Below are 230,686 nucleotides of genomic sequence, written 5' to 3'. Positions count from 1 at the left end.
CGACGCCGACGGAACGTTCCTCGGCGCCGAAGACGACACCGACCGCCTCGTCCACTACCGGGCGATCCGTGACCGCGCGGTCGCGGCAGCAGTTCCCTACAAGCACTTCATGGAGAGCGAAGGACTCCTTGCTCGATAACGACTCGACCACCTCGAAGCGTCGACGGCTCTCGTCGGCGCTTCGGGCCATGCGCGCCGACGCAGGCATCTCCACCGTTGCGCTCGCGGAGCGCCTTGGCTGGTCGCAAAGCAAGGTCAGCAAGATCGAGAACGGACGCACCCGGCCATCCACCGAGGACGTGACCGCCTGGTGCCACGCCTTCAAAGTGAAACCGGCAGCGGCACGTCAACTCGTCGACCTCGCAGCGCAGGCATACGTCGAGGCGCGCGGCTGGCGCACCAGTCGACAAGCCAGATACCGCAAGCTGAACGAGCGCGCCTCGCGCGTTGCCATGTACATGTCGCAGGTCGTCCCCGGCCTGTTCCAGACCGCCGAATACACCCGACGCGTGTTCGCCCTCTACGGCATCCCCGAACGCGACCAGGCAGCCGCCGTGGCCGCGCGAGTGGACCGCCAGTCCGTCCTCTACGACGACTCCAAACAGTTCGACGCCATCATCACCGAGGCCGCGCTGCGCTGGCAGCCAGGGCCGCGCCGTGTCTTACTCGCGCAGCTCGACCGCATCCTGTCGGTCATGACCCTCGACAACGTCCGCGTCGGCGTCGTCCCCCACGGAACCGAAGCACTGACGCTGCCCACCAACGCCTTCACCCTCCGCGAATTCCCCGACGCCGAACCCCTCGTCACCATCGAAACCCACACCGGCGAGATCGCCATCACCGACCCGGACGGCATCGTCACCTACACCGAGGTCTGGGCCCGCCACGAACGCGAAGCCGTCCACGGAAACCAAGCAGTAGCGTTCATCCGAACCCTCATGACCGAGCTCACCAACGGCGGCCCAGTCGACCACGCACGCGAACATCGCGCCAGCTGAAGCCCTGCGGTTGCGTCGGGTCAGCCTTAGACAGCTTGCCCGACAGCGCTGGACGCGAGTCCGAGCGCAACGACGAAGAGGCCGACCGCTTCGAGGCGAAGACCGTCGAGTGCGACTTGCCGGGTTGCTTGTCTGAGAAGGTCTACTTGTTCTGCCGTCTCGGCGCGAGACTCTGCGAGGACCTGCGCACGGTTGTTGATCTCTTGCGTCAGGCGATGTTCGACGTCCTGCGCCAGCCTGTGGACGCGGTTGAGACGGTCTTCAAGGGTCGCAAGCGCAGCTTCAGTCTCGATGTCGGCAGGTAATCCTGGAAACTTCATCACCGCCCGAAGTGAGAGTGCAGACTCGAGGGAGGGCAACGTAGCCGACATGTGTCCCGTGATGGTCCTGCGTCGTTGGAAGATCCGACGCCAGAGGGCTGCTACGTGGCGTCCGGCCGACTCGATTGGCCTTGCAAGCAGCGCGAAAATCGGGCGTACGAACTTGTCGTCATCCGTCCGCCAGCCCCGGAACGTCTGGCTTACGCCGACTCCCGTGAGTACGAGACCGCCGACTTGAAATATGTAGCTCGCGATCTGGAATCCATCCGACGCGGCCATTGCCGAAGTCCCTTCGTAAGTCCATTCGTAAGTCCGCCACCTTGGGGTGTTGACTGGATCGACGAGCGGCAGTATGAGCGTTGGCGGTTCTCCACCAAGCAGCAAGGTGGCGGTCACCCGGGAGCTTGACCGGTAGCTTCCGCCTCGCGTGACATCTGCGCGAGTGAGTCCAGCCATGCCGTTACGAGTCGGCTGACAAAGTCCCGACCTTCGCCTTCGGTCATGCTGTGTTTCGGTGGGGATCCGCCCATTCGGGCGTGTCGGGCTCGGCTGCCACTGACGTCGGGCCGGTTCGCAGACGCCGTGAAGGCGCTGTGCATGGTTGGCGTTGTTCCCGCGAGGTGTTGAAGCTGAGCCTTCCCAATGCTGTCGCGGATGATCTCGTGGACCTTGTACAGCTCAACCCAGCCGAGCATCTGTGGCTGACCCAGAATGGCCAAGACCTCTCTAGCGTGCGGGTTGGTGGCCGCAAGGGAAGCACGTGCCGGCCCTGGTGGCGGAGGGTCTGGCCGTGGGACTCCGGCACTGTCCGTGACGACGCCTGCTGCATGCATCCGTGCGCGGGCCTCGATAGTTGCGGCACCGACGACGGTGTGAGACTGGTCGCCGTCGTCGTATCGGCCGCTCAGGCTGACCGGGCGGAATCCGGCATGGTTTGCCCTGCCGAGTCCATTGATGGTGGGTAGCAGTTGCTGTGCGATCTCGTAGAACTGGACGTCGGCCGACCGGTTGTCGATCTGGGTCGATGTCAGATAGAAGGCAGTGCCTTCCTTGACCACTCTTGTGTCGCCGGACGGCAGCAAGTCGGCGAGGTCTTGAAGATCGAACTCGTGGCCATCGAGCCATACCTTCACTGTCACGGCGATTGAGCCTACGTTCTGGACGGACAACCCGTCCGCCGGTTTGCCATTCTGCGGATCGTCGCCGTTCGTGCGCACCACCTGTCGCTCGTGTATGCGGATGCCTGTTGAGACGGTGTGCTCTTCTTCAGAACGGGTCTGCTCCGTCCGATGGCCTTGCGCGGAACTGCGCCACGGGGGCGCCAGGGGACGCGTCCCCTGGCGGGGCCGGTGCAGCGCCCGGGCGGGGTTCCAACGGGGCGCCCTCGGCCTGTGTCCAGGGGCCGGACGAGGCATGGGACTTCTTGACGCGTACTGTCTCGAGAACTATGTTTCGAGACATGTCTCTCGAGGATGCGCGTCGGTTGGAGGACCCCAAGGTGATGCGGGCGTTGGCGCATCCGGTGCGGTTGCAGGTGTTGGAGGTGGTGCGGGCGGAGGGGCCGATCACGGCGACCGAGGTAGCGGAGCGGATCGGTGACATTCCGGCGAACTGTTCGTTTCATCTGCGGACGCTGGCGAAGTACGGGTTTGTCGAGGAGGCGGGGCGGGGGAAGGGGCGGATCCGGTACTGGCGTGAGGTCGCTGGTTTGGCGTATGTCGACCCGAAGGAGCTGAGCGGGGACCAGCGGCGTGCTGCCGATGCGATGCTCGCGGCGTTCCGGGTGTCAATGTTCCGGCGGATCGAGCAGTGGGCGCGGGAGATGTCGAGCTACCCGCGGCGCTGGCAGTCGGGCATCCAAATGGAGTACGCCCTACCCGCCCTCAGTCCGGAGGAGTTGGAGGAGCTGCAACGAGAGTTCGCGGCGGTGCTGGAACGGTATGCGACGCGATCCGACCATCCCCGTGGGGCTCGTCCGGTGACGGTCGCGGTCTTCGGGTTCCCGACGCGTGCCCCGGACGGCACTGCACCCAGCGACGAACCGGCCGCGGAGCGGTAGGCCGTCATGCGGTCGCGGTCGGAGCGGGCACGGCTCTCCACGTTGGTGGCGGCGGTGCGCATGGCGGCGGCGGCTGGCCGTGGGCTGTTCGTGGCTGTGCTTGCTTTGTTCGCTGTTGCGGCTGTCGGGATCGTGGGCGCGTTGGTGCTCGGGCAGGAGGTTCTCGCCCACCTGATCGCCTCCGACACCGACAGCGGCGCTGGTGGCGGTGGGACGGTCTGGCCGCTCTGGTCGCTGCTTGTCGCGGTGGTCGTCGTGGTCGCCGCGGGCGCGTTCGCGGCGGCGGCGGGTGTGGGGCTGCATCGGATGCTGGCTGAGCGGATCATGTGGTATGCGGGGCGGGTCGTGTTGGAGGCTGCGACGAGGGCCAGCCTGCGCGAGTTCGATACCCCGGAGTTCCATGATCGGATCCAGCGGATTCGGCGTCGAGGGGTCGATAGTCCGCTGATGATTGCGATGGCTGTGCCGCAGCTGATCGCCGCCGTGATCACCAGCGGCGGCCTCGTGATCGGTCTGGCGGTGATCGATCCATGGCTGGCGCCGCTGACGGTGCTGTCCGGCATTCCGCTGTGGCTGTCCGGACGGGCCAACAGCGAGGAGATGTACACGTTCACCCTGGGGAGCACGCCGAACGACCGCACCCGCCAACACTTGGCCGACATCCTGGACAGCCGACGCACCGCGGCTGAGGTGCGAGCGTTCGGGCTCGGCGATCACCTGCTTCGGCGATGGTCGAAGCTGTGGGCCGAGCGGCTGGCCGAGATTCGGGTGATGGTTCGCCGGTTTGTCCGACGCTCCGCGGTCGGCAGCCTCGTCAGCGCCGTGGTGCTGTGCACTGTGTTCGCCGTCTTGTTGTTGCTCATCCAGCTCGGCCGGCTGGACGTGGAAGCGGCCGCGGCGGCATGCGTCGCTGTGGTGCTGCTCGCCAACCGTGCGCAGCAGGCGGCGTCCCACCTGGCGGCGACCATGGAACATGCCCACTACCTCGAGGAGTTCATGCAGCTTGGGGGCCACCAGCCCGACGCTGCTCCCGCGTCCGTCGCGCCTGTCGCCGAGTCGACGGGCGCAGGGCGTGCCGGGGTGCGGTCGGTCGAGCCGTTCAGCGCGCTGGAAGTTGATGACGTCTGCTTCGCCTATCCCGGCATCCAACGCAACGTCCTGGAGTCGGTGAGCTTCACGATCACGGCAGGCGAGGTGGTCGCGATCGTCGGACAGAACGGGTCCGGAAAGACCACCCTGGCCAAGCTCTTGTGCGGCCTGTATCCGCCGTGCTCGGGACAGGTTCGATGGGACAACCAGCCCATGTATGAGCTGATGGGTGGGCGTGGGCTCGATCAGATCGGGGTCGCTTTCCAGGACTTCGGCCGCTACTGGTTCACCGCGGCTGACAACATCGGCATCGGCGACGTCGACCGGATCGGAGACCGACTCGCCATCGCCCGCGCGGCGAAGGAAGCCGGCATCCACGACGTCGTCCGCAGCTTGCCGACGAGCTACGACACTCCTCTCGGCGCCGAGCTGACCGGCGGGGTCGACCTGTCCGGTGGACAGTGGCAGCGCATCGCGCTCGCTCGGCTGCTGTTTCGTCGCGCCAGTTTCCTCGTCCTCGACGAACCGACCGCATCCCTCGACGCCGAGGCCGAGGCACAACTGTTCGACACGATCGCCAACCTTCGCCACGGCCGCACCGTCGTGCTCATCTCCCACCGCTTCTCCACCATCCGCGCCGCCGACCGGATCCTGGTCATGCACGACGGTCGACTGATCGAGCAGGGAAGCCACGACCAGCTGCTCGACAAGGCTGGGCGGTACGCGGCCATGTACCGACTCCAAGCCCAGGCCTATGCCCCGACCTGAACACCACCTACGTCGACGCAGGCGATGACGCTTCAACATTCTGGAGGCACAGACCGATGCCTACCCATCCGATGACCGCCGACCCGGGCTACATGGACGCGGCACGAGCCGAGCCCTTCTTCATCAACCTCAAGCAACACATCCTCGACCAGCTCGACCTCGCTCCCGGAATGCATGTGCTTGACCTCGGCTGCGGAACCGGCGAAGACGTCGCCGCGATGGCCGAACAAGTGCAACCGACCGGCGTCGCCATGGGACTCGACCGATCGACAGACATGATCGGACTAGCGACACGACGCTTCGCTAGCCGATACCCGAACGTCGTCCTGCACATGGGCGATGCCCATCGACTTCCCTACGCAGACGGCAGCATTTCTGCCTGTCGAACCGAGCGCACTCTTCAGCATGTGACCGACCCCGCACAGGTCGTCGCGGAAGTGCGCCGTGTCCTACGGCCGGGCGGGCTGTTCGTTGCCGCGGAACCCGACTGGGGAACCTCGCTTGTCACACCCGACTGGAATTACCTCGCCCGGCGAGTCCTGGACCATTGGACAACGTTCAACCAGAACCCCACGGTCGGGCGAACCCTCCCGGCACTCCTTCGACAGTCCGGTTTCGACGTGAGAGATGTCGAAGGTCGCACGGTGGTCTACCGCACCTTCAACGACGCCAACCGCAGATTCCCGCTGCAGCGAGCCGTAACCAACGCCGCAGCGCACGGCTCCATCACCCATCGAGAGGCCGACGCCTGGCTCGGCAAGCTACGTCACGCCGATCAGATCGGAACTTTCATGTTCGCCGTCACGATCTTCATCGTGACAGCGCGGCACGCCAGATAGTCGCCCCCAATCGCTCGCTCGCCAGCCGCGGAGGGGCACAGTGGGGTCCAGGGGACGCGTCCCCTGGCGGGGTTCCGGGGACGGAGTCCCCGGCCTGGGTCCCAAGGGGCGGAGCGCCCTTGGCGCGGGCCAGGGGCAGAGCCCCGGCTGGGGGTGCGTGAGGGGGACGGCGTCCCCCTCACCGGCGAGATCGTTCCATCTTGGCAATCTCTGTTTCCTGGTCTACCTGCATGAACATCCTCTGTTTGTTGTTGTTGAGCTTGACCACACACTTCCGGTCTTTTGCTCGTGGGGAGTGTGTGGTCAAGCTCGGCGGCAACACACGCCTTGAGGATGTTCATGCAGGTAGACCAGGAAACCCGCGCCCGGTTCGGGCTAATATCGCCCTTACGCGGCGTCAGGGCGATTGTAGGGCGATAATCGGGCGCTGTGACGGGGATGTGAGGGGTTTGTGAGGCCGCCGAAGTGACCGATCCGACGGGGACGACAGGGCGCACGGGTACGGACGGCACCGCCCATCCACGAACCGATCATGCCCCGAGCGCGGACGGTGCCGCCCTGTGGGCGTTCGAACACGAGGCTCCCATCCGTGACAGCGAACTGCCGTTCGACGTACTGACCCACTCGGCAACGGCGGTGCCGTCGACCGGCGTGCCGCAGGATTCGCCGTTCGATCGAGGGGGCGGCTGGCAGCGTGGGGCCGTAGGTTCCGAACCCGCCGGGGGCGGCGGCGAGGGCAGGGAGGGCTCGGGCGAGGACGAGTACGGGCGGGCTCGTGCGCCCCGTTCGGACGCTGGGCAGGTGCGGTTGTCCGTTCGGGATGTTGCGGCGCTGTTGTTGATCGGGGAGATGTACGGGTTGCAGTCGGACCATCTCGAGCAGGTGCTGCGGACGTCGTCGTCGGCGGTGCGGCAGGTGACGATGCGGTGGCGCAAGGCCGGGCTGGTCGAGACCGGGCGTCTCGGCGTCGGGCCGGGGTGGTGCTGGTTGACGAAACGTGGGATCGACTGGTGCGGCCTCGGCTATACCGCTCGCCGTCCGACGCTGTCGCGGCTGGGGCACATTCGGGCCGGTGTCGCGGTCAGGCTCGCGTTGGAGGCCTGGCCGGTATACCGACGGGCTGGGGGCGCGTGGCGGTCGGAACGACGGCTCCGGGCGCTGCACGGTGCCGGGCCCGGCGGTGGCGCCGGCACTGGCGGAGTGGGCCGGTACGGCCACGTTCCTGACGCCGAGATCCTGTGGCAAGGCAACACCGACCGACCCGAGGCGGACGGCCCTGAGGTTGCGGATGGTCATCTCGCGGGGCAGATCTGGGCGGTTGAGGTGGAGCTGACACCGAAGGCCGGTACCCGAACGTCCGGGGTGATGGCGCAGCTTCTGGGCCGCACCGGCGACTACGGCGAACCACCAAACCGACTCGGCGGTACACCCCGGTATGCGCGGGTGCTGTACGTGGTGTCGGCGGCGGCACGGGCCACGGTGGAGGCGGCGCGGGCCAGCCTGCCGGCGCAAGCTGCGGATCGGATCGAGATCCAGCCACTGCCGGCAGGCGCCGTACTACTGGGCGCTGCGCCGAACGATGCGACGAACGACGGGGAGAGCGGACTCTGATGCGACTGTTCCATGTGGTACGGCGGGTGCTCGGGTTCGGCTTCGGACTCGGCTGGGCCCTCACCGGCAACCTGTTGTTCGCGGTGGTGGTGGGTGGGGTGTGGATCCTGCTGGCCGGGTTCATCGTCGTGTCGGCGCTGCTGCTGGCCTGGCCGCTGCTGCTCGCCGCCGTCGCCGCCTATTGGCTGGCGTCACTGCGAGGGTGGCCACCCCGCCGGCTCCTCGGGGTTGCCGCGTGGTCGTTACCGATGCTGGTCGTGTTCGTCGGCGCGTTCGGGATCATGTGGTACTTCGAGCCCGGCGCCGACCGGAGCGAGACGGTCGCGGCGATGGCGCTGGCCCCGTTTGTGGCGGTGGTGCAGTCGCGGGCCGCCGTAGAGCAGGGCGCGTTCTTCGACGCGGCGGTCTACTTGGCGCCGGTCGGGATCCCGGTTGGGCTGTTCGTCGGGTGGTTGGCGTGGCGGTCGAGGATCGGGTTGATGGAAGCCGGCCTCGCCGGATGGTCGCCGGCGTCGCCGATGGTGTTCGACTACAAGCAATGGGTCCGGGCGTCACGGACCGCCAGGCAGCGGGTCCGGGCTCCGGGTGGGGTGCCGATGCTGACCCGGCGCGGCAACCCGGTCATCGGTGCGGTGATCCGCTCGGTGTACGTGTTGCCGCGTCAGGTGTTGGAGCTCGGCTACAAGTCGCTGCGCAACCACATCCTGATCGTCGGCACAACCGGCGCCGGGAAATCGACGCTGATGCTGAGGCTGTGGGCCGGGTTCTGGGAATCCGCGTCACGCTGGCACGCCAAGGGCCGCGAACACCGGCCACTCTTGGTGGTGATCGACGCCAAGGGCGGCTTCGACGGCCGCGACACCGCCGAACGCGCCCTCGACGTCATGACAGACCTCGGTGCGGGCAAGGTCGGGATGTGGCCGGACGAGGTTTCGCTGAACCTGTGGGCGCTCCCACCGGCCCGGCTGACGGAAGTGCTGGTGGATCTGGTTCCGGTGGCGAAGGAGGGCGCGGCGGCCTATTACGCCGACATCCTCGCCGCCACCGTCCACCTAGCGGTGCACGCGCCAGCGGGGCCACCGACCAGCTCGGCGGACTTTCTGTCCCGGCTCGACCCGGGCTGGTTGGACATGGCCTACGTCGGGATCCCGGAACGACTCACCGAAGTACAAGGCGCGGCGAAGTCGATCCCCGATGTGCGGCTGCGCTACAAAACCCTTCTGGATCGGCTCGGACCCGGCTTCGATGGCAACCCCACCAACCCCGGCACCGATGATTCGATCACCGACTATGACGTGCTCTACTGCGTCGTCGAGGGCACGGCCGGCACCACCGTCGCGGAGGCGCAGGCCCGCGCGTTGGTGGCGCTGATCACCGACGCCGCCACCCGCTGGGGCCGCGAAGACATCGAAAGCGGCACGGGGAACGGCCTTGAGAAGCGGGCCGCGTTGTTGGCGTTGGACGAGTTCTCCGCCGTGTCGGGGAAGGTCCGCATCTACGAGCTGACCGAACGGCTCCGGTCGTTGGGGGCGGCGGTGCAGATCGGCGCCCAATCCTGGGAATCGTTGGCGCCGACCGAGGACGAACGGCAACGCATCGCCGCCACCGCCGCCGGTGGGGTGTTCGTGATGCGCTCACCCAGCCCCCAGAAACTGTGCGAGCTGGCCGGCACCCAAATGGTCGTCGAGACCGGCAAAAAGATCATCGGCGGTGGGTTCGGTGACGAAGGCACCGCCCGACTCCAACACGCCTGGGTCCTCGACCCCGACCGGGTCCGCAACTTCGCCGTCGGACAAGCCGCCTACATCTACGGCAACAGCGCCACCTACCTCCACGTCGCGCCGGTACGACGAGCCCCAGCAACAGCGGCGGCGGATCCGGTTCCCAACGACCTGCCGAGCCTTCCGACCCACGATCCCGAACCCGTCGCCGTGCCAACGACGCACGTAGACCCACCGTCGCCGCCGGAACCACAGCGCCCACAACCACAACGCCCGGACGGCCTCGACGACGTGTTCGGACCGGGAGGCCCACGATGACTACACCCCAGACCACACCCGAGAGTCCGACCCCCGCCGTGACACAGCTCGACCCGTTCACCGTGCTCGGTCTCCCTCCGACCCCAGATCTGACCGACGAACAAGTTCACGACGCCTGGCAGCGTCAACTGGCCGCCGGTAGTGACGGGCCCGTTGATGCCGATGACGAAGGGACGATCACTGGCGCCTATGAGGCGCTGCGGTCGGGCGTGCGCCGTGCCGAGGCATTGAGCGATCTGACCGACGTCTGGGACCGCGCCCCGGCCGGAGGCGAGCCGTCCTCATCCTCGTCGGATGAGCGGGCGATGGCGCGGATGCCGAAACCGAGGCAGCCCGAAGAGCGCATCGACTCGATCGTTCCCAGCCCGGAGGAACGGGAAGAACTCCGGCGGATCGTCGCCCAACAACGCAAGGAACAAGGCCTCCCCGAGTTCATCGAGGACGAGGCCACCCTCGACAAGATCATCGACATCCTCCTGCACTCTCACGACCGACCGGAAGACCGCTACCAGCGCGCACAAGCCGGCCACGGTCCAGGCGACGAGCCGCGCGGCTTGCCATCGTGGGACGCCGAACGCGCCCACGCCCAGCCGGGCGAAGGGCCGGAACGACGAGGAGTGCTGGCGAGGCTGGCTGGGTGGGCGGCCGATATGGCCGCACGGGTGCGGCACGGGCGGCCGCTCTGGCTCGCCGTACGGGTTGTGATCGCCGTAGCGGTGCCGGTCAGCGCCTACATCGCCGAACCAGGATTCCCCTCCTGGATCGCCCTCACGGTGGGTGCCGCCACCTTCCTCGCGTTCACCGCCCGATACGACCTGGCGGGACGTGTTCGACGTTAGGACGCGCACACCTCCGGCGGAGGTCGGCGACGACCTCAAGGAGTTCCGGGAGGGCCGACTGGCTTGTAGGTGAGGCAGCGAGTCTCCCAAGACTTCGGGGCGGCGCCAGGTATCAGGGTTTGGACGGTGACGCGTCCTTTGTCGTGGGCGTAGGCGACATGGAATTGCTGGAGGAGTGGAGCGGCGAGTGCTGTGCGGCTGGTGGTGCCGGTGTAGATGGTCACGACGTCGCCGGTGATGAGCCAGATCTTTGGTGCATGGGCGATCGTTGTTGGCAGTGGGCAGTTGTGGCGGGGAGTCTTGTCGGTGGTGGGGATGGCTCGCCATGTTCGGTGTGCGGGTAGGCCGAGGCGGGGTCCGTAGACGCGTACTGCGGCTCGGTCGCCGTTGCCGACGAGGAGTAGATCGGAGTCGTTCCATTTGCTGGCGACGAAGGTGAGGGCGCTGCGGTAGTCGTCGCCGCCGTACAGGTAGGTCAGGTCGTGGTGGAGTCTGGTCGGGGTTGTCCATACGGTGGTGAGGATCAAGGCGGCGGTGAGCACTCCTGCCGCCGCGCGTGCGAAAGCGTTTCGTCCGACACGGGCGGCCGTTTCGTCGACGAGCACGCCGACGCAGATCACCAGTCCTGGAACGCAGAAGGAAATGAGTCGGTGGCCGAACGGATACACGCCGAGCAGGCCGGCGACGTAGGCGGTGATCGTTGGGAGGACGAGCAGGGGGGCGGTCGCCTTGCTCCGCTGGAAGGCAGCTACCGCGCCGGCGACGGCGAGAGCCAGGCCCGCCCACCACAGTCGTGCGCCGAGCTCATGATGGGCGAGGTGTTGGAATGCGAAGGTGGTCCAGTGCCACCAGTCCGATGGAGTTTCCGGGCCAAGGAACCGATCCCAGTAGGTCGCGAAGTCGGGCACCTGGTTGGTGAGGTGCCGCGACCACAGCGCTGCCGCGAGGACGGAGGCCGCGGGAAACGCGAGGCGGACCGATAGTTGTGCAAGGCTGCGTTGACGTCGCCTCCAGTGGACTACGGCGACCCAGCAGGCGAGCAGTGGGATGCTCAGCATGGCGCCGTGGGAGAACCAGGGAAAGACGGCTAGGCATGCGTACCAGACGAGATCTCCCTTGCCCGTATGTCTCTTGCCGGTTTCTGCTTTGCCGGTTTGGATGTGCACGACGGCGACCAGGAGCAGCGCCGTGACGAGCAGGGTGTCTGTCGTGTAGGGCTTGGTCTGCGCGCTGTAGAAGACCAGTTCCGAGACGGTCGCGAACATGACGACGGGGACGGTCGCGGCCCAGTGGCTGCGGGTGAGCCGCACGGCGAGGAGGGCGAGGAGGACGAGTGTGAGACAGCCGGCTAGAAGAGGCAGCATGCGGTAGGCGCGTTCGCTGTCGCCGAAGACCTTGGTGGCGGCGCGGATCGCGAGGAGCCAGCCAGGTGGGGCGGCCTGAGCGTCGGACAGCGGTCCGAGCAACCTCCGCGCCGAGTAGTCGTCCAGGCTCTGCACGAGGGCAAGTTCGTCACGCCAGAACGAGCGATTCTGCCACCACAGGGCGACGCGTACAGCTATTCCAGCCGAGGTGGCCAAGATGAGCGCAATCGTGCCCACGCGGACGTTTCGCCAACGTGAATGCCAGGTCGGAGGTGTTGACGCTGGGGCATCTGTGCCGGCTGTCCGCATGGGACGGGTTGGCGCTGCGGTGCCGGATGCCCCACGCGGGATGAACATCGCTAGGCGCCGGTCGGGGGTTTGAGCCACTGGTTGCGCGTCGTGCTTGGCCAGTCGGTTTGGATGCCCTGTGCCCTCAGGTGGCTCTGGAAGGCTGTCAGCGTGGCGGAGGTGCTGCGCAGGGTCTTGGGGTTGGTGTTGCCGCTGAGGCAGTAGGCCGCGAGCACTCCCGCGGACTCGCCGATATTCCATTCGGTGGGGTGAACCCGGTAGGCGCCGTTGGTGATGTGGCTGGTGTTGATCGTCTTGCCGCCGGCGAGCAGGTTGTCGAGGTTTCTGGAGATCATGGCGAACAGGGGGATCTGGTAGGTGTAGCTGCGGATCCACAGCCCGTTCGGGTTCTTCGGTCCGGGGTGCACATCGATCCAGTAGTGCCCGGTGCCGACGCTGTCGGCGAACGTGGCTGCGGTGAGCTGGTCGGCCGGCTTGCCCAGCAGCTGGACACGGTTGTCGACCCCGATGTGCCACTCGGCGATCCGACCCAGACCGACGAGACGGCGGGCCTCGCGGACGTAGGGCGCCTTGGCAATCCCGTCCATCGTGCCCGTGACATCGGTACGCAGACGGAGCGCCGGGTAACCCGTGCCGCCGCCGTCGGGGCGGGGAGACTCGTATTGCAGGTAGTACAGCAGGGAGAGCGAAAGCTCCTTGGCAGCTTCGATGTTCGCCTGCTTGACCGCATCGTCGACCCCGACGAGGTTGCCGGTCTTGAAGTCGTTGCACGGGTAGTTGATCAGGGAGACTTCCTCGATGAACGCACCGGGCGTGAACGAGGACAGCGCGGCGACCCTGCGGTACTGCCAGAAGTTCGGGCCGTCGGCGTAGGCGTAGTCCCTGCTCGGGTCGAACAGGTTGGCGGCGAAGAAGCTCGCGAACGTGGGGCGATGGGTCTCGTAGGACGCCGGTTTGCTGATCCGGTGGTCCAGGACGTCGGCGCGGGTCCGGTCGTAGCCCAGAGCCATGACCATGGTGAAGCCCTGCTGGTCGTCGGAGTCCTCAGTCGGGTTGGTGTTGTGGAGCTCGTTCGTGCCGCTGGGTCCGCCCTTCTCCCGCCCAACCCAGCTGGTGGCACCAACGACCGGGAGCAGGTCGCCGAGCTCGGTGGCCTCGATGAAGTAGCTGCCGGACACCTCCCGGATCGCACCATCCGGTCCCTCGAGCCCGACCGCGGTGATGGCCGCGCCGTTCTTGGTCGCCGACACCGGGCGGTGCCCAAGCAGGATGCTCAGCTTGCCCGCAGCCAGGTAGGGCATCAGCAGCTGCCACATGCACATCCGCCACACCGCCGGGTCGGCGGCGATCCGCGACACCCAGGCGTTTCCCGGGTTGGGTTGGGTGTTGGTCTTGAATGCTTCGGTGACCGGATAGTGGGTCTTGTAGAACTGGCGGACGGCGGCGCGCAGGCTCTTGTAGGCGAGGGTCTGTCCGTACGCGCCGGTGCTCGGCTCGATCCAGCGGTGTTCGTCGGCTGGGACCAGCTGGGAGGTGAACTGGCCGCCGATCCAGTCGGTCTCCTCGGTCAGCACGACCGTTGCCCCATTGCGCAACGCGCCCAGCGCTGCGGCGACTCCTCCGACGCCGCCACCGACCACGACGACTTGTGCCCGGTAGGAGTTCACGGTTGCGATGTCGCCTGCGGCGTAGGCGGCCTCGTGGTCACCGAACGCCAACGCGCCCGCTGCGGTAAGGCCGACACCACTGACGGCGCCGACAAGTAGCGATCTACGAGAAAACGACATGTCGCCTACCCCCCATTTACACCCCTCCTGAGCCCTTTCTCGGCGCCGCCGAGCGAGCCGGCACAACATAGCCACGGCACGACGTCGGTGTACGTGAATTCACAAAAACGGTGAGGTCATCGCGACCGAATTGTTTGTCACCGCCAGTAGAAAAATCTCGTCTCTTTGTCTGTTATGCGGCTATAACTGCGAGTCTGCCCGCGGTGTCGTCGATCCAGGAATTGTCGACGGTTCCGGCCGCTCCGACCGATTTCCATAGTCGGAGTTCGCAATTGCCAGAGATGGTGCTGCGGCAGTGCACGCCGGTGCCGATTCGGTTGTCGGTTGCGCCCTGCAGGACCATGCCTCGGATCGAGTGTCCGCCGCCGGCTACCAGGTCAATGAGCGTGGCCGCGGACTGGCCGAACGGGGCGTCGATGATCCATCCCCAGCCGCGAACGACCATGCCGACGGCGAAGTCTTCGAAGAAGGGTGCCGACACCTGCACGTTGAACGTGTTGTTGTTGCCGCTGCGGATGCCGATCGAGTTGGGCATGGAGCCGCTGGTTGCTGAGTTCTTAAACCGCGGGTTCCTGATGTCAACGCTGTAGATAGTCGTGGTGGTACCGGTCTCGGCCGGGTCGTGCAGGTCGATCCCGGTCTGTACACGTTCGAAGGCACAACCATCGATGACGAGGTTGTTGATCGGGCCCAAGGCGCCGACGCCGGTGCCGATACGCTGGGGCTTGACGATGATCGCCGCGCGGTTGCTAGCGGTACCTTCGGTGCCGAACTTCCAGAAGTTGCAGTCCCGGATCGTGCCGACCCACGATGTCGAGACGCGGAGGCCGGGACGGTCACCGAATCCATTGTCGAAGTGGACACGTTCGACGACCCATTTGCGCCCGTACTGCTGGATGTCGATCATCGGGTTCGCGGTCGTACCGGTTCCACGGACGGTGAAGTCCCGCAGCACCAGTCCGTGTGGCTGACTCTGTCCCGGGGTTGTGCTTCCGAGGGAGATTCCGGTCGCAACGGCGGGTGGCACGAGCACGGTGCGTTCCGGACCTTCGCCGCAGATCTCGACCGACCCGGCGGCGGTGAGAGTCGCTGTTGTGCGGTAGGTGCCGGCGGGGAAGATCACCCGCCGCGGACGCGGCTGGGCGGCGCTGATCGCGGAATCTATGGCGGATTGGATCGCCGCCGTATCGTCGGCCACCCCGTCACCGACGGCGCCATGGTCCATGACGTCAATTCCAGACACTATGTCCCCCTTGCGAACGTGCGCTCGCTGAGCGTTAACGGCAAGACTGACCGCGTTCGCTATCCAACAGGGCCGAAATGCCCGATTGAAGATGGCCTTTGGGCAGCGCTAGGAGCCGCGGACGAATCGTCTCGCGATGCGGCGGAACTTACGTCGATTGCGCCACTTTGCGAGTCGGTCGATGCCGGCTCGTACCAGAGTGGCGCGATTTCGATGATGTCGCCGCTCCACCCCAATCCTCTCTATCCAGTCCACCGCGTGGGCGTTCGACGGTCATCGTGCGCTACCCATGGGAACGGCGACGCCTGCGTACACAGCGAGCATGTAGGTAGTGCGCTGGCGGGTGCGCTCGACACAGGGTAAACGTTGCAACCACCTCCCTGGTTAGCCATTCGCCAATGACCGCTGGACGGCGACAGTCCGGATCGAGCCCTTTCGAAGGCATTTGGCTATGTGGTGATGACCGATTCTGTCCACGTCAATTCCCTTGCCGTAGACGTGCGGAGCTGCGAATGGCAGCCTTTGGCCTCTCTGCTGACGCGGTGCTGGATCCTTGGGGGGGTTCGGATGTCCGTTTCCACGTATATTCCGATGCGTTCGCGCCGTTCTGCCTGGATTACGGGTCGTTCGCGGCGTGGTCGTGCGGTCCGGCGGTGGCTGATTCTTGGGCTGTCGTTGGCTGTCACGGTGGCGTTGGTGATTCCGCCGGAAGGAGTCGCCACAGCCGAGGCTGCCGAACCCGCAGGAGTGAATCCGTCGGAACAGGTGGCATTGGAGTCGACTCCGCCGGCTGCGGGGGAGTATGTCCCGCTGCAACCGGCGCGGATCGTGGACTCGAGGACCGGCCTGGGCGGGGCGACAGGCCAGTTGGGCGAAGCAGAATCCCGCACCTACACCGTGACCGGTGTGGGTGGAGTGCCGTCGTCGGGTGTGTCGGCGGTGGCGCTCGCAGTGACCTCAGTCAACTCCACGGCAGATTCGGGCCTGACGCTCTGGCCAACCGGTGAGACGAGGCCGTCGACGGCATCGTTGACCATCACTGCGGGCAAGCCAGTGACGAACACCGTGATCACCAAAATCGGGCCCGGTGGCCAGGTCGAGGTGTTCAACCGCTGGGGCGACACCCACGTGGTGTTCGACGTGGAAGGTTTCTTCACCGACAACACCGTGACCACCGCAGGCGGCACATTCGTCCCGCTGACACACACCCGAATCTTCGACACCCGCATCGGCCTGGGCGGACCGCAGACCCCGCTGCAGGCCGGAGTGGCCCGCGACGTGACGGTACTCGGCGTGGGTGGGGTGCCGGCGGCGAACGTGTCCGCGGTGGCGGTGAACTTCACCATGGTGGACGCGACCGTCGACACCAACTTGATTTCGTGGCCGGCCGGTCAGACCAGGCCGAGCGTGTCCACGTTGCAGGTCGGCGCCAGCCGCGCGATGTCTGCTCTGGCGCAGGTGAAGGTTGGCACCGGCGGCAAGATCTCCGTCTACACCGGGTCGGGCCAGGTGGACCTGATCGTCGACGTCGAGGGCTACTACCTGGACAACACCCAGACCGGCCGCGACCTGTATGTGCCGATCACGCCGGACCGGATCAACAACCAAGGCCCGATGAGCTCCGGCGGCGTACGCGGGATCAAGATCCTCGGCGCCACCCGCTACCTGCAGCCCGGGGTGCAGGTCATCCCACCAGCCGGCGTAACCGCGGTGGTGTTGTCGGTGACCGCGATCGACCCGCAGGGCTCAGGCTTCTTCACGGTCTGGCCGTCGGGTGCGGTGCGTCCGGCGATGTCGACCCTGTCCTACACGGCGGCTGATGCGAACGTGACGAATACGGTGATCGTCAAACCCGGCTCGAACGGCTACATCAGCATCCTCTCCTCCGGCGGACGACCCGGGACCACCGTCGATGTGCAGGGCTACTTCCAGAAGCTCGCGCCACCGCCCCCGCCGGCGACCACGGTGACGAGCTCGACCCACCCGCGGAACGCGTGGACGGCGACGGCGGCCGCGTCGTTCACGTTCGCCTCCTCGAGCACGGCCGTGACGCGGTACGTGTATGCGGTTGACGACGAGACGATGGCCGCACCGGAATCGGTTGCCACGACGAGCGGGGCATCGAAGACAGTGTCGATCACGCCGGGAGATGGCTGGCACACCCTGTATGTGCGTTCTGTCGATTTCGCCAACAACGTATCGCCGGTGGCGACCTATGTGTTCGGCACGACACCGGGCATAACGAGCCCGGAGTCGAATGGCCGCACACCGAGGTTCGCGAAACTGTCCGCGACGGCGGCGAACTCGTTCACCGGTGTGACCTGGAAGTACCGGCGTGGCGAGTCCCAGTCCTGGCAGACCATCCGGCCCGAGCATGTGACGGTGGACTCGCAGCCGGTATCGGCGTGGCCGGTGCCAGTGACCGCCGGATCCGGGCCGACGGCGAACGTGCCCGCCGTCGAGTGGAACATGCCCGCCACTATCTTCGGCGTCGAAGCCACGGTGTCGCTGCAGGCCTGCTTCACCCCCGGTAGCGGCGGCGCAACAGAGAACTGTACCACCGACGCGGTGTCGGTGACGCTGGACAAGACCGATGTGGTCGGCTCATCGGAGGACGCTGGCCCGGGCTCGGTGTCGCCGTTGTCGGGGAACATGTCGGTGTCGGAGACCGACGCGTCGATCGACTCGTTCGGTTCGGACCTGACCTTGTCCCGCACCTTTAACACCCTTACCCCGAACGCGACGCCGGAGGGTGCGCCGCAGTTGCTGTCGGAGAACCAGACCGAGGTCGAGACCGACACCAGCGGGTTCGTCACCCGACTGGCGCCAGGCGTCACGCTGACCTCGTCGACGCCGGCCGCCAGCGGGGGCAAGGCGTTGCGGATCACCCCGTCCGGCGCGTCAGCCACCGATATCGACACCTATGCCGCGATCGGCGCCAACGGCGGCTCGATGGCACTCGGGATGAAGGCCGGGCACAGCTACAGCTTCTCGACCATGATCTACGTGCCATCGGCGACCGGGATCGACACAGGTGGGCAGCCGCGGGTGCTGCGCGCCGTTCTGTACTACAAGGTCGGCGCGGATCCCTATGTTGAGGTGCCGACGAACCTGCCGACGGTGGTGGACACCTGGGTTCCGCTTCGGCTGCGGGCCTCGCTGCCGGCGGGGACGACGGAGGCGTTCATCCGCCTCTACAACGGACGCCCCACCAACGCCACCACCAAACCGGTGCTCTATGACTCGATGAGCCTGGTCGAGGAAGGCATCTTCGGCCCGGGCTGGGTGTCCAGCATGTCCGTCGACGCCGCCGCGGCGGACTGGACCGGCCTGACCGACCGCGGCTTCAACGTTTCCGTCACCGACTCCGAGGGCGCGGTGACCACGTTCGCCAAGAAGAGCGACGGCACCTACGCAGCGACCGGCGAGGATGCCACCACCGACGACAGGCTCACGACCGTGGGTGGTGGTGCGAACGGGCCGGCCGAGTTCCGGATCGGCGACCTGGACGGCAACACCACCGTGTTCACCCCGGCGATCGCGTTCAACGCGCCACCGAAGGAGAACGCACCCCACACCTACCGGATCGCTCGGGTGATCCAGCCCGGGTCGAACCAGAACACCACCTACACCTACGACGCCGAAGGCCGCGCCACCCAGATGCTCGCCCCCCTCCCACCGGGAGTGGCGTCCTGCACGACGTGGGTGGCTGGCTGTAAGGCACTGCAGTTCGGCTACGACCCCGCCGGCCATCTCACCGCGGTCACGTTCCGTACCACCACCGCGACCGGTGCGGAGCTGAAGGTCGACGTCGCCTGCTACGCCTACGACACCACCAGCGGCAGACTGCTGCAGACGTGGGACCCACGCACCGTGTCCGGCGCCGGAACCGGAACCCAACCCATCGCCTGCAACCCAGCAACCCCCGTGCTGCCCACCACCTACACCTACGACGCCACCGGCCGATTCGCCAGCGAAAGGCCGGCGGGGCTCCAAGCCTGGAGCCTCGGCTACGACACCGCCGGCCGCGTCCACACCGTGAGCCGGACGCACAACCCGGCCAACGGCAGCGGCACCGAACGAACCACCTTCGAATACGCCGTGCCCCGCACCCCCGACACCAGCAACCCGGCCTTCCGGCCCGACCTTTCCACCACGGCCAAGGTCGGTGCCTGGGGCCAGAAGACCGTACCAGTCACCGCGACCGCGGTCTTCGGACCAGGTGACACCGCGTCGCGGACCGACTTGCGCGAGGCGACCGTCACCTACATCGACGCCGATGGCCGCACCACGAATACTGCCGAGTACACCGGCCCCAGCAACGGCGCCGGCGAAGCCGGCTGGGCCATCACCACCACCGAGTACGACAAGCACGGCAACACAGTCCGTGAACTGTCCGCGGCCAATCGGGCCATGGCGATGGACACGACCCGGGAGCTGTCGTCGGACTACACCTCCACCGACGTCGCCGTCCGCGCCCTGGCGCTGTCGCAGGTCAGCATCTACAGCCCGGACGGCAAAGACGTCACCGACACCTACGGCCCGTTCCGCGACGTCGTCCTCCCCGACGGCACCACCGCCGGAGCCCGCGAACACACCCACACCGACTACGACACCGGCGCCGAGCTCGCCCACCCCGCCGGCGATCTCCTCCACCTGGTCACGTCGACATACACCGCGGCCAGCCTCTCGCCGACCACGGCGCCGACGAACGAGCAGGACAAACGCACGACCCGCAACGATTACGCCCTCTCTACCACTGACGCCACCGGCTGGACCTTCCGCACACCCATGCGCGTCGTCCAAGACCCCGACGGCATCGCCTCCACCACTATCACCCGCTACGACCCCGACTCCGGGCTCGCGATCGAATCCCGGATGCCATCCGAAACCAGTGGTGGCGGACCCGGCACTACCGAAACCATCTACTACACCAGCGGCACCAACCCACGCGACGCCACGTGCGGAAACAAACCCGCCTGGGCCAACCTCGCCTGCGTCACCAAACCCGCCAACCCCAACCCCGGCGTCGCCGGCTTGCCGCAGCTGGTCATCACCCGCGTCACGGCCTACGACTACCTGAACCGACCCACCACCACGACCGACTCCGTGATCGACGCCGGCGGCACGACCCGCACCCGCACCGACACCACCACGTTCGACAATGCCGGCTACTCCACGCGCACCGCCTCGAGCCAAACCACAGGCGGCATCGGCACCGCCATCCCGACCCAGACCACCAGCTACGACACGACAACCGGGGCCGTATCCTCGGTCACCGACGGCACCAGCACCTCAACAACGACCTACGACGACTTCGGCCGCGTCAAGACCTACACCGACTCAGCCGAAGCCACCGGCGACGCCCGCAACATCGTCACCACCACCTACGACGGCGCCGGCCGGGTCGCCACCGTCGCCGACGCCAAGACCACCGTCACCAACACCTACAACCAAAACGGCGACCCCCGCGACCACCCCACCTCGATGACCGTCTCCGGCATCACCGGCGCCTTCACCGGCCGCTACGACATCGAAGGCCGACTCATCGAACAAACCTGGCCCAACGGACTCATCCACACAGCCTCCTTCGACGCCGAAGGCGAACAACTCACCAAACGCCAGGCGCAAGACCAAACCTGGCTCGAAGAAACCGTCGCACCCAACATCCACGGCCAATGGCGAACCCAAAACTCCACCGGCGCCAACGTCTACCGCGACCAGACCAACACCTACGACGCACTCGGCCGACTGGCATTGACCGGCGACAACGGCTCAGGCTCATGCCTGTCCCGCCGGTACCAGTTCAACGCCAACTCCAACCGCACCGCCCGCATCACCTACGGCGTCGGCTCCGACGGCAAATGCCAATCCACCACCCCGCAGGCCACCCAAACCTCGACCTACGACTCTGCGGACCGCCTGCAGCCGGCTGGTACCCATGCGGGTCTGGCCTACGACGCCTACGGCCGCATCACCATTCTCCCCGCGGCCGACACCACCGCCGGCACCGGCAACCTCACCGCCACCTACTACACCAACGACCTCGTCCGCAGCCTCACACAAGACGGAACCACCCTCACCTACGGCCTCGACAACGCTGCCCGACTCAAGACCTGGACCAACTCAGGCTCAGGCGTCGTCAAGACCAACCACTTCAACGACACCTCCTCCGACTCACCCGACTGGATATCCGAGACCACGGACCACACCCAATGGACACGCAACATCACCGACCTTGGTGGCAATCTGGCCGCCACGGCTAACCAGACCGGCACCGTCACGTGGCAGACCGTCAACCTCCACGGGGACGTCACCGCCACCACCAACGGAACCGCCACCGAACCCGACGCCAACTATTCGACCGACGAATACGGCGTCCCCATCGGGGCCACTACACCCAGCCGCTACGGCTGGCTCGGCGGCAAACAACGCTCGAGCGAGACCCTCGCAGGCCTCACTCTCATGGGTGTCCGGCTTTACGCAGCTGCGCTCGGCCGCTTCCTCCAGACCGACCCCGTACCCGGCGGCAACCTCAACGCGTACACGTATCCCCTCGACCCTGTCAACGAGTTCGACCTCGACGGCAAACGAAAGAAGCGCAAGTGTCGCGGATGGTGCAAGTTCCTTAGGAGGGCCTCAACGGTGGCCGGCTTCGCCGCAATGGGTGCGTGCATCTTCGCGACGGCCGGCCTCTGCCTCGGTGCGGCAGTGGCCGCTGCCGCAGCGAGTGCCGCCTGGAACTACTACCAGTACCGCAAGGGCTGGCAGAGTGGAAAGTCGGCGCTTATCAATACGGGCATCGATGTTGTCGGTACGCGATTCAGAGCACTGAGAAACTACAAGCACATCGCGCGGCACGCTGGGAAAGCAAGACGCTTCTGGAAGTTCAAGTACAAGAGCAAGAGACGCTTCGTCAGCCACAACAGGTCACTTCGCTACGCTTGGTCCAAGCATCGCTATCGGTCCACATGGCGAACAGGGGTCCAGCTCTACTACGGATACCGTTCATACAGGAACGGCTGGTGAACTCAGCGAATGAACTTTGACGCCGTGCCGGTGTGGCTGCTCTGGCTGGCCGCGGCCGCATACGAGGTCTGGCTCGTGTGGCAGGCAACTAGGTGGAAGCTCCAGCCGTTGCTGAGCGGATGGCTCAGGCCAGCTGCGTTGCCCGTCGCGATTGCTGGACTAGCCATGAACAGCACCCTGATCTTCACTTGCGGTTTCGTCGCGTTCGTTGGGGGTGCGATTCTCGACGCGATCTGGCGAACACGTCACGACCGACTCGACCCGCCCACACCCAGGAGCGGCGATCCCACGAAGTTGTAACGAGGGGTGGATGGTACCGCGCGGCTGTAGGTCTCGGACACAGCAGGACGGCGCGCGCACCTTCCGCAATCGATCCAACTGGGTCTCGGGCTCCTGATCCCAGTCGCACTCTTGATTGTTTGGTGTCTCGCCGACCCATGGGATCTGGCGGGCGGATGGGAGCCGTCGGCACGCTTGACCTCCCTTGAGGCCATTCTGGCAACCTTGCCGTTCGATCGTCGACATCCTGATGCACTCCTACGACCGCCCGGAGGACCGCTACCAGCGCGCACAAGCCGGACACGAGCCGGGAGTCGAGCCGCGAGGCGTGCCGTCGTGGGACGCCGAACGCGCCCACGCCCAACCCGGCGAAAGGCCGCAACGACAAGGCATGCTGGCCCTGGCTGGGGTTGTGGGTCGCCGACCTTCCCGTTCGGGTGCGGCATGGACGGCCGCTCTGGCTCGCTGGAAGGGTCCTTCTCGGCGTAGCGGTTCCGGTCAGCGCCTACATCGCCGAACCGGGTTTCCGTCCTGGATCGCCCTCACAGTTGGTGCCGCTACGTTCCTCGCGTTCACCGCCCGATACGACATTGCAGGACGCGTTCGACGATAGGACCCTGGCTGCTACCAGAGCCCCCTTCGGTCGCGCAACGCGGACTTCGACGTGGTCATTGGTGATGTCGCGGCCGTCGCTGTGGCTAGGCGGGTCACCGTCGGCGTGGGTGGATCCGCGCGGTCTGCTCGCATCGGATCCAGCGGTCTCGGTTCTGCATCGCGTCCTCGGTCACGCCGAGGACATACAGACCGGTGGGGAGCTGGATATAGCCCATGTCAATCAGCATCCGCGCCGCGGAGTCGTCATCGAGGCTTACGATCTTGCCGACCTTTGACGGCGTCCAGTCGTCCCATTTCGCAAGGAAGCTGCGGATGTACTCCACGTCGTAGATTCCTTGATGCTGCCACTGCCTGACCTGCCGCCGGTCCGGCGGTACCTCAGCATCGGAACGAGTCTGTAGAGCATGGCGAGTCCGGGTCCCGCGAAGAACTCCCAGTGCTCGTGGAGGAAGGCCAGGACGTACTCGCCGCCCCCGCCGGCACCCTCGTAGTGCTTCTCATAGACGAGGACCCGGTTCGGATCGTAGGGCGCGTACCCAGACTCGGCGGCCCGCCGCAGATCACCGACCCGAAGGAACGCGACATCCTCGTCATCAAGGATCAGTTCACCGCTCGTACCGATCCCGTACAGAACGTCGCGCTCGATCGCGTCGAACACGTTGGTGTCCATCTCCTCGACGTGTGGACAGAAGTGGATGTCCTGGTGGTCCCCGCCGTAGTAGGACAGTTCGTGGACCTCTGCGAACCGGGTCAGCGCCTCCTCGAACACCTCACGCAGAGGCCGATCCGCGCCTGCCGTCACCGAGACTGTCGGTAGCTCGCTCCACGGGACCGGCGGATCCCATGGCAGATGGTCACCCACGAACAACCGGACTTCCAGCTCGTCCACCACGAACTCCTAACGCCATCGCCCACTCGCAGCGTCACGGTGCCACAGACTGCATGCGAGTCAGACTTTCGGGGCCGACTCCTACCGGCGTGTCGGGTCGAGCCCCGGCGCCATTCGAATCTGTCCAGCCGGCTGCCGAGTAGGGGACCGCGCTTGCCACCCTTCGATTTCACTCGCCTAATATTCGAACGTGAGTTCGGACATGGGGTTGGTGCGGTTCAGGGATGACAGGTGCGGGAGCGGCTGGATCGTGGGCCGTGTCACCAAGCGCGTAGAGCGTGATGACGGTGGTTGGGTGCTGATCGCGCCCGAGCGGGCGTCGGGCTTGGTCGAGCGGGTGTGGGTTCGTCTGGATGCCACTGAGCCGCACATGCCTGCGGACTTCGGAACGAGGATGCGCGATCGGTTGCCGAATGGGTAGCCGGCGATCTCGGCAGGGGCTGGGCGAGCCCTCGGACGATTCTTCGGCGTCTGCGGAGGGCTTGCGACTTCATCGGTCCAGCCGGCCGAACGCTGAACGTCTGGAGGAGGTCCGCCGTCGTGTTGTCGCTGAACGGGCACAGCAGGGACTTCCCGAGCTCATCGAGGATCAGGCGATCCTGGACAAGGTCGTCGACATTCTCACCCTTGGGATCGACCACGGCGAAGAAGACAGCTAGGAGCGATGCTCGACCCGGAGGCCGGCTGACCACCTGATGCTCAGCACACGGGAGCCGGCGTAGTTGGAGGGCTGTCGGCCGTAGGCCGTCCGCTAAGGGTGGGTGTGGTGGGGTACGGGTGGTGGGCAGACAGACAGGGTAGGCAGCCCGCCCGGCCCTGACAGTAGGCCCCAACCGAAGAGGCGAGAGGGACCTCTCAGAGATCACACGAGCGGGGAGGTCCAGTTCGAGAGTGGCCCGTTGCCGGCAACTGTCCATAGCTCGATCCCGGCGCGGAGCATGGCGCCGTGCAGCTCCGCGAAGTCGTCCCCACGGCGGGACACTCGGGAAACGTCGTAGACCACGACCGCGTCTAACCGTAGCCCTGCGGTGGCCTCGTGGACCGCGGGCGTTTGGATCGATTGGAGCAAGCTGTATGCGTCCGGCCTGTCTGCCCACTCGCCGACGCCTGACACTCCGGCGTCGTAGTACTCGGCAATGATGCGGCCGTGGGGTTCGACCAGCGCGCGGGCAGCCGCCAACTGCGTCGCCCGGACCTTCTCGAAGTTCTCGCCCGAGGCGTCCCGGCCGTAGAAGGCGAACCGGAGAGAACCCGCTGGCGCGGATCCGTGGTAGCCCGGCTCTTTCGGGCGTCGCTGTCGGCGGAGCCCTTGTCACGTGCAGTGGGGTGTTCGGTGTCGTTCATCAGACTCGCCATTCGGGGACGATGCGGCTGGGGTCGAAGACTTTACGCGGCTTGGTCGGGTCGGTGGGGTTGACCTTGATGTGGTCAACGCAGGCCTGGACGAGGGCACGCTTCCCACCGAAAGACAGGGCCTCGAACCTGTGCCAGACGTCGCCTTCCATCTTGGCGAACTCCAACAGCGCAACGGCGTGCTCGTTCGTGGCCAGTTGCCGGGTGAGCTTGTCGGCGCGGGCGTCGAGCCGGTTCCGGGCGGCGAGCCATTCCTTGCGGGTCATCTCGTCGTTGGCCCACGCTTCGGCCAACTCCTCGCGCTTGGCGTCGATCGCGCGCAGCTCCTTGGCCACCTTGTCCGGGTCGGCGGCGCCCTTGGTGGCGGCGCGGAGCAGCCGCTGATAGAACGCGGGCCTGTCCAGCGCGGTACAGATCAACTTCCGCACCTGCGCCTCGACCAGGTGCGCGCGGATGGCCACCTTGTTGCAGCCGCCCCGGCCGGGCTCCTTCAAGCACTGGTACCGCTTGTGGCCGTTGTGGATCCGACCCCGTAGCCCGGTGTTGCAGTCCTCGCCGACGTGCCGAAGGATCCCCGAATACAAGTAGGTGCGGCCCTGCCCACGAGTGCTCCGAGGCTCCCGCCCTTCGTCTCTCGAGATTGCGGCGGCACCCTTCTTCGCCTTCCCACCCTTCGCCTTCCCACCAGAAGTTCCGGTGGTCGTCGTCGCGGTCGTTGTGGTGGTGCGGGTGAGCAGGGCGCGGAGCTGGTCGGACTGGGCCGGTGTGATGATCGCGGGGAAGGCGTTGTCGGCGACGATCTCTCCCAGCGGCGCTTTGGTCTTGCCGCGTTCGACGGGGTTGTACTCGCGTCGGCCGGACAGCCGCGCCTGGAGGAGGAGGTTCTTCACGGCGAGTACTGTCCATTGCCGTCCGGTTGTAGTGGTGATGCCTTGGGCGTTGAGGCTGCGGGCCACGCTCGCGCGGGATTCTCCGGCCAGGATACGGGTGGCCATGTCTCGGACGACCTCGGCCTCGTCCTCGACGATCGTGGGGTCTCCGGAGGCTGCCCAGCCGAATGGGCGCAGGTGCCCGGTCGGGTGCACCTTGCCGGCTTCGGCGGCTTGGCGTTGCTGCTCCTTCTGCCGCTCGCCCTTGTGCTCCACCTCCTGCCGTGCGGCCGCCCCGAGCATCCGGGCCACCATCCGCCCGGTCGGGGTGGCCAGGTCGATCTCGCCGGTGCAGGTGGCGAGTCGGACGCCGCGCTGGTCGTGCAGGTCGATCACCTGCTCCAGCTCACGTGGGGAACGGGTCAGCCGGTCCACATGCCAGCAGACGATCGCGTCGACCTTGCCGGCCTCGATATCGGCCAACATACGCAGCCACTGCTTGCGCGGCTTCCGCGACGTGGCGGACACGTCGTTGTCGATGTAGACGTCGAAGATCGGCATGCCTTGCCGCTGGCACAGCTCCACCGCGGCCTTCAACTGCCGCGCCACACCCAACCCGGCCCCGGTGCGGTCCAACGAGATCCGCACATACACACCCGACCCCGGCATGGCCCCGCGCGATATCGTGCCCAACAACGCGTCCAGGACGGACTCCGTGTCCGCCGCGTCCTCGGCAAGTTGAGGCTCCTGAAGCTCGTCTACCATAACATCGTTCATGGTACATAATGGTAGTACCGGTAGGTTGGTATGAAGGTGCCCTTCATACAAACACCCGGCGCGGTCCCAGACGAGGCGGTCAGTGCAGGTCGAGCCGGTACAGGTTGGCGCCGCGCGTGAGGTAGATCGTCTTGTCGTCCGCCAGCAGGAACGCGGCCGCCGGGCCGACCTTCGTCGCGCCGGTCGCGCCCGGTCGTACGCGGAACAGCTTCCCCCGCACGCACGCATACACGGTCCCGTCCGACGCGACCGCGAGCTGCTGCGCCTCCGACCAGATGTGGTCGACGTTCGCCCAGCTCCGGTCCGGCACCCGCACCTCACGGACGACCTTCAACGAGCGCGGGTCGAACTGGAACAGCCGTCCCCGCGTCAGCCCCCAGAGCGTCCCGTCCGGCGCGGCGGCCAGCTCGGTGATCGCGGGCAGGCGCGGGTACGGCGCCACCTCCCACAGCTTCGTCCGCGTCACCGGGTCGTACGCGAAGATCGTGCCCGCCGACGCCGGCGGCGTGATCCCGAGCCCACCCCACTTCGACGTCGAGCCGTAGACCCACTGCCCGTCGGAGACGAGCGACACCACGCTCCGCGTTCCGGACACGCCGCGGTCCACGTACGTCGCCCCGGTGATCGGGTCGTGCACGGTGATCGCACCGCTGAGCTGGCCGTAGTGCGGCACCGTTCCGACGACGATCCGCCCGCTCGCGCGGGTCATCGCCACCGGCCGGTCCTGCCGCCACGCACCGAGGGCGAACGCGGTTCCCGGGTTCCGGGTCCAGACGAACGGCTTCGCCGGGTCGTACCGCAGCACGTTCCCGCCCGGGTACGTGCCGAGCCAGAGCTCGCCGTCGGAGGTGAGGATCTCGTCGGCCTGCCCGACCGTGCCGCGCTGCACCTGCCGAAGCCGGACGGTCGCCGGGTCGTACGAAGCCAACCCACCCGAGCCGAAGCCGCCCATCCAGATCGTCCCCGACGGCCCGAACCCGAGCGACCGGATCTCGACCGGCGCACCCGGGATCAGCGCGAAGCGCATCGACGTCGCACCGGTCGTCCGGTTGTAGATCCACAGCCGCCCGAGATAGTCGGCCATCACCAGCGACAGGCCCGGGAACTCCTTCCCCGGCATCCGCAGCCACGCGAAGCCCTTCGACGAGAACATCCCGTCCATGCCGTGGATGGGCCGAGTCTTCAACGTCACCGGGCTGAACGCCTTCAGCGAGCCGCCGGCCACGTGGTAGACCTCCGCGGTCTTCGAACCGGGAGCGATCGGCGACACCTCCGCGCCCATCGACGACCCGGCCGCGTCGATCCAGTCCTCCTTCGCCAGGTCGTAGACCAGCAGCGTCTTGGACTGCGCCATCCGTACGTACGCGCGGTCGCCGCGCACCGTCACCCCGGCGACCTCGTTCTCGCCGGCGTACAACGGCGGCAGCGGGATCTCCCGTTTGAAGCCCGTTCGCACGTTGACCGCGAACAGGTGCGCGCGCTGCGTGCCGGTGCCGACGAGCGCGATCGAGCGCCAGAGCTGGATCGACCGCGTGTAGACCGAGTCCGCCGAGAGCTGCCCGTAGTCCCGGTAGCCGCGGCCGGCGCGCCAGCTGTAGAGCCGGCCGGTCGGGTACGAGCCGACGTACGCGGTGCCGTCCTCGCCGATCGCGAGCCCAAGCAGGGTTGAGGAAGCGCGGCTCGGCTTGCCGAGATCGTGCATGCGCCCGTTCGATGGCGTGTAGCGGTAGAGCCGGCCGTTCGGGAACGTCGCGACGTACACGCTGCGGTCCGGCGCGACCGCGATGTCGCGCGCGCCGGCGGCGTTCCGCAGCGGCAGGCTGCGGATCGTCTTGCCGGTCCGTACGTCGACCACGTGGAACCACGCGGAGCTGGAGGTCTGCGGGACGACGTAGATCACCGGGCTGCCGTTCGGCCCGTTGCCGAACGCGACGTCGTCGAGCGCGACGTTGTGGATCGGCGTGCCGATCCGCGTCTCGGTCGCCCTCGGTTGTGCCTCAGCTACAACGGGTGTCTGGATCAGAGCCACGCAGGTCAACAGAATGAGTACCGCGACGTGGCGGCGCACGAAGCTCAGTATGAGCCGACCCAGCGGACGGGGTAGGGCAGTTCGCTCGCCGGCCCTTCGTAGGAGACCGAGCGCGCCCCGTCCGCGCCGATCTCGATCCTGAACGTCTCCCGCACGGGCTCGGCGACGCCGTCACCCTCGTCCGCGACCAACGTCCCGCCCGGGACGTCGGCGTCCGCCGCCCCCGGCAAGTACGCCTCCAGCGTCAGGACGCCGTCGAGCGTCACCGGCAGCACCGAGCCGCCGCGCACGAACACCGGGATCCGGTCCACCTCTGCCGCGACGGTCACCGGACCCGGACCGTCGTACGCCTGCTGGGTCGAACGGTCGTACCAACGTCCCGTGGGCAACCACACGGTCCGCTCGCGCGCGCCGTTCTCGAGCACCGGCGCGACCAGCACCGACGACCCGAGCATGAACTGGTCGTCCACCCAGCGCATCGCCGCGTCGTCCGGGTGCTCCCACAGCATCGGCCGGACGTACGGCGCCCCGCTCGCGCCCGCCTCGAACGCGAGCGTGTACCAGTACGGCAGCAGCTCGTACCGCTCCAGCAGCGCCGGCTTGATCTGCGACAGCACGGTCGGACCGAACGCCCACGGCTCGCGGAACGGCAACGCGGCGGCGCAGTGCACGCGGAAGAACGGCAGGTAGGCGGCCAGCTGGAACCAGCGCACGTACAGCTCGTCCTCGGGATGCTGGTCGAAGCCGCCGATGTCCGGGCCGGAGTACGGCATGCCGGACAGCCCGAGGCCGAGCGTGAACGACAGCGAGATCGCGAGGCCCTCCCACGAGGTGCCGATGTCGCCGGTCCAGGTGCCGGCGTAGCGCTGCAGTCCCGCGTACCCGGACCGGGAGATCATGTACGGCCGCCGCCCGGGCCGCAGCCGCGAGACGCCCTCGAAGCCCGCGCGGTTCATCGTGAGGCCGTAGACGTTGTGCGCCTCGCGGTGGTCACCGCCGCGACCCTCGAGGTCGTGCTTGGTGGACAGCGGCAGCGTCCCGTCGCCGGTGACGACGAACGTCGACGGCTCGTTCATGTCGTGCCAGAAGCCGGCGATGCCCTGCTCGAGGTAGCCCTCGTACAGGTCGCTCCACCACTTGCGCGCACGCGGCGCGGTGAAGTCGGGGAAAACCGTCCAGCCGGGCCAGACCACGCCCCACGCGATCTGCCCGCGGACGTCGCGGCAGAACACGTCGGCGCGGCGGCCGCTGTCGTACGTCGGGTTGCCGCGCTTGCGGATCAGCCCGGGGTCGGCGATGACGACCGTGTGGATCTCGCGTTCCAGCATGTCCTTGGCGAACCCGCCGAGGTCGGGGTAGCGGGTCTCGTCGACCGCGAACGGAGCGCGGTCGACCAGGTGGTCGATGTCCAGCCAGATGCCGGACAGCGGGAGCTCGTGCTCGGCGAACTGGTCGACCACGCCGCGGACCGCGGCCTCGCTGCCGTACCCCCAGCGGCACTGGTGGTAGCCGAGTGCCCAGCGCGGCGGGACGGCCGGCCGCCCGGTGAGCTGGGTGTAGCGGTCGAGCACCTCCGCCGGAGTACCGGGGAAGACGTAGTAGCGGAGCGGCCCGCCGGTGAGCGCGAACGTCACCTCGTCCGCGCCGACCGAGACCGTGCCGTCGTGGGTGTTGTCGTAGAACGCGCCGTGGCAGCCGCCGTCGGAGACGACGAGATACAGCGGGATCGACAGCGAGAGCGGGTCGTCGCCGATCGTGTACGTGCCGCCGGGGTCGGAGTTCCACAGCCGGTACGTACGGCCCTTGCGGTCCAGCGGCGCGCTGCGGCCGCCGAGACCGAGGACGGCCGCGTCGCTCTCGAGCACGCTGCGGTGCTCCCAGTCGTTGCCGTCCCAGCGCGGTGGCGGGTCGTACCGCAGCGGCTTGCCGTCCGCGGTGCGGATCGCGACCGCGCCCGATCGGTCGACGGTCACCACGACGCCGCCGGCGGTCACCGACCAGCAGTCGCCGTCCTCGTGCGGACCGGCGAGCACGCTGGTCTCGTCCGGTGCGGGCTCGGCGCCATCGTGGTCAGAACTGGCCAACGCGTAGGAGGGCATCGGCTGCGCGCCGTCCCAGGCGAGGAACACGCCGCCGCCCGCGAGGAAACGCACCTCGAGCGTGGCGTTGGCGTACGTGAACGTGGCCCCGCCGGGACTCGGCTCGGCGGAGACGAACGCGCCGGGCGCTCTGGACGACACCGGCGACGACTTCAGCCGCCGATCCAGCCGGGCCCGGTGGAAGGTGTAGATGATCGCCTTCGCGCTGTTCGCCCAGCCCACGAGCATCGCGGACTTGAGCAGCCCACGCGCCCGGTCGAAGACGCCCTCATGTGCGCGCAGACGAATGTGGCGCCACCAGCCAGTTAAGGATGGTGTCGCCACATCGTCTGTTCCGGTCGATCGGAACCGGATCTGCCTGCTGATGTCGCGGATGTTACTGGATCATTCACTCGTACCCACCCGGCGTCCTCAGGCGACGCCGGGCTTGCTCGCTCAACTTCGGCACGAGCTACCTGCTGTCCTCCCGGCGTTGTTCGGGAAGTACGCCCGCGAGCAGCGCGCGCACTTCGGATTCCCGATAACGCCGATGTCCACCCAGCGTCCTGATGGAGCTGAGCTTGCCCGCCTTGGCCCACCGGGTGACCGTCTTGGGGTCTACCCGGAACATGGCCGCGACCTCTGCTGGCGTCAGCAGAGGTTCGGTCTCCGGCGTGCGTGTCGTCATAAGCGGCCTCCTCACGAGAACCGGACGGCTAAGTCCGTCCCGCACCCTCCATGGTGCATCGAATCGCCGGTGGAAGAAATGGTCATCCCGGACTAACACCACAAGTCGGTCACGCCACGTCATCCATCCCCCACGCAGCGTCACACAGGTGTTCGCCGTGACCAATCTTCGCGTGACTCACCGTAGTGTGAACGAACGGGTTACGACCAGAATTTCCAGAATTTACCTGAGCGGCGGTTTTTCACGAGGCGCGCTCCTTCACCCGCTGTGTCCGCCAACGACCGACTAATCGGACATATAGGGCATTCGCCTTGTCTATGTCACCCTCAGCTACGGCCTGTAAGGCAGTTTTTACTTGGACCGTTGAGCGATCCGAGGCCGAATTTTCGGCTCCGAGGAGCCTGACGAGGCCTCCGAAGTCCAATTCGACCCATGAATGTGGGTGAAAAGCCTCCAGCCAACGGCCCAGTTCCTTGATCGGCTCGACCGTCCAGCTCCGCGGTTGAGCGCGGCGGAGCAACCCGTACGCGCGACCGACTCGGCGGCGTGCCTCGACCATCGGCGTCCGATACCGGACCGCCGAGTCCGATTCCTCGTTCTTCAGCCGGTCGTCCTCGTCGAACGCGACGAACCAGGCGAGCGGGACGTGCCAGCGCGCGGTCTGGATGTGCGGAACGGTGTCGGGGTTGAGCTCGCGCCAGCGGAGGAACTCGGTGTCGATCTGCTCCAGCGTGCTCTGCGAGACGAGGGAGTCCAGGACCCGGTCGGGGAGCTCGTCGACGAGCTCGGTCAGCGCGAGCCAGGACCTCAGATGGAAGTCGACGGGACAGAGCAGCAGGGCGCCGTCGACGGTCAGCGGGTACGCGGCGGGCGCCTCGTCGCCGGGGAGCGGCAGCGGGTGGCCTCGGAGGAGGGCGGCGTACGCGCGTTCCTGCTCCGCTTCGATGACCGCGGGGTCGTCGCGGTCGAGGTAGGCACGCCAGACAGCCCGCTCGCGCGGCTTGAACGACGTCAGCGGCTCGTACACCCGGAGGTAGCAGCAGTACGGGGCGACCACCGACGTCTGCATGCGATCCAGCGTAGGCCGCGGCCCTGCGTAGCGCGCGGGATCGCTCTAGGCTCGATCTCTCGTCCGGCGGTGGGCTCGACAGGCCCGGCCCCGCCCTGGGGCCAATGATCATGTAAACATGATCAGCGGCCGCTTTACGTGGGGTGGACGCCAGGTAAAGGGACCACTGGCCGGGTAAGGCGACCACGACACGCTTCACCTAGCAGGGGCCGCCGATACGGGCGCGATGCGCCGCGCGCCGTCGCGCTACGCGCGATGACCGGCGCTATTTGCCAGACACGACCTAAAGCACCACGACGACCGCGCTGAAGCCCTCGGTGGACCGGCTCGCGTGTCCGGGTCCCTCGAGGTCCTCGGCGAGCAGCACGTCGCCGGGGCCGAGCGTGCGGGTCTCGTCGCGGGTGATGATCTCGGCCGAGCCCTGCAGGCCGATGATCAGCTGCCGGCGACTCTCGGGCTGCTCGGGATGGCTGCCCTCCTTCGGGCCGGCGGCGAACAGGACCGCGCTCGCCTGCAGCGGGGCGGAGACGGCGAGCTCGCCGGGCGCCGGGACGTCGGGGTGCAGCTCGACGTCGACGTCCTCGAAGTGGGACAGGCCGTCGTCGCCGGTGAACAGTCGGGTGTACCGGAGGTTCATGCCCTCGACTGTGCCCGACTGCTCGCCGTGGTGTGCGCTGTTGTGCGCGATCTGGGTGGCTCGGCTGGCCGGGTTAGGCAGTGTCCGTGGTCGCCTCACACGGCCAGTAGCCCCTCTACGTGGCGTCTACCCCACGTAAAGGGGCAAATGATCATGTAAACATGATCATTTGCCGAGGGGCGGGCGGGTCGAAAACCGCCGGGCGAAGGGTTGAGTTAGGCGGACTTCGCGGCGGCGGCTTCGCGTTCGGCGCGGGCGGTGTCGGCCTTCTCGGCCTGCCAGCCGTCCTCGTTCTTGCCGCGCCGCCAGTAGCCGGACAGGCTCAGCCGCTCGCGCGGGACCGCGCGCTCGTTCAGCAGGTGCCGGCGCAGCTCGAGGACGAAGCCGGCCTCGCCATGGACGAAGACGTGCACGTCACCGGCCGCGAAGTCGAGCTCGCGGACGGCCCGCACGATGTCGCCGTCGCTCGCCCGGTGCAGCCAGGTGAGCTCGAGGTCGCCGTCGCAGGTCAGCGCGATCTGCTCGTCGACGTTCTCGACCTCGACGAACGCCTTGACCGGCTTGCCCGCGGGGACCTCCTCGAGCGCGGAGGCGATCGCGGGGAGAGCCGACTCGTCGCCGACGAGCAGGTGCCAGTCGGCCTCGGGGTCGGGTCCGTACGCGCCACCCGGCCCGAGCATCGCGAGTGTGTCCCCCGGCTTCGCCGCGGCCGCCCATGGCGCCGCGATGCCCTCGTCGCCGTGGTAGACGAAGTCGATCGCGAGCTCGTGCGTCGCGGTGTCGCACCAGCGGACTGTGTACGTCCGCGTCACCGGGTGCTGGTCGCGCGGCAGTTCCTCGCGGATCCTGCCGACGTCGAACGGTTCGGGGTAGTCCACGCCGGGCCGGGGGAAGACGAGCTTCACGTACCGGTCGGTGAAGCCGTTGTCGACGAACGCCGCGAGCCCCTCACCGCCGAGCGTGACGCGGATCAGATGGGGCGTGAGCCATTCGGTGCGCAGCACCTCGCCGAGATGAGTGGTCACCGGCCGGCGCGCGGGTCGTTCGGTCATGCCCGTCATCGTACGCGACAGGTTAGGGTTTCCTAACTACCGTCTCAGAGGACGCCGTACCGCGCGAACGCCTCGGTGCTGGACATGCCGTTCTCGATCGCCTTGAGGACCTCGTTCTCCGCCGCGACCTTCGCCAGCGCGCGCTCGAGCACCTCGTCCTCGATCGCCCGCGGCACCACGACCACGCCGTCGCGGTCGCCGACCACGAGGTCGCCCGGTGAGACCCACACCGAGCCGATCTCGACGTCGACGCGGAAGTCGACCACCGACGACCGCGGCCCGGAGTCCTGGGCGTACGGGCCCCTGCTGAACACCGGCCAGTCGTGCGTGAGCACCTGCGGCGTATCGCGGTGGAACCCGTCGAGCACCGCGCCCACCGCGCCTCGCACCTTCGCGGTCACGGTGAGGATCTCGCCCCACAACGCGGCCTGCGCGCGGCCGCCGTGCGCGAGGTAGACCTCGCCCGGCCGGAGCTGGTCGAGCGCCTCGGTGAGCAGTCCGTACGGCTTCGGCTGCGGCCCGAAGACGTCGGTGGCCAGCACCGGCATCGCCCGGCCGACGAGCACGAAGTCGGTACGGATCGGCATGATCGACGGCGGCAGGAACTGGTGCTGCCGCCCCACCTGATCGAGGACGTCCCCGAGCACCGGCGTGTACAGCTGCTCACGCACGAGCTCGAGTCGCGCGGCGTCGTCCTGAGGTAACGGAGGGCTCACAGTGAAAACGTTCCCACAATGTCACAAGTCGGACAACAGCACGATGGTGGCATCGTCGTGCACCTTCGCCCCGTGCCGCCGGCCCCGCGCCGCGTCGTCGCGCTCGACGTCTCGCGTCCGGTCGAGGAACGCCTCGAGTCCGCAGCTGGTCAGGTCGTCGAGCGCTTCCTCCCATTTCAGCAGCTTGAACGTGTCGACCAACCGCGTCGCGCCGTCCGTCGCGAGCACCACCCGCCGGAGCCCGTCGACCGGCGCGCTGCCGACAATCGCCTCGTACGCCGCGTCGGGCTGATGGGCGGCGACCCAGTAGCCGCGCGGGCGGTTGCGGTACGAACGGACGGCGGGCCCGGTCGGCCGCTCGCCCCGCCGCCGCAGCCACCGGCTGACGTCGCCGGCGCGGTGGTCGGTCACGACCTCGAGCTCGGCGCCGTCCAGCACCACCGCGGAGTCGGCGAGCACGAGGAAGTCGAGGACGCCGTCGCGGATCCGCACGGCCGCCACGGTCGCCGCCGGGCTGTCCGGGTGGTCGATGTTGCAGGTGCCCGCGTGGTCGTCGCGGGTGCGGACGATCGCGTCGGCGAGACAGTCGGCCAGCGGGCGCGTGCTCATGTGGGAGGACTGGAGTAGCTGCGTCCCGACCGTACGGGCGAACCAGGCGACGCCGTGCTGGCAGCCGGTGTCGGTCCGGTCCATCGGCGTGACGCCGTCGAGCACCACCACGGTGCCCTCTTTCGCGGCGACGAAGTCCTCGTTCTCGATCGCCTCGTCGCCCGGTCGGCTGGCGAAGCTCACCCGCACCTTGGCCCCCATGGTCATCGGTGATCGGTACGCTCCTGAGACCATACGGGTACAAGGTGAAGTCACGGCAACGTCGTTCGCCGGCGGTCTGGTGGAGGTCCACCGGACACCTGCCGACGGTGCGCGCTCGGATGCCTTGGAGTTGTCGACGGACGAGCGCGAGCGTCTTGCGCGCTTCCGGCAGGCCGCCGACCAGGACCGGTTCCGTACGGCGTGGGTGCTCGCCCGGCAAATTCTCTCCGCTCACCTCGGCGTCGCGCCGGAGTCGCTGGAGTTCGTCCGCCGCTGCCGTACCTGCGGCGAGACCGGCCACGGAAAGCCAGCCTTGGTGGACGGCGCCCCGTGGGAGTTCTCGCTGTCGCACGCTGGCGGGTGGGTGCTGCTCGCGGTGTCGAACGTCGGGCCGGTGGGCGTGGACATCGAGGCCGCCTCGGCGACGTTCGCGGAGATCGCCGCGATGGTCCGCGGACCCGGCGAGGCCGCCGACGACCTGCACCGGCTGTGGGTACGCAAGGAAGCCGTGCTCAAGGCGACCGGCGACGGCCTCGCGGTGCCGATGTCGTCGTTCACGATCTCGCCGCTGACCTGGCCGGCCGATCCGCCCCTGGCGGACCGGCTGGCGCTGGCCGACCTCGTCGTGCCGGCGGGGTACGCGGCCGCGGTGGCGGTGATCCCGGACCACCCCGCCGGCAGATTGATCTTCTAGTCCCAGACGAGGTGGTTCTCGTGGATCGCCGGGGTGTTGGTGAGGCGCTTGAACTTCCGGCCGTCGGCGTTCATCACGCAGAGGTCGTCGCTCACCTCTTCCTGGAGGTAGACGCAGGCGAACATGATGCGTTTGCCGTCCGGTGAGTAGTCGGGCTTGAACCCCTGCACCTGGCTGTCGCGGGCGGACAGCAGCAGCTTCATCGGGCCACCGGTGGCGCGGACCCGCCAGATCCCGACGCTCGGATGGCTCTGGTTCTCGAAGTTCTCGACGTTGAACAGCACGTTCCGGCCGTCCGGGGACCAGCGCGGGTGCTCGGCGAAGTTCAGGTACGGCGTGAGCCTGCGTTCGTGGCTGCCGTCCGCTCGCGCGACGTGGATCGCGGCGGTGAACACACCGTTCGCGTCCACCCGGAGTCGGGAGAACGTGATGCTCCGGCCGTTCGGCGAGTACTCCGGCTCGACGTCGAACGTCTTCGCGCCCTTCTTCAACGGCCTCGCGTCCTTGCCGTCGGAGCGCACCACCCACAACGTCGTGTGGAAGTCGGGGTGCTCGAAGTCGGTGGACGGCGACCGATCGAAGATGATCCAGCGGCCGTTGGGCGAGTAGTCGGCGGACTCGGAGATGCCCGGCATCCGGGTGAGTTGGCGGAAGCCGCTGCCGTCCGGACGGATCGTGGCCAGCTGCTGGTTGCCGTCGTCGTCGGTGAAGCCGAACAGCAGCCGTCGGCGGTCCGGCGACCAAGCAGGGAACGAGGCGTTGCCCGCCCACACTCGCCGCTGCTTCTTCAGGTTCGGATCGGCCGTCCACAGGCCGAGCGGCTCGCCCGTCGCGGCGTCGTTCTTGGTGAACGCGATCCGCTTCTCGTGGTGATGGCCGTACTGACTCGGCGGAGCGGCGCCTGTCGTCATGGCGAACGCGGCGACGAGTCCGGCGACCACGCCGAACTTCGTTGCCTTGGGATGGAGTGGCATGGGTACCCCCTCTGTGTTGCGTCGAGGGTGCTCCCGACGTGGCCCGCTGGATATCCGCAGAACCACCTATCTTTGCTCGCGCTAGCGCGTCGTTCGTTGCCGGGCGAGGTCGGTGAGCAGGCCGGCGGTCGGCAGCGACGAACGGATCATCGCGGCGAAGCCCTCAGCCGCCAGGACGTACGTGGTCAACTCGGTCACGGCTCGTACGGTCGCGTTGCGCGGCTCCCCGTTCAACAGCCCGACCTCGCCGAAGAACTGGCTCGGTCCCAGCGTCGCGACGACGACGCCTTCCTTCACGACCTCGACCTGGCCGCTGAGGATCACGTAGAAGTTCTCCGGCGGATCGCCCTGCGTGATCACATTCGCCCCAGCAGGGAAGCGCAGCTCCGACGAACCGCTCGCCGCGACCGCGAGGTTGCGCGACTCCAGCGTCGGAAGCGCCTTCGCGAGTAGCTGCGCGACCAACGCCAGCTGGTCGTAGTAGATCTCGTGCGAAAGGAATCGGCCCTCTTCGCTGTACGTCTGGATGATCACGATCGGCAGCAGGACCTCCTGCCCGGTCGCCTCGACGCCGGCGTACGTCCCCGTGTGGGTGCCGCGGCTGACCGCCTCGGTCACCACCTTGTTGCCAGCGGAGGTGTACGACAGATCGTCTGCCGTGTTGTGCATGTCGAACGAGTCCGCCCAACTGTGCAAGAAACGACGCAACCCGTCCTTGCCGCGAAAGCCCTGCCCTTTCGCCTGGTCGATCGCGATGAAGTCGTCGTCGACCAGGTCGATGAGACCTTCCAGATCCTGCAGGTCCCAGAGCTCGAACCACCGGCGGCTGGTGGCAAGGTTCTGCTCCGACACGACAGCCCCTCCGAGATTCCCCGCACCCGACTCGAAAGTGAATCACGGAAGCCGTTGCGAAACTGGTGGTTTCCGTTAAGTCCCGCACACAGGCCGCGACCACCTCGCCGACGCGGGGGCAGACGTCCACATTCTGGATCGAACGGCCTATAGTCCGCTCGCAACAAGATCGCCGCTCTCGGGCCAGGGAAGGGGGGATCCGCGTGGACGTCGACCAGACCGACTCCGCTCTGATCGCAGAACTTCGCAAGGACGGCCGAGCCACGTTCGAGGCTCTCGCCGGCCGCGTCGGGCTGTCCCGGACGGCGGCACGAGCACGGATCCAGCGGCTGCTCGATCTCGGCGCGATCAGGATCGTCGGCATGGTGCACCCCTCGGTGTACGGGCTGCACGCACTCGGGCACGTCTCGCTCGAGATCTCCGGGCCGGCGATGCCGATCGCGGAGAAGATCGCGGCGATGGAGGACGCCCCGTTCGTCTCGGTCGTGTCCGGCCGCTTCGGCGTGATCGCCGAGCTGCGGTCGCCGTCGATGGACACGTTCGCCTCGGCGCTCGACTCGCTGCGCGCGCTGGACGGCGTACGGAATGTCGAGACCGGCATCTACACGGCGATCGTCAAGGACACGCACTTCCCGCCGGGGCGGCTGCGCCCGGTCGAGCTCGACGCCGTCGACCGCCACCTGCTGGCGGCGTTGCAGCTGGACGGGCGGGCGGCGTTCTCCGACCTGGCCGAGAAGGTGCGGCTGTCGCCGGGCGCCGTACGGGCGCGGGTGTTGCGGCTGATCGACCACGGCGTCGTGCACGTGATCGGGCTGGTGGACACGACGGTGCTGGGGTTCACCCAGGCGTGTGGATTCGCGGTGTGGGTGGCCCGGCCGGTGGACGAGACCGTGGCGTCGATCGCCCAACTCGCCCAGGTGGAGTACCTCGCGTCGGCCGTCGGCCGCGCCGACATCATCGGCACGTTGGTCGGCGCGACGCGCGCCGACGTCGTCTCGGCGCTCGACCGGCTGCGCCAGATCCCAGGCGTGCGGAAGCTCGAGACGTGGAGCCACCTCACATTGGTGAAGGAGAAGTACGACCGGTCGCCGCTGGAACCGTTCCCGCTGCACTGAGTGCCCCGTTTTGCCGGGTGCGCTTCCGGCCACATTCGGTCGCCGATGGCGCCGCCGGCTCGTCCGTCGCATCTCGTTGACCAGTACAGAAACGTCGGCGGAAGCTCTCTGTAGCCGCCGATTCACCTCCTAGTGGCGGGTCTCTGCTGTTACCGTGACGACGGACAGCCGGCAGACGAATGGCCTTGCTATGGACGAGATTCCCCGGGTCACGGAGGGCCGTTACCTCGGTCAGGTCGACGCGACCTTGGTGCCGCGGTTCGCGGGTCCGGCGACGTTCGCGCGGCTGCCGCGCCCCGACGAGGTGTCCGACGTCGACGTCGCGGTGGTGGGTGCGCCGTTCGACTCGGCGGTGACGTACCGGCCGGGCGCTCGCTTCGGACCCGGTCACATCCGCGAGTCGTCGCGGCTGCTGCGTCCGTACAACCCGGCGCAGGAGGTGGCCCCGTTCGCGCGTCAACAGGTGGTTGACGCGGGCGATCTGGTGGTCAACCCGTTCTCCATCGACGAGGCGCTCGGACAGATCGAGGCGGGTACGCGTGCGCTGCTCGAACGGGCGGGCAAGGTGCTGGTGCTCGGCGGCGACCACACGGTCGCTTTGCCAACCCTGCGGGCGATTTCTTCGGTGCACGGGCCTGTCGCCGTCGTGCATTTCGACGCGCATCTGGATACCTGGGACACGTACTTCGGTGCTGCCTACACGCACGGGACACCGTTCCGGCGCGCGTCGGAGGAGGGGTTGCTCGACCGGTCGGGTTGCCTGCATGTGGGGATCCGCGGGCCTTTGTACGACGCGTCTGACCTGCGTGCGGATGGCGAGCTCGGGTTCCAGGTCGTGCCAAGCGTGGAGCTGGACGCGCTGGGGGTCGCGGGGGTGGTCGAGCGGATCCGTGTGCGGGTCGGCGATCGGCCGGTGTACGTGTCGGTGGATGTCGACGTTCTGGACCCGGCGTTCGCTCCCGGGACGGGGACGCCCGAGGCGGGCGGGTTGACGTCGCGGGAGTTGCTGGCGATCCTGCGTTCGTTCGCGTCGCTGCGGCTGGTCGGCGCGGACCTGGTCGAGGTGGCGCCAGCCTACGACCACGCGCAGATCACCGGAATCGCGGCGGCGCACGTCGCTTATGAGCTGATTTCGGCGATGGCCCCGCGCGGCTGAACTTGGCGCGTGGGAGGATGCGCGCCATGTTCGTGACGGTCCTGTGTGGAGGCGAGAGCACCGAACGCGATGTGTCGTTGGCGTCCGGCTATGCCATCGGGCGAGCGATCGCCGAGCTTGGCAACGAGGTCCGGGTGATCGACCCGGCCGCCCCATCGCCGTTCTTGACGCAGCGGGTCTCGTCGCCTGCCGAGGTACCGACCTTCGCGGTGCCGGAGGTGCCGCCGGACATGTCGCGCCAGGCTTCTTGGCGGCGGCAGCTGTTCGCGTCCTTGACCGGTGGGCCGGGGCTGGCTTCGCTGCGGGAGTCGGATCTGGTCTTCGTGGCTCTGCATGGGGGTTGGGGCGAGGACGGGCACGTTCAGGCGCTGCTCGACATGGCTGGTGTGCGGTACACCGGCGCTGGCGCGGCGGTGTGCGCGGCGGCTTGGCACAAGGACTTCGCTCTTGGGGTCTTGCACTCGGCTGGGGTGCCGGTGGCCGAGCGGGTGCGGCACGTGGCGGGGCGTTCGGAGCTGCCGGTCGAGGCGAAGCGGCTGATCGACGACGGTCCGGTGGTGGTGAAGCCGGCCGCGGGTGGGTCGAGCGTCTCCTTGTCGTTGGCCTCCACTGCTGACGAGCTTGTCGCGGCGGCCGCCGCGGGGTCGGGGGAGCTGCTGATCGAGACGTACCTGCCGGGGCGGGAGTTCACGGTCGGCGTGCTCGGTGACGAGGTGCTGCCGGTGATCGAGATCGAGCTGTCGGGTCCGTTGTTCGACTACCGGGCGAAGTACCAGCCGGGTGCTGTGCGGGAGATCTGCCCGGCTTCGATTCCGCCTGCCTTGGAGTCTCTGCTGCGGGAGCTGGCTTTGCGTTCGCACTCGGCTTTGGGGTTTGGGCCGCGGACGTACTCGCGCGTGGACTTCCGGCTGGACGCCGCGGGGACGCCGCGATGCATGGAGCTGAACGCGCTGCCGGGGATGACGCCGGGGAGCCTGCTCCCGCTGGCGGCGCGGACGGTGGGGTTGTCGTACGCGGAACTGGTGGCCCGCATCATCGCTTTGGCTTCCTGAGCCGCGGGTTTCTGTCCACAGGACCTGTTGTCCACAGGCCTGTCGTGCTCGGCTGCGTTCTGGTTGTGCTGCCTGCAGGATGAACGAACCGATGTTCGAATCCATCCTTGAGAGGCATTGTCATGACCCTTCGTCGCACGTCTGCTGCCGTGTTGGCTTCCGCGTTCCTGCTGGTGCCCGCCTTGCCCGCTTCGGCCGCGTTGGCGGATCGCCCGGTAGGGTGCCGGACCGTGTCCGAGCAACCTCCGATCGGCGAGCCGCTGGACGGCTTCGCGATCACCGATCTGCCGGCCGAGATCGGGCCGATGGTGTCCGACTTCGAGTACGAGTGGGAGGAGGTGGCCTTCCAGTCCAGGGTGTGGGAACGAGGCCCCGACCCCTCCGGCGCGTACAGCGTGGACCTGACCGTGAAGGTGCTGCGCGGTGCGCGGCTGAGCGACCTGGCGGCGACGCGGGCGTTCCTCACCGAGTACCACGAGAAGGACCCCGCCGGGTGGTCGCTGACGTCGTTCGACCACAACGGCCTGCCCGGCTTCGCGGACGAGCGCCAAGCCTTCTGGTTCGTCGAGCCCGGCGTGGCGGTCGAGGTCAGCCTCGACCCCGAGCGCTACAACCCGCCCATCCTCATCCGCACCGCCTGCGGAGTGGTGAAGGCCTAGCCCCAGCTGCCTCAGGGGTGGTGGGTCCCGGGGATCCACCATCCCACGGCCCTGGCCCTGGCGCTCCAGAACCATGATCATGAACGTGATCATGAAGGCAGAACAGCCCTATACGCCACTCCCACTTCATGATCACGTTCATGATCACTGGCGCGTCACACCAGCTACCGGCACCCAAGCCGACCCCCGACCCTCCCCGTTTGGATGAAGGTGCCCTTCATCCAAGACCAGGCGGGCTGGCGGGCGGCAGGGGGATTCGAATGAGGGCGTCCCTGTAGCGATCTCGTCGTCTGAGGGGGCCCACTACTCTCGAGCGACTCGCCGCTGGTCGTCCACAGCTTTGCGCACTTCCCTAGCCGAAACGGGGTTTCTGGCCATCCTTGCCACGATGTAAACCCCGGCCGAGTTAGGGAAGTCGCAACCGCTGTGCAAACCAGGCCAGCCACAGTTCATGGAACCCACGTGACATACCGGCCTATTCGATAGAGGGCGTCCCTCATTCCAAACGTCGGCGAGCTCGGCCGAAGAGGAGCTGCATAGCGGAGCTGGCAGGGAGTCGATCAGGCGCCACGTCGATCTCGTCCATGCGCCCTTCCGGTCGCGGCGGAGCTAGTCAAGGGTCGAAGATCGCGAAGCGACGTCGCCCCTCTGCGAAGCCGCCGCGGCGCCCTTTACTCGCTCCGCCGCGACCGGACGCTGGCGGACGAGATGACGAGGCGGAGCACCATCCTCAACGGACAGCTAGGCGGCGAGCACGAGGATCACGTCGCGGATCGCATAGGCGAGCAGGCCCACGCCCGACACCAAACCGCTCACCGCGCTGGGCATCGTGCCCGTGCGGCGGTGTTGCCAGACCGCAGCACCAGCACCCGCCACCATGATCGCGGCGAGACCGTACAGCCACAGATCGTTGAACAGGTGCGCCAACGGAATGAAGTGCAGCCCGACGACCAGCGCGATCCACGGGTTGATCCACTGTGCCCGCTTGGTCAGACCCAACAGAGCGGCGCCGATGCCGGCCAGGCCGAACTCGATGCCGGCCACGATGCCGAACGTCCGCCGCGCTGACTCGGCCGCGAGCGCCGACTCCGGGCTCCAGTTCTGCCAGGCGAGCAGCCCACCACCGATGGCCAGCAGCGCGCCGAGGACGGCGCCCGCGCCGAGCCAGAAACGCCACGTACGCGGCGGGGCCTCCTGCGCCCAACCCAGCCACATCATCGCCGCGAAGCCGAAGATCGCCGCCATCACGGCGGCGTCGCGGACGACGAGCTCAGTACCCATGGCACCTCACTCTGCCATCACCACCGAGGGCTGCGGCTCGTCCGAAAGCACGAGTTCCAGCACCCAGATCCACCCCACAACTCGGCGCGTCGGGCATTGCGGAGAGTAGTAATGGTGGTAATGGAGGCCCTGACGGGAGTAGCGTCCCCTTCATGATCATCGTGACGGCAGCATTGAAGGGCGGAGTCGGCAAGACGACGTCGTCGGTGTACCTCGCCGCCCTGGCGTCGTCCAACCGTCGCGCCGCGATCCTCGTCGACGCCGATCCGCAGGCCAGCGCCGCGGACTGGGTGGAGAACTCAGGCGACGAGAAGCTCGAGCGCGTCGAGGTTCTCGAGGCGCCCACCGAACGCCTCCTCACCAAGGCGCTCGACCGCGTCGGCGACGACGGCGTCGGGGTCGTCGACATGCCGCCGTCGCACGAACGGCTACTCAACAAGGCCCTCGACCGCGCCTCCGTCGTCGTCATCCCGACCCGCGTCGGCGGCGTCGAGACCCCACGCGTCGAGGCCGTGCTGGACCTGGTGCCACCGAGCACGCCGGTCGGCCTGGTGATCTGCTCGGCGCGCACGTTCACCCGCAGCTACAAGGAAGCGCTCGAATCCTGGGTGCAGGCCGGCGTACCGGTCTGGGGAACGATCCCCGAACGGGTGGCCATCACCGCCGGCCCCACCGGACCGTTGTCACTGGACGGCCTCGAGTCGTACCGCAAGGTCTGGCGCCGCGCCCTCGCGGCGGCGCGGGCCACCTAGGGCTCGTACGCCGGACACAAAAGACTCGGCGGACGGGAAGAGCCACGGGGGAAGCCCTCCACGTCCGCCGAGCGACTGTGGTGTGTTGCATTGTTGCCTGAAGCTAGGGACTCAGCGGGCGGGAAGAGCCACGGGGGAAGCCCTCCACGCCCGCCGAGCGTATTAGTGACCCACTGGATCCTCGGGGTGAGGCGGATCACTTCCTGAAGCATGCACCTCCGCCGGGTTCGTTGTCCGGCAAATCTTCAAAACTTCCGACCGAAATTCGCCACTTCGGCAGCCCGATCAACGCATTGTGCTCGCGGCGAAGCGATCAGCTACGGAGGTTACTCAACACAACCGTCGGATCGCGCCCCGTGCTCCCCTCCCACGCGCCAAGCGGCAGGCGGCTCCCACCCGCGACCGACCCAGCGATCCACCGCCCACCCGAGGTCCCGAGCCGCCGCCTCCACCAGCCCCGGACGCATTCCTGTCGAATGCACAGCACGGCATTCCTCGAGATTCTCATAAGCGCCAGCAATGCAGTCGAAGAAAGCAGCCGAATACGCGCCGGCAACAGAGAATACGACGCCGTACAAGCCAATTCCCAGCGCAAACCGGCAGGTAGAACGTGGCGAGAGCCCGCACTCGAAGTCGAGACGCGAGGTTCAGATCCCGGACAACCGAGCGCCACCGACCGGTAACCATCAGACGTCTAGCCCGCATGCCGAAACCGGCGCGTCGGCCGTCGAACTCATCCACTTGTGGCACGGACAAGGCACAATTAAGGGGTAGTGGACGACTCCGGAAGTCTCGTACGCTCGGGCGAGAAGAAAGCTTCGGCGACCGAAAGGAGGTCATCCCGGTGGAAACCGTACTCGTGCTGAACGCTGACTTCGGCCCGCTCCACCGGGTAAGTCTCCGGCACGCCGTGCGCATGCTGTTCCGCGAGGTAGCCGTCGTCCACGAGGCCATGCCCGACCGGCTGTTCGGGGTCTACCCGCGCCCGCTCGTGGTCCGATTGGTCCAGTACGTCGTCACCCGTTGGAGGTACACGACAGGACCGTCCTGGTCCCGCTCGGGTGTGCTCGCCCGGGACCGCAGCAGGTGCGGTTACTGCCGCGGGCAGGCCAGCACCGTCGACCACATCACGCCGCGTTCGCGCGGCGGTCGCAATTCGTGGCTCAACACGGTGGCGGCCTGTGGCCCGTGCAACCAGCGCAAAGGAGACCGGACGCCCGCAGAAGCACGCATGCCGCTGCGCGTCACGCCGGTCGCCCCGACCTGGGCGTCGCTCGCCCACCTGAAGGTCCGCTAGACCTCAGAACGAAGAGGGCTCCCTGCCACCCGGCAGGGAGCCCCTCTCGTTTCCAAGAAGTCACTTCGACGGCGGACCGTCCGGTCCCCAGTCCCACAGGGGAACGGGATCGTCGCTCGGACCCACCGTCGGATGCTGCGACACCGAGTGCGCGATCCGCGTTCCCCACTCCACGTACTCGTACAGCCGAGAACGGAACAGCGCATCCGCTGGCAGCCCAGCCTCGTCCGCCGCGGCCATGAACGCCTCGACGAAAGCCACCCGCTGCGCCTCGTTGATCCCGAGCCCAGCGTGGTGCGAGAGCAGCGCGTGATGCCCGCCGTACCTGTCGGTGTAGCCCGACGGCCCGCCGAACACCTCGCCCAACCACACGGCCAGATGCTCCACGTGCTCCGGACGCGGCGTCGTCCCGAACACCTGCACCAGCAGGGGATCGCTCACGCAACGGTCGTAGTGAGCCTGGGCGAGCCGACGCATCGCGTCGGTACCACCCGCGTACTCGTACAGCGTCACCGTCATGCGAGCGATCCCCTCCAGCTAAGAGCTCAAGCTGCCTGCACCGTACGCGCGGTCGCGTCCTCCGCGGCCAACGCGATGGCGACGACCTCGGAAACATCCTCGGCGAGGTGCACCCGCAGGTCCTTCAGCACTGCTGCCGGCACGTCGTCCAGGTCCGCCTCGTTGCGCTTCGGCAGCACCACCTCGGTGATGCCGTGCCGGTGCGCGGCGAGCAACTTCTGCTTGACGCCACCGATCGGCAGAACGCGGCCGGTCAGCGACACCTCACCGGTCATCGCGACCTCCGGCCGCACTGGTCGCCCGGACAGCAGCGACGCGAGCGCGGTCGTCATCGTGACACCGGCCGACGGACCGTCCTTCGGCACCGCACCCGCCGGAACGTGCACGTGCACGCGCCGCCCGGACAGTGCCTCGACCGGGATGCCGAGGCGGGCACCGTTCGCCCGCAGGTACGACAGCGCGATCTGCGCGGACTCCTTCATCACATCGCCGAGCTGGCCGGTCAACGAGAGGCCGGCTTCGCCTTCCATCGTGGCCGCCTCGACGTACAGGACGTCGCCGCCCGCACCCGTCACCGCGAGCCCGGTCGCGACGCCAGGCATCGAACCGTCCCGTTGCGACTCCGGCAGGAACCGCGGCCGTCCGAGGTACTCGTTCAGGTCGAGCACGCCGACCTGCACCGGCGCGATCGACGGGTCCTTCGCGAGCTTCGTCGTGACCTTGCGGAGGACCTTCGCGAGCAGCCGTTCGAGCGAACGGACGCCGGCCTCGCGGGTGTAGTCGCCCGCGACCGTACGCAGCGCCTCCTCCTCGATGACCACGTCATCGGAGGACAGCGCGGCCCGCTCGAGTTGACGCGGCAGCAGGTGATCGCGCGCGATCGCGACCTTCTCGTCCTCGGTGTAGCCGTCGAGCGAGACGAACTCCATCCGGTCCAGCAGCGCCGGCGGGATGGTGTCCGCGACGTTCGCGGTCGCGAGGAACAGCACGTCGGACAGGTCCAGATCGACCTCGAGATAGTGGTCGCGGAACGTGTGGTTCTGCGCCGGGTCCAGCACCTCGAGCAGCGCCGCCGCGGGGTCGCCGCGGTAGTCGGAGCCGACCTTGTCGATCTCGTCGAGCAGCACGACCGGGTTCATCGAGCCGGCCTCGGTGATCGCGCGGACGATGCGGCCGGGGAGCGCGCCGACGTACGTACGCCGGTGGCCCCGGATCTCCGCCTCGTCCCGCACGCCGCCGAGCGCGACGCGGACGAACTTGCGGCCGAGCGCGTGCGCCACGGACTCGCCGAGCGACGTCTTGCCGACGCCGGGCGGGCCGACGAGCGCGAGCACGGCGCCGCTGCCGCGACCGCCGACGGCCTGCAGGCCGCGGGTGGCGCGCCGGGTACGGACGGCGAGGTACTCGACGATCCGGTCCTTCACGTCGTCCAGGCCAGCGTGATCGGCGTCGAGCACGTCCCGGGCGGCGTTGACGTCCGTGGTGTCGTCGGTACGGACGTTCCACGGCATCTCGAGCACGGTGTCGAGCCAGGTACGGATCCAGCCAGCCTCGGGGGCCTGGTCAGACGACCGCTCGAGCTTGCTCACCTCTTTGAGCGCGGCCTCCCGCACGTTCTCGGGCAGGTCGGCCTGCTCGACGCGGGTGCGGTAGTCCTCGGGACCGTCCGGACCGTCCTCGCCGAGCTCCTTGCGGATCGCGGCGAGCTGCTGGCGCAGCACGTACTCGCGCTGCGTCTTGTCCATGGTCTCGCGAACGTCGTCTCGGATCTTCTCGGTGACCTCGAGCTCGGCCAGGTGGGCGCGGGCCCACTCGAGCAGCTTGGTCAGCCGTTCCTTGGGATCGGCCGCCTCGAGCAGCTCGACCTTGCGCTCGTCCTCCAGCCAGCTCGCGTAGCCAGCGGTGTCGGCGAGCTCGCTCGGGTCGGTGATGCGCTGGACGGTGTCGATGACCTGCCAGGCGGCTCGTTCCTGCAGGATCGAGACGAGGACGGCCTTGTACTCACGGGCGAGCTCGCGGGTCTCGTCGTCGACCGACGGCTCGTCGAGCGTGGTGGTCTCGACCCAGAGTGCGGCACCGGGTCCGTTGACCCCGATCCCGACCTTGGCGCGACCGGTGGCGCGGATGACAGCGGCGGGTTCACCGCTGGGCAGGCGCCCGATTTGGGTGATTTCGGCTATGGCGCCGACGGCTCCGTAGTGGCCGTCGATGCGGGGAACAACCAGTACTTGCGGATTGTCGTCAGTGTTCTTCGCGGCGAGTCTGGCGGCGTCGACAGCCGCCTGACGCTCACCGTCGAGCTGCACGGGAACGACCATGCCCGGGAGCACGACCGTGTCCGCCAGGAAGAGCAGCGGAAGCGTCAACGTAGTCATGCAGTGGTAAGCGATTACAGGCTTACACTTCATTCCCGGTGCTGCGGGAAAGTTGTCCACAGACTCGCCCGGAACGCCCACGCAACGGTGTTCGCGGCACTAGCGTTTCCGTGACGGCCTCGGATCCGCACTCCGAGCCCGTCCGGACGAGCCGCCGGGTCGCACCCATCGCGGTCTCGTCTGTCCCCGCCGCAGCAGGCTCGGGCACCCCCCTGGTCCGTGCTGTTGCTGCAACCCGCCGCGGGAGGGACCGCGCCCCGGTCCCTCCCGCCAGCGCGGTGCTCGCCGCTCGCAGACCTCCGTGACCAGCGCGGATAACCGTTCGCCGGGGTGGGCGGCCTCGTTCAGACTGGCCGGCGTGGACGACGTGTTCGACTTCGGCATCGACGGCTACCGGCCGAACTGGCTCACCGGCTATGACGCTCTCGATGACGCACACGGCGAGCGGTTGAGGGCGCTCGCCGGGCGCCGGCTGACCCGCACCTGGGTGATGTGGAATCTGGACGACGACGAGTGGCTCTCTGACTGGCCGGTGCTGCTCGACTTCGAGGGCGAGCTGCTCGAGGTCAATCACCAGAAGTTCGACGAGCTGTCGATCACCTGGAGCACGATCGCCCCCACCGAACCACCGCGATGGCCCGGCGGGTTCCGCCACGCCTTCCGCGACGATGTGCCACCCAACTACGTGGCGTTGGTCGGGCAGACCGTCACCTCGGCCGGCTTCACCGTGTGGCACGGCGCGGCGGACGACATGGCCAACGGGACGGTCATGGTCCACGTCGGCCTCACCACGGGCGAGGTCACGATCTACAACGCCCTCGACGAGAACGGTCTCCACATCGGACCGTCCACAGGCAGTTGAGCGCACGAGGCCCCGAACCTGTCACGCTTAGAACGTGACGGAAGCCACGGGGACGACCCAAACACCCAAGCGGTCGAATGTCGGCCGGGCCCTGCTCTGGGCCGCCGTCTTCACGCTCGGCCTCTACGCCGTCGTGTTCCTCATCGCGCTCGCGATCGCGTGGCCCCACGACACCAACCCGAACGGGGGGTGCGAGGGCATCGGCTGGGGCTGCGCGCTGCCGCCACGCGACGGCGTCATCTTCTTCGGCTTGATCGGCGTCCCGTTCATTGCCGCCGGCGCGGGCATCGCGTGGGTGTTCGTCCTCCTCGGCCAGCTCGTCGAACAGATCCGCCAATGGCGGGGCATCGTGCTCGGCGGCGTCGCGGCAGCACTGGTCGTCGCCACCGGCCTCGTCCTCGCCGGCATCCAGCTGCTCCTGTAGGTCGTGTCTGGCATATAGCGCCATCGGTCGCCTTACCCGGCCAGTGGCCCCTCTACCTGGCGTCCACCCCACGTAAAGCGGCAAATGACCATGTAAACATGATCATTGGCCCCAAGGCGGGGCGGGACCGGTCGAACTCACCTCCGGACGAAAGATCGAGGCTAGCGGACCCGGCGCAGTATCCAGCGCGAGTTCGTCGTGTACGCGTACGGCCACACCACCACGGCTGCCCCGTCCTCCGGCGACGCCCACGCCACGTCCAGCCCGCGCCCAGCGAGCACCGACGTGACACGCGAGTACGCGCCGTACGCACCGTCCACGTACCACCGCTGGCACGAAGTCCCCGACGAAGCCGCGACCACCACAGCAGCACCGTCGGCCGAAGCGCATCCCGCCACCGCGAGCACTCGACCCGACGCCACGGACTGCACCGAGTACGACCCGTCAGCAAGACGCCGCACCCGCCACCGCTGCGACCGCGCCCCCGTCGACGTCTCGGTCACCACCGAAGACCCACGCACCGACAGCGCCTTCCCCGAGTGCTGCGCCATCAGCTCGTAGTCGCCCAACGGCACCGACACCGAGCCCGGATCCCCCGACGGCAATGCCAACGTCGTCCCCGTCGAAGCCGGCGTACCGAACGAAGGCGTGCCGTCCGCACGCCACGTGATCCGCCCGATCCGCGTCGCCCGGTCACCGCCACAGCTCCCACCCGGGTTCGCGACCCCGTGGTACGCCATCCACGTCTCCGTGCCGTCCGGCGAGGTGAAGACGCTGTTGTGCCCCGTCGTGTAGACACCAGCAACCCCAAGCGCGTAGTTCGGGCTCGAGCACCCGCTCGCCGAGTAGATCAGGAACAGCCGCCCGTCGCGGAACAGCGGCCACCGCGCCCTCGTTCACCGGTGCGTGGTCCTTCTCCCAGTCGTACGTCGGCGTCGACAGCAGCACCCGCGGCCCGCTCGTCGTCCACGGGTTGCTCATCGGCGCGATGTACATGTTCTGCGGCCCGGTCGTGCCCGGATCCCACCCCGACCAGATCGCGTACAGCGACCCGTCCGGCATCCGCATCACCGTGCCGTCGATCGAGTAGTGGTCCGCGGCCGCCGCCAGCGGTCCCTTGTACGTGTACGGACCGAGCGGGTCGGCGCCGGCGCTCTCCAACACGTACATCCGGTGGTTCGGCACGTGCCCGTCACCCGCGTTCGTCGCCGTGTAGTAGACGTAGAACCGCCCGTTCAGGAAGTGCACCTCCGGAGCCCGTCGTGGAAGAACAGGTACGGGTCCGCGCCGTCCTCCTTGATCGGGTTCCGCACCCCCGCGTCGACGCTCCGATCCGGCGGTCGAGGCGCTGGGCTGGCCCCGAGCAGCGGCAGCAGAGTGAGGACGCCGCGCACGGCGACGAGCAGGCGGCGTACCGGCTGAGCGATCATGGCGACAATGGTTGACGTTGGAAAGAAATCCCGCCAGCCCGCTGGCACCAACCGGTCAGAGACCCAACGACGACCAGAAACCAAGTTGACGACCGGACCACGTCGGCGGACTGTGGTGGACTGTCATCGTCACCGTCCGCTCGCTCGCGATGGGATCTCTCGCTCGCCATGTCCGCGTCACAAGCTTCAGCCACTCAGCGTCGACGCAAAGAAGGTCGCGGTTACGCCTGGGCAGTCGGCCTGAGCGCGCTCGTCTGGGCCGCGGCGTCCGTTCTGGTCGGCTTCGGTTTCTTCACCGTTCCAGGCCGGGATCCGGTACGCCAAGGCGGCTGGTTCTTCGCGATCTGGCTGCTCGGCATCACCCCGGCCGGAATCGTGCTCGCCCTGCTCAGTTCCGGCGTCGTCGCGATCTTCCGCAAGCTCGGCGCCCGCGCCCTTCCCGGAATCGTCCAAGCTCTGCCCGCGGTCGCCATCGTTTGCGGAGTTATCTTCCTGTTCTTCCGCTGGCTGTTCACTCCGGTGGAATAGCCCCGATCCGGCTAGTATCCGCAGCGGGACTCCCGGGTCGAGAATCGTGCACGGGGAGGTGGGCGAATGGACCTCGACGCTGCCCCCGTCGACCCGATCGCTATCGCCGTCGAGGTGGGGACCAACGCCGCACGCGCCGCCATCATCGGACCGGCGGCACAGCTGCTCGACGTCACCGAAGTTCCGCTGGAGTCGCACTCGCCGAGTCCCGGCCGGGTCGAACAGGACCCCGAACGCTGGTGGGCCGCCACCATCGCATGCCTGCAGGAGCTCGTCTCCCGCAACCACACCACCCGCGTCGACGCGCTCGCGGTCGGCGCGCAGCTGCACGCGATCGTCCCCATCGACCAGGACGGCCGCTGCCTCGTTCGCCGGGTCGGACTGTGGAACGACGAACGCAGCGCTCCCCTCGCCGCGGGGCTGGCGGCGGGGCCCGACGCGGAGCGGCTGAGCCAGCTCGCCGGCAACCGGCCGGATCCGATCCGTTCCGGCATCAAGCTCGCGTGGTACCGCGCGGAGAGCCCGACGGTCTACGACGCCGCCTGGCAGTTTCTCGCCACCAAGGACTTCCTCAACTACCGGCTGACCGGCGTCGCCGCGACCGACCCGACCGAGGCGTCCGGCTCGTTCTGCATGGACGCCGAGTCCGGCAAGTGGTCCGACGAACTGTTCGCCGCGCTCGGGATCAGCGGGAGCAAGGTGCCGCCGATCATCGGCTCGACGGAGATCTGCGGCCGGCTGCGGCCCGAGGTGGCCGGCGCGACCGGGCTCCCCGTCGGCCTGCCCGTCGTCGGCGGCGCCGGCGACATCCTCTGCCAGCTCGCCGCCGCCGGGCTCCACCACACCGAGCGCGCAGTCGAGATCGGCCAGCGCGACCTGACCCTGGTCGGCACGTACTCCGACATCCCGCATCCGTCCCCCACGGTCCTGAACTACCGGGCGGCCGGCTCCGGCTGGGTCCACCTGAGGTGGGTGCCGACGCCGGCTGGGCAGGAACGCGAGTGCTTCGAGGTCCGCCGGATGCTCGACGAGTTAGGGCCGACGCGACTCAGGACCCTGCGCGTGGTCGGCGCGAACGCGGCGGATCCTTCCTGGAACCAGCTGCGCGCCGCGGTACACGGGCTTCCGGTGGTGACGCTGCGCGCGACCGAGGGCCGCCTCATCGGTGCGGGCATCCTCGCGCTGGTCGGCGCGGGCGCGTACGTCTCCGTCGGCGCGGCCGCCGACGCGGTGGTCACCGAGGCGAGCCGGGTCTTCCCGGACCCGGACCGGGCCGACGCGTACGACGAGGCGTACGAGCAGTTCCTCCGCACGACGTCAAGCCTCAGTTGACAGCAGCGTCTCGAGCTCGAGCTCGTAGAGGTGGGCCGGCTGGAACCCCATCGCGCCGAACTGCCCGTTCATCTCCAAGCTCAGCACTCCGTGCAGGCGCGTCCAGCACGACAGTGCCCGGATGAGGAGTCCGCCGCCCACCTTGCCCCGGTACTCCTCCGGCACCCAGTACGCCTGCTCGACCTCGTTCTCCAGCTGCGTCTTGCGGCGACGGGCGACGTTGCCCGGGCCATGGAGGTCAAGCAGGAGCCTGAGCAGAACCGCCATCGACCGCCGGGCGGCCTGGGTCGCCTCCTCGGGCGCCTCGTAGCCCGGAACGGGCGTGCCGAACAGCAGCAGGTACCGATGCGGCTCGGCATGCGCCCAGTGCCACTGGGCCATGGCGACGGCGCGCAGCCCGTCGCCGGCAGCGCCTTCCATCGTGTCGGCGAGGTCGTTGTACGCGTCGACGATCAGCTCGGAGAGGAGCTCCTCCCGGCTCGCGAAGTAGCGGTACAGCGCCGGCCCACTCATTCCCATCGCGCGGGCGATCGCGTTGATCGACAACCCTTCGATGCCGTGGTCCGAAAGCTGCCTCAGTGCGTGCTCCTTGACCTCGCGCCGGGTCTCGGCGCGATAGCGATCCCGCCTGGTGTCCGCCACCGGGCCCTCCTCGCTGTGACTTGACATTGCTGACGTTAGAGGGTCATTCTCTTGTTAGAGGCTCTAACTTGAGCGAGACTCTATCACGAAGGTGAGACCATGAAAGCAACGGAAGTAGTCCTTACCAGCCTGGGCGAGCCGGAGTCGCTGGAGTTTCGGCGGCGCGACCTGCCGGAGCCGGGTGCCGACGAGGCCCTGGTCCGGGTCGAGGCGACGGGGGTGTCGTTCGCCGAGCAGCAGATGCGGCGCGGCCGGTACCCCGGTGTCCCGCCGTTCCCGTTCGTGCTCGGGTACGACCTGATCGGCGTGATCGAGTCGTTCGGCAACGGCTCCGACCAGCACGGCGACCTGCGCGTGGGCCAGCGGGTCGGCGCGATCGTGAAGGTGGGCGGCTGGGCCGACCGGGCGATCGTGCACGTCGGCGACCTGGCTCGCGTTCCGGACGGCGTGACCGCCGAGCAGGCCGAGGCGCTCGCGCTCAACGGCGTGACCGCGTACCAGCTCGTTCACCGGGTCACGAAGGTGCGGCCGGGCCAGACCGTTCTCGTCCAAGGAGCCACGGGTGGCGTCGGCACGATCCTCGTCCAGGTCGCGCGCCTCGCCGGTGCTCACGTCGTCGGCACGGCGTCGCCGGCCAAGCACGCCCTGGTGGAGAAGCTCGGCGCCACGCCGGTCGACTACCGCGGCGACCTGCCCGCCAAGCTGCGTGAGGTCGCGCCCGACGGCTTCGACGCGATCTTCGACCACGTCGGGCCCAGCTCGATGCGTGCGCTACAGCCGTTGCTCAAGCCCAGTGGGACGATCGTGTCGTACGGAAGTCACGAGACACTGAACGCTTCGGGATCGGCCTATCTGCCGTGGGTGAAGATGATGCTCCGCGGTTTGCTGTCGAACCTGCTGCCGGGCAGGGGCAAGTGGGCGATGTACAACGTGATGGCGGGTAAGGCGGAGGTGCGGCGGCCGCAGGTGAAGGCGGACTTCGAGGCGGTTCTCGCGCTGGCCAAGAGCGGCGAGCTGCACGGCGAGATCGCCGCGACGTACCCGCTGGACCAGGCCGTCGAGGCGCTGAAGCTGGCCGAGTCCGGCCGCGTGACCGGCAAGATCCTGCTGCTCCCTGGCGCCGACGAGTCGGCTCGATAGCCTTGCGTACATGGCAGCTGCGGTACGGATGGGCGTCGTTGGAGCGGGCAGCATCTCGGTGCGAGGGATCCTTCCCCACCTGTGTCAACCCGATCTTGCGGACCGGGTGAAGCTCGCCGCGGTCTGCGACCCGGTGCCCGGCCGGGCGGATGCGGCCGCGGCGAAGTTCGGGGTCGAGCAGGGGTTCACCGAGTACGAGGACCTGCTCGCCCGCGGCGACGTCGACGCCGTCACGATCGCGTCGCCGATCGGTTTGCACTACGAGCAGGGCAAGTTGGCCTTGCAGGCGGGCAAGCACGTTCACTTCAACAAGACGATGACGGTGACGGTCGCCGAGGCTTCGGAGCTGATCGACCTCGCGGCGGCGAACTCGCTGCGGATCGTGGCTTCGCCGGGTGAGATGCTGCGGCCGCACCACGTGCGTACGCGCGAGCTGATCGCGTCGGGCGCGATCGGGACGTTGTCCTGGGTGAGCTGCGGCGCGGCGTTCGGCACGTACCACGAGGACGAGTCGGTGCGCGGCGGGTCCGACGTGCTGTCGAACATCGACCCGTCGTGGTACTTCCGCAAGCCAGGTGGCGGCCCGATGTACGACATGACGGTCTACTCGCTGCACACGGTGACCGGCATCCTCGGCCCAGCGCGGCGCGTGACGGCGATGTCAGGCGTCCGCGTGCCGGTGCGCTCGTTCGGCGGCCGGGACGTGGAGACCGACGCGGACGACAACACCGCGGTGCTGATCGACTTCGGCGCCAACCTGTTCTGCGTCGCGACAGGCACCGCCGCCGGCGGCATGACCGGCGGCATGGGCGGCGCCTTCTACGGAACGAAGGGCACCATCAACGGCCTGCTGCTGAACGGCGAACCGTTCGACTTCCCCGGCCGCAACCCCGACGAACGTTCGGCGCGCGGCCACGGCAACCAGGCCCTGCTGCCGCACGTGACGGGGGTGCACCGCGATATCGAGGAGCAGCACGTCTACGAGGACGTCATGCAGCTCGTCGACTGGGTCCGCGACGGCTCGCCGTCCATCGTGACGGCGGAGCACGCGCGGCACGTGATCGACATCATCGAGTCGGCCTACCGAGCGGCTTCGACCGGCCAAACCCAGGACCTGACCACGACCTTCTGAGGCGACTCGCACCACCGGCGCCGGCGGGCCGGGCGACCTTGCCGCATACAGCTGGCGGCGTGGCCGAACAGCAGCTCCGCACGATCACTGGCGCGCCGCGAGTCATGACGCGATACCAAGCCCACCAAGCGTCCGTGGCTGCGCGGATGGCACTCACCAGGGCAATCGCTCAACCTGGGAAGGCGGGGCTGCCGAGAATCCTCAACCCACGTTGACGAAACGCTCGTTCAATACTCCGTCAACCCACTCCCCGCCACCACTCTCGCGACGGCCCGGCCCACCAACGGGTGGGCCTCCCCCTCCCCCCGGGCCTCGGCCACGAATGCCGAGGCCTGTCGCGGATGGAGCCCGCGATTGCCTCAAGCCTGCCCGATCGGCAAGGGATGGGCGAGCGCCGATGCGGCGAATGTGGACAACTTCGGATACCGGCGGGTTGTGGACGAAATCCGGCCTACTCGAAGAGCGCCGGCAACGTCGCGGTCCAGGCGGAACGGAGCTCGGCGAGCGAGATCGCGAACTGGCCCTCGACCACCAGGTCGTCGCCCTCCCCCGTCACGACGCCGAGGCGCGTCGCCGGGAAGTCCCCACACAGGTTGACGAAATCGGCCTCCGACGCCACCGGCACGGCCACCACCGCACGCGCGACCGACTCGGAGAACAGCGCGACAAACGGGTCGCCAGCCACAGCAACCCGCGCGCCGAAGCCGTAGCGCAGAGCGCCTTCCACCAACGCCTGTGCCAGGCCGCCGTCGGACAGGTCATGCGCCGCCGACACGACGCCGGATTCCGAAGCCTGTCGAAGGATTCCCGCCAATGCACGCTCGGCGTCAAGGTCGACTTGCGGGGGCAGCCCACCGAGATGCGAGTGCACCACGTGCGCCCACTCCGAGCCGCCGAACTCCGGCCGCGTCGTCCCCACCAGGTACAGCACCTCGCCCGGCGTCCGCCACCCCGACGGCGTCCGCCGCCGCACGTCCGACACCACGCCGAGCACACCCACCACCGGCGTCGGCAGGATCGCCTGCTCGCCGGTCTGGTTGTAGAACGACACGTTCCCACCCGTCACCGGCAGCCCCAGCGCCCGGCAACCGTCGGCCAGGCCGCGGATCGCCTCGGCGAACTGCCACATCACCGACGGGTCCTCCGGCGACCCGAAGTTCAGGCAGTCCGTCACCGCCAGCGGCAGGGCCCCGGAGACCGCGATGTTCCGGTACGACTCCGAAAGTGCCAGCTGCGCGCCCACGTAAGGATCGAGCTTGGTGTACCGCCCGTTGCAGTCCGTCGCCACCGCGACCCCGAGCCCGGACGCTTCGTCGACCCGGATCATGCCGGCATCTTCCGGCTGCGCGAGCACCGTGTTTCCGAGAATGTACCGGTCGTACTGGTCCGTCACCCACGACCGATCGCACAGGTTCGGCGAGGCGGCCAACCGCAGCAACGTCGAACGCAGCGCATCACCGGAAGCTGGCCGCTCCAGCGCATCCGGCGACGAGGCCTGCAGCTCATCCTGCCAAGCAGGCCGAGCGAAAGGCCGTTCGTAGACAGGCCCCTCATGCGCCACCGTCCGAGGCGGAACGTCGACGACAACGTCACCGTGCCACTCCACGACCAGCCGCCCGGAAGCGTCGACCTCACCGACCACCGTCGCCGGGATGTCCCACTTCTCACACGTGGCGAGGAAGGCCTCGACGTGCGCCGGCTCGACCACCGCCATCATGCGTTCCTGCGACTCGCTCATCAGGATCTCCTCCGGAGCCAGCGAGGAGTCCCGCAGCGGCACGCGATCCAGCCACACCCGCATGCCGCCCTCGCCCGCCGAGGCCAGCTCCGACGTCGCACACGACAGCCCCGCACCACCGAGATCCTGGATCCCGACCACGAGCTCCTGAGCGAAGAGCTCGAGCGTGCACTCGATCAGCAGCTTCTCCATGAACGGGTCGCCGACCTGCACGCTCGGCCGCTTCGCCGGACCGTCGGCGTCGAAAGTTTCGCTCGCGAGGACCGAAACTCCACCGATCCCGTCGCCGCCGGTCTTGGCGCCGTACAGGATCACCTGGTTCCCGACACCGGAAGCCTTCGCGAGGTGCAGCTCCTCGTGCCGCAGCACCCCCACGCAGAGCGCGTTCACCAGGGGATTCCCGAGGTACGAGGAGTCGAAGACGACCTCGCCGCCGATGTTCGGCAGCCCCAGGCAGTTGCCGTACCCGCCGACGCCCGCGACGACGCCCGGCAGCACGCGATGCGTGTCCGGCGCGTCGGCCGGCCCGAAGCGGAGGCTGTCCATGACCGCGACGGGACGCGCACCCATCGCGAGGATGTCGCGCACGATGCCGCCGACGCCGGTCGCCGCGCCCTGGTACGGCTCGACGTAGCTCGGGTGGTTGTGCGACTCGACCTTGAACGTGACCGCGTACCCCTGGCCGATGTCGACCACACCGGCCTGCTCACCGATGCCGGCGAGCAGCTTTCCGACCGGCGTCTCCGTCGGCAGGTCGCCGAACCGGCGCAGGTGGACCTTGCTGCTCTTGTACGAGCAGTGCTCGCTCCACATCACCGAGTACATCGCGAGCTCGCAACTTGTCGGCCGCCGGCCGAGAATCTCGCGAATCCGCGTGTACTCGTCCGGCTTGAGCCCCAGCTCGGCGAAGGGCTGCTCGACCCCGGGACTGGTGGCCGCGTGCTTGACCGTGTCGACGCTCACGGCTACACGCTACGAGATAAGCCGTAAACGTTCGGAGAGTGGGCATGTGTCTAGTGACGGACGCCACCTTGACCCGGGGGCGAGTGGCGCAGATCCTGGACATATTCACCAAATGGTGAGATCTGTGGGAGGGTGCCATGCCTAAGACCACGTGCTGCGTCGTCGGCGGTGGACCGGCGGGCATGATGCTCGGGCTCCTGCTCGCTCGCGCCGGTATCGAGGTCACCGTTCTCGAGAAACACGGCGACTTCCTCCGAGACTTTCGGGGCGACACCGTGCACGCGTCGACGTTGACCTTGTTGGACGAGCTCGGGCTCGGCCCGGCGTTCGAACGGGTCCCGCATCGCAAGGTCGAGCAGGTCTACCTGGCGCTCGACCAGGGCCTCCAACCCATCGGCGACCTGCGCAGGCTGCCGGGACGACACCAGCACATCGCGCTCGTTCCGCAGTGGGATTTCCTCGACCTGCTTGCCGATGCGGCACGGGAAGAGCCCACGTTCGAGCTGCGGATGAACACCGAGGTCACCGGCCTCATCGAACGCGACCGCAAGGTGATCGGCGTCGACTACCGCAACCCCGACGGCTCCGCTGGCCACCTCTACGCCGACCTCGTCGTCGGCTGCGACGGAAGGTCGTCCGTCGTCCGCGACCGAACGCGGCTGCGGGTGCGGTCGTACGGCACGCCGGTGGACGTGTGGTGGTTCCGGCTGCCGCGGCACGAAGACGACCCGTCCGGGGCCGGTGGCCGCGTGTCCGGCGGCAAGATGTTCGTGCTCATCGACCAGGGCGCGTTCTTCCAGGTCGGAACGATCATCCCCAAGGGCGCCGACGCCGAGCTGCGCCAGGCCAGCATCGCGACATTCCGGAACGAGGTCGTCGAGCAGTTCCCCTGGCTCGAGGACCGGGTCGACGCGCTACGCGACTGGAACGACGTCAAGCTGCTGACGGTCGAGATCGACCGGCTCCGGCGGTGGTACGACGACGGCGTGCTCTGCATCGGCGACGCCGCCCACGCGATGTCGCCGGTCGGCGGCGTCGGCATCAACCTCGCGATCCAGGACGCCGTCGCCACGGCCCGATTGCTGGCCGAGCCCCTTCGTGACGGCAAGCTCGGCCGCGAGGACCTGGCGAAGGTGCAGGCGCGCCGGATGTGGCCAGCCGCCGTCGTCCAGAGCGCGCAGGCGTTCATCCACAAGCAGTTCCTCCGCCGCGTGACGACCGGCGCCGCGGACGTTTCCGACGCCACCAAGCTGCCCGCCCCACTCCGGCTGCTCCAGCGTTTCCCAAGCCTGCAAGGCATCCCCGCGTACGCCGTCGCTATCGGCCTCCGCCCCGAACACGCCCCCGACTTCGCCCGCCGCGAACCCGAGGCCGCCGTCGCCTGACCAAAGGCACGCGAAACCGCCGCTAAGATGCTTCAGGTTCGGCTCTTACTAGCAACATAGGGATTCGGTGGCGGTCCAGACGAGCGAGCGCGTGCGGCGGCAGGCCGCGCCGCCGAGGCGGTCGAGGCTCGCGCGCCGGGAGGCGGCAACGGGATACGCGCTGCTCGCGCCCAGCCTGCTCGGCGTTGGCTTGTTCCTCGTCTTCCCCGTCTTCGTCGTCCTGTCCATCAGCCTGCAGAGTTGGGACCTCGTCAGCCCCGCACGATGGGTCGGGCTCGACAACTACCTCCAGATCCTCGGCGACAAGCAGGTCGGCAACTCGCTGCTCGTCACCCTGTTCTTCGTCCTCATCGTCATCCCCGTCCAGACCGTGCTCGGCCTCGTCACCGCCCTGCTGGTCAACCGGCGGCTCCCCGGCTCCAACCTGTTCCGCGTCATCTACGTGATCCCGTGGATCTCCGCACCCCTCGCGCTCGGCGTCGTCTGGCGCTGGGTGTTCGACCCGTCCGACGGCGCCCTCAACGCGCTGATCGGCGAACGCGTCGAGTGGCTCTCGTCCACCACGCTCGCCCTCCCGGCCGTCGCCACGGTGACGATCTGGTCGCAGGTCGGGTACGTGACGCTGTTCTTCCTTGCCGGCCTGAACGCGATCCCGCCGCAGCTGTACGAGGCCGCGCGCATCGACGGCGCGGACGGCTGGCAGACGTTCTGGCGCCTCACCTTGCCGCTGCTGCGACCCACCACGTTCTTCGTGCTCGTCACCGGCATCATCTCGAGCTTCCAGGTCTTCGACACCGTGTACGCGATGACGGGCGGCGGCCCCGCCGGCCGGACCGACGTGATCGCCTCGCGGATCTACTACGAGGCGTTCGAGTCATACCGGCTCGGCCGCGCCGCCGCGATCGCCGTCGTGTTGCTCGTCCTGCTGGTCGCCGTCACGCTCGCGCAGCAGCTCTACTTCCGCCGCCGGATCACCTACGACCTGTCATGAGAAGACTCCTCGCCAACCTCGGGACGTACGCGCTGCTGATCGCCGGCGCGCTGATCACGCTGGGTCCGTACGTGCTCAGCTTCGGCACGTCGCTCAAGAGCCCGCAGCAGTTCGCCCGCGAGCCGACGCTGACGCCGCCAGATCCCGTAACTTTCACCAACTACGCGGCACTTTTCAGTGGCAGGTACGACTTCATCCCGCCACTCGCGATCACCATCCAGGTCGTCGTGGTGATCCTGGTCGGGCAGCTCGTCTGCTCGGTGCTGGCGGCGTACGCGTTCGCCCGCGTCCGCTTCCCCGGCCGCGAGGCGCTGTTCTGGATTTACCTTGCCACGTTGATGGTTCCGCAGGTGGTGACGCTGATCCCGCTGTACACGATGTTCAGCCAGGTCGGCCTGCGGGACACGTTCTGGGGCATCGTGTTGCCGACGCTGCTGGGGTCGCCGTACGCGATCTTCCTGCTCCGCGAGTACTTCCGCGGCATCCCCGAGGACCTGATCAGCGCCGCGCGGCTGGATGGCGCGGGTACATTGCGGATTCTGCGGCACGTCATCGTGCCGATGAGCCGGCCGATCCTGGCCACCCTGACGATCATCACGATCGTCACGCACTGGAACAACTTCCTCTGGCCGCTGATCATCACCTCGTCCGACAAGTGGCGGGTGCTGACGGTGGCGACGGCGAGCCTGCAGTCCCAGTACAACGGGAACTGGACGCTCGTGATGGCGGCGGCGACGGTGGCAATGGCGCCATTGGTCGTACTCTTCTTGGTGTTCCAACGACACGTCGTTCGCTCGATCTCACTTACTGGGTTGAAGTAGTCGAAGGGTAGGACCATGCGGCGCGTAGCAATGTCCGTCGCGGTACTAGCGCTGGCTCTGGCCGGTTGCGCCGTGGGCGGAGACGACGGGGGCTCGCCCGATGCCGGGGGCAAGACCCAGGTGACGTTCCGGCTCTGGGACGACCAGGTCGCGAAGGCGTACGAGCAGTCGTTCGCGGAGTTCGAGAAGCAGAACACCGACATCGACGTGAAGATCGAACTGATCCCGTGGGCTGACTACTGGACCAAGCTCACGGCGGACGTCGGCAGCGGGACCGTCTCGGACATCTTCTGGACCAACACGTCGAACTTCGGCATCTACGCCGACAACAAGAGCCTGCTGAACATCGACGAGAAGCTCGGCGACCAGAAGGCGGACTGGCAGAAGTCGGTCGTCGACCTCTACACCCGCGACAACGTGCTGTGGGGCGTACCGCAGCTGTGGGACTCGATTGCCCTGTTCTACAACAAGGATCTGGTCTCCGCGGCCGGCGTGGATCCGGCCACGCTCAAGTGGTCGCCCGAGGGCGGCGCGGCCGACACGTTCCTCCCGGCGGCGCAGAAGCTCACGAAGGGCTCCCAGTTCGCCTTCAACGCCTCCTACGACGGGCAGTCGATCTACTGGGACTTCGTCGGTTCGAACGGCGGCGTGTGGCAGAACGGCGACGCCTATGCGTTCAACACGCCGGAGAACGTGAAGTCGATCCAGTACATCGTCGACCTGATCAACAAGCATCACGTCTCGCCGTCCGCCGCGGACACCAATGAGAACGGCGACAAGGTCCGCGATCTGTTCATCCAGGGGAAGATGGCCCTGTTCCAGTCGGGCCCGTACAACCTGAAGAACATCCAGGAGGGCGCGCAGTTCGAGTGGGGCATCGCGCCGATGCTGGAGGGTCCGGCCGGTCGGGTGTCGGTCGTGCACGGCGTCGCCGCCGTGGGGTCCGCGAAGACCAAGCACGCCGACGAGACCGTGAAGGTACTCGAGTGGATGGGCTCGGCCGAGGGGCAGAAGGCGATCGCGGAGGGCGGGTACGCGTTCCCCGGCGTCACCGCGGCGCAGCAGGGCTTCGTGGACTACTGGTCGAAGGAGGGCGTCGACGTGAAGCCGTTCATCGACGCGGCGTCCGGCAAGACCATCCCCGCCCCGATCGGCCCGCGCGCGAACGCGGGAGCGACCGCGGTCGAGCCGATCCTCAAGGAGGTCTTCCTCGGCCGCAAGCCCGTGGCCGACGGCCTCGCCGAGGCCGAGAAGGCCGGCAACGAGGCCATCAAGCCGTAGCTGAGCTCAGCGGGTGAAGGAGGCCGCGTTCTCCTTCACCCATTGGGCGTACGTCCGGGCCGGCACACCGGTGACCTGCTCCACGGTGGGCAGCGGGGTGTAGGCGGCCTCGGGCGGGTTCGTCCGCACCATCCGGAAGTACTCGACGTCGGTGTCGGAGAACCCCGCCGCCCGCCAGCTGGCGACGACCTCCTCCTCGGTGAGCTCGACGAACGCGATGTCGCGCCCGAGCCCCTCACTGATCGTCCGTACCTTCTCCGGCGGGGTCAGCGCCTCGGGACCGGTGAGGAAGTAGTCCTGCTTCGCGTGCCCGTCCGACGTCAGGACGGCCGCGGCGACCGAGGCGATGTCGGCCTCGTGCACCATCGCGCTCCTCATGGTCACGAAGCCCTCGCGTACGACGCCCTCGGCCTTGATCGTCTCCGCCCACTCGAGTGTGTTCGCCATGAACTCGACCGGGGAGAGGAACGTCCACTCCAGCGGGCTCGCCTCGACGGCCACCTCCACCGGCCCCTTCTCCACGTCGCCACGCAGGATCGTCGCCTTCTGCACGCCTGCGGACACGGCGAGGTCGACGATGTCGGGCGCGTTCGTCAACGGCTCGTAGTCGGAGCCGAAGCCGATCAGGTGCAGGGCCGTGACGCCCGCGAACGCCTCGGCGAGGGTCGAGACGTCCCCGAGGTCGCCCGCGACGACCTCCGCTTCGGCGGGCAGGTTCGCATGCGGCGGGTTGCGGGTGAGCGCGCGAACGCGGTGGCCGGCGGACAGCAGCTGCTCGACGAGCGGGCGGCCGACGTTCCCCGTGGCGCCCGTGATCAGGATGGTCATGCCGACGACGCTACGAACGATTCCGGCCATCAAGTGGCCGGAATACCGTCAGGACACGGCGACGCGAAGCACGGAAGTGAAGAAGCCGAGCCCATCGGTCGTCGGCCCGACCAGCGTCTCGATCGCGTGCTCGGGGTGCGGCATCAGCCCGACGACGTTGCCGGCCTCGTTGCAGATGCCGGCGATGTCGCGGTACGAGCCGTTCGGGTTGCCGTCGAGATACCGGACGACGACCTGCCCCTCGCCCTCGAGCCGATCCAGCGTCTCGTCGTCGGCGATGAAGCCGCCCTCGCCGTTCTTGAGCGGGATCACGATCTCCTGGCCCGCGTCGTACGCGCTCGTCCAGGCCGTCGACGCGTTCTCGACCCGCAGCCGCTGGTCGCGGCAGACGAACTTGCGCCGATCGTTCCGCACCAACGCGCCGGGCAGCAGGTGTGACTCGCAGAGGATCTGGAAGCCGTTGCAGATGCCGAGTGTCGGCATCCCGCCCTTCGCGGCCGCGATCACCTCGGTCATGATCGGCGCGAACCTGGCGATCGCGCCGCAGCGCAGGTAGTCGCCGTACGAGAACCCGCCCGGCAGCACGACGGCGTCCACACCGCTCAGCGACGTGTCGCCGTGCCAGAGCGCGACCGCCTCAGCGCCGGCCGCCCGGGCCGCGCGCTGGGCGTCCCGGTCGTCGAGCGAGCCGGGGAACGTGACGACCCCGATCCGCATCAGCCAGCCGCCTCGACGCGGACGGTGAAGTCCTCGATCACGGTGTTGGCGAGCAGCGTCTCGGCGGCGCAGCGGACCTCGGCCAGCCGCTCCTCGGTCAGCTCGCCGTCGACCTCGAGCTCGAACCGCTTGCCGAGTCGTACCTCGGAGATCCCGGCGAAGCCGAGCCGGCCGAGGGCTCCGTGGACGGCCTGACCTTGCGGGTCGAGAATCGCCTGCTTCGGCATCACGTCGACGACGACTCTGGACACAGGTGAGCTCCTCTCACGGATTCGCGGACAGCGTATCCATGGCCACGGGATGGACCGCGAGGACGGTAGAGATGTCCGCTTTTACCAGATACATCCAGAGTCTTGAACACAATCTGTGGTGACTTCATTGCACAGAACCACGAAATCTTGGGTTTTGGCCTTCCCAGCGAGCATTCGGGCCGCTAAGTTCCACTTCTCGTACCGTCACTCTTCCCCACCGCATGAACACATTCCGTAGCCATTCCCATAGTACGTCCTGAGGCCATGACTAAGAGTGTTCCTGATCCCACTGAACGCAATGGGAGACCCCGTCACGCGGCGCCTGAACACGCGCCGGACGACGCCGTCTTCCTCGATGCGTCCGGCTTGCCCGAGCCCGCCCCTGTCTCCACCTCGGTGCCCACCGACGCGGAGCTGATCGCCGCTACCCAGGACGGGAACACGGCAGCGTACGCGGACCTGTTCGGCCGCCACCAGGCGGCCGCCATGCGGCTCGCCCGCCTGCTCACGCGGAACCGCGGGAACGCCGAGGACCTCACGTCGCTCGCATACACGCGGACTTTCGACGAGCTCTACACCGGCGTCGGCCCAGAGGTCGGGTTCCGTACGTACCTGCTCGCCGCCGTCCAGTGCCTGCACGAGGACATGGTGCGCGCGGCCGGTGGCGAACCCGACAGCGAACCGCAGGCCCTGGTCCCGGCCGAGGAGGGAGCGGCCGGGGCTTCGGCTGCCGGAGCTTTCGCCGCACTTCCGGAACGTTGGCAGGCGGCACTGTGGCACACCGGTGTCGAGGGCGAGAGCGCCGCGAAGGTCGCTCCGCTGCTCGGGCTGAGCCCGCAGGGCGTCGAGGCGCTGGCGTACCGCGCCCGGGAGGGGCTGCGGCAGTACTACGCGCGGCACCACCTCGACGGTGCGCACCCGAAGCGCTGCCGGGCCACGATCGGCCGGCTCGGCGCGTACACGCGGGAGGGGCTGACCGACCGCGAGCGCACGCAGATCCGCCAGCACCTGGAGAAGTGCGAGCGGTGCACGGTCCTGCACGACCAGCTGTTCGCGATCAACACGCGGCTGCCGGCGCTGCTCGGACCGGTCGTGCTCGGTACGTACAGCACGGGGTACCTGAACGCGACCGAGACCGAGCGCGCGACCTGGTCGGCGGCGTTCGTCCGCGTCCGGCACGCGTTCTCCCGGACGCGCGGGATCGCGCTCGCCGGCGCGGCGACGGCGGCCTCGGTGGCGCTGGTCGCGTGGGCGGCCGCGACGTTCGTGAACGGGTCGACCTTCCCGTCGCTGCAGCAGGAGATCTTCGCTGAGCACGGCGCCGGTTCCTGGCGCTATCCGCCCGGTGGCGTGCAGACGCTGGCGCCGATGGCGAACTCGGGGAGTGGTACTTCGCCGTTGGACATCGGCGGCAAGATCGGCTCGGGACAGGCTTGGTTCGCCGACGCGATCGTGCCGCGCCCGGGCTGGGGTGGGTCGGGGCCGATGCCCGTTCCGCCTCCGCCGAATCCGGGAGAGCCGCGGCTGCCGTACCCGTCCGACCCGCGGCCGGGTCCGACCAGCCCTGGTGGGCCTGGGCCGACGCAGCCGGGTCCGACGGACCCCCACCCTCAGCCGACGGATCCGCAGCCGGAGCCGACTCCGACGACGAACACGCCGGGGCCGGAGCCGACCTCGCCTTCGCCGACTCCTCCGGATCCCTCGCCTACTCCCACGGACCCTTCGCCGACACCGACGGACCCGGAGCCGACGCCGACCGATCCGGAGCCCACTCCGACTGATCCCGAACCAACGCCGACTGATCCCGAACCAACGCCGACCGATCCGGAGCCCACTCCGACTGACCCGGAGCCCACTCCGACTGATCCCGAACCAACGCCCACGGATCCGGAGCCCACTCCGACCGATCCGGAGCCCACTCCGTCGGACCCCGAACCGACTCCGACGGATTCCGACCCGACCTGCAGCCCGAACGGCTTCAACGCTCCGACGGAGCCGAGTGGCGGTACGTCGCTGCCGAAGCCGGCTGGGGATGCTCCGGCGGACTGTCCCGAACCAAGCGAGTCACCTTCACCCACCAGCGGACCCGCGTGGATGGCGACCGGCCCACAGCCGATCTTCGTTCTCGCGCCCGGGTCCCCCTGAACGGATCGGCTGCGGCCTCTTGCGGTTTGCCGGCCCACCTGCCGCCAAGAGGCCGTAGCCGATCTGCTGTCTTCTATGTCCGCCCGTCACGCGGGCCAAACGCGATGATCGCGTCCGCGTCGGAGTTGCGGGCGCGCACGTACTCGTCGGCCCACGCGGCGGCCTGGGGATAGGCCGAGTCCTTCGCGATGCGCTCGCAGGCGGCGTCGTAGTCGTACTCGGTCCTCCTCAGCGTGACGGCCCCGCGGTCGCCGAGGAGGGCCCAGTGCGCGCCGGGTTGGCCGTACGGCATGCCGATGCTGCCGGGATTGACGACCAGCCGGCCGTGGGCCAGGCGCAGGAACGGCATGTGGGTGTGGCCGCAGACGATGGTGCGGATGTCGTCGTCGAGGTCCTGGAAGACCTCGGTCCATCTGTCCAGCCGTGAGTCGACGAGCACGACCTCTTCGTCGTTGCGCGGGGTGGCGTGGCAGAACCGGACCTTGCCGAAGCCTTCGAGGTCGAGGGTGACCTGCTCCGCGCTCTTGTCCAGGCGCTCGACCTGGTCGCTTCTGAGTTGCTGGCCTGCCCAACCGGCGATCGCGTCGGGGATGCTGGTCGCGCCGCCGCGGGCGGCTTGGACGAGCTCGCGGTCGGCGTTGCCTCGTACCCAGACGACTCTGTCGCCGAGCGCCTCCAGGCGGTCGAGCGTCTCGACGGGTTGCGGGCCGGCGGCGATGTCTCCGGTGAGCACGAGCTGGTCGGCTTGCTTTACCGCTGGCTCTTCGAGCACTGCCTCGAGCGCGGGGAGGACGCCGTGGATGTCGGAGAGGATCGCTACGTTCGCCATGCCGGTCAGCCTTGCTGGTGCGGGTGTCGGTCAGGAAGGATCTTCGCTCTCAGCGTATTCGTTTGCGTGTTCGATTCCTTCGTGCCAAGCTTGGCGTCGAGCTAGAAGTCGCTCCACCTCCGCGGGGTGGTCGGCAATGAGGTTGCGTGTTTCGCCTAGGTCTGTGGAGAGATCGGTGAGCCAGAGTCCTGGCCCCGTGTCGGTGTGTTCGGTGCGGCGAAGCGCTTCTGAGTGAGGTCCGTCGTCTGCGTGACGAAGCTTCCAGGTGCCTTCGCGCACGGCCCATTGGAAGCCGCAGTCCCAGAAGAGGGCGTCGTGGCCTTGTGCGGTGACGTCGCCGCGCAGGCCTGAGAGCTGGTTGATGCCGTCGCTGTGTTCGTGGCTGCCGTCCTGCGCACCGGCCGCCGCGAGCAGCGTCGGGTAGAGGTCGAGAGTGCTGACGAGCTGGGTGTACGTACGGCCGCCGTCGACTCCGCCGGCGGGCCACCGTACGAGGTAGGGAATGCGGATGCCGCCTTCCCAGAGCGTGTACTTGGTGCCGCGCAAGGGCTGGTTGACACCGAAGTTGCAGGTGGAGCCGCCGTTGTCGGTGATGTAGACGACGATGGTGTTGTCCGCGAGATCGCGGTCGTCGAGTTGGTCGAGGAGGCGCCCAATCTGGGCGTCCATGAGTTCGAGCTGGGCGAGGTAGTAGGCGCGCCCGTTCGGTAGGTACGGAGAGATGGCGCCGTCGTACCAGTCGACGTAGTCGTTGACGCTCTCGTCCCAGTCGCCGAACTTGGCGAGGCCGCGGCGTTCGAGCTCGTCGTCGGGGAGCTGGAAGCAGAAGTTGTGCACGGCGTTGAACGCGAGCATGAGGAAGAACGGTTCCTGCTCGTGTCGGGCGACGAAGTCGCGAGCGCGGCTGCCGAGCTCGTCGGTCAGAAAGCCTTCGAGCCCGACCTCGTCATCGCCTTCGAGGAGGGGTTGGACGGCCATGCGCCAGGAGGCTTCCTGGCCGTAGCGGTCGACCGACTCCTGGGAATGGTGCAGGTAGTTGAGCCGGCCCATCTGTTGTCCGGCGAGGCCGTAGTAGGTCTCGGCGAACCCATGGTGGGGCGGGCAGGCCCGGTCGCCGCGGCTCTCGGGTCCGTAGTGGACCTTGCCGAGGTAGCCGGTGGCGTAGCCGAGTTCTTGGAATCGTTCCGCGAGCGAAGGGAGGTGATCGGGGAAGCGGCTGGAGTCGAACCAGCGGGCACCCCAGCGCTGTTGGTACTGGCCGGAGATCAGGCCGGCGCGCGACGGGCTGCAGATCGGTGCGGTGACGTACGCGTCCGTGCAGGTCACTCCGCCAGCAGCGAGCCGGTCGAGCGCGGGCGTGCTCACGTCGGGATCGAGCCCGAGCGCACTCCGGTCGGCGTAGCCGTGGTCGTCGGAGACGATGAGGATGACGTTCGGTCGCTCGCTCATGACGTCTCATCCTGTCGGAATCGCCTTGTACGGTGCGGGGATGACCGATGCTGGCCGGCTGCACCACGTCGAGCTGTGGGTCGCCGACCTCGCCGCGACGAAGGCGTCCCTCGGATGGCTGCTGGGTGAGCTGGGCTGGGTACCGTTCCAGTCCTGGGACGCCGGCTGCAGCTGGCGGCTGGACGCGACGTACCTCGTGGTCGAGCAGTCGCCCGCGATGGTGGCCTGTCGGTACGACCGCCTGCGGCCCGGCCTGAACCACCTCGCGTTCCACGTGGCCAGCGCCAGCGAGGTCGACCGCTTCGTGGCCGAAGCCCCATCGCACGGCTGGACCCTGCTGTTCGCCGACCGCCACCCCCACGCCGGCGGGCCGGACACGTACGCGGCCTACCTCGAGGACACCGAGGGCCTCGAGGTAGAGCTCGTCGCCCCCTAACGCTGGGCGGCTCGATCGCCACGGCGATGGGCGACAGAGCCGCCGTCTCGTCGCCTCCTAGCCTGCGGGCTGGGCTCGCCGGATCGGCATCATCGGCGCGGGGTCCTCTGTCAGGAAGCTCGTCAGCAGCCCGGCCAGCAGGTCGGGCTTCTCGAACAGGACGAGGTGCGAGGTGCCCGGCAGGATGGCGAGCTGGCCGGCGGGCAGTGCCTCGTACAGCGCGACGCTGTGGTCCAGTCGCACGAGGTCGTCGTCGGCCGCCACGACGAGCGTCGGACAGCCGATCCTCTCCACCTCGACCCGCGCCGACGTCTGCGCGAGCTTCGCGAACTTCTCCAGCACCACCGGGAAATGGTCCCGCCCGTCCGGCGACACCTCCGCGTACGCGTCCACGACCACAGCGGGCATCTCGCCTGAAGGATCGGGCAGGAAGATCCAGCCGGACGTCTCGAACGCGGTACTGATCAACGCCAACCGGCTGACCAGGTCGGGACGAGCCAGGGCGACGAGCTGCGCCACGACTCCACCTGCGGAGTAGCCGGCCAGCAGGACCGGACCGCCGACCACGGTCGAGATGAACGACACGACGTCGGCGACCAGGTCCTCCGGCGTCACCGGACCCGGCACATCGGGCGTCCGCCCGTGCCCACGGCGGTCCGGCGTCAGCACACGGAACGCGGGCGTCAGCGACCCCAGCAGCATCCCGAAGTCGTGCGAGTGGCTGAACCCGCCATGCAGCAGCACGAGCGGCGGCCCCTCGCCAGACGCGGAGTACCAGGTACGGACGCCGTTGACGGTCACGTAGTCGGACACGATGGTTCCCTTCGAGAGAGACGAAGCCTTCGTGTCCTAGTACGAAGCCGCCTCCCGCAACTCATCGGTCAGCTTCAACGGAAGTCCGAACAGCGGAAACAGGCCGGTCCCGTTCAGGTGCACTGTCTCACCCGTGACCAGCCCACCCGCGGTCGTGAACGTGACCAGCGCGAACGGCCCGTCCGGCCCGTACTGCGCATACACCGGCGCCCCGTTCGCCAACCCCGCCGGCACCAACACGGTCGTCCGGCACGAGACCTCCGCCCCCGCCGCCAGCAGCGTCTGATGGATCGCCGACCGCCCACGCAACCACCACAGGAACGGCGGCATCGTCATCGTCGCGTCCTCGTGCAACAACGAGACCAACGTCTCGATGTCGTACTCACGAAACGCCCGCACATACCGCCGCATCAGGTCCTGGTGCGTCTCGTCCAAAGCCGTCACCGGGCCAGCAGCGGGCCGCGTCGCGAGCGTCGCGCGAGCCCGCTGCAAGGCGCTGTTGACGGACGGAACGGTCGACTCCAACAGCGCAGCGACCTCGTCCGCGTGCCACGCCAGCACGTCCCGCAGGATCAGTACGGCCCGCTGTTTGGGCGGAAGGTGCTGCAAGGCAGCGACGAACGCCAGCTGGACCGACTCCCGCCGCACCAGCACGTTCGCGGGATCGAGGATCCGCTCGTCCGGCATCGGCTGCACCCACGCCTCGTCGGCCAGCGGCACACCCAGCGGCGTCCCTGGAGCGACCGGCGACGCCAGGTCCATCACCACGGCCCGGCGCTGCTTGCCACGCAGGAAGTCCAGGCAGACGTTCGTGGCGATCGCGTACAGCCAGGTACTGAACGGCCCGCGCCGCGCGTCGAACGCGTCGGCCTTCCGCCAGGCGCGGACGAACGTCTCCTGCACCGCGTCCTCGGCCTCGAAAGCCGCGCCGAGCATGCGGTAGCAGTAGCCGGTCAGCGCGACCCGATACTGCTCGAAGTCCTCCACAGCTCCGAACCTAGCTGGGTCGGCGCTCCAACCGCCAAAGCAGCTGCGAACGGTCCGCACACGCGGACACCACGACATCGGCTCCCGGCGCCTCCGAGCCGTCCACGATGTCGAGGCAGCGGCCCGAGACCGAGTTCTGCACCCGGTAGGTGTCCCGTCCCACGTTCAGGAACCGCCACTTCTGCGACGCCCGCCCATCGCACACCGTCTGCCGAACGTCGGAGCCCGTAGGCACGTCCGCGCAGTGCCCAGAGTTGCGCGCGGTCAACGTGAACACCCCACGCCCAGCCGGTTCGACGTGGAAGTCCTGCGGCGGCTGGTCGTTGCAGATCCACACCGCGATGTTCGCGTCCGGCGCCGGGGAGCCGCCCGCGATGTCGAGGCAGTGCGCGCTGCGTACGTTCACCAGCCGGTACCAGGCCGGCGGCAACGTCCGCACCGCCCCCGACCCGGCCAACGACGAGGTAGCGAAGTAGCCCGCGCAAGGCCCGCCCTCCGGCGGCTCCGCGGTCGTCAGCTCGAACACGCGCGTGCCATCGGTGGAGGGCAACAGCGTCGGGGTGTAGTTCGGGCAGACGGCGTCCCGCGCGTTCGGCACCGAGACGGGCGACGGCAGCTCGTACCAGTTGCCCAGGCCGTTCTCGGTGTTGACGAACATCGTCTTCCCATTCCCCGCGGACACCGCACCGGAACGGTCCTGCAGGATCTGCCCGATCAGCAGCAGCTTCCCGCCCGGCGCCGTCGTCAGGGTCGGCGTGTGCGTGAAGTACTTCCCGTCGACCGTCATCGGCCGGGTGCCGAGATCAGCCGGATCGCCCCAGTTCCAACCGTCGGCCGATCGGCGCAGCCGCACGTCACAGTTGTACGGCGCCGCCATGCCGCAGATCTCGTACGTCATCAGGTACGAGCCATCGGGCAGCTCCGCGACCACCGGCATGCCCGGCCGGTAGTACCCGATCGGCGTCTTGACCGTCGACGACCTGGCCGACCACGTCACACCGTCGGTCGACACCACCCGCGCGAGCGTCTGGCTGTGCGCCGGCTGCTCGGTCTCGTCCGCGAAGTGCACGACCAGCCGGCCAGCGGCGTCGATCGACAGCTCCGGTTCCCAGACGCCGAGCCCGTTCGGCGCGGCGAACGGCGTGGAGACGAACGTCCACGTCCGCCCGACGTCATTGCTCTTCCACAGCCGGAGCTGCGCCTGGCCGACGTTCCGCCCCATCGACGACGCCCACAGCAGCGTGCCGGCCGGCATCGTCCCGATGGCGCGGGGCAGCTCGAAGATGCTCGAGCAACACCCGCCGCGCGGCGCCGCGCCCCACGAGTCGGCGACGCGGCCGACCTCGCTGAACGAGCGACCGTCGTCGAGGCTCTCGAAGATCACACCGGTGTGGCTCGGCGTGTCCGTGACGACCGAGACCAGGACCCGGCCGTTCGCGGCGCCGGAGTGCTCGAGCCGGATCGAGCGCGGATAGAACGTGAGCTCGTTCATCAGCCGCGTACCCGTCGGCTTCGCCGCGGCTGGCGCGGCCATGGCATCCGGAGCGGCGGCGGGAACTGGAGCAGCGGCGGCTTGCACGGAAGAAGTGAGCAGGCCGAGGGACACAAGCACCGCACCCACGAGGGGCAGCCGGGACCGCATGGGGGACCTCCCGAGGTTAGGCGTGGCCCACACGCTAGAAATCGTTTACCGAATCGTCAACGTTGGAAACTGACCTAGCCCGGCCAATCGCCTGCGGGTACGTTGCCCCGCAAGCCAAGCTCGAGCCCAGGGAGTGGAAGGGAGCAGCGACGTGACGGGGGTGGAGACCGCCGCGGTGGCGTTGGGCGCCGCTGTGGTGCGCAGCGCGGTGAAGCTGTGGCTCGGCGACCGCACGATCGCCGCCGATGTCACGGCCAAGGCCATCGAGCTGCTGTCCGGCCGCATGACCGGCGCCCTCGAACAACGCCGCACCCGCCGGGTGTTCGAGCAACTCGAAGAGGTCCTGGCCGAACGACTGCAGCCCCTCCTCACGTACGAGTTCGGACAGCTCGACGAAGCCGAACGCACCGCGGCCGTCGATGCCGTCAGGCGGACGTTCGACGAGGCCGCGCTCACCGACGAGGACCTGTTCGCGTTCGACCTCGACGCCGGCTACCTCGACCGCTACCTCCGCCGCGCGGTCCCCGACATCCACAGTCGATTCGCCCTGAACGAGGCCGGCAGAGCCTTCTACGACCGCCTCCTCCGCGAGTGCTGCGCCTGCCTCGTCCAGCTCACCACCACGCTGCCCACGTTCCAACGCGGCGCGCTCACCGAGCTGCTGAGACGCGAGTCCGAGGTCCTCGAACGCACCCGCACCGTCCTCGCCAGGCTCCCCGAGCGCCGCTCGGTCGACGACTTCGAGACCGACTACCGCGGCCAGGTCGTCACCGCGCTCGACCGGATGCGCTTCTACGGTGTCTCGGTCGCCGAGCAGAGCCGCCGCTACTCGCTGTCCGTCGCGTACGTCGACCTCACCGTCTCCACCGACGAGTTCGCCGGGCCGCCGCAGAACGACCCGACGTTCGCCGAGCCCACCGACTCCGGCGCCACCATGTTCCAGGCCGACGAGCTGCTCACCCGCACCTCACGGCTGCTCATCCGCGGCGAGGCCGGCTCCGGCAAGACCACGCTGCTGCAGTGGATCGCCGTCAGGTCCGCCACCGACGGACGGGTCCCATTCTTCCTGCGGCTGCGGCACTACGTCACGGAGCAACTGCCCACGCCCGAACGGTTCCTCGCCGAGATCGGCCGCCACATCGCCGACGAGATGCCGCCCGGCTGGGTGCAGCGCGAGCTCCGCGGCGGGCACGCGATCGTGCTCATCGACGGCGTCGACGAGCTCCCGCACGAACGCCGCCGGGACGTGCACACCTGGCTGCGCGAGCTGGTCGACGCGTTCCCGGCCGCGCACTACGTCCTCACCACCAGGCCCGCCGCGATCGAGCCGGACTGGCTCGGCGACCTCGGGTTCGCGATCGCCGACCTGCAGCCGATGACGCCGACCGACATCCGCGGGTTCGTCGCGCGGTGGCACGAGGCGATGCGCCTGCAGTCGGCCGACGTGGACGAACGCGAGGATCTCGAACGGTACGAACGCGAGCTCGTCGACGCGATCATCGCCCGCCCACCGCTGCGCCGCATCGCGCAGAGTCCCCTGCTGTGCGCGCTGATGTGCGCCCTCTACCGCGACCGCCACGGTCAGCTGCCCGACGACCGGATGGAGCTGTACGAGGTCACGCTGCAGGTGATGCTCGAACGCCGCGACCTCGAGCGCGGCATCGCGCCGCCGACCGGGCTGTCGAGGACCGAGAAGTCCCTTATTTTGCGGGACATCGCATACTGGCTCGTCCGCAACGGAAGGTCGGACGCGGAGCGCGTACGGGTCCGCGAACGCATCGCCGCGATGCTCGTCGCGATGCCGCAGGTTCGCGCGACCGTCGACGAGGTGTTCCGGCATCTGCTCGAACGCAGCGGCCTGCTGCGCGAACCGATCGCGGGACAGGTCGACTTCGTCCACCGTACGTTCCAGGAGTACCTCGCGGCGAGGGCCGCGGTGGACGCCGACGACATCGGCATCCTGGTCGAGCACGCCCACCACGACCAGTGGTGGGAGGTCATCATCATGGCCGCCGGCCACGCGTCCCGCCGGCAGCGCGAGGAACTGCTGACGGCGCTGGTCGAGGAACAGATCGACGACCGGCGACAACGCGACTGGCGCGACCTGCTCGCGCTGGCGTGCCTGGAAACCTCACCCCAGTTGGACGTTGACCTCCGAGCACGGATCGAGAGCCGCGCCGGAAGGCTGCTGCCGCCGCGCTCGATGGAGGTCGCGGACTCGCTCGCGGCGGGTGGGGAGTTCGTCCTCGACCTGCTCGCGCGGTCGCACCCGAGATCGGCGCACGAGGTCGCGGCGACTGTCCGGGCGGCAGCCCGCATCGGCGGCGACAGCGCGCTCAGACTGCTCGTCCGCTTCTCCAGGGACGCGCGGCCGCCCGTGGTCGAGGAACTGGTCGACGCGTGGAGTCACTTCGACCCGGTGGAGTACGCGGAGACCATCCTGCGTCAACTTCCTTGGCCAGAAGGCAATCTGAACATCTCCGACCCCGCACTGGTCGCCGGCCTGCCGGCGTTGAAGAGCCTGCGCGAGCTCGACTGCCGATTCCCCACAGGGCTGGGGGATCTCGGCTTCGTTCGCGAGCTGCCCAACCTACGGACGCTGGCGCTCTCCGATCCTGCCCGCGCCGACCTGAGGGCGCTGACAGGGAGCCCGCTGGAGACGTTGCGGATCGTCCGGCTCGGAACGGCTCCCGTGAACCTCGCCGAGCTCGTGGGAGCCAGGCAGCTGAAGAGGCTGAACGTGCACGTTCCGTCGATCCACTGGGGAAGACTGGCCGAACTGCCGCTGCTTCAGCGACTCCAGCTCGCCGCGCCGCCCGGAGTCGACGAGCTCGCCGACCTCGCTCCGATGAGCCAGCTCACCAGGCTGATCGTCGAGGACCTGACCGACCGCTTCGACCTCACGGATCTGGAGTTCCTCGCCAAGCCGGACACGTTGGGCCTGATCAACTGGGCCGATCTCGTCGACCTCCACGGGGTCCAACGCTGGGCGGACTCGCTTGTCAACCTGTGGTTGCGCGACTGCCCGTTCGTTCACATCGACCAGCTCGCCCACCTGCAGAACCTCACCACCGTTGACCTTTCGGGGACTCAGGTCACCGATCTCACCGTACTGGCGAGCCTGCGGCGGCTGCGGCGGGTCCGGCTGATGCGGATGCCGGAACTCTCGCTGGCGCCGTTGCGCGACCTGCCCGAGCTGACCTCGCTCTATCTGCAGGACAGCGGCGACGTCGACCTCAGCCCGCTGGCGGGCAAGGAGTCGTTGACGATCTACGTCACGCGCCGCCAGACCACCACCGGCGCCGAGTGGCTCGGCGAGGGCAGCAAGCTGGAGAGGGCCTAGCGGTTCGGCTCGTCGAAGAAGCCCAAACCGCACACCCGTTGGCGCACGACAGGCGGTGGCGTGCGGCGAAACTGAGCGAGCCGAATCCGCGACCATGGGTACCTAGAGGATGGGGTCAGGGCGGTAGGCGGCGGCCGAAGGGTGGGCGAGCGCGACCTGTTCGATCCGCCGCAGGACGGCGGCGACCTGGGCCGGTGCCGCGCCGGTGAACGACAGGGGCTCGGCGACCAAGCCCGCGAGCTCGTCGCGGCCCAGGCCCAACCGTTCGTCGCCCGCCAACCGGTCCAGCAGGTCGTTGCGCTCCGCGCCCTTCTCCCGCATCGCCAAAGCCACGGCGACCGCGTGCTCCTTGATCACCTCGTGCGCCACCTCGCGCCCGACCCCGCGGCGAACGGCGGCCATCAGCACCTTCGTCGTCGCGAGGAACGGCAGGTACCGGTCGAGCTCCCGCTGCACCACCGCCGGGAACGCGCCGAACTCAGCCAACACCGTGAGGAACGTCTGGAACAGCCCGTCCGTAGCGAAGAACGCGTCCGGCAGCGCGACCCGGCGGACGACCGAGCAGGAAACGTCGCCCTCGTTCCACTGGTCGCCGGCGAGCTCACCCACCATCGACAGGTAGCCACGCACGACGACCGCCAGCCCGTTGACCCGCTCGCAGGACCGCGTGTTCATCTTGTGCGGCATCGCCGACGACCCCACCTGGCCCGGCTGGAAGCCCTCGGTGACGAGCTCGTTGCCGGCCATCAGCCGGATCGTGGTCGCGAGGTTCGACGGCGCCGCGGTCGACTGGACCAGCGCCGACAGCACGTCGAAGTCCAGCGAGCGCGGATAGACCTGGCCGACGCTCGTCAGCACCCGCTCGAAGCCGAGGTGCGAGGCGATCCGCTGCTCGAGCGAGGCGAGCTTCGCGGCGTCGCCGTCCAGCAGGTCGAGCTGGTCCTGCGACGTCCCGACCGGACCCTTGAGGCCGCGCAGTGGGTAGCGGGCGAGCAGGTCCTCGAGTCGTTCGTACGCGACCAGCAGCTCGTCGGCGATCGTCGCGAACCGCTTGCCGAGCGTCGTCGCCTGCGCGGGAACGTTGTGGCTGCGGCCGGCGACCACCAGGTCGGCGTACTCGGCGGCCCGCTGCCCCAGCGCGACGAGCGTCGCCACGATTCGGTCGCGGATCAGAGCCAGCGAGGAACGGAGCTGCAGCTGCTCGACGTTCTCGGTCAGGTCGCGGCTGGTCATCCCCTTGTGGATGTGTTCGAACCCGGCGAGCGCGCTGAACTCCTCGATCCGCGCCTTGACGTCGTGCCGGTTGACGCGTTCGCGCTCGCGGATCGAGTCCAGGTCGACGGTGTCGACGACGGCCTCGTACGCCTCGATCACACCGTCAGGTACGTCGATGCCGAGGTCGCGCTGGGCCCGGAGCACCGCGAGCCAGAGCTGCCGCTCGAGAACCACCTTGTGCGCCTGTGACCACAGCTCGACCAGCTGCGGCGAGGCATAGCGAGAAGCCAGGACATTGGGGATCGCGGTAGCCACGACCCCCATTGTCCCAGGTCACGCCAGGCGGGCCAGCGGATGCCCGGGGTCGCGCGCCCTGAGCAGGCATGGGATCTGGGCGAGCCCTTGACTCGAACGAGAAGATGTCCGCGTGAAACTGCTCCGTAGACCGCGCATGACGAGGCTCACCGAGGGCGCCTCGGTCTCCCCGCTCGAGCTGTTCTTCGACCTCGTGTTCGTCTTCGCGATCACCCAGGTCGTCCAGCTGATGGCCGCCGCCCACGACGACGCGCAGGCGTTGGGGTTCGTTCGAGGCCTGCTCGTCATCTGCATCATCTGGTGGTGCTGGTGCTGCTACGCGTGGCTCGGCAACACCGTCCGCGCCGACGAGGGGGCCGCGCGGCTGTCGTTGTTCGCCGTGATGGGCGTGATGTTCGTCGTCGCGCTCACCATCCCCGAGGCGTTCGAGGACATGGAGACCGGCATCCCCGGTCCGCTCGTGTTCGCCGCCTGCTACCTGGTCGTACGAACGGTCCATCTGCTGCTCTACTGGTTCGCCGCCGACGGCGACGACGGACTGCGCGCGAGGCTGCTCAAGAACTGCATACCGATGCTCGGCGGCACCGCGATCCTGATCGTCGCCGCGTTCACGCACGGCTGGATCCAGGTCCTGCTCTGGGCGCTCGCGATCGTCTTCGACCTCAGCGCCGTGCTGCTCATGGGCCTGTCCGGCTGGCGCATCAACTCCGCCAAGCACTGGACCGAACGCCACGGCCTGATCATCATCATCGCGCTCGGCGAGTCGATCATGTCGATCGGCGTCGGCGTGGCCGAGAAGCCGATCTCGTGGCCGGTCATCATCGGCGCGCTGCTCGGCGTCGTCGTGGCGGCCGCGATGTGGTGGGCGTACTTCGACACGATGGCGCTCGCCGCGGAGCACAAGCTCGCCCACACGCGCGGCGACCACCGCGTCGTCCTCGCCGCGCACGGCTACACCTACCTCCATCTCCCGTTGGTCGCCGGCGTCGTGCTCGTCGCGCTGGGGCTGAAGAAGGTGCTGACGTACGTCGTCGACCACGAGCACTACGGGGTCATGGAGCCGCTGCACGGGCTGGATCTGTACGCGCTGTTCGGCGGCGTTGTCCTTTACCTGCTTGGCCATGCGGCGTTCGGCTGGCGGATGCTGCGCGTGGTCAAGCTGCAGCGCCTGATCGCCGCGGCGGCGCTCGTCCTGCTGACCCCGGTGGCCGCGAACGTGCCAGCGCTCGCGGCTCTCGGGATCGTCGCGCTGGTGCTGGTGATCACGTTCGCGTACGAGACCATCCGCTACGCCGAGGCCCGGGAGGCCGTACGCCACGGTGACAGTTTCGATCACCATGGCGACGGCCGCCCGGAACACACGGCCAGCGATCAGGACGCCGCTACGCCGTAGGCGCGGACGATCGTCTGCTCGACACCGTTTCCTCCAGTCCCCGAGGCCTTGGCCCGGAGGGACACGAACGTCGTCCCCGCCGGCGGGGATACCGTCAACTCCCACTTGCCCAGACCCGTGCGACGCAGCGAGCCCCGCTCCCACGTCTGGCCGTCGTCGTACGACACGTCGACACTCAGCCGTTTGACGAGCCAGGGCTTGCTGCCCGGCTGCCACTGGACCGAGACGGGGACGACCGCGCGTCCCGGCTTCGCCCGACCCTCGTCGTCTACCACCGGACGGAACCGCACCGCGGCCAACGGCAACGACGCCAGCTTCTTCGCGTGCTCCGAGCGGAACGTCCACGCCGCGCGCACCCGCGACGAGTAGGTGCCGAGCGAGGTCGTGTCGGCATCCGTCTCCAGCCGGTACGACGCGGCACCGGCGGACACGTGAGCCCGCACCTCACCGGCCAGGTCGGACTCCGCGACCAGCACACCGTCGCGGTAGAGCCTGGTCCGGGCCTTGTCGGTGCGGAACAGCCCGGCCCGTCCGTTCGCGTCGGTGTGCAAGGGCAAACCGACCTTGACGTCCTCGCCAGTCCGCGACGCCCACGGCCTGGGCACCGCGTCGAACGGCCGGCTGTCGAGCGCCGGGAAGCCCGGCCCGAACGGCGCGGTGTTCCACCGGTCGCTCGTCGTCGTCCCTGCCCGGAACGTCCGCGGTGACGTCCCCGCGATCGCCGTCTGCTCCTCGTTGGCGTCGAACTGGACGAGCGCCCGGTACCAGCGCACGCCGTCCGGCTGGAAGTACTCCACCAGGCTTCGAGGCGGCTGGAAGTACGTGTTGAAACCGGTGAGCTCGCCTTCGAACTCGGGCGCGGCGTGAACAGGCAGCGCCGCGTAGGACGTGGCCGTCAGGTGGTCCGCGTTCGCCTGGTCGTACCGCGTTTCGACGGCCGCCACGTCCTGGTGCCGCAGGTCCTTGCGCAGGCCGTCGAACACGCCGCCGTTGTCGAACCAGCGCAGGTAGTACTGGTACGGCGACCGCTCGTCGCAGACGTACTGCTGGGCGCTCGCCTGGCAGATCTGGGCGCTCACGTCGCTGCGGAAGTCCGCCGGAGCGACGTCCGGCCCGACCTGCGCCATTGCCAGCCCCTCGAACGACCCGGCCGTGATGTACCCGTAGGTCTGGACGTTCGGACGCATCATGGCGAGGACGATCGAGTACTCCTCCGAGTCCTTCTCGGGCACGGTCACGCTGATCGGCTTCGTCGTCCGAGCGTCGACGGTCACCGTCTGGTCGCGGTCGAGAACGAGCTCGGGCTGCCCGAACAGCGCCATGTCCTGGTCCTGGCTGGTTTCGAACCGCATGAACGTGGCCAGCGTGTAGCGCCCCTTGGGGAGCCGAAGCACGCTGGTCGGCTCATAGGCGAAGTCGTACAGGCGCTCGTCGATGGCGCCGACCTGCGTCTCGACCGGAGCGATCGGCTGCCCGGCCCGGTCGAGGTGCCTGATCGTGAGGTCGTAGCTCTCCCGTTCCTTCTCCACCGCGAGCGTGGTCACGATCGAGGTGCCCGTTGCGGTCGCGACGAGAGCGCCGGCGTACCGGCCGTCCGGCCCGGTGTGGGAGGTGTCCGAGGTGACCGTCACCTCGGCGGTGCCACCGGCGGGAACGACGAGCTCGTCGGCGCTCAGCGTCATCGCGCTCGCGGGCGCAGGCGCGCCGTTCGGGCCGCTCACCTTCAAGTCGAGCGCGAGCGTGACGGGCTGGTCGGTGACGTTCCGGTAGCCGACGGTCCTGGACACGGGGAGGTCGTCGTCGTGCGGCCAGACCTGGGCGGCGAACGAGAGGCTGCCGGTCCGCGCGACGACCGGTTGCCGCGCCGCGGCGGCGACGTCGAGCCGGCCCGTGCCCTGTTGGAACGGTGTCAGCTCGGCGTTCGGCTCGGCCGCGCCCATCAGCGCGGCCTTGAGCTCGGCGGCCGTCCAGTCCGGGTGCTGCTGGACCAGGATCGCCGCCGCGCCGGCGACGTGGGGCGTGGCCATCGACGTTCCCGAGGCGGAGATGTGGCCGCCCGTGCCCGCCTCCGCCGCGACGATGTCGACGCCGGGTGCGGTCAGGTCCGGCTTGAGCGCGCCATCGCCGATGCGTGGGCCGGTGCAGGAGAAGTCGGCGAGGTGGTCGGCCTTGTCGACCGCGCCCACCGCCAGCGCCGCGTCGGCGGTGGCCGGGGACGTGACGCCTGCCCGCGGGCTCGTACAACCGGGCCAGTTGCCGGCCGCGACGACGAACAGCGTCCCGTGCTCCTCCGACAACGTGTCGATCGCCTGCTCGAGCGGATCCGTTCCCGGTCGGTCGGCACCACCGAGGCTGAGGTTGACCACGTCGGCGTTCTGCTCGGCGGCCCAGTTCATCCCGGCGAGGATCGCCGACTCACGGCAGAAGCCGGACTCGCAGACCTTGCCCGCCAGCAGCTTCGCGTCCGGTGCGACGCCGCGGTACCTCTCGCCGCGGCTCGCGATCGTCGAGGCGACGTGCGTGCCGTGGCCGTCCTGGTCGCCGGGCTCGCCGTCGGTGAAGTTCGCCGCGGCCACGACCTGTCCGGCGAGGTCGGGGTGGCTGTCGTCGACGCCCGAGTCCAGCACCGCGACCTTCGTACCCTTGCCGGTCCAGCCGGCCTCCCACGCCTCGGGGGCACCGACCTGCGGAACGCTCTGGTCCAGCGACGTCCGGCGTACGCCGTCCAGCCAGACCTTCCCGACGGCACCGGCGAGCACGCCGCTCCACAGGACCTTCGCCTGCTGGCGGTCGACCATGACGGCGGCCGTGTCGATGGCGTCGAACGTTCTCGCCCCCGCGACCTTGCCCGCTGAGCCGGTGGGTCCGGTGAGGATCAGGCCGAGCTTCGCGTCGCCTCCGTACCCGGCGGCAAGCAGCTCGTTCACCTCGAACAGCCGCCGGTCCAGCCTGTCGTCCCGCAGCAGTCCGGCGGCGTCGGTCGGGATGACGTACGTCTGGTCCGCCGTCCGCTGCAGCAGGAACGAGACCTTCTCCCGCCCCGGCCCTCGACGCACGTCGAGCGGGCCGTCGGGACCGTTCGGCAGCCGGACGGTGTCGCCGGTGATCAGCGTGACGGACGCGACGGCGCCTGGCCGTGGCGGTGGAGCGGCGCTGGCGGGCGGCCCCGCGGTGAGCGCCAGGGCGGTGCTGACGACGACTGCCAGAACGAGTGGGCGCATGCGTTCCTCCGGTTCGTGGACACCTCCTTCCTCAAATGACGCGGGCCCGCTGTCACGTTGACAGCGGGCCCGCGGAACTTCGTGATCAGTACGGCGTTACTGGTTGGCCTTCTTCGCCAGGTCGAAGAACTGGTCGGCGCGAATCACCTTGTACTGCGGGCCAAGGGAGTCGGTGACCGTCTTCAGATCGGTCGGCGTCGTGTTCCAGGCGAGCACGCCGATCGACAGGAACAGCGGCGAGTTGCCGTCCCAGTCGGCCGAGGCCTGGGCGATCGCGTTCTTGATCTCGTCGACCCCGCCGGCACCGCGGACGGTGGACAACGGGACCTTGTCGCTCAGCATGGACAGCTGTGTCGTGCCACCCCAGTTGAGCAGAACGCCGCGCGGCTTGACCTCGTTGACGTACGCGTTCGCCGTGAACGGGTCGAGCTCGATGTCCTGGCCGTCCACGCGGTTGAGCACGTAGACGATGTCCATCCCGGTGGCCTTCATGTACTTGCGGGTCTGCGCGGTGAACGTGCTGAACGTGTTGTCCGGCCACGGCGACGGGTAGATGTAGCCCGCTCCCGACGGTCCGGCGATCAGCAGGTCGTTCTTGGTCGCGGTCTTCTGGAAGTAGTTCAGGAAGTTCGGTGCCGCGTCGATGAGCAGTGGGCTCGTCGTCCAGTTGATCGGGACGCTGCCGCGGCCCGGGTCGTCCCACAGCTGCCGGAGGCGGTGCTCGTTGTACTGCAGGTTGTCGCCCTCGGACACCGTGTACTGGACGTAGACCTTGTTCTCCAGTGGCAACGTCGGCGCCCGGCTCTGCCGGTCGGAAATCGGCGCCTTCGAGCCGGAGTGGACCGACATGTTCTCGAACCAGTCCGCGGCGAGCACGTACACGCCGTACCGGGACGCGAGCTCCGTTCCACCGAACTCACCGGCGACGTCCTGCGCGAACCAGCCGAGGTACGGCGTCGGCGGCTTCGTCTCGGCCATGATCTTCTCGAACAGCGCGCGCTCGGCCGCGATGTTCGGGTCCAGCCAGAACACCATCGCCTTGTTGGCGACGGCGTAGTCGCGCAGGTAGGCGTAGCCCTCCTTGAACGGGACGGCCGGCTCGGTCTTGGCGACGTTGACGGTGAACTCGTTCCACATCGTCACCGAGACGGTCAGCGACGTCGTGCCGGCAGGCGGTGCGAACTTGTAGATGAAGTAGCGGTCGTTGTCGGCGAACCGGTGCTGCGGCGGGCCGGCGCTGACCTGGGTGTTGTTGTTGTAGAACAGGTACGGCTCTTCCTCCGGCGTCCCCGGAACGAAGCTCGCGATCTCCTGCCCGTTGGCCTTGACGGTGACCTGGGAGACCGCGGGACCCCAACCGTCGCTGGGGAACGAGTCGTCGAACCGCAGCCACACGCCCTCGCCACCGAGCTGGCTGGTGAGGTCGTAGTCGAACGTGCCCATGTTCTCCCGGTCGTGCGTGTGCTCGGCGACCTTCGCGAGCTGCGTGTAGATGTCCGGGATGCCGGGCGGGAGGCCCACGTCGCGCTGCGGCGGCAGGCCGACGAGCATGCGGTGCGTGGTGTGCTTCCAGAGGTTGTCGTACTGCCACTGGTACGCGGCGAGCCGGTTCTCGAACTTGCCGCGCAGGTCGTCGAGGACGCGCAGTCCGAAGTCCTTCTTGAGCTTGTCGACCTGTCCGGGTGCCGCGACGACCGCGTTCTTCAAGCCCGCCAGGGTGGTCGCGACGTTGATCGAGTCGGGGAGGGCCGGGTCGTACACGATCACGCCACGGACGTCGCGCTTGTACTTGGCGAGCAGCGACCAGGTGTCGGGGAGGATCTTGTACGGAACCTTCAAGCTCTTCAGCCAGGTGAGCCGGCCCTCGCCGTTGGTGGCGTCGGTGCCGATCAGGTAGATGCGTGGCCGGTCGCGGTTGACGACGCCCTGCAGCGTGCCGAGCAACAGCTTCTCGTCGCCGTTCAACGGGACGAGGTCGACGACGTCCAGGCGTTGCGGCTTGGAGAAGTGCGGCAGCGCCTGGTTCTTCGGCCAGCTGATGCCGTCGCCGTGGCCGTTGCCGCCTGCTGACGCGGTGGGCACGCTCAACGCCGAAGCGAGGAGGGCGATTCCCACAGCCGTCAAGGCGATCCGTCCCAGTTTGACCCTCGCGAGCCACGAGCCCATGGCACAACCTCCTCGGTGTGTTCGCGGACTTGGCAAGCTCAGAGCCTGAGCGGAAAACGAGGTAAGGACAAGCGCGTGGGCCCACCCAGGCCGGCCAGAACCGGACCCGAGTGGGAACGATGCCATATTTGGGGCGACGGCCTGCTCGTTGAGTTCAACTCTCGTACACAAAGCGGTGCCGCACCCCTGTATCGGCTCGGGTGCGGCACCGTTCTCATATTTCTGTGCTTCAGTGCAGGACCTTCACCTCCGCGAGCTGGAACGCGTAGCTCCCGCTGGGCAGCTGGTCGAGCACGGTCTCGCGGGCCGCGGTGGCCGTACGGGCCAGGATGTCGTCGCTCTCGACCTGGAGCTCGGCCAGCTGGAAGTACTTGTCCGGAGCGCCCTGACAGTCGATTTGCAGCTTGCTCGCCACGACGCGTACGCCCTGGTATTGCCCACTGACGTTGAACGTCTGCGCACTCACCGGTTTGGCGAGCGGCTGGCCGTTGTTGTGGTTCACGACCTCGCGCAGGACGCTCCAGCTCGTCCCGTTCGTGCTCCCCTCGATCTTGAAGTCGATCGGGAAACCCGTAGCCCCTCGCAGCTCTTGTCGTCGCGCGGGAACAGCTTCACCCGGCTCAGGTTCACCGGACCGCCGAGATCGACCTAGAGCACTGCCGACGCTGCGTTTCCGGCGCTCGACCAGCCGTTTTGAACGGGAGATTCGTCAAGCGGGGCGTGAGATCGGTGTCGGCGGCTTGGTCGTTCCAGGCCAGCACCGCGACCTTTCCGTTGCTGGCTGGATCTCTGGTGACGAACGCGTCGACGGCACCGGTCCCGGGAGCGGCGAGGACGCGTCCGCCGGCCGCCTGCAGCCTCGCCTTGGCCTCGTCGTCGGCGCCGCCCAGCGCTTGTGGCGTGAAGCCGATGCCCATCAGCGGCTTGATGCCTTCCGCGTCGAGCGGGTCGATGACACGGTCGAGCTTGGAGAAGTCGTAGGTGAGGTTGGGCGCGGTGCCCTTGACGAAGTTGTAGAAGTTCTCGTTCAGCAGCAAGGGTTGTTCACGCTCGTTCAGGGCTGGCGGCAGCAAGGTGCCAGGGATCTCGGCCGTCGCCAGCTCGGCGCCAGCGCGAGACCGCCGGGTGAGATCCGTGACAGGCTGTGTCTCATGGCGAAGAAGGCTTCACCCGAGGAACGGGACGGCGTCAAGCTGACCAACCTCGACCAGCCGTTGTTCGAGGACGCGGGGGCGACCAAGCGCGACCTCGTGGACTATCTCGACGGCGTACGCGACCGGCTGCTGCCGGAGCTGGAGGACCGGCCGCTGTCGGTGATCCGCACGCTGCCGGGCCAGGACCCGTTCATGCAGAAGAACGTGCCGAAGTACACGCCCGACTTCGTCCGAACCGTCAAGCTCTGGGCGGAATCGTCCCGGCGCGAGGTGGCGTACGCGCTGTGCAACGACCGCCCGACGCTGCTGTGGTTCGCGAACCAGCGGGCGATCGAGTACCACCCGATGCTCGCCCGCTACGACAGCCTGGCGCAGACGTCGTACCTGATCATGGACCTCGACCCGCCGGAGGGCGACTCGTTCCAACTGGCCGTCAAGGCCGCCTTGCTGGTCCGCGAGGCGCTTGCCTCGTGTGGGTTGTCGGGCGTGGTGAAGACGAGTGGGTCGAAGGGTGTGCACGTCTTCGTACCGCTGGAGTCGGCGTCCGCGGAGGACGTCGCGGCGGCAGCCAGGGCGGTTTCCGCGCGGGCGGAACGGCTGGATCCCGCGCTCGCGACGACGGCGTTCATCAAGGACGACCGGCACGGGAAGGTCTTCCTCGACTCGACGCGGACCGGCGGTGCGACCGTGGTGTCGGTCTTCAGCCCCCGGATCCGGCCTGGTTTGCCGGTGTCGTTCCCGGTGCGGTGGGAGGACGTGGAGAACGTCACGCCGCGCGACTTCACCGTCCACACGGCGTTGGGCTTGCTGGGGGATGGTGATCTGTGGGCTGAGCTCAAGCCCGCGCCCCAGGCCTTGCCGGCTGACCTCGTCGAGGAGGGCCACACGATCCCGATCGCCCGCGTGGTGGCCATGCACGAGGGCAAGCGCAGGAAGCGGGCGGCCGCGAAGGCAGCCGAGGCGGACGACGAGGCCCGAGCGACTCCCCCGTGACGGCAATTGATCATGTTTACATGATCATTTGCCGCTCTACCTGGGGTAGACGCCACGTAGAGCACCCAAACGCCAGGTAAAGCGGCATCGGTGCCCATCTGCCAACACCGCCGACTTACGCACCAGGTCCTGGACGCGGTGAGTGGCCGAAGCCGAGGCGGATGACGAGGCGGAGTCGAGCTAGCTCCGTCCCTACTGCGCTGTGGGGATCCGTACCTCGCCATGCGCCGCTGCCAATGCGACATCTCGCCGGTAGTGCGAGTCGGCGATGTCGATCCTGGCCACAGCGTCGTACGCGCGGTCGCGGGCCAGGACCAGGTCGTCGCCCGTCGCTGTGACGGCGAGGACGCGGCCGCCTGACACCACCACCGAGCCGTCCTCGGCCAGCGCGGTCCCGGCGTGATAGACCGTCACGCCGTCGAGCTCGGCAACCTCGTCGAGGCCTCCCACGACGTCGCCCTGGCGCGGGTTCTCCGGGTAGCCGGCCGCCGAGACGACGACCGTTACGGACGCTTCGGAACGCCAACGCAGCGGCTCGATGACTCCCAGGTCACCGGTGGCCGAGGCGTGCAGCAACGGCGCGAGCGGCGACTTCAACAGGGCCAGCAGCGACTGGGTCTCCGGGTCGCCGAACCGACAGTTGAACTCGATCACCCGCATCCCGCGCGAGGTCAGCGCGAGCCCGGCGTACAGCAGCCCACTGAACGGCGTACCCCGGTGCCGAAGTTCGTCGATCGTCGGCTGGATCACCCGCGCCACGACGTCCTCGACCAGGTCGGCGGGCGCCCACTCCAGCGGGGTGTACGCACCCATGCCGCCGGTGTTCGGGCCTTCGTCGTTGTCGTTGATCCGCTTGAAGTCCTGCGCCGGGTGCAGCGGTACGACGTTCCGGCCGTCCGCGATCGCGAACAGCGAGACCTCGGGCCCGTCCAGGAACTCCTCGATCACCACCCGCCGGCAGCGGGCGGCGTGGGCAAGGGCCTCGGCGCGGTCGGAGGTCACGACGACGCCCTTGCCGCTGGCGAGACCGTCGTCCTTGACGACGTACGGCGGACCGAACGCGTCCAGCGCCGCGGCCGCCTGCGAAGGGTCGTCGCAGACGCGTGCCATCGCGGTGGGTACGCCGGCCGCGGCCATGATCTCCTTGGCGAACGCCTTCGAACCCTCGATCGCGGCGGCCGCCATGGAGGGGCCGAAGCAGGCGATGTCGCGGGCCCGGACGCGATCGGCGGCACCGGCGACGAGGGGCGCCTCGGGGCCGATCACGACCAGGTCGACGGCGAGCTTCGCGGCCAGCTCGGCGATGGCCTCGGGGTCACCGATGTCGAGCGCGTGGGTCTCGGCCCGGGCGAGCAGCGCCGTCCCCGCATTGCCGGGCGCCACGTGCACCGCACCGACCTCGGGATCCTGCGCCAGCGCATAGGCGAGGGCGTGTTCGCGGCCACCGTTACCGACGACGAGTACGTCCATGGCACGCGACCCTAGCCGCCGTCTGAAATCCGCGTGGCAGCACGCCGGGCGCCGCGGTGCTTTCCGCCCCGGCCTCCAACCGGAACGGTGACCGCGGACGCAAGCCATAGGCCGGGGTGGAAGGCGCCGCGTCTAAAGCGCCCGGCTCGTCGTGCGGAGCACGACCTGGCTGCACGGCATGATCAGCTCTCATGGGACTGCGCAACGACCTGCAAGGCGCGACCCGGCTGGCGGCCGCGGGCTCGATCGTGTGCGGCCTGGTGGCCGTGGCGTCGTTGACCTGGACGGTGATCGCGTTCACCCGCGACGACATGTCGCCGGGGGTGTCGGCCGGGTTCGCGCTCGCCGAGATCGGGTCCGCGTTGGTGTTCGCGCTGATCTGGCTGATGCTGCGACACGTGGCGTCGACGTACGCGACGGCAGAGCCGCCCGACTGACCCTAGCGCCTGAGACGAAGGTGGCTGGCGCGACGCAGTGGCGTCTCGGGAAGGCTGACGAGCAGGCTGCCCGGGGTGCTCCTGGATGGCTCTCCGATGACTCCCGAGCGACTCCCTAGTGTCGGCAAATGATCATGTTTACATGATCATTTGCCGCTCTACGTGGGATATACGCCACGTAGAGCACCCACTCGCCAGGTAATGCGGCATCGGTGTCTGTCCGCCAGCACCACCGACTTACGCAACAGGGTCCTACCCCTGAGCAGCGTCGGCGGGAGCGGACTCCCCGTGCTCGTCGGGGTCGTCATGCTTCGTGCAGTCGTCGTCCGACTGGTCGCCGGAGTCCTGCTCGTCGTCGGTCGGCACCGTCGACTCGTCGCCCGGGCCGGAGTTCTCGCCGCCGTCGTCCTCGGCGTGCTCCTCCGGAGCCGGAGCCGGTGCCGGCGCGGGCTGCTCCTCCGGACCCGGCGCAGGCTGCTCCGGGGGCTCAGGCAGCCCCGGCACCGGCTTCGTCTTGTCCCACTCGGTCTCGGTCTTGCTGTCCCCATTGCCACCCGAATCACCAGGCGGCGTGGTGGGATCGCCGGTCTCGGTCGGCACACCCTCGTCCGTCGTCGGCCCCTTCTCCGAGCCGTCGTCGTTCGGCGAAGGTACGGGGTCCCCACCGTCGTCCTCGGTGCCCGGTCCCGGCGAAGGCGACGGGTCGGGGTCACTCGGCGACGGTTGCGGGCTCGGCTCCGGGTCCGCGGGCGGCGGTGCCGGGTCCGACGGCGGAGGTACGGGGTCCGCGGGCGGCGGAGCCGGGTCCGACGGCGGTGGCGCGGGCTCCGGATCAGGCGCGGGATCCGAGGGTGGCGCGGGGTCGGGTGCGGGATCCGACGGCGGTGCCGGGTCGGGCGCCGGCCCCTTGGGCGCGGGCTTCTGGTCGTTCGGAACGGGCAACGGCTCGTTCGCGATCGTCAGGATGTCCTCGTCGGACGCACCACCGGGCGGACCGCTCTCCGGAGGCGGCGGCACTCCCAGCGCGAGCCGCACCGCGATCGCGACCGGCGGCGACAGGGCCTGCTCGATGCCGAGCCGACCGGCCCGGTCGACCGCCTCGGACGTGACGCCGAGCGTGCCCATGACGATCGCGCCGAGCTGCCTCGGGAGCAACTCGGCGAGGCTGCGTGCGGCCCCGCGTACGTCCAGCTCGGCCGACGTCGCCGAGGCGTTGTGCTCGGGATGGTCCGCGCTCGGGACCACAGCACCGGTCTGCCGGGGCGGCTGCACCTCGGCCAGCAGCTTCTTGTACGCGTCGAGCTTGCCCTTGTCGGTCCCCCACAGCACGAAGCGGCCCTCGACCCGGACGCCTTCGCGGTCCTGGTTCACCTTCGCCCAGGTCGTCGCGTCGTCCGGCTTGGTGAAGATGCCGAGGCTCACCCGATCCTTGCCGTATTGGAACGTGAAGATGATCCGGTCCGCGCCGATGGTGGCCTCGGAGACCATCACCGACCCTTCCCAGTCGGTGCAGCTCGCGCGCATGGCGTTCGCCATCGGGTCGCAGGTGAGCTCGCCGCGCTTGGCGAAGTCGCGGAACGCCTCGTTCTTGTACGGCTCCATGCCGGCCTGCCGCACGTTCGTCGTGGTCGTCCCGGTCTGGCTCGCGGCGACCGGCGGCTCGTCGGTCCCGATGCCGACCAGGCCCCAGCCGCCGAGCGACAGGGCCGTGGCGACGCACAGGATGCCGATCATCACCGCGCGGCTCATGAACCAGCGCGGTTGTACGGGAGTCCGCGCCGGCACCGGCTCGGTCCGCATCAGCGGCGGCACCGAGGGAAGGTCGAAGTCGGGCGCGTCCGGCAGATACGTACGGACGACCGTACGAATGACGTCGGGATGCGCGTTCGGCAGGCAGCGCTGCGCGGCGGCAACGGCGTTGCTGAACGTCTGCCCCGGGCGGAGCACGAGCACGCGGTTGCCGGGCTCGCTGTACAGCGCAGCGTCGGTGCCGATATCGGCAACGACGACGCGGGGCGGCTCGGTGTCCCTCATTGCTGACCCCGGCCCTGCCCCTCCGGCGCGAACGCCCTGGCGATCCGCTCGAGCTTGGCCGCCACCTCACGCGCCCGCGCCTCGTCGATCTCCTCGACGTCGGCAAGGACGATGTGCGCGTCGCTGGTCGTCTCGACCTCGACGCTGTGGATGGACGAGCCGCTGGAACCGTCTCGCGTGCCCGCACCTTCACGCGGGGCGGATCCAGCACGCTTCGCCTCCCGGAGCATGCGGTCCTTGACCGCAGCACGCCAGGACTCGCGCGGCGCCACGCCTGGCGTCAAAGCATCTGCCGCCCGGATCGCTGCCTCGAGCGCGGGGTCGTCGACCGGAACGTTCGGGTCGTCGAGCGCCTGCGCAAGCTGCTCGGGTCCGCCGCGTGGGTGCCGCTTCACTTGTCCTCACCTCCCGCCCCAGGGAGCTGGGACGTTCTCCGTACTGAGGGAACGTCGCGGTCCTTGGTTCGGTTAGCCCCGCCCACACCTGGCGGGAGCACGGTGGCGAGTTTGCGGAGCGAACGGTGCTGCAGCACCTTGACCGAGCCTTCCGTACGGTTCATGGCCTGCGCGGTCTCGGCGATGGAGAGCCCCACGAAGAACCGGAGCACGAGGCATTCGCGCTGCCGAGCCGGCAGCTTCTCCAGCGCGCCGGCGACCGCCGCGGCGGTCTCGGACCGGAGCGCGGCCTCCTCGGGGCTGTCCCCCACGGCGGCGGTGTCGAGCGCGAGCATGTCCGCGGTCGGCATCTCGCGTTTGCGAACGGGTTTCCGGAAGTGGTCGATGATCAGGCGGCTCGCGATCGTGAGCAGCCACGCCGGGAACCCCTTGCCAGCGGTCTGGTACGCGCCGATCGCGCGCGCGACCTTCATCCACAGCTCGCTGGCGATGTCCTCGGCGAGCGCCTGATCCTGCACGCGCACCACGATGAACCGGTAGCTCAGGTCGGCGTACCGCTCGTACAACAGGCCCAGCGCGTCGAGCGACCCGGCGGCAGCAGCCGCGGCGAGCTCCTCGACCTCGTACTCACGAAGTGGTCGGTCGGGATCGTCCGGGCTGCCAGCGGCAGGGCCGGTACGCGGTGCCGTCATCGACATGGGTGCTCCTTGCACGTAGCACGACGCGTCGCCCCGACACGACCCGGCCAACGTGCCGGCCTGGCCGAATCGCTGTCACGCATGCGGTGCTCACCCTCGATCGGTTGGGGGATGGCGAGAGATTCACCGTCCCGCTGAAACGATGTGTGGCTAGTGACCTTCCCCGAGGAACAGGCCGAGCGCGTCGGACCGGGAGGGGACCTCGAGGAAGGGCAACTCATCGCCCGCGGGCGACGGGGTCCATCATCGCTTGGCCAAGCGCCGGACGAAGCCGAATCAACCTAATCCGGTCGAGAATTCCGGCTCGGCTCGCGGCCCGGGGTGCGCCTCGTTCGACCAGTCCGGTGGTATTGCCGCTGGTCGAAGTGGACATTTCTGTATGTATACGGACAGTTTCTTGGAGGTGTTAACCCCGATGCGAGGTGCTCCGTTTTCTGGGTTGAGGCCGGCGACCAGATCAGGGTGAAGCAGGATCCCGCCACGCCACTGGGAGGGGAAGCGGCGTTTCGGGATCCTGCTTCAGGTCGTTGGGGCCTCGTTCTTCTTGCGAGCCCGCCCGCGGCTTGAGCGCTTGAGCGCTCGCCGCGGGCGTGTCATGTCGGTGCCAACCCAGGACTATCGGGCATACTGACAGTGAGCAAGGCCGCACCAAGCATGAGCAACACGAGCACCGGTAACAGACGAGGGCCCTCCATGTATGAGATGGAGGGCCCTCACCGGTTTCCGGCCTCCCTCACCGCACTCCCGATCGCTCGGGTGCGCCGCGAGTTCCGCGATGGAAACCCTGCCGCTGCGTTCCTGATGGCCGCTGCCGATCCTGCCCGGTTGCCCGGAAGTCTCGGTGTGAATCTTCGGCCGAAGCCTCCGATTCGTGGCCTCCAGTTGCTGGCGACGTGAGAGATTTCTAGCCCTCCGCAAGACGACACGCAAGGGTTTGTCGGTGCTTCTTCTCGAATTCTTTCGCGTGTCGCGAGATGTCCACAGAAGTTAGGGATCTGTCCCCACCTCCAGGCGGTTTTCCACCGCTCCATCCACCGATTCGTGCACAGGTGTGGACGGCCAAGATCGTTCCCGGATCGGCCCCTGGAGGGAGCGATTCGCGCACAGGACTCGGCGGACGTGGTGGGATGACCCATGGTCACTCAGCTCTTCGTCGACGCAGCCAATGTCATGGGATCGGTACCCGACGGGTGGTGGCACGACCGGGTCGCCGCGGCGGAACGGGTCCGGAAGGCACTCGTCGCGCTGACCTCCGAGCCCCCGGAGTTCGCTGACGGCGAACCGCTCGAGATCAAGCTCGTCGTCGAGGGCAAGGCGAACCGCGTCGAAAGCGTCCCCGGCGTCGAGGTGGTCAAGTCGATGGAGACCGCCGACGACACGATCGTCGAGCTGATCGGCGCGTACGAAGGCGGCGGCCGCGTCCTGGTCGTCACCGCCGACCGCGAGCTCCAGCGCCGTGTCACCGAGCTCGGCGCGGACGTCCTCGGCCCGAGATCGGTTTATCCACACAAGCACTGATCGGACATCCCCTTTGTCGGCTCCCAGTGGTTGGATCGAACCCGTCCACACCTGGGAGGAAATGACATGAACGTTCGGTCCTCGATCCGCCGCGGCGCGGTCGCACTGGCGGCCAGCGCGCTGCTCGTCGGCGCGATGGCCGGCCCCGCGCAGGCGGCGCCGACGACCATCCATAGCGGCCGGTCCGGTGGCTGGTCCGGCACCTGGGCGGCCTCGCCACACGAGCCGACCGAGGTGTTCGGCCCGAGCTGGTCGACAGCTGGCTTCGACGACCACTCGGTCCGCCAGGTCGTCCGGGTGAGCGCGGGTGGCCCGAGCGTGCGGATCCGGCTGTCCAACGCGTACGGCACCGCGCCGCTGGAGCTCACCTCGGCCACCATCGCCAAGTCCGCCAGCGGGGCGGCGATCAAGCCGGGCACGGTGCGGAAGCTGACGTTCCACGGCCGCCACAAGGCCGTCATCGGCAAGGGTGGTGAGCTCGCGAGCGACCCCGCCTGGCTCCGCGTCGAGGCGCTCGACAAGCTCACGGTCACGCTCTACTTCAAGCGGCCGACCGGGCCCGCGACCCACCACGCGTTCTCCAGTACGACCAGCTACCGCACCACCGGCGACCACACCCGCGACACGGCGGGCTCCGCGTTCACCGAGACCTCGCCGAGCTGGTTCTACCTCGTCGGCATCGACGTTCGCGGCCTGCTGCCCCGACGGCAGGTCGTCGTGGCGTTCGGCGACTCGATCACCGACGGCGCGGTCTCCACCCCGGAGGCGAACAACCGCTACCCCGACGAGCTCGCCGAGCGGCTCGTCGCGGCCGGCAAGCCGCGCGGCGTACTCAACGCGGGCATCGGCGGCAACCGGGTGCTCAACGACTCGACCTGCTTCGGCGAACGAGCCACCCACCGGTTCTTCCGCGACGCCATCGACGAGCCGAACGTGGGCGCGGTCATCGTGCTCGAGGGCATCAACGACATCCATGCGCCGGACGCGGGCGGCTTCCCCTGCTTCGACCCGCCCGTCGCGGTGACGGCCGACCAGCTGATCGCCGGGCATCGCGAGCTGATCCGGCAGGCGCACAAGCGCGGTGTCAAGGCGATCGGCGCGACCGTGATGCCGTACGGCGGCTCCGCGTTCTTCACCGAGCGCGGCGAGGCCGTCCGCGACGCGCTCAACGCCTGGATCCGAACGAGCGGCGCGTACGACGCGGTCGTCGACCTCGACCAGGCCACTCGCGACCCCGCCAACCCGGACCAGATCCTGCCGGCGTACGACGGCGGCGACCACCTCCACCCGAACGACGCCGGGATGGCCGCCATGGCCGCCGCCGTCGATCCGACCGAGCTGTAAGGGACCTTCCGATGCATGCCGCCGACCTCGCCGCCGCCGTGGACGCGTTGCCGTCTCCGCAACGCACGCACCGGATCGCGGTCGAGGCACGGCGGCTGCTCGGAAGTCCCGAGCTGCGTGAGCTTCTCGACGAGCTGGCCGCGGGCGACCTCGCCGCGCGGCAGGTCGGGCTGGTGGTGGCGGAGGCGGCCGGGGACGCCGCCTACCTCGAACGCGCGCTGGACGATCCCGCGCCGGCCGTCCAGCGGCGGGCGATCTCGGTCGCGGCAAACCTGCCGGCGGTGTCGGACGAAGCGCTCGCCCGCGGGTACGCCGACGCGCCCGCCTGGCGGCGTAAGTGGCTCGCCCGGGTGGTCCGCCGATCCCGCCGCGGCACGCTCGCCAGCATGCTGCTCGACGTCGCCCGCGCGCAGTGGGGCGACGACGAGGCGGTCGGCCTGTTCACCGCCTGCGACTCCGCCACGATCGCCCGGCTGCTGCCCGACCTCGACCATCTGCTCGGCGTCGGCGACTGGTCCCGCCTCGGCGCGAGGCACGCCGAGCTCCTGCTCACCTACGCCGAGTCCGTCCTGCCCAAACTCGGCGACGACCAGACCCGCGCGTACTGGTGGTCGACCGCCGGCGCGGGTGTCGTCGCCGCGGCCGAACACCAGCCCGAGCGCGCCTGGCGAGCCATCGAGCAAGGCCTGCCGAGGCATGCGCTGCCGCCGGCGATCGCGGACGGGCTGGGACGGTTCGCCGGCCTGGATCCCGAGGGCACGCTGCTGCTCCGGTTGCTGACCACGCCGGAACGAGCCGACGCCGTCCGAGCGCACGCCCTGCGGCCGAGCCTGCTGCGGCGGCTCCGCGTGCTGACCGACGAGCAGGTCGCCACGATCGGGCGGATCGTCTGGGCCAACCCGCGCTCGGTGCAAGGCGTGCTCGAGGCGTTGCCGCCGTTGCGCCGGGCGGCGGTGTTCGGGCTGGTCACCCGTTCGCTCGACCTCAGCCAGACGGTGATCGACGAGGGCGTGCTCGACGCGTTGCCGCACGACGTCCGTCATCGCCATGCGCAGCGGATGTTGGGCGTACCGGCGGTGCGCGAGTCGACGGCCGCGACCTGGCGAGTGACCGCACAACTGGCGTTCGACGAGGCGTTTACCGTTCTGCAGCAGGAGGTTCGGCGCGCGGACGCGGGCGAGCGGGCCGCCGTCTACCGCGCGATCCTCACCGCGACCGGGAGGTCCCGATCGGTTGCCGTCGTACGCCAGACGGCGGAGTGGCTGGCGCGGCTGCGCAACGACCAGGACCCCGTTCGGCAAGCCGCGTTGCAAGGCGTAGCCGAGCTGCCGCCGTCGCTGCTCGCCGGCGACCAGGTGCCCGCATGGGAGGTGCTGCTCACCGACGCGCTCAACGCCCGCGACTGCTCGTGGGGGACCCGGCACGCGCTGACGTCGCTCGCCGAGAGTGCTGTCCGGCAGGGTGCGCTTCGCGGTGACAATGCCCTGCTGGAGTGGGGCATCCAGGCGCACGAGCGGATCGCCGGGCAGTCCGGCGTCGTCTCGCTCAGCGGGCTCTGCGACGGGCTGCCGCGGGGACGCGAGCGCGAGGTCTACGCGCGGTTGCGCGGGCTGCTCGACGCGTACGCGGCGCGCGACCAATGGGGCTTGGCGTTCCAGGCGGCGTGGGCGTTCGGCAAGCGCGCGTACGCCATCGACCACCTGCAGGACCTGCTCGCTCGCGCGGCGCGGTCGGAGTACGACGGCATCGCACAGAGCGGAATCTCGTTGTGGCTGAGGGATCCGGCCAAGCGTGGCGAGCGCACCGAGCAACTGCTGACCGAGGATCTCCAGCGAGCCCGATGGGGTGCGATCTGGGCGGTCGTGACCGAGCGGCGGACCGACCTGCTCGACCCGATCCTCGCCGACCCGGACCAGACGCTGCGGTTCAGCCAGAACCATCCGGCCTGGTACGTCCGGCCTTCCGCGCTGCGGCGGTGGCTGCCGCGGCAGCACGTGGCGTACCGCGACCTGCTCGACGTGGTCGCGCGCGACTCCGAGCTGCCCGTGTGGACGCGGTCCGCCGCGGTCGGGATGATCGGCCGGCTGCCGATGATCGGACTGGCGGCCGTCCGCCCGTTCCTCGAGTCCGCGGAGGTGCCGATCGCCGAGGCGGCGCTCGGTTCGCTCGCCTGGGTCGACCAGCCGGCGGAGCTGCTGCCCGAGCTGCTCCAGTTCGCCGGCGACGACCTCGCCCGGGTGGCGACGTACGCAGCGACGAGAGCCGCGCGGTACGTGCCGCCGAGCCAACTGGCGGGCATGCTGCGGCCGCTGCTCGTCGGTGACGGCGTGAAGATCACCTCGCGCAAGGAGGCGGCGCGACTGCTCGGCGAGCACCGGCCGCCGGGCGCGATGGCGATCCTCGCCGAGGCGTGGCCGTCCGCGCACCGCGACGTACAAGCCGCGATCACCAGCGTCGTTTCGCGCCGCCTGCTTGACGATTCGGCCGCCTGGCCGCTGCTCGACGAAGCGGCAGCGGGTCCGACCGCGGCGGCGACGACGCTCGCCGGCGTGCGTCCGTACGACGTCGCCGAGCGGCACCGCGTCCGGTTCGCGGGACTGATCGCGGCGGTGTCGCAGCATCCAGAACGAGACGTCGCACAGCTCGGCTTCCACGCGCTCGGGCACTGGGTGCGGCAGCTGCCCTCGGCGCCGGCGCTGTGTCGTGCCGCGCTGGTCGACCTGGATCGTCCGTGGACCGTCTGGCAGGCGGCGTGCAGCAGCCTGGTGTCGTGCCTGCTCGTCGTTCCGGACTCGCCGGAGCTGCCGGCGACGATCCGCGACCTGCTCGCGGCCGACCCGGGGACACCGGACGCGGGCGCCGAGCGCGACCGCCCCGCACTGCGCCGGCTCGGCAAGCTGGTCGACGACCTGGTCCGCTCCGCGATCTGGTCCAACCTGCGCACGGCCTTGCTGGCCGCGGCTTCCGCGTTGGCCGACGCCCCGTTCCTGCTGCAGCGGCGGATCGCGCTGCTCGTGGCCGCCGTGCCCTGGTCCTCCCCCGCGCCCGCGTTGACCGAGCTCGCGGGCCTCGTCGCCGACCGCCCCGCCGCGGCGGTGCGGCTGGCGGGACTCGTTCCGGACGGCTTGCATCGCAACCAGGCACACTGGCACCCCGCCGATCTTGAGCCCGCGATCGACCAGCTGGCGGCCCGCGTCGACCTGGCCGGCGGCCTGCTCGCCCTCCACCTCACCCACGCCGCCGGCCACCGCCTGCACTGGCCCGCCGAGTGGCGCGCCCGCCTCGTCGCCCTCCGCGCCCACCCCCACCCCGACGTCCGCGAAGCCACCCTCGACATCGCCACCGCAAGCTCCTAAGCCCAATGCCGTCCGCCCGCCACGAGGGTCTGATCGACCTGTTTCAGCACAGCCCCGCCCTGGCGCCCGAGCTGCTCGAACACGTCGTCGGCGTGCCCGTTCCCCCGTTCGAACGAGCCACCCTCGGCTCCACCAACCTGAGCGAGTGGCAGCCGAAGGAGTACCGCGCGGACACCGTCGTCGTCCTCGAGCAGTCGGGCGAGCCCGTTCTCGCCGTCGTCGTGGAGATCCAGCTCAGCGGCGACGACACCCGGCACTGGAGCTGGCCGGTCTACATCGCCACCCTCCGCGCTCGGCTGAAATGTCCGGTGACCCTGCTTGTCGTGTGCACCACCCGGGCGATGGCCAACCGCTACGCCAAACCCATCGACCTCGGCCACCCCGGACTGGTGCTCACACCGGTGGTAGTCGGGCCAGACCGACTTCCGGTGATCGACGACGTCGACACCGCGACCAGCCACCCAGCGCTCGCGGTCCTCGCCGCCATCGCCCATGCCCACGCCCGGAGACCGGACATCGAGGAGTCCCTGGCAGCGACGATGGTGAGTATTCAGGGCCTCGATGAGGCCACTAGCACTCTGTACAATGAAGTACTGAGGACGGCGCTTCCGCTTGCCGCCAAGCGCCACCTGGAGGAGCTCATGGCACTACGCGAGTATCGCGACCCCTTCGTCCGCCACCACGTCATGCACGGTCGCGCCTTGGAGGAAGCAGATGCCTTGCTCCGCGTACTTCGCGTTCGCGGTATCCAGGTGCCGACCACGATCCGCGAGCTCATCGACGGCACCACCGACCTCGAGCAGTTGAGGGTCTGGGTCGACCGCGCGGCAGTGGCGCATTCTCTCGACGAGATCTTCACCTAGGCCGCATCTCCATGGCTCTACGCGAGTATCGCGACCCCTTCGTCCGCAAGCACGTCATGCAAGGCCGCGCCGAGGGCGAAGTGATCGGCGAAGCGAAGGGCGAAGCGAAGTCGCTGATCGCCGTGCTGACGGCCCGTGGTATCGCTGTCCCGGCAGAGGTGCGGGCTCGGATCAACCAAACGGACGACTCCGAGCGACTGATGACTTGGATCCGGCGGGCCGTGACAGCTGAGACCCTCGACGAAGTCTTCGCATAGCCCACCGTCATGGCCCTACGCGAGTATCGCGACCCCTTCGTCCGCAGGTACGTGATGCTGGGACGCAGGATGGGGATCATGGGTGTCCTGTTCGAGCGGTTCGACGCTCGAGGATTCGAGGTGCCGTCCGAGATACGCGCCAGGATTTTCGCGACCTGGGACCTCGAGCAATTGACGGACTGGATCGGTCGCGCCGCGGTGGCGAAGACGATCGACGAGGTCTTCGAGACGGCTCAGAAGTAGCTCTTCTCACCGTCCAGCAACTCGCGGATCAGGTCGAGGTGGCCGGCGTGGCGGGCGGTTTCCTCGATCATGTGGATCATCATCCAGCGCAGCGATGCTCGGGCCGCCGCGAAGTCGGGGTGGTTGCCCACGTCGTCCAGGGAATGGGCGGCGATGATCTCGTTCGACGCCTTGCACTGCGCGGCGTACTCGTCCAGCAGCTGGGCCAGCGGCACGTCCGGGGGGACGATCATGTCGGCGTCCTCCGGCTCCTCGGAGAACGCCGGGCTGTCGGCCACGCCGCCGCGGAAGAGGACCTCGAACCAGGTGTGTTCGACCCACCGCAGATGCGACACCAGCCCCGCCACCGTCATCAGCGGCGAGGTCGGCACCACCACGCGGTGCGCGTCCGCGTCCGACAGGCCCTCGCACTTGTGGTGCACGATCGACCGCTGCAGCTCGAACCAGCCCAGCAGCTGGGTCCGCTCATCCGCCACCATCGGCGGGCGTTCACGTAGGGGAGGCACGGCAGCAGAGGCTAGGGGTCAGGCCGCCTTCTTCGCCACTGGGATTGCCTGCACCGGCGTCGCGTACGCCACCACGTTCGACAGGTACGACGAGCCGTCCCACTCGTCGCAGGTCACGACCACCAAGCGGGCCGAACGATCCTGGCCGAAGATCTCCGACGCCTCGCGCGCCACCTGGTCCTTGTGGTACGTCACCACCTCGTCCACCCGGTACCGCATCGTGCCCACCTTCGTCCGCACGTCCACCCGGTCACCCACCCGCAGCGTCGGCAGCGAGTCCAACGCTCCGCCGCCGGTGTGCACGGTGTGGCCGGCGATCACCGTTCCACCGCGGGACGTGCCCGGCCGCGCCGAGCCCGTCCACCAGCCGACCAACGACGGCGAACGAGGCGGCTGCAACGTCAGGTCGCCGCGCAGCTCCACCGAGACCACCCGCGCCTTCACCTTCAGGCGCGGGATCACCAACTCCTGCGGTGACGACGGCTGCAACGTCGGCACCGACACCGTCGGCGCGGGCTTGGGCGCGACCGCCCGCGTCACGATCTCGCCCACGCCGAACGGGCCCCAGGCGACCAGTCCGACGAACAGCAGCACCCCGACCAGCGTGCCGACGTTCTTGACGACGTTGCCAGAATCCTCCGACGCCACGACGACAGACTCAGCTGGTACGGCGACGGCGGTGCAGCAGCACCCCGAGCGCCAGACCGCCGAGGCCGAGCAGCGCGAGCGTCCCGACCCCGAGACCCGAGGACACCGGCGTCGCGCCAGGCATCGAAGCAAGACCCGCCGGAACGGCCGTCGGCACCGAGGTCGGCGCCGGCCGGTTCGTCGGAACGGGCGAGGGCGTCGGCGAGGAGGTGGGCCGCGCGTGCACGAGCTCGCGGTTCGGCCCGCAGGTCACCTTCGCCACCCGGATGTCCGCGAGCGACGTCGGCGCTACAGCGACCCGCAGCGCGGTGACCGTCAGCCGGCCCTTCTCCCGCACCTGCTCGTCGGTCCGCAGCACCAGCACGTCGGACGGCAGCTGATCCGACGGCAGCTGCGCGAGCAGCTCGTCCAGCCCGGGAATCCCCAGCTTCGACAGGATCTCGCCGAGACCCACGGTCGTCCCCGACGGCGGGATCGACAGCAGCGGGATCTCCTTGCCGTCCAGAACGCCCACCAGCTCGAGGTCCGCGACCTTCGACGAGCCGGAGGCACTGTCCTTGTCGGCGTCGCAGCGCGCGGTGATCGCCTGTCCGACCAGCCGCAGTCCCAGGTCCGGCAGGTCAGTAGGCAGCTTCGGCAGCTCCGGGATCTCGGGCAGCTTCGGCAGCTCGGGCAGGATCGTGCCCAGCCCCAGCTCCGGCAGCTCGCCCAGAGACAGCACGATGCGCCCGTCGTTCCCGGTCAGGCAGCTCCCGTGCGGGCCGACCTCGACCGACCCGTCCCGCCCGACCACGCCGGCGCACGCCGCGGAGTCGCCGTCGGAGGAAGCCGTGGCGTCCTGGCCGAGCGAGCCGCCGACGACCGTCTGCTGACCGTCGAGCAGCGGGAGGATCGGCTTGTTGCGGCCGACCGTACGCATCCGCTTGCCGTCGTGGCGGGCCTCGAACTCACCCGTTCCGGTGTTCTGTCCGCCCAGGCTCACGGTGAGCGCGCTGCCCCAGGCCTGGCTGACCGGCGGAGGTACGGCGGCTCCGGGCATCGCGGTCGCGACCACCACAGCGCCGGCGCCGGCGATCGCGCCAACGGTTCGCGCGATTCCGCGCATAACCATCCTCACCCCTCCAAAGCGATCCGGAAGCGGCACACAGTACTCCCCGGTAACAGACCCTGTCTGCCCACCCAGTGCAGAACGAGCCCGCACAGAAGGGGTTACGCGATCAGATCACGCAGAACGATCGTGCTGTCGCGGCCCGGACCCACGCCCACGGCGGCGATCGGAGCGCTGACGAGCTCCTCGATCGCCCGCACGTAGGCCTGCGCCGCCTTCGGCAGGTCCTCGAACGAGCGCGCCTCGGAGATGTCCTCGGTCCAGCCGTCGAGGTACTCGAAGATCGGCGTCGCGTGGTGGAAGTCGGTCTGCGACATCGGGATCTCGTCGTGCCGCGTGCCGTCGACGTCGTACGCCACGCACACCGGCAGCCGCTCGAACCCGGACAGCACGTCCAGCTTCGTCACCATGTAGTCGGTGAAGCCGTTCACCCGCGTCGCGTACCGCCCGATCACCGCGTCGAACCACCCGCAGCGCCGCGCGCGCCCGGTCGTCACGCCGTACTCGCCGCCCACCGAGCGCAGCCGCTCGCCGTCGGCGTCGAAGAGCTCCGTCGGGAACGGTCCCGCACCCACCCGGGTCGTGTACGCCTTCAGCACACCGACGATCCGGTCGATCCGCGTCGGCCCGATCCCGGAGCCGATGCAGGCGCCGCCCGCGGTCGGGTTCGACGAGGTGACGAACGGATACGTGCCGTGGTCGACGTCGAGCAGCGAACCCTGCGCGCCCTCCAGCAGCACGACCTTGCCGTCGTCGAGCGCCTTGTTCAGCACGAGCATCGTGTCCGCGACGTACGGACGCAGCGCCTCGGCGTACCGCAGGAACCCCTCGACGACCTCGCTCACGCCGATCGCGCGGCGGTTGTAGATCTTCACCAGCAGGTGGTTCTTCTGCTCGAGCGCGGCTTCGACCTTCTGGCGCAGGATGTTCGGGTCGAACAGGTCCTGCACGCGCACGCCCACCCGGTTGACCTTGTCGGCGTACGCGGGCCCGATGCCGCGGCCGGTCGTGCCGATCTGGTTCTTGCCGAGGAACCGCTCGGTGACCTTGTCGACGGTCACGTGGTACGGCGCGATCAGGTGCGCGTTGGCCGACAGCAGCAGCCGCTGGCAGGTCTTGCCGCGGGCCTCCAGCGCGCTGATCTCGTCGAGCAGCACGGCCGGGTCGACAACGACACCGTTGCCGATCACGGGGACGCAGTCCGGGTTGAGCACACCGGACGGGAGCAGGTGGAGTGCGTACGTCTCGCCGTCCACCACCACGGTGTGGCCGGCGTTGTTGCCGCCCTGGTAGCGGACGCAGTAGTCGACCGATCCACCGAGCAGGTCGGTCAGCTTGCCCTTGCCTTCGTCGCCCCACTGGGCACCGACGAGCACGATCGCGGGCATTCGAGGAGTCCTCCTGGCGGCGACCGCCGAGCGGTCACCAATGGCCGGATGGGGCCGCGTCGAACTCGGCGGAACCCCAGGCTTGCGAACTAAGCGTAGTCGACGGCCGGCTCGACTACGCGGGCACAACCATCCGCAGGCGTTCCGGGACGACCTTCCAGGTGAGGTGCTGTTCCGGGCCGCGCAGCTCGCCGTCGGCGTTCACGTCGAAGCGCTGCCCGACGATGCTCACCTTGCTGGCCCGCAGGTGCAGCACGTCCGACCGCTCCAGGTGGCGCTGCCGGCTGAGGCTGACCGCGTACTTCGCCCGGGCCAGCGGCCCCACGGCGAACGAGACCATCACCTCCGCGCGCCCGTCGCCCGGGTGCGCGAGCGGGGCGAACGCGAGGCCGCCGCCGATCGTCGGCGCGTTGCTCACCCCGACCATCAGCACCGGCCGGTCGAAGTCCGCAAGCACGCGGTTGTCCGCCTCGACCCGCACGTGCAGCGGTCGAGCCCGTACGCCGGCCGCGACCGCGCCCATCGGGTACGCGAACCGGCCGAACCGGGACTTCAGCGAAGACGCCCGCCGGGCCGCGTCGGCGCCGACCCCGACGTGCGCCGCGTTGACGACCACGCCGCCGCGGCAGTCCTCGAGCAGGTCCAGCCGTCGGACGACGCCGTCGAGCACGACCTGCGCGGCGGCGGTCGGCTCGAGCGGCAGGCCCAGCCCGCGGGCGAAGTCGTTGCCGGTCCCGAACGGGAGCAGCGCCACGACCGCGTCGGCCAGCTCGTTGCGCCGGTGCAGGGCCGAGACCACGTTGTGGAGCGTGCCGTCGCCGCCGGCCACCACGACCGTACGGCCGCCGCGGCGGTGCAGCGCGCTTTCCAGCTCGCTCGGCATCGACGTACGACAAACCTGCACGTCAGCGCCGACGCGCAGCACAGACAGAGCGGACTCGAAGGAGGCTTCGTCAGTACTGCCGGCGTCGGTGTTGGTCACGACGAGCAGGGATTCCACGGCCCGCACCATACCCATCCTCCACGGAGGCTAAGCAGTCCGCGATCGGTCGTTGCTCATGTTGGCCATTCACAGTAACGTCAACCAATCCGGCAATTGTTCACCCCTTACTGTGCGCCGGTAAGCAGGGAGGGAGAAGGCATTGCGACGTACCCTCAGCGCGATACTCGGCATCGTTCTCGCCGGCGCGCTCGTGGCCGCCCCATCGGCCACCACCGCGCTCGCCGAGCCTGGGTCGAAGGGATCGGCGGTGCAGAAACAGTGGCGTAGCTACTGGGTCGACTCGTTCAACGCGGGCATCTACACCCCAGCTCAGGGCGACCAGCTCATCAAGGACGCCCAAGCGATCAACGCGAACGTGCTCATCGTCCAGGTCGGGCGCTGGCAGGACTGCTTCTGCAACCGGTCGACCTACCCGAAGACCCACGTCGCGGTCGACCCGCCGCCGTACGACCCGCTCGACATGATCATCGACAAGGCCCACGCGGCCGGCCTGCAGGTCCACGCCTGGGTGAACGTCGCCCCGATGTGGCACCTCGCGACCGCACCGCCGCAGGCCGACCACGTCTTCAACACCCACGGCCTGAACGCCACGGGTGCGGACCGCTGGGTGAACAAGCGGTACGACGGCACCGAGGTCGTCGACAACAACACGTTCACGTTCATGGACCCGGGCAACCCCGCGGCGGCCGAGTACATGGCCAAGGGTGTCACCAGCATCGCGAAGAACTACGACGTCGACGGCATGAACCTCGACTTCATCCGCTACCCGGACTACAGCCTCACCTCGGCTGCCGGCGAGTGGGGCTACACCGAGACCGCGCTGAAGCGGTTCCACGCCCTGACCGGTCGAACGGACATTCCCGTTCCGTCCGACCCGCAGTGGAGCCAGTGGCGGCGCGACCAGGTGTCGAACATCGTCCGCCGTATCTACCTCGGGATGGCCGAGGTCAACCCGAAGGCGCGGCTGTCGATCGACGGGATCGTGTACGAGCACGGGCCCAGCGCGACGCCTGGTGGCTGGGAAGGCACGCGTACGTACAAGGAAGTCATGCAGGACTGGCGTTCGTGGCTGGACGAGGGAATCCTCGACACGGTCGTCGCTATGAACTACAAGCGCGAGCTGAACCCGGACCACGTGAACATGTACCGGGAGTGGAACGAGTATCTGAAGGATCACCAGTACGGGCGGCAGAACGTCGTCGGTCCGGCGATCTACCTCAACACGATCCCGAACAGCGTGATCCAGGCGCGGGAGGCGTTCAAGCCCTCGGCGGCGGGGAACTCGGTGATCGGGTGGAGCGGCTACTCGTACGCGGCGCCGACCCTGGCCGTGACGGCGGGGCAGGCTCCGGCGGCGACGGAACGGCCCGCGCTCGCGGCCGCGCTGACGACGGCGGATCCGCTGGGTGAGCAGCCCCTCTTCGCCGACAAGGCCAAGGTGCCGAAGATGGACTGGAAGGAGAGCCCGAAGACCGGTGCGGTCGTCGGCTCCCTGAAGCTCCACGACGGAACGCCGCTGGACCAGGTCTCGATCACCGCGCGCAACGTGGTGACAGGCCAGAAGGTGACCGGTCGGGTGACCGACGGCACCGGCTGGTTCGGCTTCGTCGACCTTCGCCCCGGCACCTGGCTGATCGAGGCGAAGCTCCCCAAGGGCGTCGTCGGCAAGCACCTCGACGCGGTCCATATCAAGAAGGGCAAGGTGGCGAAGGCCTCGCTCTCGCCACTGTTCAAGAGGCACTAATCCGCTACGGAAATTCTGGCCTCCGACACAGCGTCGTGTCGGAGGCCAGAGCATTCCTGTCCCAGGGAACGCGTCGATGGCGTACGTGGTCGTTAGGCTCTGAATCATGGGCGATCGACAGGTGACGCTCAAGGACGTCGCGGAGAAGGCGGGCGTCTCGACGGCTGTCGTGTCAGCGGTGATCTCGGGTGGCACGAACAACATCCGGATGAGCGAGGCGACCCGCGAGCGGGTGGCGCATGCCATCGCCGAGACGGGCTACCGCGTGAACCACGCGGCGAAGTCGCTCAGCATGTCGCGTTCCGGCGTGATCGCTGCCGTCGTCCCCAAGATCGCCAACCCGGTGTTCGAGTTCGCGATCCGCGGCATGCACGCGGCGGCGGAGGAGAACGGCGACGTGCTGATGCTGGCCGACGCCCTGTGGATCGAACCGGGGAGCCGGCTGATGAGCAGGATGGCCGGAACCGGCATGGTGGACGGCTTCCTCGTCCGCTCGACGCACTGGGGAACGGAGACGATCACCGAGCTGATCGGTCGCCGGATCCCGTTCGTGATCCTGCAGACGCCGGTTCCGCGCGGCCACACCAGCGTCTGGGTCGACGACGTCGCCGGCATCGCTACCGCGACCGAGCACCTGCTCGAGCTGGGACACCGCCGCGTCGCCATGGTGGGGGGACCCGAGTCCGCCACGCTCGGCGGCCCTCGGGTCGAGGGATACCTCCAGGCGTTGCGCGCGTTCGGCGTCTCGGTGGAGCCGTCCCTGGTCCGGCAGTGCGGGTACGACGCGGACATCGTCGGCCGAGAAGTCCAAGCCCTGTTGGGATCTGAGGCTCCGCCGACCGCGTTGCTCGTCGACAACATCATGGTCGCGCAGAACGCTGTCGCGGCGATCGTCGACGCCGGCGTGCGGGTTCCGGACGACCTTTCGATCGTCGTCTACCAGGACCTCCCGTTCGCCGACGCGATGCGTCCCGCGCCGACGACCGTGCGCATGCCGCTCTACGAGGCGGGGATGCGGGGGTACCGGACGCTCCGGAAGATGATCGACGGCGTGAAGGTCCGCTCCGCGGTCGTGTCCACGCCACGCCCGCGGCTGATCGACCGCGGCTCGACGGCGCCGCCGCGCGTCTGAGTCGCGCCGGCAGCCGCAGTCCCGAACGGCGAGAAGAGCTGCCGAGGGCACTTGATTATGCGATTAATCATGTGCCAGCATGCTGGCGTCGATGACGGTGCGAGTCCGACGGACGGAGAAGCCTGCGGATGGTCCAGATCGCTGTCGTGGCCGGTTGGCAGACCGTGAACATCGGGGACGTCGCGCACAGCCCCGGCACGCTGGAGGCGTTCCGGCGCTTCGCTCCCGAGGCGCGACTCACGCTGTGGGCAAGGAACATCGACACCGGCGTGCGGCGCCTTATCTCCCGCTACTTTCCCGACGTCGAGGTCGTGGACGACAAGCTCGCGCCGGACGGCACGCCGACACCGGCGGTGGAACGGCTGTTCGCGGAGGCCGATCTACTCGTCCACGGCTCCGGTCCCTCGCTCGTCGCGCAGGCCGAGGTCGCCGCGTGGCGGCGCCACGCGGGCAAGCCGTACGGCTTCTTCGGGATCACCGTCGACCCGCTGCGCCCGTACCACGCGACGCTGGACCGGTCGGCGACGATGATCGACGCGCTCCGCGGGGACCTGTTGACACCCGTGGAACGAGAGCTGCTGCACGACGCCGCGTTCGTGTACTGCCGCGACTCGCTGACCGAACGATTCCTCAACGGACAAGGGCTTCCCGTGCCCGAGCTCGCGTTCGGCCCGGACGCGACGGTGATCTTCGACCTCGCCGACGACGAGCACGCTACCAAGATCCTCCAGACCTACGGGCTCGTTCCTGGCAGGTTCCTCTGTGCGGTGCCGCGGCTGCGCTACACGCCCTATTACCGCATCCGCGGCCACGCACCGCGGGCGGAGGACCTGCGCCGCGACGCGTACAACGAGGGCTACGTCGAATCCGACCTCGCCGTGCTCCGTCAGGGCATCGTCGACTGGGTCCGGCAGACCGGCATGCCCGCGCTCGTCGTTCCGGAGATGACGTACGAGGTCGAGCTCGCCGAGCAGCGGCTCGCGGGCACGTTCCCCGAGGACGTCGCGGGCCAGGTGCACGTGCTGCCGCGGTTCTGGGACGTCACCGAGGCCAGCGCCGTCTATCGACATGCCGCCGCGGTGCTGAGCATGGAGTGCCATTCGCCCCTGCTGGCGTTGGCCGAAGGCGTTCCCGCTCTCTACCTGCGACAACCGACCGACACGATCAAGGGGCGGATGTGCGCCGACCTCGACCGGCAGGTCGTCGAGCTCGCGTCGCCGACCGCCACCGGTGACGTCACCGACTGGGTCGCCCGGACCCATGCCGACCTGCCAGCCGCCCGGGCGGCCACCGACCAGGCTCGCGCACGCGCGCACGACCGGCTGCGCGAGATGGTCGCCAAGGCTCTGGAGGCGGTCGCCGAGAAGGTCGGCTGACGCTCCCGCACGTTCCACCCCGCATCCCTCGACGACGAAAGGAGCCGAGCGCGATGGAACTCCACCCCATGACACGGCGCGAACTGCTGCGGGGGCTGTCGGCGCTCGCCGTCGTCGGCGCCGCGGGAACCGCCTGCGGAGGACCCGAACCGAAGCAAGCGTCCGGGACGATCCGGGCCTCGGAGCTGCCGAGCTTCGCCGACCCGGGCATCGTGAAACCCGACCTGAAGAGCGCGTATCCCGGCGGGATGAACGCGTACTTCCGGTACCCGCCGAACCCCGCCGCGGCGTTCAAGGACAAGCCGCTGGGCGGCGGCACCGTCAAGGGGCTGACGTACACGTTCGACCCGGTCGCGCCCGGCCTTGCGGAGAATCCCCTGTGGCAGAAGGTGAACGAGCAGATCGGCGGCGATCTGTCCATCACCTACGCGCCGTCCGCGGACTACGCTCAGCGCTTCGCGACGACGATCGCGAGTGACGACCTGCCCGACCTGGTGACCATCTACGGCCAGGTCCAGCAACTGCCCGGACTGCTGAAGTCGAAGTTCACCGACCTCAGCGAACACCTCGCCGGCGACGCGATCCAGGCCTACCCGAACCTCGCCGGGCTCGCCACCGACTCGTGGCGCGAGACCATGCTCGACGGTTCGATCTGGGGCATCCCCATCGCCCGGCCGCCGGTCTCCGGCACCATGTTCGCGCGTAAGGATCTGCTCGACAAGCAAGGACTTTCGCTGCAGCCTACGACCTTCGCCGAGTTCAAGGACCTGCTCACCGCACTGACCGACAAGCGCGGCTCGCGGTGGGCGTGCGGCGACCCGGGCGGTGTGCTCGGGATGATCACCGCGGCGTTGGGCGTCCCGTCGGCATGGATCGAGAAGGACGGTGCGTTCACCGCCAACCTCGAACTGGAGCAGTACGAGGCCGCGCTCGAGGACACCCGCGCGCTGGTCGCGGCAGAAGTCTTCCATCCCGACGGCATGACGGCGACGAACAACCAGCGCAACGACTGGTTCACCCAGGGCAGAACGCCCCTGGTGATCGGGGGGTTCGTTGGTTGGAGCAAGTACGAGATGTGGGGCGCGGCCGTGCAGGGCTTCCAGTTGGCCACGATCCTGCCGTTCAGCTACGACGGCACCACCAAGCCGGTGCACGGTCGTGGCGCCGTGATCCAGGCGATGACGGCGATCAAGAAGTCCGATCCTTCCCGGGTCAAAGAGCTGCTGCGGCTGCTCGACTGGCTGGCGACCCCGTTCGGCTCGGCCGAGTACGTCCTGCGCAACTACGGCGTCGAGAACGTGACGTACACGCTGAAGGGAACCGACCCGATCGTCAACGCCAGCGGGCAGACGCTCCGGCTGGTTCCGTTCAAGTACCTGTCCGACGGGACGCAGGTCATCTACGACCCTGGCCTGCAGCGGGTCGCCCAGGCGCGGTTCGACTATCAGGAGGCCGCGCTGGAGATCATCGACCGAGACCCGACGCTCGGCCTCTACTCCGAGACCGAGGCGGCGAAGAACGCGCAGCTCTCCGCCAAGCTGACCGACGCGCGGACCGAGATCCTGCGCGGCCAGAAACCCGTGTCCACGTGGAAGGAAGCGGTGGACACGTGGCGCAAGGACGGCGGTGACACGATCCGCGACGAGTACGAGGCCGCGTACGCGAAGGCCTCAGGCTCGCGGTAGACCGGCGCACCCGCTCCCGGGCCTCGATCGCTCCCGAGCCGCGGCGAATGATCATGTTTACATGATCATTCGCCGCTCTACATGGGATGTACGCCGAGTAAGGTATCCACTCGCCAGGTAAAGCGACGGCGTACGCCAGCGCCAACCGGCAGTACAGGTCGACCGTGCCACCCTCCTGCTCACCGAGCTCGCTGCCATGGATTCTCCTTGTGTGGCAGGCGTTCAGGCTCGACCGAGGATGTATTGGACCGCCTCACCGGCGACGAGCGTGAGGTTCAGGTCGACGGTCGGGCTGGCCGTCAGAGTGACCGGCGCCTGGGCGGACCCACACACGTTGCCGCGGCCGAAGCGACGGCCGGTCCACGTTCCGGACGACGGCATGGTGACGCGGACCGCTACGGCCTCCTGGGTGTGCCCGAAGTTGACGACATTGATCAACACCTTGTTCGACTTGGCGTTGTTGCCGGGCAGGCCGGGCAGCGTCGCGGTGTTCACGGCACGCGTGTAGACCTTCCGGTTGGCCGCCGGCGAGCCCAGATAGACGTACGTCAGGGGCGCGCCGTGCGTCGCGTAGGCGGCGGCGAGCCGGCGGAAGATCTCGAGCCGCGTCTGTTGCGTCGCGTCGAACCGGTGGCCGGTGATGTCCTCCGGTTGAGTCCAGTCCGCCGGCACCTCGAACAGCTGATAGATGTTGTTGGTGTCGCGGAAGAACGCGGCGTGCTGCAGGATGTGATCGACGAATCCCACGTGTGCACGCATGATTCGGTCGAACGCCGCCGCCTTCGGCTCGGGGTGCGCGAGGTTGGCGTTGTCGACGTGCGCGTCGGTCGTGCCTGTCTCGGTGACGAGCATCTGCTTCGGTAGCCCGTCGGTGATCGGCGCGTACGTCAGCAGCGTCTCCCCGAACGAGCCCCCTGGGCTGGCCGAAGAGTAGGTCGGGCCGTAGCTGTGCCCGTTGGTCAGGTCGCAGAGGTCCTCGACCTCGCGGCGTTCGGACGCGTTCGCCTCCCAGGTGCCGGCCTTGTACGCCCAGCCCGGAGCGACGATCCGCACATGGCTCGGCGCGGACGCGGCGGCGTACGCGCCGACCGCGAGGTCCTGCTCCTTCGTACTGCCGAAGATGCCGGGTTCGTTGTCGACCTCGTAGAACTGCACGTTGGCGCCATAGGTCGCCCAGAACTGGTCGAGCTTGTCCTTGCCAGCCTGGGTGAGCGTGCCACCCGGGGCGTACTGCCGCGCGTTGAGGTGGTTGGCCACGACCTGCATCGTGTGCGCCTTCAGCTCGTTCAGGTACGCCGCACCGTGTGCTGTCCACTCCGGTTCGACGTCGGACCAGAACCCGGCGCGCACGACGTTGCCGCTGTGGGCGATGCCGAGCCACTCGAGCACGTCGGGGAGAACGCTGATGGCGTTGGCGTTGTAGCCGAAGTGCCCCTCCATGATCGCGGTGCCCAGGTGCGTGTACCGACCGTGCCAGGGCTCGGGCGCCGGAGACCCGAGCGCGATCATCCGAAGGTGGTCCCACTCCCAGGAGCACCGCGCGTCCTCGGTGGCGGAGCTGCGGAACGACCGCACGGCCTCCAGCCGCAGCACGTTCCCACCCGTCTTCAGGAACTCCTTGGGGATGTAGAGCTGGTACGTCTTGACGTACTGGTGGGGGATGGTGACGCCGGGCGCGTCGAGTCCGGCGATCTGGATCATCCCGACCATCGTCCCGTTGGAGTACACCCCCAGTTGAGGGATCGCCCGGTCCGCCTTGATGACCTTCACCTCGAACCTGACCCCGTTGGCCGGAACCGAGCCGAGGCTGTACGTGATGTCCATGGTCCGGTTGAGGCTGGCCTTGAGGCCCTTCGACAGCACGTCGTTCCAGACGGTGCGGGTCGCCCAGTCTGCTGGCACCGGGACCACCTCGGGGTTCGCGGCGGCGTAGTCGCGGAACTCGCTGGACGAACCCGCGCCGGCGCCGATGTTGCCTAGCCGCCAGAGTCCCGTGTCGGCGGCGTACGCACCCGTCGCCGGCAGTGCGCTGACCAGGGCGGCGCCTCCGATGCCGCCCAAGACCGTTCTCCTGTTGAAGATCCGTGCTGCCATGGTCACCCCTCCATCGGCCTGTTAGGGACGCTGCGACTCGGGGAACACCCGCTTGGTGACGCGTGTGATCGTCACACCGTCGAGGTTTCCGCTGATCAGCACTGGCGCCCTGCGCAGCGTGATCTCGAGCTCGTGCGGAATCACGGGCTGAGTCTGCGTCCCGGAGTACCACTCCCGGCGGCCCCAGCGAGATCTGCGGGCCGGGTGGCCGAGCTGCTCGATGCGCAGTTCCCCCGCTCCGTTGCCGCGAGTGTCGCGCAGCACGACCGACCAGTCGTCGTCCATGTACGAGTTCCAGAGCGCGAGCGTGTCGGGCGATCTCGGCGAGCCGAACCGCAGCGCCCAGATCTCCGGATCACCCGTCGCGAGCTGCCCTTCGTAGCGCCCGTTGGCGAACAGCGACGAGATCCCGGCGTACGCGTAGAACGCCGGCTTGGGAGTGTCGTCCGCTCGCACCAGCCCGAAGTTGTGCTCGTTGCTCGCCGAGTTCCAGCCGTCGTCTTGGAGGTCGTACCACCAATAGCCCTTGATATAGGGAAGGGTGGCCGCGATCAGGTAGCTCCGCGCGCAGTACGCCGCCGCCCAGTCCGGCGCGATGCCCCGTGCGTCCAGCTGGGTCGGCCACGACATCTCGGTGATGTAGAGCGGAACGTCGTTCCCGGCGTTGTGTGAGCGGAGCTTGTCCTGTACGCGTTCGATTCGCGACTGGACCCAGATCTCCGGGCGGCGCAGGTCGAGCGGGAGGTCGCCCCAGTTGTACGGGTGGATCGCCACGACGTCGCAGTTGTCGAGCAGCCCGTTTGCGAGCGTCGCATCGAGAAACCCGTTGAACATCGCGGCGTTCGTCATCGCGCCGGCCGCGACGGTGATCTTCGGATCGACGGCCTTGAGCGCCGGATAGACCGAGCGCACGAGCCGCATGTAGTCCTCGGGCGTTCCGCCGGACGAGATGCCGCCACCGCCGATGCGGATGTCCCACTCGTTCCAGATCTCGAACCGCCGAACGACGCCCTTGAAGTGCCTCGCCAGGAACGTCGCGTAGCGCGTGAACGCCGCGATCGCCTCGTCGGAGGTCGGCCGGTCGTAGTTGTCGTAGAACGGGTTGGAGTAGTCGAGGATGAGCAGCACCTCCAGTCCCGCGGCGGCGGCTCGGCGTACCCAGCTGTCCTTCTCCGCCGGGACCGCGAGCACCCCCTTCTCCACCTCGACCTGTGCCCAGTGGACCTCGTCGCGGATCGCTCTCGCTTCGGCGTCGCGCAGCAGCCGGAGCTGGGAGTCGATGAATCCCTTGCGCTGTGCGATGAAGTGGACTCCGGCTCCCACGAGCCGCTTGTCGGGTCCGGAATCCGCATGCCTGTCGGAGCTTTCCGCCTCGGACGGCGCCAGAGCGGCTGCCGGCGGAGCGAACGCACCTGTGGCGAGGACGCCGCCGACACCGCCGAGGAGAGCACGTCTCCCCATGGACGGAGGATCGGGGGGCGGCGGAAGGGAACCACTGCGTCGATGCATCTGTGCACCTCGTCTCGAGGACCTATGCGGGCAGCATCGGGCTCACAGTGCGGAACCCGCCTGTGGACCAAGAAGAAGAGCGATGCGGACGGCCCGGCGATCACAGCCTCGGCGATCAGCCCGGCCGACGTGGGAGAACGTGTTGCACGCTAGTTTCGGCATGTTAACGTGTCAATAGATTCATCACCGAGGCAAGATCTGGCCATCATTTAACGCGTTAATAGACGGAGGGTGCCATGTCGGCCGATGCGGACGAGCCTGGCACGCTGCACGACCGGATCAAGCACGATCTCCGGGCCATGATCGCTCGCGGCGAGTACGCCGCGGACGTCCCGTTCATCACTCAGCGGCAGGTGTGCGAGCGCTATGGCGTCAGCACCACCACCGCGGTCCGGGCCCTCAACGAGCTGGTCGCCGATGGCCTGCTGGTCCGACGCCGTGGGAAGGGCACGTTCGTCGCCGAACAAACGCCCCACCATCCCACCGACCGGTCCGACCGGTCCGGCCGTGCACCCGCGCCGACGATCGCCTGCATCGTCCAGGGCTTGTTCGCCGCACACGTCGCCCAGCTCGCGCGAGGCGTCGAGTCGGTCTGCGCCGAGCTCGGCTACCGCATGGTGCTGTCCGACTCCGACGCCTCTTCGGAACGGGAGGCGAGCGCGCTGCGCCAGGCGCTCGAGACCGGGGCGGCCGGCGTCGTGCTCTACCCGGTCGAGGGACAGGCCAACCTCGAGCTCCTCGACGACCTACGGCGCCAGGGAACGCCGATCGTCTTCGTCGACCGCTATCACGCCGACTTTCCCACCGATGCGGTCCTCGCCGACAACTTCGCGATCGGGTACGAGCTCACCAAGCACCTCATCGAGCGCGGCCACGAACGGATCGGGACCCTGTGGAGCGAGACGCACTGCACGAGCGTCGGCGACCGGCTGTCCGGACACGCCCAGGCCCTCCGCGAGCACGGCTTGCCGGTACGACCGGAACTCACCGTCCTCCGCTCCTACTGGCCGAATCCGAAACAGCTCCGCCGGACGATCCTGTCGCGCCTCATGGGCGGCGACAAGCCGACCGTCGTGCTGTGTGTCAACGGGTACGTGCTCGCCCAGGCCGCGATCGACCTGCTCGAGCTCGGGGTCGCGATCCCCGACGAGGTCGATCTGGCCAGCATGGACGACGCGGGTCCGTACGACATCCTGCCACTCAGCGCGGTCGCCGCCGCCCTTCCGTCGTACGCCATGGGGCAGCGAGCGATGCGGATGCTCGCGGACCGCATCGGCACGGCCGATCCGTACCGCGGCGTCCAGCACGTTGTGCTGCCCGTCGAGATCCGGAGCCGGGAAGCCGCCTCTGCCTACCTCCGCGCCGTGAGCTCGACGCCCGACTAGAGCCGGCCTGGCCGCCAATGATCATGTTTGCATGATCATTCGCCGCTCTACGTGGGATGGACGCCACGTAGAGCGCCCACTCGCGAGGTAAGGCGGCACCGGCGCCCCTCCCGACAAACCGGACGGCTCAGCCGAAGAGCTCCTTGCCAGCCGTCGCGCTGGAGTCGGTGAGGAACGTACGGCAACGCTCCTCTTCCTCCGCCTCGCCGATCAGGCCGGCCGCCTTGCTCAGCGCGGCGAGGGCGCGGAGGAAGCCCCGGTTGGGCTCGTGCTCCCACGGCACCGGGCCGTGCCCCTTCCACCCGTTCCGCCGAAGCGAGTCGAGGCCGCGGTGGTAGCCGACGCGGGCGTACGCATACGGCTCGAGGTCCTTGCCGTCGGCGAGGGCACGTTCGGCGAGCAGGGCCCAGGCCAGGGAGTACGTCGGGTGGGCGCGGGCCACGTCGCCCGGGTCGCTGCCGCCGTCGAGCAGCGCGCGGGCCTCGTCGTTCTCCGGCAGCTTGGTCTCGGGCGGACCACCGAGCAGGTTCTCAGACGTCATGGGTCATATCCTCGCGTGCTCCGCCAAACGTCGGCAGGATGGGCTCGTGACCACGACCAAGTTCCTGCTGCCAGAGTCGGGCATCCCGGAGACGTGGGTCAACCTGATGCCCGACCTGCCGTCGCCGCCACCGCCGCCGTTGCACCCGGGTACGAAGCAGCCGATCGGCCCGGACGACCTGGCGCCGCTGTTCCCGATGGGACTGATCCTGCAGGAGGTCTCGACGGAGCCGGACATCCCGATCCCCGACGAGGTCCGCGACGCCTTGGCGCTGTGGCGGCCGACGCCGCTGATCCGCGCGCGGCGCCTCGAGCGGTTCCTGGACACTCCGGCGCACATCTACTTCAGGTACGAGGGTGTGTCCCCGGCCGGCTCGCACAAGCCGAACACCACGGTGGCACAGGCGTACTACAACAAGCAGGAAGGCATCCGGAAGCTCGTCACCGAGACCGGCGCCGGGCAGTGGGGTTCGTCGTTGGCCATCGCGTGCCAGCTGTTCGGGCTGGAGTGCGAGGTGTTCATGGTCGGTGTCTCGTACGACCAGAAGCCGTACCGCCGGGCGATGATGGAGACCTGGGGCGGGACCGTGCACCGTTCGCCCTCGGCGTTGACGTCGGCGGGGCGCTCGCAGGCCGAGCACGTCTCGGGGTCGTTGGGGATCGCGATCTCGGAGGCGGTGGAGGTCGCGGCGTCCTCGCCCGACACGCACTACGCGCTCGGGTCGGTGCTCAACCACGTGTGCCTGCACCAGACCGTGATCGGGTCGGAGGCCCTGGCCCAGCTGGAGCTGGCGGGTGAGTACCCGGACGTCGTGATCGGCTGCGTGGGCGGTGGGTCGAACTTCGCGGGGATCGCGTACCCGCTGATCCGGAAGTCGTTGCGGGAGGGTCTCGGCACCCGCTTCCTCGCGGCGGAGCCGGCGGCCTGCCCGACGTTGTCGCGCGGGGTGTACGGGTACGACTTCGGCGACACGGTGGGACTGACGCCGCTGCTGCCGATGTACACGCTGGGGCACGACTTCGTCCCGCCGCCCGTGCACGCGGGTGGGCTGCGGTACCACGGGGACGCGCCTTCCCTGTGTGCGTTGGCGAAATCGGGGATCGTGGAGCCGCGGACGGTTGCCCAGACAGCCGCCTTCGCCGCCGCGGTGGCGTTCGCCCGTACCGAGGCGATCGTGCCAGGACCCGAGCCGGCGCACGCGCTGCAGGTGGTCTTCGAGGAGGCCGCGGCGGCTCGCGAGGCTGGTGACTCGCGCGTGATCCTGTTCAACCTGTCGGGGCATGGGCACTTCGACATGGCTGCCTACGCGGCGTACGCCGCTGGGGAGCTGACTGACCTGACCTTCTCGGACGCCGATGTCGAAGCGGCGTTGGCGAAACTCCCGGACGCGCCTTCGCTCACTTGAGGAGGTACGCCTCCGTCAACCATCCCTTGACAACGTCGTCGACATCCTCCGGGCCGCGCAGGTTGACGAAATGCCACCGGGTCCCGCCGGGAACGACCTTGCGCGCGATCCGCTCGTCCGTCACGGTGCGGTCGAGCCCGAACGAGAGCGCGACCCACTTCGTCTTCGGCCTGAGCTCGAGATAGCTGCCGCTGCGCTTGATGAAGATGCCGACGGAGACCGGCTCGACCTGAACAGGCCCGAGCGTCCGCACGTGCGCGTACACAGCCTCGAAGATCGCCCGCTCCCGCTCGTCGCCCGTGGAGAAGTACTCCTCCAACGACATGGCCGGCGAACACTCATGCGACTGATGCCGCCGGGCAAACGTCCGCTCACAATCGGGGCAGGTCCAACCATCCACGCCCCCAGTCTCCCCCGGCCGGTCGCCGGAGGACGAATCGCGCTTTAAGCCCAGCTGAAGGTCCGCGGTGAGGATCGGATCAAATCATCCAGCCTCACAGGGAGCGCGACATGTTCCGGCGATCGTCCTCGCGTACCACGGCTCGAAGGCTGCCTGTCGGCCCGCGGTTGCTCGTCGGCGCCGCCCTCCTCATCCCGGCCACGATGGTGGGGTCGCCGAACGCGGCGGCCCAGGAGGTCGCGGTCTGGACGGGCGCGGTCTCCGGGGACTGGTTCCTCCCCGAGAACTGGCAGGCCGGGCAGGTCCCGGCCCCGTTCACCCCCGTGCTGGTCGAGCGCGTCGAGCCCCATGCCCCGGTGATCTCCGGAGCCGATGCTTTCGCGGCATCGGTGCAGGTCACCGGACTGTTGACGGTCGACCCCGGTGGCGCACTGTCCGTCACTGAGAGCGGGGTGCGGGTGGAGCGGACTGGCGTCCTGACCCTCGACCAGGCGAGCATCGACGGCGCCGTGAGCAACGACGGACAGGTGGTGGTGCGCGGCGGTCCGTCGGACGTGAGCAGCTACGACGCCTCCTCCGGTGGGTTGTTGATCATCGACCTGCCGTCGGGAGCGAGCAGCCTGGCGGTTGCCGGTGAAGCACGGATCGGTGGCGGCCGGCTCATTGCCACCGTTGCCTCGTCCGATCCGCCGGCTGGCACGACCCATCGGATCGTGACCGCGGGCACTCGCGCCGGGACCTTCGCGTTCACCGAGACCGGGCCGTACTCGCTGCGCTACGACGACACCGGGGTCGAGCTCTACGTCCCGGCGGCCACGACCACCAGCCTGACGTCGGCGCCCCACCCCGCGGCGTACGGCCAGGCGGTCGAGCTGACCGCCGTCGTCGGGCCACCCGCGACCGGGACCGTCCGCTTCACCGACGGCACCACAGCGCTGGGCGAGGCGACGCTGGACTCGACCGGAACCGCGCGCTTCGTCACGTCCGCGCTCGCCGTCGGCACTCACATGTTGACCGCTACGTACGGCGGCGACGCTGGGCACGCCCCGAGCACGTCGACCCCGGTCAGCCAGACCATCGATCGGGCGACCACCACGACGTCGATCGTCGCCGACGACCCGGACCCGTCCGCACCGGACGAGCCGTACACGGTCCAGGTCACGGTCACGCCGCTGGCACCAGGCCGCGGCATCCCGACCGGACCCGTCGTCGTGTCCGACGACGAGGCCGCGTCGTGCACGATCGTGTCGCTGGTCGACGGTGGCGGCACTTGCCCGCTGACCTCGACTGCCGGTGTCCGAACCCTCACGGCTCGCTACGCGGGCGACCCCAACTTCGCCGCGAGCGTCTCGGCCGCCGAGCCGCACGCCGTCCAACCGCCGGTGCTGAGCATCGGTGACGTGGCGGTGGCGGAGGGTCGCTCGGGCCGTACGACCGCGACGTTCCCCGTCAGCCTCGATCGGGCGAGCACCCGAGAGGTCTCCGTACGCTTCGCGACGGCGAACGGCACCGCGACGGCGCCGTCCGACTATGCCGCCTTGGGCGGCTCGCTGACGTTCGCCGCGGGCGAGACGGCCAAGCAGGTGACGGTCCAGGTCGAGGGCGACACCGTCGACGAGCTGGACGAGTCGTTCAGTGTCTCGCTCAGTGGCGCCACCGGTGCGACGCTCGGCGACGGCACGGGCGTCGGCACGATCCGCGACGACGACCGCGACGGTGGACTCACATGTACGGCGAGCGCCGTGGCACTGCTCGGGTCGCGGCCGGTGGTCGCCAACCCGGCACGTACGCCGTGCCAGGTCGACGCCAAGTCGGCGGTGGCGCTGAACGTCAACCTCGGCTTGCTCCGCGTCCAGGCCGCCGCTCCACGGGCCACGACCGACCAGACCCCGCCCATGCTCGCCGGCACCCGCCCCGCGCCCGGCGACGCGGCCGCGTCCACCGCGCAGCTGGCAACCACCCGGATCAGCACGATTGGGCTCACGATCGAGGTCGGCGCCACCACATCGACGGCCTCCGCGCGCTGCCAAGCTCGACCGGACGGCAACCTGGCGCCGGCGTACTCCGGCAGCTCGAGCATCGGCGCGCTCAAGGTCAACGGCCTGGCGGTGCCGATCGGCTCGGGTCCGGTCACCATCCCGTTGCTGGTGGGGACGTTGAAGCTGAACGGCACCACGACGACCGCGACCGGCGTCACCCAGCGAGCACTCGAGCTCCGCTCCCTCCTCGGCGACGTCGTCCTAGGCGAAGCCCACGCCGGCGTGACCGGCACCCCAACCCACCCGACCGGCAACCCCTGCCAAGGCTGATGGAGCAGACAGTCCGCGCCTCTGCCCGCGCGCTCAGGCGACCTTCGAGGGCGACGTGCCCACCGAGCGGAGGTGCTCGCAGGCCTCGACGACGCGCTTGGCCATGTTCTCCTCGGCCGCCTTGCCGTAGGCGCGCGGGTCGTACAGCTTCTTGCTGCCCACCTCGTCGTCGACCTTCAGCACGCCGTCGTAGTGGGAGAACATGTGGCCGGCGATCGCGCGGGTGAACGCGTACTGGGTGTCCGTGTCGATGTTCATCTTCACCACGCCATAGTCGAGCGCCGCGCGGATCTCCTCGAGCAGCGAGCCCGACCCGCCGTGGAAGACGAGGTCGAACGGCTTGTCCTTGCCGTACTTGGCGCCTACCGCGTCCTGGATCTCCTTGAGGATCTCCGGCCGCAGCTTCACGTTGCCCGGCTTGTAGACGCCGTGCACGTTGCCGAACGTCAGCGCCGTGATGTACCGGCCGTTCTCGCCCAGCCCCAGTACCTCGGCCGTACGGGTGCCGTCCGCCACCGTCGTGTACAGCTTCTCGTCGATCGCGCCAACGATGCCGTCCTCTTCGCCGCCGACCACGCCGACCTCGATCTCGAGGATGATCTTGGCGGCAGCGGCCTGGGCCAGCAGCTCCTTGGCGATCGAGAGGTTCTCCTCCAGCGGCACCGCGGAGCCGTCCCACATGTGGGACTGGAAGAGCGGGTTCTCACCGTTCTTGACCCGCTCGGCCGAGATCTCCAGCAGCGGGCGGACGAACCCGTCGAGCTTGTCCTTCGGGCAGTGGTCGGTGTGCAGCGCGACCGTGACCGGGTACTTCTTCGCGACCTCGTGGGCGTACGCGGCGAATGCGACGCTCCCGGTGACCATGTCCTTGATCGAGGAGCCGGCGAGGTACTCCGCGCCGCCCGTGGAGATCTGGACGATGCCGTCGCTCTCCGCCTCGGCGAACCCACGCAGCGCGGCGTTCAGCGTCTGCGACGAGGTGACATTGATCGCGGGATAAGCGAACGCGCCGCCCTTGGCGCGGTCGAGCATCTCGGCATAGGCCTCAGGGGTGGCAATCGGCATGGCGGCACTCCTCGAAATGGTCCCTACCTACCTGACCAGTATGGCTGGACCACTCCGCCGACCTTGCGGCTGGTCACCGACTGCGCTGCCAGGGGGTGCCGTCGGGGCCGCTGAGGCGGGCGAGGTCGATGTGGACCTGGTAGCGATCGCCTCGGTACCAGGAGACGATGCGCTCGACCGGCTTGGTGCCTGCGGATGAGGTGCGGTCGAGGACGAGGAGGGGTGCGCCGACGGGGCAGCCGAGGATCCTTGCTGTCTGGGCGTCGGCGATCTCGCTTCGGAGGGACTGTTTGGCGCCGTCGATGACGACGCCGTACGTTCGGGCGAGCATCGTGTAGAGGGAGCCGGACAGGTCGCGGTCGAGGAGGCCGGGGAGGGGTTCGGCGACGTACCAGCCGTCCTCCAGGGCCATCGGGATGCCGTCGGCTATGCGGAGTCGCTCGATGCGGTAGGCAGTGTCGCTTGGGCCGAGCCTGAGCGCGCGGCGTACGACGAGGGGTGGGACGAGCTCGACGCTTCGGAGGACGACCGTGGACGGCTCGTGCCCCCGGCGGCGCATGTCCTCGGTGAAGCTGGTGAGCTCGAGCATCGAGTCGACGCGGGGCGCGGCGACGAACGTCCCCTTGCCCCGTACGCGATAGAGCCTGCCTTCGGCGACCAGCTGGCCGATGGCCTCCCGGACGGTCATCCGCGAGACCCCGTACTCGACCATCAGCTCCCGCTCCGACGGGATGGCGCGGTCCGGCCCCAGCTCACGCGTGACGAGGGCCTCGAGGATCTCCCTCAGCTGCACATGCTTCGGCACCGGCCCATCAAGAATCACGCGCGGCCCCGAACCCGTTCGCGTCATCCCGACACGATACGGCCGCCGCGGCATCTGCGCTGGTCTGTAGTGGTCCACAGCGGATCACGTGATGTTGCCGTCCCGTTCTCGACACGGTCGAAACGATGCAGGTAGCTTCCGCGCCAGGACGTTTGACGAGCAGGAGGCACCGCATGACGACGCAGATGGCGACCGAGATCGCCGAGCAGCCGGAGGCCGTCGCGCGGACTCTCGAGGCACTCAAGCCGCTCCGCGCTGACCTGGCCAGGCTGGCGGAGGGCTGCCGGCACGTCCTGTTCGTCGCCCGCGGCAGCTCCGACAACGCCGCGATCTACGGGCGCTACCTGATGGAGACGCACGCGCACCGGCCGGCCGCGCTGGCCGCGCCGAGCGTGGCGACCCACTACCACGCGAACCTGGACCTCTCCGACGCTCTCGTCGTCTGCGTCTCCCAGTCCGGCGAGACCAAGGAGATCATCGAGACGCTCACCTGGGCAGCCGACTGCGGTGCCCGGACGGTGGCGGTGACGAACGACGGCGCCTCAGCCCTCGCCGAGGCAGCCGACCTCGCGCTGGTCACCCACGCGGGTGTCGAACGAGCCGTGCCGGCCACCAAGACGTACACGACCCAGCTCGCCGCGATGGCCGTCCTCGCGACCGCGCTCGCACCGAAGCCCACCGAGCTCGACGAGGACCTCGACCGCGCTCCGCAGGAGATGGCCCGCCTAGCCGCCGAAGCGGCGGGCGTCGAGGAGGCGGCCGCGAAGATCGCCCTGACCCAGGAGACGCTGGTGTCCGGCCGAGGGCTGCTGTTCGGCACCGCGCTCGAGGTGGCGCTGAAGCTCGAGGAGACCTGCCTGCGTCCTGTCCGCGGCCTGTCGTACGCCGACCTCAGGCACGGCCCGATCGCGGTCGTCGACCACGACATCGTCGCGATCGTCGTCGCCCCGCCCGACGGCCCGGTCCTCGACGGCCTCACCGAAGTGGCCGCTGACCTGCGCGAACGCGGCGCGGCGACGATCGGCATCGGCGGCGACGAGGCGTTCGCGACCGCCTCGACGCTGCACGTACCCGGACCCGACCTGCCCGAGGCCGTCGCCCCGCTGGCCACGGTCGTGCCCGCGCAGCTGATCGTCGAGACGCTCGCCCGCCGGCTCGGCCTCGACCCCGACTCGCCGCGCGGGCTATCGAAGGTCACCCAGACCGACGAGTAGCTGACTCAGTCGTTCGACTGCGGTACAGGGAGCCCGCGACGCAGTCGCTCAGCCGCGGAGGTACGCAGCGTCGCCTTGTAGCCAGGTGTCGTCCCCATCCGCTCAAGGAACTCTGCGACGGCGATGTCAATCACAGCTTGCAGCGTCGTCGCACCTGTGTACGACATTGCCGCGACGAGCTCGAACTTCGTTCTCTCACTGATCCGGTAGCCCGTTGGCGACAGGACCGGTTCACGTGCGACTGGGCCGCGCCTACCAGCCCCGTGAGGCCGATTCGTCGGCATGGCGCCTCCCCTACAGGTCATAACTTTGAAACAATGTTTCTTATGTTCGTGCCAGGTGTCGAGCCCGTCGATGCGGTTCGTGCGGCTGAGCTCCTGGGATGGCCGGGCCTAGTCGTCGGTCCGGTGCACTTCGGGGGGGTGCGGTTCCTTGCATCGATCGAGGTCGACGAGGTGGAGCACGAGCGGCGGCAAGGAGCCGGAATCGGACCTGTTGTCGATCGAAGCCGACTCAATGGCCACGACGGACTCCGACCGCCTGCACGCCTGATCGGATGCCTGGTCCGCGAACGCAACCACGTGACCGCGGTACGGCAAGCGTCGTTGCTAGCCGGCTATGCCTCACGAGCGGTTCTCGTCGACGCCAACTCCGACGTGGTCGCAACCACTGTTGACGCGGCGATGCTCGACCAAGGCGTTGTCCACGTCGAGCAAGGGTTGCTCCTCGGCGCTGGGCCACGCGTCGCCGGCGCGCGTTTCAACGCACGTGAGTGGGAACTGCTCGAAACCGTCTACGCCGCTTGGCTCGAAGGCGCTGTTACTTCCACGCCCTGACCGACGGCGGCACCGTCAGATCGATCCGATACGCGCTGTGAATTCCCAGCGCGACCCGCTCAGCCCTACGACATTCCTCCACCCAGGTCGCCAGCGGATCGCGTGAGTTGAGCACGGTCTTGGCGAGTTCGAACACCGTGTACAGGTCGTGAGCGCGCGCATCCTCTCGAACGCCTGCAGGGAGATTTCCCTTGTATTCCTGGTCGAACCGGAGGAGATCGCGACCGTCACAGGGAAGACATGAGCAGTTCGTGATCCCCGCACCGTCGAACGGCGCGAGGGCACCGAGCTCGGTGCCCTTCTTCCACGCGAGAAGGGCCGGGACGAAGACACGGGGAATGCCCTTCCGCTGCTCGTAGGCCTCCCGAGCCTGACGCAGGAGCGGAAGGCCGTGATGCCGAGAGCTCGTCCCAAGACCGATCGACCCGAGGGCGCCGCCAGCCGCGGCGAACCCGATCCCTGCGAGATCTGTTCTCAGGAGCTCGACCCGCCGGGCCGTAGGCGACGCTTCGTCGAGCAGCTCTCGTAGGCCGTCCACAGCACCGGCCGCCTCGAGCGGGTCAAAGAGACCGGCCAGGACGAAGCCCAGAGCCTCGTCGCAGTGACGAACGAGCACGAGAAGGTCCTGAAGTCCCGCGGAGTGAAGCCACCAGCCGTGCAAGCTGACCACCCGCACGGCACCGGCGTCGACGGTCTTCGTGAACGCCTCGCGGAGCGCGTCGAAGTCTCCCTTGGGGACGAACGTCCCTTCCGCTCGGACGACGTCGAGTCGGTGCAGCCGTTGTTGCTTCTCCCAGTCGAGCCTCAGCTCGTCCCAGTCGAGGGGCAGCAGGCCCTCTGGCGGGTCGCTGCGACCAACATAGGTGCCGGGGTCGAGGTCCACGTTCTCAAGATCTCTTGCCCTCGACAACTGAGTTATGGCTTTAAGTCCGGACTTCCCGACCAGCGTGACCCGACCGGCGATCCGCCTAGCCTCGCGCACCAGCTCCAGCGATTCGCCCGACACGTAGGCGCTGACCACGCCTCGCCGCGTCCCGACCTTTGCAACCGTCGCCCCGATCGCCACGCTACCTCCTGTTGATCCCTCTCCACGGTAGGTGAGCGGACCGACAACTCTGGATCACGTGTTTACGGAGTGTCTATGACAAACTGGAGGAAATCAGACTGCGGCGTTGTCCGCGACCCACAACCCGATCAGGCCGCGGAAGTGGGCGACGAAGCGGTCGTGCTCGAAGCTCGGATAGGTCGCCCGCACCGTGTCCACGAGCAGTGTGTCGAAGTCCGGCGACGACACCCAGTCGCGCACGATCGAGTCCAGTGACGCCAACGAGGTCGCGCAGAACTCCTGATACCGAGCCGTCTCGAAGTACTCCTCCGCCAAATCCCCATACAGGGAAAGCTTCTCCGAGTACGACAGATCCTCCCGATCCGCCACGTCGAAGTACCGCGCCGTGTCCAAGTCAAGCCGTGGTTGACGGCGCGAAACAGCGCAGAAAGCGGTCCACTTCAACAAAGCAGAGATGGCCCAAGGGAAGTAGTAGTGCAAGGACGTGATCGCGATGTCCGGACAAGCGTTCGCGTAGTCGATCGGATGCACCGAATCGCCACGTACCAACGACTCGCAGGAGTTGAACTCCCAACGGAAGAACGCGTTGATCAACCGCGAGATCTTCAAAACCTCAGACCCAGCCGAGGGCGACAGGAAGTCGTGCGACACGGCATAACGCTCGTGCATCGGCAGATCGGGCCGGAAGTTCATCACCATCGTCTCGGCGCCAATCGTCAACGAGCGCGCGAAAACGTCGTACCCCTCCACCGAAGCCTGCAGGTGCATCAGCCGCTCACCCGACTCGTCGTACGCGCGATGCAGCTCATCCGGATTCGTGATCCGCGAGACCCCCACCCAGGCACCCCCGTCGTACGGCTTCATGAACAGCGGATACCCGACCTCAGCGGCCACCGAGTCCAGGTCGAACGGGAGGTTGTACTTCGCAGCCGTGTAAGCCCAACGCGCGTTCTCCACCGGGTGCTTGTACGGCACCAACCAGGTCGGAGGCACCTTCAGCCCGAGCCGGATCATCGCGCAGTAAGCCGCGTGCTTCTCCATCGACTGGAAGGTAAAAGGACTGTTGAGCAGATACACGTCGTCCATCAACGCGGCCTTCTTCAACCACTCCCGCGGCACGTAGTACCAGTACGCGAGCCGGTCGATCACCACGTCGTGCCGGGGCACCGCGCGCAGGTCGAACGGCTCGATCGTGATCCGTTCGGTCTCCAACGTGTGCGGCCGCCCCGACGCGTCGGGCACCGGGCCGAGCCGGCGAACGAGTTCCTCGAACGCCCGCGGCCAGTCCTCCTCGGTCCCCAGCAGCAGACCGATCAGATGCTCGGTGCGATCCCGACGCGCCATGTGCCCTCCTCCAGCAAGAAAGTCAGCAGAACCTCGGCAGGTGATAGGCGAGCTGCGCCCGCCACGACGGCCAGTCGTGCGGAACGTCGTGTCCCCACACGTCGAGCTCGCAGCGAATCCCCTTCTCCTTCAGCAGATTCGCCATCCGGTACGTCGACGGCAACGATCCCGTCGTGTCCTCCCACATGCCCTGCCCGACCACCAGCAGGATCGACAGCCGCGACCGCAGCCAGGACAGATGGTCGCCGGACAGGTGCGGCACGAAGTCGGTCGGGTTGGTGAAGTACGCCAGGTCGCCGCGCTCGCCCCAGCCGTTCCACAGCGACGGGTCGTAGCTGCCGGACAGGCACAGCGCCAACGGGAACCGGTCCGCCCGCCGCAGCGCGAACGTGAGTGCGTGGAAGGCGCCGAGCGAGGCGCCGAACGTCATGACCTCCTGCACCGACCCGCCGGAGTCGGCGTCGATGAACGGGAGCACCTGCTCGAGGATCCAGCCCTCGTACGCGACGTGCTGGCGGGCGCGTTCCTCCAGCGGCACCGACTCGTTCGACCAGCTCGAGCTGTCGTGGGAGTCGACGCAGTAGATCTTCACCCGGCCGCCGTCCACGAGTCCGCGGACCGCGTCCAGCATCCCGTTGTTCTCGAAGTCCCAGGCCCGCCCCTGCTCGGAGGGGAACACCAGCAACGGCCGGCCGAAGTGCCCGTACGCGATCACCGTGCCGGCGCCGCTCACCTGCGGGGCCGGGAGGGTCACCACATCGCGCCGAGTCACCCGGCTTACGTTACTGGCGCGTCAAGACCGCGTTGATGAGTTCGGTCAGAGCGGGATCGAGCGCGTCGCGCCAGGCGACGAAGTTGTGGGCGTCGGGGACCTCGACCAGGTTGACCGGATAGCCCTGTGCACGCAGCACGTCCGCCAGCCGGCGGTTGTTCGCGAGGTTCTCCTCGACCGTTCCACACGTGATCGTGACCGGTATCGGTCTGGCGCCCTCGGCGAGGCTGGCGACGAACGCGGCGACGGGCGCGAAGCCGGAGAAGTCGCGTTCCTGGGGATCCAGCTCCGGCGTGAAGAACGAACCGGACTGCAGGAACAGCCCGGCGAACGTGTCGGGATGGGTCCGGTGCAGGTGCATCATCGCGAGCGCGCCGAGGCTGACGCCGAGGCCGATCGGGCGGCCCTCGGTGAGCTCGGCGAGCGCGGGGAGGACGGTCGTGGCCATCGCGGTCGCGTAGGCGGGGTTCGCGGAGTACCAGCGGTTGCGGTCGCCGGGCGCGACGAGGGCGACGCGGAGCGGTGGGAGCTTCGCGGCGGCGAACGTGGTGAACTGCGCGAGCCGGTCGTACTCCGGTCCGTCGTGGGCGACGACCATCGGCAGCTTGCCGCTCGCGTTCGCCGGGGTCCAGACGCGGACGTGGATCTCTCCGCCGAGCTCCTCGGCGGGGAAGGCGAGGTCGTCGTACGTTCCGTCGACCGTCGTCGCGAGCCAGTCGGGCGGGACGTAGCCGGGCAGCTCGAGCACCGACTTCTCGCCGAACGCGCCGGGCGCACGGAGCGGGTTGGCCGGGTCGCAGAGCTCCTGCCGTTCGCCGCTGCCGGCCCGCAGCTCCAGGCGGTACTCCATCCGCAGGACCGCGAGCGCCTCCAGCGTGAGCGCCCAGCCGCCGGGGACGCGCCGGAAGTCGAGCAGGTCGCCCGGAACGCCGAGCTCCTGCACCAGCCGGACGCCGGCGAGCTCGTGCTCGGGGTCGGCAAAACCCCAGGTCACGGCGCCGTCGACGACGCGCGGACCCGGTTCGACCGCCTGAGCGAGGTCGCCGGAGGACTGCATCCGGCCACAATAGGCAGCCGTCCCCGGCGAACGCCCTGGGGTGGGGCTGCAGGTGGTCGCCTCACCCGGCCAGTGGCCACATGACCTGGCGTCTACCCGGCGTAAAGGGGCCAATGATCATGTAAACATGATCATTGGCCCCCAGGCGGGGCCGGACTGGGCGGGCCGGTCGGACGAACCGCCGGACGAAAGATCGCCGCTAGCCTGTGGCGGGTGACGACGCGCCTGATCCTCGACTGTGACACCGGCTCCGACGACGCGATCGCGATCTTCGCCGCCGTGACCCATCCCGACCTCGACCTGGTCGCCGTCACCACGGTGAACGGGAACGTCGCGCTCGAGCACACCACCGAGAACACCCTGCGCGCCCTCGACCATGTGGGCGCCGGTGTCCCCGTCTACCCAGGTGCTGCGCGGCCGTTCGTCCGGCCGGACTTCCCGATCCCCCGCGACATCCTGAACGAGGGCAGCGAGTTCCAGCAGGCGCTCCTCGATCTGCCCGCAGCGAGGTCGACCGTCGAGAAGCAGAACGCCGTCCGCTTCCTGATCGACACGTACCTGGACGACGCCAACGCCGACGTGACGCTCGTCGCGGTCGGCCCGCTCACCAACGTCGCGCTCGCCCTCGCGACCGAGCCGAGCCTCGCCCAGCGCATCCCGCGGCTGGTGCTGATGGGCGGCGCGGCGTTCGTGAACGGGAACGTGTCGGTCGCCGCGGAGTTCAACGTCTGGGTCGACCCGGAGGCGGCGGAGGCGGTGCTCAGCGCGGGCATCCGCGAGGTCGTGATCGTTCCGCTCGACGCCACCCACAGCGCGCCGCTGACCAGCGTCGACTGCGACGCGTTCGACGCCCTCGGAACGCCTGCCGCCACGGCCTCCGCGAGCCTGATCCGGCACCGCCTCACCCACGGCCAGGACGGCCCGGAAGGCTCGCCCGTCCACGACCCGATGTGCGTGGCCTACCTGGCGCGGCCCGACCTGTTCACGGAGTCCGTCGAGGCGTACGTCAGCGTCGAGACCACCGGCAGCAGGACGCTCGGGCAGCTCCTCGTCGACACCCGCCCGTGGCGCACGGAGGGGTCCAACGCCACCGTCGCCCTCCGCGCGGACCACGGCGTCTACCGCGACTTCCTGCACACTGCCTTCGAGTGACGCACGCCTCAACGCGCTCGCCAGCCGAGCGCCTTGCCGTTATGCTGGCCCGCATGTGTATGCAATTCAGCTGCGCCTTCTTCGTGCGCCTGCGGTCAGAACGCCTCACCGAGTCTCGGTGACGGTCTGACCGGCATTCCGCACTTCTGACGAACTCCGCTTGACCGTACCGAGGTAGCTCGGTGGGGCTTTCGCGCGCCCATTTCCGCGAACCCCCTTCGAGGACCTCATGCGTACGCTTGCACCCCACACCCACAACCCTGCCGGCATTCACCTGCTCCGCGACAGCGGCGCCATCGCCAAGCTGATCGCCACAGCCCAACCAGGCAAAGACAGTCTCGTGCTCGATCTCGGCGCTGGCCCGGGCACGCTCACCGCACCACTCGCCGACACCGGCGCGCGGGTGCTCGCGGTCGAACGTAACCCGGAGTTCGTTCGGAGGTTGGAGAAACGCTTCGCCGACCGTACGAACGTTCGCGTCGTCCGCCAGGACCTGCGCAGGATGTCGCTGCCCCACAGGCCGTTCCAGGTCGTGGCATCGATCCCGTACGCGCTGTCGACCTTCCTGCTCCGCCGCCTGCTCGGCCCGCGCAACACCCCGCTACAGAAGGCGGATCTCGTGGTGGAATGGGGCTTCGCACGAAGGATCACCAGCCCGCATCCACGCGACCTCGACACCGCGTGGTGGGCGGCGAGGTTCGATTTGCGAATACAGCAACGGATTCCCGCCAAGTTGTTCACCCCGGCGCCAGGCGTCGACTCCGCCCACCTCACGGTCCGCGCCCGCGAGGGCAGCAGAAACGGCCGTACGCAACAAGCCCTGTGGGGACTGCTCGCCACCACGTACGCGAGCAAGGGCGCGCCACCGCTGCGCAGCGTGCTGGCCAATCTCACCAACGGCAAACGCGTGCACCGGTTGGGCAAAGGCCTTCCTACGAACGCCGACGAGCTCACCCCCGACGACTGGGCAACGCTGGCAAGGAGGCTCGCCGCCGAAGACGTCCAGCTCCCCCGGCTCCCGGCCCAGCTCGAGCGCCGCTAGGGACGCGGGATGACCGACGCGGACAGCGGGCCGTCCGGCCGGTACACGACGCACATCACGTCGTGGTCGCCGTACTCCCACGTCGCCTGCGTCGGGAGCACCGGATAGAACCCCAAGTCGGAACGCTGGTCGCCGGTCCAGAGCTTCTCGAACCTGGACCGGCACCCAGCCAATCCCTCACGCGCTACCCGCGCAGACGACCACGAGCCAGAAGTCAAGGGAAAGAAGGCGAAAGCCTGGTTGTCCGCACCCTCACACTTGGTGAAGACGACCTCGTCGGCCTTGGCCTGCTTGGAGTACGCGGGATCGGTGAAGCACTCGCCGCCCTCGATCGCCAGCACCCCGGCGGTCTCGGCGGTGAGGAACGTCTCGTCCTTCACCACCGGCGCGCCCGGAGCGCCCGACCCCCGCTGCGCGATGAGCAGGATGACCACCGCCGCGGCGACGACCACCCCGGCCAGCAGGAAGAGCAGACGCCGGCGCATGGAACCCAGTTTCTTCCAGAACTCGGCGACGGGAACGTGAACGTGAGGCGAACGCCGAAACGGCGGTCCCCTGTTCAACTCGCCGACACGTTCAGGCCAAGCGCCGTAGTGCTGGAACTGGCGCACTGATCACCAACTCCGTCCAGCCGGCGGAGCATCGCTGCACGGGGTGAAGGTCCGAAAGGATGAGCCAAGGTTGATCAGGGCCAGCTCCAGAAGAGTGAGATTCGCAGTCCTCGGCGTCGCGGTGGTCGCCGCCGGCGCGTTCCTCGGCCCGGCGGCGTTCTCCGGTGAACCGCCCGCGAAGTTCCCGGCCGCCGAGATCCACAAGCCGTCTCCCATTCCCGACCGCGTGGTGCTGACTCCGACGACCACCCCGGCGACGTCGCAGAACGTCACGTGGCGCGCGGTGGCCGACAGCGGGTTCGCCCAGGCCGAGATCCTGGTGGCGCCTCGCGCGTTCGGCGACGTCAAGCCGCCCGCCGGTGCCGTCCAGAACGTGAGCGCGAGCTCGTCCACGCCGGTGAACACCGACCTCGGGTACCCGTCGACCTACCACACCGTGGGGTTCTCGGGCCTCACGCCGGCGACGCGCTACTCGTACCGTGTCGGCGACGGCGTGAACTGGAGTGAGTGGCACGACTTCACCACGGCCGCCGCCTCGTTCCAGCCGTTCTCGTTCATCTACTACGGCGACGCGCAGAACTACATCGACTCCTCCGTCCCGCGGGTCTTCCGGCAGGCGTTCGCCGAGCGGCCGCAGGCCAAGGCGTTCGTGCACGCTGGTGACCTGGTGAATCTCGCCGAGAGCGAGGAGGAGTGGGGCCAGTGGTTCCAGGCCGCCGGCTGGACCGACGCGCAGATCAACAACATCGCGACGCCGGGCAACCACGAGTACGCGGGCGGCTCGCTGTCGGAGTTCTGGCGCCCGCAGTTCCCGTTCCCCGACAACGGTCCGGGTGACGAGCTGCTCAAGCAGACTGTCTACTACCTCGACTACCAAGGCGTCCGGTTCATCTCGCTGAACTCCAACGCGCAGGGCGTTCCCGACCTGATGGCCAAGCAGACCGCGTGGCTCGAGGGTGTGCTGAAGAACAACCCGAACAAGTGGACGGTCGTCACGTTCCACCACCCCGTCTACTCGAACACCGGCACGCGCAACAACCCGCAGGTCCGCGCCCAGTGGGGGTCGCTGATCGAGAAGTACGGCGTCGATCTGGTGCTGCAGGGCCACGACCACAGCTACGGCCGCGGCAACGTCAAGACGGCACGCAAGTCCGCGACCGTCCACAACGGCACCGTGTACGTGGTCTCGGTCTCCGGCGGCAAGATGTACCAGCTGAACGGTGGCGTGAACTGGACCGACAACGGCGCCGAGGTGACCAGCGACAGCGAGAACACCCAGCTGTACCAGCTGATCGACGTCGACAAGGACTTCATCCGGTACGAGTCCCGCTACGCGACCGGCGAGCACCACGACGGCTTCGTGATCCGGAAGAACAAGAAGGGCGAACGGACCGTCAACGACCTGCGCACGCCGGAGAACTCGGTCGGCGAGCAGGTCACCGCGACGCCGACCACGGTGCCGCGCAAGGGTGACCTCGAGATCGCGGGCTACCGGTTCGAGCCGAACGAGAAGGTCACGATCAGCTGGCGTCGCAGCACCCTGCCGGCGGACAAGGACGGCGAGGTCTACGACAAGGTGCGGGCGGACGAACTCGGCCGCGTGCTCGACACGTTCGAGCTCTGGTCGGGGGTACGGGCGGGGACGTACCAGATCGTGCTGCGCAGCGAGACGCAGCGGATCACGACGCCGACCATCACGGTGACCGACCGCTGACCGTGATCATGAACGTGATCATGAAGCCGGAGCCGTCGTATGCGCCGGTTTGGCTTCATGATCACGGACATGATCACCGGTAAGGGAAGGGGATCGGGGGTGGCTCATCGGGTGGGTGCTGTCGCCGTGACCATCTTCGTGGTGCTGCTCGCGGTGACGGCGCCGGCGAGCGCGCACCCGTTCGGGCCGCCGCAGACCGCCCGGGCGACCGTCGACGGCAACCGGGTGGAGCTCGTCTGGCAGGCGGCCGAGGACGACTGGGTCGTGCTCGGCGAGCAGCTGGGCGCGTTCCGGGACGCGACCGGCGCCGTGGCCACGAACGAGACGGGGCAGCAGAAGCTCGCGAAGTCGCCGAAGGTGCGCGCGTACCTGCTCGACAAGATCCGGGTGAAGCAGGCCGGACGTGCGTGCCGGGGTGCCGTGCAGGACCTGTCGGACGTGCTCGCCCGCGGGGCGAAGCTTCGTTTCGAGTGCCCTGACGCCGTGGGCGAGATCGAGCTCACGATCGGGATGTTGGTCGACCTGAACCCGCTCTACCGGACGGTGCTCACGACCGAGTCGCCCAAGGGGCCGCGGCAGGCCTTGTTCAACGACTCGAGCCTGACTCGCGCCGTCACGTTCGCTCCGGGTGGCGGCGGCACGTTCCCGACCACGCTGGTGATCGCGGGCGGGCTGGTGGGGTCGGCGCTGCTCGCGGGTGTCGCGATCCCGTTGGGTCTGCGTCGTCGGCGGCGCGCATGAACGGACTGAACGGGCTGGAACAGCGGCTGCTCGGGCTGTTCGACAACGCCGCCGTCGGGTGGGTCGTACTCGGCGTCGCGTTGCTGGCGGGTGCCTTGCACGCGTTGGCGCCGGGGCATGGCAAGACGATCGCGGCGGCGTACCTGGTCGGAGCGCGGCAGCGGTACCGCGACGCGGCGGTGCTGGGCGGGATCGTGGCGGGGATGCACACGTTCTCGGTGCTGGTGCTGGCGCTCGTGTGGGTCGGGGTGAGCGGGATCGCAAGCCTCGGTACGGAGGCCGTGACGGCCTGGCTGCAGGTGGTCGCGGGCGTGGTAGTGATCGGGGTCGGCGCTTCGCTGACCGTTCGGCAGCTGCGGCGGGTACGCGAGCCGGCCGCGCATGGCCACGGTCATGGCCACGGCCACGGTCACGTTCACGACGATGGGGCGCCCTGGTCCGGCAAGGGGTTGGTCGTACTCGGGCTGTCCGGCGGATTGCTGCCGTCGCCGTCGGCGTTCCTCGTGCTGGTCAGCGGGCTGCTGACCGGGCGGGCCGTCTTCGCCGTCGTGCTGGTCGCCGCGTTCGGCGTCGGCATGGCCGCGACGCTCACCGCCGTCGGCCTGCTCGCCGTCCGTGGCCAGACCGCGCTGAGCGAACGGGCAGCCACCGCCACCCGGTTGACTGCGCTGGTGGCGTGGCTGCCCGTCGCTGGGGGTGCCGTGGTGGCGGTCGGTGGCTTCCTCTACCTGGTCACGGCGGTCGGCGTGCTCGTGTAGGACGGGCCGTCGCCGTCCTGGTTGTGCACCGCGAGCCAGCGCCCGTTCTCGTACGTGAACGTCACGCCGATCACGAAGTAGATCGGGTCGGCTCCCGCTGCCGGGGTGAACACCGAGTCGAACAGCACGAAGCCGGACTTGCACCCCTGGACCTCGCGGGTGAGCTCGTCGAACGTCTGCGTCCAGCCGGTGCTCTCGAAGAACGGCTCGATGAACGCCATCGTCCGCTTCTTGCCGTACATCACCTCGCCGTCGGCGAAGATCGCGGTCACGTCGGGGTGCAGGACGGACGCGAACCGCTTGGCGTCGCGCTTGTGGGTCGAGTCGACGTAGGTGTGGACCGCGCGGTCGAAGCTCGACCGGCAGCCGTGGTGTCCCTGGTTGCCCTGGTTGCCGTGGCTGCCGAGGTTGGCGGTGGCGGCGGTGGCCGTCGGGACGGCGGCCGCGGCGAGCAGGGCCACGGCGGGGAGGAGGGTGCGGGCGCGTCTGATCATGCGGCGCAGTGAAGCTTCGCCCGGCGGGGCGGCGGTAACGATTCGATTCTGATCGAACGCCGGGGGCCCGTTCCCGACTTAGGGTGTGGCCGTGATCGTGGTCGACCTGGACAACGCGAGCCTGGCGCGGCTTCGGTTCGCGCCGTCGCCGGCGTACGAGCTGCTCGGCTGGCTCCTGCTCGCCTCGCAGGAGCGCCGGCATCCCGTGTTCGGCGATCCCGGCGCGGGTGCGCGGACGGCGTTGCGGCACCCCGACGTACGCCTGGTGGCGTCGCTGCTCCCGCCTGGCGGGCGCGGCTACACGCCGGACTTCCTCACGCCGCCGCCGGCGCACAACGGGCCGCGGGCGTTCGAGGATCAGCTCTCGGCGATCGCCTCGACTGACCCGGAGGTCGTGGCTCGGGAGGTGGGCTGGTGCGAGCTGCTGGCCCGGCGCCTCGCCTCGGAGACGCGGTCGGAGGTGCAGAAGGGTTCGCTGGCCTCGCGGGTGGCGGCGGGGATGCGGACGTTCTGGCAGGCGACGCTTGCCGACGGCTGGGCGACGCTGCGGACCTCACTCGACGCCGACATCCGCACTCGCGCGGACCGGCTCGCCGCCGAGGGCGCGGGTGCGGTGCTCGGGTCGATCCACGAGAACGTGCGGTGGACCGGCGAGCGGGTCGAGATCGAGTGGACCGGGGAGTTCGAGCACGAGACCGTACGCGACTCCGACATCGTGCTCGCGCCGTCCGCCCTCTGCTGGCCGCGGCTGAGCGTGCAACTGCACGACCACACGATCTTCTGCTACCCGGCGGACGGGATCGGCGGCTCGGGTCCTGGACACGCCGACCGGATGGCCGCCGTGGCCGACCTGCTGGGCGCCAGCCGCGCCGCACTGCTGGCCGACCTGACCGAACCCCGCTCGACCGGCGACCTCAGCCGCCGCCACCAGCTGGCCCCGGCCACCGTGTCCCACCACCTCGGCGTACTCCTGCGAGCCGGCCTCGTCGACCGCTCCCGCGACGGCCGCACCGTCCACTACCGCCGCAGCACCCGCGGCGACGCCCTCGTCGCCTGAGCTCCCACCCGGGCAGTGCGGGTGTTGCTGGTGCTGGTGCCGGTCTGGTGGGGTCGGGGGCACCCCTGTCCGAACCTATGGGACCAGGGCGCCCCTCACCCAAGCCTCGGCGCGCCCCTGCCCGTGATCATGAACGTGATCATGAAGGCAAACCCTGCGTATACGACCAGTTCGGCTTCATGATCACGTTCATGATCACGGGCCTTGAGGGCACCAGGTCAGGTCTCGAGCCAGGCGTCGAGCTGGGCCTTCAGGCGGGACTTGGGCTGGGCGCCGACCGTTCCGCCGACCGGCTCGCCGGCGCGGAAGAGGAGCATGGTGGGCATGCCGCGCACGCCGTACTGGATGGTGGTCTGCTGGTTGGCGTCCACGTCCAGCGTCGCGAACGTCACCCGCCCGGCGTACTCCGACGCCAACGCCGCGAGGACCGGGGCGAGCTGGTGGCAGGGCGGGCACCAAGTGGCCCAGAAGTCAACGAGTACGGGCAATTCGCTGCGCAGGACGCGGGCCTCGAAGTCCTCGTCGGTGACGGTGATGGTCAGGTCGTTCGTTGTACCGAGCACGTGCTCTCCTCGACAGGTAAGGCGTTCAGCTTGGCCAGCTGCGACTCCAGGTGCGCGCGAACGAGGGCGAGCCGGGCCGAGAGGCCGTCGATCTCGGTGAGCTTTCGCCGATACACCGCCACCGAGTCCGGGCACTCGTCGCCGGCCGCGTGCCCCGAGCGCAGGCATTCGACGAACGGCCGGGTCTCCTCCAGCGCGAAGCCGATCTCGAGCAGCGACCGGATCTCCTCCACGAGCCGCTGGTCGGAGCCGTCGTACGATCGGTACCCGTTCGCCGTCCGGCGCGCGGGCAGCAAGCCCAGCCCCTCGTAGTACCGCAGCGCCCGGGTGGTCGTCCCGGTCCGCTCGGCGAGCTCTCCGATCCGCATCTGGCCTCCTTCACTGTCGACGGTAAACGTTGACCTCGACGTCAACGCCAGTCCGCGATCCGTTGTGCCCGAACGGTCCAGAAAGGGTAAATACACCCCATGAACCTCTTGCAGTGGCTCCGCAAGCGCCTCTTCCGCGGCGGGCAGGACGACCGCCCGGTGCGCGAGCCCGAGCACAACGAGCGCCCGGACAAGAAGACGACGGACAAGCACGAGTAGGGATTCTCCGAACGGGCCTTGGGCGCGCGGCGGGAGCGGGATGATCGAGCATGACCGCTTCCGTAGACCGCCGTGAGGTCCTCGCGGAACGCCTGGTGGGGCAGCTCGTCGGGGCGATGAACCTGTTCTGCGTGTATCTGGGCGTCGAGCTCGGCCTGTACGTTCACCTCCGCACCCCGCTGACCGCGCCGGAGCTCGCCAAGGCCGCCGGCATCGCGCCGAGGTACGCGCGCGAGTGGCTGGAGCAGCAGTACGCGTCAGGGCTGGTGGACTGCGAGGATCCGTCGCTGCCCGAGGATGCGCGGCGCTACTCGCTCTCCGCCGAGCACGCCGAGGTGCTGTCCGACCCCGACAGCCCGTTCTATCTGGGCGCCCATTCGACGCAGTTGGCGGGGATCGCTCGGGTGATTCCCGCTCTGGTACAGGCGTTTCGGGATGGTTCGGGCGTTCCGTACGCCGCGTACGGGCAGGAGATCCGGCGCGGGATCGCGGCCGGCAACCGGCCGATGTTCCTGCACGAGCTGGGCTCATCGTGGCTACCGTCCATCCCCGCGGTCGATGAACGGCTGCGCAAGCAGCCCGCCGCGACGGTGCTCGACCTGGGCTGCGGGCTGGGCGCGTCGTCGCTGGCGATCGCCCGCGCGTACCCGGACGTCCGCGTGATCGGCGTCGACCTGGACGCCGACTCGATCGCCGAGGCCGCGGCGTCCACAGGAGACCTCGCCGACCGAATCACGTTCGTAGCGGGCTCGGCGGTCGGCCTCCCGGAGGGGCCGTTCGAGCTGGTGACGATCTTCGAAGCCCTGCACGACATGGGCGATCCCGTGTCGGTGCTGCGGGCAGCCCGTTCGGTCCTGGCGCCGGGAGGGGCGGTGCTGGTTGCCGACGAACGGGTAGCGGACACGTTCGGGCCGGGAGCGGACCTGGTCGAGCGGTTGAACTACGCCTACTCCGTGCTGCACTGCCTGCCCGCGACGCTCGCGGAGGCGCCGGTCGAAGCGAACGGCACCGTGCTCCGGGCGCCGACCGTACGCCGGTGGGCAGCGTCGGCCGGGCTCGAGTGCGAGGTGCTCCCGATCGAGAACGACTTCTGGCGGTTCTACCTGCTGCGGCCCACCTAGGACTCGAGGTCGAGGTCGCGCGGCACCTGGTCGGGGTCGACGTCCGGACGGAGGCGGATCAGGCGGGAGCCGTGCCGCCAGCGGCCGGCCTGGATGGCGGGGTCGATGCGGATCTCGGCGACGACGGTGGGCTCGACGCGGTGGTACTCGGTCGGGCCCTTGCCGCCCATCCAGAACGCCTCGAGCAGCTCCGGCCAGGGGTGGTCGTCGGTCGGCGTGATGACCTTGGCGATCTCGGCCGCGTGGTGGTCGCTGAGCGGCACCGTACGAGCGACGACGCGGAGCTCGTCGGTGCCGTCGGTGACGTACCGGCCGAGGATCAGCTCGGCGGGCCGATCGGGTGTGCCGGTGACGCCGCCGATGATCGCCTCGGTGGTCGCGTACGCCTTGACCTTGTGCCAGCCGCGCTGGCCGGAGCGGTACTTCTCCCCGCCCTGCTTGACGACCAGGCCCTCGACACCGACCTGGCTGAGCTGGTCGAACCATTGCTCGGCGAGCGCCCGGTCGGCGGTGTGCATGCCGAGGGTGAGCGGGCTGCCCTTCGGAACGTGAGTGGCGAACAGGTCCTCGAGCTCCACCCGCCGCTCGGCGAGCTTCCGGTCGCGGAGATCGGTCCCCTCGCGTTCGAGGACGTCGAACACGATGTAGTGGCAGGGGAACTCCTGGGCGACCTGGCCCGCTCTCCGACCGGCCGAGTTGCGGAGCTGGAGGGTGCCGAAGTCGAGGCGGCCGTCCACCCAGCAGACCAGCTCGCCGTCGAGGACAGTCGACGGCGGGATCGCGTCGGCGACCGCGCGGGCGATGTCGGGGAACGGCTGGTTCATCGACCGCAGCCGCCGCGAGTTCAGCTCGACCTTGCCGCCCTCGTCCACCCTGGCGATACAGCGGAACCCGTCCCACTTCGGCTCGTACCGCAACCCCGCCCGTCCCCCAGTCGCCGCGGCCGGCAGCCGGTCGACGATCGTGGCCAGCATGGGTTCGAGGGCGCTACGGATGTGCACGCCCCTAGCCTGCCCTGGTCGGTCCGGCGATGCCGCGCCCGGACAGGTTTTTGGCCGGCCCCGGGTTCCAGGCCAGGGCCGGCCACGTTGCCACCGGAGCGTGGGGGATCAGGGCACGTGCTCCGGTGTGGTACGTCAGTAGTTCTACGCCCCTCGACTGGGATCCGACTGCGAACGCGACTACGTACCGGGCTACGTAGCCAACTCGGGTACGGGTGCCGGGCCGGTGGACCAGCGCACCAGCCGCTTCGCCTTGCCGACCTCGACGCGGGGCAGCGAGCCCGCCGCGACCACGAGCAGCGAGCAGGTCAGGCCCAGCCGCTCCCGCAGCGCGACGGTCAGATCGCGCGCGAGGTCAGAGCCCGACTCGGCCAACGGCTCGACCACCACCCGCAGCTCCGGCCGCGCGGGCTCCCGGCGGTCCTCCACGATCAGGTAGTACGGCGACACCCGCCGGTCCGCGAGCAGCACCGCCTCGATCTCGGTCGGGTACACGTTCACCCCGCGCACGACCAGCATGTCGTCCGTACGCCCCAGCAGCTTCGACATCCGCCGCAACGTCCGCGGCGACCCCTCCACCGGCCCCGCCAACGACGCCACGTCGCCGGAACGGTAACGCAGCAACGGCATTCCGGTCTTCGTCAACGTCGTGAACACCAACTCTCCCGGCGTCCCATCCGGCACCGGCGAGCCGTCCGCGGCCACGGCCTCGACGTAGAAGTGATCCTCGGCCACGTTCAACATCCCGTCGGAGTCCAGCGACTCGCATGCCACCCCGGGCCCGATGATCTCCGACAGCCCGTAGATGTCCAGCGCCCGCAGCCCGAGCAACGACTCGATCTGCACCCGCATCGCGTCGGTCCAAGGCTCGGCACCGTGCAGTCCGACCCGCAACGAAGGCGCCGACACCCCAGCCGCCCGCATGGCCTCGCCGAGGTAGATCGCGTACGAAGGCGTGCAGGTCAGCACGTCCGCGCCCACATCCACCAGCAGCCGAATCTGCCGCTCGGTCATGCTGCCCGACAACGGCAGCACTGTCGCGCCGAGCCGGATCCCACCGTGGTGCACGCCGAGCCCGCCGGTGAACAGGCCGTACCCGTACGCGTTGTGGATCACGCTCCCCCGCGTCGCCCCGGCCCCACCCAGGGCCCGCGCCATCACCTCGGCCCACACGTCCAGGTCAGCAGGGGTGTAGGGGATCAGCGTCGGCCGGCCGCCCGTCCCCGAAGACCCGTGGATACAGACGATCTCGTCATCCGGCACGGCCCGCATCCCGCGCGGGTAGCTCTCCCACAGGTCGGGCTTGCTCACCGTCGGCAGCGAGGCGAGCTCGTCGAGCCGAACGTCCGCTCCCGCCGTGACGCCGGCCGCACGCAACCGGGAAGCCTGCAGGCCTTCAGCCGCGAGCAGCCGGTCCACGAGCGACCGCAGCCGCGTCTGCTGGAGCGCACGCCGTACGTCCGGCGCGGCGCCCTCCGCCTCGGGATCCACCAACGGCACCCAGGTCATACGCACAAGATCTAGCACCGCTGGCAGCTAGTGGCCAGCGTCCTTGACGGACGACCGTTTCCAACGCGGTACTGGTGCGCACCAGTCGTGACAACGAAGGGGAGCACCATGCGCAGGTTCGTGCCGATCGTCGCCGCAGCCGCCCTCCTCGCCAGCCTGGCCGCCACCCAGGCCGAGGCACAACCTGCCGCGGCGCTCCCGGTCATCGTGCCGGCTCCGCAGTCCATCCAGGCACTCCCCGGCAAGCCGGCCACCAAGCTCCGCACGACCACGCTGGACAAGCTCGGAGTCCAGGGTCCGCAAGGCCTGCCCAAGGGTGGGTACGTCCTCGCGATCCGCGACGGCAAGGTGGCCCTGCAAGGAGCCGACGCGGCCGGAACGTTCTACGGCCGGCAGACCCTGCGTCAGCTCAAGAAGAGCAAGAAGCCCCTTCCCAGCTTGGTGATTCGCGACTTCCCCTCGTTCGCGCTCCGCGGCGGCATGGAGTCGTTCTACGGAAACCCCTGGCCACAAGCCGATCTGCTCCGGCACCTGGACTGGATGGGCGCGCACCGGATGAACGCGTTCCAGTACACCGTCAGCGGCGACCCACGCACCGCCGGCGCGCAGTGGCGCTCGCTCTACCCGGCCGCCGACCTCGCGCGGTTCCGCGAAGCCATCGAACGCGCGAACGCCAACCACATCGAGTTCATCTACCGCATCAACCCCGAGGCGAACACCAGCCCCGCCAACGGAATCTGCCACGCGCTCCCGTCCGATCTGAACGCGCTCGTCGCCCGATACCAACAGCTGTACGACATCGGCGAGCGCACGTTCTCCATCGGCTGGGACGACGTCGGAGGGGACTTCGTGTGTCAGCTCGACCGCGACACGTTCGGCAGCAGGCCGCAACCGCTGAGCGCCGCCCAGGCACACGTCGTCAACCACGTCTACAACACGTTCATCCGCACGCACGCCGGCGCGAAGCTCGTCACCGTGCCCACGGACTACTGGGACTCCGGCGCCAACCTGCCGCGGCGGCTCGCGTACGCGCAGGCCATCCCCGCCGACGTCCCGATCTTCTGGACCGGCCCCGACGTCATCTCGCCGTCGATCACCGCGGCCAACCTCGCCGCCGCCGAGCAGTCGTTCGGCAACCGCAAGCTGCTGATCTTCGACAACTATCCGGTCAACGACTACGCGGGATTCCACCAGCACCTCGGCCCGCTGGTCGGCCGCGACCCGGCACTGGCGAACAACGCGCTCGGCATCCTGGCCAACGAGATGCAGGAGCCCGAGGCGTCGCTCCTCTCGCTCTACACGGTCGCGGAGTACGCCTGGAACCCGACGGCATATAACGCCCAGGAGTCCTGGACGAGATCGCTGCAGGAGTTCGGCGGATCCGCTGCCGGCGCCCTGCGCGACTACGCTGAGGTCTCGCTCTACAGCCCGCTACACCCGAACGGCGCGCCCCGGCTGCAACCTCTGGTTGACGCGTTCCGCCAGGCCTACCGAACGGGCGGAAACCTCACCAGCACAGGGAATGCGCTGCTCGCCGAGCTCGCGAGGATCAAGCCCGCGACGGCGACCTTGAGGGCCATGGCGAACGCCTCGTTCGTTCGCGACAGCGAGCCGTGGTTCGTCGCGTTCGACGGACGGGTCGCGGCCGCGGAGAACGCGGTGCGCGGGCTCCAGGCCCAGCAGGCCGGCGACCTCGTCACGTACCGGAACGAGCGGCGCGCGATGGGGAACGCGCTCTCGGCCGGCAGCCGGCTCGGCAAGGTGCTGGCGCCGGGGATCTTCGACGAGCTGTTCGACCTCGCGTCGGGCGCGCGGCCGGGCTCGGTGCTGCGGTACGACGACGGCCGCGTCGCCACGTTCGCCCGCGGCACGAACGGCCAGCTGCAGTGGTCGCGCCAGACCTCCGAGGGCAGCACCTGGACCGCGTTCGAAGCCGTTCCCGGCATCACGATGACGGGCCAGCCGGACGTGATCCTCGGCCGGAACGGGCTGCCGAACGTGTTCGTCCGCGGCACCGACGGCCAGCTCTGGCACAACTGGCAGACCAGCGCGACGACCTGGAACGGCTGGCGCGCACGCGGCGGGCCGATCTCCGACAGCCCGCGCGCGATCGCGAACGACGACGGCTCGTGGGTCGTCTTCGCCCGCGACACCAGTGGCGCGCTCACCCACTTGTGGGGTACGGGCGACAGCTGGAGTGCGCTGCACCAGATCGGCGGAATCGCCATGCAGGGCAAGCCAGAGGCGTTCGTCGGGCGGAACGGCGCACTCGCGGTATTCGTCCGGGGCTCGAACAACGCGGTCTGGCACAACTGGCAGACCGGACCCGGAACACCCTTCGCCGATTGGAAGAACCTCGGTGGCACGACGGTCGACGTTCCCGTCGGCGCGATGGTGGCGAACGGCGCGCAGAGTGTGTTCATTCGTACGTCGGCGGGCAACGTCGCGACGGCGTGGCAGACCGGTGAAGGGAGCGACTTCAGCGCGTTCCAGCAGCTCGGCACACTCCGGATCTGGGGCGAGCCTACGGTGGCGGTGAACAACGCGAACGCGATGTCGCTCTACGTACGCGGCGACGGCAACGGGCTGTGGACCAGCTGGCAGAACCTGCCCGGCGACAGCCTCGCCGGCTTCGTGCCCGTCGGGCTGTCGGGCACGATCACCAGCACGCCGCGGCTCGCCGAGAGTCGGCGCGGCGGGTTCAGTCTCTACGCTTTGCAGGGCTCGTCGATGGCCACGGCCTGGCAGTGGGGACCAGGGAGTGGCTGGGCCGGCTGGGCCAACCTCGGCGGCAGCCTCACGCCCTAGCCGGAGGGCAGTGAGACATCTGGGCGGTTTACTTCGTCAAAGGGGTGACCGATCCCCAGCGAAGGAACAGAACCCGTGTCCGATCTCACCTGGCTCGCCGACCGTTTCGAGGAGCACCGCACCCAGCTGCGCGCGGTCGCGTACCGGATGCTCGGCTCCACGACCGACGCCGAGGATGTGGTTCAGGAGGCCTGGCTGCGGCTCAGCCGGTCCGACCCGAACGAGGTACGCAACCTCGGCGGCTGGTTGACCACGGTCGTCGCCCGCGTCTGCCTCGACCAGCTGCGCAGCCGCAAGGCACGGCGCGAGGAGCCGGCGGACGACCCGCCCGACGGCATCTCCACCGAGGGCAACCCCGAGCACGAGGCCGAGCTGGCCGACTCCGTCGGCGTCGCGATGCTCGTCGTTCTCGACACGCTCGACCCGGCCGAACGGTTGGCGTTCGTCCTGCACGACATGTTCGCGGTCCCGTTCGACGAGATCGCGCCCATCGTCGGCAGAACCTCGGCCGCCGCGCGGATGCTCGCGAGCCGAGCGAGGCGGCGCGTCCAGGGCGCCGGCACCACGTACGAGAACAGGGACGCCAGCAGGCAGCGCGAGATCGTCGAAGCCTTCCTCACCGCCGCCCGCGGCGGAGATCTGCGGAAGCTCGTCGAGATCCTCGACCCCGACGTCGTCTTCCGCGCCGACGCGGCCGCCAGGGCCAACGGCGCGACGGAAGACCTGCACGGCGCCCAAGCGGTGGCCGCGGCGTTCAACGGACGAGCCCAAGCGGCGCGGGTCAAGCTGCTCGACGGCGTACCCGGCCTGCTCTGGGCCGATCACGGCGTCCGCAGGGCCGCGTTCCTGTTCACGTTCGCCGACGACAGGGTCGCCACGATCGCGCTCGTCGCCGACACGGAGTCGCTGACAGAGCTGGAGGTCACGAACGTTCCGTGACCTCGGAGGCCTCGGGCACCGACGCGCTCCCGAGCAGCGCCAGTGCGCGTTCCGACGGCGATCCCGGCTCGGCGTGGTAGACGGCGAGCACCTGCCCCGGCGAGCCGGTGATCGCGAGCGATTCGAAGCCGACCGTCACCTCACCGACCATCGGATGGAGGAACCGCTTGGTCCCGCGCGTCTTGGTCCGGACGTCGTGCCGCGCCCAGAGCTGGCGGAACTCCGCGCTCTTCAACGACAGCTCGCCGACCAGGTCGGTGAGCCGCGGGTCGTCCAGGTCGGAACCGGCCGCGGCGCGCAGGCTGGCCACACTGTCCGCGGCGACGCTGTCCCACTCCGGGTAGATCTCGTGGGACTCGGGATCGAGGAAGATCGCGCGGAGCTGGTTGTGCCCGGGCGCCGAGCAGCGGTTGAGCGCGAGTGCCAGGGTGTTGGCCGCCAGGACGTCCAGGTACCGCCCGAACACGACCGCGGGCGTCGAGGTCCACGCGTCGAGCAGTCGCTGGACGCCCGGCTCGACCCGTTCGGACCGCGCGGTCGAACGACGCCGCCGCGGCGACGGTCGGGCCAGAGAGTGCAGGTGCGAGGCCGCCTCGTCGTTCAGGCCGAGGACGCGGGCGAGCGCCTCGAGCACCTGCTCGGACGGATGCCGGTCGCGCCCTTGTTCCAGACGTACGTAGTAGTCCGCGCTCACCCCGGCGAGCATCGCGACCTCCTCGCGCCGCAGCCCTGGCACGCGGCGGCGGCCGGGATCGGGCAGCCCGAGGTCACCGGGCTGCGCGACCTCGCGCCGAGCTCGCAGGAACTCGCCAAGCTGGTTCTCGCTGGACATGCTGTCCAACCTAGCTCGGCCGAACGGCGCGAAGGTGGCCCTGCCACTCCCAGGGTTGCCGGTCCTACGGGGAGGCGCAGCCTGGTTGACCTGCGGAAATAGGGTCACGGTGGAGGCATGACACAGAACATCCTCTCCGGCCGCATCGCGGTCGTCACCGGCGCCACCAGTGGGATCGGCGCCGCCACCGCTCGCCGGTTCGCCGCCGAAGGCGCCTCCGTGGCGATCCTCGGCCGCCGTGAGGACCGGCTCAAGGACCTCGCCACCTCCCTCGGCGGCACTGTCCTCCCGATCGCCACGGACATCTCGTCCCAGGACGCGGTCAACGCCGCCGCCGAACGCATCCGCGCCGAGCTCGGCCGTGTCGACCTCGTGGTAGCAAACGCCGGCGTCATGCTCGGCGCCCCGTTCGACACCGCCGACACCCGCGAGTGGGACGAGATGATCGCGACGAACCTCAACGGCCTGCTGTACACCGGCCGCGCGTTCATCCCCGACCTTCTCGAAGCAGCCAGCGAGGGCAAGCCGGCCGACCTCATCCACGTCAGCTCGGTGGGCGCGCACCAGTACTTCCAGAACTTCGGGATCTACGCGGCCTCGAAGGCGTTCGTCTCGCACCTGTCCCGCAACCTCCGCCTGGAGCTCGCCCCGCGCGGCGTCCGGGTGAAGAACGTCGAACCCGGAGTGGTCTCGACCGAGCTGGGAGACGGCATGCTGCACGACGCGGGCAAGGAGATGGTCGCGGCACTGAGAGCCTCGATGAAGCCGCTCGAGCCCGAGGCGTTGGCCGACGCGATCACGTACGCGGCATCGCTCCCGGCAAACGTGAACGTGTCCGAGCTCGTCGTAGTGCCAACCAGCCAGCAGTAGGAGCGGTCAGTGCCACCGTCCATTGAATGAAGGGCACCTTCATTCGAACCTATTGAATGAAGGTGCCCTTCATTCAAAACAGCGGGGACGGAACCACCCGGCTCCATCCGAGCCACAAGAGACCTGGGGAATCCCCACAAGCGACCTCAGCACGGCAGCAAACCCCAGCAAGAAGGAACCTCCCCCGGGACACCTGTTCCGGGGGGAGGGGGCGGCGCGTGAAAAACAGGTGGCCGGGCCGGGGCGAGTCAAGGGTCATCGATCGCGAAGCGACGTCGTTTGCAAACTGCGCGAAGCGCCGCCCAAACGATGCCCTTGACGCGCCCCGGACCGGCCACCACACTCGGACGCCGCCACAGACCCGAGAGCACCAAACGGCCGGACAGCTCTCCAAAGAACAACCGAGCCCACCCGCCAAGCCATCGAGCCATCGACGATGGCAACCGATGGGGAACACCTGGTCCGACAAGGGGACGACCGACCGGGCAGTCGAGCGACGACCGACCGGGGATGGCGCCCTCAACGCCCGTGATCATGAACGTGATCGTGAAGCCGAACCGGTCATATCCGCCGGGTCTGCCTTCATGATCACGATCATGATCACGAACAAGCGGCCGAGGCACCGAGCGATCGGATCCCAGCGGTTCGAATGAAGGGCACCTTCATTCAATAGCCAGGCCCGTCCACCATGTCCCATCAAACTGTGGGGTTCTGGTCGCGACACGCCGGCGTGTCGCGACCAGAACCCCACACTTTCGCGAAGAGCGGAGGGTCCCCTCCCTCGAGGAGGTTCGAATGAAGGTGCCCTTCATTCAAAAAGCGCGGGTCACGTCCCGCTGAGGCGCTCCACCACCGGGGCCAGAGCCTCGGCGTGCGCCTCGCCGACGGCGACGTACGAGATGCCCAGCTCCTCCCGGCGCCGCTGCAAAGTCGCGACCATCTCATCCACCGTCCCCGGCAGCACAGCAGGCGTGTCCGGCGGTACGTCGCCCAACTCGAACCCGAACCGGCGCGCGGCCTCCTGCGGCAGCTCCGACCCGACGGTCAGCAAGTTGATCCCGATCTCCAGCTCATCGAAGCGCGCACCCGCGTACTCCCGAATCTCGGCAACCCGTGACCGGACCGAGTCCTCGGTGGTCTTCGGCGGCACGCCGAGCGCGATGATGTCCGCCTGCGTGGCCGCCAGCCGCAACGCGCGGGTCCCACCCGCGGCCATCAGGATCGGCGGCACGTTCGGCTGCGCACGTATGGCGGCGATCGCCTGCTCGACCTGGGCAAGTCGTTCACCCGGCGTGCCGAACGGCCGGCCGAACTCGTCCGCGTCGGTCGCGGCGTCCGGACGTCCCGCCCCGATGCCGAGCTCGAACCGCCCGCCGGTCAGCTCGGTGGCCGTCGCGGTCTCCCGGACCAGCTGGCCCGGCGTCCAGTTCGGCGCGCTGAGCACGAACGGGCTGAACCGCAGCGAGGTCGTCACCGCCGACGCAGCCGCGATCGCCGCAAACGGCGACAACGTGTGGCGCGTGTCCGGCACGAGCAGCGTCGAGAAGCCGAAGCCCTCGATCCGCCGCGCCATCGCGAGCCAGTCGCCACTCGGAGCTCGCCCGGCCACTACCCCAAACCTGAAAGCCCGCTTGGACATTTTCGCCTTCTCTCGGTGTCGTCGTCGTTGCCCCCTATCCCAACGCGCGAACGAGCCCGAGTCATCCGACGGCGAGCGGCGATCCGCCTACGACACCGGGCGTAGGAGCTCGCGCTGGAGCAGCCCGGCGAGCCAGGTCTCGTACCGCTCCGGCGTCCACCCGCGCTGCTCGACGAGCAGCTGGTAGAGCTGGCCGTTGTTGAGCGTGAACAGCAGATCGGTCGCCTCCGGAACGGTCAGTTCCGCGCGCAGGTGCCCGCCCGCGGCGAGGTGCGAGGCGACTGCCTGCTGGTTGGCGTAGAACTCGCCGGTCATCCGTTCGAGCAGCTCCGCGATCTCCTCGTCCGCGGCCGCAGCGGCATCCATCACGTGCCGCAGCGGCATGATCCGCCGCCGGACCATCGTGACGTTGCGAGCGAGGAGGCGAAGGCTCTCCCGCGGGTCGGCTGCCTCGTAGATCTCCCGCGTCCACGCGCGCTCCGCGACCGGCACCTGGTCGTCGACGCCGCCGGCGAGCGTGCGGTGCCACACCACCAGCAGCAGCTCGGGCTTGGTCTTGAACCCGAGCTTCACCGTCGCGAGCGAGACACCGGCCTCCTCGGCGACGTCGGAGAGCCGCGTACGGACGTACCCGCGCACCGTGAACAGCCTCTGCGCCGCGTCCAGGATCGCCAACCGCGTCGACTCCGCCTGCCGCTCGCGCAGCGGTGACCGGTAGCCGCGCGCCTTGACATCGTCCGCCATCTTGCTAGCCTAGCGTCTATTCACTAGCCATAGAGGCTAGTCAATAGATCCAGGGGGTCGGGGATGAGTGTGACGGCGGAGGAGCGGACCGAACGGTTCCGCCAACTGTGGAGCTCCGGGCAGAGCTACCAGCGGATCGCCACGACAGAGGTGCTGGTCAGCGAACTGCTCGTTCGCGAGGTGGACGTCCACCACGGCGAACGGGTGCTGGACGTCGCGGCCGGTACGGGGAACACGGCGCTCGCTGCCGCGAGGCGGGGCGCCTCCGTCGTCGCCTCGGACTTCGCGCCGGTCCTGTTGGAGGTCGCCCAGCGGAGAGCGGCCGCGGAGGAGCTGGCGATCGAGACCGAGGTCGCGGACGCGCAGCAGCTGCCGTTCGCCGACGACAGCTTCGACGTGGTGCTGTCGACGTTCGGCGCGATGCACGCCGCGGACCACGAACGCACCGCCGCCGAGCTCGTCCGCGTCTGCCGTCCCGGTGGCCGGCTCGGGCTCGTCGCCTGGTCGCCGGACGGGTTGTTGCCCCGGTTCGGCAGGGCGATGGCGCCGTACGTCGCGGCACCGCCTCCCGGTCCGAACCCGCTGCAGTGGGGCGATCCGGCGTACTGCCAGCAGCTGTTCGGCGACCGCGTCACGTCGGTCCGGTCGACGGTGCGTACGCACGAGTTCGTCGCGGCCTCCGCGCGAGCACAGGTCGAGCTGATGCGGGCGGATCTCCCACCCTGGCGAGCGATCTTCGGCACGCTCGAACCCGAGCAGCGGGAGGCGATGACGGCCAGCCTCGCGGCGGTGTTCGACGACGCGAACGAGGCCAAGGACGGCACGTTGCTCGCCCGTTCGCCGTACCTCGAGCTGATCGCCGAGGTCCGCTGATGCAGGCCCTAGGCTCCCGCGTCGGCTAGGACGCGTTCGGCGTTGCCGCGGGAGAGCTTGCGCAGGTCGTCGGCGGGGATGGCCGCGGTCGCGAGCTGCGCCGCGGTCGCCAGCGCGGACTGCACGGGAGTCGCCGAGCCGAACGCGTACTGGTCGGCGTCCAGCCGTGCGATCACCCCCACTGGACCGTTCACGAACCACAGGTCCACCACGACATTCGACAGGTCCGCGGCACCGACGTGCGCGCGGACCTCGTCCCACTCCGTCGCCTTCAGGCCGGACAGCACCATCGGCAACCGCGGCTGCGAACGGACCAGCTCGGCGAGTTCGTGCAGCGGCACGTCGTCAGCACGGAACCGGCGATGCCGCAGCCGCTCGTCGTCGAGCCGGGCGCATACGTGCAACGGCAACCCCATTTCACCCACGGCCGCGACCAGCGCGACAGCACTGGGGTCCGACAGCTGGTAGCCGTGGTAGCCCGGCGTCAGCCGTACGCCGCGGGCACCGTTCGCCACCGCCCACGCGAGCTCCTTCGCAGCCGTCGGCTCGTCCGGGTTGAGAATCGCGAACGGGACAAGCCGATCATCGGTCTCCACCGCGTCGAATAGGGCTTCATTCCCGCTTCGCGTGTCGAAGCCAAAGATTGAAGCGAGGTGACTCACCCACAAGCTCGACACCCCCACGCGCGAAGCCAGCACACCCAGCGAGGCGGCGTCGGCGGAAGCCTGAAGCCGCCAAGGCCACTGCCCGAGGAACGCCGTGGTGTCGATCCCGTTCTCCATCATCGGCGCACCTGCTCCAACATCCGGGCCATGTTCCCGCCGAGCACCAGCTCCTGCTCAGCATCGCTCAATCCCGCTCCCCACACCTTGCCGACGTTCGCCGCCAGGCACGCACCCGGAAGGTCCGACCCGAACACCACCCGCTCAGCGCCGAGCCGCCGCACCGCGAGCGCCACTTCGGAGCCACCCACCGGCGTTCCCGACGTGTCCAGCCGAACGTTCGGAACGTCGAGCACCGCGTTCGTCGCCCACTCCACCTGCCCGCCGAGGTGCGCCATCATGATCGACGCCTCGGGATACCGCAGGCCAAGCGCGGCGACGTGAACAGGCTCGGACTCGTACGGCAGCTGCCCGACGCTCTTGCGCCAACAGTGCGCCAGCACCGGAATCCCATACTGGATTGCCTGTTCGACGAACGGGAACACGAGCGGGTCGTCGCACAACGTCGCGACCCAGAGCTTCAGCCCGACCATGCCATGCTCTTCGACGTTCCGGCGGAAGTCGTCCAGCGCGGCAGCGCCGTGCCGCGGATTCACGTAGCAGAAGCCCAACACCTGCGAAGGAAACCGGGCCATCTCGCCGACCATCGCCCGGTTCGTCTCCACCACCTGGTCGAATGACGGGTAGTGCTGGTAGCCGGCGATCGAGCTGCAGAGGAACGTCGTGACGCCGAGCCGCTCTCCCTCCTCGATCGCCCCCGGATCGAAACCCTGCGGGCCCAAATGGGTATGTGCGTCGATGATCGGCATCAATAGATTCCGTCCGTGTCCAGCGGGCCCACGCGGACCGCACCGTCCCGAACGCCCGTCAGCTCGGGATGAGTAACGCTCAGGCGGGCGTTCGCGTGCGGCGCGTACTGCCGGCTGTTGTACTCCAGATGCGGCGCGCTCGGGTGCAACACGCTCGCAAGCCGTGCCGAGTGGCGGAGCGCGAGGTCGACCGTGGTGAGGTCCTGCACGGTGAGGAAGAGGCCGTGCACCTTGGCGTACGCGTTGGCCACCAGCGCGTACGTCTGCCCCTTGCCCGCCTTGACGACGAGCCCGCTCCACCCCGTCCGCGCCAGCTCCGGCAGCGAGCCGAGATCGCTCGACCCCTCGTCCATCAGGACCGGGAACGGGAACGGCCGCGGCACGAGCGCCATCGAGCGCGGGATCGGCTGCTCCACGTACGCGATCGCCGACGCCGCGTCGGGGTGCCGCTTCCGCAACGCGTCCGCCAGCTCGTCCAGCGCCTCGAGCGAGGAGTAGCTCTCGTTGGGATCGACCGCGAGCGTGGCGTCAGGTGCGCCGGCTCGGACGGTGTCGTAGACGGCGCCGATCCGGTCGGCGTCCTCGTGCGGATCGCGGCCGAGGACCTTGATCTTGAAGTGCCGAAGGCGTTCCGTCCGACACCAGTCGACCAGCGGCCGGTAGCCGTCCGCGCGATCCGCCGGCGTCAGCGGGTCGCCGGGCGAGACGACGTGCTGAACGGGGAGGCGCTCGCGCGGCGCGGTGAGGAACTCGCCCGGGTACCGCCCCGCGAGCGAGGAGTCGACCGCGCCGAGATCGTCGTTCAGGTAGTCCGCCGTGTAGAGGTGGTACGCCGAGCCGCCCGCCACCCGCGACCAGGCGTCGTGCACGGCGTTGTCGACCGCGCCCAGGCAGAGCAGCGCCGCCAGCTGCGGGACCGGCTCCGCGCCGACGGGTCGCGCGAGCTCCGGCAGCGTCGCGGACAGTTCGCCACACAGCCGGATCGGGTCGGCGGCCTCCAACCAGGACAGCGTTCCAGCCAGGCGGACGCACAGGTCGCGTAGGACGATGTCGCGTTCGTCGAAGCTGAGCGTGGACCGCGGCCAGGACCACGGAACGGACAGCACACTGGTGCCCGTTCCGGTAGCGGTCCGGCCCTGCCGGTCCGCCGCGACGACGCGCACGCGCGCCACCGTGAAGCGCTTGACCGCCCCGCTGCCGAGGATGAGCGGCGTACTCAGCTCGACCGCTTCGAAGTCGACCTCGGACTCGAGGATCGTGATGTCGCTGCTCCGCATCAGGTATCCAGCACCGATCGCAACTGGCTGACGTACAGGGCGGCCGCGCCGGCGGCGCCGGTCTCGCCGTCGTCGAACGACTCGGAGATGTCGAGCGTCGCGAAGATCTCCGGCAACGTCCGTCGGGCGATCTCGCTCCGGATCGGACCCAGCAGATGTTCTCCCAACCGTGCGGTCGGGCCGCCGAGCACGACGACGTCGGGGCTGAGGGTGTTCACCAGGTTGGCGACGACGACGCCGATATCGGAGCCGACCTCGGCAAGCACCGCGCGGACGTCGGCGTCGTCGCGGGCAGCCGCGGCGGCGACCGTTGCCAGAGACAGGTCGGACAGCCTGCCGTTGGTGAGCTCGACGAGCAGGCCGCTCGCGTCCGGCTGCCTGGCTGCTGCCCGGGCGAGCCGGAGGATCGCGTCCTCGGCGGCGACGGTGTGCAGGCAGCCCTCGTTTCCGCAAGCACACAAGGCGCCTTCGCGGCGTACGGTCACGTGGCCGATGTCGCCGGCGGCGCCGTCCCGCCCGAAGTAGAGCCGGCCGTCGATGACGATGCCGGCGACGATGCCGCGGCCCAGGAAGACGTAGACGAGGTTGTCGACGCGTTGCCGGTCGTCGCGGCGGAGATGGCCGAGCGCGGCGACCTTCGCGCGGTTCGCGGCCACGACGCTGAGGCCCAGCCGCGCCTCGAGCCGTTCCGCGATCGCGAGATCCTTCCAGCCGTGCGAGACCGCGACGGTGACCGTACGACCGGATCGGTCGACATCGCCGGGTACGCCGATGCCCGCGCCGAGGATCGGAGTCGTGGCCTCCGCCCGCAGCTCGTTCGCGGCGTCGGTGACCGCGTCGAGGATGAGCTCGGGGTCCTGCCCGTGGATCGGCCGGGTCGTACGGTGCCGCACGGTCGAGTCGAGGTCGGTCAGCACGACCGTGCAGCTGTCGTCCTCCACCTGCGCGCCGAGGACCAGCCGCGCACCGGGGTTGAAGCTCAGCAGCACGTGCCGCCGACCGCGGCCGGCGGACAGCTTGCCTGACTCGACGACGAAGTCGTGGTCCAACAGCTCGCCGACGATCCCGGAGACGGTCGCCTTGCTGAGGCCGGAAAGGCGGATCAGTTCCGAACGGGTGACCTCCGGTCGCCGCCGGACGATCTCCATCACCGTGTCCAGATTGATCCCGCGCACCCCGGCGGGTGGCCAGGAATCTGGATCGGCGACTTCGTTCGACATCTAGGCGAATATAGGTGGCCCAAGAACGCAGCGGCAAGCATCGGACAGGTCCATACCTGAACCGTTGACACCCTTTGTTCCGCGCGCCTACCCTCAGGCGCTCGCACTTTGTTTGTGATTTAGGCCTAATGAGCGAGGTGGCACCACGTCCGAGAACAGCTGGCCCGAACGCTTCGGCCGGATCATGCCGTGGGGATCGAGCACGATCTCCAAGGCGCCGGTGTTGCTACCCGAGGAGCCCGAGGTCATCGTCCGTGGCAACGGCTGCCGGATCTGGGACGACCAGGGCCGCGAGTTCATCGACTTCCGGAACTCGCTCGGCCCGGTCACGTTGGGCTATCGCTACCCCGCGGTCGACGAGGCGATCAGGCGCCAGCTCGAGAACGGCATCAGCTTCGGCCACCCGCACCCGCTGGAGCTCGAGGCGGCCGAGCTGATCTGTGACCTCGTACCGGGCGCCGAGCAGGCACGCTTTCTCAAGACCGGTGGCGAGGCGCTGGCCGCAACGATCCGCATGGCGCGAGCGCACACCGGACGCGACCACATCGTCCACATCGGCTACAACGGCTGGCTGAACGCGCTGGCGCCCGGTGGTCCCGTGCTTCCGGGCCGGCAGGCGACAGACCTGCCGGGCGTGCCCGCCGCGATCGCCGGCCTGCATCACCGCGCGAGCTGGAACGACGCCGCCGGCGTCGATGCGCTCCTCGACGAGCACGAGGGTCAGGTCGCGGCGATCATGGTCGCGGCGGACTACGCGACGATGGCGTTGGGTGCCGACTTCTATCCGCAGCTTCGAGCCCTCGCCGACGCGGCCGGCGCGCTGCTGATCTATGACGAGATCGTGACAGGCTTCCGGATCGCGCTCGGCGGAGCGCAGGAGTACTTCGGCGTCCTGCCCGACCTCGCCGTGTTCAGCAAGGGCATCGCGAACGGGATGCCGATCTCCGCGTACGTCGGCCGGCGCGACGTCATGGCGGCGTGCGGGCCGGGCGGAGTCACCGTCTCCTCGACGTTCGGCGGCGAGACGTTGTCGCTCGCGGCGGCGATCGCCTGCATGACGACGTACCGCGACCACGACGTCGTCCAGCACCTGTGGGACACCGGTCAGCGGATGTGGTCCGGTCTCAACTCGATCTTCACCGAGTCGGGGATTCCCTTGCAGATCAAGGGATTCTGGCCGTGCCCCACGTTCACGACCGTGGACGGCACCGATGCCGGGCAGTGGCTGACGCCGTTCGTCCGGATGGCGTTCAAGCACGGCGTGTCGTTGTACACCGTCCCGTACGTCAACTTCTCCCACTCCGCACAGGACATCGACGAGGCACTCGAGCGGCTGGGCAAGGCCTGTGCCGAGCTCTCCACAACAGCCAGGTAGACCGGAACGGGGTGACATGCAGGTAGCGGACCAGCGCACGACGACCCCAGCACCGAACGACACTCACCCACCGGCTCGACCTGCCCGCCGCCCGTGGGTCGCGCGGCTCAAGCGAGACCGTTGGCTGCTGCTGTTCGGCCTGCCGGGCCTGCTGGTCATCCTCACGTTCCACTACATCCCGTTGCTCGGCAACGTCATCGCGTTCAAGGACTACCAACCGTACTTGGGGATTCAGGAGTCTCCCTGGAACGGCCTCGCCAACTTCGCCGTGATCTTCAACGGCGACCCGGCGTTCCTCAACGCGCTCGGCAACACGCTGATCATCACCGCCTTGCAGGTGGTCTTCGTGTTCCCGTTGCCGATCTGCCTCGCGCTGGTGCTCAACAGCCTGCTGTCGGACCGGTTGAAGCGGCTCGTGCAGAGCATCCTCTACCTGCCGCACTTCATGTCCTGGGTGATCGTGGTCGCGATCTTCCAACAGATGCTTGGGAACGCGGGTCTGATCTCGAACTGGCTGCTGCGGAACGGACACGACGCCGTCCACATCATCGGCAACTCCGACGTGTTCAAGGAGCTCATCACCGCACAGGTGATCTGGAAGGACTGCGGTTGGGGAACGATCCTGTTCCTGGCCGCCCTGTCCCACATCGACATCCAGCTCTACGAGGCGTCCGGCGTCGACGGCGCGTCGCGATGGCGGCAGCTCTGGCACGTCACACTGCCCGGCATCCGCCCGGTCATCATCCTGCTGCTGATCCTCCGGCTGGGCGACATCCTCACGGTCGGCTTCGAGCAGATCGTGCTGCAGCAGCAGGCAGTCGGGACGCAGGTCAGCGAGGTCCTGGATACCTACGTCTACAACAACGGCATTCTCGCCGGGAACTGGGGCGCCTCCGCTGCGGTGGGTCTGGTGAAGGGTCTCATCGGCGTCGCGCTCGTCCTCGGGGCGAACAAGCTCGCCCACATCTTCGGCGAGAAGGGGATCTACCAGAAATGAGCGCGTCGTCGTCTGCCGTTCCTCCGTGGGCCGGCCCGCGGCGTCCGAGCCCGCCCCGGCGGCCCGGCGCGTACACCGGTCAACCGCCGCCGAAGCTGCCGATGCGCGCGCTGAAGGGCGTGGCGCTGGCGATCTGCTGTCTGCTGGTGGTCGGCCCGTTCCTCGCCGTCGTGGCAACCAGCCTCGCCGACGCCGAGCAGGTGAACGCGGCGGGCGGGCTCGTCCTGTGGCCGGACAACCCCAACCTGAACGCCTATCGCGCGATCCTCGCCGGCGGCATCGTGACCCGGTCGATCGTCGTGTCGGTGTGCATCACGCTCGTGGGCACCGCGCTGTCGTTGACGTTCACGGCGCTGCTGGCGTACTCGCTGTCGCGGCCCGGCTCGTTCCTGAGCAAGCCGATGCTGCTGACCGTGCTGTTCACGCTGCTGTTCTCGCCGGGGATCATCCCGTCGTACCTGATGGTCAAGCAGCTCGGCCTGCTCGACTCGTACTGGGCGTTGATCCTGCCGACGATGATCAGCGGCTTCAACGTGATCGTGATGCGCGCGTTCTTCATGGAGCTTCCGCAGGAGCTGATCGACTCGGCGCGGATCGACGGCGCCGGCGAGCTCGCGACGTTCGTCCGGATCGTGCTGCCGCTGTCCAAGGCCGTGCTCGCCGTGGTCGGCCTCTTCTACGCGGTGGGCTACTGGAACGCGTTCTTCAACGCGCTGCTCTACCTGAACGACAACGCGAAATGGCCACTGCAGTTGGTCTTGCGTTCGTACGTGGTGAACAGCTCGAGCCTCACGCCGGAGCAGCTCGACGTCTCGAGCCTGCCCCCGCAACAGTCGCTGCAGATGGCGATTCTCGTGCTGTCGCTCGTTCCGATCGCGCTGATCTACCCGTTCATCCAACGGCACTTCACCAAGGGCGTCCTGATCGGAGCGGTGAAGGGATGAGCAGTCCAGGTTTTCCCGAACAGGCAAGGAGACTGCGATGACAGGTCCTCTGGGTAGGCGTCGGTTCCTCGCCGGGGCCGCCGGCCTCGCGGGACTCGCCGCGGGCGGCTCGGTGCTGGCCGCTTGTTCCAGCGGTGGCGGCGGAGGCGCGGCCGCGCCGCGGACGGACGCCGTCAAGGCGCCGACGCTCGTCCCGTTCGACAAGGTGAAGCCGGACCTCGCCCCGAACGCGGACGGCGTGCCGGCGGGGTTCTTCAAGTACCCGGAGAACCCGGTGCCGTTCATCGAGCACGAGCTCGGCACCGGCAAGCCGATCAGCTTCCTGGTGCAGGGGACGTCGTTCGTCCCGAAGGACAAGAACACCTGGCTGCAGGCGGTGTTGAAGGCCACCAAGTCGGACTTCAACCTGCAGGTGATCCCGTCGATCGACTACGAGAAGAAGTTCCAGGTCACGATCGCCGGCGGGGACCTGCCGGACGTCGTCCAGGTCCAGCCGGTGGCGAATCTCCCGCAGGTGTTGGAGAAGGAGTTCGCCGACCTGTCGGACTACCTGTCGGGCGACAAGATCAAGGAGTACCCCGGCCTCGCGTCGATCCAGACCGCGGCGTGGCAGATCCCCACGCTGAACGGCCGGATCTGGGGCGTGCCGCACTCCCGTCCTGCCGCGGGCAACATCATCAGCACGCGGGGCGACGTCCTGAAGAGCTTCGGCCTCGACACCTCGTCGCCTGAGCTCACGAGCGGCGCCGACTTCCTCGAGCTGTGCAAGACGCTGACCGACAAGCGGCGCGGCAAGTACGCGTTCGGCGCCCACCCGACGCGGTTCATCCTGCCCGGGATTCTGGAGATGACGGGCGCGCCGAACAACTGGTCGGTGAAGGACGGCAAGTTCACCTCGGTGAACGAGACCGAGGAGATGAAGGCCGGGCTGGAACAGCTGGTCGCGATGTGGAAGGCGGGCTACATCCACCCCGACTCGTACAACACACCCGGCATGAACATCACCTGGTGGTCGGGCGGCACGACGGCGATGTACGGGCAGAGCTTCGCGGGCTGGACGACGTACACGCGGCTGAACCCGACCTGGGACGTGGGCGTCCTCACGCTGCCCAAGTGGGACGGCGGCGGCCTCGCGAACAAGTTCAAGAGCATGGCGGGGTACTACGCGTACGCCGGACTGAAGAAGGCGGAACCCGAACGCATCAAGGAGATTCTGCGGATCCTCGACTACTTCGCCGCGCCGTTCGGGACGCAGGAGTTCCTCACGATGAACTTCGGCGTCGAGGGCGTCGACCACACGCTGAAGGGCACCGACCCGATCCTCACGAAGAAGGGGTCGGTCGAGCAGATCTCGCCGTTGTTCTACTGCGGGTCGCAGGTCTACCAGAGCATCTACGTTCCTGGGAACGAAGAAGTGGTGAAGACCGAGCACGCGTTCCTGTCCAAGGTGATGCCCGCCGGCGTGGACGACCCCGCGTTGGGGCTGTACTCGCAGGCGTCGTCGACGAAGGGCGCGACAGCGGCGACCAACCTGGAGAACGCGATGGGCGACATCGTCCAGGGTCGCCGTTCGCTGTCCGACTGGGACGCGATCGTGAAGGACTGGCGCACCCAGGCCGGCGACGCGATGCGCGCCGACTACGAGAAGGCGTACGCGGCGAAGCAGTCCGGGAGCTGAGCCACCGTGTCGCCCGTGGTCGACGCCCACGGTCGGCCGGTCCCTGTGACCGATGTCGTCGACGTGCCAGAACGCCTTCCTCCGATGGCGTTCTGGTCACGGATCCCCGAGGCGTCGTCGGATCCGTCGGTGGCGGGTACGTCCCTGTGGTCGTACCCACTGCTGCGTCGGCACTTCTTCGCCGTCGACGTGTCCCTGCCGGCTCGGGTGCACGCGTTCCACAGCGGGTTGCCGGTCGTGTCTGGTGGACTCGGGGCGCGACCGGACCTGTCGGATCCCGCGCAGCTGGTGGTGGTCGCGCGCGACGTTCCGCATCGCCCGATCCTCACGGTGCATCCGAAGGCGACCGGGACGTACAGCCCCTTCTACTATCCGCGCCGGACCGGCGACTGGCTGGAGAGCGACTTCCTGCCGGCGTACGCGATGAGCAGCGACCCGCGGATCGGCGCGCGGATGTCGGAGCTGGTGTCGTTCATGCTGTTCTCGCAGTACGGCGAGGGCGGGTCGAACGACTTCGTCGCCACCTGCTTCCCGTCGGCGCCCGCCGGGCCCGCCGAGTGGGTCGGCGGCTGGGACTACGTGTTCGACTGGGAGTGGCTCGACGGCTACGGCTACCAGTGGCGCTTGCACGAGCCCGACCACCACGTCAACGCGATGATGGCCGCGACGATGGTGCGGGCGTACGAGCTCACCGGTGTGTCGCGGTATCTCGAGTCGGCGCGCGCGTTCGTCTACCACCAGCTCCCGCGCTACGGCTTCCACTCCGGTGTCTGGCGCGGGCGGACGTACTACTGGACCGAGTACAACCCGTCCGGCGAGGAGAATCCGGTCCGCGACGCGACCGACAACGTGCAGGCGCTGGTGGCGCAGGCGGTCGCGATGGTGGGGCTGCGGACGGGTGACCGCCGGATGCTCTCGTACGCCCGAGGCCTGCTGTGGCACTGCGTCCGCGAGTGGGTGACGGACGGCCGGTGGTACTACGACAGCGCCGAGAACCCGATGAACCAGCGCAAGTCGGTCAGCCACGACATGGCGACGCTGCTTCCGTTGCTCGCCTGCGTCCCGTACCTGCTGCGAGGTGGCGTGCGGCTGGACGTCGAGCTGGACGTGCTCGCGGAGGCGTACGAGTTCTACCTCGCCCACTTCGACGGCGAGCCGATGAACCGGCTTCGGCTCGGCCACTTGAGCAAGCTCGCTGCCGACGGAGCCAGCTTCTTCACCGCGAACCAGTCGGGGACGGATCTCGTCTTCGCCGACCGGGTGACCAGGGACGTCGAGCTCCGAGTCTGCTCGGGTGTCGACCCGTCGCTCGAACGAGTGGTGGCGGTCTCGGCCGACGACCTCGCGCGCGGCGTCGCGTTGGGGCTCTCGGCGGAGCCGGGCGACGTGCTGCGGTTCAGCCACGGGGACGCCAGGCTGACGCCCTCGGTGGTCAGTTACCACGACGCCGCCGGTGTACGTCGTTCGCTGACGGCCGCGGTCCCGACCGCGGACTTCCCCACCGACGTCACGGCCGCGACGTACGCGGACACCGCGATGCGCCTGTGCTGCCCAGACTGACCCCGCCTGTCGTTGGGTCAGACGGCGTCGTCGAACTCGCCCTTCTTGGCGCCGTCCAGGAAGCAGTCCCACTCGAAGTGGTCGTACACCAGCACGCGGCCCTCGGGATCGTCCGCGACGCGCATCAACACCCACTCGCCCGAGAAGGCGAGCTCGATCGCGCCCGCGCCTTCGCTCGAACTCCGCCAGGTCAGCGACGAGATGTCGATGCCGAGCGAGTCGACGGTCGGCTTCTTGGGATCACTCACTGTGCATACCTCCGTCAGGGGCTGCCCACAGGATCGCAGGTGGGGCGTACCCCGGTCGAACCCTCGCTGACCCTGGCTGGGCAGGATCGGACGAACAGAAACATTGGATACGAAGAGTGCCCTGGAGGCTTGTGATTCACAAGTTGAGCAGCCATCATAGGAACTCGGCGGCTCATGGGACGACTGTGCCCACGCTCGCTGAGGGAGGTCTGGCATGAACGACCACGCACGTGGCGCGACCATTGCCAAGCTCCGACTCGCCCGTCGGCTGGGTGAGCTCAGGGTCGACCGCGGCTACACCGCCAACCAGGTCTGCGACCGGTTGGGCTGGGGCCGCGGCAAGGTCGGCCGGTTCGAGGCGAACGTCTGGGTACGGCCAGAGCTCTCCGACATCCGCGACCTGCTCCGCTTCTACAAGGCGACGGAGGAGGAGCAGACCGAGCTCGTGGACCTCGCCTCACTGGCCCGCAACCGCGCCTGGTGGCGAGAGCTGAGCGACGTCTTCGACAACGAGTTCGCCGGCTACGAGGCGGACGCGGCGCGGATCGGCTCCTACGTCTCGCTGGTCATCCCCGGCCTGCTGCAGACGCCTTCGTACATGGAGTCCTTGATGCGCCGCGGCGTGAAGACGTCGGCCTGGCGCAGCCGCGCGATCCGGTCTCGCCTGCGCCGGCAGGAGATTCTCGAGCGCACCGACGGCACCGCGCCGGAGTTCGCCGCAGTGCTGACCGAGGGGTCGCTGCTGTACCACTGGGGAACGCCAGCCGAACGCCGTGCACAGGTTGAGCACCTGGTCGAGTTCGCCCGGATGCCGCACATCGATATCAGGGTCCTCCGTTTCGCCGACGGTCCACACGCGGGCATGTCGACGGGCGGGATCAACCTCTTCGAGTTCGCGAGCCCCGATCCCAGCATCGTCTTCCTCGAAGACGATCTGTCCATGCGCCTCGTGCCCGATCAGAAGGAGGTACTCATCCAGATCGAATCGTTCCGCCGGATCCAGGAGGCGGCGACGGATCCCGTGGGGACCATCGCCTTCCTCAAGAAGCTAGCCGAAACATTGGAGTGATCCGAATGACCGACCTGTCTCGAGCAGAATGGCGTAAGTCGACCAAGAGCAGCGGAAGCGGCTCTGGTTGTGTGGAGATCGCGGCCAACCTCGATGGAGTGACCGCGGTACGCGACAGCAAGGACCCGTCCCTCGGCGCGCACGTCGTCGACCGAGCCGCGTTCGGCGCGTTCCTCGCCGACGTGAAGGACGGCCGCTACGACCTCTGAGAGGTCGATGCGACAAGAACAGCGATCCCCCGGGAGTACGGCCCGGGGGATCGCTTTATGTCGCCCCTGTCTCGAGGTGCGCCCTGGCCACCTTACCGTCGGCGGTGACGCAGAGTACAGGCCAGACCACGGGCCTTTCCGTCCCATTGGTGACACAGACAGAACTCACGGCTCCGGCGCGTTGCGCCGGCTGTAGATCACGTTCTATGCTTCCCTATGTGTGATTCACAGATTCCCGTTCGGGGCTTTGCGATCACGGAACTGAGCTCGGCGGCCGGACCCCCGGCCGCCGGGTGTTCGCAATACGTCAAGAGCGAACTATGCGGGGAGGCCGGGCCGGCCGATGACCGTCATTCACGACGTGGATGGTGTGAGCGTGTATGGGTTTGCCCCTACTCAGCGGCGAGGTCGTCGATGAGAGCGCGACGCGAGGAGCCCTTCGAGGGCCAGATTCCGGCGATCACCGCCGGGGAGCTGGTGTGGTGCCGCACGCTGAACGGGCGCTGGGTTCGCAAGGTCGCGCTCGACAGTCCTCGGTACGACCACCGCAGCGCCATTGGTTCGAGCGTCTGGTTGAGCGTGCCGGTCGCAGATCTGGAGCAGTTCCGAGCGGAGCGCTTCGATGCCGCGTCGGTGAACTGGTCCGCCCACGACGTACGGCGCGAACTCCCCACCCCCGCAGACCCGACCCGCGCGCGTCATGAGCGTGCCCATGCCCAAAGGAGAGCGTGAGACATGATTCGGCGCGACGACCTACCTGAGATCGTGCAACGAGTACTGCTGTCCGAGTGCCCGCTCTGCGGTTCGTACCGCGGATCGCGGTGCACCACAGCAGGCGGCAAAGAGATCACCGACCTCACCCGCCAACACACCGTCCGCCTCCGCCAAGCCGGCGTCGTGGCCAACGACGGCACCACCGCACGCCAAACCATCCGCGCCGCCCTCTTCGCCTGACCGGCTTGAGGAATCCGCCCGCGTCGTGGCCTGCTAGCTCGTCAGAGGATCTTGACCAGGCCGAGCAACGCGTCCCGGCGGCGGTCCGGGTACTTGAAGCGGCAGGCTGAGTACGGGGGTTTCTCGTCGCCGTGGAAGGGGATCTGGATGCCCTCGAGGTGGGCGGGGTCGTAGATGGTGATCAGGTCGATCCTCAGCGGCACGCCGCCGCGGTCCACGGGCGGTCCCTGGTAGAAGTCGCTCGCCCACTTGGCGAACACCGACGGCGAGATCGTGCCATGGAACGTCGGGGACTTTGCCCACAGCGTGCGCAGGGAGGTTGCCGAAACCGCGCAGTGGCCGACGTGCAGCTCGACTCCGTACGCCGCATAGCCCGCGTCGGTTGGGCCTACTCGCTCCGGGTCGTATCGGTCCACTCCCGTCGCGAGGATCACCTCAGCCAACGAGTCGTGCGTGTGGCCCGGGTGGTCGATCAGGCTGACGCCGCGGAGGGCAAGGATCCGCTCGTCGGCCTGGCCGAAGTTCGCGCAGACGACCTCGTCGATGACAGGCCCGATGGCTTCGATGTCCGGCGGCTCGGTGATGGTGTAGGTCGGAAGCGAAACCGTGACGACCGGGATCTGTCTCTCTTCCACGGCGTAGATCCTAGTTGAGGGCTGCCCTTCGATCGGTCGGGCAGCTCGCCGGGACGCGAGTCAGTCGTTTCCTGAACCAGGGTTGGAGAATCGCAAGCACGACCGCGAGCGCCGCGCTGGTGAGCCAGAGGCCTTTGGGGCCGGCGAGCTCCAGGAGCTTGGTGACAGTGATGGGCGCGATCATCGTCGCGATGCCCCAGCTGAGGCCGAAGACGGCGAGGTACCGGCCACGGGCGTGGTCGGGCGCCAGGCCTGATGCCTGGGTGAGGTACCGCGTCAGGAGGAACAGGTCACCGAGGCTCCAGAACACCGTAGCCAACAGGAAGATCGCGAGGCTCTGCGCGAACGCGCTGATCAGCAACCCGACGCCGAGGAGTACGTAGCCGATGGCGATCGACGCGAAGTCGTCGAGGCGCTGCGGGCGAACCAGTCGTTGGGCCACGATCAGGACCACCGCCGAGACGGCGAGGATGATGCCGAAGCCAGACGGCGTCAGGCCTTCCTCGAGCAGCGTCAGCGGAAGCCCGATCACCAGCTGCATGTAGAGAGTCGCGAAGATCGTGCCGCTCGCGAGCAGCAGCAGAAGACGGCCATCGCGCCACACCGTGACTCGGGCTTCCTGGGGCGCAGCCTGTTCTCCGGTGGGAAGTGCGAGCGCGACCAGCACCGCGCAGGCGAGGCAGGTGAAAGCGTCGGCGACGAAGAGCCAGCGCAGGTCGACGTGGCTGATCGCCGCGGCGAGCAGGCCGGCCAGAACGCCGGCCGCCGCCAGCGCCGCGCTGTAGAGGCCGTACGCCGCCGGTCGCCGATCAGGCTCGGTGACGTCGGCGATCATCGCCTGGCTGGGCGGTTCGTAGATCTCGAAGACCAAACCGAGCAGCGCGGTCGCGAGGACCGCCGACCAGAGCGACGAGCTCAGCGCGATCCAGGCTTGCGCGACCGCGCAGCCGGTCAGGCCGAGCACGATCGTACGGCGACGGCCCAGCCGATCGGCCAGCCGACCGCCGAGCAGGCGGGACGGAATCGTGGCGGCACCGAACAACGCCAGGACCAAGCCCGCCTGTCCGAGGGACGCGCCGAACTCGACGGTCAGCACGACCCCGAGAAACGGCAACGTGAACGCGCCGACCCGGTTGACCGTGCGCGCCGCGACCAGGATCCACACCGCCGGGGACAGCCCACGCCACGGCGCGACCAGGGTCGCCGCTGCACCCACCGGGCACACCTCCATGACTGTCTAAGTAGCTATGATCGGTCACGGTCGACCTTACGGAGAGATCTAGTGACCGGTCAAGTGTCTTTTGATAGTCATGCGCGGAACGTGCTGGCGGCATCGGTCGAGTACGTGAACAGGCTGACGCCCGGCTACGCGGGAGGCGCCGCGTTCGACGGACCAGCCGACGAGGCGCGGGCCGTCGCGGAGTCGTTGGCCGCCATCGGCTACCCGCGACCGTCCGTACGTACTGAAGACGCGCGGCGCCTCACCGAGCTCGCGGGCCGCATGCGGATCGTCTTCGAGGCGGCCCACAGCGGCGAGCTCGACCGAGCCGCCGACGAGGTGAACGCCCTGCTCGTCGACACCAGGGCGCGACCGCAGCTCGACCGGCGAGCCGACGGCTGGAGCCTGCACTTCCACGGCCCGGACGACGGACTCGTCAACGGCTGGGCCGCAGGCTGCGCGGCCGGTCTCGCTCTCGCCCTGGGCACCGGCCTCGCCGGCCGCCTCGGAGTCTGCGCGGCACCGTACTGCGACCGCGTCTTCGTCGACGTTTCCCGCAACGGCCAGCGCCGGTTCTGCTCACCGCAGTGCCAGAGCAGGGTCAAGGCCGCCGCCCACCGCGCCCGCCAGGGCTAGCCTCGGGTTTCAGCGTCGTGGTCGCCTTACCCGGCCAGTGGCCCCATTACCTGGCGTCCACCCCACGTAAAGCGGCCGCTGATCACGTTTACATGATCATTGGCCCCAGGACGGGGAGGGGCCGGACCGGTCGAACCCACCGCTGGACGAAAGATCAGGGCTAGCTGGCTCGCCGGGGCGGTGGCGGGATCGGGGTGGGCGCGGGAACGAGGACGCCGGGGTTGAGGATGCCGTGCGGGTCGAGGAGGTTCTTCGTCGCCTCGAGGAGCTTCATCCCCACCTCGCCGACCTCCGCCTCCAAGTACGGCGCGTGGTCGCGACCCACGGCATGGTGGTGCGTGATCGTCGCGCCGACGTCGACGATCGCCAGCGAGGCGGCGGCTTTCGCCTTACCCCATTGAGAGATCCCGTCCGCCTCCTGCCGGCCCATCACCGTGAAGTACAACGACGCCCCGGTCGGGTACACGTGCGACACGTGCGCCATCACGATCGGCGCCACGCCTTCCACAGTGAGAGATTCGACCAGCGCCGTCCGCACGCCGTCGTACAGGTCGAGCAGTTTCGTCCACGTGGTCGCGGTCTCCAACGTCTCCACCAGTACGCCGAGATCCAGCAGCACGTCTCGTTGCAACGGCCCGTTGAACCGATGCCGCCGCCACGACTCGCCGGCCTTTCGGCCGAGCGACACGCCCCGTGCCTTCTTCAACAACGGCGCCACCAGCCTGCGGCGGTGGTCCACCGACTCCGAGCCGCCTTCCCAACCACACAACAGGAAAACCGGCTTCCGGATCCCGCGCAGCCGACTCAACAACCGCACCGCCCGTGCCGTCGAGCGACCCTGCAGAACGAGCGCGACCTCCGTCTCGGGCTCGTCGGACAGCCGGAACAGATCCGGCGAGTGCCCGTCCTGCACCAACGTCCGCATCACGTTCAGCGCGCTGGAGAACGAGGGAAGCGCCCACATCTCGTACCAACGCACGGCCGGTACCGGACGTACCCGCACCGAAACTTCCGTGATGACTCCGAAAGCGCCCTCCGAGCCCACGAACAGCGCGCGCAGATCGGGCCCAGCCGCGTTCGGCGTCCCCGTCCCCAGCCGCAGATCGCCCACAGGAGTGGCGATGCGCGTCGTCACCACCAGGTCGTCGAACCGCCCGTACCCCGCCGAAGCCTGCCCGGCCGAACGCGTCGCCGCGTACCCGCCGATCGTCGCGCGCTGGAAGCTCTGCGGCACATGGCCGAGCGTGAAACCGTGCGCGGCAAGCAGCTCCTCGGCGCGCGGACCGGACACGCCAGCCCCGAAGGTCGCCGTACGCGACACCCGGTCGAACGCGATCAACGCGTCCAACCGCGCCAGATCGAGCGTCACCACCGCGTAGCAGCGCGCACGGACAGGCTCGACGCCGCCGACCACGCTCGTGCCGCCGCCGTAGGGCACGACCGCGATCCGATGCTGGTGACAGACAGCGAGAACGGCGACGACCTCCTCGTGCGACGCGGGCCGCACCACCGCGTCGGGCACCACGACGTCCTGCGCCAACCGCCGGCGCATCACATCGCGGTACGACTGCCCGCCCGCATGCGCGAGCCGCGTCTCGTCGCTGGAGTCGACGTGCTCCGCGCCCACGATCGCCGCGAGCGCGTCCCTGGTGGGCTTGGGCAGTTCGCTCGCCGGCACCGCGACGTCATCGACGGCCGAGGGCGAAGTCGGCGTCAGCTCCCCGAGTCGCCCGTTCAGCCACGCCAACGCCTCCGGGGTCGGCGTGATCTCGTGTTCGGCGCCGGCCCAACGTGCGAACGGGCGAGGCCCGAGGCCGGCATGCGCGAGGTCGTTCACGGGAACAAAGACTTCCAGATCTGTCCAAGACACTCCCTCTTCGCCGGACGTGTCTGGTTAGCTTTGCCATCGCGTGAGGTGATCAAGCGAGGCGGGGAGGTGGGTTTGTGACGCAGAGCGACGACAAGGCGCTCACCACCCCTGACGTCGAGCAGATCCTGGCCGAGTACGACGAGGAACGTCCCGCGCGACAGCTCTCCGGCTGGGTCGGCAAGGGCGTAGCGACTGCGTGCGCGCTGACCAGCCTGCTCGTGCTGTTCCTGATCTTCTTCCCGCTGGCCAAGGGCACCCAGTACTACCTGACGATCTTCCTCGCGATCGTGCTGCCGCTCACGTTCCTCTCCTACCGTCCGGGTTTCCGGCTGCGGCGCTCGAAGGACACCGAGCCAGTCGAGGGCCGGCGCGACAACCCAAGGGTCGTCGACTGGATCCTCGCCGCGGTCTCGCTCGCCGCGGCCGCGTACCCGCTGTTCGGCTTCGACGCGTTCCTCGAACGGCACCAGGTCCCGACCGTGCTCGACCTGGTCGCCGGCCTCGTGCTCACGCTGGTCGTGCTCGAGGCGTGCCGGCGGACGACCGGCTGGTGGCTGCCGGCGATCTGCGTCGGCTTCCTGCTGTACGCGTACTACGGCGGCTGGCTGCCGCTCACCTGGTCGCTCGCGCACAGCGGGTTCGACCCGAGCGCGATCATCGCGCAGCTGTTCATCGGTACGAGCGGGTTCTTCGGTACGCCGTTGGGCGTCGCGGCGACGTACATCGTGCTGTTCACGATCTACGGCGCGGTGCTGGAGCTGTCCGGCGCGGGCAAGTTCTTCATCGACCTGTCGTTCGCGGCGTTCAAGCGGTCGCGGACGGCGCCGGGACGTACGGTCACGCTGGCCGGCTTCCTGCTCGGCACCGTGTCGGGATCGGGTACGGCGACCGCGGTCTCACTAGGCTCGGTGGCGTGGCCGATCCTGCGCCGCGCGGGCTACCCGAAGGACCAGGCGGGCGGCGTCCTCGCGGCCGCCGGCATCGGCGCGATCCTGTCGCCGCCGACGTTGGGCGCGGCGGCGTTCATCATCGCCGAGCTGCTGCGAACGAGCTACCTCACCGTTCTCGTGTACGCGATCGTGCCGACGATCCTCTACTACGTCGGCATCATCCTCGCGATCGAGATCGACGCGCGAAAGCACGGCGCGAAGGCCGTCGACATCACCGATCAGTCGGCTGTCAAGCTGCTGTTGCGCTTCGGGTATCACTTCCTTTCGCTGTTCCTCATCGTGGGATTCATGGCGCTCGGGATCCCGCCGTTCCGCGCCGTGGTGTACGCGACGATCCTGCAGTTCCTGCTGTCGTTCCTCGATCCTCAGCACCGGTTGACGCCGCGGCGGCTGTTCGAGGCGATGGCGCAGGGAACGCGCGGCGTGCTGTCGATCGCGGCAGTGTGCGCGGCGGCGGGGATCATCGTGGCGATGGTCACGCTGACCGGGCTCGGGCTGAAGCTGTCGGGGATCATCGTCGACACCGCGTCGTTCTTCGGCGACAATCCCACGCTGGTGTTGGTGTTGACGGCGTTGTTCTCGGCGATCGCCGTGTCGGTGCTGGGACTCGCGGTGCCGGTGACGGCCTCGTTCATCATCGCGTCGGTGATCATCGCGCCGGCGATGGTGGATCTGAACGTGGCGCTGCCCGAGGCGTACATGTTCGTCTTCTACTACGCGGTGTTGTCGGAGGTGTCGCCGCCGACAGCGCTGGCCGCGGTGGCGGCGTCGGCGATCACCGGCGGGCATCCGATGCGCACGATGATGGCGGCGTGGAAGTACTCGCTGCCGGCGTTCCTGGTGCCGTTCGCGTTCGTCCTGACCGACAACGGCGCGTTCCTGCTGGGCCAGGGCCCGTTCCTCGGGGTGCTCTGGACCACCGCGGTGTCGTTGGTCGCCGTTGCGGCGTTGGCGATCGCGACCGGTGGCTGGATCGTCGGCCCGGCTGGCGTCGTCGAACGGGTGTTGGCGTTCTGCGCGGCACTACTGTTGCTGTACCTCGCTCCGCTCACGATGGCGATCGGCGGCGGCCTACTAGTCGTCGCGGTGGCCATTCACCTAGCTCGGAAGGGACTGCGTCGATGAGGAGTGTCGTTCGCGTTGCTGTGGCCTTGGTCGTCTGCGCGCTCGTCCTCGCCGCGTGCGGTGGACAGCGCCGGCCGGAGGGAGCGGGTGGCTCGACGTCCACCGCGGGCGCCGGTGGCGGGCGGATCACGATCGCGACCGGCAACACGACCGGCGTCTACTACCAGCTCGGCGGCGGGCTGGCGCAGCTGATCGACAAGAACATCGAGGGCTACCGCGCGACCGCGAGCGAGACGGGCGCGTCCGTACAGAACGTGCAGGGCATCGTCGCGGGCAACTACCAGGTGGCGTTCTCGTTGATGGACACCGCCTCGGACGCCGTGGAGGGCAAGGGCTCGTTCACCTCGCCCCAGCCGATCGAGGCGCTGACGCGGCTGTACCCGAACTACACCCAGGTGCTGGTCCGTTCGGACTCCGGGATCAACTCGGTGGCCGACATGAAGGGCAAGCGCGTGTCGACCGGGTCGCCGAACTCGGGCACCGAGGTCATCGCCCGCCGGCTGCTGACCGCGGCGGGCCTGGACCCGGCGAAGGACGTCCAGGCGCAGCGGCTGGGGCTGCCGGAGACGCAGGACGGGATCAAGGACGGAACGATCGACGCGATGTTCTGGTCCGGCGGCCTCCCGACAGGCGGGATCACCGACGTGACGACATCGCTGAAGGACAAGGTCAAGTTCCTCGACCTCTCCTCGCTACTGTCGCCTCTGCAGTCGGCGAACGGCCCGATCTACGAAGCCGGCTCGATCCCCGCCGCCACGTACGGCCAGCCGGCGGACGTACCGACCATCGTGGTGCCGAACGTCCTGGTGGTGAAGAAGGGCTTCGACGAGGCGCTCGCGGAGCAGCTGGTGAAGCTGATCTTCGACCAGCGCGCGGAGCTCGAGAAGGTCAACGCGGCAGCCAAGGACATCTCGCTGGACACGGCCCGCAAGACCGACCCCATCCCCCTCAACCCAGGCGCGACGAAGGCCCTCGACGGCCTGGGCGCCAAGTAGGGATCGGAAACCCGATTCGGTTCTCCGCGGCACGGACGCTACACTCGTCTCTGCCTAGCGCTCGTAGCTCAACGGATAGAGCATCTGACTACGGATCAGAAGGTTAGGGGTTCGAATCCCTTCGAGCGCGCACTACGTTTCTGCAGGTCACAGCCTTGTTGGTCACGCTTCGTGAGAGATCGTTACTCGGGCTGTCTTTCACCTCAGCGCCGCTTCCGCTGCAGGATCCACGCCTCGATCGGGATGCCGGCTGTCCGGGACGGGGTCGGAAGGGCCGAAGTCCGCGGCGAGGAGTGGGACCTGGAGCGCTGCCCAGGGTGTGATGGCCCAGGGGGTCTGCTGGACGAGACCCAAGAGGGCGTCTCCCGTGGTCCAGGCCAGTTCACCTACCTCGTCAGGATCCGCCAGCGGAGTGGAGGCGGTCTTGGCCACGTACACCGGACAGTGCTCGTTCTCGACGATCCCCGAAGGGTCGGTGGCGGTGTAGCGGAACGAGGGAAGAACGCATCGCAGCTCGAGAAGGACCAGACCGAGCTCGTCTGCCGCTCGGCGGTGTACCGCGTGCTCGTACGGCTCACCCGGCGCGGGATGTCCGCAGAACGAGTTGGACCAGACCCCTGGCCACGTCCGCTTGGTCAGCGACCGGCGAGTCACGAGAACTCGGTCGGCGGCGTCCATGACATAACAAGAGAAGCCCCGATGGCGTGGTGTCGTCGCGTGATGGACCGTGGCCTTGTCGGCTGTTCCGATCGGCACATCGTCATCGTCTGCCAGCAACACCACACGTTCGTATCCGCTCGGTTGTGCTTGCCGCGACATCCGTCCTCCTCTGCCCCCGGGCTCTTCTCGGACTGTCCGGACAGCCCACCCACCCGGACCTCCTCCATTGATACTTCGCGACAGAGCACCTCTGCGGATGCATCCGCAGAGGTGATTGTTTGGTCCCGATCGGGGCAGGCTCGAGGGCATGCGGTGCGTGGTGTTCGGAGCGACGGGCTACATCGGCGGGCGGCTGGTGCCCGAGCTGCTCGACGCCGGCCATGAGGTGAGAGTGGTGGCTCGCGACGTGGGCAAGTTGGCCGACGTCCCTTGGCGACAACGTGTCGATGTCACCACCGCAGACGTCACCGATTCCGCGGCGGTCGCCACCGCGGTGGACGGCCAGGAGGTCGTCTACTATCTGGTGCATTCCCTGCACCAGAGCGACTTTGTGGAGATCGACCGGAAGGCTGCGATAGTCGTCGCCGCCGCGGCGAAGTCGGCTGGTGTTCGGCGCATCATCTATCTCGGTGGCATCACCCCGGACACGGGCGACTTGTCGCCTCACCTGGCCTCGCGCGCCGAAGTGGGCGAGATCCTGCTGAGTTCTGGCGTGCCCACGATCGTTCTCCGCGCGGCGATCATCATCGGCTCGGGGTCAGCGAGCTTCGAGATGCTGCGTTACCTCACCGAACGACTTCCAGCCATGATCACCCCGCGCTGGGTGCACAACCGGATCCAACCCATCGCGGTCCGCGACGTCCTGCACTACCTGACCGCGGCGGCGACCCTACCGGCCCACCTCAACCGCGGATTCGACATCGGCGGCCCAGACGTACTGACCTACCTCGAGATGATGCGCCGCTACGCCGTCGTTGCCGAGCTCCCACGACGGATCGTCGTACCGGTGCCGGTGCTCACCCCGTGGCTGTCTTCTCACTGGGTCAACCTGGTCACACCAGTCCCGCGCAGCATCGCCATGCCGCTGATCGCCTCGCTCGTGCACGAGGTGGTCTGCCACGACCACGACATCGCCACCCATGTCCCGGACCCCGCTCAGGGACTGCTGCACCTCGAGCGGGCGATCGAACTGGCGCTCACCCGGATCCGGAGCGCCGATGTGCCCACCCGCTGGTCTGACGCGGGCGCGCCGTCAGATCCGTTGCCCACCGACCCCGAGTGGGCGGGCGGCACCGTCTACACCGACATCCGTGAACTGCACACCACCGCCGATCCAGCAACGTTGTGGCAGATCATCGAGTCCATCGGTGGCGAGCACGGCTGGTACTCCTTCCCGCTGGCCTGGTCTGTACGCGGCTGGATCGACCGACTTGCCGGTGGTGCTGGCCTGCGGCGCGGACGACGCGACCCACGCAGCCTTCATGTCGGTGAGGCGTTGGACTGGTGGCGGGTCGAACACCTCGAACGGCCTCAGCTGCTCCGGCTCCGTGCCGAGATGCGACTGCCCGGCAAAGCCTGGCTGGAGCTGTCGGTGCATCGGGCCGACGATGGCGGCGCAACGTACCGGCAGCGCGCCATCTTCGAGCCGCACGGACTCGCCGGTCACCTGTACTGGAAGGCCATCGCCCCGTTCCACCATGCTGTCTTCGGCGGGATGGCACGCAACATCACCGGCACCGCCGAGCACCAACCGACCGAGCACACGCCGGCCTAGCCTCGGGAATTTGGGTGTTGGAGGGCGACGTCTCGTGTGATCTGAGTGGGAAGGTACTTCGTGGGTGAAGTGTCGTGGTCGCCTTACCCGGCCAGTGCCCCCTCTACCTGGCGTCCACCCCACGTAAAGCGGTCAATGAGCCTTTTTCATCCTGGTCGGGTCATGAGTGCGTGGATGGCTTTGGCGATGGTGCCGGTTTTGCGTGGGCAGCTGCGATGGCGGTGCAGGATGCGCCAGTGTTTGAAGGGTGCGAAGCCGTGTTCGCAGCGGGCGCGGATGGAGGCCAGGGCTCGGTTGGCGTCGCGGTAGGCGGGTGCGAGGGTTCGGGTCTTGGGGCGTTTGTAGCCGGTGAGTACGCGGGGGCTGTCGGAGCCGGTGTAGCCGAGGTCGCAGAGCAGGGTGAGTTCTGCGCGTTCGCACATGTCGATGACGCCGTGGGTGCGGGCGGCGTGGAGATCTTGGACCGAGCCGGGTAGTCCGTCGGAGATCCACACCAGCTGGCCGTGGGGGTTGACGAGGGCTTGCAGGTTGACGGTGTGGCGTTTGTGTTTGCCGGAGAAGTACAGCCGGTTCAGGTCCGCACGCCGGGCTGTTTCGCGGGCGGCGTCAGCGGCTGGGTTGAGCACTCTCCCGGCTTGTCGGGCGCGTCGTTGCCGTTCGGCTTTGGCTCTGGCCTGGGCTTTGGCGGCGCTGCCGGTCCAGGCCGAGGCTCGGTGCGGGTCGGGCACTCCACGGACCCGGTCGATCGGCACCGCGGTGCCATCGGCGAACGCGAAGTTCGACCCCGACCAGGCCAGCTGCCAGCACGCCTCGACCAGTGTGGGTGCCTGATCGGCGAGCAGCCGGACCGCTTCCTGGATATAGCGCCACGCCGTTGCCACGCCGATCCCGAACCCGGCCGCCAACGCCTCGTATGTCTCGTTCTTGCGCAGATACGCCAACACCAGCAACGCCTGCCGGCCCGGCGACAGCTTGCGCCACCTCGACCCGATCCGCTGGCGATGAGCCCGCAGCAGCTTCGCCAGATAGCACAGCTGGACGGTGGACAGACCCGGAAGGGTGGCAGGATATCTCAGCATGAGGCCCTCTTCGGCTTGAAGTTGATCTTGGCGATCGCACTTCTACCGAAGAGGGCCTCACCACACCCGCCACCACGCCGCCACGATGAAAAAGGCTCAATGATCATGTAAACATGATCATTGGCCCCAGGTCTGGCCCGGACCGGACGAACCCACCGCCAGATGAAGATCGAAGCTAGTGCTCCTGATAGCCGTCCACTTCGATCCAGTGGTCGGGCGGTTTTCGGGCAGGGGTCGTTCGAACTAGTAGCCTGTGGGTTTGGCGAGATGGGGGTGGGCGGTCGAAGGGGGCACAGGTGACGCGTGGGGCACGGGTGGAGGTCGGGCTGCTCGGGCCGCTCGAGGTCCGGGTGGGCGGAGCGGTGGTGGAGCTTCGTAGCCGGCGCTTGTGGTCGGTGTTGTCGGTGTTGGCGCTGTCGGCGGGCCGGCCGTTGCTGGTGGAGACCCTCTACGAACGGGTGTGGGGCGACGACCCGCCCGAGGATGTGCGTGGGGCTCTCTACACCTGCGTACGTCGGTTGCGTACCGTCCTCGGCGACGATCGCATCACCAACGAGGGTGGCCGATACACCCTTCAGGTCAGCCCGGACGCTGTCGACGCATCGAGGTTCGCTGACCTACTGGACCTGGCGCCCAAGGCGGGGCCGGAGGGGTCGACCACCCTTGTCGAGGAAGCGCTCGCGCTGTGGCGGGGGCGGCCGTTCACCGAGCCCCTGTCGGACTGGCTGTGCGGGGTGGAGGCCAGACGGCTCACCGAGCTCTATCTGTCGGCTGTACAGGATCGAGTCGACGCGGAGTTGACGGCCGGGAGGGGTGCGGGTTCGGTGCCGGAGTTGCAGGACCTGGTCGCCGAGCATCCGTTGCGGGAGCCGCTGTGGACGAGGCTGCTGCTGGCGCTCGACCGAGCAGGCCGGCCAGCTGACGCGCTGGCGGCGTACGAGCAGGTCCGGAGCCGGCTGGCCGAAGAACTCGGGATCGATCCGGGTCGGGAGCTGCAGGCGATCTACGCCGGACTTCTCGTCGGCGCCAAGCTGACCGGCCCGGTGACGGCGCCGGCCGACCGGCCCCAGGTGCCGCGGCAGCTGCCAGCGGACACCGTCGACTTCGTCGGCCGTGTGCGGGAACTGCGCAGACTCGACTCCCTGGTCGAAGCGGGGCAGGCACTCATCGCGGTCCATGGTGCCGGTGGGACCGGAAAGACCGCTCTCGCGGTCCGCTGGGGGCACCGCGCCCGCGAACGGTTCCCTGATGGTCAGCTGTTCGTCGACCTTCGTGGCTATGGGCCCGGTGAGCCGATGGAACCGGCCATGGCGTTGGACACGATGCTGCGCGGGCTCGGGGTGCCCGGCGAGCGGATCCCGGCGGGTGTCGACGGTCAGGCTGCCTTGTTGCGGACGACGCTCGCGGACCGACGCGTTCTGGTCGTCCTGGACAACGCGCGGGACGCGGGCCAAGTCCGTCCGATGCTGCCTGGCGCCGGCGCCGTGGTCCTGATCACGAGTCGCAGTCAGCTGCGGGGCCTGACGGCACGCGAGCGGGCGAGCGGGATTCCCTTGGAAGCCCTGCCGGCGAACGAGGCGGAGGCCTTGCTGGCACAAGGGCTCGATGCCCAGGCCGTGCCCTATGACCGCGACTCGGTCGCTGAGCTCGCGGCACGCTGCGGGAACCTTCCGCTCGGGCTCGTCATCGCGGCCGAGCGTGCGGGCAGGTACCCGGACCTCCCCGTGGGTGAGCTGGTCAGCCAGCTCCGTGGCGAGCAGGAACGACTCGATGTCCTGGAGACGGGCCAGGACCCCACCACCAGTCTGCGGGCAGTGATCTCATGGTCCTACCACGCGCTGGCACGAGACGGCGCGAGGCTCTTCCGGCTCCTCGGTCTGTTCCCGGGCGCGAGCATCGGCATCCCGGCCACCTCGGCGCTCGCCGGTTCCGAACGCGCGGTCGCGGCCAAGCTGCTGGACCGCCTCGCCGAGGTCCACCTGCTGGCTTCGCCCCGGCCGGGCCGCTACGCGATGCATGACCTGGTGCGCGCCTACGCCGCGGAACAGGCGGCGGATCATGATGACATCGCCGAGCGTGAGAGCGCTGTGGGGCGCCTGTACGAGTGGTACGCCCGTACGTCGGAGAACGCCCGATCCGCTGCCGGCCTGAGCCAGTTGCCACCCGGCGACGAGCCGTCCGGAGAGGTCGAACCCGCGACGTTCGACAACGAACGGCACGCGATGAGTTGGCTCGCGGCCGAGCTCGAGACGCTGATCGCCATGACCGCCGATGCGGCTCGGTTCGGTCAACATCGCCACATCTTCGACCTGGTTCGGGGGGTCAGCTCCTACGTTCGCCTGCACCGATTGCCGATTGATGTCATCCCTCTGCTGGAGCTCGCGCTGGCATCGGCTCGGACCATCGGTGACGATCTGTCGGAGGCGCGGATGCTGATGCTGCTCGGCAGCACCCATGACGTCCGGGAGGAGTTCGAACAGGCCTTGCGCTACTACATTTCCGCCGGCCAGCTTTACGAGACGTTGGGCGACCACTTCGGCGCGAGTGCCGCTCTGGGGAACATCGGGTTGCTGTATTCGACCTTGGGAAGCCTCGACAAGGCCGCCAACTCGATTGAGGATGCGATCGAAAACGCACGCCGCCACGGTGTCGGTGATCGCGTAGCAACGGAGTTGAACAACCTGGCCGGGGTGTACACCGAGCTCGGGAGGTACGCGGACGCTGAGGCGGCCGCCGCCGAGTCGATCAGCCTGTGGGGCTCGGAGGGAAAGGCACTCGATCAGACCTACGCTCTCGACACGATGGGTTCGGTTCACCTCGCCAGCGGCGACCACGTCCAGGCGACCTCGTACTTCGAGCGTGTGGTCGAGGTCCGCCGGCGGCTCTGCGGTGGATGGCTGCTGGCGTACGGTCTGCGAAGTCTCGGCAACGCGCAGCGGGCGGCCGGCGACCCGCACGCTGCCAGGGCCAGTTGGGAGGAAGCGCTGCACCTTGTGGAGACGACCGGCGCGACAGACACCGAAGAACTCTCGCGCTCCGATCTCCGCGAGAAGCTCGCCGACCTCGCGTCGGATGCTTAGCCGATCGGGCCTTCGTACCGGTGTGGTGATTCAGGTCTTCGCGTCAGTGCTTGCCGGCGGGCTGCCCGAGCAGGGTGTGGCCGAGCATCGACGCGCGATGGACAACCGCCTTGCCCTGTTGGTCGCTCACCACGAGTCCCGCGTCTCGGAGCACCCTGGCCGCATGGCTGGCGGACGCGATCGACAGGCCGAGGCAGCCGGCCAGCTCGCTGGTCGTACGTTCGTCGGTCGCCAGCAACCGCAGCGCGTGCGACCGGGTGCGACCCATCAGTGTGGCGAGCTGGCGCTCGGGGGCACCCGCCGCCGAGGCCGAGCACCAGTCGAGGCGGTGACGTACGGGATAGGCGAGGACCACGGGCTGGTCTGGCACCCGCAGCACCGAGACGTCGTCGTACGCGAAGAACGACGGCTGCAGGACGAGTCCGCGGCCGTGCAGGTGGATGTCGACCGTTCCCGGCTTGCCGGCGAGGACGAGGGCGTCTCCGTCGGGGCGGATCCACGGCGAGACGGTCGCCAGCAGGTGCTTGACACCGCCGACGGCGAGGTTCCGGCCACACCGCAACAGCTCCTCGTTGACCTGGGCGCGGATCTGGGCCCACTCGGCGGCCAGGCCGGCGCGGAAGTAGCGCCGGAGGAGAGCCCCGAGCTCGCGCACCACACCAGGCCGCGCGGCCGCCAGATCGGCCAGCCAGGGTGGGTACCTCCGAAGACCAGTGATCCTGCCTAGATCGTCTCGCAACTGGCGCCGCGGCGTGCTCAGGACGGCATCGATCCCGGCGTCGAGATCCAGCGAGCCACTCGCGGGGGTGAGGAAGTCGGGCGAATAGCCGAGTGCGGGGGCCATCAGGGTCAACGCACCGAGACCACGGATCGAGCTGCGCAGGCAGCGACGCCGCCACCGCCCGAAAACCTCATCGCCAGTGGTCGATCCCAGGGCGTGCACGCTGTGCAGGATCTCCCACATGGGATCGGCCCCGCGGGCGAGCCGAACTCGCGCCACGTCGTCAGCCGTGAGCTGAACTCGCCACATCGCAGCACCCCCGACGTCGTCGACCATCTGACGGCGGGGATGCTACGGATCGGGCCTGTCAAGGATCTGACCGATGTCTGTCAGGCGACTACGGAGTTCTAGCAACCACTCGTGCTCAGCCTGATGTAGTAGACCGGTCCCCAGTTGACGCTGTTGTCCGAGCGACCAGGGCGCACACACTGGCGCTGCTTCTTGTCGCTCCCGAGGAGTCGCATCGCCGCGCTACCGGTCTGGTTATTGGTGAGGCTCCCGGTACCGCTCCAGCGGTGGAGCTGGTACGTGCCGTAGTCGTAGAACTTGAAGACCCACCACCCAGGAAGAGCCTTGGCACGCACGATGGCACATGCGTACCCGCGCGGGCACGAATGCCCCGATGAGCTCCACGAGAAGTAGCGGGCCGCGGCTCCCGGCGATGTCGCCGGCTCCCCCTCCGCCGCGGCGGACGCGACTCCACGTGGAGCGGTGTCACTCGCGGGTGCGGCATGCGCTGGGCCCAGCGTGGCGGCCAGCGTGAAAAGACTTACCAACAGGGCAATGGCGGCAGCGAACGTGCGCTGCCCGACTCTCGTGGCTCCGCTGTGACTGGTTTCCCGAGGCATTCCCATTCCTTCCTTCCCGTGGACTCGTGTGGGGACCGTACGGAATGTCAGCAGCCGGACCGAAACGGTTCAGCGACAGCTGAAACGTTCGCCGTTGACCGTTGCGTGGACAGGTGACCTGAGCGGGCGCCCCGACAGACCGACCCGCGGCCGCGCTGCGCCATGCAACCTTTCGACCGGTCGCGCACTCCTCCTAGGTAGGTAGGGGCGAACCATGGGAGGGAACGGTTCACATGCAGAAATCTCTTCGTATGCTCGCGATTGGCGTCGTAGCCGCTGTCGCGGTACCAGCAGTGAGCTTGGTGGCCACCGGTGCCCAGGCGTCAGAGCCGATCATGTATGCGGGAAAGACGACGTCGAAGGTCGCTGTCCGGACGTTCCCGTCCACCTACGGCAAGAGGCTTGAAGTTCTTCCGAAGGGACACACCACGTACATCTACTGCAAGGTCAACGGGCCAGACGTTGACGGCAACCGGCTCTGGTATCACACGAACCGATGGTCCTCGGAGATGTCGTGGATGCCCGCTCGCTACGTCGCCAACGTCGGCCCAGCACCAAAGTACTGCGCCCCACGGCCCAAGGACGGCCAGGTGACCGCGAAGCCGTCGCTCACCATTCGGGCCACGCCGAGCCAGACAGCCAAGGCTTTGGGAACGCTGAAGTACGGCGTTCAGATCTCCACCATCTGCAAGAAGAACAGCACCGTGGTGGGTGGCAACCCTCGGTGGTACCAGCTCTATGACGGCGGCTGGGTGCCGGCCAGGTATGTGCAGAACCTCAACGGCATCGTGCCCAAGTTCTGCGCCTGAGTCATGCATTGCGGACTCCCCGTACGCCGCACCTGTCGCGACAGCGGCTGTTCTCGCCGCTAGTTCGGCAGGGTGCCGCGGATGATGCTGTCGCGGGAGTGTTCGGGTTGGCCGTCGAACGGTTCGAGCGAGACATCGACGATGGTGTAGCCCTGGCTGGTCAGGCCGGTGGGCACGGCGAAGGTGGCAGGGCCGCCGGGCTCGAGGACACCGAGTGACACCATGCGCCGGCCGTCCTGGTTGATCATCCACACCTCGTAGAAGCCCGTGGGTGTCGGGAGACCGTCGGCTGTCAGTCGCAGCTGCAGGCCGGTGTCGGTGCGGAGCAGGTCGGCCACGCCGGAGCCGTTCTTGCCTTCCAGCGGAGCCAGGCGTGCTTCGGCGACGCGATCGGCGGGCGAGCCTGTCGGCCAGAGCACTCGCGATCCGAGGACGCCGAGCACGATGCCCGCGGCGACGGCCGCGGTGGCGAGGAGCACCGTTCTGCGCCGTGGCCACCGCCGCTTCCGTTCCTGCGGGGCTACCGAGGGTTGGAGTTCGACGGTGATGCGTTCCCACACCTGGCCCGGTGGGGCTTCCAGCGGCTCGAGGGTCCGGGCGACACGTACGGTTTCCCGCAGCTCGGCGAGCTCGGCGGCGCACCGTTCGCACTCCCTGAGGTGGTCCGTGGCGTGAGTGTCCGGAGGCGTCCCATCCCACGCCCACTGAGCGAGCCACTCGGCATCGAGGTGCGTCACTGGTCCACCTCCTTCAAGCGAGCACGCAGGAAAAGCAGCCCCCGCCGGATGTGGCTCTTGACCGTGCCCAACGGCAGGCCGAGCCGATCCGCGATCTGCGGGTATGTCTGATCTTCGTAGAAGGCGAGCCTAAGGATGGCTCGGCGCGGGTCCTCGAGCTGGTCGAGCTCGTCGGCGAGTACGAGCCGGTCGACCAGGGGATCGGCGACCGGGTCAGGTCTTTCCCCCGCCGGGGGCGGGTTTTCGGAGGTCGCCAGCTTCGCTGCCGTGCGCTGGTCGCGGGCCCGGGCAGCGTGGCGGTCGGCGATCCGGTGCCGGGCGATGCCGGTCAGCCAGGCGCCGAGGGGTCCACTGCCAGGGTCGTACGTCGCTCGCCCGCGCCACGCCGAGACGAACACCTGCTGAGTGACGTCTTCGGCATCGGCGCGCTCGCCGAGGCTGCGCAGGGCGAGGGTGTAGACGAGCGGTGACCAGCGGCGGTAGGCCTCGCCGAGGCTGTCCTCGTCACCGTCGGCAAAGCCCTTCGCGAGTCGGGCTGCCGCATCGGCTGCCGAGGCGTCGCCGGCCGGACTGGACGTCACGTTCGCACGATAGCGGCTGACGCGGTGCGGCTGGTCAGGGTTGGATGAGGTCCGGATTCGTCAGTCCTCCGGGACGGCCATGACGACGAGATTGTCCTGGTAGCCGCCCTTCTCGCGGACATATCGACCCGCGCAGGTGATGACGTACAGCCGCCGGGGTCCGCCCCGATCGAACAGCTGGTCGGTGTCGACGGCCCGCTTCGCGACGCGAGTCACCGACTTGGTGCGGTACGCGACCGACCCGCCGCCGCTGAGGGTGACGACGATGCGGTCACCCGCTTTCAGGCCGCGCAGCTTGACGAGCGGACCGATGCCATCGGCGCGGGTGTCGAGGTGGCCGCCGAGTACGACCGAGCCGGCCAGGCTCGACGGGGACGCGCCGTACCTGTACCAGCCCAGCCGGGCCGGATCATCGGGGAGGTCCAGCTGCCCGGCGAACCTGCCCGACTCCGCGATCCCCACCGGGTCGACCGGGACGGCGAGTCCGATCTCGACGATCCGGACGCCGATCGGAACTCGTTCGCGCCGGACCCGAGGCGGCGCGGCCGAGTGGGCCCGTACCCGCGGCGTGGCAGTCGCCAGCCGGGACGGTGCCACCGCAGACGGTTCTGGGGACGGGGACACCGAAGGCGACGCGGCCGGGGCCGACACCGCGGGCACGGACGTCTGGGCGGCGCAGCCCGCTGCCGCTGCCACAGCTAGGGCAGTGGCCACGGCGATCGCGTACGGACTCACGAACGCGTGCGGACTCTCGACCTGAGTACACCGATCGCGACAGCAGCGATGAGAGCCGCACCGATCAGCCAGACCGTCCACGGCAACGCCCCAGTCTGGCTCGCGGCACCGCCCGTTCCGCCCGGCACGCCTGTCGGGCTGTGGTGCAGACCAGTGATGGTCTGGACGGCGAGCTCGAGGTTCGAGTCCTCAGCGCTACCCCAGGCGTAGACGATCGTGTTCGTGCCTTCCTTCAGGTCGAGGTCGGCAGGTCCGATCGCCACGGTGGACGTTCCCGCGAGAACAACATCGGCGGAGATCGTGCCAGCAGGCAGGTCGGCCTTGGCCTCCTTCGGATTCGTCAGCGCCTCGAACGCGGGTTTGCCGCCGGCGCGAACGTCGACAGCGGGAGCGGCCGCGGTGTGTCGGACTGTCAACCTCGCCTTGCCCGGATCAACCTTCGAGACGTCGTTGACGAATGGCGTGAGCACGGGCTTGCCGGAGGCGTCGAGATGCGCGACGACAGTGACGTTCACGTCCGCCGGGACCGCGACGTCGTCGGCCTGGAGCACCGCCTCGCCGTCGGCGCCCGCACCCTCGGCGACGACCTTCAAGTCGTACGTTCCCGCTGGTAGCTGCAGCGGATCGGTGAGGGTGCCCGGCTCGAACCCGGCCAGCAACTCCTTACCGTTGGCGTACACGTCGACGGTGGCGCCGGGCACGCCGTGCAGCACCGAGACGGTGGCCTCTCCCCCGGTATCGGCGGCCGCGGCCGGCGCCCAGGCGAGCGCGGCCAGCCCGGCAGCCAGCCCAAGAGCCAGCCCCGCCTGACGGGAGCGGACCAGCTGGCGGCGATGAGTAGAGCGAACGGACATACGAGCCTCCACAGGATGGGAATCGGCTGTCGTTCGTTCTTCTGGGTAAGAGACCGGAACGGATGCACCGCGAGGTGCATCCGTCACGGCTCTGTCGGCGGAAGGTCGAGTGAAACCAGCACCGCGACCTGGGATGGCGATGCATGCGGGGATCCGAGTTCGACTCCTCCGAGGGAGAGTCGCGGTGCACGGTGGCAGTTGTCGGGGGTGGTCCGGCCGGCGTGATGCTCTCCTACCTGCTGGCCAGAGCAGGTGTCGCGGTGACGTTGTTGGAGTCGCACAACGACTTCGATCGAAGGTTCCGCGGTGACAGCATCGCTCCTTCGATCCTGGACTATCTGGATCTACTCGGACTGTCCGATCCGCTGTTGGCGGCGATACCGCACACCCGGGCGGACGCCTTCGTGTGGAGCACCGCGGACCGCTCCTACCGAATCGCCGACTACCGCGGCACCAGCCGGAAGTACCCGTTCTATGCGCTGGTCCCGCAAGGCAGGTTCCTTCCGTTCATCGTCGACCAGGCTCACCGCTACTCCGGCTTCCGGCTCGAGCTCGGGGCGCGGGCGTCGAGCTTGATCCGCGAACCCGACGTTGCCGATGGCCGGGTCGTCGGCGTCGGGTACGCCAAGCAGGGACGGCGGCATCGGCTGCGCGCAGATCTGGTGGTGGGCGCGGACGGTCGAAACTCCAAGATCCGCCAGCTGTCCTCGATCACGGCGACCGAGCTCGGCGCCGAGCTCGACATCTGTTGGTACGCGGTGCCACGACGCGTCGGTGACCCGGACTCCTCAGGACTCGGGCTCATCGCCGAGCCCGGCACGATTCTGGCCGTGCTCGGGCAGGCCGACAGCTGGCAAGTCGGCTACACCCTCCCGGCCGGCACCTTCCCTTCGCTGCGCGCACGAGGCATCGAGCCCGTCGTCTCCGCGCTGCGACGCAGACTCCCCTGGCTGGACGACCGCCTGGACGAGCTGGTCGAGGTCGGCCAGCTGTCCTTGCTGCCGGTACGGATCACCAAGGTCGACCGCTGGTCCGAGCCGGGCTTGCTTCTGATCGGGGACGCCGCGCACGTCATCTCCCCGGTCGGAGGCAACGGGATCAACTACGCGATCCTCGACGCCGCCGAAGCCGGCAACCACCTCGTGAGTCCGCTGCTCGCTGCCCAGGGTGCCGAGCAGGTCGATCCGTCCCACCTCGACGCGGCGACCGCGGCTGTGGAGAACGCGCGCCGGCCAGCAGTGGATCGTGAGCAGGATCTCCAACGGCGGATCGAACGCGCTGCTGCCCGTCGGCTGCGTCGAGGCCAAGCCGCACCCGCTCTGGCGCTGCGACTGGCCACATTGGTGCCAGGGTTGGCGCGAGCGCTGGCCCGCCGTTCCGCCCGAGCCCTCGCCGTACCCGCTCCGAGCCCAACCATCCTTGCCGGCCGTGGCGAACGATCCGACTAGCGGGACTCAGTCGGCGTTCGTCCAGGTGGCGTGCGCGACGCGGATGATGGCGTCGGCAGGGTCTGGTTGGCGGAGCCGTTCGAGGAAGGTCACGACGGCCGCGGCGACGGAGCGGTGTTGGAGGTCGTTGAGGACGTCGTGGTGCGCGCCGTTGACGATGACGTGCTGGACGCGGGGCAGGGCGTGGACGAAGGCGGGCAGGTCTGCGGCGCCGATCGGGTCCGAGGAGCCGGTCAGGATCAGGTGCGGCAGCTCGTTGTCCGGTGCCAGCGCCTCGTCGAGCAGCGCGGCTGGGACGTCCGCTGCCAGGGCGCCGCGTTCGACGGTGGGGTCGTCGGTGAGCACTTGCCGGTACGTCGGACAGAACGAGCGGGTCGCCAGCTCGTCGTCCCATGACAGGGACTCCGCTCCAGCCGCGCGCGGCAGCGCCGCCAGCACGAGCGCATCGGCGGCCAGCACCTGCCGACGGACGAGCACCGAGGCCACGATAGCGCCGAGATCCGAGCCGACGACGACCAGCGGACGGGCGCTGGCAGTAGTGTCCCCGAGGGTGGCGGCGAACGCGTCGAGGTCGCCCTCCGGACGTGCTACGACGCGCACTTCGTACGCGTCGGCGGCCAGCCTCGCGCCGAACCGGCGGTAGCTGGCCGGGCTCTCGCCGCGGCCCGGGATCACCACGACCGTGCCGCGGGTGAGCAGTCCCTCGGGAGCGCGGAACGTCAACGCGTCCGCGCGAGGGACGATGGTCTCGGTCGACATGCTCAAAGCTCCAGACGTCAGGCATCGAGCAACGCGCGCAGGCGTTGCCGTTCGGATCGACCGAGCCCGGCACCGTTCAACGTCGGCGCCGACCCGATCAGCAAGCGGGTGTACGGATGGGTGGGCTCGTTGAGGACCTGTGCGGTCGGCCCGGACTCGACGACCTCGCCGCGGTACAGGACCGCGATGCGGTCGGTGATGCCGGCCACCGAGCCGAGATCGTGCGAGATGAACAGCATCCCGAGCCCGCCGTCGCGCCGCAGCGCGGTGAGCAGCTCGAGGATCTGGATCCGGTTGGTCGCGTCCAGCGCGCTGACCGGCTCGTCGCACAGCAGCAGCCGCGGCTCGAGCACCATCGCCCGCGCGATCGCGACGCGCTGCCGTTGGCCACCGGACAGTTCACCCGGAAGCCGTGCTCCCAACGCAGTCGGCAAGGCGACGAGATCCAGCGCGGCCGAAACGAGGGCCGCGACGTCGGCCCGCGGGTAGCCGCCGCGCGCGACCAGACCCTCGCCGATCGAGTCGGCGACCAGGACGTCGGGATCGAGGCTCTGCAGGGGATCCTGGAACACGTATTGCACGGTTCCGCGCCGCCGGAAGTCCCGGAGCCGCGAGCCGCGCAGGCGCGTGACGTCCGTGCCGAGGACGGAGGCCGAGCCGCGGTCGACGCGGTTGAGTCCGAGCACCGTACGGGCCAGCGTCGTCTTGCCCGAGCCGGTCTCGCCGATCAGCCCGACGATCTCGCCGGCGCCGACCTGGAGCGGGACGCCGTGCAGGATCTCCCGGCGCGCGCGGCCACGGCCCAACGACACCGCGAGGTCGGTCACGTCCAACAGGGGTTCAGACACGGACGGCCTCCCCTGCCCGGAGCTTCTCGATGCCGTACCGGGAATGACTCTCGATGAGCGCCTTGGTGTACTCGTGCCGAGGCTGGCGCAGCACGTCCGCGGTCGTGCCGCGTTCGACGATCTCGCCGGCGCGCATCACCACGACGTTGTCGCAGACCTGGGAGATCACCGCGAGGTCGTGCGAGACGAGAACGAGCGCCAGCCCGATCCGTTCGCGCAGCTCCGCGAGCAGGTCGAGCACCTCGGCCTGCACCGTCACGTCGAGCGCTGTCGTCGCCTCGTCGGCGATCAACAGGTCGGGTTCGCCGGAGATGGCGATCGCGATGAGAACGCGTTGCAGCATGCCGCCGGACAGCTCGAACGGGTACTGCTTGAAGACGCGCGCGGGATCGCGGAGCCCCATCTGCGTGAGCAGGTCGACCGCCCGTTCCCGCGCGTCGCGTCGCGTCAACCTCGACTTGACGCGCAGCACCTCGGTCAGCTGCCGGCCCACGGCGATGGAGGGGTTGAGGTACGAACCGGGATCCTGGAACACCGCGGAGATGCGATTCCCCCGGTACGGCAGCCAGCTCTCGTAGTCGAGCGTGTGCAGCTCGACGCCGTCGAACGTGATCGCGGCCGACGTCCCGAGCTCGCAGCCCGGCGGCAGGATGCCGAGGATCGAACGGCAGGTCAGCGACTTGCCGCTGCCCGACTCCCCCACGATGCCGAGCGTTCCTCCCCGCTCCAGCTCGAAGGACACCTCGCGGACGACCTGGGCGTCGCCCGCCGAAACGGACAGGTCGCGGACGGACAGCAAGGTGTCAGGCATGGCTGCGCTCCCGCTTCGCGAGCATGGCGCGACCGGACTGCCCGGAGACATCCCGCAGGGCGTCGGCGAGCCCGTTGAACGCGCCGACCGTGACCATGATGAGGAACGCGGGGATGAACGGGCCGTACGGTCGCTGGAACAGGTACTGCAGGTCGGTCGCGAGCATCCCGCCCCAGGTGGGTTCCGGCGGCCGGATGCCGATGCCGAGGAACGTCAGCGAAGACACGATCACCAGGCCTCCACCCAACATGTTCGCCGTCGCCACGGCGATCGCCGGCGCGACCTTCGGCCACACGTGCCGGCGCAGCAGGAACGCCGACGACGCGCCGACGAGCCGCGCCGCCTCGACGTACTGCGAGCTCGCGACTGGCAACGCGGCGGCTCGAGTCACCCGGTAGAAGCCTGGCGAGACCAGGATCCCGACGGCGAGCATCGCCTGGTGCAGGCCGTTGCCCAGCAACGCGGTCATCGCGATCGCGAACACCAGGAACGGCAGCGTGATGAAGCTGTCCATCAGCCGAAGCGTGATCCACTCGAACGTCCGCCCGAGATAGACCGAGAGCAGGCCCGGGACCACGCCGAGGACGAGGCCGAGAGCCACCGCCTCGATCGCCGCGACGATCGACAGGGTGGAGCCGGCGAGCAGCCGGCTCAGTAGATCGCGCCCGAGGTTGTCCGTTCCGAGCCAGTGCTGTGCCGACGGACCTTGCAGAATCGCCTTCAGGTCTTGGGCAATGGGGTCGTACGGCGCGATCACCGGCCCGAGGATCGCGAGCAGCGCGACGACCGCGAGCACCCCCAGGCAGACACGTCCGAGCGGGAGCCTGAGCACCGCACGCACCATGGTCAGGTCCCCCTCAGCGCGGCCGGTCGCAGCCGAAGCAAGGCCGTGTTGACAAGCAGGTTGAACCCCAGCACGAGCACGACTGCGACGACCAGAGTCCCCTGTACGACAGGAACATCGCCGCGCAGCGCACCCTCGGCGGCGAACCGGCCGTAGCCCGCCATGCCGAAGATGCTCTCGGTCACGACCGCGCCTCCGAGCAGCGACGGGACGCGCATGCCGAGGATCGTGACCGCCGGTCCCGCGCCGTTGCGGAGCACGTGGACGAACAGCACGCGGCGCCGGCTGAGCCCACGCACGACGGCGCCGACCACGTAGTTCTCCTGGTACGCCGAGACCAGGCCCGTGCGCAGCTGCCGCGCGAGGTCGGAGACCGTGTCCAGGCTGAGCGCGGTCGCCGGCAGCACGATCAGCGAGAGCCACTGGCTGACGGAGACCGACGGCGACACGTACCCCGCCGACGGTACGAGCGGGATCAGGATGCAGAACACCACGATCAGCCCGATCGCCATCACGAACGCGGGCAGCGTCGAGATCACCGTGCAGAACGCCGTCACCGTACGGTCGAACCAGCTGCCCTGGAAGATCGCGGCGAGGACGCCGAGCAGGGTGCCGAACACCACGCCGATCAGCAGCGCGAGGCCGGCCACCGACGCGCTGATCTCGAGCCGCTGGAAGATCTGGTCGGTGACGCTGATGCTGTTGAACCACGACACCCCGAGGTCACCACGCAGGATCCCGCCCAGCCAGTCGAGGTACTGCACCACGACCGGCCGGTCGAGCCCGAACTGCGCGTCGACCTTGGCGACGGCCTCGGGCGTGGCCGCGTCGCCGAGCAGCAGCCCGGCCGGGCTGAGGTCGCTGACCGCGCCAAGCGCGTACGTGATGAACGTGGCGAACACGAACACCGGCACGACGACGGCGACGGTCCGTCCCAGCCAGCGGAGCAGGCCCAGGGCACCGTGGTACGCCCTGGTCCCGCTGCCGGCCGGCGCCAGCGCTACTTCGACGGCGATGAGACCTTCACCCCCTCCCAGCGGAACTGCGAGAGGTAGTGCGGGAGCGGTGAGATCTTCGGGTTGCGCACGACGATCCGCGGCGAGGTGCTCAGCGAGAAGCTCGGAGACTGGAGGACGCCGATCTTCACGGCCTCCTGGAGAATCTTCGGATAGGCGGGATCGTCGAGCGGGGTGTTGCGCACCTTGTCGAGCGCGGCGAGGAACTCCTTCGAGGCCGTACGGCTGACGTTCATCAAGCCCTGCGGGCCGTACACGACGGTCAGGTTCTGCACCGGCGACTCGCGGCCGACCGTTCCGTCCAGCGCGAACTGCGCGTTGCGGCCGAGGTAGACCTCCTTCTGCCAGGTCGACGAGCCTGGCGGCACGAGCTTGATCGTGGACTCGACGCCGACGCGCTTGAGCTGGTCCTGGACGAGCTCGGCGCGGCTCTCTCCGGAGGAGTTCACCGTGACCTGGATCTTCAGCTCGCCGGGCGCGTAGCCGGCGTCGGCGAGGAGCTGCTTCGCCTTCGTCGGGTTGTACGCGAAGATGCCGTCGAGCTCGGGGTTGTACGCGACATAGCCCTTGGGGAACGGCTGGTACGCGACATCGCCGATGCCCTTGTTCAGAACGTCGATGAGCTCCTTGCGGTCGATCGCGTACTTGAGCGCCTCGACCACCTTCGGGTCGGTGAGCGGCTCCTTCCCGTTGTGCACGTCGACCTGGCTGACGCCGAGTGTGTCGATGACGTCGATCTGCAGGCCGGCGGCCTTCGCCTGCTCGATCTGGTCGCCGCTGATGGAGGCCACGTCGAGCGCGCCGGTCTGTACCGCCTGGATCACGGTCGCCGAGTCGGTGCCGGTGCTGAGCTCGAACCGGTCGATGTGAACGTCGTTCGCCTGCCAGTACGTGGGATTCTTCACCAGGATGGCGTGCGACTCGGGCACGAAGCTCTCGAACTTGAACGGCCCGGCACCCACGGGCTTGGTCGGGATCGCGTCCACGTCCGCCTTGACCGCGGTCGGGCTGACGATGGAGCCGGTCTTGCCCGCGAGCAGGTTCGGCACCTGGTAGTCGGGCTGGACGAGGTGCAACGTGACCTCTGTCGGGCTCTCGACCGTGATGTTCTTGATCGTCGCGAGCTGGTCCTTGAGCAGCGAGTTCTCCTGCGTCTTGCCTCGGAGCAAGCTGGCCTTGACAGCCTCCGCGTCCAGCGGTGTGTCGTCGGAGAACTTCAGGTCGGGACGCAAGGTGAACGTCACCGCGGTGCCGTCGGCGTTGTACTTCCACGACTCGGCGAGGCCGGGCTTCGCGTTGCCCTCCTGGTCGAGCTGGGTGAGCGATGCGTAGACGAGGCTGATCGTGTTGATGTCGTTGCCGGTACTCGAGGTGACCGGGTCCCAGGACGTCGGCAGGCTGGAGCCCCACTTGAGCGTCGAGGTCCCGCCGGAGCTCGCGCTCGCCCCGCCACCATTGCCCCCGCAGCCCGCGAGGACGAGGGCCGCGAGGATCACGAACGCAGCGACGAGCTTGGGCCCGGTGCGCGATGTTGCCATGATTTCTCCAACTACTCAGGGGGATTCAGCGCGCGCCGGAACGATCCAGCTCGGGTGCGGGTACGGTCTGTGCCGCGTTGCGGGCGGCGGTGTGCACGTTCTCCGGGATCGGGATGCCGAGGTTGCCGCGCAACGTGTCGGCCTCGTACTCGCTGCGGACGACACCGCGCTCCCGCAGGATCGGCAGCACCTGGTCGGTGAACTTCGCGAGTTCGCTGGGCACGGTCACGTGCACGTTCAGGCCGTCCAGCGCTCGCCCCTCGAACCACTCCTGGATCTTGTTCGCCACCGTGAGCGGCGACCCGACGAACGGTGGGCGCCGGCTCTGGCTGAAGTGCTCGACGGTCTGGCGGAGCGTGTACCCGTTCTCCTTCGCTACCGCCTTGATCTTGTCGGCTTGGGTCTTGAAGCTGTGGTCACCGAGATCACCGAGGTCGGGGAACGGCGCGTCGAGGTCGTACTGGGTGAAGTCGTGCCAGCCAAATGGGCGGCCGAACTGCGCGAGCGTCTTGCCGAAGTCCTTCTTGAGGCGAGCGTTCTCCTCGATCGCCTGGGCCTCTTCGTCGGTCTCGGCGAGGATCGGCGTGATGCCGGGCATGACCACGATGTGGTCGGGGTTGCGGCCCTTCGCCGCCGCGCGGCTCTTGATGTCGCGGTAGAACGCCTGGCCGGCCTCCAGCGTCGGAGCATGGGTGAAGATGCCCTCGCCGATGGTGGCGCCGAGGTCGCGTCCCTCGTCGGAGTCGCCGGCCTGGAAGATCACCGGCTGGCCCTGTGGGGAGCGCGAGATGTTCAGCGGACCGACGACCGAGAAGTACTCGCCCTGGTGGTTCAGCTGGTGCTGCTTGCTCGGGTCGACGAACACGCCGGTCGCGAGATCGCGCGGGAACGCGTCGTCCTCGTAGGAGTCCCACAATCCTTGGCAGACGCGTACGGACTCCAGCGCGCGCCCGTACCTGGTCTCGTAGTCGTAGTGCTCGTCTCGGCTGTAGTTGCCGGCCGTTCCTCCGTCGCCGGTGGCGACGACGTTCCACCCGGCACGGCCCTTGCTGATGAGGTCGAGCGAGGCGAGCCGGCGAGCCAGGTTGAACGGGGTGTTGTACGACGTCGTGAGCGTGCCGACCAGCCCGATGTGGGTAGTGGACACCGCGACCGCGGAGAGCAGGGTGAGCGGCTCGAGTCGGTTGAGGTAGTGCGGCGGCGAGTCCGGGGTGATGAACTGGCTGTCCACGATGAAGATCAGGTCGAACTTCGCCGCCTCTGCCCGGCGGGCGAGTTCGATGTACCACTGGATGTCGATGCTGGCGTCGCCCGGGATCTCGGGGTGCTTCCAGACGTCGTGCTGGCCGGGTCCTCCGACGCCAAAGAGCACGGCGCCGAGCTTGAGCTGTCGTTGTGTCACGAGAGTCTTCCTTGCTTGTGACGTTGAGGGTTTCGCGTGCCTAGTGCCGGCGGACGGTCCCGTACGAGCCGTCGTGGTAGACGAGCGGCGCGTGCGGGTTGACGGCCGTGTGCGTCACGCGGGCGATGACGAGTTGGTGGTCGCCTACGGTGTGGCGGTGTTCGACCTCGCCGCGCAGATGGCCGGGCGTTCCGTCGAGCACGGGCTCGCCGGTGCCCAGCCGGAACCAGCTGACCGGCGCGGCGAACCGGTCAATCCCGCTCGTCGCGAACTGGGTGGCGATCCAGTGCTGGGTGGCGTCCAGGAAGTTGATGACTATGCCGCCGGTCTCCGCGATCGTCGGCCAGCTCGAGGCCGTGGTGGACAACGCGAACGACACCAGCGGTGGGCGGAGCGACACCGAGGCGAGCGAGGTCGCGGTGAATCCCACCGGCCCGGCACCCGCGTCGGCGGTGATGACAACGACGCCGGCGGCGAACTGCCGGAAGGTCGATCGGAAGTCGGCTTCGGTGGTTGTGCTGGGGATGTCCGTGCGTGTGGTCACGCACACCTCCGGGGAGGAAGGGGAGGATGAGCGGCACGCGGAATCGACAGTGGCGCCGCGATGCCTTGGCCGTGTCTGTCAAAGATCGCCTGGCGCGCGACACCCCACATCCCGTCTGGCCGCGGTGCACATCGTCACCCATATAACCAATATGAGTTCCTCCTGCACCACGCCCATACGGGCGCGGGGCGCCGCGCGCCATCGCGCTACGCGCGATGACCGGCGCTATTTGCCAGACACGACCTAGTCGTTGGCGAAACGGCCGTACGACAGCGGCCGCTCGCGACGCGCATGTGGTCGATCACGCGTCGCGAGGTGAGAAGAACCAGGCCGGACATAATCCCTACTATGAGAGTAGGAGATTGGATCTGCCAGCCCTGTCTCGCGATGTGAGCCGAATGTCCACGCTCGGCCAACGGTCTTGTACTAAGTGGTACGTTCTGGCCCGACCCAGCGAAGGTCGGGAAGGTTGACGACGATCGCGTCCTGGGTCGTCCGCGCGATCACGACGACCGCCTCCTCGTCGGGGTCCGGGTTCTCCTCGCGGTGTGGGACGTACGGCGGCACGAAGATGTAGTCGCCCGGCTTGGTGGCGAGCCGGATCTCCTTGGACGGATCGTCGATCTCGGCGAAGACGAACTCCGGGTGTCCACTCACGACATAGATCGCGGTCTCCGAGTCGCCGTGGTGGTGGTTGCCGGAGTTGGTCGCGGCCGCCACGTGGGTCTGCCCCATCCAGAGGTTGCTCGCGCCGACGCTCTTGCCGCTGATCGCCTCGACCCGGCGCATGCCGCTCGTCTGCGCGGTCTGGGCCGACAGCAGGTCAGGCCCAACGTGGTGCAGACGTTGGTGAAACGGGTCTTCGGGGACGTAGAGCCCGGCCTCGTTCGGCTGCATGCCTCCCACTCTCGCACTCTGGACCGGCCGGTACAAGATGCGGTCGAGCGCGGTATCGTCGGTGGATGGCTTCCAAGGTTGTGGCCGACCAGGCCGCCCTGCCGGCGACCGCGCGCGGCCGGCAGAGCCGGGCTGCGATCGTCGAGGCTGCAGCGGATCTGATGTACGCGAACGGGATCGCGAGGACCTCGCTCGACGAGGTTCTCGCCTACTGTGGCGCGGGAAAGTCGCAGCTGTACCACTACTTCGCGAACAAGCAGGAGCTCGTACGTGCCGTCATCGCGCGGCAGCTCGACCGCGTCCTGTCCGCGCAACCTGGCCTTGACAGCCTGGACTCCTGGGACGATCTCGACACCTGGGCTACCGAGCTGCTCGCGCGACACAGCACCTCAGCCGGGCCGCTGGCCTGCCGGCTCGGCACGTTCGCTGGCGAGGTCGACGCCGACGACGCGCTGCGCGAGCTGCTGAACGAGGCGTTCCGGACCTGGCAGGGCTACCTGCGGGACGGACTGAAGCGGCTGCAGAGTCGCGGCGAACTCGCGGTGGGCGCGGACCCCGACGAGCTCGCGGCCGCGGTGTTGGCCGCCGTCCAGGGCGGCATCCTGCTCTCGCGCCTCCGCCGGAACGCCGATCCCTTGGGCGCGTCGCTGACGATGGCGCTGGCGTACCTGAAGCAGTTCAGGACGGGCAAGTCGCGGCGCCGCTGACCCGACCCTGCCTCATCGACTCGCTGCGGGAGCACCTCGGCCTGGCGCCGTTGCCCTAGCCTCAGGACTTCAGGTGTTGGTGGGTCGCCTTACCCGGCCAGTGGCCCCTCTACCTGGCGTCCACCCCACGTAAAGCGGCCAATGATCATGTTTACATGATCATTGGCCCCAGGGCGGGCCGGGCCGGTCGAGCCAACCGTTGGACGAGAGATCGAGGCTAGGGCACTTGGCGGCGATCGCCGCGCACGTCACTCCTTTCAGCCTGTGCCACAACGATCGACCGGTTTCGCCACACCTGGCAACTTCACGGCCCGTTCGGGATTAACCCACCCGCAAGGAGTGAAGACGCCATGACCAAGCTCCAAACCGTCGTCGCCGCGGCGGTGCTCGCGGCCGGCGGACTGATCGTCACGCCGACGTCCGCACTCGCACGGCCTGCCGACCCGGCGGCGGCACCCGCTGCCGACGTGACGGCGATTGCTGCCGAGCCCGAGTCCTACCGAAACCCGAACGCCAACCTGTGTCTCGCCGACGGCAAGGACAGGAAGTTGCACCTCGCGAAGTGCACCGGCAGCGACGTGACGAAGTGGCAGGTCATCAGGGACGGCAGCCACCGCCGGTTCAAGAACGTCCACACCGGTCGATGCCTGCACACGAGCCCGGGCGGCGCGAAGGCCGGCGTCACCTCGAACTGTGGCGGGCACACCGCGCAGCTCTGGAAGTTCGAAAGCCACCCCAGTGGCGGATACCGCTTCCGCAGCGCGCTGGTGAACCAGTGCATCTCTGCGAACTGGCTCGTCGGCGGGACCTTGGAGACGTGTGGCAGTTCCGCCCCCCAGCGGTGGCTCTGAGTCGGCGGAACGGGAAGATGATGAGTACACACAAGCGATTCGCCGTCGCGGGCGCGTCTGCTGCCCTGCTGGGTAGCGCACTGGTCGCCGGCGTAGGCGTACACGCCGACACCCAAGCCGGTACCGCAGTGACCGGCTGTGCGATCCGCTTCACCGCGAACGGCCCCGTCATCCACGCGAACGCGACGCACAAGTGCACTGGCGCGACGTCGTTGGCCGTCGCCACGAACGGCGATCTGGTCATCACCTCGGCTCCGCGCGGCGCGGTCGTCTCCGTCACCGCCGAGGAGGACGAAACCCTGTCCAAGAAGGGGATTCTCGCCGGTGCCTCCGGTGGAGTCGGACGCACCGTCGTTCGCTTCTACTCGGCGAAGACCGGCGTTCAGATTCCCGCCACCGACAAGATCCTTCAAGACCCATTGGCGAATCTCTGGATGACGTGGGTGAACGCCTCATGAGGAAGCTGACAAGAACACTGCTCGCGGGGCTGTCCGCGATCGCCGCGTGCGCGGCTGGTGTCCTCGCGACGCCGGTCGCCGGCGATCCCGTCGCGGAGGCGGCGACGCCGTACGACCAGGTGACGTGTGGCGACGCCGCTGCGCGGTTGTTCCAGCTGCGCGGCAACGGCAAGGAGCTCTGGTACAGCTCGATCTCCGGGCCTGCCGCCGCCAAGCCCGTTGTCTACGGATGGCGCAAGGTCTACACGTTCAGCACCACCAGGCCGGCCCTCGCGGTCGCGGCCCACGCGACGGTGAAGGGTGTCGTCAAGCTCTTCGTCACCGACCGGGACGGCGGCCTGCGCGTCTACAACTTCGACACCGCCAAGGCCACCATCGGCTCGACCAGGAACCTGCACACCGGCAACCCGGCCAAGCCCGGACCGTACGACTTCAGCCGGCTCACGTCCGACGGCCGCCGCCTCTACGGCACCAAGGGTGGCCAACTCCACCTGATGACCGGCGTCACCACGGTCCGGCGCCCGGAGAAGTCCGCCACCGTCAAGACGATCGGCTATCCGCTCGCCCTGTGGTCGAACGCCGGCAACGACCAGGAGCTCCTCTACACCGACAGCGCCGGAGTCCTCCGCGCCGTCGACATCACCACCAAGGGCAGCGGGTTCACGGCCGCGATCACCACCGTCCGTGGCAGCGGCTGGAAGCAGGCCGCGATCACCTCACCGGGCGGCGGACTCCTCGTCCGGGACACGCCCACCAACACCTGGCGCCACCTCATCACCCTTCCCACCAAGGCGACCAGCACGCCCATCACGCCGCACCAGACGATCTCTACCACCCACCACACGCCCAACCCTCCGCTCACGACTCCGCCGGACAGCTGCGCGCCGAGGACGACGTCCAACGTCGTCTCGATCGCCCGCGCCGAGCTCGGCACCGAGGAAGGGCCCGAGGCCGACAAGTACCTCGCGTGGGCCTGGCCGAGTGAGCACACCGTGACGACACCGTGGTGTGCGGGCTTCGTGAGTTGGGTGACCAACCACAAGGCTGGGGTGACGAGCTTCAAGCATCTCGCCGTTCAGCAGTGGGTGATCGCCGCACGAGAGGGCCGCAGCGGCCTGCGACGGGTGACCACGCCGCGGGCCGGTGACCTCATCGCGTTCGACTGGGACGGCAACGGGGACTTCCGCCCCGGCAACTCCCACATCGGCATCGTCGACCGCGTCGGCGCGAACGGCAACATCTACACGCTCGAAGGCAACTGGGGCAGCGGCACCGCGTCGGTGCACCGCGACGTCCACCCCAGGAACACGACGTACAGCCAGTTCTACATCCGGATCGACTGAGCTCGATCCAACGACCGGTCGCCCACCACGCAGGGGGAGTGGGCGACCGGTCCGAGCTCCCACCGCCGACGTACCCATCTCCAGGAGACCTTTCCCGATGAGCAGAAGACTCGGCCAGGCAGTCGCCGGCATCGTGACCATCGCCCTGGCGGCAGGGCTCGGGATCGCCGCCGACGCCGGCACCGCACCCACCCGCGGTCAGGCACACGCGGCGACGCCGTACGACAAAGTGACGTGTGGCGACGCCGCTGCGCGACTGTTCCAGCTGCGCGGCAACGGCAAGGAGCTCTGGTACAGCTCGATCTCCGGACCGGCTTCCACCAAGCCCACCGTCTACGGATGGCGCAAGATCTACACGTTCAACGCCGCCAGGCCGGCCCTCGCCGTCGCCGCCCACGACTCCGCCAAGGGCGTCGTCCAGCTCTTCGTCACCGACCGGGACGGCGGGCTGCGCCTCTACAACTTCAGCACCGGCAAGGCCGCCATCACGTCCACGAAGAACCTCCACACCGGCGACCCGGCCAAGCCCGGGCCGTACGACTACAGCCGCCTCACCTCCGACGGCCGCCGCCTCTACGGCACCAAGGGCGGCAACCTCTACATCGCCACTGGCGTCACGGCCACCCAGCGCCCCAAGAAGACGGCGCTGGTGAAGACCATCGGCTATCCCCTCGCCCTGTGGTCGAACGCCGGCAACGACCAGGAGCTCTTCTACACCGACACCAGCGGCACGTTGCGCGCCGCCGACGTCACCACCCAGGGCGGCGGTTTCACCGCCACGATCACCACCATTCGTACGTCGGGCTGGAGCCAGGCCGCGATCACGTCCCCCGGCGCCGGTCTCCTCGTCCGGGACACCCCCACCAACACCTGGCGCCACCTCGTCACCCTGCCCACCCGCCAGACCGACACCAAGATCACGCCGCACCAGACCATCTCCACCACGCACCACACTCCGAACCTGCCCGTGACGACGCCGCCCGCGGAATGCGGCATCGACTCCTCTCCCGGTGGCAGCGCCGCGGTGACGTACGACCAGCTGCACGCGATGTTCGGCGCGAAGGTCGCGAGCCGGGCCGTCGTCGAGACCGGGCTGCCCGGACTGATCCGCGAGATGCAGGCCGGTCACATCACGACCCCCGCACGCAAGGCGGCGTTCCTCGCCACGGTCGTGAACGAGTCGACCGTCAACTACGCGGCCGCGCAGAACGGATCGTCGACCTACCGCGGGCGCGGGTTCATCCAGCTGACCGGAGACTTCAACTACCGCGGCGCCGGCAACGCCCTCGGAACGGACCTGCTCGGCAACCCGAGCCGCGCGGCGACGCTCGCGTGGAGCGACAAGATCTCCCGCTGGTACTGGACGAAGGCACGGCCGAACACGAACCGCTACGCGGACCGGCACGACATGGGCATGGTCAACGTACAGATCGGGTTCTTCGGCAGCTCCGACCCGAGCCACCCGGAGGTCGCCGAACGGTGCCGTGACTTCAAGAACGCCTACAAGGTGCTGACGGGATCGATGCCGACGTCGGTGGAGTGCACTACCTGACCGACTCCAGTGCCTCGAGGAGCTCCGAACGCGACAGCTCGGCGTTCCCCTCGGCGCCGAGCTCGTCCACGATCCGCAACGCCTCCTGCCAACTCGCCGCGGCGGCCGTCCGGTCGCCCGCGGCGAGTTGCGCGTGTCCGGCGTTCCGCAGCGTGTACGCCAACCACCACACACTGCTGAGCCCGCGGAAGATCTCCGCCGCTTCCGCGTACGAACCGATGGCGAGAACGTGGTCGCCGCCCGCGTGGTGGACCGACCCGAGCGTGTCGATCGCGATCCCCTCGCGCAGTGTCAACCCGGCCTTGCGCCATAGTCGTACCGACTCGGTGATGGCTACCCGAGCGTCGTCAACCCTGTGGTCGTCGAGATACACCGCAGCCAACGTGTTCAACGACGCAGCCGCGCGGTCCGTCAACCCGTGCTTGCCGGCGAGGTCGATCGCCTGCTCCAGAAGGGAGATCGCCTGCTCGTACCGGCCGCCCGCGCGGTGCGTGATCGCGAGGTTCCCCAGCGCGGCGCACTGCCCGGTCACGTCGCCGTGCGTACGGAGAAGGTGCAACGCGGACTCGAAGTGTGGCTGCGCGAGCTCTGGTCTCCCCAGCCGGTCGTGGATTCTCCCCAGCTGGATGAGGATCTGCGCCTCGGCGAGCTCGTCGCCGTCCGCCCGTGCGGCCGCGAGCGCGAGCTCCTGCAGCGGCTCGATCTCCACGGGTGCCCGGCTGAGATCGAGGTAGATCGACATCGACCGGACCAGGCTCACCACGTCGGCATGCGCGCCGACCCGGTCGGCCGCGACGGTCACCGCGACCAGGTTGAGCCGCTCGGTGTCGAACCACGACATGCCCTGCAACTCGTCGCTGAACGAGGCCGCGTCGAGGCCGACCTCGCCGGCCTGCGGCCCCCAGATCGCCACGCTCGCCGACGACGAGGTCCGCGCGTACCACCGGTAGAGCCGCCGCACCGCCTCGTCGCGTTCATCGTCTGGATCGTCGCGAGCCACGCGCTCGGCGGCGTACGCGCGGACGAGGTCGTGCATCGCGTACCGCCCGGGTCGCGGCGAGCCGACCAGATGGGTCTCGGCCAGCCTGTCGAGCAACCGGGCGGCGACACGACGATCGGCGCCGGCGAGCGCTGCCGCGGCGGGTGCGCCGATGTCCGTACCCGGATGCAGGCCGAGGAGGCGGAACAGTCGCGCGGCGTCGGCCTCCAGCGCGCGGTACGACCACGACATCGCGGCCCGCAGGCTGGTGGACAGATCTGTGCCGGTCTCGAGCACGTCGAGGCGGGAACGTTCGTCGCGAAGCTCGTCGATCAGTGCGGCGAGCGGGCTGGTGGGGTACCGGCCGGCGCGTTCGGCCGCCACGGTGAGCGCCAACGGCAGGTAGCCGCACAGGTCCGCCAGCTCCGCGAGCGCGTCGTCGGCGCACTTCACCTGTTGGTGCTTCAACCGTTCGGCGAGGAACGCCCGCGCGTCCTCGGCCGGGAGGACGTCCAGGTCGATCCGGTGGGCCTGCTCCCGTGCCGCGAGGCCGCGCATCTGGCTTCGGCTGGTCACGATCACCACCGCGCCGGTCCCCGGCAGCATCGGACGGACCTGGTCGGCGTCCCGAGCGTTGTCGAGAACGACCAGCACGCGCCTTCCGGACAGGGTCGTACGCAGCAGCGCGCTGCGGGCGTCCGCGTCCTGCGGCAACCGCTCGGCCGCGACGCCGAGCCCGCGCAGCATCAGGTCGAGGGCATCGGCCGGCTCCATCGGCTCGCCGGGACCGTAGCCACGCAGGTCGAGGTAGAGCTGTCCGTCCGGGAACGCGTCGATCGCGCGCCGCGCCCAGTGCACCACGAGCGCGGTCTTCCCGACGCCGCCGGTGCCGTGCACCACAATCAGGGGCGGGTCCGAACGGGCCAGCAGCTCGTCCAGCGTGCCGAGGGCCTGGCCGCGACCCGCGAAGTCGTCGACGTCCGCCGGCAGCTGCGAGGGCACCGGCACCGGCGCCGGGTGGCGTTCCGGCGTGCCGGTGGCCGCCAGGGGCACGCCGTCGAGCAGGTCGGCCTGCATCCGTTGGAGCACGGCGCCCGGTGCGACGCCGAGCTCACGCGCGAGAGCCGTGCGGACCTGCTCGTACTCCGCCAGCGCCTCCGCCGGGCGCCCGGCGCGGTCAAGGCCGGTGAGCAGCCTCGCCCACAGCGACTCGCGGAGGGGTTGCTCGCGCACCAGTGCGCGCAGGTCGGCGACCACGTCCGCCGCTCGGCCGACCGCCAGGTCGAGGTCGGCCAGGCGTTCGGCCGACCGCAGGCGGCGGTCGACCAGCGCGGGCGCCTCGAACCGGGTCAGCCAGTCCGACGCCGTTCCCTCGAACGGCTCGCCGCGCCACAACCCGAGCGCCTCGCCGAGCAGCGCTCGTTCCTCGTTGGCGCCAGCGTCGGCACGGTCGAGCAGCCGCCCGAACCGGGTCGCGTCCACCGCGTCGGCGGCGACGTCGAGCAGGTAGCCACCCGCTGACGTGGCAACGCGGTCGGCTCCGAGGATCCGTCGCAGCCGCATCACCAGCGTGTGCAGGCTGCCGCGGACGTTCTCGGGCAGGTGTTCACCCCAGATCCGCTCGGCCAGCGCGTCGGCGGTCACGGACTCACCGGCGGAGAGGGCCAGGACGGCGAGCAGGACCCGGACGCGGCCGCGCGGAACGTCGACCTGGTCGCCCGCGACGCGGACGTCCAGCGGTCCGAGCAGGCCGATGGACACGGCCGGTGGGCTCATCCGCACCCCCATTCGCAGCGAAGCCGCCCGCGGAGCGGTCCGACCGTACCGAAACGTCCGGATCATGCGCAGTCGGCGTCTCGGCAGGCGAGTGACAGAGGACTGACAGAGGGGTTCCGTACCGTCGCGGTCCCCGATCCCGGCCAGGGAGAGGAGCAACCGATGTGGCGGATCCATCTCACCGCCGACGACCTCGCCCGCGTGCGGCTCGCGACCGGTGCGGATCCGATGTGGGAGCTGATGCACAGCGTCCAGGTCGCCACCGGGACCACGGGCGAGCTGGTCTACGGACGGTGGCGGCATCGCTGCAAACGCATGCCCGGACCTCAGCTCGACGTCCTGTCGACGCTCGCGCCGATGGTCGGGTACGCGGTGGACTTCCTCACGCCGGCAGCCGGGACGACGTCGTTCCGCGACGGCGTCGACACCGTGCTCCGGACGCCACGCAGGGCGTTCTCGCGCGACCTGACCAAGCTCGCCGGCAACGGTCGGCTCCCCTCCTGGACCGGCGACCTGGCCGCGGGGCGGCGACCGTCGCTGCACGCGCTCGGCCGGGCGATGGTCGCGTACTTCGACACGGCCCTCGCCCCGTACTGGGCTGCGATCGCGCGGCAGGTGGACGAGGAGCTCGCCCGCACCACGCGGCTGCTCGTGTCCGGCGGTGTCGAACGGTTGTTGGCCAGCGCCTCGCGGGAACTGCGCTGGCGATCGCCGGTGCTGCTCGCCGGGCAGCTGGGTGAGCCGCAGGACATCTACCTCGAGGGTCAGGGCCTGATGCTGCTGCCGTCGTTCTTCGCGGAGGACGACGTCACGATCCTGCGGCTCCCCGATCATCCGCTGGTCGTGTCGTACCCGCTCGACCTGCTGCCTGGCTGGTGTACGGAGCAGGATCCACGGCTCGAGCCTTCGTCGCTGAGCCAGCTCTTCGGCCCCACCCGCGCGCGGATGTTGGAGGTGCTGTCCGAGCACGGGCTCAGCACGACCGAGCTCGCCGGTCGGCTCGACACGTCCGTACCGACCGCGAGCCAACAGGCCAAGGTGCTCCGCGACGCCGGCCTGGTCACCAGCTCCCGCCAGGGCAAGGCCGTGCTGCACCAAGCCTCCGACCTCGGCCGGCACCTGCTGGATGCCTCGCGGGTGCGTGTCTGACTGGCTTCTCGACGGCGTTTGCTCGCTTGGCCGGCTCGGTCTGGGGCGGCCTTTGCTGACTTCTGGGTGGGCGGCTGGGGCGGGTTCGGTGCGGATCGGGTCGCTCTTGTGGAGGCCGGTCTGGGATCCGGACCAGGGCGTCGCCTCGCGCCGCCGCATCTTGCGGCCATCTCGCCCATCCATGGCTAGTCCCGCACTACGACACTTCAGCCACCGGTTGTCACTTCACCTACCGGGCCGCCGTCGCTTCGCCCACCGGGCCGCCGTCGCTTCGCCCACCGTGCCGCCGTCGCTTCGCCCACCGGGCCGCCGCCGCTTCACTTACCTGCCCGTCACTTCACCTACCGGGCCGCCACTTCACCTACCGGGCCGCCACTTCACCTACCGGGCCGCCACTTCACCTACCGGGCCGCCACTTCACCTACCGGGCCGCCACTTCACCCACCTGGCCGCCGCCACTTCACACACCGGGCCGCCGCCACTTCACACACCGGGCCGCCACTTCACCCACCTGGCCGCCGTCACTTCACCCACCTGCCCGTCACTTCACCTACCGGGCCGCCACTTCACCCACCGGGCCGCCACTTCACCAACTGCCCGCCGCCTTGCGTACCGCTCGACCGTCACTCCGCCCCACGCTCCCGCAAGTCCTAGCCCGCTATTCCCATCCTCTTCACCATCCCCCTTTGGGGGTGTACTGTCCTCTGTTGCTTTGCCCAACTGTGCTTGGTCAATTGACTGGTCGGGCTGTGGCGGCGGTCGATTGTGGTGGCCGGTCCGGGGCGCGTCAAGGGCGCCGCGGCGGCTTCGCAGAGGGGGCGACGTCGCTTCGCGACCGCGGAGCGGCCCTTGACTCGCCCCGGCCCGGCCACCAGTTTCATACGCGCCGCCCCTGCCCCCGGAACAGTTCCCCGGGCAAGGCCTGCCTGCGCTTTCGGTCTGCTGCCGTGCTTGCGTCGCTTGTGGAGCCCGGCTTCTTGTGGTGTCGGATGATGCCGAGGATTTCCCTTGCCGGGTTGGGCATTAGCCTGATTCGGCTGGTAGAATTGTGCTATGGAATCGACCACTTGCTCGAACACCATCGGCACCGCCGATGGTGTGGCTGCGTGGTCGATGTCCGACGCCGACCTCGCCACCGCACTCCTCGACAACCAGGCCGCCCTCCACCGGCACGAAGCCCGCCGGCTCGAGCTGATCCGCGAGGCCGACGCCCGGAACCTCGCCGTGTCGGCGGGTGCGGCGAACACGGCGCAGTGGGTTGCCGGCGTCCTTCGTGTTCCTTCGGCTGAGGCGGGGGCGATGGTGAAGCTGGCCAGCCACCTCGACGCTGAGCTTCCTGCGACCGCGCGAGCGTTGGCTGAGGGCGAGATTTCTGTTCCGCACGCACGAGTGATCTCCCGGGTCGTGACGATGCTGCCCTCCCACATCGCCACCCCGGAACTCCGCTCCGAGGTGGAGGCGACCCTGCTGAAGAATGCCGCCGCCTTCGACCCCAAAGTCTTGTCGAAGGTCGGGAACAGGCTCTTGGAGACCGTCGCTCCCGATCTTGCCGACCAAGTGTTGGAACTGAAGCTCAAACAGGAAGAGGCCAGCGCCGAACGGGATCGGTTCCTGCGTATGTCCTTCGACGAGTCGTCGGGGACGTGGCGGGTCACCGCCCGGCTGCCGAAGGTGGTCGGGGAACGCCTCAAGCTGGTTCTCGATCCGTTGGCGGCGCCGCAGCCTGGACCCGACGGCCGCGATACCCGGTTCCCCGAACAGCGCAATGTGGATGCATTGGATGAGGCCTGCCGGCGGCTGTTGGCCGAGCGGTTGGTGCCCTCTCATGGTGGGAACCCGACCCAGCTGGTCGTCACCGTCACCCAGACTGGTGGACGGACTTTGCACACCGGGATCGAGCTGTCCCGCAAACTTGTCGAGCAGCTGATGTGTGAGGCGGACCGCACCTACCTCGTGAAGCCCGAGGACCAGCCCGGCAGAGTCACCATCTTGACCGACACCCAGCAACGACTCTTCCAAGGCAAGCTGCGCCGCATCCTCGAACTCCGCGACGGCGGCTGCGCCTTCCCCGGCTGCGACCGCCCACCCGGCTGGTGCCACGCCCACCACGTGGTCCCGTGGAGTAAGGGCGGACCCACCACCCGCGACAACGGCGTACTGCTCTGCGGCTACCACCACCGCCTCATCCACCAAGGCGCCTGGCAAGTCCAAATCGCCAGAGACGGCTTACCCGAGTTCTTACCCCCCGACTGGATCGACCCCCACCAACAACCACTCCGCAACCACCGCCTCACCCCAGCCGCCTAGAGCAGCGGCCGGGGCCGGCGGAGTGCTGCTCCGGCCAGCAGGATCGCGCCGGCGGACAGGGTGAACGTGGGGCCCGCGATGAATGCCATGGCGAGCCCCACGACGATGGTGCTTCGGGTGAGCCATCGGACCGTGGCTGGTCGAAGCTTCCCTCGGCTGCCGCGATGCCTCGTCACGCCGGTGGGGTGAGCGCGAGGCGGAACAGCTTGCCCCCTCCCGGTGGGATGGTCACGTCGAACGCCTGGCCGGCTGGCGTCCCGATCAACAGGGTCGGCTGGTACGTCGCCGAGGTGGCGACGAACGTACCCACCGAGTCCACCTCCGGCTTGATCGTCAACCGCGCGTTGGCAGCGGCCGTGTACGAGCGGTTCGCGACGAAGAGCCAACGGGTGTTGTTGACTGGCTCCGAACGGAACTCGCCCAGCACGACCGCGGAGCCCGACGTCGCACTCAGCACGTCCGAGCCCGCCGCGGTGAATCGCTCGGTGCCGAACGGCAGCGTCGCTTCGTTCGCGTGCACAGCGGCGTGGCTCACCAGGTGCTTCAGCTCCCGCCCGACCGGCTGCAGATGGCACCGGTTGAGCTCCCAAGCCCACCCGTACACCGCGGATGGGCAACCGCTCTTGCGGATCAGCGCCTCGTGGAAGAAGTGGTCCGGCCGGTTCTCCGGCGTCCAGTACGTAAAGTACTGAATCCCCTTGCAGCCATAGGCAAGCGCCACATTGACCTGCCACCCGAGCTCGGCCTGGGTCGGCTGCTTCATCACCCCGTGCTGCACCGTGTTCACGTACACCCACGTGGGCCGGCCGGAGCGCAGACCGGCCTCGCGGATCCTTCTGTGGTTGACGAAGAACGTCGGCCGGATCGTGTTGTCGGTCAGCAACGGGTAGTGGTCGTACGACACCACCGACGGGTCGATCTGCTCGACGTACCGCCGCAGGAACTCCTGGTACGCCCCGTCCTGCGGCGTCGTGTAGAACGGCACCAGGTTGATGAAGCCCAGCTTGTCCGGCGCGGTCGCGGCCAGCAGGTCGGTGATCATCCGCAGCCGCGGGTAGTGGATCGGGTTCGGCTCGTCGTGAACGAGGAAGCCCGCGAACGCCGGGTAGGCCTGGTACTCCGCGACGGTCTGTCGCACGGCGTTCTCCCAACCAGGGCAGGGAGTCGCGTGCGTGATCCGGTTGTCGATCGGCAATGCGCGCAGTCCCGCGTGCGCGGCCATCTGCAGCATCTTCGTGTTGGCGGGCATGTTCACCATGTCGTTGCCGCCGGAGACCACGTTGATCCCGCAGTTGGCGATCTGCTCGTACCTGAACTCCGTTGTCTGCTTGCGCGGCGGCGGCCAGAACAGACCGATCGGGTACACGTCGTCGGCGAGGATGTTCGGCGCGATGGCGGGTGCTGCGAGGTCGTCGACGTACGCGGGCCCGGACGCCGACGCGGGTGTTGGGGTGAGCAGGTTCGGCAACGCGGCCACGCCGGCGGCGCCGGCTGTCAGGCGCAACAGGCCGCGGCGGCTGAGGGTGCTGTCGTCGGTCATCGGTTGCTCCAGGAGGCGCTCGCCGGGGCGGAGGTGAACTGCTGGTCGCCGGTCGGTGCCCACGGACTCCAGGATCCGCCGCCGTTGTGGAAACGTTCCCAGATCCGGCCGTCGGTGCCGAGCGCGTAGAGGTTCAGCTTCTCGAACGCATGTGTGCCCGCTGCCGGCGCCTCGGTGAACGTCTGGGCGCCGTCGAACGCGGCCCAGCCGTGCCAGCCGACGCCGAAGACGAACCAGTTGTGCCACATCTTCCGGTCGTTCAGGTCGACCGCGAAGACCTCGAGGTGCCTCGGTCCCCACGACACCGCGGCGGGTCCGGAGTGGAACGTGCGCGTGCCCAACGCAGTCCACGGGCTCCAGCCGCCGGTGGGCAAGGTGTGCTTGTCATAGATGAGGTTGTCGGTGCCCTTGGCGAAGACGTGCAGCCGTTGCGGCTCGTACGACACCGCCGCGGGAGCCCCGGTGAACGTCTGCGTGTCGCCCGGGAACGGCTGCCAGTCGGTCCAGCCGCCGCCACCGAAGCGGAACAGGTTCTGGTGGATGCGGTCGTCGGCGCCGCGCGCGAACATCGCGAAGTGGTCGCTGCCCCACGAGGCGGCGGCGGGGGCGGAGCGGAACGTGCCGGTGCCGAGCGCGGCCCAGTTCGACCAGCCGGCGCCGAGGTAGCCGGAGTTGACGAACGCGCGATCGTAGATCCGGCTGTCCGTACCGAGCACGCCGAGATGCAGGATGCCGGCGCCGTGCGAGGCGACGCCCGCCCCGGACGCGAGCTCGCCGCGCAGGCTCTGCCAGCACGTCCACGGCTTCCCGGCGACCCACCACCGGTGGTAGAGCTGGTTGTCCGCACCGCGGGCGAACACGTCGAGCGTGATCTCCTCCGTCGCCCGCGTCGGCGCGGGCGGGCGGGGTGAGTCGTTCGGGAGCTCAGGAACGTTCGGCGACGGCGGGCAGGACAGGTCCGGCGGCGTGCAGGTGAGCTGGATGTCGACGGGCATGCGATGGACTCCCCCTCCAGTCGTGAGACACGGTGGCGGTGATCGTCAGCGGCCCTTGCGTTGCACGTCAAGGCCTTCTCACGTACGCGAACCGTCTCACGTGCCCACGCCATCACCGCGCCAGCACGGCGCCATTTCGCCAAGCAGACAAGGGAGTTCAGGGGTCACTCAGGACAGGCGGCGGTGAGGGCGCGGGTGCGCCAGTCGGGGAGCTTGTCGTCGATCCAGGACACGTCGACCTCGCTGCCGTTGCCGCGGACGTACGTGACCATCCGCAGTCTCCACTTGGGTGGCGGTGCGTCGCATGCGATGCGGAGGTCCAGCGTCATCGCTCGGGTCTCGCGGCCGCGGAGCGTCCATCCAGCGGGGAGGTGCCGCACGGACTCCGCGTCGGAGAGCGATTCCGGTATCGGGGTGGCGTGGGGCTCGACACCGCGGACCGGCGGGGTGGATTCGGACGTGAACGACGACGGCCTGGCGGCGACCTGTCCGTCGTTGCGCAGCTCGACCCGGATCAGTACCTGGCCAGGGGCGCCGGGCTCGACCGCTACCGGAGTCGCGCTGAGACGCGCGGTGGCGGCGCCGCTCCACCAAGCCGTCACCGCCAGCGCGATCATGACCGCGACGATGACCAGCGCCTGGACAAGGTGGCGGCGAGGGGAGTGGCGAGGCGGGATCGCGGCCCAGACTTCCTGACTGATCACGGTCGCCTCCAATGAACTAAGTGTGTCAACATATTGATACACTTACCGCTCGACTGCAACCTGGGAGGCGCGATGGACCCGGTTTGGCTCCTGTGGTGGTTCCTCGTTCCGACGGCCGCGCTGCTGTACGGATTCGGCCCGGTGTCGAGGCAACGGGTCGCCAGCTTCGCGTCCGCCCACGGCGTCGTCGTCACGGCCGAGAACGGGCCGATCCTGGTGGACTACCTGGCGAGGGTCGCTCGCTGGCGGACCGTCGGTGGGGCGGCGGGATGGCTGGTCGGCGGCTGGTTCGCCCTTCCTGGCGAGTTCGTCGGTTGGGGTCTTGGCGGCTACCTGGCCGGCGCGGTGGCGGTGGAGCTGGCCATCACCTTTCGGACGCAGGTGCCAAACGGTCCGCGTCGAGCGACCCTCTCAGTACGGCGGAGCGGAGACTACGTGACCTGGGGAGCCAGCTGGGGCCCGCTCCTCGTTCTCGCCGTCCTCGCCCTCCAGGGGATCGGCTACCTCCTCTGGCCAAGCGCCGATCTCCAACCTGAGCAGCTGATTCCGCACCTCGTGGCCATGATCGGAGTGGTCACGATCCTGTGGATCTCGCGGCGCGCGATCGTGCAGCGACCACAGCCCGTGGTGGCCGAGGCGCTGCGCGCTGCCGACGACGCGATCCGTGCGAGCTCGCTCCAGTCGATCAGCGGCGCGTCGCTGGCCCTGCTCTGCCTCGTGTCCGCGGACGTCATGTGGCGCATCAAGCTGAGCAGCGATCTCCCGCAACCGTTGTCCTGGACCTTCGCCGTTCTGTCGTTCGCCGTGCTCGCCGCCGTTCCCGTTGCCTGGTTCGTGATCCGCGTACGTTCCCGCCGACTCCGGCGAACGGTGACGCATGCCGGGTGAGGACGTGATCGTCGAGATCGACCCCGACGCGGCCGCGCCGCCGTACGAGCAGCTGCGCAGCCAGATCGCGGCTCTCATCGTCGCCGGTGTCCTCGGCGTCGGCGCCACGCTGCCGAGCATCCGGCAGCTCGCGCGCGACCTCGGCATCGCGTCCGGAACGGTCGCGCGGGCCTATCGGGAGCTCGAGGCCGCCGGCTACATCCGCGGGCGCGTCGGGCAGGGCACCGTCGTACGTGGGGTTCCCGAGCTGTCCGAGCAAGCCCGCCAGGAACGCCTCGCCGACGCGGCCCGCGCGTACGCGGCGGCGGTACGAGAGCTCGGCGTGGACATCGAAGCAGCCGTCACGACCGCCCGCCGGCAGCTGGAAGCGTGAGGGGACCGCGCTCGAGGACCTCGGCGAGGCGCCGTGCGGTGCCGGCGAGGGCTTCGACGTTGCCGGTCCAGATGTTCCAGCCCAGGTGGGTGTAGCCGATGTGCAGCTCGTAGCAATGATGGCGCGCGGCGGCGTCGACGAGGGCGCTGTGCTCGTTCCGCAAGGCCCCCAGCAGACCGGACAGCGGATCGGCGGCGGCGATCCCCGGGTGGAACGAGGACCAGAAGCTGCACCAGGCGGCGTCGAAGAGGAAGTCACCGCGGACCGAACACTTCCACGACAGCACCGCCTCGATCCGGTGGGTGACCGGACTGACCAGCACGTTGCCGTGCAGCAGATCGCCGTGGATCAGGTCCCGACGTTCGGGGCAGGCGTCCACCAGGGCGTGGATGCGCTCGCTCACCGCCGAGGACAGCGTGGACAGCTCCTTGTCGGAAGCCAGAGCGGAGCTCCAGCCGTGCACGACGGCCTTCGGATCGTCGACCAGGCCGGCGCGGAGGTACTCCCGCCACGTGCCGGGTGACTCGCCCGTCTGGTGCCAGGCCACGGGCAGCTCAGGGCTGGACGGCACCCGGTAGAGAGCGACGAGCAACCGCGTCAGGGCGGGGGCGACAGCAGCGGCCAGCTCCACGGGAGTGTCCTCGAGGAACGTCCCGTAGTGGCGAACCGAGATCGCATACGCCCGCCCAGCCGGCGTCGTGCCCACCTCCCGGACCTCCGGCACGGGCAGGTCCGCGCTGGCGAAGGCCATCGCCATCCGGTCGGCCTCGTACCAGGACGCCTCCGGGCCGAACCGGATCACCAGCTCCTCGCCGCCCACCCGGTAGGCCCATGCCGACGACCACGCCCCGCCCGACAGCGGCTCCAACTCCTCAGCCGAACCCGGCCGCCCAGCCAGGAACGGCACGACCTCTTCGCGTCTCAGCGCCTCATCGCCCACGCCGTCAGTATCTGCGCTACGAAGCCGGCCGTTCGTAGTGGGTCACGACGACCTGGCCGTCGAGCAGCTGGGACGCGACCGGTCGAAGCCCGATGCGCTGGTCGGGGCCGGCGAACAGCCTCCGGCCGCCGCCGAGAACGACGGGATGCACGGCGACGTGGTACTCGTCGATCAGCCCCAGCTCGGTGAACGCGGCCGCCAGGCTGGCCCCGCCGGTGAGCAGCAGGTCAGCACCGGGCTCCGCCTTGAGCGCGGTGACCTCGGCCCGCAGGTTGTCGCTGATGACGCGGGAGGTCCAGTCGTCTCTCGGGTAGCTGCGCGAGAACACGATCTTGGGAGTCGCCCGCCAGAACGGTGCGAACGCGGCGACGTGCGGGTCGTCGGACATCGCTTCGGCGTTCGGCCAGAACCCGACCATCATCTCCCACACCGGCCGGCCGAACAGCAACGTGTCGACTCGCCGGTCGAGGCCGTCGGAGTAGGCGGACACCTCCGGCCCCATCACCGGCCAGTCGAACTCGCCGTTCGGCCCGTCGACGAACCCGTCGACCGACGTGTGCACCCAGTAGATGAGCTTGCGCATGGTGGTTCCTCCCTGTGGTTGGTCGTCACCAGGGAGTCGGCGCTGGCGTCAGGTTCTCGACATTCCAGCGAGAGGAAATTCAGCCTTTCTGTGCGATGAGGGCGAGAGCGACGAGATGCCAGTGCTCGTTGGGAGCGCTGGACAGCTCCAGGTCGACCGAGCGCCCGCTCGCGCCGCCGTCCAGGGGGACGTGCAGCCAGGCGAAGTCGTTGCGGAACAGGAACGGGCTCTCGGCGACCACCTTGCCGTCGACCCGGACGTACGTCGCGAACGAGCGGACGTCGGCGTCGCCGACCAGGAGGTACGCGTCGTGCGCACCTGCCGGCACCGCGATGCGCAGGGTGCTGGCCGCGTTGTCGTTCACGAAGTCCCGCAGCAGTGCGTCGGTGTTGCCGGTACGGTCGCGCGACTCCGGCGCCGTGCCGACCCAGCCGTAGCCGACCTCCGCATTCCACGCGTCGGAAGGCGTCAGCCTGCGGTAGCCGTCGTGCAGCGGGCTCGCAGCCGTACCCGCGTCCAACGCCAGCACGCAACGCGAAGCGGCCGGGGTGGTGAGCACCTCGATCGGGTCGACCAGCACGTCCTTCCGAGCACCCATGCGTACGCCGACCAAGAAGTACCCCGGCGGCCCACCCGGCTGCACCGGCACCGACACCGGCACGAGCTCGCGGGACGGAACGTCGACATCGACCGTCGCGCTCGTCCACCCCTCCGGCACGTCGACAGCGACCGCGAGCGACAGCGCACCCGACGTCGCGTTCCCCACCGTCAGCTCCATCGGCGCAGGCGACGACTCGTGGAGCACCGTCCACATCGGCCCGAACTGCGCCTGCACCCACGACCGCCGCCGGTCGAGGATCCGGCTCTTCTCGAACCAGTACGTCACCAACGTGTCCCGCCACTGCCGGGCGTGGTCGACCTGCCGGTCGAACCGCGCCAGCACCTCGCGATGCCGCCGCGGATCCACCTGCCGCCGCAACCCCTGCCACAGCGACCGCAGCCGGGACGCGTTCTCCAGACCCGAGAAGTGCGAGTCATAGATGTGCTGGATCACCGTCTTCCCCGACCGCAGCCGATGCGTGTACGGAACGTGGTGGAAGAACAGCAGCAGCTCGTCCGGGCACGTGTCCAGCGACTCGAACACCGACGTCACCGCCGGGAAGTAGTGCCCCGTCGTCCCCGTGCCGGTCGCGACCGTACGGTCGAAGCCCACGCCCGAGGCGTCCGACTGGTGCCACGGCTCGTTGCACCGCACGCACGGATCGAGGTGGTCGCCGCCGCCCTGCACGAAGCCGGCGCCGAGCGGCGAGTTGTACGACTCGTAGATCTCCCGCGAGTGCAGCAACATCCCGGTCAGAACGGTGACCAGCGACCGGTGCGACCCGAACGTGCTGCGTACCCACTCGTCCGCGATCTGCTCCGCGGAGAGCTGAGGGTTCCACGCCAGCCGGCCGAAACCGTGCGTGTTGGCGGCCGCCAGATGGTGGCCGGTCCAGTTCGTGCTCGAGCCGAAGTTCATCACGCCCGCGACGCCGCTGTGGCCGTAGTCGAAGGCAGTCCCACCGACGACGGAGGCGACCGTCGTGCCCGGCCCCGCCCCGTGGGTGTCGAAGTCATAGACCTCCTTCCACAGCGGAACGGCGTAGCACAGATGGGTCGACTGGCCGGTGTACTCCTGCGTGACCTGCAGCTCCATCATCGAGTTCGTCCGCGGCAGCGCTCCGAAGAGCGGGTGCGCAGGCTCGCGGACCTGGAAGTCGATCGGACCGTTCTTGATCTGCACTAGCGCGTTGGCGGCGAACTCCCCGTCGAGCGGCTGGAACGTCTCGAACGCCTCGTCCGCCCACGTCTCCGGTCCGTGCCAGACGAACGCTCGCCAGATGACGATTCCGCCGTGCGGCTCGAGCGCCTCGGCCAGCAGGTTGGCGCCGTCGGCGTGCGTACGGCCGTAGTCCACCGGTCCGGGCTGGCCCTCGGAGTTCGCCTTGACGAGGAACCCGCCGAAGTCGGGGATATGCGTGTAGATCTCGGTCGCCTTGTCCCGCCACCAGGTACGTACGGCGGGGTCGAACGGGTCCGCGGTCTCCAGCCCGTCGAGCACCATCGGCGAAGCGAAGTTGGCGGACAGCTGAAGCTTGATTCCCCAAGCCCGCAAGGTGTCTGCCAGCGGCGCCAGCTTCTCGATCATCTCGCTGGACAGGAACTCCGCGTTGGCGTTGACGTTGTTGACGACCGTCGCGTTGATGCCGACGGACGCCATCGCGCGGGCGTACTCGACGTAGTGCGGCTTGATCTCCGGCAGGTCGTACCAGTGGAAGATCGACGTGCCCGAGTAGCCGCGTTCGACGCTCCCGTCGAGGTTGTCCCAGTGGTTGGCGAGCCGCAGCGGGTTGGCCGGACGTTCGGCGACATTCAGCTTCTCGACGCCGCGCTGGGTCTGCAGCAGTCGCAGCAGGTGGAACGCGCCGTACAGCACCCCGCGCTCGCCCGCGCTCGCGACCAACACCACGTCGACCTTGCCGACCCGTGCCCGACGGACGACATAGCCCTCGGGACCGAGCTTCTCCAGCTCTGCCGCCGGACAGTGCGAGCGAACGATCGGCGACGACTCGGGTGTGCCGAGAACGACGGCGCCGCTCCTCGTCGGAGCGTCGACGACGCCGATCGACCGACCCAACAGGCCGGACAGGCCGCGGACAAGCTCTGCCTGCGCCGACGCGAGGACGCCGTCGCCCGCCTTGACGACCTGGGTGAACGCGCGCCGGTACGACGCCAGCAACCTGGGTTCGTCCACCTGCCGGTACCGCAGCCAGAGCTCGTGCCCGTCCTCGTCGGCGGACGTCGTCAGCGCCGCCCACGCCGCTTGCTGATCGAGGAGGTACGTCCCTGCCGCGACCGCCGCGCTGGTGCCGAGGAGTCGCCGGCGCGTCCACTTCGCATTCATCGTCGAGCCTCCCGTGCTGCCGACGATGTCCTTCGCCGGTTGGCTTCTATAACGTTGTACTAGCCAACGTAGGAAGCCGACTCGAAGCTCGTCAAGGCGAGGGCGGTGGCCGGATCGGGCACGTCTGCCGAGAACTTCGCCATCACCTGCCCATCCGGGCGGACCAGCACCGCACCGCCGGGCTCGATGCCGAGCGCTACCTCGGCCGCTCCGTTCACGACATGGGTCGTTACGGGCACGGGGAGAGTCACCGCGGCGTCGACCCAGCGCGAACCCGCGGAGCCGGCGAGGACCGTGAGCCCGGGCCCGAGCAGGTCCAGCGTCGAGACGCCGTCGACCCAGGCGTGCGCGAGCCGTCCGCCGAGGTCGTCCGCGAGCGACTCGGCCAGCTCCCGCCGCGAGCCGTCGGGCCGCGCGGAACGCTCGGCGTTGCGCGCGCCGATCGGGCGGCGCTCGGCCTCGTAGCTGTCGAGCAGCGCCGGCGCGGCCCAGCCGGACAGGACCCAGGCCAGCTTCCAGCCGAGGTCGTAGCCGTCGTGGATCGCGGTGTTCATGCCCGTACCGCCGCGCGGGGTGATCCGGTGCGCGGCGTCGCCGATGACGAAGCCACGGCCGACCCGGTAGCGGTCGGCGACCATGGCGGCGAACGTGAACTGGCCGGTCCGCTCGACCCGCACCTCGAGATCGGGCACGCCCGAAGCGATCCGGATCCGCCGGATGGTCTCCTCCGCCGGAGGCGTCGGCGAGCCCGACGGGATCTCCTGCCCGTACACCCACCGATCACCCTGCCCGGACGGAACGACGACGCCGTCCGCCTCCGGGTTGATGATCACGTAGATCCCGTACCGCCGCTCCCCCACGACGTCCCACAGCGGCGCGCGGAACTGCGTCGCCGCGTGCGTCACGAGGTCGTCCACGCCCTCCAGCACGATGCCGAGCTGCGAACGCACCGTGCTCGCGACACCGTCCGCACCGATCACGTAGTCGACGCGCACCGAACGCGGCGCCGCGCCACGCAGCTCCACCGTCACGCCGTCGTCGTCCTGCGCCAGGCCGACCAGCTCGACGCCGTACTCGACACGCGCGGACGGCAGCGAGCGCAGGTGCTCGACCAGCACGCGCTCCAAGTCGTCCTGCGGCGCGAGCGCAGGCCTCGTCGGGCTCACCTCGGCGGCCTCGGCGGCCGTCGGGAAGCCCTCCTGTAACTCCATGCCTTCGTTCGACGTGAGCGCGAACGTGATCCAGCCGCGCTCCTTCAGGTCCATCGCGACCGCGCGCACCGCGGGCTCCAGGCCCCACGAGCGCAGGATCTCCATCGTCCGCGTACTGATCGCGGTCGCCCGCGGCAACGTCAACGTGTCCGGCCTCCGCTCGACCAGCAGCACGTCGACGCCGGCGTGCGCCAGCGTGATCGCGGCGACCAGACCCGCGGGGCCGGCGCCGCAGACGAGCACCTTGCTTCTCATCAGTTCCTCTTCCAGATTTCATCGGACAGCTTGTCTTTCACGAGACAGTGTGTCTTTGACTGGACATGCTGTCAACCGGAATCTAGGATCGCGGTCCATGAGTCCGCGCAAGTACGAGCAGCGAACCCGCGCCGCCACCGCCGAGGAGACCCGGCAGCGCGTGCTCGAGGCGATGTACGAACGCCTCCGCGCCGCGCCCGCCGCGGCCGTCAGCGTCGACCAGGTCGCGCGCGACGCCGGGGTGGCGCGGTCGACGATCTACCTGGTGTTCGAGTCGCGCGCGGGACTGTTCGACGCGCTCGCGGTGTACGTGTTCGAACGTTCGGGCTTCCGCGCGATCAGCGATGCGGTGCACGACCCGGACGCGCGCGAGCATCTGCGCGGCTCGTTCCGCGCGGGCAGCAAGGCGTACGCGGCCGAGCGCGACGTTCTGCGCGCCCTCTACTCCGGCGCCCACCTCGACCCCGAAGCGTTCGCCGGCGCCGTTCAGCGACTCGAGGACGGCCGCCTCGGCGGCATGCGCTACCTCGCGAAACGCCTGCAGGAGCAGGGATGTCTCCGTGCGGAGGTGACGCAGCGCGAGGCCGTCGACCAGCTGTTCGTCCTGACCAGCTTCGACGCGTTCGACCTCCTGCACACCAGCCGCGGCCTGTCGGTGGCCAAGACGGCGAGCACCCTCAGCGACCTCGCCGAGCGAGCGCTCTGCGTCGTTACTGCAGGCCGGACCGTACCGAGGTGATGCGCTGGGTGTTGAAGCCCAGCCAGTGCATGCGGCCGACGAAGCGGGCGTGTTCGACCTTCAGGCAGCGGTCCATGACGACGGTCAGGCCGCCGTCCTCCGCGACCTTCGCGCCCTCGGCGTTGATCACGCCGAACTGGCACCACAGCGCGCTGGCGCCGATCGCGACGGCCTCCGCCGCGATCCCCGGCAGCGCGGCCGGCGCGCGGAAGACGTTGACGACGTCCACGGGCTCGGGGACGTCGGCCAGGGTGGGGTACGACGTCGCGCCGAGGATCGAGGTCGCGCGCGGGTTCACCGGGATCACGTTGTAGTCGTGCCGCTTGAGGTAATACCCGACGAAGTTGCTCGCCCGCAGCTCGTTGTCCGACAGCCCCACGATCGCGATCGTCTTCGCCGTGTGGAGGACGCGCTGGATCACCAACGGGTCCTGGTAGCGCGCGAGATCGAGCTCGGTCACGTCGTCAAACCCTTCTCCACAAAGGCAAACCCCTGCGACAGATCCCAGAGCAGGTCGTCCACCGACTCGGTCCCGACCGACAGCCGCACCGTCCCCGGCCCCACGCCGGCCGCCGCGAGCTCGGCGTCGCTGAGCTGGCGGTGCGTCGTACTCGCCGGATGGATGATCAGGCTCTTCGCGTCGCCCACGTTCGCCAGATGCGACCAGAGCGAGACGCCGCGGATGAGGTCCTGCCCACCCTGGCGGCCACCGGCGCAGTCGAACGAGAAGACCGCGCCGGCGCCGCCGGGCAGGTACTTCTCCACCAGCGGCCGGTACGAGCTGCCGGGCAGGCCGGCGTACGTCACGTTCGACGCCAGCTCGTGCGACTCGAGGAACGCGGCGACCGCGCCGGCGTTCTCCACGTGCCGTTGCATCCGCAGCGACAACGTCTCCAACCCCTGCAGGAACAGGAACGCGTTGAACGGCGACAACGCCCCGCCGAGATCCCGCAACGTTTCGGCTCGCAGCTTCATCAGGTAGCCGTACGTTCCGAAAGTTTCGTGGAACTGCAGCCCGTGGTAGGCCGGCGAGGGATCGGCGACGACCGGAAAGCGCCCGTTCGACCAGTCGAAAGTTCCGGCCTCGACCACCACGCCGCCGATGCTCGTCCCGTGCCCACCGATGAACTTCGTCGCCGAGTGGACCACGATGTCCGCGCCCCACTCGATCGGCCGGCAGAGGTACGGCGTCGCGAACGTGTTGTCGACGATCAACGGCAGCTGGTGCTTGTGCGCGATCGACGCCAGGGTCTCGATGTCCAGCACGTTCCCGCCGGGGTTGCCGATCGTCTCGCCGAAGAACGCCTTGGTGTTCTCCCGCACGGCCCCCCGCCACGCGTCGGGAGAGTCCGGATCGACCCACGACAGCTCGACGTTCATCTTGCGCAGCAGGTGCTTGAACTGGTTGACCGTTCCGCCGTACAACGCCGACGACGAGACCACGTGGTCGCCGGGCTGCAGCAGGGTGAACAGAGCTGCGGCCTGCGCGGCGATCCCACTGGCGAACGCGACCCCGCCGGCGCCACCCTCGAGGTTCGCCACCCGTTCCTCGAAGACCGCGACGGTCGGGTTCATGATCCGCGAGTACGTGTTGCCGTACTCCTGCAGGTTGAAGTACGCGGCCGCCGACTCGGGGTCCTCGAAGACGTAGCTGGTCGTCTGGAAGATCGGCACCGCTCGCGCACCGGTGTTCGGGTCGGGGCGTTGCCCGGCATGCAGCTGCCGAGTCTCGAATCCGAACGCGCGGTCCTGTTCGACGCGGTCGCTCACGAAGGCTCCTCCAGGAAACGACGGATGATCGGGGTCTGCCGGGCTTCCTCGAGCAGGAAGCAGTCATGCCCGTACGGCGCGTCGATCACCTGGAGCTCGACCGGTTTGCCCAACGTACGCAGGGCATCCGCGATCTCCGTCGACGCCGACGGCGGGTAAAGCCAGTCGGAGCTGAACGCGATCAGCAACGCCCGCGCGGCCACGCGGTCCAGCGCACGCTCCAAAGAGCCCGAGCCGTACGAGCGCGCGAGGTCGAAGTAGGTCAGCGCGCGCGACGTGTAGAGATAGGTGTTCGCGTCGAACCGCTTGACGAACGAGGCGGCCTGGTAGCGCAGGTAGCTCTCGACCTCGTACTCCGGCTCGGTCAACGTGTAGCGGATGTCGTCGGCGAACTGCAGCCGCCGGCCGAACTTGTCGTCCAACGCCGGGGCGGACAGGTAGGTGATGTGGCCGACCATCCGCGCGATGCCCATCCCGTCGGACGGCGCGGAGCCGGTGCCGTAGTAGTGGCCGCCCTGCCAGGCCGGGTCGCGCATGATCGCGTCGCGGGCGATCGCGTTCCACGCCACGCCCTGCGGCCCCAGGGCGTGCGTGCTCGCGATGACGACGGCGGCGTCGACCTGGTCGGGGTACGAGACCGCCCACTCCAGCGCCTGCATGCCGCCCAGCGACCCACCGGCGACCGCTGCCAACCGGGCGATGCCGAGCTCGTCCAGGAACGCCCGCTCGACCCGGACCATGTCGGCGACCGTGATCACCGGAAAGTCCGTTCCGTACGGCTTGCCGGTCGCCTGGTCGACCGACGACGGCCCGGTCGTCCCGCGGCAGCCGCCGAGCAGGTTGGTGGAGACGACGAAGAAGCGGTCGGTGTCGAACGCCTTGCCCGGCCCGATCATCCCGTCCCACCAGCCGAGCGCCTTGCCCGCCGAGCCGTCGCGGTCGTCCGCGCCGAACCCGTCCCGCGTGCTCGCCTCGGCGGACGGTGCCGCGGAGTATCCGGCGGCGTGCGCGTCGCCGCTGAGCGCGTGACAGACCAGGATCACGTTGTCGCGCGCGGGCGAGAGCGTTCCGTACGTCTCGTACGCCACCCGGACCGGATGCAGCGAACGTCCACAGTCGAGCGGCACCGGAGCCGGCAGGTCCAGAAACCTCGTCTCGACCGTCCCGGCCGAGCCGGCCGCGATCGTCGAGCCTGACGTTGACACAAACGTGAGCGTAGCCGCTCCCAGCTGTGTAAACTCAAATTCCCACGTTATCAATAGGAATTACGCGAGAGGGGCATTACCGACATGACGACGGTCGTCAACGGGGTCAACGTCCAGGCGCTGCTCGACGCGCGCGAGGTGCTCAAGGGGGCGCCCGAGGCCGCCAAGTTCACCTGGAAGGCCACGTCGAAGTGGCAGCACGGCGTGCACAGCACGACCACGGTCCAGCAGTACTTCGGGCTCGGCGAGGACCAGCAGCACAAGGAGGCGCGCACGTTCGACGCCGACCACCCCGAGACGTTCGCCGCCACCGACAACGGCATCACCCCGATCGAGTACCTGCTCGTGGGCCTGGCCAGCTGCCTCACGGCCGGCGTCGCCTCCGTCGCGCAGAACCGAGGCATCCAGCTGCGTTCGGTCGAGTCGACGGTCGAGGGTCACCACGACGTCCGCGGCATCCTCGGCGCCGACACCGACGTACGCAACGGCTTCAACGACGTCAAGGTCACATTCCACATCGACGCCGACGCGTCGAAGGAGGACATCGAGGCCATCGTCGCCCAGTCGCAGAAGCGCTCCGCGGTGTTCGACGCCCTGACGAACCCCACGGACGTCACGGTCGAGGTCGCCTGATCGAGCACGTCACCACCGTCGTCATCGGGGCCGGCCATGCCGGCCTCGCCGCCAGCCACTTCCTCAGCGAGGCCTCGCTCGACCACGTCGTGCTCGAACGCGGCGAGGTGGCCAACTCGTGGCGACGCGAACGCTGGGACTCGTTGCGCTTGCTCACGCCCAACTGGCAGTGCCGTCTTCTGGGCTTCGGCTATGACGGTCCCGACCCGGACGGCTACCTGACGTCGGGCGACGTGGTCGACTTCGTCGAACGGTTCGCGTCGGCTGTGCGCGCACCGGTCCGGACCGGGACGAACGTGACGTCCCTGGCCAGGGTCGACGACGGGTATCGGGTGGTGACCGACCGTGGGGAGCTCCGCGCCCGGACGGTCGTGATCGCGAGCGGCGCCTGCAACCGGCCATCGGTGCCGGCCCTGCATGAGGCGGTGCCTTCGTCGGTCGAGCAGCTGACGCCGTTCGACTATCGCTCGCCCTCGAAGCTCGCTGAGGGTGGCGTGCTCGTGGTGGGCGCGTCGGCGACCGGCGTCCAGCTGGCCGCCGAGATCGCCCGGTCGGGCCGGCCCGTGACCCTGTCGGTCGGCGAGCACGTCCGGCTGCCCCGGCTCTACCGCGGCCGCGACGTGCTGTGGTGGATGGATGCGTCCGGGGTCTGGGACCAGCGCTACGACGAGGTCGACGACCTGGTGCGGGCTCGCCGGCTGCCCTCGCCGCAGCTGGTCGGTACGCCGGAACGGTCGACGCTCGACCTCAACGCGCTCGCCGACCTGGGCGTCCGGCTCGTCGGCCGGTGGGCGATGCTGCGCGACGGCACCGCGTTGTTCTCGGGCGGCTTGCGGAACGTGTTCTCGCTGGCCGACCTCAAGATGGCGCGCCTGCTCGGCACGTTCGACGAATGGGCACTCACCGCCGGCGTGACCGACGTGGGCGATCCCGAGCGCTTCGCGCCGACTCGGGTGCCCGACAAGACCCAGCTGCAGCTCGACCTGCGCGGCGGCGAGATCCGCACCATCGTGTGGGCGACGGGATTCCGGCCGGACTACAGCTGGCTCGACGTTCCCGTCGTCGACTCCAAGGGCCACCTCCGCCACGCCGGCGGCGTGCTCGAGCTACCCGGCCTCTATGCGCTGGGGCTCCCCGTCCTGCGGCGGCGCAAGTCCACCTTCATCCACGGCATCGAGGACGACGCCCGCCACGTGATCGGCCACCTCGCCCTGCACCTGGCCGGCTGAGGCGCCGACAACTACAACTTGACGCCGTACGTGGTCTCGAGCTCCTCGATCCAGTCGTCCTGGATGGTGAGGCCGTAGCTCGCGGCGAGCTCGTAGTACTGCGCCGGGCCGGCACCGCCTTCGTGGGCGAGGATCGGCGCGAGCTCCTCGAAGTACTTCTCCATGCCACCGGGCGAAAGTATCTCCATCACCTTCGCTGGTTCGGAGCCCGCGTTCCACATCGCGTGCGGGATGCCGCGCGGCTTCACGAGGTACGAGCCGGCGGGCGCCTCCCGTACGTCGTCGCCGACGCGCACGCCGACGGTGCCCGACATGATCAGCGAGTACTCGTCCTCGCGCGTGTGGTTGTGCGGTTTCACCAACGTGTGTGGAGGAATCTCGACCTCCATCAACGCGAGGTTGCCTCCGGCGTCGGCCGTCTCGATCTTGTAGTGGAACCGGACGCCGAACAGCTTGAGCGTCCTGCCGTCTTCCGGACCGATCACCTTGGCGTGCGGTGGAACGGACATGCGCGATTCTCCTTCACCTCGTGGACTTGAGCTGCACTCCGAAACCCTGGACCGCGAGCTGCAGGATCACCTGGCCGGGCCGCGTCAGCTCCGTGACGCGGTGGGCAACCAGACCCTCGAGCTCCTCCAGTCGCGCACGATAGTCCGACGGACCGGCGCGGCGCGCTTGGGCGAGGACTGTCGTGTTGGACCAGACCTTGTGCCGCGACTCCGCCAAGAACCGCTTCGTGCCGAGCTTGTTCCACGGGAGCAGGACACGATCGAGCAGGCTGAGGTGAGCGCCGGCGGCGATCCGTTCGCGCGTCTCGCCCTCGACCCGGTCGGCGAGGACCAGGTCGATGTGCCGGTGGTCTGCCTCCCGACGTTCCAGCAGCGCGGCGTCGTCGAACTCGGCGTCGTCGATCACGGCGAGCAGGGCTTGCGGCAGGTCGTAGTTGATGTGCGCGTTCATGCCCAGGAGCACGTGCCGCAGCGGCGGCAGGTCGGGCGCGGCGTCGAACGCGACCGCCCACGGCCGCGGCGGGCGGGGCGCCTCGAGCGCGTCCAGGTAGAGCTGCGCGAACGCGAGATCCCACCGTTCGACCCAGGGGTTGTCGCGGAACCCACCGACGGCGACCTCGGCCCCGACCGCCTTCGTCGTGCGCAGGTACGTGCCATGGAAGTACTGACGCGGATCGCCGTCGCGCTCGAGCGGCTTCAGCTGCTCCTCCATCCGGGCGACGAGGGCGTCGATCGACTCGAATCCAGGCACGGACGCAAGCTTGGCCGAAATCCGCCGTGCCCGGCGGTGAACGTCGCCTTCCCGCCAGCGCGGCGCCAGCGGTCCTGGCGCATGCTGTTCTCGTCGTATCTCGTAGTCATTTCTCATATTTCGAAATGTGGAGGTTCGATGAGCTCCTTCCTCGGCCGTCGCCTCGGCGTCCTGCTCGCGCTCGTGCTCGTGGCGACGCTCGGCTGGTCCCCCGGAGTGGCGAACGCCAACACCGTCGGAGACGTCCTGTACCAGGTGACTCCTGGGGTGGACAATGTCACGTACGCGCGGGTGATCCGGCTGGCCCACTCCGGTGCGGCGAACGGCCGGCTGCTCGCCACGTTCGAGTACGGCGTCAACGTCAACGCCGAAGCCAAGGTCCCGGTCCGCCAAAGCCTCGACGACGGACAGACCTGGACGACGCTCGCCCAGGTCGCCGACGGCGGAACGGGTTCCGCCCACCCGTCACACAGCATCTACCAACCCGTCATCTACGAGCTCCCGCAGCAGGTCGGCGCCTACCCCGCCGGCACGTTGCTGCTCACCGCGAACGTCATCGGCCGCGACAACTCCACCAACTTCCAGCTCTGGCGCAGCACCGACCACGGCGTCACGTGGTCGTTCGTCAGCACCTACCAGTACGCCCGCAACGCCGACGTCGGCGGTGACGACCCGGGCATCTGGGAGCCGTTCCTCTCGGTGAACGGTGACGGCAAGCTGGTCGCGTTCTTCGCCGACGAACGCCAGCGCGCCACGCACTCGCAGTTCGTCGGGCACATCGTGTCGAACGACGGTGGCGACACGTGGTCGGCGAAACCAGACGGCAGCCTCAACTACGCGCCAGGCTTGGTGAAAGACGTCGCTACCTCGATCACGGCCGAGCGGCCGGGGATGCCGACGGTGGCGAAGCTGCCGAACGGCAGCTACGTGCTGGCATACGAGATCTGCGTCTCCCGTTCGGGTCGGGTGGCGTGCGAGGCGTACCTGAAGAAGTCGACCGACGGTGGTGCGACGTGGGGCACCGGGCCGGCTGACCAGGGCACGTTCGTGCAGACGACGGACGGCCGCTACCTCGGGTCCAGCCCGTTCGTCGCGTGGAGTCCCGGCGGCGGGCCGAACGGGCAGCTGATGATGGCCGGGATGCACGTACGCCACAGCGACGACAACGCGTTCGCGCTGGAGGACCACGAGGCGGTGTTCGTCAACACCAACAACGGGGACGGCGCGTGGTCGTGGTTCCCGGCACCGTTGCAGATCCAGAGCGGCGGCGCGGGCAGCCTGTCCAACTACAGCCCGAGCCTGCTGCCCTCGGTCGACGGTCGTGACGTCCGCTACACCGCGCCGTCGTACGTGTCCGGCCAGCCGAAGTCGGAGCGCACCAAGAGCGCGAACGCCGGTGTGCTCCCGTACACCGCGCCCTGGTCGGCGAACGAGCAGAAGGGATGGAAGCACTACGGCGGCTCGTGGCAGCTCTCCAGCGGGGTGCTGTCGGAGACGTCCGGCGCGAACGGCAGCAAGTCGATCGCGGGATCGACCGGTTGGGGCAACTACGTGATCGAGGCGGACGTACGCCGCGACTCGGCCGGCCCTGCCAGCAACGCCGGTCTGCTGTTCCGGGTGAGCGATCCGGCCATCGGCGCAGATGCCTTGCGTGGCTACTTCTTCGGCATCGGTGACGGGGCGACGCAGCTGGGCCGGATGAACCACAACTGGACCCCGCTGACCTCGGGCACGATCGCGGGCGGCTCTCCGGTGGGAACGTGGGTCCACCTCCGCGTCGAGGTACGCGGCTGCATCATCACCGCGACCGCCAAGCGCGTGGACGATCCCAACCCGTCGCCACCGACCAAGGGCTACATCGACACGAACTGCCCGACAGCGGGCGCGGTCGGCCTGCGTACGTTCGACGGCAAGGCCTCCTGGCGGAACCTCACGGTCACGCCGCTCTAGTAGGGCGCGGGCTCGCGGCGACCACGTCGACGTGGTCGCCGCGGGCATTGCTTGCTAGCTCGTCTTCTCGCCCGTCACCAGGTAGATCACGCTGTGCGCCATGGACACGGCATGGTCGGCGATGCGCTCGTAGTAGCGCCCGAGCAGCGCCAGGTCGACCGCGGCACCGACGCCGTGGGCCCAGTCGGGGCCGAGCATGTTGCGGAACAACAAGCGGCGCAGGTCGTCCATCCGCTCGTCCTCGCCGATCAGCTTCTCGGCAGCATGAATGTCGCGGGTCGACACGATCTCGCTGGTCGTCCGCACCATCTTCTGAGCGATCGAGCCCATCTCGGCGATCGTGCTCTTGAGCCCTTCGGGAATCGCGTGCTCGGGGTACCGCAGCCGGGTGATCTTCGCGACGTGGCCGGCGAGGTCGCCCATCCGTTCGAGGTCCGCGCTCATCCGCAACGTCCCGACCAGCAATCGCAGGTCGCTCGCGACGGGTTGTTGGAGGGCGAGCTGTTCGAAGATCTGCTCCTCGAGCTGGATCTTCATCCGGTCGATCTCGACGTCGGCCGTGATGACCCGCTCGGCGAGGCGTACGTCGCCCTCGAGAATCGCGGTGGTGGCCTGCTCGACCGCGGCCTCGACCAGCTTCGCCATTGCCGCGATGCGCTCGCCCACATGGTCGAGCTGATCGTGGAAGGCGTGCCGTGTCGGCTCAACCATCATCGCACCGTCCTTGTCCTGTGCCCCTTGGTGACGACAACCGGTTGGCCACGCTGTCGGACCAGCCGATCATCAATCTACCCGTTCAGGTGAGTGATCGTTCACCCGGACGAACGACCCGCAGCCAGCGACATCCGTACCGCCCGAGGTCGACCGTCACGTGCTTCTCGGTCCCGACCTCGACGGTCCGGTCGTTGAGCAGATCCACCAGGCGCGACCCGGCGGGAACGTCGTCGAGTCGGAGCGAGACCGCGGCCGGCAGGCTGCCGAAGTTGTGCAGTGCGAACACCGTTCCGCCTTCGTAGTCGCTGCGTTGAACGAGTACCTGCTGGCCGTTCTGGTCGAGGAAGCTGCTGGAACCCCACGCCAGCTCTGGGCATTCGCGGTACCGGCGGATGAGCAGCGTCATCCAGGACAGCAGCGACGCCGGATCGCGCCGTTGCGCTGCCACGTTGACGTTCTCCGGGCCGTACTCGCCCTCCACGAGCGGCGTGGCGGGTTTCTGCCCTGTCGTAAATCCGCCGCTCGGACCGGCCGTCCACTGCATCGGCGTACGGACGGCCATCCGCCCTTCCACGTCGAGGTTCTCGCCCATACCGATCTCCTCGCCGTAGAAGAGCACCGGCGTACCCGGCAGCGAGAACAGCAGGCTGTAGACCATGCGGATCCGATCGCGGTCGCCGTTCAACATCGGCGGCAGCCGGCGGCGCAGTCCGCGGCCGTACAGCTGCATCGACGGATCCGGGCCGAACGCGTCGAACACCTCCTGCCGCTCGGCTTCGCTCAGCTTGTCGAGCGTCAGCTCGTCGTGGTTGCGGACGAACGTCGCCCACTGCGTCTCCTCCGGCTCGCCCGGCCGCTCCCGGAGGGCCTTGACGAGTGGACGAATGTCCTTGCGGACAAGGGAAAGGTAGAGCGCCTGCATGCCGACGAAGTCGAAGCACATGGTGAGCTCGTCGCCGTCCTCGTCGCCGAAGAACTTCCGCGTCTCCTCGCCCGGCAGGTTGACCTCGCCGAGCAACGCGGCGTCGCCGCGCCTTCGGGACACGGAGCTGCGCAGGTCGCGCAGGTAGTCGTGCGGATCCGGAAGGTCCGCGGCGTCCGCCGATCCCATCGTCTCGATCAGGAACGGCACGGCGTCGACGCGGAACCCGGACAGTCCGAGCTCGAGCCAGAAGCCGATGACGCGGCTGATTTCCTCACGTACCTGGGGATTCGCGACGTTGAGGTCGGGCTGATGCTTGTAGAAGCGGTGTAGGTAGTACTGGCCGGCGGCTTCGTCGTACGTCCAGAGCGACTTCTCCTGATCGGGGAAGACCACGCCCTGCTCGGCGTCCGGCGGCGGCTCGTCCTTCCAGACGTACCAGTCGCGGTACGGGCTGTCCTTGCTGGCGCGGGCGCTCTGGAACCAGGGATGCTGGTCGGACGTGTGGTTGCAGACGAGGTCGGAGATGACCCGCAGCCCGCGATCCTGCGCGATCCGCACGAGCTCGACGAAGTCGCCGTGGCTGCCGAGGCGCGAGTCGACGCCGTAGAAGTCGGTGATGTCGTAGCCGTCGTCGCGATCCGGCGTGGGATAGAACGGCATCAACCACAGGCAGGTCACGCCAAGCTCGGCGAGATGGTCGATGCGTTGCGCGAGCCCTCGCAGGTCGCCGCGCCCATCGCCGTCGGTGTCGAAGAACGTCTCGACGTCGACGCAGTAGAGGACGGCGTTCTTCCACCAAAGGTCCGCTGTTTGGGTGAGTCTCATGACTGGGTGATCTCCAACTGGGGAAGGACTTTCTCCCCGAACGCATCGATGAACTCGGGTTGCCGCTGGCCCACGTGGTGCAGGTAGATCTCGTCGAAGCCGAGGCCGGCGAGGTCGTTCAGCCAGGAGGCGTGCCGGCCGAGGTCGGACGAGACGAGCACGGCCTTGCGTACAGTCTCGAGGCTCACGTGTTCGGCGGCCTGGTCGAACAGCTCGGGGAGCTCCAGATCCCAGCAGAGCGGAGGGGCGAAGACGTTCGTTCGCCATTGCTCGTACGCGATCGTCTCCGCCTCGGCCTCGTCTTCGGCGTAGCTCAGATGGACCTGCAGGCACACCTTCCCGGCGCCGCCGGCGTCCTGGTAGGCGTCGACGACGCGACGCAGCTGCTCGCGGTCGTGGCCCACGGTGATGAGGCCGTCGGCCCAGCTCGCGCACCAGGCTGCGGTCGCGGGAGACACCGCGGCACCGATGAGAGCGGGCACGGTGTCCGGTCTGGTCCACAGCCTCGCTCGGTCGACGTTCACCAGCCCCTCGTGGTTGACCTCTTCGCCCGCAAGCAGGGCGCGGATGACGTCGACGCACTCGCGAAGTCGCTGTGTCCGTTGGTCTTTGCGCGGCCAACCGGTGCCGGTGATGTGCTCGTTCGACGCCTCGCCGGTGCCGAGCGCCGCCCAGAACCGGCCCGGATACATCGCGGCAAGCGTGCCGATCGCCTGCGCGATGATCGCCGGGTGGTAGCGCTGGCCGGGTGCGTTCACGACTCCGAACGGGAGGCCGGTCGCCTGCAACGCCGCACCCAACCACGACCAGGCGAACGCCGAGTGCCCCTGCCGCGTACTCCACGGCGCGAAGTGATCGGACGACATCGCGGCGGCGAAACCCGCCTCCTCGGCACGTACGACCGCGTCGAGGAGGTCACTGGGATGGAGCTGTTCGTGGGACGCGTGAAAGCCGTAACGAGTCACGGCCGCGGCTGCTCGGGGGTATGCAGTTGGTTGCTGACGTCGACCACCCCAGCGGTGTCCCAGGCATCGTCACCGGCGGCGCGTTTGGCCAACCAGGACGAGACTTCACCACCGAGGATCACGACACGCTGCTTGACGTCGACCTTGATCGTGTCATCCTTGGTGTGCGGATTCTCCTTCAGGCGTTGGACAACGGTCGACTTGATACTGTGATCGCTCGGCTCGGGGTTGGCGATGTACTCGGCCAGAGCCCAGGGATAGTAGTAGCGCTCGACCGGATAGCTCCACGGCGAGACAGGGTGGAAAGAGGCCGCAGGGTCGGCCTTCTCGGTCATTTCGGTCTCTTCGATCTCCGCACGCCGGCGGTCGTCGGGGCCAAGCATGGGCACTCCTCGTGACTCGACTTGAGGCGGACCAAGAGCCCGTACCCGCCGCACCCTCAACTACACGCAGGCATGGATAGGGACGGAACCCCCGGGCTTCATCCGAGCCACAAGAGACCGGGGGAAGGCCCCACAAGCGACGCGAGCACGGCAGCAGACCTGGACCGCAAGCAGGCCTGCCCCGGACACCTGTTCCGGGGGGCAGGGGCGGCGCGTGAAAACAGGTGGCCGGTCCGGGGCGAGTCAAGGGTCAACGATCGCGAAGCGACGTCGTTTGCCAAATCTGCGCGAAGCGCCCGTCCAAACGGCGCCCTTGACGCGCCCCGGACCGGCCACCACCATCGACCGCCGCCACAGTCCCCGAGAGCACCAAACTCTCGGGGGGTGTCTGTCGCAACAGTGAAGAGCTGACCAAAGTCGAGCTCTCTCGAGCCCACGCCAGCGCGCAGCACCTCCGCGCAGCGAGATGTGCGGCCACCGGCTCGGCTGGGGTCCGCCCAGTACCTCCGGCGATGAGAGGTGTCGGTCATCGACTCGGCTGGGGCCTGCACAGGACCCCCGCGCGATGAAGTGAGCGGCCTCGGCTCGACTGGGGTCCGCGCGGCACCTCCGCGCGATGCCGGGTGTCGGTCTTCGACTCGGTTGTCAGTCGCGCAGCTCCACCTTGCGCGGGGAGCTGTCGGCGTGCGGAGTCGAGATCGCCTACTGATGGGTCGCCTCGGGAGTTTATGGGCCGCCCTCAATGTCAAGGGCGCTTCGCGTCTCGCCCAAACTCGCGGCAGTGCATGGCTGGCGCGGTCGGTGGGCGAGTTTGTGCGAGATCAGGTCGCTGCGCGACCTGACCCTTGACATTGAGCCTCTCGGCGGCCCGACGCAGGTCGTTAAGGGCAGGCTGCGCCTGCCCACCCGTGCCCCGTGGCGACCCGGTTCGAGCAGAAGCGCTGAGATCCAAAGACGCTCAGCTTCACGCACTCACCTCCCGCGGCCACACCCCGGCCACCGCCAGGGGTGGCCGTCGCCATTCTCGTTAGCCCGAAGAGTATGAGCGCTATAGCGACCAAAAGTCTTCGCGCTCATCCCGTGGCCGCTCGCCGACCGAAGATTGTGGAAACTATGGGCGCTATAGCGACCCAAGGTTTCCACAATCCTCTGACCACCCTTCCCCACACTGCCCGAGTGCGTAGTAGGCTATCCATGTGGATAGTCCGCTATACGATCGGATAGTCGACTCGGAGGACCTCACCGCTCAGGCGAGGATTCGGGATGCGGCTATGCGGCAGTTCGGGGAGCTCGGGTTCGACAAGGCGACCATGCGGGGCATTGCCGAGGAGGCGAGGGTCTCCCAGGGGCTCGTCAGGCACCACTTCGGCTCCAAGGAAGCGCTCCGCGACGCCTGTGACGCCTACCTCGCCCGGGCGATCGAGCGCATCAACGAGCAGGTCAAGGCCGACGACAGCCAGGGGAGCATCAACTACGTCGGCATCGCGGGAGCCGCGTTCGGCCCGTTCAGGCAGTACGTCGTCCGCGCGCTCGTCGAGGGACGGGCCACCCAGTTCTTCGACACGCTCGCCGACCTGAGCGCGCAGTGGATGGATGAGGGCGACCGCCAACGCGAGGACGAGCCGGACACCTCGGCGAACGAACGCGCCACCGTGGCCGCGGCGATGTCGCTCTCCATCGCGCTCCTCCACCCCCACATCGGGCGGCGGCTCGGCGTCGACCCGTTCAGCAAGGAGGGCGAGTATCTCCTCGCGCGCGTCCTGCTCGACCTCTACTCCCATCCCTACCTCACCCCAGACGAGGCCGCCGACTTCAAGGCGCGCCTCCCGAAACCAGGACACGGGAAATGACCGAAGCGATCGACATCAAAGGTCTCACGAAGACGTTCGGCAGAACGACGGCACTGAACGGCCTCGACCTCACCGTCCGCCGCGGGGACGTGCACGCGTTCCTCGGTCCGAACGGCGCCGGCAAGACCACGACGATCCGCATCCTGCTCGGCATGCTGCGCGCGGACGCCGGCGAGGTGAAGCTGCTCGGCGGCGACCCCTGGAGCGAGGCGACCGAGCTGCACAAGCGACTGGCGTACGTCCCCGGCGACGTCACGCTCTGGCCCAGCCTGTCCGGCGGCGAGGTCATCGACCTCCTCATGGACACCAGCGGCAGAAAGGCCAACAATACAAGGCGGAACGAGCTCATTGAACGCTTCGACCTCGACCCGCGCAAGAAGGTCCGCACCTACTCCAAGGGCAACCGGCAGAAGGTCGCGCTGATCGCCGCGCTCGCCACCGACACCGAGCTGCTCCTGCTCGACGAGCCGACCTCCGGCCTCGATCCCCTGATGGAGAACACCTTCCGCGAGGTCATCCAACAAGAGCAGAGCAACGGCGACCGGACCGTCCTGCTCTCCAGTCACATCCTGTCCGAGGTCGAGGCACTCAGCGACCGCGTCACGATCGTCCGCGACGGCAGAACGGTCGACACCGGCACGCTGGCCGACCTCCGCGCCCTCACCCGGACGACCGTCAAGGCCGAGTTGACCAGCCCCGCCACCGGTCTCGAAACCCTCGAAGGCGTGCACAACGTACGCACCGAGAACGGCGTCACCACCTTCGACGTCGACAAGGACGGACTGTCCGCGGCCATGGCCTACCTCGGCGAACGTGGCGTCAGCAGCGTCACCAGCCAGCCCCCGACACTCGAGGAGCTGTTCCTCCGCCACTACGACCGGAGCCCGGTGGGAGCGCACCGATGACCGCCCGCCTAATGCGCCTCGCTCTCAGGCGCGAACGCACGATCGCCCCGTGGTGGTTGCTGCTTCTCGTCACCGGCGCGCTGAGCATGATCGCCTACATCAAGCGCAACATGGGCACGCCCGAGCTCCTGAACACGTATGTCGAGATGATCAACCACAACTCGTTCTTCCGCGCTCTCGGCGGCGCGTACGTGATCGCCGACCCCGACTACATGGCGGCCTGGCGCAGCGGCGGCCTGCTCTACCTCAGCATCGCGCTGGCCGCGATCCTGACCGTCGTACGCCACACCCGCGCTGACGAGGACACCGGCCGCATCGAGCTGCTGCGTGCCGGCGCGGTCGGCAGGTACGCGCCGCTCACCGCCGCGCTGATCGTGGGAGGCGGCATCTCCTTGCTGGGTGGGGCATTGACCACCCTCACCGTGATCGCCTCCGGCTTGGATCCCGCGGGCTCGGTCGCGTACGGCGCCGCGATAGCCGCAGCTGGCTTGGTGTTCGGCGCCATCGCCGCCGTGACCGTACAGCTCGCGCGAAGCGCCCGCGCGGCAAGGGGAATCGCGTTCCTCGTTCTCGCCACCGCCTACGTCCTGAGGTACGCGGGCGACGCCAGCGGCCAGTACTGGATGAAGTACATCTCGCCGATCGGCTGGAGCCACCTCGTCAACCCGTACAACGCCAACCGCTGGTGGGTGCTCGCGGTGCCGATCGTGGTCACCGCGGTGTTGACGTACGTCGCGTACCGGCTGCTCGACAGGCGCGACCTCGGCGAAGGCCTGATCCCCGAGAGCCAAGGCCCGGCCGAAGCACCCAGCCTCCGCGGTCCGGTCAGGCTGTCCTGGCGCCTGCACCGCGGGCTGCTCGCGAAGTGGGCGTTCGGCATCGCCGCGTTCGGTGTCGCCGCCGGCGGCGCGAGCACGCTGGCCTACCAGCTCGCGAACACCCCGAGCCCATCCGTCCAAGCCCTGTTGGAGAGCTTCAGCGTCGAGTCCACCGGGACGACAGCGGACGTCATCAACGCCGGCATGTGGTCACTGGTCCTGATCTTCGGGTACGCGATCGCGCTCTACCCCGTGCTGATGGTGCAGCGGCTCCGCGGCGAGGAGACGAGCGGCCGCGCCGAAGCCGTGCAGGGTACGACAATCACCCGTCTCCGTTGGGCATTCGGCCATCTCGTCGTCACCTGGCTCGGCACCGCCGCGCTCCTCGCCATCGCCGGCATCGTGTTCGGAGCAGCCTTCGCCGCGCTCGTGACGCACAGTCCCGCTGACATTCTCCGAATCCTCGGCGGCATGCTCGGGCTGATCCCCGCCACCTGGGTCGTCGGCGCCGTCTGCATGCTCGCGTACGGGCTCCTGCCGCGACTGTCGATCGGGATCAGCTGGGCCGTGTGGGTGTTCGTCGTGCTGTCCGGCCGGGTCGTCGGGCCGCTCTACAACAACTGGGCCGGCAGCCCGTTCGAACCGTTCCACTACGTCTCCAACACGGTCGCGGGCGGCTCGTTCCAGGTCGCCCCCGAGCTCGGCATGGTCGTCCTCGCCGCGCTCCTCGCCGCCGGTGGGCTCGCAGCCCTCCGCCGCCGCGACTTCGGCTAGCTAGCTAGGCCGTGTCTGGCCGCAACTTTTCGCCCCTTCGCCACGTCCTGCCCGTAGAGACCATCACGGGACATGGGAGGGTGCTCGGGTGCGAGCAGGTATATACGGGGTGCTTCGGGCTG

200 protein-coding genes, 1 tRNA gene and 1 pseudogene (2 of these 202 only partly in view) are annotated in these 230,686 nt (G+C 68.7%); 93 read left to right on the top strand and 109 right to left on the bottom strand.

The annotated features are described in order from the left end of the window. The 3 genes in view from JOD67_RS07825 to JOD67_RS07815 are tightly spaced (at most 35 nt apart) and all read left to right on the top strand, a layout consistent with a single transcriptional unit that may run on beyond the window. On the top strand, window positions 1-139 hold the final stretch of the coding sequence (locus JOD67_RS07825; protein WP_205116631.1) for a DUF6879 family protein. The gene continues 383 nt to the left of window position 1, outside the view; 139 of the gene's 522 nt are visible here — the last part of the coding sequence; its start codon lies beyond the left edge, outside the window; it ends in the stop codon at window positions 137-139. Beyond that, window positions 69-998, top strand: a complete 930-nt coding sequence (locus JOD67_RS07820; protein ID WP_307782313.1) for a helix-turn-helix domain-containing protein — start codon at window positions 69-71, stop codon at window positions 996-998. Before JOD67_RS07825 ends, JOD67_RS07820 begins: the two co-directional genes overlap by 71 nt. Window positions 999-1,033: 35 nt before the next feature. Then, window positions 1,034-1,303, top strand: a complete 270-nt coding sequence (locus tag JOD67_RS07815; protein ID WP_205116628.1) for a hypothetical protein — start codon at window positions 1,034-1,036, stop codon at window positions 1,301-1,303. A gap of 407 nt (window positions 1,304-1,710) precedes the next feature. Here JOD67_RS07815 and JOD67_RS07810 read toward each other — a convergent pair whose 3' ends face one another. Next, window positions 1,711-2,538: a hypothetical protein gene (locus JOD67_RS07810; RefSeq protein ID WP_205116627.1), complete on the bottom strand. Its 828-nt coding sequence runs from the start codon at window positions 2,536-2,538 to the stop codon at window positions 1,711-1,713. A gap of 239 nt (window positions 2,539-2,777) precedes the next feature. On the opposite strand from JOD67_RS07810, the gene JOD67_RS07805 reads away from it, so the two are divergent. The 6 genes from JOD67_RS07805 to JOD67_RS07780 all read left to right on the top strand — a co-directional run bounded on the left by JOD67_RS07805 (window position 2,778) and on the right by JOD67_RS07780 (window position 10,562). Continuing rightward, window positions 2,778-3,377 carry a winged helix-turn-helix domain-containing protein gene (locus tag JOD67_RS07805; protein WP_205116626.1) on the top strand — a complete coding sequence of 200 codons (600 nt, stop codon included), beginning with the start codon at window positions 2,778-2,780 and terminating at the stop codon, window positions 3,375-3,377. 6 nt (window positions 3,378-3,383) lie between these two features. Further along, complete coding sequence (locus JOD67_RS07800) at window positions 3,384-5,234, top strand: ABC transporter ATP-binding protein (RefSeq protein WP_205116625.1); 1,851 nt, start codon at window positions 3,384-3,386, stop codon at window positions 5,232-5,234. Window positions 5,235-5,290: 56 nt separating this feature from the next. Continuing rightward, window positions 5,291-6,073 (top strand): methyltransferase domain-containing protein, encoded by a 783-nt coding sequence (locus JOD67_RS07795; protein WP_205116624.1) that lies wholly within the window; start codon window positions 5,291-5,293, stop codon window positions 6,071-6,073. 465 nt (window positions 6,074-6,538) lie between these two features. Continuing rightward, on the top strand, window positions 6,539-7,684 hold the full coding sequence (locus tag JOD67_RS07790; protein WP_205116623.1) for a hypothetical protein: 1,146 nt from the start codon (window positions 6,539-6,541) through the stop codon (window positions 7,682-7,684). Further along, window positions 7,684-9,723, top strand: coding sequence for a helicase HerA domain-containing protein (locus JOD67_RS07785; RefSeq protein WP_205116622.1), 2,040 nt, complete (start codon window positions 7,684-7,686; stop codon window positions 9,721-9,723). Before JOD67_RS07790 ends, JOD67_RS07785 begins: the two co-directional genes overlap by 1 nt. After that, complete coding sequence (locus tag JOD67_RS07780) at window positions 9,720-10,562, top strand: hypothetical protein (RefSeq protein WP_205116619.1); 843 nt, start codon at window positions 9,720-9,722, stop codon at window positions 10,560-10,562. Before JOD67_RS07785 ends, JOD67_RS07780 begins: the two co-directional genes overlap by 4 nt. Before the next feature lie 35 nt (window positions 10,563-10,597). Here JOD67_RS07780 and JOD67_RS07775 read toward each other — a convergent pair whose 3' ends face one another. The 3 genes from JOD67_RS07775 to JOD67_RS07765 form a co-directional block, all read right to left on the bottom strand. Then, window positions 10,598-11,827: a hypothetical protein gene (locus tag JOD67_RS07775; RefSeq protein ID WP_372442322.1), complete on the bottom strand. Its 1,230-nt coding sequence runs from the start codon at window positions 11,825-11,827 to the stop codon at window positions 10,598-10,600. A 458-nt stretch (window positions 11,828-12,285) separates the two neighbouring features. Further along, window positions 12,286-14,022 carry an FAD-dependent oxidoreductase gene (locus tag JOD67_RS07770; protein ID WP_205116617.1) on the bottom strand — a complete coding sequence of 579 codons (1,737 nt, stop codon included), beginning with the start codon at window positions 14,020-14,022 and terminating at the stop codon, window positions 12,286-12,288. 172 nt (window positions 14,023-14,194) lie between these two features. Beyond that, on the bottom strand, window positions 14,195-15,247 hold the full coding sequence (locus JOD67_RS07765; RefSeq protein WP_205116616.1) for a glycosyl hydrolase family 28-related protein: 1,053 nt from the start codon (window positions 15,245-15,247) through the stop codon (window positions 14,195-14,197). 705 nt (window positions 15,248-15,952) lie between these two features. On the opposite strand from JOD67_RS07765, the gene JOD67_RS07760 reads away from it, so the two are divergent. Continuing rightward, window positions 15,953-22,294: an RHS repeat-associated core domain-containing protein gene (locus tag JOD67_RS07760; protein ID WP_205116615.1), complete on the top strand. Its 6,342-nt coding sequence runs from the start codon at window positions 15,953-15,955 to the stop codon at window positions 22,292-22,294. Window positions 22,295-23,280: 986 nt separating this feature from the next. On the opposite strand, the gene JOD67_RS41105 is transcribed toward JOD67_RS07760, so the two are convergent. The 12 genes from JOD67_RS41105 to JOD67_RS07705 all read right to left on the bottom strand — a co-directional run bounded on the left by JOD67_RS41105 (window position 23,281) and on the right by JOD67_RS07705 (window position 36,161). Next, entirely contained in the window at window positions 23,281-23,403 is a 123-nt protein-coding gene (locus JOD67_RS41105) for a hypothetical protein (protein ID WP_275577057.1), read from the bottom strand. Window positions 23,404-23,441: 38 nt separating this feature from the next. Continuing rightward, window positions 23,442-24,077, bottom strand: a complete 636-nt coding sequence (locus JOD67_RS07755) for a hypothetical protein (protein ID WP_205116614.1) — start codon at window positions 24,075-24,077, stop codon at window positions 23,442-23,444. 862 nt (window positions 24,078-24,939) lie between these two features. Further along, complete coding sequence (locus JOD67_RS07750) at window positions 24,940-25,257, bottom strand: recombinase family protein (RefSeq protein ID WP_205116613.1); 318 nt, start codon at window positions 25,255-25,257, stop codon at window positions 24,940-24,942. Between the two features lie 163 nt (window positions 25,258-25,420). Continuing rightward, on the bottom strand, window positions 25,421-27,076 hold the full coding sequence (locus tag JOD67_RS07745; RefSeq protein ID WP_205116612.1) for a recombinase family protein: 1,656 nt from the start codon (window positions 27,074-27,076) through the stop codon (window positions 25,421-25,423). A gap of 79 nt (window positions 27,077-27,155) precedes the next feature. Further along, window positions 27,156-29,144 (bottom strand): hypothetical protein, encoded by a 1,989-nt coding sequence (locus JOD67_RS07740; RefSeq protein WP_205116610.1) that lies wholly within the window; start codon window positions 29,142-29,144, stop codon window positions 27,156-27,158. Window positions 29,145-29,149: 5 nt separating this feature from the next. Beyond that, entirely contained in the window at window positions 29,150-31,528 is a 2,379-nt protein-coding gene (locus JOD67_RS07735) for a glycoside hydrolase family 31 protein (RefSeq protein ID WP_307782312.1), read from the bottom strand. Between the two features lie 127 nt (window positions 31,529-31,655). Further along, window positions 31,656-31,871 carry a developmental transcriptional regulator BldC gene (bldC, locus tag JOD67_RS07730; RefSeq protein WP_205116608.1) on the bottom strand — a complete coding sequence of 72 codons (216 nt, stop codon included), beginning with the start codon at window positions 31,869-31,871 and terminating at the stop codon, window positions 31,656-31,658. A 241-nt stretch (window positions 31,872-32,112) separates the two neighbouring features. After that, complete coding sequence (locus JOD67_RS07725) at window positions 32,113-32,940, bottom strand: DUF8083 family protein (protein ID WP_205116606.1); 828 nt, start codon at window positions 32,938-32,940, stop codon at window positions 32,113-32,115. Window positions 32,941-33,223: 283 nt separating this feature from the next. Then, on the bottom strand, window positions 33,224-33,577 hold the full coding sequence (locus JOD67_RS07720) for a cupin domain-containing protein (protein ID WP_205116604.1): 354 nt from the start codon (window positions 33,575-33,577) through the stop codon (window positions 33,224-33,226). Between the two features lie 215 nt (window positions 33,578-33,792). Further along, window positions 33,793-34,629, bottom strand: a complete 837-nt coding sequence (locus JOD67_RS07715; RefSeq protein WP_205116602.1) for a siderophore-interacting protein — start codon at window positions 34,627-34,629, stop codon at window positions 33,793-33,795. A gap of 44 nt (window positions 34,630-34,673) precedes the next feature. Beyond that, entirely contained in the window at window positions 34,674-35,300 is a 627-nt protein-coding gene (locus JOD67_RS07710; protein ID WP_205116600.1) for an RraA family protein, read from the bottom strand. Window positions 35,301-35,366: 66 nt separating this feature from the next. Beyond that, a complete protein-coding gene (locus JOD67_RS07705) occupies window positions 35,367-36,161 on the bottom strand; it encodes a protein phosphatase 2C domain-containing protein (protein WP_205116597.1) in 795 nt (264 codons plus the stop codon). Window positions 36,162-36,279: 118 nt separating this feature from the next. On the opposite strand from JOD67_RS07705, the gene JOD67_RS07700 reads away from it, so the two are divergent. Next, window positions 36,280-36,849 carry a 4'-phosphopantetheinyl transferase family protein gene (locus JOD67_RS07700; protein ID WP_205116595.1) on the top strand — a complete coding sequence of 190 codons (570 nt, stop codon included), beginning with the start codon at window positions 36,280-36,282 and terminating at the stop codon, window positions 36,847-36,849. On the opposite strand, the gene JOD67_RS07695 is transcribed toward JOD67_RS07700, so the two are convergent. Both JOD67_RS07695 and JOD67_RS41760 read right to left on the bottom strand, forming a co-directional pair. Beyond that, entirely contained in the window at window positions 36,846-37,823 is a 978-nt protein-coding gene (locus tag JOD67_RS07695; protein WP_205116594.1) for a beta-propeller domain-containing protein, read from the bottom strand. The genes JOD67_RS07700 and JOD67_RS07695 overlap by 4 nt on opposite strands. Before the next feature lie 81 nt (window positions 37,824-37,904). Continuing rightward, the gene (locus JOD67_RS41760) at window positions 37,905-38,675 is read right to left on the bottom strand and encodes a cyclic nucleotide-binding domain-containing protein (protein WP_205116593.1); all 771 of its coding nucleotides are present in this window, start codon (window positions 38,673-38,675) and stop codon (window positions 37,905-37,907) included. Between the two features lie 203 nt (window positions 38,676-38,878). Between JOD67_RS41760 and JOD67_RS07685 the strand changes: the two genes are divergently transcribed. From JOD67_RS07685 to JOD67_RS07670, 4 genes are all read left to right on the top strand, one after another. Further along, window positions 38,879-39,790, top strand: coding sequence for an Lrp/AsnC family transcriptional regulator (locus JOD67_RS07685; RefSeq protein WP_205116592.1), 912 nt, complete (start codon window positions 38,879-38,881; stop codon window positions 39,788-39,790). A 190-nt stretch (window positions 39,791-39,980) separates the two neighbouring features. Next, the gene (speB, locus tag JOD67_RS07680) at window positions 39,981-40,946 is read left to right on the top strand and encodes an agmatinase (protein WP_205116591.1); all 966 of its coding nucleotides are present in this window, start codon (window positions 39,981-39,983) and stop codon (window positions 40,944-40,946) included. A 26-nt stretch (window positions 40,947-40,972) separates the two neighbouring features. Further along, on the top strand, window positions 40,973-41,998 hold the full coding sequence (locus JOD67_RS07675; RefSeq protein ID WP_205116590.1) for a D-alanine--D-alanine ligase family protein: 1,026 nt from the start codon (window positions 40,973-40,975) through the stop codon (window positions 41,996-41,998). Between the two features lie 230 nt (window positions 41,999-42,228). Then, a complete protein-coding gene (locus tag JOD67_RS07670) occupies window positions 42,229-42,657 on the top strand; it encodes a hypothetical protein (protein WP_205116588.1) in 429 nt (142 codons plus the stop codon). Window positions 42,658-43,398: 741 nt separating this feature from the next. Here the strand turns inward: JOD67_RS07670 and JOD67_RS07665 are convergent. Then, window positions 43,399-43,938, bottom strand: a complete 540-nt coding sequence (locus JOD67_RS07665) for a hypothetical protein (RefSeq protein WP_205116586.1) — start codon at window positions 43,936-43,938, stop codon at window positions 43,399-43,401. 152 nt (window positions 43,939-44,090) lie between these two features. Between JOD67_RS07665 and JOD67_RS07660 the strand changes: the two genes are divergently transcribed. Continuing rightward, entirely contained in the window at window positions 44,091-44,690 is a 600-nt protein-coding gene (locus tag JOD67_RS07660) for a nucleotide-binding protein (protein WP_205116584.1), read from the top strand. Window positions 44,691-45,534: 844 nt separating this feature from the next. Further along, complete coding sequence (locus tag JOD67_RS07655) at window positions 45,535-45,987, top strand: HNH endonuclease (RefSeq protein ID WP_307782311.1); 453 nt, start codon at window positions 45,535-45,537, stop codon at window positions 45,985-45,987. A 60-nt stretch (window positions 45,988-46,047) separates the two neighbouring features. Here the strand turns inward: JOD67_RS07655 and JOD67_RS07650 are convergent, their stop codons facing one another. Both JOD67_RS07650 and lon read right to left on the bottom strand, forming a co-directional pair. After that, window positions 46,048-46,506 (bottom strand): group II truncated hemoglobin, encoded by a 459-nt coding sequence (locus JOD67_RS07650; RefSeq protein ID WP_205116582.1) that lies wholly within the window; start codon window positions 46,504-46,506, stop codon window positions 46,048-46,050. 26 nt (window positions 46,507-46,532) lie between these two features. Continuing rightward, window positions 46,533-48,881, bottom strand: coding sequence for an endopeptidase La (gene lon / locus JOD67_RS07645; RefSeq protein ID WP_205116580.1), 2,349 nt, complete (start codon window positions 48,879-48,881; stop codon window positions 46,533-46,535). A 358-nt stretch (window positions 48,882-49,239) separates the two neighbouring features. Here lon and JOD67_RS07640 point away from each other — a divergent pair, with 358 nt between their 5' ends. Both JOD67_RS07640 and JOD67_RS07635 read left to right on the top strand, forming a co-directional pair. Continuing rightward, complete coding sequence (locus JOD67_RS07640) at window positions 49,240-49,743, top strand: hypothetical protein (RefSeq protein ID WP_205116578.1); 504 nt, start codon at window positions 49,240-49,242, stop codon at window positions 49,741-49,743. Window positions 49,744-49,777: 34 nt separating this feature from the next. Further along, on the top strand, window positions 49,778-50,167 hold the full coding sequence (locus JOD67_RS07635) for a hypothetical protein (protein WP_205116576.1): 390 nt from the start codon (window positions 49,778-49,780) through the stop codon (window positions 50,165-50,167). Window positions 50,168-50,328: 161 nt separating this feature from the next. On the opposite strand, the gene JOD67_RS07630 is transcribed toward JOD67_RS07635, so the two are convergent. From JOD67_RS07630 to JOD67_RS07620, 3 genes are read right to left on the bottom strand one after another with little or no spacing between them, the layout of a single operon-like run. Further along, on the bottom strand, window positions 50,329-50,907 hold the full coding sequence (locus tag JOD67_RS07630; protein ID WP_205116574.1) for an RICIN domain-containing protein: 579 nt from the start codon (window positions 50,905-50,907) through the stop codon (window positions 50,329-50,331). Further along, window positions 50,861-51,415, bottom strand: coding sequence for a family 43 glycosylhydrolase (locus JOD67_RS07625; RefSeq protein WP_205116572.1), 555 nt, complete (start codon window positions 51,413-51,415; stop codon window positions 50,861-50,863). The genes JOD67_RS07630 and JOD67_RS07625 overlap by 47 nt, the downstream gene beginning before the upstream one ends. Then, window positions 51,403-51,597 (bottom strand): hypothetical protein, encoded by a 195-nt coding sequence (locus JOD67_RS07620; protein ID WP_205116570.1) that lies wholly within the window; start codon window positions 51,595-51,597, stop codon window positions 51,403-51,405. Before JOD67_RS07620 ends, JOD67_RS07625 begins: the two co-directional genes overlap by 13 nt. A gap of 168 nt (window positions 51,598-51,765) precedes the next feature. Between JOD67_RS07620 and JOD67_RS07615 the strand changes: the two genes are divergently transcribed. After that, window positions 51,766-52,125, top strand: a complete 360-nt coding sequence (locus tag JOD67_RS07615; protein ID WP_205116568.1) for a hypothetical protein — start codon at window positions 51,766-51,768, stop codon at window positions 52,123-52,125. A 66-nt stretch (window positions 52,126-52,191) separates the two neighbouring features. Then, window positions 52,192-53,457, top strand: coding sequence for a xylulokinase (locus tag JOD67_RS07610; protein WP_205116566.1), 1,266 nt, complete (start codon window positions 52,192-52,194; stop codon window positions 53,455-53,457). On the opposite strand, the gene JOD67_RS07605 is transcribed toward JOD67_RS07610, so the two are convergent. Next, window positions 53,443-54,099, bottom strand: a complete 657-nt coding sequence (locus JOD67_RS07605) for a TetR/AcrR family transcriptional regulator (protein WP_205116565.1) — start codon at window positions 54,097-54,099, stop codon at window positions 53,443-53,445. The genes JOD67_RS07610 and JOD67_RS07605 overlap by 15 nt on opposite strands. Before the next feature lie 99 nt (window positions 54,100-54,198). Here JOD67_RS07605 and JOD67_RS07600 point away from each other — a divergent pair, with 99 nt between their 5' ends. Together JOD67_RS07600 and JOD67_RS07595 are read left to right on the top strand one after the other, a co-directional pair. After that, window positions 54,199-55,239 (top strand): medium chain dehydrogenase/reductase family protein, encoded by a 1,041-nt coding sequence (locus tag JOD67_RS07600; protein WP_205116564.1) that lies wholly within the window; start codon window positions 54,199-54,201, stop codon window positions 55,237-55,239. 10 nt (window positions 55,240-55,249) lie between these two features. Beyond that, the gene (locus JOD67_RS07595) at window positions 55,250-56,371 is read left to right on the top strand and encodes a Gfo/Idh/MocA family protein (RefSeq protein WP_205116563.1); all 1,122 of its coding nucleotides are present in this window, start codon (window positions 55,250-55,252) and stop codon (window positions 56,369-56,371) included. A gap of 451 nt (window positions 56,372-56,822) precedes the next feature. Here the strand turns inward: JOD67_RS07595 and purL are convergent, their stop codons facing one another. After that, window positions 56,823-59,072 (bottom strand): phosphoribosylformylglycinamidine synthase subunit PurL, encoded by a 2,250-nt coding sequence (gene purL, locus JOD67_RS07590; RefSeq protein WP_205116562.1) that lies wholly within the window; start codon window positions 59,070-59,072, stop codon window positions 56,823-56,825. Between the two features lie 137 nt (window positions 59,073-59,209). On the opposite strand from purL, the gene JOD67_RS07585 reads away from it, so the two are divergent. From JOD67_RS07585 to JOD67_RS07570, 4 genes are all read left to right on the top strand, one after another. Next, entirely contained in the window at window positions 59,210-60,457 is a 1,248-nt protein-coding gene (locus JOD67_RS07585; RefSeq protein WP_205116561.1) for an FAD-dependent oxidoreductase, read from the top strand. Between the two features lie 67 nt (window positions 60,458-60,524). Further along, entirely contained in the window at window positions 60,525-61,448 is a 924-nt protein-coding gene (locus JOD67_RS07580) for a carbohydrate ABC transporter permease (RefSeq protein WP_307782310.1), read from the top strand. Next, window positions 61,445-62,269: a carbohydrate ABC transporter permease gene (locus tag JOD67_RS07575; RefSeq protein WP_205116560.1), complete on the top strand. Its 825-nt coding sequence runs from the start codon at window positions 61,445-61,447 to the stop codon at window positions 62,267-62,269. Before JOD67_RS07580 ends, JOD67_RS07575 begins: the two co-directional genes overlap by 4 nt. A gap of 15 nt (window positions 62,270-62,284) precedes the next feature. Then, on the top strand, window positions 62,285-63,550 hold the full coding sequence (locus JOD67_RS07570) for an ABC transporter substrate-binding protein (protein ID WP_205116558.1): 1,266 nt from the start codon (window positions 62,285-62,287) through the stop codon (window positions 63,548-63,550). Window positions 63,551-63,556: 6 nt separating this feature from the next. Here JOD67_RS07570 and JOD67_RS07565 read toward each other — a convergent pair whose 3' ends face one another. From JOD67_RS07565 to purS, 3 genes are read right to left on the bottom strand one after another with little or no spacing between them, the layout of a single operon-like run. Then, window positions 63,557-64,378, bottom strand: a complete 822-nt coding sequence (locus tag JOD67_RS07565) for an NAD(P)H-binding protein (protein ID WP_205116556.1) — start codon at window positions 64,376-64,378, stop codon at window positions 63,557-63,559. Between the two features lie 48 nt (window positions 64,379-64,426). Then, entirely contained in the window at window positions 64,427-65,095 is a 669-nt protein-coding gene (gene purQ / locus JOD67_RS07560) for a phosphoribosylformylglycinamidine synthase subunit PurQ (protein ID WP_205116554.1), read from the bottom strand. After that, window positions 65,095-65,346, bottom strand: coding sequence for a phosphoribosylformylglycinamidine synthase subunit PurS (purS, locus tag JOD67_RS07555; RefSeq protein WP_205116552.1), 252 nt, complete (start codon window positions 65,344-65,346; stop codon window positions 65,095-65,097). Before purS ends, purQ begins: the two co-directional genes overlap by 1 nt. A 366-nt stretch (window positions 65,347-65,712) precedes the next feature. Between purS and JOD67_RS07550 the strand changes: the two genes are divergently transcribed. Continuing rightward, on the top strand, window positions 65,713-67,491 hold the full coding sequence (locus JOD67_RS07550) for a zf-HC2 domain-containing protein (protein ID WP_205116550.1): 1,779 nt from the start codon (window positions 65,713-65,715) through the stop codon (window positions 67,489-67,491). Window positions 67,492-67,564: 73 nt separating this feature from the next. Here JOD67_RS07550 and JOD67_RS07545 read toward each other — a convergent pair whose 3' ends face one another. Next, the gene (locus JOD67_RS07545) at window positions 67,565-68,320 is read right to left on the bottom strand and encodes a metallophosphoesterase family protein (RefSeq protein WP_205116548.1); all 756 of its coding nucleotides are present in this window, start codon (window positions 68,318-68,320) and stop codon (window positions 67,565-67,567) included. A 30-nt stretch (window positions 68,321-68,350) separates the two neighbouring features. Further along, complete coding sequence (locus JOD67_RS07540; RefSeq protein ID WP_205116546.1) at window positions 68,351-69,769, bottom strand: sulfatase family protein; 1,419 nt, start codon at window positions 69,767-69,769, stop codon at window positions 68,351-68,353. Between the two features lie 40 nt (window positions 69,770-69,809). Here JOD67_RS07540 and JOD67_RS07535 point away from each other — a divergent pair, with 40 nt between their 5' ends. Further along, window positions 69,810-70,205: a VOC family protein gene (locus JOD67_RS07535; protein ID WP_205116544.1), complete on the top strand. Its 396-nt coding sequence runs from the start codon at window positions 69,810-69,812 to the stop codon at window positions 70,203-70,205. A 57-nt stretch (window positions 70,206-70,262) separates the two neighbouring features. Here JOD67_RS07535 and JOD67_RS07530 read toward each other — a convergent pair whose 3' ends face one another. From JOD67_RS07530 to JOD67_RS07520, 3 genes are read right to left on the bottom strand one after another with little or no spacing between them, the layout of a single operon-like run. Next, the gene (locus JOD67_RS07530; RefSeq protein WP_205116542.1) at window positions 70,263-71,018 is read right to left on the bottom strand and encodes an alpha/beta fold hydrolase; all 756 of its coding nucleotides are present in this window, start codon (window positions 71,016-71,018) and stop codon (window positions 70,263-70,265) included. A 36-nt stretch (window positions 71,019-71,054) separates the two neighbouring features. After that, entirely contained in the window at window positions 71,055-72,005 is a 951-nt protein-coding gene (locus tag JOD67_RS07525; protein WP_205116541.1) for an RNA polymerase subunit sigma-70, read from the bottom strand. Between the two features lie 10 nt (window positions 72,006-72,015). Next, window positions 72,016-73,647 (bottom strand): RICIN domain-containing protein, encoded by a 1,632-nt coding sequence (locus JOD67_RS07520; RefSeq protein WP_205116539.1) that lies wholly within the window; start codon window positions 73,645-73,647, stop codon window positions 72,016-72,018. Between the two features lie 151 nt (window positions 73,648-73,798). Here JOD67_RS07520 and JOD67_RS07515 point away from each other — a divergent pair, with 151 nt between their 5' ends. Then, the gene (locus JOD67_RS07515) at window positions 73,799-76,990 is read left to right on the top strand and encodes an NACHT domain-containing protein (protein WP_205116536.1); all 3,192 of its coding nucleotides are present in this window, start codon (window positions 73,799-73,801) and stop codon (window positions 76,988-76,990) included. A gap of 102 nt (window positions 76,991-77,092) precedes the next feature. Here the strand turns inward: JOD67_RS07515 and purB are convergent, their stop codons facing one another. After that, window positions 77,093-78,529 carry an adenylosuccinate lyase gene (purB, locus tag JOD67_RS07510; protein WP_205116534.1) on the bottom strand — a complete coding sequence of 479 codons (1,437 nt, stop codon included), beginning with the start codon at window positions 78,527-78,529 and terminating at the stop codon, window positions 77,093-77,095. A gap of 103 nt (window positions 78,530-78,632) precedes the next feature. Between purB and JOD67_RS07505 the strand changes: the two genes are divergently transcribed. Next, entirely contained in the window at window positions 78,633-79,913 is a 1,281-nt protein-coding gene (locus JOD67_RS07505) for a low temperature requirement protein A (protein WP_307782308.1), read from the top strand. Here JOD67_RS07505 and JOD67_RS07500 read toward each other — a convergent pair. From JOD67_RS07500 to JOD67_RS07485, 4 genes are all read right to left on the bottom strand, one after another. Continuing rightward, on the bottom strand, window positions 79,892-83,134 hold the full coding sequence (locus JOD67_RS07500) for a S8 family peptidase (protein WP_205116532.1): 3,243 nt from the start codon (window positions 83,132-83,134) through the stop codon (window positions 79,892-79,894). The two genes, JOD67_RS07505 and JOD67_RS07500, sit on opposite strands and share 22 nt — an antisense overlap. A gap of 96 nt (window positions 83,135-83,230) precedes the next feature. After that, window positions 83,231-85,300: a GxGYxYP domain-containing protein gene (locus JOD67_RS07495; protein ID WP_205116530.1), complete on the bottom strand. Its 2,070-nt coding sequence runs from the start codon at window positions 85,298-85,300 to the stop codon at window positions 83,231-83,233. Between the two features lie 229 nt (window positions 85,301-85,529). Beyond that, the gene (locus JOD67_RS07490; RefSeq protein WP_205116528.1) at window positions 85,530-85,802 is read right to left on the bottom strand and encodes a hypothetical protein; all 273 of its coding nucleotides are present in this window, start codon (window positions 85,800-85,802) and stop codon (window positions 85,530-85,532) included. Between the two features lie 124 nt (window positions 85,803-85,926). After that, on the bottom strand, window positions 85,927-86,373 hold the full coding sequence (locus tag JOD67_RS07485) for a hypothetical protein (protein ID WP_205116526.1): 447 nt from the start codon (window positions 86,371-86,373) through the stop codon (window positions 85,927-85,929). 78 nt (window positions 86,374-86,451) lie between these two features. On the opposite strand from JOD67_RS07485, the gene JOD67_RS07480 reads away from it, so the two are divergent. Next, window positions 86,452-87,447: a DNA polymerase domain-containing protein gene (locus JOD67_RS07480; RefSeq protein ID WP_205116524.1), complete on the top strand. Its 996-nt coding sequence runs from the start codon at window positions 86,452-86,454 to the stop codon at window positions 87,445-87,447. Between the two features lie 192 nt (window positions 87,448-87,639). On the opposite strand, the gene purD is transcribed toward JOD67_RS07480, so the two are convergent. Further along, window positions 87,640-88,917: a phosphoribosylamine--glycine ligase gene (gene purD, locus JOD67_RS07475; RefSeq protein WP_205116522.1), complete on the bottom strand. Its 1,278-nt coding sequence runs from the start codon at window positions 88,915-88,917 to the stop codon at window positions 87,640-87,642. Window positions 88,918-89,108: 191 nt separating this feature from the next. Between purD and JOD67_RS07470 the strand changes: the two genes are divergently transcribed. After that, window positions 89,109-89,354: a hypothetical protein gene (locus JOD67_RS07470; RefSeq protein WP_205116520.1), complete on the top strand. Its 246-nt coding sequence runs from the start codon at window positions 89,109-89,111 to the stop codon at window positions 89,352-89,354. 252 nt (window positions 89,355-89,606) lie between these two features. Here JOD67_RS07470 and JOD67_RS07465 read toward each other — a convergent pair whose 3' ends face one another. The 3 genes from JOD67_RS07465 to JOD67_RS07455 are packed head-to-tail and all read right to left on the bottom strand — an operon-like array spanning window position 89,607 to window position 92,475. Beyond that, on the bottom strand, window positions 89,607-91,388 hold the full coding sequence (locus JOD67_RS07465; protein ID WP_205116518.1) for a hypothetical protein: 1,782 nt from the start codon (window positions 91,386-91,388) through the stop codon (window positions 89,607-89,609). After that, the gene (locus JOD67_RS07460; protein ID WP_205116516.1) at window positions 91,385-91,783 is read right to left on the bottom strand and encodes a hypothetical protein; all 399 of its coding nucleotides are present in this window, start codon (window positions 91,781-91,783) and stop codon (window positions 91,385-91,387) included. The genes JOD67_RS07465 and JOD67_RS07460 overlap by 4 nt, the downstream gene beginning before the upstream one ends. After that, window positions 91,780-92,475 (bottom strand): RNA polymerase sigma factor, encoded by a 696-nt coding sequence (locus tag JOD67_RS07455; RefSeq protein WP_205116514.1) that lies wholly within the window; start codon window positions 92,473-92,475, stop codon window positions 91,780-91,782. Before JOD67_RS07455 ends, JOD67_RS07460 begins: the two co-directional genes overlap by 4 nt. Window positions 92,476-93,615: 1,140 nt before the next feature. Between JOD67_RS07455 and JOD67_RS07450 the strand changes: the two genes are divergently transcribed. From JOD67_RS07450 to JOD67_RS07425, 6 genes are all read left to right on the top strand, one after another. Further along, window positions 93,616-93,999, top strand: coding sequence for an NYN domain-containing protein (locus JOD67_RS07450; RefSeq protein ID WP_205116512.1), 384 nt, complete (start codon window positions 93,616-93,618; stop codon window positions 93,997-93,999). A gap of 66 nt (window positions 94,000-94,065) precedes the next feature. Further along, entirely contained in the window at window positions 94,066-95,343 is a 1,278-nt protein-coding gene (locus JOD67_RS07445) for an SGNH/GDSL hydrolase family protein (protein ID WP_205116510.1), read from the top strand. Window positions 95,344-95,354: 11 nt separating this feature from the next. Then, on the top strand, window positions 95,355-98,699 hold the full coding sequence (locus JOD67_RS07440; RefSeq protein WP_205116508.1) for a hypothetical protein: 3,345 nt from the start codon (window positions 95,355-95,357) through the stop codon (window positions 98,697-98,699). A 5-nt stretch (window positions 98,700-98,704) separates the two neighbouring features. Next, window positions 98,705-99,562: a hypothetical protein gene (locus JOD67_RS07435; RefSeq protein ID WP_205116507.1), complete on the top strand. Its 858-nt coding sequence runs from the start codon at window positions 98,705-98,707 to the stop codon at window positions 99,560-99,562. Window positions 99,563-99,573: 11 nt separating this feature from the next. Beyond that, a complete protein-coding gene (locus JOD67_RS07430; protein ID WP_205116506.1) occupies window positions 99,574-99,819 on the top strand; it encodes a hypothetical protein in 246 nt (81 codons plus the stop codon). A gap of 9 nt (window positions 99,820-99,828) precedes the next feature. Beyond that, window positions 99,829-100,062 (top strand): hypothetical protein, encoded by a 234-nt coding sequence (locus JOD67_RS07425; RefSeq protein WP_205116505.1) that lies wholly within the window; start codon window positions 99,829-99,831, stop codon window positions 100,060-100,062. Here the strand turns inward: JOD67_RS07425 and JOD67_RS07420 are convergent. The 5 genes from JOD67_RS07420 to JOD67_RS07400 form a co-directional block, all read right to left on the bottom strand. Beyond that, on the bottom strand, window positions 100,053-100,568 hold the full coding sequence (locus tag JOD67_RS07420) for a DinB family protein (RefSeq protein ID WP_307782307.1): 516 nt from the start codon (window positions 100,566-100,568) through the stop codon (window positions 100,053-100,055). The genes JOD67_RS07425 and JOD67_RS07420 overlap by 10 nt on opposite strands. 18 nt (window positions 100,569-100,586) lie before the next feature. Continuing rightward, window positions 100,587-101,216 (bottom strand): class F sortase, encoded by a 630-nt coding sequence (locus tag JOD67_RS07415; RefSeq protein ID WP_307782306.1) that lies wholly within the window; start codon window positions 101,214-101,216, stop codon window positions 100,587-100,589. Window positions 101,217-101,226: 10 nt separating this feature from the next. Next, a complete protein-coding gene (locus JOD67_RS07410) occupies window positions 101,227-102,321 on the bottom strand; it encodes a hypothetical protein (protein WP_205116504.1) in 1,095 nt (364 codons plus the stop codon). A gap of 104 nt (window positions 102,322-102,425) precedes the next feature. Beyond that, on the bottom strand, window positions 102,426-103,712 hold the full coding sequence (locus JOD67_RS07405; RefSeq protein ID WP_205116503.1) for an adenylosuccinate synthase: 1,287 nt from the start codon (window positions 103,710-103,712) through the stop codon (window positions 102,426-102,428). 115 nt (window positions 103,713-103,827) lie between these two features. Next, window positions 103,828-104,712, bottom strand: coding sequence for a diacylglycerol/lipid kinase family protein (locus JOD67_RS07400; protein ID WP_205116501.1), 885 nt, complete (start codon window positions 104,710-104,712; stop codon window positions 103,828-103,830). A gap of 142 nt (window positions 104,713-104,854) precedes the next feature. Between JOD67_RS07400 and JOD67_RS07395 the strand changes: the two genes are divergently transcribed. The 4 genes from JOD67_RS07395 (at window position 104,855) to JOD67_RS07380 (ending at window position 110,652) form a co-directional block, all read left to right on the top strand. Beyond that, window positions 104,855-106,459 carry a family 10 glycosylhydrolase gene (locus tag JOD67_RS07395; RefSeq protein ID WP_205116499.1) on the top strand — a complete coding sequence of 535 codons (1,605 nt, stop codon included), beginning with the start codon at window positions 104,855-104,857 and terminating at the stop codon, window positions 106,457-106,459. A 106-nt stretch (window positions 106,460-106,565) separates the two neighbouring features. Next, window positions 106,566-107,591, top strand: a complete 1,026-nt coding sequence (locus JOD67_RS07390; RefSeq protein WP_205116497.1) for a LacI family DNA-binding transcriptional regulator — start codon at window positions 106,566-106,568, stop codon at window positions 107,589-107,591. 128 nt (window positions 107,592-107,719) lie between these two features. Continuing rightward, window positions 107,720-108,967 (top strand): polysaccharide pyruvyl transferase family protein, encoded by a 1,248-nt coding sequence (locus JOD67_RS07385; RefSeq protein ID WP_205116494.1) that lies wholly within the window; start codon window positions 107,720-107,722, stop codon window positions 108,965-108,967. A gap of 53 nt (window positions 108,968-109,020) precedes the next feature. Then, entirely contained in the window at window positions 109,021-110,652 is a 1,632-nt protein-coding gene (locus JOD67_RS07380; protein WP_205116492.1) for an extracellular solute-binding protein, read from the top strand. Between the two features lie 222 nt (window positions 110,653-110,874). On the opposite strand, the gene JOD67_RS07375 is transcribed toward JOD67_RS07380, so the two are convergent. Beyond that, window positions 110,875-112,746, bottom strand: a complete 1,872-nt coding sequence (locus JOD67_RS07375; protein ID WP_205116490.1) for a hypothetical protein — start codon at window positions 112,744-112,746, stop codon at window positions 110,875-110,877. A gap of 21 nt (window positions 112,747-112,767) precedes the next feature. Further along, window positions 112,768-114,207, bottom strand: coding sequence for a glycoside hydrolase family protein (locus JOD67_RS07370; protein WP_205116488.1), 1,440 nt, complete (start codon window positions 114,205-114,207; stop codon window positions 112,768-112,770). 284 nt (window positions 114,208-114,491) lie between these two features. Here JOD67_RS07370 and JOD67_RS07365 point away from each other — a divergent pair, with 284 nt between their 5' ends. Next, entirely contained in the window at window positions 114,492-115,640 is a 1,149-nt protein-coding gene (locus tag JOD67_RS07365) for a GntR family transcriptional regulator (protein WP_205116486.1), read from the top strand. 127 nt (window positions 115,641-115,767) lie between these two features. Here the strand turns inward: JOD67_RS07365 and JOD67_RS07360 are convergent, their stop codons facing one another. Further along, window positions 115,768-116,181 carry a DUF3151 domain-containing protein gene (locus JOD67_RS07360; RefSeq protein ID WP_205116484.1) on the bottom strand — a complete coding sequence of 138 codons (414 nt, stop codon included), beginning with the start codon at window positions 116,179-116,181 and terminating at the stop codon, window positions 115,768-115,770. Window positions 116,182-116,227: 46 nt separating this feature from the next. On the opposite strand from JOD67_RS07360, the gene JOD67_RS07355 reads away from it, so the two are divergent. After that, window positions 116,228-117,586 (top strand): TrpB-like pyridoxal phosphate-dependent enzyme, encoded by a 1,359-nt coding sequence (locus JOD67_RS07355; protein WP_205116482.1) that lies wholly within the window; start codon window positions 116,228-116,230, stop codon window positions 117,584-117,586. On the opposite strand, the gene JOD67_RS07350 is transcribed toward JOD67_RS07355, so the two are convergent. Then, window positions 117,579-117,911: a DUF5655 domain-containing protein gene (locus tag JOD67_RS07350; protein ID WP_205116480.1), complete on the bottom strand. Its 333-nt coding sequence runs from the start codon at window positions 117,909-117,911 to the stop codon at window positions 117,579-117,581. The genes JOD67_RS07355 and JOD67_RS07350 overlap by 8 nt on opposite strands. Before the next feature lie 185 nt (window positions 117,912-118,096). Here JOD67_RS07350 and JOD67_RS07345 point away from each other — a divergent pair, with 185 nt between their 5' ends. Further along, a complete protein-coding gene (locus JOD67_RS07345) occupies window positions 118,097-120,295 on the top strand; it encodes an Ig-like domain repeat protein (RefSeq protein ID WP_205116478.1) in 2,199 nt (732 codons plus the stop codon). Window positions 120,296-120,328: 33 nt separating this feature from the next. Here JOD67_RS07345 and fbaA read toward each other — a convergent pair whose 3' ends face one another. Together fbaA and JOD67_RS07335 are read right to left on the bottom strand one after the other, a co-directional pair. After that, window positions 120,329-121,360 (bottom strand): class II fructose-bisphosphate aldolase, encoded by a 1,032-nt coding sequence (fbaA, locus tag JOD67_RS07340; protein ID WP_205116476.1) that lies wholly within the window; start codon window positions 121,358-121,360, stop codon window positions 120,329-120,331. A 73-nt stretch (window positions 121,361-121,433) separates the two neighbouring features. After that, window positions 121,434-122,165: a GntR family transcriptional regulator gene (locus JOD67_RS07335; protein ID WP_307782305.1), complete on the bottom strand. Its 732-nt coding sequence runs from the start codon at window positions 122,163-122,165 to the stop codon at window positions 121,434-121,436. Window positions 122,166-122,356: 191 nt separating this feature from the next. Between JOD67_RS07335 and JOD67_RS07330 the strand changes: the two genes are divergently transcribed. Then, window positions 122,357-123,397 (top strand): SIS domain-containing protein, encoded by a 1,041-nt coding sequence (locus tag JOD67_RS07330; RefSeq protein ID WP_205116473.1) that lies wholly within the window; start codon window positions 122,357-122,359, stop codon window positions 123,395-123,397. A gap of 326 nt (window positions 123,398-123,723) precedes the next feature. Continuing rightward, window positions 123,724-124,233: a hypothetical protein gene (locus tag JOD67_RS07325; RefSeq protein ID WP_205116472.1), complete on the top strand. Its 510-nt coding sequence runs from the start codon at window positions 123,724-123,726 to the stop codon at window positions 124,231-124,233. Here the strand turns inward: JOD67_RS07325 and JOD67_RS07320 are convergent. From JOD67_RS07320 to JOD67_RS07305, 4 genes are all read right to left on the bottom strand, one after another. Continuing rightward, a complete protein-coding gene (locus JOD67_RS07320) occupies window positions 124,217-125,299 on the bottom strand; it encodes a hypothetical protein (RefSeq protein WP_205116471.1) in 1,083 nt (360 codons plus the stop codon). The two genes, JOD67_RS07325 and JOD67_RS07320, sit on opposite strands and share 17 nt — an antisense overlap. 93 nt (window positions 125,300-125,392) lie before the next feature. Then, entirely contained in the window at window positions 125,393-126,643 is a 1,251-nt protein-coding gene (locus tag JOD67_RS07315; protein WP_205116470.1) for an ATP-grasp domain-containing protein, read from the bottom strand. A 22-nt stretch (window positions 126,644-126,665) separates the two neighbouring features. Next, window positions 126,666-127,415: an esterase family protein gene (locus JOD67_RS07310; RefSeq protein WP_307782304.1), complete on the bottom strand. Its 750-nt coding sequence runs from the start codon at window positions 127,413-127,415 to the stop codon at window positions 126,666-126,668. 10 nt (window positions 127,416-127,425) lie between these two features. Next, window positions 127,426-128,472, bottom strand: coding sequence for an alpha/beta hydrolase (locus JOD67_RS07305; protein WP_205116469.1), 1,047 nt, complete (start codon window positions 128,470-128,472; stop codon window positions 127,426-127,428). A 213-nt stretch (window positions 128,473-128,685) separates the two neighbouring features. Between JOD67_RS07305 and JOD67_RS07300 the strand changes: the two genes are divergently transcribed. Next, window positions 128,686-129,624, top strand: coding sequence for a nucleoside hydrolase (locus tag JOD67_RS07300; RefSeq protein ID WP_205116468.1), 939 nt, complete (start codon window positions 128,686-128,688; stop codon window positions 129,622-129,624). Between the two features lie 229 nt (window positions 129,625-129,853). Continuing rightward, entirely contained in the window at window positions 129,854-130,666 is an 813-nt protein-coding gene (locus JOD67_RS07295) for a ribosomal RNA small subunit methyltransferase A (RefSeq protein ID WP_205116466.1), read from the top strand. On the opposite strand, the gene JOD67_RS07290 is transcribed toward JOD67_RS07295, so the two are convergent. Then, window positions 130,663-131,151, bottom strand: a complete 489-nt coding sequence (locus JOD67_RS07290) for a hypothetical protein (RefSeq protein ID WP_205116465.1) — start codon at window positions 131,149-131,151, stop codon at window positions 130,663-130,665. The two genes, JOD67_RS07295 and JOD67_RS07290, sit on opposite strands and share 4 nt — an antisense overlap. 220 nt (window positions 131,152-131,371) lie before the next feature. Between JOD67_RS07290 and JOD67_RS07285 the strand changes: the two genes are divergently transcribed. The 3 genes from JOD67_RS07285 (at window position 131,372) to JOD67_RS07275 (ending at window position 134,490) form a co-directional block, all read left to right on the top strand. Beyond that, entirely contained in the window at window positions 131,372-132,991 is a 1,620-nt protein-coding gene (locus tag JOD67_RS07285) for a purple acid phosphatase family protein (protein WP_205116464.1), read from the top strand. A gap of 126 nt (window positions 132,992-133,117) precedes the next feature. Next, window positions 133,118-133,732 carry a hypothetical protein gene (locus JOD67_RS07280; protein WP_205116463.1) on the top strand — a complete coding sequence of 205 codons (615 nt, stop codon included), beginning with the start codon at window positions 133,118-133,120 and terminating at the stop codon, window positions 133,730-133,732. Beyond that, a complete protein-coding gene (locus tag JOD67_RS07275; RefSeq protein ID WP_205116462.1) occupies window positions 133,729-134,490 on the top strand; it encodes a HoxN/HupN/NixA family nickel/cobalt transporter in 762 nt (253 codons plus the stop codon). The genes JOD67_RS07280 and JOD67_RS07275 overlap by 4 nt, the downstream gene beginning before the upstream one ends. On the opposite strand, the gene JOD67_RS07270 is transcribed toward JOD67_RS07275, so the two are convergent. Then, window positions 134,457-134,984 carry a nuclear transport factor 2 family protein gene (locus tag JOD67_RS07270; protein WP_205116461.1) on the bottom strand — a complete coding sequence of 176 codons (528 nt, stop codon included), beginning with the start codon at window positions 134,982-134,984 and terminating at the stop codon, window positions 134,457-134,459. The genes JOD67_RS07275 and JOD67_RS07270 overlap by 34 nt on opposite strands. 91 nt (window positions 134,985-135,075) lie before the next feature. Between JOD67_RS07270 and JOD67_RS41755 the strand changes: the two genes are divergently transcribed. After that, window positions 135,076-136,041: an ArsR/SmtB family transcription factor gene (locus tag JOD67_RS41755; protein WP_205116459.1), complete on the top strand. Its 966-nt coding sequence runs from the start codon at window positions 135,076-135,078 to the stop codon at window positions 136,039-136,041. Between the two features lie 218 nt (window positions 136,042-136,259). Here the strand turns inward: JOD67_RS41755 and trxA are convergent, their stop codons facing one another. After that, window positions 136,260-136,604 (bottom strand): thioredoxin, encoded by a 345-nt coding sequence (gene trxA, locus JOD67_RS07260; RefSeq protein ID WP_205116457.1) that lies wholly within the window; start codon window positions 136,602-136,604, stop codon window positions 136,260-136,262. After that, entirely contained in the window at window positions 136,580-136,972 is a 393-nt protein-coding gene (locus JOD67_RS07255; RefSeq protein WP_205116456.1) for a MerR family transcriptional regulator, read from the bottom strand. The genes trxA and JOD67_RS07255 overlap by 25 nt, the downstream gene beginning before the upstream one ends. 269 nt (window positions 136,973-137,241) lie before the next feature. Between JOD67_RS07255 and JOD67_RS07250 the strand changes: the two genes are divergently transcribed. Beyond that, window positions 137,242-138,312: a class I SAM-dependent methyltransferase gene (locus JOD67_RS07250; protein WP_205116455.1), complete on the top strand. Its 1,071-nt coding sequence runs from the start codon at window positions 137,242-137,244 to the stop codon at window positions 138,310-138,312. Here JOD67_RS07250 and JOD67_RS07245 read toward each other — a convergent pair. Then, complete coding sequence (locus JOD67_RS07245; protein WP_205116454.1) at window positions 138,309-139,313, bottom strand: ATP-dependent DNA ligase; 1,005 nt, start codon at window positions 139,311-139,313, stop codon at window positions 138,309-138,311. The genes JOD67_RS07250 and JOD67_RS07245 overlap by 4 nt on opposite strands. Window positions 139,314-139,505: 192 nt before the next feature. Then, window positions 139,506-140,822 (bottom strand): phenylacetate--CoA ligase family protein, encoded by a 1,317-nt coding sequence (locus JOD67_RS07240; RefSeq protein ID WP_205116453.1) that lies wholly within the window; start codon window positions 140,820-140,822, stop codon window positions 139,506-139,508. A gap of 108 nt (window positions 140,823-140,930) precedes the next feature. On the opposite strand from JOD67_RS07240, the gene JOD67_RS07235 reads away from it, so the two are divergent. Continuing rightward, on the top strand, window positions 140,931-143,630 hold the full coding sequence (locus JOD67_RS07235) for a beta-N-acetylglucosaminidase domain-containing protein (protein WP_205116452.1): 2,700 nt from the start codon (window positions 140,931-140,933) through the stop codon (window positions 143,628-143,630). Window positions 143,631-143,705: 75 nt separating this feature from the next. Then, window positions 143,706-144,569, top strand: a complete 864-nt coding sequence (locus JOD67_RS07230; RefSeq protein ID WP_205116450.1) for a sigma-70 family RNA polymerase sigma factor — start codon at window positions 143,706-143,708, stop codon at window positions 144,567-144,569. Here the strand turns inward: JOD67_RS07230 and JOD67_RS07225 are convergent. Next, entirely contained in the window at window positions 144,553-145,401 is an 849-nt protein-coding gene (locus JOD67_RS07225) for a helix-turn-helix transcriptional regulator (protein WP_205116448.1), read from the bottom strand. The genes JOD67_RS07230 and JOD67_RS07225 overlap by 17 nt on opposite strands. Before the next feature lie 117 nt (window positions 145,402-145,518). Here JOD67_RS07225 and JOD67_RS07220 point away from each other — a divergent pair, with 117 nt between their 5' ends. Further along, entirely contained in the window at window positions 145,519-146,271 is a 753-nt protein-coding gene (locus JOD67_RS07220) for an SDR family oxidoreductase (RefSeq protein ID WP_205116446.1), read from the top strand. 826 nt (window positions 146,272-147,097) lie between these two features. On the opposite strand, the gene JOD67_RS07215 is transcribed toward JOD67_RS07220, so the two are convergent. Together JOD67_RS07215 and JOD67_RS07210 are read right to left on the bottom strand one after the other, a co-directional pair. Continuing rightward, window positions 147,098-147,880, bottom strand: coding sequence for an LLM class flavin-dependent oxidoreductase (locus JOD67_RS07215; RefSeq protein ID WP_205116443.1), 783 nt, complete (start codon window positions 147,878-147,880; stop codon window positions 147,098-147,100). Window positions 147,881-147,997: 117 nt separating this feature from the next. Further along, the gene (locus tag JOD67_RS07210) at window positions 147,998-148,654 is read right to left on the bottom strand and encodes a TetR/AcrR family transcriptional regulator (RefSeq protein WP_205116441.1); all 657 of its coding nucleotides are present in this window, start codon (window positions 148,652-148,654) and stop codon (window positions 147,998-148,000) included. Between the two features lie 63 nt (window positions 148,655-148,717). Between JOD67_RS07210 and JOD67_RS07205 the strand changes: the two genes are divergently transcribed. Further along, on the top strand, window positions 148,718-149,527 hold the full coding sequence (locus tag JOD67_RS07205) for a class I SAM-dependent methyltransferase (protein ID WP_205116439.1): 810 nt from the start codon (window positions 148,718-148,720) through the stop codon (window positions 149,525-149,527). An 8-nt stretch (window positions 149,528-149,535) separates the two neighbouring features. Here the strand turns inward: JOD67_RS07205 and JOD67_RS07200 are convergent, their stop codons facing one another. From JOD67_RS07200 to JOD67_RS07185, 4 genes are read right to left on the bottom strand one after another with little or no spacing between them, the layout of a single operon-like run. Then, a complete protein-coding gene (locus JOD67_RS07200; protein WP_239553757.1) occupies window positions 149,536-150,309 on the bottom strand; it encodes an amidohydrolase family protein in 774 nt (257 codons plus the stop codon). Beyond that, window positions 150,309-151,058, bottom strand: a complete 750-nt coding sequence (locus tag JOD67_RS07195) for an amidohydrolase family protein (protein WP_205116436.1) — start codon at window positions 151,056-151,058, stop codon at window positions 150,309-150,311. The genes JOD67_RS07200 and JOD67_RS07195 overlap by 1 nt, the downstream gene beginning before the upstream one ends. Further along, window positions 151,058-152,335 carry an enolase C-terminal domain-like protein gene (locus tag JOD67_RS07190; protein WP_205116435.1) on the bottom strand — a complete coding sequence of 426 codons (1,278 nt, stop codon included), beginning with the start codon at window positions 152,333-152,335 and terminating at the stop codon, window positions 151,058-151,060. The genes JOD67_RS07195 and JOD67_RS07190 overlap by 1 nt, the downstream gene beginning before the upstream one ends. Continuing rightward, complete coding sequence (locus tag JOD67_RS07185; protein ID WP_205116434.1) at window positions 152,335-153,555, bottom strand: ROK family transcriptional regulator; 1,221 nt, start codon at window positions 153,553-153,555, stop codon at window positions 152,335-152,337. The genes JOD67_RS07190 and JOD67_RS07185 overlap by 1 nt, the downstream gene beginning before the upstream one ends. Window positions 153,556-153,739: 184 nt before the next feature. Between JOD67_RS07185 and JOD67_RS07180 the strand changes: the two genes are divergently transcribed. The 5 genes from JOD67_RS07180 to JOD67_RS07160 are packed head-to-tail and all read left to right on the top strand — an operon-like array spanning window position 153,740 to window position 160,109. Continuing rightward, complete coding sequence (locus tag JOD67_RS07180; protein WP_205116433.1) at window positions 153,740-154,930, top strand: aminotransferase class III-fold pyridoxal phosphate-dependent enzyme; 1,191 nt, start codon at window positions 153,740-153,742, stop codon at window positions 154,928-154,930. Window positions 154,931-154,946: 16 nt separating this feature from the next. Further along, on the top strand, window positions 154,947-155,927 hold the full coding sequence (locus JOD67_RS07175; RefSeq protein WP_205116432.1) for an ABC transporter permease: 981 nt from the start codon (window positions 154,947-154,949) through the stop codon (window positions 155,925-155,927). Next, window positions 155,924-156,871, top strand: a complete 948-nt coding sequence (locus JOD67_RS07170; RefSeq protein ID WP_205116430.1) for a carbohydrate ABC transporter permease — start codon at window positions 155,924-155,926, stop codon at window positions 156,869-156,871. Before JOD67_RS07175 ends, JOD67_RS07170 begins: the two co-directional genes overlap by 4 nt. Before the next feature lie 37 nt (window positions 156,872-156,908). Next, window positions 156,909-158,549, top strand: coding sequence for an extracellular solute-binding protein (locus tag JOD67_RS07165; protein ID WP_205116428.1), 1,641 nt, complete (start codon window positions 156,909-156,911; stop codon window positions 158,547-158,549). Window positions 158,550-158,594: 45 nt separating this feature from the next. Beyond that, complete coding sequence (locus JOD67_RS07160) at window positions 158,595-160,109, top strand: hypothetical protein (protein WP_205116426.1); 1,515 nt, start codon at window positions 158,595-158,597, stop codon at window positions 160,107-160,109. 17 nt (window positions 160,110-160,126) lie between these two features. Here the strand turns inward: JOD67_RS07160 and JOD67_RS41750 are convergent, their stop codons facing one another. Further along, complete coding sequence (locus tag JOD67_RS41750; protein WP_205116424.1) at window positions 160,127-160,357, bottom strand: DUF397 domain-containing protein; 231 nt, start codon at window positions 160,355-160,357, stop codon at window positions 160,127-160,129. A 214-nt stretch (window positions 160,358-160,571) separates the two neighbouring features. On the opposite strand from JOD67_RS41750, the gene JOD67_RS07150 reads away from it, so the two are divergent. From JOD67_RS07150 to JOD67_RS07135, 4 genes are all read left to right on the top strand, one after another. Then, on the top strand, window positions 160,572-161,426 hold the full coding sequence (locus JOD67_RS07150; protein ID WP_205116422.1) for a helix-turn-helix domain-containing protein: 855 nt from the start codon (window positions 160,572-160,574) through the stop codon (window positions 161,424-161,426). Between the two features lie 5 nt (window positions 161,427-161,431). After that, window positions 161,432-161,635: a DUF397 domain-containing protein gene (locus JOD67_RS07145; RefSeq protein ID WP_205116420.1), complete on the top strand. Its 204-nt coding sequence runs from the start codon at window positions 161,432-161,434 to the stop codon at window positions 161,633-161,635. Between the two features lie 414 nt (window positions 161,636-162,049). Further along, window positions 162,050-162,367, top strand: coding sequence for a hypothetical protein (locus JOD67_RS07140; RefSeq protein ID WP_205116418.1), 318 nt, complete (start codon window positions 162,050-162,052; stop codon window positions 162,365-162,367). 3 nt (window positions 162,368-162,370) lie between these two features. After that, entirely contained in the window at window positions 162,371-162,589 is a 219-nt protein-coding gene (locus tag JOD67_RS07135) for a zinc finger domain-containing protein (RefSeq protein WP_205116416.1), read from the top strand. A 41-nt stretch (window positions 162,590-162,630) separates the two neighbouring features. Here JOD67_RS07135 and JOD67_RS07130 read toward each other — a convergent pair whose 3' ends face one another. Both JOD67_RS07130 and JOD67_RS07125 read right to left on the bottom strand, forming a co-directional pair. Continuing rightward, a complete protein-coding gene (locus JOD67_RS07130; RefSeq protein ID WP_205116414.1) occupies window positions 162,631-163,224 on the bottom strand; it encodes a hypothetical protein in 594 nt (197 codons plus the stop codon). A 10-nt stretch (window positions 163,225-163,234) separates the two neighbouring features. Next, window positions 163,235-164,440: an MFS transporter gene (locus JOD67_RS07125; RefSeq protein ID WP_205116412.1), complete on the bottom strand. Its 1,206-nt coding sequence runs from the start codon at window positions 164,438-164,440 to the stop codon at window positions 163,235-163,237. Window positions 164,441-164,545: 105 nt separating this feature from the next. Here JOD67_RS07125 and JOD67_RS07120 point away from each other — a divergent pair, with 105 nt between their 5' ends. Further along, on the top strand, window positions 164,546-165,079 hold the full coding sequence (locus JOD67_RS07120; RefSeq protein WP_307782303.1) for a CGNR zinc finger domain-containing protein: 534 nt from the start codon (window positions 164,546-164,548) through the stop codon (window positions 165,077-165,079). Window positions 165,080-165,239: 160 nt separating this feature from the next. Here JOD67_RS07120 and JOD67_RS07115 read toward each other — a convergent pair whose 3' ends face one another. Further along, window positions 165,240-166,916 (bottom strand): FAD-binding oxidoreductase, encoded by a 1,677-nt coding sequence (locus JOD67_RS07115; protein ID WP_307782302.1) that lies wholly within the window; start codon window positions 166,914-166,916, stop codon window positions 165,240-165,242. 107 nt (window positions 166,917-167,023) lie between these two features. Here JOD67_RS07115 and JOD67_RS07110 point away from each other — a divergent pair, with 107 nt between their 5' ends. The 3 genes from JOD67_RS07110 to JOD67_RS07100 all read left to right on the top strand — a co-directional run bounded on the left by JOD67_RS07110 (window position 167,024) and on the right by JOD67_RS07100 (window position 170,149). Beyond that, complete coding sequence (locus tag JOD67_RS07110) at window positions 167,024-169,024, top strand: TRAP transporter permease (protein ID WP_205116408.1); 2,001 nt, start codon at window positions 167,024-167,026, stop codon at window positions 169,022-169,024. After that, the gene (locus JOD67_RS07105) at window positions 169,021-170,019 is read left to right on the top strand and encodes a TAXI family TRAP transporter solute-binding subunit (RefSeq protein ID WP_205116406.1); all 999 of its coding nucleotides are present in this window, start codon (window positions 169,021-169,023) and stop codon (window positions 170,017-170,019) included. The genes JOD67_RS07110 and JOD67_RS07105 overlap by 4 nt, the downstream gene beginning before the upstream one ends. Before the next feature lie 57 nt (window positions 170,020-170,076). Beyond that, a tRNA-Arg gene (locus tag JOD67_RS07100) sits at window positions 170,077-170,149 on the top strand. 68 nt (window positions 170,150-170,217) lie between these two features. Here the strand turns inward: JOD67_RS07100 and idi are convergent. Further along, window positions 170,218-170,838, bottom strand: a complete 621-nt coding sequence (idi, locus tag JOD67_RS07095) for an isopentenyl-diphosphate Delta-isomerase (protein ID WP_205116404.1) — start codon at window positions 170,836-170,838, stop codon at window positions 170,218-170,220. 148 nt (window positions 170,839-170,986) lie between these two features. Here idi and JOD67_RS07090 point away from each other — a divergent pair, with 148 nt between their 5' ends. Beyond that, window positions 170,987-172,453 (top strand): SDR family oxidoreductase, encoded by a 1,467-nt coding sequence (locus tag JOD67_RS07090; RefSeq protein ID WP_205116402.1) that lies wholly within the window; start codon window positions 170,987-170,989, stop codon window positions 172,451-172,453. Between the two features lie 146 nt (window positions 172,454-172,599). Here JOD67_RS07090 and JOD67_RS39915 read toward each other — a convergent pair whose 3' ends face one another. Continuing rightward, window positions 172,600-173,181, bottom strand: a complete 582-nt coding sequence (locus tag JOD67_RS39915; RefSeq protein ID WP_372442361.1) for a transposase family protein — start codon at window positions 173,179-173,181, stop codon at window positions 172,600-172,602. 6 nt (window positions 173,182-173,187) lie between these two features. Next, window positions 173,188-173,532 (bottom strand): annotated as a pseudogene (locus tag JOD67_RS39910) (helix-turn-helix domain-containing protein); the annotation flags it as partial. Between the two features lie 296 nt (window positions 173,533-173,828). On the opposite strand from JOD67_RS39910, the gene JOD67_RS07080 reads away from it, so the two are divergent. Then, a complete protein-coding gene (locus tag JOD67_RS07080) occupies window positions 173,829-176,612 on the top strand; it encodes an AfsR/SARP family transcriptional regulator (protein WP_205116400.1) in 2,784 nt (927 codons plus the stop codon). 43 nt (window positions 176,613-176,655) lie between these two features. Here JOD67_RS07080 and JOD67_RS41745 read toward each other — a convergent pair whose 3' ends face one another. Beyond that, window positions 176,656-177,612 (bottom strand): ArsR/SmtB family transcription factor, encoded by a 957-nt coding sequence (locus JOD67_RS41745; protein WP_205116398.1) that lies wholly within the window; start codon window positions 177,610-177,612, stop codon window positions 176,656-176,658. A gap of 922 nt (window positions 177,613-178,534) precedes the next feature. Between JOD67_RS41745 and JOD67_RS07070 the strand changes: the two genes are divergently transcribed. Beyond that, window positions 178,535-179,050: an SH3 domain-containing protein gene (locus JOD67_RS07070; protein ID WP_205116396.1), complete on the top strand. Its 516-nt coding sequence runs from the start codon at window positions 178,535-178,537 to the stop codon at window positions 179,048-179,050. Between the two features lie 59 nt (window positions 179,051-179,109). Here the strand turns inward: JOD67_RS07070 and JOD67_RS07065 are convergent, their stop codons facing one another. The 4 genes from JOD67_RS07065 to JOD67_RS07050 form a co-directional block, all read right to left on the bottom strand. Further along, complete coding sequence (locus JOD67_RS07065) at window positions 179,110-179,787, bottom strand: anti-sigma factor (protein ID WP_205116394.1); 678 nt, start codon at window positions 179,785-179,787, stop codon at window positions 179,110-179,112. Continuing rightward, window positions 179,784-180,368 (bottom strand): RNA polymerase sigma factor, encoded by a 585-nt coding sequence (locus tag JOD67_RS07060; protein WP_205116392.1) that lies wholly within the window; start codon window positions 180,366-180,368, stop codon window positions 179,784-179,786. Before JOD67_RS07060 ends, JOD67_RS07065 begins: the two co-directional genes overlap by 4 nt. Window positions 180,369-180,428: 60 nt before the next feature. Then, window positions 180,429-180,965, bottom strand: coding sequence for a class F sortase (locus tag JOD67_RS39900; RefSeq protein ID WP_205116390.1), 537 nt, complete (start codon window positions 180,963-180,965; stop codon window positions 180,429-180,431). A gap of 134 nt (window positions 180,966-181,099) precedes the next feature. Further along, window positions 181,100-181,957 carry a DUF4397 domain-containing protein gene (locus JOD67_RS07050; protein WP_205116388.1) on the bottom strand — a complete coding sequence of 286 codons (858 nt, stop codon included), beginning with the start codon at window positions 181,955-181,957 and terminating at the stop codon, window positions 181,100-181,102. Between the two features lie 143 nt (window positions 181,958-182,100). On the opposite strand from JOD67_RS07050, the gene JOD67_RS07045 reads away from it, so the two are divergent. Continuing rightward, window positions 182,101-183,405, top strand: coding sequence for an FAD-dependent monooxygenase (locus JOD67_RS07045; RefSeq protein ID WP_205116386.1), 1,305 nt, complete (start codon window positions 182,101-182,103; stop codon window positions 183,403-183,405). Window positions 183,406-183,411: 6 nt separating this feature from the next. Here the strand turns inward: JOD67_RS07045 and JOD67_RS07040 are convergent, their stop codons facing one another. The 9 genes from JOD67_RS07040 to JOD67_RS07000 form a co-directional block, all read right to left on the bottom strand. Continuing rightward, a complete protein-coding gene (locus JOD67_RS07040) occupies window positions 183,412-184,164 on the bottom strand; it encodes an alpha/beta hydrolase (RefSeq protein WP_205116385.1) in 753 nt (250 codons plus the stop codon). Window positions 184,165-184,181: 17 nt separating this feature from the next. Continuing rightward, window positions 184,182-185,012, bottom strand: coding sequence for an ABC transporter ATP-binding protein (locus JOD67_RS07035; RefSeq protein WP_205116384.1), 831 nt, complete (start codon window positions 185,010-185,012; stop codon window positions 184,182-184,184). Next, window positions 185,005-185,823, bottom strand: a complete 819-nt coding sequence (locus tag JOD67_RS07030) for an ABC transporter ATP-binding protein (RefSeq protein WP_205116383.1) — start codon at window positions 185,821-185,823, stop codon at window positions 185,005-185,007. The genes JOD67_RS07035 and JOD67_RS07030 overlap by 8 nt, the downstream gene beginning before the upstream one ends. Continuing rightward, window positions 185,816-186,655 (bottom strand): ABC transporter permease, encoded by an 840-nt coding sequence (locus JOD67_RS07025; RefSeq protein ID WP_205116382.1) that lies wholly within the window; start codon window positions 186,653-186,655, stop codon window positions 185,816-185,818. Before JOD67_RS07025 ends, JOD67_RS07030 begins: the two co-directional genes overlap by 8 nt. 14 nt (window positions 186,656-186,669) lie before the next feature. After that, window positions 186,670-187,605: an ABC transporter permease gene (locus JOD67_RS07020; protein WP_239554555.1), complete on the bottom strand. Its 936-nt coding sequence runs from the start codon at window positions 187,603-187,605 to the stop codon at window positions 186,670-186,672. Between the two features lie 62 nt (window positions 187,606-187,667). Then, the gene (locus JOD67_RS07015; RefSeq protein WP_205116380.1) at window positions 187,668-189,221 is read right to left on the bottom strand and encodes an ABC transporter substrate-binding protein; all 1,554 of its coding nucleotides are present in this window, start codon (window positions 189,219-189,221) and stop codon (window positions 187,668-187,670) included. Window positions 189,222-189,246: 25 nt separating this feature from the next. Continuing rightward, complete coding sequence (locus JOD67_RS07010) at window positions 189,247-190,623, bottom strand: LLM class flavin-dependent oxidoreductase (protein ID WP_205116378.1); 1,377 nt, start codon at window positions 190,621-190,623, stop codon at window positions 189,247-189,249. A 40-nt stretch (window positions 190,624-190,663) separates the two neighbouring features. Beyond that, the gene (locus JOD67_RS07005) at window positions 190,664-191,167 is read right to left on the bottom strand and encodes a flavin reductase family protein (RefSeq protein WP_307782301.1); all 504 of its coding nucleotides are present in this window, start codon (window positions 191,165-191,167) and stop codon (window positions 190,664-190,666) included. 426 nt (window positions 191,168-191,593) lie between these two features. Further along, entirely contained in the window at window positions 191,594-192,064 is a 471-nt protein-coding gene (locus tag JOD67_RS07000; RefSeq protein WP_205116374.1) for a cupin domain-containing protein, read from the bottom strand. Between the two features lie 65 nt (window positions 192,065-192,129). Here JOD67_RS07000 and JOD67_RS06995 point away from each other — a divergent pair, with 65 nt between their 5' ends. The 5 genes from JOD67_RS06995 (at window position 192,130) to JOD67_RS06975 (ending at window position 196,975) form a co-directional block, all read left to right on the top strand. Next, window positions 192,130-192,771: a TetR/AcrR family transcriptional regulator gene (locus JOD67_RS06995; protein WP_205116372.1), complete on the top strand. Its 642-nt coding sequence runs from the start codon at window positions 192,130-192,132 to the stop codon at window positions 192,769-192,771. Window positions 192,772-193,121: 350 nt separating this feature from the next. Further along, window positions 193,122-193,622 carry an RICIN domain-containing protein gene (locus tag JOD67_RS06990; RefSeq protein ID WP_205116370.1) on the top strand — a complete coding sequence of 167 codons (501 nt, stop codon included), beginning with the start codon at window positions 193,122-193,124 and terminating at the stop codon, window positions 193,620-193,622. A gap of 20 nt (window positions 193,623-193,642) precedes the next feature. After that, complete coding sequence (locus tag JOD67_RS06985; protein ID WP_205116368.1) at window positions 193,643-194,080, top strand: hypothetical protein; 438 nt, start codon at window positions 193,643-193,645, stop codon at window positions 194,078-194,080. Beyond that, window positions 194,077-195,423 carry a CHAP domain-containing protein gene (locus JOD67_RS06980; RefSeq protein WP_205116366.1) on the top strand — a complete coding sequence of 449 codons (1,347 nt, stop codon included), beginning with the start codon at window positions 194,077-194,079 and terminating at the stop codon, window positions 195,421-195,423. Before JOD67_RS06985 ends, JOD67_RS06980 begins: the two co-directional genes overlap by 4 nt. Before the next feature lie 97 nt (window positions 195,424-195,520). After that, on the top strand, window positions 195,521-196,975 hold the full coding sequence (locus tag JOD67_RS06975) for a glycoside hydrolase family 19 protein (RefSeq protein ID WP_205116364.1): 1,455 nt from the start codon (window positions 195,521-195,523) through the stop codon (window positions 196,973-196,975). On the opposite strand, the gene JOD67_RS06970 is transcribed toward JOD67_RS06975, so the two are convergent. Continuing rightward, window positions 196,968-199,730, bottom strand: coding sequence for an AfsR/SARP family transcriptional regulator (locus tag JOD67_RS06970; RefSeq protein WP_205116362.1), 2,763 nt, complete (start codon window positions 199,728-199,730; stop codon window positions 196,968-196,970). The two genes, JOD67_RS06975 and JOD67_RS06970, sit on opposite strands and share 8 nt — an antisense overlap. A 162-nt stretch (window positions 199,731-199,892) precedes the next feature. Between JOD67_RS06970 and JOD67_RS06965 the strand changes: the two genes are divergently transcribed. Together JOD67_RS06965 and JOD67_RS06960 are read left to right on the top strand one after the other, a co-directional pair. Next, window positions 199,893-200,879 carry an ArsR/SmtB family transcription factor gene (locus JOD67_RS06965; RefSeq protein ID WP_205116360.1) on the top strand — a complete coding sequence of 329 codons (987 nt, stop codon included), beginning with the start codon at window positions 199,893-199,895 and terminating at the stop codon, window positions 200,877-200,879. Between the two features lie 1,053 nt (window positions 200,880-201,932). Further along, window positions 201,933-203,186, top strand: a complete 1,254-nt coding sequence (locus tag JOD67_RS06960; RefSeq protein WP_205116358.1) for an HNH endonuclease signature motif containing protein — start codon at window positions 201,933-201,935, stop codon at window positions 203,184-203,186. Between the two features lie 172 nt (window positions 203,187-203,358). Here the strand turns inward: JOD67_RS06960 and JOD67_RS06955 are convergent, their stop codons facing one another. The 3 genes from JOD67_RS06955 to JOD67_RS06945 all read right to left on the bottom strand — a co-directional run bounded on the left by JOD67_RS06955 (window position 203,359) and on the right by JOD67_RS06945 (window position 206,425). Beyond that, complete coding sequence (locus JOD67_RS06955) at window positions 203,359-204,726, bottom strand: hypothetical protein (protein WP_205116356.1); 1,368 nt, start codon at window positions 204,724-204,726, stop codon at window positions 203,359-203,361. Continuing rightward, window positions 204,723-205,721 (bottom strand): PLL family lectin, encoded by a 999-nt coding sequence (locus tag JOD67_RS06950; RefSeq protein WP_205116354.1) that lies wholly within the window; start codon window positions 205,719-205,721, stop codon window positions 204,723-204,725. Before JOD67_RS06950 ends, JOD67_RS06955 begins: the two co-directional genes overlap by 4 nt. Before the next feature lie 164 nt (window positions 205,722-205,885). Next, complete coding sequence (locus JOD67_RS06945) at window positions 205,886-206,425, bottom strand: COG1361 family protein (RefSeq protein WP_205116352.1); 540 nt, start codon at window positions 206,423-206,425, stop codon at window positions 205,886-205,888. A 72-nt stretch (window positions 206,426-206,497) separates the two neighbouring features. On the opposite strand from JOD67_RS06945, the gene JOD67_RS06940 reads away from it, so the two are divergent. Together JOD67_RS06940 and JOD67_RS06935 are read left to right on the top strand one after the other, a co-directional pair. Further along, entirely contained in the window at window positions 206,498-207,313 is an 816-nt protein-coding gene (locus JOD67_RS06940; protein ID WP_205116350.1) for a hypothetical protein, read from the top strand. Then, a complete protein-coding gene (locus tag JOD67_RS06935) occupies window positions 207,303-207,686 on the top strand; it encodes a GntR family transcriptional regulator (protein WP_239553754.1) in 384 nt (127 codons plus the stop codon). The genes JOD67_RS06940 and JOD67_RS06935 overlap by 11 nt, the downstream gene beginning before the upstream one ends. Here JOD67_RS06935 and JOD67_RS06930 read toward each other — a convergent pair. The 4 genes from JOD67_RS06930 to JOD67_RS06915 form a co-directional block, all read right to left on the bottom strand. Further along, window positions 207,655-208,626, bottom strand: coding sequence for a phosphotransferase family protein (locus JOD67_RS06930; protein ID WP_205116348.1), 972 nt, complete (start codon window positions 208,624-208,626; stop codon window positions 207,655-207,657). The two genes, JOD67_RS06935 and JOD67_RS06930, sit on opposite strands and share 32 nt — an antisense overlap. Before the next feature lie 16 nt (window positions 208,627-208,642). Further along, window positions 208,643-209,209 (bottom strand): dihydrofolate reductase family protein, encoded by a 567-nt coding sequence (locus tag JOD67_RS06925; protein WP_205116347.1) that lies wholly within the window; start codon window positions 209,207-209,209, stop codon window positions 208,643-208,645. 79 nt (window positions 209,210-209,288) lie between these two features. Then, window positions 209,289-212,153, bottom strand: coding sequence for an alpha-glucuronidase family glycosyl hydrolase (locus JOD67_RS06920; RefSeq protein ID WP_205116345.1), 2,865 nt, complete (start codon window positions 212,151-212,153; stop codon window positions 209,289-209,291). Between the two features lie 59 nt (window positions 212,154-212,212). Beyond that, a complete protein-coding gene (locus JOD67_RS06915; RefSeq protein ID WP_307782730.1) occupies window positions 212,213-213,622 on the bottom strand; it encodes an FAD-dependent monooxygenase in 1,410 nt (469 codons plus the stop codon). Window positions 213,623-213,716: 94 nt separating this feature from the next. Between JOD67_RS06915 and JOD67_RS06910 the strand changes: the two genes are divergently transcribed. After that, complete coding sequence (locus tag JOD67_RS06910; protein WP_205116341.1) at window positions 213,717-214,358, top strand: TetR/AcrR family transcriptional regulator; 642 nt, start codon at window positions 213,717-213,719, stop codon at window positions 214,356-214,358. Here the strand turns inward: JOD67_RS06910 and JOD67_RS06905 are convergent. The 3 genes from JOD67_RS06905 to metX are packed head-to-tail and all read right to left on the bottom strand — an operon-like array spanning window position 214,330 to window position 217,333. Next, complete coding sequence (locus tag JOD67_RS06905) at window positions 214,330-214,818, bottom strand: CoA-binding protein (protein ID WP_205116339.1); 489 nt, start codon at window positions 214,816-214,818, stop codon at window positions 214,330-214,332. The genes JOD67_RS06910 and JOD67_RS06905 overlap by 29 nt on opposite strands. Continuing rightward, entirely contained in the window at window positions 214,815-216,128 is a 1,314-nt protein-coding gene (locus JOD67_RS06900; RefSeq protein ID WP_205116337.1) for an O-acetylhomoserine aminocarboxypropyltransferase/cysteine synthase family protein, read from the bottom strand. The genes JOD67_RS06905 and JOD67_RS06900 overlap by 4 nt, the downstream gene beginning before the upstream one ends. Then, window positions 216,125-217,333, bottom strand: coding sequence for a homoserine O-acetyltransferase MetX (gene metX, locus JOD67_RS06895; protein WP_205116335.1), 1,209 nt, complete (start codon window positions 217,331-217,333; stop codon window positions 216,125-216,127). The genes JOD67_RS06900 and metX overlap by 4 nt, the downstream gene beginning before the upstream one ends. A gap of 84 nt (window positions 217,334-217,417) precedes the next feature. Between metX and JOD67_RS06890 the strand changes: the two genes are divergently transcribed. Both JOD67_RS06890 and JOD67_RS06885 read left to right on the top strand, forming a co-directional pair. After that, the gene (locus JOD67_RS06890; protein ID WP_239553752.1) at window positions 217,418-217,966 is read left to right on the top strand and encodes an OsmC family protein; all 549 of its coding nucleotides are present in this window, start codon (window positions 217,418-217,420) and stop codon (window positions 217,964-217,966) included. Beyond that, entirely contained in the window at window positions 217,963-219,195 is a 1,233-nt protein-coding gene (locus tag JOD67_RS06885) for an NAD(P)-binding domain-containing protein (RefSeq protein ID WP_205122894.1), read from the top strand. The genes JOD67_RS06890 and JOD67_RS06885 overlap by 4 nt, the downstream gene beginning before the upstream one ends. 11 nt (window positions 219,196-219,206) lie before the next feature. Here the strand turns inward: JOD67_RS06885 and JOD67_RS06880 are convergent, their stop codons facing one another. Together JOD67_RS06880 and JOD67_RS06875 are read right to left on the bottom strand one after the other, a co-directional pair. Then, window positions 219,207-219,704, bottom strand: a complete 498-nt coding sequence (locus JOD67_RS06880) for a cupin domain-containing protein (RefSeq protein WP_205116334.1) — start codon at window positions 219,702-219,704, stop codon at window positions 219,207-219,209. A 13-nt stretch (window positions 219,705-219,717) separates the two neighbouring features. Then, window positions 219,718-220,455 (bottom strand): DUF5995 family protein, encoded by a 738-nt coding sequence (locus tag JOD67_RS06875; protein ID WP_205116333.1) that lies wholly within the window; start codon window positions 220,453-220,455, stop codon window positions 219,718-219,720. A gap of 138 nt (window positions 220,456-220,593) precedes the next feature. Between JOD67_RS06875 and JOD67_RS06870 the strand changes: the two genes are divergently transcribed. Continuing rightward, window positions 220,594-222,405 (top strand): 3-keto-alpha-glucoside-1,2-lyase-like domain-containing protein, encoded by a 1,812-nt coding sequence (locus JOD67_RS06870; RefSeq protein ID WP_205116332.1) that lies wholly within the window; start codon window positions 220,594-220,596, stop codon window positions 222,403-222,405. Between the two features lie 54 nt (window positions 222,406-222,459). Here the strand turns inward: JOD67_RS06870 and phoU are convergent, their stop codons facing one another. The 4 genes from phoU to JOD67_RS06850 all read right to left on the bottom strand — a co-directional run bounded on the left by phoU (window position 222,460) and on the right by JOD67_RS06850 (window position 226,217). Next, entirely contained in the window at window positions 222,460-223,116 is a 657-nt protein-coding gene (gene phoU, locus JOD67_RS06865) for a phosphate signaling complex protein PhoU (protein WP_205116331.1), read from the bottom strand. A gap of 85 nt (window positions 223,117-223,201) precedes the next feature. Then, on the bottom strand, window positions 223,202-224,869 hold the full coding sequence (locus JOD67_RS06860) for an alpha-amylase family protein (protein WP_205116330.1): 1,668 nt from the start codon (window positions 224,867-224,869) through the stop codon (window positions 223,202-223,204). After that, window positions 224,866-225,834, bottom strand: coding sequence for a TIGR03885 family FMN-dependent LLM class oxidoreductase (locus tag JOD67_RS06855; RefSeq protein ID WP_205116328.1), 969 nt, complete (start codon window positions 225,832-225,834; stop codon window positions 224,866-224,868). Before JOD67_RS06855 ends, JOD67_RS06860 begins: the two co-directional genes overlap by 4 nt. Beyond that, window positions 225,831-226,217 (bottom strand): BON domain-containing protein, encoded by a 387-nt coding sequence (locus JOD67_RS06850; protein ID WP_205116326.1) that lies wholly within the window; start codon window positions 226,215-226,217, stop codon window positions 225,831-225,833. The genes JOD67_RS06855 and JOD67_RS06850 overlap by 4 nt, the downstream gene beginning before the upstream one ends. 1,196 nt (window positions 226,218-227,413) lie before the next feature. Here JOD67_RS06850 and JOD67_RS06845 point away from each other — a divergent pair. The 4 genes from JOD67_RS06845 to JOD67_RS06830 form a co-directional block, all read left to right on the top strand. Further along, window positions 227,414-228,067 carry a TetR/AcrR family transcriptional regulator gene (locus JOD67_RS06845; RefSeq protein ID WP_307782300.1) on the top strand — a complete coding sequence of 218 codons (654 nt, stop codon included), beginning with the start codon at window positions 227,414-227,416 and terminating at the stop codon, window positions 228,065-228,067. Next, the gene (locus tag JOD67_RS06840; protein ID WP_205116323.1) at window positions 228,064-228,972 is read left to right on the top strand and encodes an ABC transporter ATP-binding protein; all 909 of its coding nucleotides are present in this window, start codon (window positions 228,064-228,066) and stop codon (window positions 228,970-228,972) included. Before JOD67_RS06845 ends, JOD67_RS06840 begins: the two co-directional genes overlap by 4 nt. After that, window positions 228,969-230,564 (top strand): ABC transporter permease, encoded by a 1,596-nt coding sequence (locus JOD67_RS06835; RefSeq protein WP_205116322.1) that lies wholly within the window; start codon window positions 228,969-228,971, stop codon window positions 230,562-230,564. The genes JOD67_RS06840 and JOD67_RS06835 overlap by 4 nt, the downstream gene beginning before the upstream one ends. 88 nt (window positions 230,565-230,652) lie before the next feature. Then, window positions 230,653-230,686, top strand: partial view of a S8 family serine peptidase gene (locus tag JOD67_RS06830; protein ID WP_205116321.1) — the 5' end (the start) only. It continues 3,209 nt past the right edge of the window; the window shows 34 of its 3,243 coding nt (coding positions 1-34); it begins with the start codon at window positions 230,653-230,655; the stop codon falls past the right edge of the window.

Source organism: Tenggerimyces flavus (genome assembly GCF_016907715.1).
Lineage (GTDB): Bacteria > Actinomycetota > Actinomycetes > Propionibacteriales > Actinopolymorphaceae > Tenggerimyces > Tenggerimyces flavus.
This window is presented reverse-complemented; position numbering and strand designations above follow the sequence as displayed.

Bases quoted from the DNA above. Each gene is read 5' to 3' on its own strand.
- JOD67_RS07805 (WP_205116626.1), top strand. From the start codon at position 2,778: ATGTCTCTCGAGGATGCGCGTCGGTTGGAGGACCCCAAGGTGATGCGG.
- JOD67_RS07800 (WP_205116625.1), top strand. From the start codon at position 3,384: ATGCGGTCGCGGTCGGAGCGGGCACGGCTCTCCACGTTGGTGGCGGCG.
- JOD67_RS07795 (WP_205116624.1), top strand. From the start codon at position 5,291: ATGCCTACCCATCCGATGACCGCCGACCCGGGCTACATGGACGCGGCA.
- JOD67_RS07785 (WP_205116622.1), top strand. From the start codon at position 7,684: ATGCGACTGTTCCATGTGGTACGGCGGGTGCTCGGGTTCGGCTTCGGA.
- JOD67_RS07780 (WP_205116619.1), top strand. From the start codon at position 9,720: ATGACTACACCCCAGACCACACCCGAGAGTCCGACCCCCGCCGTGACA.
- JOD67_RS07775 (WP_372442322.1), bottom strand. From the start codon at position 11,827: ATGTTCGCGACCGTCTCGGAACTGGTCTTCTACAGCGCGCAGACCAAG.
- JOD67_RS07770 (WP_205116617.1), bottom strand. From the start codon at position 14,022: ATGTCGTTTTCTCGTAGATCGCTACTTGTCGGCGCCGTCAGTGGTGTC.
- JOD67_RS07765 (WP_205116616.1), bottom strand. From the start codon at position 15,247: ATGGACCATGGCGCCGTCGGTGACGGGGTGGCCGACGATACGGCGGCG.
- JOD67_RS41105 (WP_275577057.1), bottom strand. From the start codon at position 23,403: ATGGGCTATATCCAGCTCCCCACCGGTCTGTATGTCCTCGGCGTGACC.
- JOD67_RS07745 (WP_205116612.1), bottom strand. From the start codon at position 27,076: ATGAACGATGTTATGGTAGACGAGCTTCAGGAGCCTCAACTTGCCGAG.
- bldC (WP_205116608.1), bottom strand. From the start codon at position 31,871: ATGACGACACGCACGCCGGAGACCGAACCTCTGCTGACGCCAGCAGAG.
- JOD67_RS07725 (WP_205116606.1), bottom strand. From the start codon at position 32,940: ATGCAGACGTCGGTGGTCGCCCCGTACTGCTGCTACCTCCGGGTGTAC.
- JOD67_RS07720 (WP_205116604.1), bottom strand. From the start codon at position 33,577: ATGAACCTCCGGTACACCCGACTGTTCACCGGCGACGACGGCCTGTCC.
- JOD67_RS07715 (WP_205116602.1), bottom strand. From the start codon at position 34,629: ATGACCGAACGACCCGCGCGCCGGCCGGTGACCACTCATCTCGGCGAG.
- JOD67_RS07705 (WP_205116597.1), bottom strand. From the start codon at position 36,161: ATGACCATGGGGGCCAAGGTGCGGGTGAGCTTCGCCAGCCGACCGGGC.
- JOD67_RS07695 (WP_205116594.1), bottom strand. From the start codon at position 37,823: ATGCCACTCCATCCCAAGGCAACGAAGTTCGGCGTGGTCGCCGGACTC.
- speB (WP_205116591.1), top strand. From the start codon at position 39,981: ATGGACGAGATTCCCCGGGTCACGGAGGGCCGTTACCTCGGTCAGGTC.
- JOD67_RS07675 (WP_205116590.1), top strand. From the start codon at position 40,973: ATGTTCGTGACGGTCCTGTGTGGAGGCGAGAGCACCGAACGCGATGTG.
- JOD67_RS07665 (WP_205116586.1), bottom strand. From the start codon at position 43,938: ATGGGTACTGAGCTCGTCGTCCGCGACGCCGCCGTGATGGCGGCGATC.
- JOD67_RS07660 (WP_205116584.1), top strand. From the start codon at position 44,091: ATGATCATCGTGACGGCAGCATTGAAGGGCGGAGTCGGCAAGACGACG.
- JOD67_RS07650 (WP_205116582.1), bottom strand. From the start codon at position 46,506: ATGACGGTGACGCTGTACGAGTACGCGGGTGGTACCGACGCGATGCGT.
- lon (WP_205116580.1), bottom strand. From the start codon at position 48,881: ATGACTACGTTGACGCTTCCGCTGCTCTTCCTGGCGGACACGGTCGTG.
- JOD67_RS07630 (WP_205116574.1), bottom strand. From the start codon at position 50,907: ATGGCGTACCACGGGGTCGCGAACCCGGGTGGGAGCTGTGGCGGTGAC.
- JOD67_RS07620 (WP_205116570.1), bottom strand. From the start codon at position 51,597: ATGATCGCTCAGCCGGTACGCCGCCTGCTCGTCGCCGTGCGCGGCGTC.
- JOD67_RS07615 (WP_205116568.1), top strand. From the start codon at position 51,766: ATGTCCGCGTCACAAGCTTCAGCCACTCAGCGTCGACGCAAAGAAGGT.
- JOD67_RS07610 (WP_205116566.1), top strand. From the start codon at position 52,192: ATGGACCTCGACGCTGCCCCCGTCGACCCGATCGCTATCGCCGTCGAG.
- JOD67_RS07600 (WP_205116564.1), top strand. From the start codon at position 54,199: ATGAAAGCAACGGAAGTAGTCCTTACCAGCCTGGGCGAGCCGGAGTCG.
- JOD67_RS07595 (WP_205116563.1), top strand. From the start codon at position 55,250: ATGGCAGCTGCGGTACGGATGGGCGTCGTTGGAGCGGGCAGCATCTCG.
- JOD67_RS07585 (WP_205116561.1), top strand. From the start codon at position 59,210: ATGCCTAAGACCACGTGCTGCGTCGTCGGCGGTGGACCGGCGGGCATG.
- JOD67_RS07575 (WP_205116560.1), top strand. From the start codon at position 61,445: ATGAGAAGACTCCTCGCCAACCTCGGGACGTACGCGCTGCTGATCGCC.
- JOD67_RS07570 (WP_205116558.1), top strand. From the start codon at position 62,285: ATGCGGCGCGTAGCAATGTCCGTCGCGGTACTAGCGCTGGCTCTGGCC.
- JOD67_RS07565 (WP_205116556.1), bottom strand. From the start codon at position 64,378: ATGACCATCCTGATCACGGGCGCCACGGGGAACGTCGGCCGCCCGCTC.
- purQ (WP_205116554.1), bottom strand. From the start codon at position 65,095: ATGCGGATCGGGGTCGTCACGTTCCCCGGCTCGCTCGACGACCGGGAC.
- JOD67_RS07545 (WP_205116548.1), bottom strand. From the start codon at position 68,320: ATGGCGAACGTAGCGATCCTCTCCGACATCCACGGCGTCCTCCCCGCG.
- JOD67_RS07540 (WP_205116546.1), bottom strand. From the start codon at position 69,769: ATGAGCGAGCGACCGAACGTCATCCTCATCGTCTCCGACGACCACGGC.
- JOD67_RS07535 (WP_205116544.1), top strand. From the start codon at position 69,810: ATGACCGATGCTGGCCGGCTGCACCACGTCGAGCTGTGGGTCGCCGAC.
- JOD67_RS07520 (WP_205116539.1), bottom strand. From the start codon at position 73,647: ATGCGGTCCCGGCTGCCCCTCGTGGGTGCGGTGCTTGTGTCCCTCGGC.
- purB (WP_205116534.1), bottom strand. From the start codon at position 78,529: ATGGGGGTCGTGGCTACCGCGATCCCCAATGTCCTGGCTTCTCGCTAT.
- JOD67_RS07500 (WP_205116532.1), bottom strand. From the start codon at position 83,134: ATGCGCCCACTCGTTCTGGCAGTCGTCGTCAGCACCGCCCTGGCGCTC.
- JOD67_RS07495 (WP_205116530.1), bottom strand. From the start codon at position 85,300: ATGGGCTCGTGGCTCGCGAGGGTCAAACTGGGACGGATCGCCTTGACG.
- JOD67_RS07480 (WP_205116524.1), top strand. From the start codon at position 86,452: ATGGCGAAGAAGGCTTCACCCGAGGAACGGGACGGCGTCAAGCTGACC.
- purD (WP_205116522.1), bottom strand. From the start codon at position 88,917: ATGGACGTACTCGTCGTCGGTAACGGTGGCCGCGAACACGCCCTCGCC.
- JOD67_RS07470 (WP_205116520.1), top strand. From the start codon at position 89,109: ATGGGACTGCGCAACGACCTGCAAGGCGCGACCCGGCTGGCGGCCGCG.
- JOD67_RS07465 (WP_205116518.1), bottom strand. From the start codon at position 91,388: ATGAGGGACACCGAGCCGCCCCGCGTCGTCGTTGCCGATATCGGCACC.
- JOD67_RS07455 (WP_205116514.1), bottom strand. From the start codon at position 92,475: ATGACGGCACCGCGTACCGGCCCTGCCGCTGGCAGCCCGGACGATCCC.
- JOD67_RS07450 (WP_205116512.1), top strand. From the start codon at position 93,616: ATGGTCACTCAGCTCTTCGTCGACGCAGCCAATGTCATGGGATCGGTA.
- JOD67_RS07445 (WP_205116510.1), top strand. From the start codon at position 94,066: ATGAACGTTCGGTCCTCGATCCGCCGCGGCGCGGTCGCACTGGCGGCC.
- JOD67_RS07440 (WP_205116508.1), top strand. From the start codon at position 95,355: ATGCATGCCGCCGACCTCGCCGCCGCCGTGGACGCGTTGCCGTCTCCG.
- JOD67_RS07435 (WP_205116507.1), top strand. From the start codon at position 98,705: ATGCCGTCCGCCCGCCACGAGGGTCTGATCGACCTGTTTCAGCACAGC.
- JOD67_RS07430 (WP_205116506.1), top strand. From the start codon at position 99,574: ATGGCTCTACGCGAGTATCGCGACCCCTTCGTCCGCAAGCACGTCATG.
- JOD67_RS07425 (WP_205116505.1), top strand. From the start codon at position 99,829: ATGGCCCTACGCGAGTATCGCGACCCCTTCGTCCGCAGGTACGTGATG.
- JOD67_RS07410 (WP_205116504.1), bottom strand. From the start codon at position 102,321: ATGCGCGGAATCGCGCGAACCGTTGGCGCGATCGCCGGCGCCGGCGCT.
- JOD67_RS07405 (WP_205116503.1), bottom strand. From the start codon at position 103,712: ATGCCCGCGATCGTGCTCGTCGGTGCCCAGTGGGGCGACGAAGGCAAG.
- JOD67_RS07390 (WP_205116497.1), top strand. From the start codon at position 106,566: ATGGGCGATCGACAGGTGACGCTCAAGGACGTCGCGGAGAAGGCGGGC.
- JOD67_RS07385 (WP_205116494.1), top strand. From the start codon at position 107,720: ATGGTCCAGATCGCTGTCGTGGCCGGTTGGCAGACCGTGAACATCGGG.
- JOD67_RS07380 (WP_205116492.1), top strand. From the start codon at position 109,021: ATGGAACTCCACCCCATGACACGGCGCGAACTGCTGCGGGGGCTGTCG.
- JOD67_RS07375 (WP_205116490.1), bottom strand. From the start codon at position 112,746: ATGGCAGCACGGATCTTCAACAGGAGAACGGTCTTGGGCGGCATCGGA.
- JOD67_RS07370 (WP_205116488.1), bottom strand. From the start codon at position 114,207: ATGGGGAGACGTGCTCTCCTCGGCGGTGTCGGCGGCGTCCTCGCCACA.
- JOD67_RS07365 (WP_205116486.1), top strand. From the start codon at position 114,492: ATGTCGGCCGATGCGGACGAGCCTGGCACGCTGCACGACCGGATCAAG.
- JOD67_RS07360 (WP_205116484.1), bottom strand. From the start codon at position 116,181: ATGACGTCTGAGAACCTGCTCGGTGGTCCGCCCGAGACCAAGCTGCCG.
- JOD67_RS07350 (WP_205116480.1), bottom strand. From the start codon at position 117,911: ATGTCGTTGGAGGAGTACTTCTCCACGGGCGACGAGCGGGAGCGGGCG.
- JOD67_RS07345 (WP_205116478.1), top strand. From the start codon at position 118,097: ATGTTCCGGCGATCGTCCTCGCGTACCACGGCTCGAAGGCTGCCTGTC.
- fbaA (WP_205116476.1), bottom strand. From the start codon at position 121,360: ATGCCGATTGCCACCCCTGAGGCCTATGCCGAGATGCTCGACCGCGCC.
- JOD67_RS07330 (WP_205116473.1), top strand. From the start codon at position 122,357: ATGACGACGCAGATGGCGACCGAGATCGCCGAGCAGCCGGAGGCCGTC.
- JOD67_RS07325 (WP_205116472.1), top strand. From the start codon at position 123,724: ATGTTCGTGCCAGGTGTCGAGCCCGTCGATGCGGTTCGTGCGGCTGAG.
- JOD67_RS07315 (WP_205116470.1), bottom strand. From the start codon at position 126,643: ATGGCGCGTCGGGATCGCACCGAGCATCTGATCGGTCTGCTGCTGGGG.
- JOD67_RS07305 (WP_205116469.1), bottom strand. From the start codon at position 128,472: ATGCAGTCCTCCGGCGACCTCGCTCAGGCGGTCGAACCGGGTCCGCGC.
- JOD67_RS07295 (WP_205116466.1), top strand. From the start codon at position 129,854: ATGCGTACGCTTGCACCCCACACCCACAACCCTGCCGGCATTCACCTG.
- JOD67_RS07290 (WP_205116465.1), bottom strand. From the start codon at position 131,151: ATGCGCCGGCGTCTGCTCTTCCTGCTGGCCGGGGTGGTCGTCGCCGCG.
- JOD67_RS07275 (WP_205116462.1), top strand. From the start codon at position 133,729: ATGAACGGACTGAACGGGCTGGAACAGCGGCTGCTCGGGCTGTTCGAC.
- JOD67_RS07270 (WP_205116461.1), bottom strand. From the start codon at position 134,984: ATGATCAGACGCGCCCGCACCCTCCTCCCCGCCGTGGCCCTGCTCGCC.
- JOD67_RS07255 (WP_205116456.1), bottom strand. From the start codon at position 136,972: ATGCGGATCGGAGAGCTCGCCGAGCGGACCGGGACGACCACCCGGGCG.
- JOD67_RS07250 (WP_205116455.1), top strand. From the start codon at position 137,242: ATGACCGCTTCCGTAGACCGCCGTGAGGTCCTCGCGGAACGCCTGGTG.
- JOD67_RS07240 (WP_205116453.1), bottom strand. From the start codon at position 140,822: ATGACCTGGGTGCCGTTGGTGGATCCCGAGGCGGAGGGCGCCGCGCCG.
- JOD67_RS07235 (WP_205116452.1), top strand. From the start codon at position 140,931: ATGCGCAGGTTCGTGCCGATCGTCGCCGCAGCCGCCCTCCTCGCCAGC.
- JOD67_RS07225 (WP_205116448.1), bottom strand. From the start codon at position 145,401: ATGTCCAGCGAGAACCAGCTTGGCGAGTTCCTGCGAGCTCGGCGCGAG.
- JOD67_RS07220 (WP_205116446.1), top strand. From the start codon at position 145,519: ATGACACAGAACATCCTCTCCGGCCGCATCGCGGTCGTCACCGGCGCC.
- JOD67_RS07210 (WP_205116441.1), bottom strand. From the start codon at position 148,654: ATGGCGGACGATGTCAAGGCGCGCGGCTACCGGTCACCGCTGCGCGAG.
- JOD67_RS07205 (WP_205116439.1), top strand. From the start codon at position 148,718: ATGAGTGTGACGGCGGAGGAGCGGACCGAACGGTTCCGCCAACTGTGG.
- JOD67_RS07200 (WP_239553757.1), bottom strand. From the start codon at position 150,309: ATGGAGAACGGGATCGACACCACGGCGTTCCTCGGGCAGTGGCCTTGG.
- JOD67_RS07195 (WP_205116436.1), bottom strand. From the start codon at position 151,058: ATGCCGATCATCGACGCACATACCCATTTGGGCCCGCAGGGTTTCGAT.
- JOD67_RS07190 (WP_205116435.1), bottom strand. From the start codon at position 152,335: ATGCGGAGCAGCGACATCACGATCCTCGAGTCCGAGGTCGACTTCGAA.
- JOD67_RS07185 (WP_205116434.1), bottom strand. From the start codon at position 153,555: ATGTCGAACGAAGTCGCCGATCCAGATTCCTGGCCACCCGCCGGGGTG.
- JOD67_RS07180 (WP_205116433.1), top strand. From the start codon at position 153,740: ATGCCGTGGGGATCGAGCACGATCTCCAAGGCGCCGGTGTTGCTACCC.
- JOD67_RS07175 (WP_205116432.1), top strand. From the start codon at position 154,947: ATGCAGGTAGCGGACCAGCGCACGACGACCCCAGCACCGAACGACACT.
- JOD67_RS07170 (WP_205116430.1), top strand. From the start codon at position 155,924: ATGAGCGCGTCGTCGTCTGCCGTTCCTCCGTGGGCCGGCCCGCGGCGT.
- JOD67_RS07165 (WP_205116428.1), top strand. From the start codon at position 156,909: ATGACAGGTCCTCTGGGTAGGCGTCGGTTCCTCGCCGGGGCCGCCGGC.
- JOD67_RS07150 (WP_205116422.1), top strand. From the start codon at position 160,572: ATGAACGACCACGCACGTGGCGCGACCATTGCCAAGCTCCGACTCGCC.
- JOD67_RS07145 (WP_205116420.1), top strand. From the start codon at position 161,432: ATGACCGACCTGTCTCGAGCAGAATGGCGTAAGTCGACCAAGAGCAGC.
- JOD67_RS07140 (WP_205116418.1), top strand. From the start codon at position 162,050: ATGAGAGCGCGACGCGAGGAGCCCTTCGAGGGCCAGATTCCGGCGATC.
- JOD67_RS07135 (WP_205116416.1), top strand. From the start codon at position 162,371: ATGATTCGGCGCGACGACCTACCTGAGATCGTGCAACGAGTACTGCTG.
- JOD67_RS07105 (WP_205116406.1), top strand. From the start codon at position 169,021: ATGAGGAGTGTCGTTCGCGTTGCTGTGGCCTTGGTCGTCTGCGCGCTC.
- idi (WP_205116404.1), bottom strand. From the start codon at position 170,838: ATGTCGCGGCAAGCACAACCGAGCGGATACGAACGTGTGGTGTTGCTG.
- JOD67_RS07090 (WP_205116402.1), top strand. From the start codon at position 170,987: ATGCGGTGCGTGGTGTTCGGAGCGACGGGCTACATCGGCGGGCGGCTG.
- JOD67_RS07050 (WP_205116388.1), bottom strand. From the start codon at position 181,957: ATGTCCGTTCGCTCTACTCATCGCCGCCAGCTGGTCCGCTCCCGTCAG.
- JOD67_RS07045 (WP_205116386.1), top strand. From the start codon at position 182,101: ATGCGGGGATCCGAGTTCGACTCCTCCGAGGGAGAGTCGCGGTGCACG.
- JOD67_RS07040 (WP_205116385.1), bottom strand. From the start codon at position 184,164: ATGTCGACCGAGACCATCGTCCCTCGCGCGGACGCGTTGACGTTCCGC.
- JOD67_RS07030 (WP_205116383.1), bottom strand. From the start codon at position 185,823: ATGCCTGACACCTTGCTGTCCGTCCGCGACCTGTCCGTTTCGGCGGGC.
- JOD67_RS07015 (WP_205116380.1), bottom strand. From the start codon at position 189,221: ATGGCAACATCGCGCACCGGGCCCAAGCTCGTCGCTGCGTTCGTGATC.
- JOD67_RS07000 (WP_205116374.1), bottom strand. From the start codon at position 192,064: ATGCAGCCGAACGAGGCCGGGCTCTACGTCCCCGAAGACCCGTTTCAC.
- JOD67_RS06995 (WP_205116372.1), top strand. From the start codon at position 192,130: ATGGCTTCCAAGGTTGTGGCCGACCAGGCCGCCCTGCCGGCGACCGCG.
- JOD67_RS06990 (WP_205116370.1), top strand. From the start codon at position 193,122: ATGACCAAGCTCCAAACCGTCGTCGCCGCGGCGGTGCTCGCGGCCGGC.
- JOD67_RS06985 (WP_205116368.1), top strand. From the start codon at position 193,643: ATGAGTACACACAAGCGATTCGCCGTCGCGGGCGCGTCTGCTGCCCTG.
- JOD67_RS06980 (WP_205116366.1), top strand. From the start codon at position 194,077: ATGAGGAAGCTGACAAGAACACTGCTCGCGGGGCTGTCCGCGATCGCC.
- JOD67_RS06975 (WP_205116364.1), top strand. From the start codon at position 195,521: ATGAGCAGAAGACTCGGCCAGGCAGTCGCCGGCATCGTGACCATCGCC.
- JOD67_RS06970 (WP_205116362.1), bottom strand. From the start codon at position 199,730: ATGAGCCCACCGGCCGTGTCCATCGGCCTGCTCGGACCGCTGGACGTC.
- JOD67_RS06965 (WP_205116360.1), top strand. From the start codon at position 199,893: ATGTGGCGGATCCATCTCACCGCCGACGACCTCGCCCGCGTGCGGCTC.
- JOD67_RS06960 (WP_205116358.1), top strand. From the start codon at position 201,933: ATGGAATCGACCACTTGCTCGAACACCATCGGCACCGCCGATGGTGTG.
- JOD67_RS06955 (WP_205116356.1), bottom strand. From the start codon at position 204,726: ATGACCGACGACAGCACCCTCAGCCGCCGCGGCCTGTTGCGCCTGACA.
- JOD67_RS06950 (WP_205116354.1), bottom strand. From the start codon at position 205,721: ATGCCCGTCGACATCCAGCTCACCTGCACGCCGCCGGACCTGTCCTGC.
- JOD67_RS06940 (WP_205116350.1), top strand. From the start codon at position 206,498: ATGGACCCGGTTTGGCTCCTGTGGTGGTTCCTCGTTCCGACGGCCGCG.
- JOD67_RS06935 (WP_239553754.1), top strand. From the start codon at position 207,303: ATGCCGGGTGAGGACGTGATCGTCGAGATCGACCCCGACGCGGCCGCG.
- JOD67_RS06925 (WP_205116347.1), bottom strand. From the start codon at position 209,209: ATGCGCAAGCTCATCTACTGGGTGCACACGTCGGTCGACGGGTTCGTC.
- JOD67_RS06920 (WP_205116345.1), bottom strand. From the start codon at position 212,153: ATGAATGCGAAGTGGACGCGCCGGCGACTCCTCGGCACCAGCGCGGCG.
- JOD67_RS06910 (WP_205116341.1), top strand. From the start codon at position 213,717: ATGAGTCCGCGCAAGTACGAGCAGCGAACCCGCGCCGCCACCGCCGAG.
- JOD67_RS06890 (WP_239553752.1), top strand. From the start codon at position 217,418: ATGACGACGGTCGTCAACGGGGTCAACGTCCAGGCGCTGCTCGACGCG.
- JOD67_RS06880 (WP_205116334.1), bottom strand. From the start codon at position 219,704: ATGTCCGTTCCACCGCACGCCAAGGTGATCGGTCCGGAAGACGGCAGG.
- JOD67_RS06870 (WP_205116332.1), top strand. From the start codon at position 220,594: ATGAGCTCCTTCCTCGGCCGTCGCCTCGGCGTCCTGCTCGCGCTCGTG.
- phoU (WP_205116331.1), bottom strand. From the start codon at position 223,116: ATGGTTGAGCCGACACGGCACGCCTTCCACGATCAGCTCGACCATGTG.
- JOD67_RS06860 (WP_205116330.1), bottom strand. From the start codon at position 224,869: ATGAGACTCACCCAAACAGCGGACCTTTGGTGGAAGAACGCCGTCCTC.
- JOD67_RS06850 (WP_205116326.1), bottom strand. From the start codon at position 226,217: ATGCTTGGCCCCGACGACCGCCGGCGTGCGGAGATCGAAGAGACCGAA.
- JOD67_RS06840 (WP_205116323.1), top strand. From the start codon at position 228,064: ATGACCGAAGCGATCGACATCAAAGGTCTCACGAAGACGTTCGGCAGA.
- JOD67_RS06835 (WP_205116322.1), top strand. From the start codon at position 228,969: ATGACCGCCCGCCTAATGCGCCTCGCTCTCAGGCGCGAACGCACGATC.